Origin of the sequence: Nocardioides sp. SLBN-35, assembly GCF_006715725.1 — a bacterium.
In the GTDB taxonomy this organism is placed as follows: domain Bacteria; phylum Actinomycetota; class Actinomycetes; order Propionibacteriales; family Nocardioidaceae; genus Nocardioides.
Map to the genome: position 1 here is coordinate 4,556,121 of NZ_VFNU01000001.1, position 226,867 is coordinate 4,782,987.

The window sequence follows — 226,867 nt, forward strand, 5'->3', positions numbered from 1 at the left end:
TCCTGGCCCGCCGCGCCCTCGAGGACGCCGGCCTGCACCTCGGCTGGGGCCTGGCCGCGGTCGTGAACCTGATGAACCCCTCGGTCGTCGTCATCGGTGGTGACATGGCCCGCGCCGGTGACCTGTTGCTCGAGTCGGTCCGGATCGGCCTGCGCCGCCACGCGCTCGACACGCTCGCCCTCACACCGGTCGTCGCGAGCCGGCTCGGCGAGCGGGCGTCCCTGCTGGGTGCGGTCCTGCTCGCGGCCGAGCAGACCGAGCTGCTCGTGGACTGACCCGAGCTCCCGCAGGCCCCTAGGCGAGGAACTCCAGGAGCGCCTCGGCGACCTCGGCGGGCGCCTCCTCGGCCTGGTGGTGCCCCGACGGGATCACCCGGTGACGCAGCGGCTGCTCCAGCCACGGCGGCCAGATGCTCGCCGGATCGCCGTGGATGTCGAGGTCGTCGTGCGCGGACTCGAGGAGCAGGGTCGGGCACGCGACTCGGCGACCGCTCGCCCGGTCGGACTCGTCGTGGGCCCGGTCGACACCGAGACCCGCGCGGTAGTCCTCGCACATGCCGTGCACGACCGCGGGGTTGCGCAGGGCCGCCCACAGGTCGGCGTGGTTGGCCGGCCCCATGGCCTCGGCCGCCGGGGTGCGGTACCACGCCTCGGGGTCGGCGTCGATGACCCGTTCCGCGGGCTTGTCGGTCTGGCCGAGGAACCACCAGTGCCACCAGGCCTGGGCGAAGCGCGCATCGGTGCGCTCGAGGTGCTCGACGACGGGCAGCCCGTCCATGACCACGAGGTGCGAGATCCGTTCGCGGTGGTCCATCGCCGCGCGGAACGCCACCAGGGCACCCCGGTCGTGACCGACGACGGCGAAGCGGTCGTGCCCGAGGTGGGTCATCAGCTCGCAGATGTCGCGTGCCATCACCCTCTTGCTGGACTGTGCGTGGTCGGGCTCGTCGGGCGGCAGTGAGGAGCCGCCGTACCCGCGCAGGTCCGGGCACACGACGGTGTGCCGATGGGCGAGGCGCGCCGCGACCTCGTGCCACGTCGTGTGGGTCCGGGGGTGTCCGTGGACCAGGACGACCGGGCTTCCCGTGCCGCCGCGACGGTGGCGGATGCGGACCTCACCGAGGTCGATGTGCTCGAGGACGAAGTGGTCGAACATCATTCGAGCGTACGAGGCCCAGCGCGGCGCGCCGGTCGCTCGACCGTCGCCCGCCCCTCCCGCCACGCGCGGAACCTGGCCCAGCCGCGTCGTACCGTCCGCCAGGCCAGCCAGAGCAACAGCAACCCGGCGAGCAGGAGGAGCGCGGCGAGCGCCGCGGCGGCGTACGGGTGCTCGATCGCGAAGGCGACCACGGCCAGCACCGCGACGTCCTCGCCGATGCTGATCCCGATGTTGCTGAACGGCTCCGGCACGGTGTTGACCGCCATCCGGGTGCCGGTCTTGACCGAGTGCGCGGCGAGGGCGCTGGCGCCGCCGACGCTGCCACCCAGCAGCTCGCTGATCGAGCCCGAGTCCCCGGCGATGAGGACGCCGACCGCGCCACCCACGACCGGCCGGATCAGGGTCGAGACCACGTCCCAGGCGGAGTCGACGTAAGGGATCTTGTCGGCGACGAACTCGAAGACGTACATCAGCGCAGCCACGGTGAGCACGTCCCAGCGCGCCAGCACGTCCGGGATCTCGTCGAACGAGCCGAGCCGGTCGGCGAGCCCGAGGACCAGCACGACCAGATAGCTGTTGATCCCGCTGGCCCAACCCGAGGAGAACGCCAGGGCGAGTGATTCCACGCGGACAGCGTAGGACGTGGAGGACCCGGGGTACCGCAGGCGCATGACGACCAACGAGCCGAACGATCCGGAGCAGTACGACGACTACAGCGTCGACGACGAGACCCAGCTCCAGCCCGAGGACACGCTCGCGGACGACGACGTGGCCGACGAGCTGGACCGCGGCTACTCCCCGCCCGAGAAGTACTCGGCCGGCCAGCGCTACGGCAACACCCCGTGGGAGCAGGCGCACCCGCAGCCACTCGACGACCGGCTGGCCGAGGAGGAGCCGGAGGTCGACCCGGCGGCGGATCCGACCGGTCCGGAGGACCCCGACGCCGAGGTCGGCGGCGAGCGCGCAGGCCGGCTGGTCGATCCCGACGAGGGTCTCGGCGACGACCTGGAGAAGGACCTGGTCGCCGAGGACGTCGGCATCGACGGCGCCGGCGCGAGCGCCGAGGAGGCGGCCATGCACGTCATCGACGACGAGGACTCCTCGGGCGGCCAGAACGGCTAACGCACGTCGAGCCAGACCATGCGGTGGTCGCTGGTGGGGAACGGGAAGGCGCCGGTCAGCCGGTACAGCGGGTCGGTGGTGGCCGGCCAGAAGACCCCGCCGCCGAGCACCTTCAGTCGCCGCGACGGCAGAACGTAGTCGACGCGCAGGTTGCCGGGAGCGCCGTCGGCGAAGTCCGCCGTGTCGTACGACGGGTCGCCTGTGTGCGTCGCGTTCGCACCGCCCTGCAGGAGCGCGGCCTCCGGCGCGCCCGCCGAGGTGGGCACGAACCGGCTGTCGACCTGCGGGTGGTCGAGGAGCTGCAGCACGGCACCGTCGACCGAGTCGCCGTCCTGCGGGTCGGCGTTCATGTCGCCGGCGATGACGAAGCTCGAGCCGGGCCGCAGGCCGCCCCGGCGGCCGGCGTCGTCGTACAGGTAGCGGCTGCGGGCCGGGCCGGCGACGTAGTCGGCCCAGAACCGGATCTCGTCGTGGTTGCGGGTGCCGTTGCGGTCCTCGGGACCGTCGAAGGTCGGCGGCGTCGGGTGGGAGACGAGGAAGTGCACGGTGCGCCCGCCGACCTCGATCGGCACGTCCCAGTGCGACTTCGAGGAGAGCCGGAGGACCGCGAGCTCCTCGGGCGAGTACCAGTCGGCCGGCTCCGGCGTCGCCGGGTCGTCGGGCAGCAGCGCGCCGGGCATGTCCCTCCAGAGGAAGGTCTGGAAGGTGCGAACGGCAGCGGTGTCGATCGGGTACTTCGAGTAGACCACCAGGCCGTACTGCCCAGGGAACAGCCCGAACCCGAAGGCGTCGTCGCCGCCGCCGACCTGGCCGTTGTTGTTGAGGTCGAAGCCGCTCGCGATGCCGGTGTTGGACGGCGCGATGAACGCGTAGGGGTACTCGACGGGTCGCGCGCCGTTCTGCGAGACCTCGAGGTAGTTGTCGCGGAACAGGTCGACCGCGGCGGGCGCGTAGTCGAACTCGTTGACCAGCACGACGTCCGGATCGACCCGCTGGATCGTCTCGGCGACGTTGCGCGCCTGCTGGTTGTCGCGCGTCGAGAGGTCGCGGACCAGGTCGCCCTCCGCGTTGCGGTTGAGCGAGGCGTTGAAGGTCGCGAACCGCACCGGCTCGCGGTGCCCCGCGGGCTGCGCCTGGACCGGCGGGGCCGGCGCGGCGAGCGCGGTGAGCCCGGCCAGCAGGGCGAGGGCGGACAGGACGGCAGGGGTACGTCGCACGAGGTTCCTCCGAGCAGGGGTGCAGGTGCAGGCACCCTAGGTCGCAGTACCGCGTCTGCGCACCCATCGCGGCGGTGAAGGATGAGTGAACCGTCTGCGCATCCCGTCGAGGGGTACCTCACTTCCGGGCCAGACCGGCCCAGACGAAGGAGGGAAGATCGTGGCACTCATCTTGTGGATCCTGGCGGTGATCCTCGTGGTCTCCGGCATCTTCAGCCTGTTCCGCGGTGAGCTGCTCTGGGGGATCGTGCTGATCGTCGTCGGGCTGCTCGTCGGGCCCGGCGGGGTCAGTCTCTTCACCTGAGCAGTCCGCTGGGCCCGACCCGGGCCCGGCCTGGATTCGCCGACTTCCGCTGCTACGCGCCACGCGGCAAGTCGGCGAATCCAGGCTCAGCAGGCGAACTTGCGAACCAGCCCGTCGAGCTCGGCAGCGAGCTCGGCCAGTGAGCCGGCGGCACCCGAGGTGCCGTCGGCTCCGACCTGGGTGGAGGCAGCGGCCTCGGCGGCCACGGCCGCGTCGGTCGCGATGCCGTTCGTCCCGGTCGCGGCCTCGGTCACCGAGCGCGAGATCTCGTTGGTCGTGGCGGTCTGCTCCTCGACGGCCGCGGCGATGGTCGTCTGGATCTCGTTGATCGTCGCGATCACCTCGCCGATCTCGGTGATGGCCGACGCGGCTCCGGCGCTGTCGCGCTGGATGGCCTCGATGAGCTGACCGATCTCGTCGGTGGCGCTCGCCGTCGCGGCGGCGAGGTCGCGGACCTCGTTGGCGACGACCGCGAAGCCCTTGCCGGCCTCTCCGGCGCGGGCGGCCTCGATGGTCGCGTTGAGGGCGAGCAGGTTGGTCTGCTGGGCGATCGAGGTGATCACCTTGATGACCTGGCCGATCTCGGCGGACGACGTACCGAGTGCCTCGACGGTGCCGGTCGCCGAGCGCGCCCGGTGCACGGCCTCGGCCGCGACGGTCGAGGCCCGCGACGCACTGCGGGCGATCTCGGCGATGCTCGCGCTCATCTCCTCGGCAGCGCTGGCCACGGTCTGCACGCTCCCGGAGACCTGCGCCGCGGAGGCGGACACGCTGCCCATCCGGGCCGAGGCGTCGTCGGCGCTGCGGCCCATGTCGGCGCTGACGGCGGTCAGCTCCTCGGACGCGGCCGCCACGGAGGAGGCCGTCTCGCCGATCCGGGTCATGCTGCTGCGCAGGGACGCGACCAGGGCCCGCACGGACTGCGCCATGACGCCGACGTTGTCGTCGCCGGCGAGGTCGAGCTCCCTGGTCAGGTCGCCCCGAGCCACGGTGGCGAGGTAGTCCTTGACCACCTCGACCCGGGCCGCGGTCTCGGCCGCTGCCTCGGCGGCGGCCCGCGATCGCGCCGCCTCCTCCTCGAGCCGGCCCCGCTCCGCCGCCGCCCGCTCCTCGGCGACCTCGCGTTCGCGCTTCTCCTCCGCGAGCTGCGCCTCCCGACGCTCCTGCTCGCGCCGCGACTCGGCCTCGGCCGCCTCGCGCTCCATCCGGGTGCGCTCCTCGAGGGCACGCTTCTCGTCCTCGGCGCGAGCCAGCCGCTCGGCCTCGGCCTGGCGGGTCGCGGCGTCGGCAGCGTCGAGGGCCTCGATCACCTGGTCGACCGCAACCGCGATCGCCCCGATCTCGTCGTCGTTGGGGTGGTCGACCCGCCGGCTGCGGTCGCCGGCTGCGATCGCCGCCAGGGACGCCACGACCTTGCGCAGCGGTCCCCCGATCGACCGTACGACGGCCAGCCCGGCCAGCACGAACAGCAGCAGCCCGACGAGGGCCACCGTCAGCAGCAGGGTCCGCAGCAGGCCCGCGGCGTGCTCGACGTCGTCGACCTGGCGGGTGACGAGGGCGTCGACGTGGTCGTCCGCGTCGTTGTAGAGCGTGTCGACGGCGGCCGCGGGACCGCCCTCGGCCTCGAGGGCGAGCGCGACCATCTGGTCGGTGTCGCCGGCGAGGGCGGCGGCGTGGATCCGCTCCAGGTAGGAGTGGTACTCCGTGGTCTTGTCGGCCAGCCGGGTGAGGTAGTCGGCGGCGAGCTTCTGGTCATCCAGGTCGAGGCCGCCGCGGTACTTCTCCAGCGCCGTCTCGTAGTGCTTCTCGGCCGAGGAGTGAGCCTGCTCCGCGGCGGCGGAGCCGGCCGCGGAGCCGGTGGCGACGGTCGCGACGTACTCACCGGTGTCGGCGCGCTGCAGCAGCCACTCCTGGTAGCCGGCGTTGAGCTTGCTCGACACTGCGGCACCGGTGCGGTTCGCGGCGGTGTGGCTCTGGACGTCGGCGACCTCGATCGCGGCGACCGCGCCCACGACGAGCAGCACGACGACCCCCAGCCCGACCATCCCCCACAGCTTCTGCACGAGGGTCACCCGCCGGCGCAGCGGCAGCCGCGGGCCCACCGGGTCGGGGGCCTGGACCTCGGCTCCTGCAGAGGTGGGTCCGGGTCGGGCGAGCAGCGGGGCGGATCGTTCGAGCATGGTCGTCACGACGGGCCCCATCGGCGCCGCCCGCCGGTTCCGAAGGCAAAAGTAAAGAAGCAGGCTCAGTCGAGCGCGGCGTACTCCTCGCGCAGCCGGCCCTTGACCATCTTCCCGGTGGGCGTGCGCGGGAGCGCGTCGCGGAACAGGAACTCCCGCGGCACCTTGTAGTGCGCGATCCGGTCACGGGCGTACGACGCCAGCTCGGCCGCGAGCACGTCGTCCGCAGTGGCGCCGGGCGCGGGCTGCACGAAGGCCACGACCCGCTCCCCCATGTCGTCGTCGGGCACCCCGATGACGGCGATGTCGGCGACCGCGGGGTGGAGGGTGAAGAGATCCTCGACCTCCTGCGGGTAGATGTTCACGCCACCGCTGATGATCATGAACGCCTTGCGGTCGGTGAGGTAGAGGAAGCCGTCGTCGTCGAGGTAGCCGAGGTCGCCGACCGTGGTCCAGCTCGGTTGCTCGGGGTGCTCGGTGGCGCGGGTCCTCTCGGGGTCGTTGTGGTAGCTGAAGGTGCGGGTCTCGCGCTCGAAGTAGATGGTGCCGACCTCGCCGGCAGGCAGGTCGCGGCCGTCCTCGCCGACGACGTGCGGGACGCCGAGCAGCGGCTGCCCCACCGAGCCGGGGTGCTGCAGCCAGGTGGCGGAGTCGATCCGGGTGGCGCCGTTGGCCTCGGTGGAGGCGTAGTACTCCTCGAGGATCGGGCCGAGCCAGTCGATCATCCGGCGCTTGACGTCGACGGGACAGGGGGCGGCGGCGTGCACGACGCAGCGCAGGCTCGAGACGTCGTAGCCGAGGCGGACGTCGTCGTCGAGCTTCAGCAGTCGCACGAACATGGTCGGCACCATCTGGGTGTGCGTGACGCGGTGCTTCTCGACCGCGGCCAGCGCTGCCTCCGCGTCGAACCGCTCCATCATCACCAGCGTGCCGCCGACGGTGTGGATCACGCCGCCGAAGCGCAGAGGCGCCGCGTGGTAGACCGGCGCCGGCGAGAGGTAGACGGTGTCCTGGTCGAAGCCGTACGCCGGCGCGAACATCGCCGGATAGAGGTAGCCCGGCTCGTCGACCGCGATCCGCGGCAGCGGCGGCTTGATCCCCTTCGGCCGGCCGGTGGTGCCGCTGGAGTAGAGCAGGTCGTCGCCGTGGGGCTGCTCGGGCAGCGGCTCGGTGCCGGCGGCGGTGAGCGCGGCCTCGTAGTCGTCGTACCCCTCGAGCGGGCCGCCGAAGGCGAGTCGGACGGGCACGTCGACATCGAGCGCGGTCACCGTGTCGGCGAGCGCTGCGGAGACCACGAGCGCCTTCGCGCCGCAGTCCTCGACGATGTACGACGCCTCGCCGGCACTCAGGTGCGAGTTGACCGCCGTGATGTAGAGACCCGAGCGCAGCGCCGCCCAGTAGACCTCGTAGGTCTCGGGCCGGTTGTCGCTGACCATCGCGACCACGTCACCGGTGGCCAGCCCGGCGGCCCGCAGGTGCTGGGCGAGCCGGAGGCTGCGCTCGTCGAGCTCGCGGTAGGTGAGGGTCCGGCCACTGCCGGCCATGACCAGCGCCGGCTTGTCGGGGGTGGTCGCTGCCCAGGTTCCCGGATACATGTCGTGAGTCTGACAGTAATACTGTCATCGTCAAGGGCGGACGCCGCGGTAGATCCCGCGCCGCACGATCCACGGCTGCAGCACGCGGTGCACCGACCAGGCCGGGAACCGGAACGGGTGTCCCGACGGCGCGAACACCCGCAGCCCGTCGGCCTCGGGCCCGAGCACCGATCCCCAACGCCGACGCGGCGGCTGGTAGGCGCGCAACGGGCGGTCGGCGAGGTGGGCGCGGATGTTGGCCGCCAGCAGCCGGTCCGCGCGGTTGCGCGCCGAGGAGCGCAGGGCGTCGGTGGCGGCGACGTCGCCGACCGCGAAGACACCCGGTGCGCCCGGCACCCGCAGCGTCGGCTCGACCCGCACGAAGCCGGCGTCGTCGAGCAGCCCTGCCGGCAGCCACGCGGTGTTGGGCCGGACCCGGCCGATCGCCCACACGACCGCGTCGGCGGCGGTCGGGGTCTGGCCGGTCGACCAGGCGACCGGGCCGGTGGTGATCGCGTCGCCGGCGAACCCGTCGGGTACGACGGCGCGGTGGCCCGGCTGCAGCACGACCCCGGCGCGGACGAGCCGGCGCCGCGCGAAGTCCCACACCCGCGGGTGGTGCTGGGGCAGCGCCCGCTCCCCCGGGAACGCGAGGGTGACCGTCGCCGCGGGCCAGCGGGTCGCGACCTGGAGCGCGGTGCTGACCGCGGCCGCACCACCCCCGACGACGAGGACCGCCTCGGCGGCGGCGAGTCGTGCGTGGTTCTCGCCGAGCGCGGTGGTGACGTCGGCGTCGGTCTGGAACCCGGGCAGTCGCCAGAAGCCGTTGCTGACGCCGGTGGCGAGCACCAGGACGTCGTACCGGATCGCGCGGGGGCCGACCGCGACGCTGCGCCCGGCGAGGTCGAGCCCGGTCAGCTCGCCATGGACCAGCTCGGCCCGGTCGAGGCGGCGGAACCGGTCGAAGCCGATCCGGTAGTCGCGCGCCCACGCCTCCGGGCGGGCCAGGCGCAGGCCGAGCTCCTGCCCGCTCACCAGGCCCGGCTTGCTGGAGACGCCGACGACGTCGACGTCCGCGCGGGCCAGGTGGATCGCGGTCAGCAGGCCGCTGTCGCCCAGGCCGGCGACGACCACCCGTGGCCGGGTCACGCGGGCTTCCGGGCCCACGACGGCGGGCGCGGCACCAGGACCGGCACCGAGTCGACGACCTGCTGGTAGGACGGCCGTCGCTCGAGACTGCGCCGCTCCATCATCGGGATGCTGGCGCCGAGGAACATCGCGACCATCGCGACGCCGCCGACCGGCAGCCACCACCAGTCGGCGGGCGAGGCGGCGATGCCGAACAGCGCCAGGCTCCACCAGAAGCAGATCTCGCCGAAGTAGTTGGGGTGGCGCGACCAGGCCCACAGGCCGCGGTCCATCACCTGGCCGGGAGCCCGCTCCCGCACGAAGCGGTGCATCTGCGCGTCGGCGGCCAGCTCGAGGAGCACGGCGCCGATGCCGACGACGAGTGCGACCGCGTCCAGCCAGCGCAGCCCCGGACCGTCGCGGGTGAGCACGACGTACACCGGCACCATGCCGAGGAAGACCTGGCAGGTCGGCACCAGGTGGATGCCGACGAGGTCGGCGAGCAGCTCGAGGCGCCCGGCGCGCTCGCGGACCAGCGGGTAGCGCCAGTCCTCGTGGTGCAGGCCGGGGAAGGTGCGCACCCAGTTGGCGGTGAGCCGCACCGCCCAGAGCACGATCACGCCGAGCACCAGCCACGCACGGGCGTCGTCGAGGGCGACCTCGGCGGCGAGCAGCCAGTAGAGGGCGAGGTACGGCGGCAGCACGCTCCAGTACGCGTCGTAGAAGCTGGAGTTGTGGTGGATCCGGCCGGCCACGAACACCACGAGCGTGGCCAGGACGTCGGCGAGGAGCCCGTCGAGCCACAGCCAGCGGGTGTCCGGCCCCCACGCCAGCCAGGCGCTGGCGAGGCCGAACGCGACGGCGTACGCGAGCCCGACCCGGGTCAGCGAGGCTCCCCGGCTCATCGGCGCCGGCGCTTCGCGTCGTACATCCGCACGTCGGCGAGCCGCAGCAGCTCGTCGGCGTCACGCCCGTCGGGACCGATCACGGCGGACCCGACGCTGACGCCGACCGGGACGTGCAGGGCGAAGGGGTGGGCGTCGAGGACCTCCTGCACGCGGCTGCGCAGCCGTTCGGCGAGCACGGTGTGGCTGGTGCGCTCGTCGAGGCGTACGACGAGCACGAACTCGTCGCCACCCACCCGCGCGACCGTGTCGTCGGCCTGCACGGCGTCGGTCAGCACGTCGGCCACCGCGCACAGCACGCTGTCGCCGGCGGCGTGCCCGAGGTCGTCGTTGACCGCCTTGAACCGGTCGAGGTCGAACATCACCAGGGCGTGCGGCGAACGGCCGGGCGCCGCGGCCGCGGCCAGCGCCTCGTGCAACGCGATCCGGTTGGCGACGCCGGTGAGCGGGTCGACCCGGCTCTGGGCGCGCAGCCGGTCCTGCTCCTCACGGTGCGGCGTGACGTCGACCAGCGCGTGCAGCCGCATGGGCTCGCCGCTGGGCCCGGTGAGGTCGCGGACCTGGACCTCCACCAGCCGAACGTCGCCGGTGCGGGTCACCACGGTCGCGGTGAACGCACCCCCGTCGGTCGCCGGCTGGTCGCGGGTGGTCAGCCAGCTGCGGACGGTCTGGCCCCGCAGCGAGTGCACCGGGACGCCCAGCAGGTCGGCGGCGGCGGCGTTGGCCTGGTGGACCCGGCCCTCGGCGTCGCTGACCAGCACCGGCGTCGGCGTCGCCTCGAGGATCGAGGCCAGCCAGGCGTTGGACCGGCGCAGGTCCGCCTTGAGCCGTCGGCGGCGGGCGTCGGTCGCCAGCCACAGCAGCACCAGCACGAAGCCGATCCCGACCACGAGGCCGGCGAGCAGCGGGTCGGTGCCACCGTCGACAGTGCCCACCGCGGCCTCACGGTCCTGCTCGACGAGCAGCCAGCCGCCGATCGCGGAGACCTCGCTGACCGCCCAGAGCCGGTCGCCCGACCCGGCGCTGTCGATCGAGCCGTCGGCTGCTCGCCCGCGCAGCAGCCGCGGGTCGTCGGTGCGTACGCCGACTCGGCCGCCCGAGTCCGCGAGCGTGGTGCCGTGCCGGTCGACGACGGTGACCGCGACGCCGTACTGGCGGAAGACGGCGGCCATCTCGGCCTGCAGCCCGGACAGCGCGAGGGTGGCGACGACGTACCCGCGGATCTGGCCCTGCGGGTCGCGTACGGCGGCCGCGACGGCGATCGCCCAGGCGTGGTCCGCGGTCATCAGCTGGTAGGCCTGTGAGACGTAGGCGCTGTCACGCCGGCTCGCGGGCCGGTACCACTCGCGGAACGAGAAGTTCTGGCCGATCACGTTCGGGCTGGGCTGGGGCGGGGCCAGGTCGAGCATCGTGCCGGAGGCGTCGTACAGGGAGAGGTTGTAGGCGCCGGTCGTCGCCGAGCCCAGGGACTCCAGCGCCAGGTCCATGCGCTCCTGGTCGCCGGTGACCACGGCACGTCGTACGGCATCGCTGCGGCTGAACGCGGTCACGGCGTCGGCCAGTCCACCCAGCCGCAGGTCGACCCCGCGGGCCGCGAGGGAGTCGATCGCCTCGAGGCGGTTCTCGGCGGCGCTGGTCAGCGAGGCGTCGGTGTCGGCGCGGCCCATGACCACGATCGCAGCCACCAGCACGAGCACCAGGCTGACCAGGCCGGCGAGCACGCGGGGCACCAGCCGCTCGAGGACCGAGGGCTCGGTGGTGGCGGGAGCGGTGGTGAGGGCGGGCAGGTCGGCGCGGTCGACGGGGTGGACGAGCCCGGGCGGCACCCGGTTCTCCCGGAGCAGCGTGCCCAGCGCGTCGGCGTCCAGCGGCCGGCTCATCAAGAAGCCCTGCCCGAACGGGCAGCCGAGCCGGCGCAGGGCCGCGACGTGCTGCGGGCGCTCGATCCCCTCGGCGACGACATGGACGCCGAGCGAGAGGCAGAACCGCACCAGCGACTCGGCCATCCGCTCGTGCGGGCCGCCGGAGCCGAGGAACTGCACGAAGGACCGGTCGATCTTGACGCCGTCGACCCGGAACCGGCGCAGGTAGTCGAAGCTCGCGTTGCCCGTGCCGAAGTCGTCGAGGGTGACGTTGCAGCCGAGGGCCGCCAGCTCGGCGAGGACCTGCTCGTGCCCCTGCCCGGTCCGCGAGAGCACGGTCTCGGTCAGCTCGACGATCACCGCGTCGAGCGGCAGCCCCGCCGCCTCGGTCGCCTCCCGGAAGCGCTGCGGCAGCGTCGGGTCGTCGAGGTCGGCCGGCGACAGGTTGACCGCCAGGCACAGCCGCTCCCCTGCCGGCAGCCGCCGCCACTGCGCCACCTGGGTCGCGGCGGCGGCCAGCACCATCTCGTCGAGGTGCACCACCAGCCCGGACTCCTCGAGTGGTTCGAGGAACCCGGCCGGCTCGACCAGCTCTCCGCTCTCCCGGTCGAAGAGCCGGGCCAGCGCCTCGACCGCCACCATCTCCCCGGTGCGCAGGTCGTAGCAGGGCTGGTAGTGGACGACCACGTCCCCCTGCTCCAGGGCGCGCGCGATCCGCTCCGCAGTCAGTGTCTGCGCAGCACCGGATGCCATGACGACCTCACTCCCGGGAACCGCGCGACACCCCTCCCCAAGGCCGGCCCGTTCCCCGCCCCCCATCGTACGAAGCACCACGGCCGCGCGCGGCGGAATGTCCGCTCTTGCGTCCGGGAGCCGAGCAGCCGCCCGCGGCTCAGGTCGCCACCTCGGGCCTGTCGGGCTGGTCGGGCTCGATCGGCTCGTCGAGGAAGCGCACTGCGTGGGGCGGCGCCGGGTCCCCCAGCGTGTTGAGCGGCGCGTGCGCGATCACCGAGCGCGCCTTGCGTCGTACGACGGAGTCGCGGCGACCCCGCTCGTCGATCAGCACCAGCCGTCGCCCGTGCCTCAGCACCGGCGCCGCCGTGATGCCGGCCAGCGACAACGCCGCCAGGATCGCCGTCGGGTCCTGCCCCTCCGGCACCTCGTAGCCCAGCACGTCGCGGTCGCGACTCGCCAGCTCGTCCTCCCGCGCCATCTCCGCGCGGACCCACGGCACCATCACCAGGATCCCGGCGAAGGCGAGCACGGCGGCGAGTGCTCCGAACACCATCCACGGCAGACCTGCTCCGCCCATGGCACACCTCCTGCTGCGCACGGGAGGTACCCGGACGCGACGGTGGCAACCGGGTCAGCGGCCCCGGAGGGTCACTCCCACTCGATGGTGCCCGGGGGCTTCGAGGTGATGTCGACCGTGACCCGGTTGACCTCCTGGACCTCGTTGGTGATCCGGGTGGAGATCTTCTCGAGCACCTCGTAGGGCAGCCGCGCCCAGTCGGCGGTCATGGCGTCCTCGGAGGTGACCGGGCGCAGCACGACCGGGTGGCCGTAGGTGCGGTGGTCGCCCTGGACACCGACGGAGCGCACGTCCGCGAGCAGTACGACGGGCATCTGCCAGATGTCGCCGTCGAGGCCGGCGGCGGTCATCTCCTCGCGGGCGATGGCGTCGGCCTCGCGCAGGATGTCGAGACGCTCGCGGTTGACCTCGCCGATGATCCGGATGCCGAGGCCGGGGCCGGGGAACGGCTGGCGCTGGACGATGACGCTCGGCAGGCCGAGCTGGGCACCGACGGCGCGGACCTCGTCCTTGAACAGCTCGCGCAGCGGCTCGACCAGCTCGAACTCGAGGTCCTCGGGCAGGCCGCCGACGTTGTGGTGCGACTTGATGGTCGACGTACCGGCGCCGCCGCCGGACTCGACGATGTCGGGATAGAGCGTGCCCTGGACCAGGAAGCCGACCTTGGTCCCCTCGGGCGCGTCCTTGATCACCTCGAGCTCGGCGCCCTCGAAGGCGCGGATGAACTCGCGGCCGATGACCTTGCGCTTGGCCTCCGGCTCGGAGACACCGGCCAGCGCGTCGAGGAACTGCTTCTCGGCGTCGACGATGACCAGCTTGGCGCCGGTCGCGGCGACGAAGTCGCGCTCGATCTGCTCGGTCTCGCCCTTGCGCATCAGGCCGTGGTCGACGTACACGCAGGTGAGGCGATCACCGATCGCCTTCTGCACGATGGCCGCGGCGACGGCGGAGTCGACGCCGCCGGACAGGCCGCAGATCGCGCGGCCGTCGGGGCCGATCTGGTCGCGAACGCGGGCGATCTGCTCCTCGGCGATGTTGCCGATGGTCCAGGTCTGGCGACAGCCGGCGATGTCCCACAGGAAGTGCTCGAGGATCTTCTGGCCGTGCTCGGAGTGCAGCACCTCGGGGTGCCACTGGACGCCGGCGAGACCGCGGTCGACGTCCTCGAAGGCGGCGACTGGGGTGACCTCGGTCGACGCGAGCACGGCGAAGCCCTCGGGGGCCGCGCTGACCGCGTCGCCGTGGGACATCCACACGTTGTGCTCGGTCGGGATGCCGTTGAGCAGGGTGCCGGGGTGGTGGATCGCAACGCGGGTGCGGCCGTACTCGCGGGCACCGGTCGCCGACACCGTGCCGCCGAGGTGGGCGGCCATCAACTGGAAGCCGTAGCACATGCCGAACACCGAGGGACCCGCCGTGAAGATGGCCGGGTCGACGGCCGGCGCGCCCTCCTCGTAGACCGACGACGGGCCGCCGGACAGGATGATCGCCTTCGGGTTCCGGGCGACCATCTCGGCCACCGACATGGTGTGCGGCACGATCTCGGAGTAGACCCGCGCCTCGCGCACGCGGCGGGCGATCAGCTGGGCGTACTGCGCCCCGAAGTCCACCACCAGGACCAGGTCGTGCTCGGACTGCGTCTCCTCGGCCGTCATGGGCGAATCGTATCGGCGCGGGCGCGTGGCCCCGAACCCGCGTCGTACCCGGCATTCGGGTCGCACTCGCCGCGGCGGGACGACCGGTTTGCCGGGTACGACGGGCTAGCCGGCCAGGCGCCGCAACCAGATCCGACGCTGGTGCTCGTCCAGGGCCCGGCGCCGGGCGACAGTGGAGGTGTCGACCCACCACCCGGGCTGCTCCGTGGTCCAGCGACGGGGGTGGTCGGACCGTTTCTCGGCGCGCCGATAGGCCGCGTCGAGGCGGGCGAAGAAGGCGGACACGTCGCGGCGGTCCTCGGACATCATCGTGACGACCTCGAGGTCGAGGTCGCGGTAGAGCGCGTCCCGGTCGAGGTCCTTGCGGCGAACCCCGTCGGCGAGGTGTACGACACCCTCGTACTCCCCGACGACGCCTGCCCGCAGGTCGATCAGGTCGGGGGTGGTCAGGTGGCGGCCGTTCGGGGCGGCCGGGTCGAACAGCGGACAGTTGGTCTGCAGCACGGCCCGAGGCCGCCGGCGGAGCCAGGCCATGCGCATCCCGACCTCCTGGGGTGACCAGGCGTTCTCGTCGGCGAGGTCGAGTGCGTCACGGAAGGTGCAGATGCCGGGCCGTGAGACCAGGCCGCCGGCGTACCTTCGCAACCCGGCGAGGTCGGTGAGATCGTCGGCGCAGGCCATGTCGATCACGCGGACTGCGACGGCCACGGATGTCGCACGGCAGACCTCGAAGGCGACGGCGCGCTCGACGCGCGTGACCGGCAGGCCGTCGATCACCTCGACATCGGCCTCGAACAGCCAGTCCTCGGTCAGCTCCACGCCGGTCCGCGGTCGGGCGCCACGGGTGGTGAGGGCGATCGGCACGTCCAGTCGGGTCCTGCCGTCCTCGGCGATCCCTCCGAACCAGCGCGATTCCCGCCGCCACCCGAGCGACGCCCACCCCGTCACCGCTGCATCCGCCGGCAGCCCGGCGAGCGCCTCGACCACCCGTTGCTCGAGCGCACCGCCGTCGATCCCACTCGGGACGCACCAAGCAGGCGCGACCCGCCGCCACCGCGGTCCGCGCGCCTGGCCCGGAGTCGGTCCGGTCCTGCCGGCCGGGTCGACGTGGCAGGGCAGGACGACGCCGGGGCGGGTGACGGGATGCGGGAACACCCCGCCATCGTGCTCCGAACCTGCGCTCCCGCGGCGGCCCTCCACAGGCACGCGTCCGGCGCTCGTCGTACCCGGCAATCGAGTCCTCATCGGGCCGTCCGATCGACCCGAATGCCGGGTACGACGGAAGAACCCGACCCCGCGGACAGCCCCGAAAAACGCACCAGGGCCCGGCCGGGGAGGGAGGGTGGCCGGGCCCTGATTGTCCACGCAGCTGATGGACAGTGCCTGGACCGAGCCCGGGCTTCGGGAGGGAGCGTGAATTCCCGGGCTCGTTCAGATCAACGAGGCCGTGAGGGGTGGGTTACGCCGGTCCCGAACAAGTTGGGAAAACTTCTGGGGCGCTCGCCGGACCGGCCGGCAAGCGCCCCAGGAGGCGACAGGAGTACCAGCAGCCTCAGCTGACGCCCACGATGGGCAGCCGCAGGGCCGCCGGCGCGTCGTCGGGTACGACGGGCGCGCGCGGCGCGACCGGCTCGATCGAGGCGTAGGCCTCGCCGAGCGCCGGCCGGGTGTCGGTCTCGCCCTTGTTGGGCCAGTACGCCATGGCCCGCTCGGCCTGCGCGGTGATGGTCAGCGACGGGTTCACGCCGAGGTTGGCCGAGATGGTCGAGCCGTCCACGATGTGCAGGCCCGGGTGGCCGTACATCCGCTGGTAGCCGTCGACCACACCCGACGCCGGGCTGTCGCCGATGGTGCAGCCGCCGATGAAGTGGGCGGTCAGCGGCCGGTTGAACGGCTCGCCGATGGTGCCGCCGGCGGTGCCGCCGCCCATCACGGCCGCCATCCGGCGTACGGCGTCGTTGGCGGCCGGGATCCAGGTCGGGTTGGGCTCGCCGTGGCCCTGCTTGGAGGACAGGACCCACTTCCCCGCGACCCGCTTCGGGAAGGTGGTGATCGAGTTGTCGACCGACTGCATGACCAGGGCGATGACGACCCGCTCCGACCAGTGCTTGACGTCGTAGAGGTCGCGGACCCGCTTGCGCTCCTTCCACAGCTCCTTGAGCCACACCTTCCAGCGCGCCTCGGGGCCGTCGCCGTCGGTGAGGACGGTCTGCATCAGCGACATCGCGTTGCTGCCCTTGCCGTAGCGCACCGGCTCGATGTGGGTGTGCTCGTCGGGGTGCCACGACGAGGTGATCGCCACGCCCTCGGTGTAGTCGACGGCGGCCCCCTCGGGCGCGATGGCGCCGAGGATCGACTCGGAGTTCGTGCGGGTCAGGTGCCCGAGCCGGTCGGAGACGTTCGGCAGGTCGCCGGTCGCCTTGAGCCGGTGCAGCAGCTTCTGGGTGCCGAGCGCGGCAGCGGAGAAGACGACCTGCTCCGCGGTGAACGTGCGGACCGCCGTACGACGCGACAGCTTCGCCTTGGACCACCGGGTGTCCACCCGGTAGCCGCCGCCGGCCAGCGGGCGGACCCGGGTGACCGTGGTGAGCGGGTGCACCTCGGCGCCGTTCTGCTCGGCGAGGTAGAGGTAGTTCTTGACCAGGGTGTTCTTGGCGTTGTGCCGGCACCCGGTCATGCACTCGCCACAGTCGGTACACGTGTTGCGCCGCGGCCCGACGCCACCGAAGTACGGGTCCTCGACGGAGTCACCGGCCGACTGCGCGGGACCGCCGAAGAACACGCCGACCGGGGTGGCGTGGAAGCTGTCGCCGACGCCCATCTCGTCGGCGACCTTCTTCATCACCTCGTCCGAGGGGGTCATCCGCGGGTAGGTGACCACGCCCAGCATCCGCTTGGCCTGGTCGTAGTACGGCGCCAGCTCGGCCTTCCAGTCGGTGATGTGCGCCCACGAGGGGTCGGTGTAGAACGGGTCGAGCGCCTCGTAGAGCGTGTTGGCGTAGACCAGCGAGCCGCCGCCGACACCGGCGCCGGCGAGGATCAGGCAGTCCTTGACCATGTCGATGCGCTGGATGCCGTAGCAACCGGCGGAGGGCGCGAAGAGGTACTTCTTCAGGTCCCAGGAGTTGTCGGCGAAGTCGGCGTCGGTGAACCGGGCTCCGGCCTCCAGCACACCGACCTTGTAGCCCTTCTCGGTGAGCCGGAGCGCCGTGACCGAGCCACCGAAGCCGGACCCGATGACCAGGACGTCGTAGTCGAAGTCGCTCATGCTCGGCCCAGCTTGTCCATCAGCCGCAGCGAGGCGGTCATGAACTTCGCGTAGGACTCGTCGGACATGCCGAGCATCGGCCCGAACCGGATCAGCCGCTGCGTGGCGACCGACTGGGTCTCGGTGTAGCGGTGGATGCCCTCGCTGCCCTGGCGCCGGCCCATGCCGGACTCGCGCATGCCGCCCATCGGGGCGTCGATGCTGGCGAAGGTGGCGCCGAAGGCCTCGTTGACGTTGACCGTGCCGCACTTGATCTGGCGCGCGATCGCGCGCCCGCGGGCGGTGTCGCGGGTGTAGACCGAGCCGTTGAGGCCGTACTCGCCGTCGTTGGCCCGGGCGATCGCGTCGGCCTCGTCGTGGAAGCGGTAGATCGACACGACCGGGCCGAAGGTCTCGTTGCCGAAGCAGGTCATCTCGGGCGTGACGCCCTCGAGGATGGTCGGCTCGAAGTAGTACGGCGCCAGGTCGGGCCGCGCCCGCCCACCGGCGAGCACCCGGGCGCCCTTGGCGACCGCGTCCTCCACGTGGGCGGTGACGGTCTCGAGCTGGTCGGCCGAGATCAGGGTGCCCATGTCGGCGTCCCAGTCCATCGTGGCGCCGAGGCTCATCGCCTTGGTGCGGGCCACGAAGCGCTCGACGAACCGGTCGTAGACGGCGTCGGCGACGAACATCCGCTCGGTGGACACGCACAGCTGGCCGGCGTTGGAGAAGCAGGCGCGTACGGCGCCCTCGGCGGCCCGCTCGACGTCGGCGTCGCGGAGCACGAGGATCGGGTTCTTGCCACCGAGCTCGAGCGAGCAGCCGATCAGCCGCTCGGCCGCCTGCTTGGCGATGATCTTGCCGGTCGCGGTGGAGCCGGTGAAGCAGATGTAGTCGGAGCGCTCGATGATCGGCGTACCGAGCTCACGGCCGGGCCCGGCCACGACCTGCCACAGGTCGCGCGGGAACCCGGCGTCCTCGAGCAGCTGGGCTCCGAGCAGCGCCGACAGCATGGTCTGGGCGTCGGGCTTGGTCACCACGGCGTTGCCGGCGAGCAGGGCCGGGAGGCCGTCGCACAGCGCCATGGTGAACGGGTAGTTCCACGGCGAGATGATGCCGACGACGCCCTTGGGCACCCGGTTGAGCTCGACCTTCGTGAGCACGGGCACGACGCCCGGGCGGCGCTGGGTGTCGAGGTGCTTGTGGGCGGTGCGGGCGTAGTAGCGCGCGGTGAGCGCGATGTGCAGCGGCTCGTCGAAGGCGTGCTTGCGGGCCTTGCCCGACTCGAGCTGGATCAGGTCCATGATCTCGGCCTGCCGGTCGAGCACGATGTCGTGCAGCCGGTGCAGGATCCGGGCCCGCTCGTCGATCGACACCCGCGCCCACGCGGCCTGCGCCACCCGCGCCCGGCGGAACGCCTCGGCGACGTCGTCGGTGCTCGACTGCGGGATGTTGGCGACCGGGGCGCCGTTGATCGGCGAGAACACCTGGGTGCTCCGACCGGTGGTCGACAGGATCCGCTCGGTCAGCCGGGCGACGTGCTCGGGCTCGAGGGCGTACGACGCCCGCGGGTCGTGCTCGGGGTCGTGCGGGCCGTCAACGACCGGGCCGTCGGAGGACGCGCCGGAGCCGGGAATCGCTTCGCTCATGGGACGAGGGTAGGTGACCGCAGTCACCGAATCTACTGATCGGTAGCAGATGTGCCGCTTTACACATGCCCGCCCCCTGTCAAGGGTCGCGCCGGCGCCAGTTTCACCGGCCGACCGGTGAAACTGGCGGGGCTGAACGACGAAACTGGCGCTTGGACGAGGAAGTTTCATCGTCCAAGCGAGAGTTTCACCGGCTGACCGGTGAAACTCCCACCGATATATCGCACTACATCGGCGGCGCGGACAGGTAGACCGACTTGGCCTCGGTGTACTGCCCGAGCCCCTCGGGACCGAACTCGCGGCCGAGCCCGGAGGCCTTGAAGCCGCCGAACGGCGCGGCGAAGTCCATCGTGTAGGTGTTCACGCCGTAGGTGCCGGTGCGCACGCCGCGGGCCACCTCGAGACCGGCCTCCTCGTCGGCGGTCCACACGGTGCCGGCCAGGCCGTACTCCGAGTCGTTGGCGATCCGGACGGCGTCGGCCACGTCGTCGTAGGCGATGACCGAGAGGACCGGCCCGAAGATCTCCTCCTGCGCGATCCGCATCTTGTTGTCGACGCCGGCGAAGACGGTCGGGCGGACGTACCAGCCCGTGTCGAGGCCGTCGGGACGGCCGTCGCCGCCGGTCAGCAGCTGGGCGCCCTCCTCCTGGCCGATCCGGATGTACGACGCCACGCGCTCCTGCTGGCGCCGCGCGACCATCGGGCCGATCTCGGTGGCGGGGTCGAGCGGGTCGCCGACCACCATGTCGCCGATCGCGGTGGCGAGGGCGGCGGCGAAGGCGTCGTGCCGCTCGCGGCTGACCAGGACCCGGGTCTGGGCGACGCAGGCCTGTCCGGAGTTCATCACGCCGAGGAACTTCAGGCCCTCGATCGCAGCGGCCTCGTCAGCGTCGTCGAGGATGATCGCGGCCGACTTGCCGCCGAGCTCGAGCGAGACCCGCTTGAGCTGCTCGCCGCAGATCGCGCCGATCTTGCGGCCGGCGGCGGTGGAGCCGGTGAACGCGACCTTGTCGACGCCGGGGTGGCGCACCAGGTGCTCCCCCACCTCACGACCACCGGCCACGATGCTGACGACGCCTTCCGGGACGCCGGCCTCGACGAGCAGCTCGGCGAGCAGGTACGCGTCGAGCGGGGTCTCCGGGGCGGGCTTCACGACGACGGTGCACCCGGCGAGCAGCGCCGGGACGACCTTCGACAGGATCGTGAACTGCGGGACGTTCCACGGCGGGATGGCCGCGACGACGCCCACCGGCTCGTGCCGTACGACGACGTCGGCGCCGAGCACGCCCGGACGCCGCTCCTCCCACGGGAACTCCCGCGCGATGCCGAGGAAGGCCTCGATCTGCATCCACGGCGCCGGCGCCTGGGCGAGCGAGCTGAACGAGATCGGCGAGCCCATCTCGGTGGAGATGATGGTCGCCATCTCCTCCAGCTTCGCGGCGTACAGGCCCGAGAGGTTCTGCACGACCTCGATCCGCTCGGCCGGGCTCATCCGCGGCCACGGTCCCTCGTCGAAGGCCCGGCGGGCCGCGGCCACCGCCGCGTCGATGTCGGCGGCGCTGCCCTCGGGGACCCGAGCGACGACCTGCTCGGAGTGCGGGGAGACCACCTCGAGCACGGCGTCGGTGGCGGGCCTGGCCCAGGTGCCGCCGATGAAGAGGGCGTCGCGGTCGAGCGTCATGAAGCTGCCTTTCGATGGAGATTCCAGAGGTCTCGAGACGGTTGCTGCACAACCTCCTCGACCACCGGTCGGTCAGGGGGCGAGGGTGAACCAGTCGGCGAAGCCGCTGGGGTCGTGCCGGCCGAGGGATCCGTGCTCGAAGAGGCCCCAACCCTCGGAGCCGTCGGGTACGCCGGCACCCGGGCCGTGCACGGTGGCCCGGCCGACGTGGTCGATCACGCCGAACATGACCCGCCCGGCGACGGCCGGGTCATTCATGTCATAGGTGAGCCGCTCGGTGAACGCGGGGCCCTTCCACATGCCGTGCGTCCAGTCCGAGTCGCCGCCGTACCCACCACCGACGTGGATCGGGACAGGCAGCAACGAGTCGACCTCCAGCACGAGCTCCTTGCCCTCGGGCGTGCTGCACACGATCGTGGCGCCGGTGGGGACGCGGGTGCCGGAGGTGTAGCGGACCGAGACCCGCGGCCAGCCGAGCTGCTCGACCCGGCCGTCCTTCCAGATCCGGGTGCAGTCGTTGAGCGTCCGGAACCCGTCGGGGGTCTCCTGGATGATGATGACGACGCAGAACTCATCGAAGCGCATCGGCACGTAGAGCCACCACATGCCCTCGAAGGCCGGGTCCGCGGGCTTTCCGGCGGGCGCGGCCTCTCCGACCGGCCGGATGCCCCACGAGCGGTCGCGCGAGCCGACCCACCGGTCGGGGGTGACCTCGATGTCGGTGCCGTCCACGCTGAGCACACCCTCCCAGGTGCCGACCTGGGCGAAGCGCTGCGCGTCGAGCGTCGTGCCGCTGCCCTGGCGCATCACGTGGGGCAGCTCCTGGACGACCGGGAAGGAGCCCTCCCAGGTCAGGTCCATGGCGATGCCCTCGGTCTCCTCGAGCACCAGGCGCAGCCTGTGGAGCGGCTCGATCACCTCGATGCGGTAGTTGCCGACCTGCTGGGCCATCCGGTCGGCGCCGCGCGGGTCGGCGGCGTCGCCGAGGTGGACGGCGGTCTGCTCCTCGCCGCGGCGGAGCAGCACGAAGGCGTCCTTGGTGCCGAGGTTGGGATAGAAGCCGAGGCCGGTGATGAGGAACAGGTCGCCGGTGCGGTCGTGGGCGTTGAGGTAGCAGCGGTCGTAGAAGTTGCGGTCGCTGCTGCCGGCCCAGGCGACGGGGCGCGGGAGCTGGTGGATCGGGTACTCGTCGAGCGGCCCGAGGCCGACGTACTCGTCATGCAGGCTCATGCACCGACCTCCTCGAGGAGCCGCTCGAGGAGCGGGCGGTGGTGGAAGACGGACTCGGGGTCCGCGGGCCTCTCGATCTCGCCGAAGTGGATCTGGCGCGCACTGGTGCGCAGGAACACGCAGCCCCAGTTGACGGCGGCGTGCAGCAGATACCAGGTGAGGTCGCCGGTCTCGACGCCGGTGAGCTCGCGGTACGTCGCCACGACGTCCTCGGTCGCCAGGAAGTCCGGCATGCCGGGCAGGCCGAGCATGGTCGCGATCTCCTGGAACACCTGGTGGGCGAAGACCAGCCAGGCGAGGTCCATCTCGCGCGGGCCGAGGGTGGCCATCTCCCAGTCGAGGACGGCGACCGGCTCGAAGTCGCGGTACATCATGTTGCCGATCCGGGAGTCGCCCCAGACCAGCACCGGCTCGCCCTCCCCGGCAGGGAGGTTGGCCTCGAGCCAGGCCAGGCCACGCTCGATCAGCGGGGAGCGCGGGCTCGCCTCGTCCGTGGTGATCGCGTAGTCGTACCAGGCCCGGGTCTTGGCGAGGTTGCGCGCCAGCGGGGTCGCACCCCCGTGGCCGGTGACCGCGGGGTCGAGGAAAGCGAAGGTCGTGGCGGCGTCGGGGATGCCGTGCAGCCTGGCCAGGACGTCGACGGTGCTGCGCTGCAGCCGCTCCTGCTGCTCGGGCGAGGCGTCGAAGAGCCAGTTGTCGCCGAACGGGTACGGCAGCACGTCGGGCGGCACCGCGCCGTCGAGGCGGTCCATCAGGAAGAACGGCGTGCCGAGCACGTCGCCTGTCGGCTCGTTGAGGCCCACCGTCGGGACCGGGACGCCGGCCAGCTCGCCGGCCAGGCGCATGGCGTCGTACTGGTCGGTGAGGCGGTACTCAGCGAACACCGGCAGGTCACTCGCCGCCGGGGCCACCCGGGCGACGTACTCGCGGGTGACCCGGGCGCCGCCCTCGGTGGTGGTGATCGCGAGCAGCACCGTCTCGCTCGACATGCCGTTGGTCTGCACGCCGTCGTGGAGGGTCACCTCGGGGTCGGCGCCGTCGGGCAGCACGCCGGTGAGCCACTCCTCGAGGCGGTCGTGGACCGCGCCCTGGTCGCGGCTCGACCGCTGCAGGGTCATCTCGGCCATCTCTGCGGGCAACGACTCGCTCACGGCACCTCCTGGCTCCACGCTACTAGAACGTGTTCTATGTCACGACGAGCGTTACGGTACCCTCGGTATCGAAAGAGGGGAAGAGGTCATGGGGACGGAAATGTCCGCAGCCCGCGCGACCGGCCGGCCGCGGGACCCGCGGATCGAGCAGGCCGCGCTGGCCGCGGTCCGCGCCCTGCTCGCCGAGGGCGGGTACGCCGCCGTGACCGGCGCGGCCGTGGCCGCCCGGGCCGGTACGACCAAGGCGGCCCTCTACCGCCGCTGGACCGCCCTTCCCCACCTCGTCCACGAGGCCGCCTTCCCCAGCGAGCTCGCGCTCGACATGCACCTGGGCGGGACACTGGAGGAGGACGTCGCCGGCATCGTGCGCGGCGCCCGCGACGCCCTGTGCTCCCCCGTCGGTGCCGCCGCCCTGCCCGCCCTGCTGGCCGAGATCACCACCTGGCCCGACCTGCACGCGGCCATGCTGGAGCGCTTCGCCGGCTCCTTCCGGGCGATCGACGAGCGGCTCGCGGTCGCGATCGCCGCCGGCGAGGCGCATCCCGACGCACGGGCCGACGACCTGATCCAGACCGTCATCGGGACGATCATCGCCGGCGTCCTGCTCACTCCCGGCCAGCTCGACGACGCCTGGGTCGACCGGCTCACCGCGAGCCTCGTGCGTGGCCTGCGCCCCCGACCCGGTTGAGTCGCCGCATCCTCACGGTTGAGTTGCCCCATCCTGACCGTTGAGTTGCCGCATCCTTGCCATTGAGCCGCCGGGACATGGCAACTCAACGGAGAGGATCGGGCAACTCAACGGAGAGGATCGGGCAACTCAACGGAGAGGATCGGGCAACTCAACGGAGAGGATGCGGCAAGTCAACGGATCTCGGCGAGCGCGAGGCCCTCCTCGTCACCGAGCCGGACCAGCGCCTCGGCGTCCGGGCCGTAGACGGCGGACCCACCGATGAAGGTGTGCGGGCCGCAGCGGCCGGTCAGGCCGGCGACCACGACGTGCATCCCGTGGTCGAGCGCGCGGGCGGCGTAGGTGACGTCGAGGCGGCGGGCGCCGCCGGGGAAGTACGCGACCGAGGCGAGGTACGCCGAAGCGCCGGCCGCCGCGGCGATCGCGGCGTGCTCCGGGACGCTGCCGTCGCGGCAGATCGAGAGCGCGAGCACCACGCCGTCCACGGTGATCGTCGCCGGATGCTCGCCCCGGACGAACCAGGTCGGCTCGTCGCCGTCGAGGTGCTGCTTGTCGTACGGCGCCGTGGTGGTGCCGTCGGGCTCGACGACCACCGAGGCGAGGGTGCGGCCGCGGTCGCGACGCAGGGCGGTCGAGGCGACCACGGTGGCGCCGGCGGCCGCCGCGGCCGATCGCAGCGGGTCGAGCAGCGGGCCGGCCAGGTCGATCGGCGTCGGGACGTCGCCGCAGAACGCGCTGGCGTCGTACCCGGTGAGGAAGGCCTCGGGGAGCACCACCACGCGGGCACCGCCCTCGCCCGCCGCACGGACGAGACGGGCGGCCGTCGCGATGTTGTGGACGAGGTCGCCGGCGCGGGCCTCGGCCTGGGCGGCGGCGACGATCATCAGTGGGCGACGACCTCGACCCGCTGGAACTCCTTGAGCTCGGTGTAGCCGGTGGTGGCCATCGAGCGCTTGAGGGCCCCGACCAGGTTCATCGTGCCGTCGGCGACGCGGGAGGGCCCGAACAGGATCTCCTCGATCGTGCCGACCTGGTCGAACTGCACCCGCTGGCCCCGCGGCAGGTCCGCGTGGTGCGCCTCGGCACCCCAGTGGAAGCCGCGGCCGGGCGCGTCGGTGGCGCGGGCGAACGGCGAGCCGACCATCACGGCGTCGGCGCCGCAGGCGATCGCCTTGGCGAGGTCGCCCGACGTACCGATGGAGCCGTCGGCGATGACGTGGACGTAGCGGCCGCCGGACTCGTCGAGGTAGTCGCGGCGGGCGGCGGCGACGTCGGCGACGGCCGAGGCCATCGGGACGGAGATGCCGAGGACGGTGCGGGTCGTGTGGGCGGCACCGCCGCCGAAGCCGACCAGCACACCGGCCGCGCCGGTGCGCATCAGGTGCAGCGCGGCCTGGTGGGTCGCGCACCCGCCGACGATGACCGGCACGTCGAGCTCGTAGATGAACTCCTTGAGGTTCAGCGGCTCGGCCTGGCTGGAGACGTGCTCGGCAGAGACGGTCGTGCCGCGGATGACGAACAGGTCGACGCCCGCGTCGGTCACCGTCTTGGCGAACTCCTTGGTCCGCTGCGGCGACAGCGAGCCCGCCACCGTCACCCCGGCCTCGCGCACCTCGCGCAGCCGCTCGGTGATCAGCTCGGCCTTGATCGGCTCGGTGTAGATCTCCTGCAGGCGCCGGGTGGCCTCGACCCCCTGCAGCCCGGCGACCTCGTCGAGGAGCGGCTGCGGGTCGTCGTACCGCGTCCAGAGGCCCTCGAGGTTGAGCACGCCGAGACCGCCGAATCGGCCGAAGTCGATCGCGGTCTTCGGCGACATCACCGAGTCCATCGGCGCCGCGAGGATCGGCAGGGAGAACCGGTACGCGTCGATCTGCCAGTCGACGCTGACCTCCTCGGGGTCGCGCGTGCGCCGGGACGGCACGATCGCGATGTCGTCGAAGGAGTACGCCGTCCGGGCCCGCTTGGCGCGGCCGATCTCGATGTCGCTCACGCGCCGAGGATATCGGGACCGCCGCTCAGGACCGCATGCCGGCGAGGTCGAGGAACATGACGTGCAGCCCGGCGAGGCTCCCGTCGGGACGACGGAAGGCGCCCGGGACGGTGCCGATCACCTGGAAGCCGAGACTGCGCCACAGCGCGACGGCGGCGGTGTTGGTGGTGACCACGGCGTTGAACTGGATGCCCGCGAAGCCCTGCTCGCGGTGCCACGCGACGACGTGCTCCCCGAGCGCCCGGCCCACGCCGGCACCGCGCGCCGCGGTCGCCACCATGAAGGACGCGGTGCCGATGTGGCTGCCCTGGGCCGGCCGGTTCGGGCCCATCTTCGCGGTCCCGACCACGACGCCGTCGAGCTCGGCGACCGCGACCGCACCGGGCTGGCCCAGCCAGAAGTCGCGGGCCTCGGCGTCGTCGAGCACCGGGACGGCGTACGTCTCACCGGCGGTCAGCACCTCGGTGATGATCGCCCCCACCGCCGGCCAGTCGGCGGGCTGGTACGGCCGGAGGACGAGCTCGCTCACCCGGCCGACAATAGTTGGTTCATTCCCTGGGATCGTGCAAGCGAGTAGCGCTCACGCGTACCGCGGCAGCCCTTGGCACGACTCAACTACGGCCGACCGGCGAACGGCACGCCGGTCAACGACGGGACTCGTGTCGTCCCTGTGTGCGCGGGTCGAGCTTCTCCGCCTCGTTGAGACGGCGCTCGTGCTCGACGCGCTCGCGCTCGAAACGGTTGCGCTTGTCCTCGGCGATGGCCTCGAGCCGGTCGGCCTCGGCCCGCGCCTGCTCGGACTCGGCCTCGACCTGTCGCGCCTCCGCGTCCTGCGCGCGCAGCCTGGTCTCGTGCCGCTGCGCCTCGCGACGGATCGCCTCCGCCTTCTCCCGGTCCCGATTCCGCTTCTTGCGCGCGCCAGCCATCGCGATGGCGCCGATCACCAGCAGCGCCACGATCACGTACACGGCGATCCAGCCCGGGTCGTTCCAGGCACCGAACCACTCGTTGACATCCATCGTCGACTCCTCCCCCTAGTTCCGCTTCTCGTGCGGTACCGCGGGAGGGCGCACCTCATACCGTGCGCGACACATCGCGGGCGGGGCCGAGTCCGGCGCTCGAGCGCCGGACGGCGTTACCGACAGCGGGCGTGACGCCCGACCACGCTCGCGGAGGATCCCTCCAGGACGCCGATGACCGCCACGGTCAGGACCGGTGGTAGTTGGGCGCCTCGACGGTCATCTCGATGTCGTGCGGGTGGCTCTCCTTGAGCGAGGCGGAGGTGATCCGGATGAACCGGCCCTTCTCCTGCAGCTCGGGGATTGTCTGCGCGCCGACGTAGAACATCGACTGGGACAGGCCACCGAGGAGCTGGTGCGCGACGCCGGCGAGCGGTCCCTTGTAGGCGACCCGCCCCTCGATGCCCTCGGGCACGATCTTGTCGTCGCTGGTGACCTCGGCCTGGAAGTAGCGGTCCTTGGAGTAGGACTTCTTGCCGCGCGAGGACATGGCTCCGAGCGAGCCCATGCCGCGGTACGCCTTGTACTGCTTGCCCTGGTGGAAGACGACCTCGCCGGGCGACTCCTCGCAACCGGCGAGCATCGAGCCGATCATCACGGACTCGGCGCCGGCCACGATGGCCTTCGCGATGTCGCCGGACTGCTGGAGGCCGCCGTCGGCGATGACGGGTACGCCGGCCGGCCCGGCCGCGAGGGACGCCTCGTAGACCGCGGTGACCTGGGGGACGCCGCAGCCGGTCACGACGCGCGTCGTGCAGATGGAGCCGGGGCCGAAGCCGACCTTGACGGCGTCGGCACCCGCATCGACGAACGCCTGGGCGCCCTCGCGGGTGGCGACGTTGCCGCCGATGACCTGGACGTGCTTGGTGGCCGGGTCGGACTTGAGCCGGCGGACCATGTCGAGCAGGAGCGTGACGTGTCCGTGGGCGGTGTCGGCGACGAGGACGTCGACCCCGGCCTCGATCAGGCCGGTGGCCCGCTCCCAGGCATCGCCGAAGTAACCGATCGCGGCGCCGACCATGAGCCGGCCGTCGCCGTCCTTGGAGGCGAGCGGGAACTGCTCGGACTTCACGAAGTCCTTGACGGTGATCAGGCCGCCCAGGCGGCCCTCGGCGTCGACGAGCGGGAGTCGCTCGCGCTTGTGCTTGCGCAGCAGCGCGGTCGCGTCGTCACGGGAGATGCCGACGCCACCGGTGACCAGCGGCATCGGGGTCATCACCTCGTCGACCTTGGTGGTGGCCCACTCCGCGACGGGGGTGAACCGCAGGTCGCGGTTGGTGCAGATGCCGAGCAGCCGGTTGTCGGCGTCGACGACGGGGAGGCCGGAGACGCGGTACTCGCCGCAGATCCTGTCGAGCTCCTCGAGCGTCGCGTCGGGGCCGATGGTGACCGGGTTGGAGATGATGCCGGTCTGGGTCCGCTTGACGAGGTCGACCTGGTAGGCCTGCTCCTCGGCGGAGAGATTGCGGTGGAGGATGCCGATGCCGCCCTGGCGGGCCATCGCGATCGCCATCCGCGACTCGGTCACGGTGTCCATCGCGGCGCTGATCAGCGGCGACTTGAGCGAGATCTCGCGGGTCAGCCGCGAGGTGGTGTCGATGTCGTCCGGCGCGAGGTCGGAATGACCGGGCAGCAGCAGGACGTCGTCGTAGGTGAGACCGAGCGCAGCGAACTTGTCGGGGACCTCCACTGGACCAGTGTAGGGCGTGAGCCCCATCACGCAGTGCGCGGCCCTTGACGGGTCCGAGAGGGTGGGAGCGTGGTTTCCGACCTCTCCCCGCACGTCCTCGTCCTCTTCGGCGCGACCGGCGACCTGGCCGCCCGCAAGCTCTTCCCCGGCCTCTACCGGCTGGCCGTCGCAGGCCGCCTGCCCGACCACTTCGAGGTCATCGGCAGCGGCCGGCACTCCCCCGGCGGCGACGACGAGTTCCGCCGCCACGTGCGCGACGCGCTCGCCGAGTTCGTCGGCGACGTCGACGAGTCCGTGGCCGGCCCGCTGCTCGCGCGGACCCGGTTCGTCGCGTCCTCCGCCGACGACGGTACGGCGCTCGCCCGGGCCGTCGAGGAGGCCGAGGACCGGATCCTGGCGACCTGCGGCTGCCTGCTGGGCGACGTACGGCGCCTCCTCTACCTCTCCGTCCCGCCCGGAGCGGTCAAGGGCATGGTCGGCATGCTCGACCGCGAGGACCTCGTCGCCCGCTCGCGGCTGGTCACCGAGAAGCCGTTCGGCACCGACCTCGCGACCGCCCGCGACCTGCAGGCCGTGCTGTCCTCGGCGTTCGCCGGCGACCAGGTGTTCCGGATCGACCACTTCCTCGGCAAGGAGGCGGTGCAGAACATCCTCGCGCTGCGCTTCGCCAACGGCCTGTTCGAGCCGGCGTGGAACAGGCACTCCATCGAGTCGGTGCAGATCGACGTCCCCGAGAAGCTCACGGTCGAGGGCCGCGGCAGCTTCTACGAGGGAACCGGCTGCCTGCGCGACATGGTGACCACCCACCTCGCCCAGCTGCTCGGCTTCGTCGCGCTCGAGGACCCGCACGCGTTCCGGGCCTCCGCCATCCGCGCCGCGAAGGCCGCGACCTTCTCCGCGGTCCGTCCGCTCGACCCCGAGCGCGTCGTCTTCGGCCAGTACGACGGCTACCGCGACGAGCCCGACGTGGCCGCCGACTCGCAGGTCGAGACCTTCGTGGCCGCCGAGGTCTGGATCGACAACGACCGCTGGCGCGACGTCCCGTTCTACCTGCGCACCGGCAAGGCGATGGCCGAGGGCAGCCGCACGATCACGGTCCGCTTCCGCGACCCCCGCCACCGCTGGCTCAAGCCCGAGGACGGCGGCATCCCCGAGCCCAACGAGCTGGTCATCGAGCTCGCCGACCAGCCGCGGGTCGCGATCGACGTGCGCGCCAAGCGCCCCGGTCCCGACATGGCCCTCGTGGAGGGCGTGTTCCGGCTCGACCTGGTGGGTGACGTCCCCGGCGCGGACCCGCTCGAGGCCTACGAGCGGCTGCTGCTCGACGTGATGCGCGGCGACCAGACGCTGTTCATCAGCTCCGAGGAGGTCGACCGGCTGTGGGAGATCTTCCAGCCGGTGCTCGACCGCCGTCCGCCCGTCGAGCCCTACGCGCCCGGCACGTGGGGGCCGGCCTCGGCGCTCGACCTGCCGCTGGGTCGGTGGCGGCTCGGCAACCACCCTGCCGCCCCGAACGGTCAGTGATCCGGTCGGGACCACTCCTCGGACTGGGTCAGCTTGAACAGATAGGCCAGCGGCGGTACGACGACCACCACCGCCAGCCCGACCGCGACGAGCAGCCCCTGCAGGGTCGCGGTGGCACCCGCCGCGTCGGCGATGGTGACCTCGTCGACGAGCAGCCACGGGTACTGACCCACGCCCCACCCCGACACCACGGCGGCGACGGCGAGGACGGCGGTGATCCGCGCGACGGCGTACCGCCGGGTCCAGAGCAGCGCCATGGTCGCCACCCCCGCGAGGCCGGCGAGGACGACGAGGGGCGCGGCCCGGCCCTCGAGCCCGGCCGCGAGGGTCGGGGCGTCGTGGTCGAGCGGGACGAGGGCGGCGAAGATGATCGCGCCGGTGGCCGCGCCGACACCGAGAGCGCGCAGGCGCAGCTCGTCGGCGAGCCGGTCCTGGCCGCTGCGGCGGGCGTCGGCGACCAGGAAGGTCCCGGCGAGGAAGGCGCAGGTGCCGACGGCGATCACGCCGCCGAACAGTGAGGTCGGGTTGACCCAGGACGACCACCGGTCGCCCGTGCCGTCGAGCGGCACCCGGCCCGAGGCGATGCCGCCGGCGACGGTGCCGAGGAAGAACGGCGTGATGATCGAGGAGGTCGCGAACACGATCCCGAACAGGCGGGCCTGAGCCAGGGTGGCGGCGTACTTGCGGAACGCGAAGCTCGCGCCGCGCAGCACGATGCCGAGCAGGGCCAGCAGCAGCGGCAGCACCAGCGTCGACATCGCGGCCGCGAAGGACTCGGGGAAGCCGGTCCACCAGATCACCAGGACGTAGATCAGCCACACGTGGTTGGCCTCCCACACCGGACCGATGCTGTGGTCGACGAGGGTGCGCAGCTCCGCACCCCGCCTGCTGCTGCCGGCCGTCAGGTCGAAGAATCCGGACCCGAAGTCGGCGCCGCCGAGCACGGCGTACGCGATGACTCCGACGAAGAGGGCGGCCGCGACCGCGAGCTCGAGCGTCACGACGAGACCTCCGGGGCGTACGGACTGGGCAGGTCGGCGTCGCCGGCGCGCCAGCGCCGGGCCATCGAGCGCAGTACGACGACCGCGCCGACCGTCATGGCCGTGTAGACGACGGTGCTGATGCCGAGCAGCCACCACAGGCTGGCGGTGTAGTCGCCGACGGCGTCGGTGGTGCGCATGACGTCATACACGATCCAGGGCTGGCGGCCGACCTCGGTGGCGATCCAGCCGGCCTCGAGCGCGACGACCGCGAGCGGGCCGGCCGCGGCGGCGAAGCGGAGGAACCAGCGCTTCTCGAGCAGGTCGCGACCACGTCGGCGCTGGAACCAGAAGAGCACGACGGCCGCCGCGAGCAGGGTGCCGATGCCGACCATCGTCTGGAAGGCCAGGTGGGTCATGTTGACCGGCGGGTGGTCCTCCTCGGGGATCGTGTCGAGCCCGGGGACGGGCTTGTCGGGCGAGTTCATCGCGATCAGGGAGCCGAGACGCGGGATGTCGATCGACCACTTCACCTCGCCGTCGACCAGCACTCCCCCGAGTCGCAGTGGCGAGGGACTCTCCGTGGTCTCGGCCAGCTCGAACGCTGCCAGCTTGGCGGGCTGGCGCTCGTCGAGGCCGAAGCCGAGCACGTGGCCGACGAACGGCTGGGTCACCGCGGCGATCGACGCGAACACGAACGGGACCAGGAAGCCCAGCCGGTGGTGGGCGTCGCGGCGACCGCGGAGCATGCCGACGGCGTACACGCCGGCGACGGTGAACCCGGTCAGCATGTAGGCGCCGACCCACATGTGGGCGAACTGGAGGAAGGCGTGCTGGTTGAACAGCACCTTCCACGGCTCGACGTCGGTGACCTGGCCGTCGACGATCCGGAAGCCGGTCGGCACGTTCATCCAGGCGTTGACCGCGAGCACGCAGTAGGCGCCGATGATGCCGGTGACCGCCATCGGCAGGACCATCAGGACGTGCCTCTTGGCGGGCATCCGTCCCCAGCCGTAGAGGTAGATGCCGAGAAAGATCGCCTCGAGGAAGAACGCCAGGCCCTCGAACGCGAACGGCAGGCCGAGCACGTCGCCGTACGTCCCCATCAGGCCGGGCCACAGCAGGCCCATCTCGAAGCTGAGCACCGTGCCGGAGACGGCGCCGATCGCGAAGAGGACGGCGGACACCTTGGCCCAGCGCTTGGCCAGGCCGAGCGCGACCGGGTCGCTGTGCCGGATGCCCCGCAGGTGCATCACGAAGATCATCGCGGGGAACGCGACGCCGAAGCACGCGAGCACGATGTGCCAGCCCAGAGAGAGCGCCATCTGCTCGCGGGCGGGCAGCAGGCCGGGGGGTTCGACCTCGGCGGCGAGGCGGGTGAGGGCGGTGACGACGTCGGGGGTCAGCACTCCTCGACCGTACTGTTTGTGAATGCGTTCACAAAGTCTCGGAAGATGTCATGTCCGCCACACGGGCATGGTCGGACGGTCGGCTCAGCGGCGCAGGTCGGCGAGCGCGATCCGCACGGTGAGCGAATCCCCTGCCATCCGGATGCGACCGCGCATGCCCGCGGCGAGCACCATCGGGAGCACCGCCTTGGTGTCCGACGGGGCGGTGAGCACGATCTCCTCCGCGCCCGCCGAGCGCGCGGCCCGGGCGACGTCGGCGAGCAGCCGGGTGCCGACACCGCGGCGGTGCCAGGCCGGGTCGACCCACAGGTCCACCGGCCACGGCTCGTCGTCCTCGGTCGGCGTGAACTCGGCGCGGCCGGTCACCTTGCCGCCCGCCAGCGCGGAGACCACGGCCCCGTTCGTGACGAAGTCGGGGTCCCCGGCTGCCGGCTGGTGCGGGGCGGGCGCGACCTGAGCGGCGAGCACCTCCCCCACGAGCTCGGCCAGCGCCGAGGCCCGGTCCCGCTCGATGGCGGTGAAGGGCGTGTCCCGGCGTACCTGGATCGTGGTCGTGGCGCCGATCGTCATCTCCAGCACGTCCTCCGACCCGTCGCTGGGCGCGACGTCGGCGTCGAACAGGTGCGCCGCCACCTCGGGGAAGGTCGCCGGCTGCGCGATGATCGCCCGCACGGCCTGGACGTAGCGGGTCGGCTGGTCCTCGAGCGCCGCCGTCGTCACGGGTACGGCGCTCACCGCCTCGCCGCCGGCCGCGGTCACCAGCTCGTGGAGCTGCTCGGCCGTCCAGTCCTGCGGCACCTGCAGGACCAGCTCGTCGGTGACCGAGGTGCCCTCGGGGAAGACCTGCACGGTCTGGATGTTGACCCCGGCCCGGCCGCAGGCCGCCGCCAGCTCCGCAAGGGACCCGGGCCGGTCGGGCAGTCCGGCTCGCACGCGCCACAACATGTCCTCACCATGCCAGACATTCGTGTCCTTGGGCGATCACCAATGTTTCGGGCACCGACCCCTGTCCACCCACCCGGCCCGAACTGTCCTGCAAGCATCGCCGACCCGGCAGAAAGTGGCCTCCGGATCACGTCGACCCGGCAGAAAGTGGCCTCCGGATCACGTCGACCCGGCAGAAAGTGGCAACGCCGGCGGACACTTCGCGCCGGGTCGGCCCGATCTCGACGCACCTTGGCGCCGGGTCGGCGCGATCTGCGCGCACGTTTGTGCCGGGTCGGCGTCCAGCAGGAGCCGCCGAGGTGCCAGGAATGCAGCGGCCCGCCGCACCCGGGGTGCGGCGGGCCGAAGCGTTCGAGCGAGGACTCAGTGGCCGTGGCCGTGCCCGTGGCCGTGACCGGCCGCCTCGGGCTCCTCCTCCTCGGGCTTGTCGACGACCAGCACCTCGGTCGTCAGCAGCATGCCCGCGACGGAGACCGCGTTGGCCAGGGCCGAGCGGGTCACCTTGACCGGGTCGATGACACCCTGGGCCACGAGGTCGCCGTACTCGCCGGTGGCGGCGTTGTAGCCGTTGCCGACGCCGAGCTCGCGGACCTTGTTGGTGATCACGTAGCCGTTCTCGCCACCGTTCTCGGCGATCCAGCGCAGCGGCTCGTCGGCGGCCTTGCGCACGATCCGCACGCCGAAGGCCTCGTCGCCGGTCAGGCCGAGGTCACCGTCGAGGACCGACACCGCGTGGACGAGCGCCGAGCCACCGCCCGAGACGATGCCCTCCTCGATCGCGGCGCGCGTCGCGGAGACGGCGTCCTCGATCCGGTGCTTCTTCTCCTTGAGCTCGACCTCGGTGTGCGCGCCGACCTTGATCACCACGACGCCGCCGGAGAGCTTGGCCAGCCGCTCCTGGAGCTTCTCGGTGTCCCAGTCGGAGTCGGACGCCTCGATCTCCTTCTTGATCTGCTCGACGCGACCCGCCACCTCGGTGACCGAGCCGGCGCCGTCGATGATCGTGGTGTTGTCCTTGGTGATCACGATGCGTCGTGCCTGGCCCAGCACGTCGAGGCCGACCTGGTCGAGCTTGAGGCCGACCTCGGGCGAGATGACCTGGCCGCCGGTGAGGACGGCAATGTCCTGCAGCATCGCCTTGCGGCGGTCGCCGAACGCCGGGGCCTTCACCGCGACGGCGTTGAAGGTGCCGCGGATCTTGTTGACGACCAGGGTGGAGAGCGCCTCACCCTCCACGTCCTCGGCGAGGATGAAGAGCGGCTTGCCGGCCTGGATGACCTTCTCCAGCAGCGGCAGCAGGTCGGCGATCGCGCCGATCTTGCCCTGGTGGATGAGGACGTACGGGTCGTCGAGGACGGCCTCCTGGCGCTCCGCGTCGGTGACGAAGTACGCCGAGATGTAGCCCTTGTCGAACTGCATGCCCTCGGTGAACTCGAGCTCGGTCGAGGGGGTGTTGGACTCCTCGACCGTGATCACACCGTCCTTGCCGACCTTGCCGAACGCCTCGGCGAGCAGCTCGCCGATGTGGCTGTCGCGCGAGGAGACCGTCGCCACGGAGGCGATGTCCTTCTCGTCGTCGACGTCGCGGGCGGCGGCCTTGAGGGCGTCGGCCACGGCGGCGGCCGCGGCGTCCATGCCGCGCTTGAGGCCCATCGGGTTCACCCCGGCGGCGACGGCGCGCAGGCCCTCGTGGACCAGCGCCTGGGCGAGGACGGTGGCGGTCGTCGTACCGTCTCCGGCGACGTCGTTGGTCTTGGTCGCGACCTCCTTGGTGAGCTGGGCACCGAGGTTCTCGAACGGGTCGTCCAGCTCGACCTCACGCGCGACGGTCACGCCGTCGTTGGTGATGGTCGGCGCACCCCACTTCTTGTCGAGCACGACGTAGCGGCCCTTCGGGCCGAGCGTCACCTTGACGGTGTTGGCGAGGGCGTCGACGCCGCGCTCGAGGGCGCGGCGGGCGTTCTCGTCGAACTCCAGGATCTTGGGCACTACTTCACTCCTTGGATGGAAAGCCGAACGCCCGGGACGTCACGCACGGATGCGGACGTCCCGGGCGATACGAGACTCAGCTCAGGCGATGACCGCGAGGACGTCGCGGGCCGAGAGGATGAGGTACTCGGCGCCGGCGTACTTGACCTCGGTGCCGCCGTACTTGCTGTAGATGACCTTGTCACCCACGGCCACGTCGAGCGGGACGCGGTTGCCGTTGTCGTCGATGCGGCCGGGGCCGATGGCCAGGACCTCGCCCTCCTGGGGCTTCTCCTTGGCGGTGTCGGGGATGACCAGGCCCGAGGCGGTGGTCTGCTCGGCCTCGAGAGGCTTGACGACGATCCGGTCCTCGAGCGGCTTGATGTTGACCGACACGATGTCGACCTCCACTTTCTGAGACTGTCTGGGGTGTGTCGTGCAGGAGACCTGCGCTGGCACACTCGCGGTGAGAGTGCCAGAAACGAAACTAGCACTCTCCGCAAGTGAGTGCCAGAGGCACCCTGGGGCGGCTGCTGGTGACGACCTACCAAAGTCGGTTGACCCGGGCCCCCTGCACGCCGATAGCGTTTCCGCCATGTTCGCTGCGCTCGGTCGCTTCGTGACCCGTTTCCGTTGGTACGTCATCGCCGCCTGGGTGCTCATCGCCGTGATCGTGGGTGCCGCGGCTCCCGCCCTCGAGTCGACCCAGGACAACTCCGAGTTCCTGCCCGACCACTACGAGTCGATCCAGGCCCTCAAGATCCAGGACGCCAAGTTCTCCGACTCCTTCTCGCCAGGCGCGATCCTGGTGATCGAGCGCAAGGACGGCGGCAAGCTCACCGGCGACGACGCGAACGAGGTCACCGCCCTCGGCGAGAAGCTCGCGCCGGAGCTGGGCAAGAAGACCTTCCAGCAGGTCGTCATCGGGCAGGACGAGTCGGGCAAGCCGAACCTCTCCGAGGACGGCACCGTGATGTTCGCGGTGATCCCCCTCGCCGACGGAGCCACCGGCTACGACACCCAGGCCATGGACGACGCCAAGCTGCTGCGCAAGGACATCAAGAAGCTCGTCGCCGGCACCGACCTCGAGATCCGCGCGACCGGCGCGGTGCCCCAGGGCCTCGACTCCCAGGAGTCCAGCGCCGACACCCTGCTCATCGTCGCCGTCGCGACCGTCGTCCTCATCATCGGGCTGCTCGCCCTGATCTTCCGCAGCGTGCTGATCTGCCTGCTGCCCATCGTCGTGGTCGGCCTGGTCTCCTCGATCGCCACCGGCGCCATCGCCTGGGCCAACGACGTCTTCGACCTCAAGGCCGACGCATCGGTCCAGCAGATCCTGGTCGTCGTCCTGTACGGCGTCGGCACCGACTACATCCTGTTCTTCCTGTTCCGGCACCGCGAGCGCCTGCGCACCGGAGCGGCCGTCAAGGACTCGGTCATCTACAGCCTCGACCGTGCCGGTGAGGCGATCGCCTCGGCCGGTGGCGCGGTGATCGTGGCCTTCATGGCGCTCATCCTCAGCTCGCTCAGCATCTTCCGGGCGATCGGCCCGGCCCTGGCGATCGCCGTGTTCGTCACCCTGCTCGCCGCGCTGACCCTGGTGCCGGCCGTCGTGTCTCTGCTCGGCAAGGCCCTGTTCTGGCCGTCGAAGGCGTGGCAGAAGGAGCCCAAGCACGGCACCTTCATCAAGCTCGGCAACGCCGTCGGGCGTCGTCCCGGCCTGACCGCGCTCGTGTCGGGCGGCGCGATGACGGTGCTGGCGATCTTCGCGCTCAGCTTCAACCCGTCCTTCGACTTCAACTCCAGCCTGCCCAAGGGGGTCGAGTCCACCGAGGCGATGACCACCTTCACCGAGCACTTCTCAGCCGGCGCGGCCGAGCCTGTCCCGGTGCTGGTGGACGCCGACGGCGCCGACGTCACGCCCGACCAGCTCACCGCCTTCGGGGACGCGCTGGGCAAGGCCAAGGGCGTCGACGCGGTGGCCGGTCCGCTGCCCTCGAAGGACGGGACCGCGTACCAGTTCTACCTGACCCTGTCCGACGACCCGGTCTCCGACGCCGCGCAGGACAACGTCGCCGGACCGATCCGCGACACGGCCCACGAGGCCGCCCCGGACGGCACCGAGGCGTACGTCGGCGGCACGCCCGGCATCTTCGCCGACATGTCCGCGGCGATGGCCCGCGACTACAAGGTGGTCTTCCCGGTCGCGGCCGTGATCATCATGCTGATCCTCGCCCTGCTGCTGCGCAGCCTGGTCGCCCCGTGGTTCCTGATGGCCGCGGTGGGCCTGGGCTTCGCCGCGACCCTGGGCCTGACGGTGATCGCGTTCCAGCACATCGGCGGCGAGTCCGGGCTGATCTTCATGCTGCCGATCTACATCTACCTGTTCGTCACCGCCCTCGGCACGGACTACAACATCTTGATGATCGCCCGGCTCCGCGAGGAGGCGCGCGAGGGACGCGACCCGCACGACGCCGCACGCCAGGCGGTCACCCACGCCGGACCCACGATCGCGGCTGCGGGCGTCATCCTGGCGGGCACCTTCGCCTCGCTCATGCTCGGCGGCAACACGCTGATCGTGTCGATGGGCTTCGCGCTCGCGGTCGGCATCTTGATCGTGTCGTTCGTGATGTCCATGTTCTTCACGCCGGCACTGACCTCGCTGCTCGGCCACGCGGCCTGGTGGCCCGGTCACGGCGACGAGAAGCCCGCCAAGGACGCCGACGACGAGCCGGAGCCGGAGCTCGCGCCCACGACCTGACAGGATCGGGGGGTGGACCTCGACGACTTCCGGTGGCTGCTGACCGACGAGGGGCAGGCGCTGCTCGCCGAGGCCACCGCCCTGGTCGCGGACGGTGCCGCCCCGCTGGCGGCGGGCTCCGCGCTGCGTCGTACGACGACGCCGGAGCGGGCCGCGACGGCACTGACCCAGGTGGAGCTGCGGGCCCGTGCGGTCGCGAAGTTCGGTGACCTGGCAGCGCGGATGTACTTCACGCCCGACGCCCTGGAGCAGGCGACCCGGCTGCGGGTGGCGCGGCACCGGGCCGGACGGGCGTCGGCGTTCGGCGCGCAGACCCTGGTCGACCTCGGCTGCGGGATCGGCGGCGACCTGGTCGCGGCCGCCTCCGCGGGCATCGTGTGCGCCGGCGTCGACCTGGACCCGGTCCGGGTGGCCGTCGCGGAGGCCAACCTGGCCGCGCTCGGCCTACCCGGTGCGGTCCAGGTCGCCGACGCCACGACCGTCGACCACAGCGGGTTCGACCTCGCCTTCGCCGACCCGGCCCGCCGCTCGGGGGCCGGGCGCAGCTTCCGGGTCGAGGACTGGACCCCGCCGTGGACGTGGGTGGAGGGGCTGCTGCGCCGCGACGCCTGCGTCAAGGTCGCGCCCGGCATCCCGCACACGCTGGTGCCCGCCGGCGTCGAGGCCGAGTGGGTCAGCGACGACGGCGAGGTCAAGGAGGCCGCGCTGTGGGCCGGGCGGACCGCCACCGTCGCCCGCCGCGCGACCGTGATCGGCGCGGGCGGCCTGGCCACGATCACCGACGAGGAGGACCCCGGCCCGGGTGCCGTCGGCGTGCGCGCGGTCGGTGGGTACCTCTACGAGCCCGACGGTGCGGTGATCCGGGCCGGCCTGGTCACGGCCGTGGCGGCCGGGGTCGACGGCGGCCTGGTCGACCCGAGGATCGCCTACGTCACGGCAGATGAACCGTTCCGCACGCCCTTCGCCCGCAGCTACCGGGTCCTCGAGACGCTCCCCTACCGGGAGAAGCAGCTCAAGGCGGCGCTGCGTGAGCGCGGCATCGGCCGGCTGACCATCAAGAAGCGCGGCGTCGATGTGTCTCCTGAGGCACTGCGCAAGCGGCTGGCACTGAGCGGCGACGCCGAGGCGACGATCGTGCTGACCCGGGTCTCCGGCGAGGGCACGGCGCTGCTCGTCGAGCCCTTCTGAGCCTGCATTCACCGAATACAGGCTGAGCCAGCTTCAGACGGCCGGCAGGTCCATGGTGCGCCGGCCCCGGGCGGCGGCCGCCCGCTCGCTGCGGATCACCAGCCGGTGCAGGTCGCTGTTCTCACCGAGCCGCACCCGGTCCGGTACGACGTGCCGCGAGCCCCGCACCCCCGCGGTGACAGCGCGCCAGGCCAGCGCGTGCGCGGGCGACCAGCGCAGGCCGTAGAGGTCGCGGACCGCCGGCGGCAGCATCCCCTGCACGACGAGGTTGGTGGTCTTGATGCCAGGCGTCATCGGCCACGGCCCCGGCATGTCACGGGCGATGGCGAGGCCGACCACGCGGGCCTCGGCGGTCAGGTGCATCCGACCGGAGGCGTACCAGTCGCGCATCCACTGCTCGAAGGCCGCCGCGCCGGGCGGCGCCACTGACCGGGGCATCCCGAACAGCTCGCCGAAGCGGACCCAGTCGGCCCACAGGTCGTCCTTCTCGCCCGCCGTCAGCGGCCGCACAAGGGTCTCGAAGGCGACCCGCGAGGAGTCCGCGAGCATCGCCATCGTCCACAGCATCAGCTCCGGGTCGAAGGCGTCGTACGGCGTCCCTCGGCCGAACGACCCCTCGTCGCGGTCCAGCTCGCCGCGCACCCGCTGGTGCAGTCCGTGCACCGCGGCCAGCAGCCGGTCGGCCTCGGTGCGGGGCGCGAAGAACACGGTCTCGAACGCGAGCGCGGTACGGGCGAGCCGCTCGAACGGGCGTTCCTTGGCGAGGGTGGCCTGGGAGGTGCCGACGTACGGCACGGGGTGGGTGGCGCCGATGATGAGCGCCCGCTGGCCGTAGGTCTGCCCGACCGCGCGGTGGGACTGGACGTGGCGGAGCATCGACCCTTCGGGGAAGTAGCCCGCCTCCGGTGCCACGGTCTCAGCCGGCCAGCACGTCGGTGACCGGCAGGCTCGAGTCGGCCGGCAGGTCCAGGGTCGAGGGGGTCCGGCCGCGCGCGACCATGGTCGAGCCGAGCGCCGCGACCATGGCGCCGTTGTCGGTGCACAAGCCGGGGCGCGGCACGCGGACCCGGATGCCCAGCTTCGTCGCGCGCTCCTCGGCGAGCGCCCGGAGCCGGGAGTTGGCGGCGACGCCACCGCCGATCATCAGGTCCTCGATGCCCTCAGCGCTCGCGGCGTCGAGCGCCTTGCGGACCAGCACGTCGCACACGGCCTCCTGGAAGGAGGCGGCGACGTCGGCGACCGGCACCGGCTCGCCCGAGCGCTCGCGGGCCTCGACCCAGCGGGCCACGGCGGTCTTGAGGCCGGAGAAGGAGAAGTCGAAGCGGTGCCGCTCCAGGTCGCGGCGGGTGCTGAGCCCGCGCGGGAAGTCGATGGCGACCTGGTCGCCCTCGCGGGCGACGCGGTCGATGTGGGGGCCGCCGGGGAACGGCAGCCCGAGCAGCCGTGCGACCTTGTCGAAGGCCTCGCCCGCGGCATCGTCGATGGTGGCGCCCATCGGGTCCACACCGCCGTCGGCGCCGGTGATGTCGGTGACCTTGAGCAGGCTGGAGTGCCCCCCGGAGACGAGCAGGGCGAGACAGGGCTCGGGAAGCGGGCCGTGCTCGAGCTGGTCCACGGCGACGTGCGCGGCGAGGTGGTTGACGCCGTAGATCGGCTTGCCCAGGGAGAGCGCCAGCGCCTTCGCGGAAGCGACGCCGACGAGCAGGGCGCCGGCCAGCCCGGGCCCGTGCGTCACCGCGATCGCGTCGACGTCGGACAGCGCGACCCCCGCCGTGTCGCAGGCGCGCTGGATCGTGGGAACCATCGCCTCGAGGTGGGCGCGGCTCGCGACCTCGGGTACGACGCCCCCGAACCGCGCGTGCTCCTCGACGCTGCTCGCGACGGCGTCAGCGAGCAGCGTGTGGCCGCGCACGATGCCGACACCGGTCTCGTCGCACGAGGTCTCGATGCCGAGGACCAGGGGTTCGTCGCGGGTCGTCACGACACCATTGTGACGGGTGTGCTCAGCGAAGGTGCTGAGCGCCCGAGCTTCCTTGACGTATGCCGCGCCCCGGGCACGCACCTGGCTGCGTTGCCGTCGCTCGGTAGACAACCCGGTATGCCGTCGCTCCGCCGCCTTGCCATGCACGCACCCGGAGCACGGCAAGCACTCAAGGAACTCGAGCGCTCAGCACCAGCGCGTCGGTCCCGTCCCTGTAGTAGCGCGGCCGGCGCCCGAGCTCGGCGAACCCGTGCCGCTCGTAGAACAGCCGCGCCGCGAGGTTGTCCTCGCGGACCTCGAGCAGCAACCGCTCTGCACCCCCGTCGGTCGCGGTCGCGCGCACGGCCGACAGCAGCGCGGTCGCGACGCCCGTGCGCCGCAGCTCCTCGGGCACCGCGATCCGCTGCAGCTCGGCGTCCACGTCGACCACGCTGACCACGGCGTAGCCGGCGAAGGCGCCAGCCTCCTCGGCGACGAGGTAGGCAACGGTCGGCAGCGCACCGCCGACCCCCTCGCCGACGAGGTTCTCCGACCAGGGGTCGAGCGGGAAGGCATCGGCCTCGAGCGCGACGATCGCCGCGACGTCGGCGACCGCCGCGGGGCGGGTCGTGGTGGTCATCGGGCCGGCGCGACGGCGTCGGGGCGCCGCAGGTAGAGCGGCTCCGAGCCCAGGACCGTGAACCGGTCGGCGACCACGCCCCGCGCCAGCCAGGCCGCGTCGGGCCGCTGCGGGCCGCGCGCGTCGGGGAACGCCTCCGGGTAGAGCCGGGCACCCTCCCCGACCACCGGCCCGGTCGTGGCGAGCACGGCGGGCTTGTCGACGACCGGCTCGTCGAGGCGAGCGCCGCGGGCGTCGTACGAGGCGAGGTAGACCTCCTTGCGCCGGGCGTCGGAGGCGACGACGAACGCGCCGTCGACCGCGCCGGTCTCGACCGCCTCGAGGGCGAGCGCGTCGAGCGAGCACACCCCGTGGACGGGTACGCCGAGCACGTGGGCCATGGTGCGCGCGGTGACCAGCCCGACGCGGAGTCCCGTGAACGGGCCGGGGCCGACCCCGACGGCGATGCCGGTCAGGTCGGCCGGGCGGGCACCGGCGCCGGACAGCACCTGCTCGATGAGCGGGGCGAGCTGCTCACCGTGCTTCATGCCGCGGTCGGAGGTCGCCGCGGCGACCACGTCGGTCCCATCGTGCAGCGCGACGGTGACCGTCGAGGAGGCGGTGTCGAAGGCGAGCAGCACCCTCCGAGGCTAGGCCATGTCCTCCGGGCCGGGGCCGGGTGGCTACTGCCAGGCCTTCACCCAGTCGACGACCAGGGTGGAGGTGTCCGGCATGCCGGGCGCGCGGGCGTTCCACCCGCCGCCCCAGATCTGGGTGAACACGAGGTAGAACGGCCGGTCGAACGGCTGCGGCGCGACCAGGCCGGCCGGCGTCCAGGCGTGGGTGAAGCACAGGCTGCCGTCGTAGTAGAAGCGCATCACGCTCGGCGTCCACTCGACGGCGTAGTCGTGGAACTCGGTCGACGAGGTGGGCATCGCGCAGGAGAAACCGGTGCTCAACATGTTGTTCTCGCCGGCGTAGTGCACCGAGGGGTAGACGTTCGCGGGCCGGGCGCTGAACCACTCGGCGACGTCGATCTCGCCCGAAGCGGGCCAGCGGCCGTAGGCCTGATCCTGCGGGTAGAGCCAGAACGCGGAGTGCGCACCGGCGGTCCCGGCCTCGGCGGGCATCTTGAGGCGGGCCTCGAAGCGCCCGTAGGTCTGGGTGAACCGGGACCGGGTGACCACGGTCGAGGCCTCGGTGTCGGTGGTGAAGTCGCCGTACGGACTGCGGCACACGAACGGCTCGTCGAGCACGGTCGCGGTGAGCCGCAGGTGGCCGGACGCGACCGCGATGGTGCGGTCGTTGTCGACGTAGCAGGAGCCGCTCGCCGTCGTCATGCCGCTGAACCAGGTCTCCTGGGCCATCCAGATCGCGGGGTCGAGCGTGGTGCCGTCGAAGTCGTCGCGGAAGGTGCAGGCGTAGTAGCCGCCCTCGGCGCGCTCGGGCCGCACGCCGCAACCGTCGCTGGGTGCAGGCGGTTTCGGGGTGGCCGGGGCGCCCGGTGCGGGCGGCGTCGGCACGACCCGGCGGGTCTTGCTGACCTTGCCGCCGGCCACGACCCGGTAGGTGCGCGGGGTGTCGGGATAGGGGACGGTGATCCGGAAGACGCCCTTGCGCGAGGCCCTGTCCTTCCCGACGGTGGTCCAGTACGACGGCCCGCGGGCCTGCAGCCGGACGACCTGGCGCGGCTTGGCCCGGCCCTTGAACACGACACTCTGATGGGCCGCTCGCGACGTCACCCGGTCCAGCACCGGCCGCCGGGACTCACCGGCCACGGCCGGGCCGTCGACGAGTCCGACCGCGGTGGCGACCAGCACGGCGACCAGCGCGGCGGACAGCAGCACTCGCAGCAAACGCATCGTTGGTTCCCCCCCAAGATTCCCTCGGTCATCACCGTAGGAATCGGAGAGGGGTCGACGGATCGGGTGCGCGGCCCGAGTCCACTGCACCCGACGGGCCATCGGATCCGGGCCGGGGTCCCCGAAAGTAAAGGACGAAGGTCCCGTGCGGCGCTCGGCCTGCTCAGCCGAGCTCGCGGAGGTCCGTCTCGAGCCAGCGGGTGCCGATGCCGTCGAGCTCGACGAGGCGCGGATCGGCCTCGGGGTCGGCGGCCGTATCCCCGGTCGCGCGGGTGATCCGCACCTCGAGCCGGTCCTCGGCCAGGCCCTCGGCGATCCCGGTCCCCCACTCGACGACCGTGACCGCCTCGTCGAGGTCGGTGTCGAGGTCGAGGTCGTCGAGCTCGGCCTGCCCGCCGAGGCGGTAGGCGTCGACGTGGACCAGCTCGGGCCCGGCGCCGAGCGCGGGGTGCACCCGGGCGATGACGAAGGTCGGCGAGGTGATCTGGCCCCGCACGCCGAGCCCCTCCCCGAGGCCCTGGGTGAACGTCGTCTTCCCGGCGCCGAGCTCCCCGCTGAGGACGAGCACGTCGCCGCCGCTGAGGTACGCCGCGACCCGCCTCCCCAGGGCGCGCATGTCGTCGGCACCCGGCACGTCGACGATCACCGGCGCGGGGCGCGCCATCTCGACGTACGGCGCGTGCCGGCCGGTCTCGACGAAGCCGAGCTCGCGCCAGAAGCCGATCGTGCGCGGCAGCTCCTCGCGGGCCAGCAGCCGGACCCGCCGGGCGCCGGCGCGGGCGATGTCGAGCAGCGCGGCGCGGACCAGTCCGTGGGCGAGGCCGTGGCCCTGGGCCGCCGGGTCGACGCTGACCCGGCGCAGGTAGACGGCGTCGTCGACCGGGTCGAGGACCAGGGCGGCGACCGGACGGCCGTCGTCGAGGGTCAGCAGCCCGCCGCTCGGGGCGAGCATCGCGGCGATGGAGTCCTCGGTCTCGGCCAGGGCGTCGGCCGGCGGGTCGAGGACCGGGCGGTCCGCGAACGCCGCCTTCACCACGGCCAGCACCTCCGCGGCGGCCTCCGGGCCGACGCGCCTCGTCTCCACGCTCATCGCGTCGCTGCCCTCGCGGATGCGGCGGTGATCAGCTGGTCGAGCTCGGCGTTGACCAGCTCGTGGCGCTCCATGGTGACCATGTGGCCGGCGCCCTCGCACTCGAGCAGCCGCGCCCCGGGGATCCGGGACTGCAGCTTGCGGGAGTGCCCGATCGAGGTGATCCGGTCGTCGGTGCCGCAGATGACCGACGTGGGCACCCGGCCGAGCACCTCGACGAAGTCGAACTTGTCGAGGCCCGCGAAGTGCGGGAAGAAGTCGGCGACCACCTCGAAAGGGGTGGCGGCGAGCATGTCGTCGACGAACTCGACGTACCCGCGCGGCACGTCGCTGCCGAACGCGAACCGGTCGGTGGCGACCGTCGCGACGGCGCTGCCCGCGCGGCGCAGCGAGTCGATGGCGCGGTGGCCGAGGTGCAGGGTCCGTACGGCGCTGCTGGTCATCGGGCCGGCCAGGCGGGCGGGCAGCATCGGCAGCAGGATCCGGCTCGGGTCGAGGCCGCCGGCGGTCGTCGAGATCAGGCCGGCGCCGACCACGCGGGTGCCGACCAGCTCGGGGTACTGCTCGGCGAACGCGACGATGGACATCCCACCCATCGAGTGCCCGACCAGCACGACCGGCCCGTCGGGGACGACCTCCTCGAGCACCCGGTGCAGGTCGCGGCCGAGCTGGTCGATGGTCGAGTGGGCGCGATCGGAGTTGCCGGAGCGGCCGTGGGAGCGCTGGTCGTAGTAGACGGTGCGGACCAGGCCGCGGTACGCCGCGCGCTGGAAGTGCCAGCAGTCGAGGTTGAGGCAGAAGCCGTGGACGAAGACCACGGTGACCGGAGGCGTGTCGCCCTTGGTACGACGCAGCAGCCGCTCGACCGCGCCACCCGAGGCGGCGACCGGCTCGACCTCGTCGACCTCGACGTGGAGCGGCAGGCCGTCGTCGGCGACCACGGTCACCGGCGTCGAGTGCAGGCTCCCGAAGGGGATCTCCTCGCCCGCCCGCCGGCTGATCGCCCGCTGCTGGCGCAGGATCCCGACGGCCGCCGTACCGGCTGCGACGCCGAGGGCGCCAGCGAGGGACCCGACGACCCGGCCGCGGCGGCTCATGCGTCGGCTCCGTCGGCCTCGGAGTCCACGTAGTTGCGGGACATCCGCCCCCCGATCCTGGTGACGATCTCGTAGTTGATGGTGCCGCACGCCTCGGCCCAGTCCTGGGCGGTGGGCCCGCCCGCGGAGGGCGGGCCGAGGACGACGACCTCGCTGCCGACCGCTGGCCGGTCTCCCCCGAGGTCGACGACGACCTGGTCCATGCAGACGGTGCCGCGGATCGGCCGCCGCTTGCCGTCGATGCCGACGGTGGCCGCCTCGTCCGGGGCGCCGGGCCGGCTGGCGTTGCGCGGGATGCCCTCGCCGTACCCGACCGGGACCAGGCCGACCGTGGTCGGCTGCTCGGCGACCCAGCGCTGGCCGTAGGAGACGGCGTCGCCGGGTGCGAGGTCCTTGACCGAGAGCAGCGGCGCGGTCACGGTCATCGCGGGCACCAGCCCGATGCCGGTGTCCTGCCCGGGCGCCGGGTCGAGGCCGTAGACCGCGATGCCGCAGCGGACCGCGTCGAAGCGGGAGGAGGGCCGCAGGATCGCCGCGGCGGAGTTGGCGAGGTGGCGCAGCCCGGGGCGCAGGCCGTGCTCGTCGGCGAGGGCGAGAGCGTCGCGGAAGGCCTGCTCCTGGCGGTCGTTGGCGGGGTGGGCCGGCTCGTCGGCGCAGGCGAAGTGGGACCAGATCCCGGTGATCCGCCAGGTCCCGGCCTCCTCGCCAACCCGGGCCCGGGCGAACACCTCGGCCCAGTGCACGCGCGGCGCGCCGTTGCGGGACAGTCCGGTGTCGACCTTGAGCTGGACCCGCGCCGGGGCGGTGCGGCTCGCGAAGGCGGCGGCCATCGCGTCGAGGTCGGCCACGCTGTGGGCGGTCAGGTCGATGCCGGCGTCGGCGGCAGCGGCGAGGTCGCTGTCGGGCCCGTTGAGCCAGCACAGCAGTGGTCCCTCGACGCCGGCGGCGCGTAGCACCAGCGCCTCTTCGACCGTCGCCGTCGCCAGCCACTCCGCGCCGCCCTCCCGGGCGGCCCGCGCGCACTCGACCATGCCGTGGCCGTAGCCGTCGGCCTTCACCACGGCGATCAGGGGTACGCCGGCCGTGGCGCGCAGCAGCCGCGCGTTGGCCCGGACCGCCGCCAGGTCGACGACGATCCCGGCCGGGCCGACGGGCGGGCGCTCCATCGTCCTATCGTCCCACCAAGGTCCCGAGGACCGCCGGGAGGGCCGCGGCCACGTCACTCGCGACGATCAGCCCGTCCTGGGCGGCCCGGGTCGCGGCGGCGCCGTGCAGCCAGGAGCCGGCAGAGGCGGCGTCGAACGGGTCGAGCCCGGCCGCCAGCAGCGCGCCGACCAGGCCGCCGAGGACGTCGCCGGCGCCCGCGGTCGCGAGCCAGGGGGTGCCGGTCGTGGTGACTCGGGCCCGTCCGTCGGGGCGGGCGACCACCGTGTGGCGGCCCTTGAGCAGGACGACGGCGTCGAAGCGGTGGGCGGCCAGTCGGGCGTGCTCGAGCATCCGCGCCTCGACCTCGGCACGCTCGACGTCGAGCAGCCGGGCCAGCTCGCCGGCATGGGGCGTGAGGACCACCGGGCGGCCCCGGGTGGTGCCGGCGAAGGCGATCGCGTCGGCGTCGATGACCAGGGGGACACCGTCGGCCAGCGAGCGGCGTACGGCGTCCTCGGCTCCCGTGTCGCTCCCGGAGCCGACCACCCACGCCTGCACCCGGCCGGGGCCGACCACCTCCGGATGGGCGGCGCGGACCTGATCGAGGGCGGCCGGGTCGCCGTCGTACCGGACCATGCCGGCGAGCCCGCACGCCGCGCCGGAGACGCTCAGCACGGCGGCGCCGGGGTAGGCGGCCGAGCCGGCGCGGACGCCGACCACGCCGCGGGTGTACTTGTGGGCGTCGGGCGCGGGTCGCGGGAGCAGTGCGGCGACGTCGGCGGCCTGCAGCGCCTCGACCTGCGCCTGGGGCAGGTCGAGGCCGATGTCGACCAGGTGGATCGCACCGCACGCCTGTGCCGCGGGGTCGAGCAGGTGGCAGGGCTTGTGGGTGCCGAAGGTGACCGTGAGGTCGGCGGTGACGTGGGGGCCGTCGGTCTCGCCGGTGTCGACGTCGACGCCCGACGGGGTGTCGACCGCGACGACCGGGATCCCGGCCAACAGCTCGAGTGCGTTCGTTGCCTCCGGGCGCAGGCCGGCGCGTCCGCCGATGCCGACGATGCCGTCGACGACGACGTCAAAGATGTTGCGGTTTGGGACCAAACCGCGGGGATTCGAGGGCTGAGCATGCTGTCTCTGCCCAATCGATGACCACGGGACGGCCCGGCCGCCGGCAGCCCGCAGCGCGTCCACGCCGCCCCGATGGGCTGCGTCGGACAGCAGCCACGCCTCCACCTGGACCCCGCGCCGGGCGAGCAGCGCGCCGGCGTACAGCGCGTCGCCGCCGTTGTCACCGGACCCGACGAGCAGCAGCACCCGGCGGCCGTAGGCGGTGCCGAGCAGGTCGAGCACGGCGTACCCCAGGCCGGCGGCGGCGCGCTGCATCAGCGCACCCTCGGGCAGCCGGGCGAGCAGGTCTGCCTCCGCGGCGCGGACCTGCTCGACGGTGTGGGCCCGGATCACGACTCGAGCACCACCACGGCCGAGGCGATGCCGCCGTCGTGGGTCAGCGAGAGGTGCACGGAGGTGACGCCGAGCGCGTCGGCCTCGGCGAGCACCGTGCCGCGGATGACGAACCGCGGCCGACCGGAGTCCTCCGAGACCACCTCGGCGTCGTGCCACGACATCCCGCGCGGGGCGCCGAGGGCCTTCGCGAGCGCCTCCTTGGCTGCGAACCGGGCCGCCAGCGAGCGGATGTGGAGGTCGCGCTCGGCCTCGGTGAAGAGCTTGGTCACCAGCGCGGGGGTGCGGCGGCAGGACTCCTCGAATCGGGCGATCTCGCACACGTCGATGCCGACGCCGACGACAGGCACGGCTACTCGACCGTGACGGACTTGGCGAGGTTGCGCGGCTGGTCGACGTCGTGGCCGAGCACCGTGGCCAGCTCGCAGGCGAACAGCTGCAGCGGGACGATCGAGACCAGCGGCTGCAGCAGCACGGGCACCTTGGGCAGCCGGATCAGCGCGTCGGCGTACGGCTCGATCGAGGTGTCGCCCTCCTCGGCCAGGCAGATGGTGCGGGCACCGCGGGCGCGGACCTCCTGGATGCCGCTGAGCATCTTGCCGTGGAGGTGGTCGCGACCCTTGGGCGGTACGACGCACAGCACCGGCAGGCCGTCCTCGATCAGCGCGATCGGGCCGTGCTTGAGCTCGCCGGCGGCGAAGCCCTCGGCGTGGAGGTAGGCCAGCTCCTTGAGCTTGAGCGCGCCCTCGAGCGCGACCGGGTAGCCGGCGTGGCGGCCGAGGAAGAGCACCGAGCGGGTGGTCGCGTGGTCGGCGGCGAGCGCGTAGACCTGCTCGGCGGTGTCGAGGACGGTGTCGATGTGGTCGGGCATCGCCTCGAGGTGGCGCATGATCTCGTCGATCTCGTCGCCGAACCGGGTGCCCTTGACCTGCGCGATGTAGAGCGCGAGCAGGTAGCAGGCGACCAGCTGGGTCAAGAAGCCCTTGGTCGAGGCGACGCCGATCTCGGGGCCGGCGTGGGTGTAGATCACGGCGTCGGACTCGCGCGGGATCGAGGAGCCGTTGGTGTTGCAGATCGCGAGCACCTTCGCGCGCTGCGAGCGCGCGTGGCGGATGGCCTGGAGGGTGTCGGCGGTCTCGCCGGACTGGCTGATCGCGACGATCAGCGTGGTCGAGTCGATGATCGGGTCGCGGTAGCGGAACTCGGAGGCGAGCTCGACCTCGACCGGGGTGCGGGTCCAGTGCTCGATGGCGTACTTCGCGACCATGCCGGCGTAGAACGACGTCCCGCACGCGATGATGATGATCTTGTCGACGTCGCGCAGCTCCTCGTCGGCAAGGCGCATCTCGTCGAGCTGCAGCTGTCCGGACGGCGTACGACGGCCGATCAGGGAGTCGGCGACGGCACGGGGCTGCTCGAAGATCTCCTTGCGCATGAACCAGTCGTGGCCGTCCTTCTCTGCCGACGAGAGGTCCCAGTCGACGTGGAAGTGGCGCGCCTCGACCGGGTGGCCCCAGAAGTCGGTGACCTGCACGGCGTCGCGGGTCATCACCACGATCTGGTCCTGGCCGAGCTCGAGCGCCTCACGGGTGTGCTCGATGAACGCGGCGACGTCGGAGCCGAGGAAGTTCTCACCCTCCCCCAGCCCGACGACCAGCGGGGAGTTGCGGCGGGCGGCGACGACCTTGCCGGGCTCCTCGGCGTCGATCGCGACCAGGGTGAACGCGCCGTCGAGCTTCTGGCAGACCCGTTGCATCGCGGTGGTCAGGTCCTCCCCCGACTGCACCTGCAGCTCGAGCAGCTGGGCCACGATCTCGGTGTCGGTGTCGGACAGCAGCTCGTGGTCGTCGGCCTCGAGCCGGGCTCGCAGGTCGAGGAAGTTCTCGATGATGCCGTTGTGCACCAGCGCGACCCGTCGCGCGGGACCGGTGTGGGGGTGGGCGTTGACGTCGTTGGGCGGGCCGTGGGTGGCCCACCGGGTGTGTCCGATGCCGACCTCGGCAGTCGGGATCGGCGTCTCGCCGAGCACCTTCTCCAGGTTGGCGAGCTTGCCCGCCCGCTTCTCGACGGTCAGTGTCCCGTCGTGGACGACGGCGATGCCGGCCGAGTCGTACCCGCGGTACTCCAGCCGCCGGAGACCGTCGATGACGGCGCCCTCGGCCGACTGGTGTCCGACGTAACCGACGATCCCGCACATGGTCGGCCAGTCTAGGCGCCGTCCTCCCGACCCGCGTCGTCCGGATCAGGGACGCGCCGCAGGCACCCCCGGGAGCGACTGGAACAATCGGCGCCATGACGACGGGCACCCCGGCGGACACCCACCACGGCGAGGACTCGTCGCGGGAGGCTTCGCCGTACGTCGAGCTGGACCGCGCGACCTGGGCCGACCTGGCCCACGAGTGGCACCAGCAGGGCAGCCCGCTGACCAGCGACGAGGTCGTCCGGCTGCGCGGCATCGGCGACTCGCTCGACCTCGACGAGATCCGGGACGTCTACCTGCCGCTGTCCCGGCTGCTGTCGCTGCGGGTCAACGCCGCGACCCGCCTGCACCACGAGCAGGAGCAGTTCCTGCACCGACGCACTCCCCCGCGCACGCCCTTCGTGATCGGCCTCGCGGGGTCGGTGGCGGTCGGCAAGTCGACCGCGGCGCGCGTGCTGCAGCAGATGCTCGCCCGCTGGCCCGAGCACCCCAACGTCGCGCTGGTGACCACCGACGGCTTCCTCTACCCCAACGCCGAGCTCGAGGCCCGCGGCCTGCTCCAGCGCAAGGGCTTCCCCGAGTCCTACGACCGGCGCAAGCTGCTGAAGTTCGTCATCGACATCAAGTCCGGCATCGACGAGGTCGAGGCGCCGGTCTACTCCCACCTGGTCTACGACGTGGTCCCCGAGGAGAGGGTCGTCGTGAAGCGGCCCGACATCGTCATCGTCGAGGGCCTCAACGTCCTGCAGCCCGCCCGGGTCCGCGAGGACGGCCGCACCGGCCTGGGCCTGTCGGACTTCTTCGACTTCTCCATCTTCGTCGACGCCAACACCAACCACATCCGGGAGTGGTACGTCGACCGCTTCCTGCGGCTGCGCGAGACCGCCTTCCGCGACCCCAACTCCTATTTCGCCCGCTACGCCGCGCTCAGCCACGACTCCGCCGTCGACGAGGCGCGCCGGATCTGGGACTCGATCAACGGGCCCAACCTCGCCGAGAACGTGCTGCCCACCCGCTCGCGGGCGACGCTGGTGCTGCGCAAGGCCGCCGACCACGCGGTGCAGTACGTGCGGCTCAGGAAGATCTGAGGTCCGCGAGCGCGTACGTCGCACGCACGATCCTCTTCCCGTCCTCGTCGCGGACGGTCAACCGCGCTCCGGTCGCCCGGTCGGCCACCGGGAACCCACCGGCGCAGGTGCCGCTCGGGCACAGTCCGTCGTACTCGCTCACGGCCTCGTGCTGCTCGACGTTCACTGTCCCGTCGGCCGCGACGGTCCGGTGGGTCCGGGCCACGTCGTCGGAGTACCTGCCGTCGACCGCCAGCTCGAGCTCGACCGTGACCGACGCACCGGCACTCAGCCCCCGGGCCCGCACGTCGAACCATCGGCAGGCGACCTGGACGTCCCTGCCCTGCACCGTCACGACGTACCCACACGCGCCGTCCACCGGGATCAACCGGGCTTCCGGCTCGACCCTCGGCGTCCCGGTCGTCACCGGATCCCGGGCCCCGGCCGCCGGCGGATCGTCGCGCCCCAGCAGCCACCATGATCCGGCTCCGAGCACCGCCACCAGCGCCGCGACCGCGAGCAGGACGGGCCACACCCGCCGTCGTACGGGCTCCGACCCGGGCAGGACCACCGGCGCAGTCGTGACGGTGGCCGGGGCGGTCGAGACCGGCGTACCCGCCGCGATCCACGCCCGCAGCGCCTCGGCGGCCTCGCTGGCCGTCGGGTACCTGTCCTCGGGCGCCTTCGCCATGCACCGCGCGACGATCGCGTCGAGACCCGCGACCCGCTCGAGCTCGGGCGGGAGCTGCGGGACCGGGTCGTTGATGTGGGCGCTCGCGGCCTGGAAGCTGGTGCCGTCGTAGGGCGGCCGGCCGGTCAACAGGTTGTAGAGCAGGCAGCCGAGGGCGTAGACGTCGGTGGCTGCCGTGGCCGCCTGACCGAGATGCCGTTCGGGAGCCATGAACGGCGGGCTGCCCGGGACCCCGCCGGTGACCGTGAGCCCGCCGTCCTCGGCGGTCGCGATGCCGAAGTCGGCGAGGACCGGGAGCAATCGCTCTCCACGCCGCCACAGCAGCACGTTGCCCGGCTTCACGTCGCGGTGGACCACGCCGGCCGCGTGCGCGTCGGCGAGGCCCTCGGCGACCGCGGCGGTGACCTCGGCCGCGAGCCGCGCCGGCATCGGGCCGTGCTGCTCGAGCCAGCCGACCAGGTCCCCGTCGGCGTGGAAGTCGGTCACCAGGTAGAACTGGCCGTCGCTGCTGCCGTAGTCGAAGACCACGACGATGTGCGGCGAGCGCACCCGCGCGAGGATCGCGGCCTCGCGCTCGAAGCGCCGGACGAACTCCTGGTCGACCAGCTCCTGGCGGATCACCTTGACGGCGACGGTGCGACCGAGCACGCGGTCGCGCGCGCGGTACACGACGCCCATGCCGCCGCTGCCGACGATCTCGAGCAGCTCGTAGCGATCCGCGATCACGCCGAACATCACGCAGCGCTCACCGGGCCACCTGGAACCGGCAGGCCGCGGCAGCCCGCTGCACCCGGCCCGGGTAGAACGGACCGATCAGGTCCAGCGGGTCGACCGGCGGCGCAGTCCCCGGAGCCGGAGCCGACGGTGCGGTCGCAGTGGTCTCGGCGGCGCGGACGTTGCGCACCACCGTCGGGGCCGGGGCGGGAGCGGGCGCACGAACGCTCACCCGCACAGCCTGCCGCGACATAGCGGTGCTCAGCGCACCCTTGCCGCGGACCTGGACGGCGTACACCCAACGCCCGGCCCGCTTCGGTCGGTGGACGACCCGGAACCGGCCCTTGCGGTCCGTCCGGACGTGGACCTTCGTGCGGGCCAGGAAGCCGCTGCTGCCGGTGACACGGACGGCGTACAGGTCGACCGTACGGCGTCCCTTGGGCCTGACCCGGCCCTCGATGACGAAGGGTCGGCCGGCGACCGCGGCCCGGCTGCGCTTGCGGAAGGCGATCGCCGGCGTCGCGACCACACGGAACGACCCGGTCGACTCGGGCTGCCCGTTGACGCCCGTCGCGACGACCGCGACCCAGCCGTTGCGCGTCACCCGGATCGGCACCTGGGTGAGGCCCGGCCCTGCGACGCCGGTCGCCACGGGCGCTCCCGCGGGGGCGTTCTCGGTGGTGGCGAAGTAGAGCGCGTAGCTGCCGGCCTGGAGCAGTCGGATCTGCTCGCGCGCGACGAAGGGGTACGTCGGCTGGCTGACCGCACAGCCCTCGCGAGCCCCGACCAGTGGGTCTACCAGGCGCACGAAGTCGACGGCCGACGGACGCAGGCTCCACAGGCCGTCGGGGTCGCTCGTGACGACCTCGAGCTGGGCGCGGCCGCCAGAGCCGCGGCGGCCCACGATGCAGGCCGTCACCCCCGCCGGCAGCGCTCCCCCCGCTCCGCACAGCGGGATCCGCTGCTGGAGCCCCGACCGGGTCCGGAAGACGGTCAGCTCCGCTGCCGGCCGCTGGTCCTGGAGCTCGAGGTAGAGCGTGCTGGGCACCGCCGGGCTCGCGATGCTGACGGCCGGCTGGAGGTCGCCCGTCTGGGCAGGAACCGCGCCCTCCTGGACCACGACGCCCGAGACGGGCTGCTGCGGCGAGAGCACGGCGATCTGGGGGTCCTCCGCGGTGGCGGCGGGCAGGCACGGCCGCGCGGCATCGGTGGCAACGCCGGGGACGCCACAGGACGCCGTACCCAGTCGGGCCCCGGCGCGCAGGTCGCCGGTGATCGGGGCCGTGCCGGAGATGCTGAGACCGCCGGTGCGGACGTCGACGCGGCCGCTCCCGGCGTAGTTCACGTTGAGAGCGCTGGCGCCGCCCCCGGCCGACTTGAGGACGGTGCCGTCGTTGGTGAGCTCGGCGAGGTCCGGGTCGGCCTGGCCGTTGGACTTGCCCTCGAACACGCTGGCGTCGCCCGCCAGCTCCAGGGTGCCGCCCGGTTGGACCGTGATCGCGGTGTCGCGGTCGGCGGCGACGTACCCGGCGCCCGTGAGGAGCAGCCGGCCGCCGGACGCGACGTCGACGGCGTAGCCGTCGGACAGGTTCACGCCGCGGCCGACGACCTCGAGCAGGCCGCCGGACGCGACCCGCAACGTCCCGGTCGCGGGCGCCGCCACGGGACACGCGTCGACCGCTTGATCCATTGGGAAGTCGGCGCAGTGGTCGTTGTCGAGGGTGCCGACACCGAATCCGGCCTCGCCCCAGAAGACGTGGCCCTCGACGTCGATCCGGCCGGGGCCGCCCAGGGTGCTGGCGTGGAGCCGGACAGTGGCGTCCGGATGAATCGTGGAGGTGTGGGTGCCGGCCGGCCCGTAGACCATCACTCGGGCGCCGGTCGCCACCAGTGTCGCGTTGAAGACCTCGAGCGCCTGCACGTGCACGTGGGAGCTGTCGTCGAGCGTGATGACGGCTGGCGACACCGGCGCGACGCAGACGAGCCCGCGTAGGCTGTCGTCGGTCGTGGGATCGGCGCCGAAGTAGGTCGGCGCACGGTGCCCGGTCTGGGCACCATCGAGAGTCCAGTTGCCCGCGTCATTCCACGCGCCGCTGCCGCCCGTCCAGGTGAACCGCACCTGACCGGGACCTGGCGCGCTGCAGCCGGTCGCTGCGGCCGCCGGGCTCGCGGCCCCCAACACCGCCAGCAGGCTCACGGTCATCAGCCCACCGGTCGCCACGGCCAGGGCCCGCAGTCTCGTCATGCCATCCCCCACGAGGTCATCCCGAGACCGGGATCCAGCCTAGTGGCGATGCCGCCTCCGGTCAGCCGATGTCGCGACGCAGGGTGGTCAGCCTGCCGAGCACGGCGAACCCGCCGGCGTACGCCAGCAGCACCAGGACCGCGGCCCATCGCGGCAGTAGGTCGACGGTGCCGGCGCTGCCGAGGAAGGACGCGCCGATGAGGGAGTCCGCGGCGCCGCCCGGCAGGTAGGCGGCGACGCCGGCGAGCGAGTCGACCTGGCCGAGCCCGACCCGCACGATCGGCTCGACGAACTGGGTGAAGGCGAGGATCACGACGATCGCCGCGACCTGGTTGGACAGCACGCTGCCGACCGCGACGCCGATCACGGCCCACAGCGCGACGACGACCACGCCGAGCAGCAGGCCGGCGATGACGTCACCGTCGCCGAGGAAGGCGCCGTCGCCCTGCGCGGCGAGCAGCGGCGCGCCACCGGCGACCACCGCGAGCTGGCCGACGACACCGGCGGCGAGCCCGATCGGGACCACGGAGAGCAGCTTGGCGACCAGGAACCGGGTGCGGTCCGGCTCGACGAGCAGGCTCTGCGTGATCGTCTTGTGCCGGAACTCGGTGGTCATCGCCAGGCTGCCGATGACCAGCGGGAAGACGTAGCCGACGCCGTTGACCAGGGAGTACGTCGCCCGGGCGGCGTCCTCGCCGACCAGGGGCGGCTCGGCCCCGTCGGGCACGAAGACGAAGGACGCCGAGACGGCGGCGCCGATGAAGAGCAGGTAGCCGACCATCACGACCAGCAGCAGCCACCAGATCCTGGTGGAGACGAGCTTGCGGTACTCCGCCAGCAGCGCGGCCCTCATCGGTCAGCCTCCGCCCGGGTGAGCTCGAAGAAGAGAGCCTCCAGGTCGACGTCGCGCCGGACCAGCTCGTGGAGCTCGAGGCCGGCCGCGTGGGCGGCAGCGCCGACCTCGGCCGCGGTCGCGCCGTCGACGACGAGGCCGTCGCCGTCGGGCGTCGCGCTCCACCCGCGCTCGGCGGCCAGAGCGGTGAGAGCGTCGGGCCGCGGCGCGACGACGTACGCCGCCGGGGTGGCCCGGGTGCGCAGCTCGGCGAGCGAGGAGGCGTGGCGGAGCCGGCCCTGCGCGATGATCACGACCTCGTCGACGCTGGCCTCGACCTCGCGGAGCAGGTGGCTGGAGACCAGGACCGTGCGGCCCTCGTCGGCGAACTGCCGCAGCAGCCGGCGGATCCACACGATGCCCTCGGGATCGAGGCCGTTCGTCGGCTCGTCGAGGACGATGACCGGCGGGTCGGCGAGCAGTGCGGTCGCCAGGCCCAGCCGCTGCCGCATGCCGAGGGAGTAGCGCCCGACCCGCTGCTTCGCGGCGTGGTCGAGCCCGACCGCCTCGAGCACCTGGCGGCAGCGGGTGCGGGAGACGCCGACCTGGGGCGCGAACACCTCCAGGTGCGCGAGCCCGGTGCGCCCGGGGTGGAAGCTGGAGGCCTCGAGCGCGGCGCCGACGACGCGACCGGGCTGGGCGTGCGCGGCGTACTCCCGCTCACCGACCAGCGCGCGGCCCGCGCTCGGCCGGGTCAGGCCGAGGAGCATGCGCAGCGTGGTCGTCTTACCGGCGCCGTTGGGGCCGAGGAAGCCGGTGACCGCACCAGGACGCACGGTGAACGTCAGGTCGTCGACCGCCCGGACCGCACCGAACTGCTTGGTGAGGCCGTCGATCGCCAGCGTGGGGGCGCTCATGGTGACACCTTGCCAGCCCGGTGGTCGGCCATGACCGGCGGCCGCTTGTAACTACGTGTTACGTGCGCAGAACCGGCGCAACAACGCCCGGGTAGTACCCACAGCACCCGGGTGGATGCCCAACATTCGGCCAGGACAGGTCGCCGGGCATGGCAGCGCGCTCGACCGGTCGGACGACGCCTACCTCGGTGCTACGACATCCGCCCGGGTGCTCTGGCACCAAGAATCGCGCTGTAACACGTAGTTACAAGGGCGACCGGGGGTCACAGCGCCAGGCGCTCGCGTACGACGTCCGCGAGCCGCTGCGCGACACCGTCGGCCTGCTCGGCGGTGGGCGCCTCGACCATCACCCTGACGAGCGGCTCGGTGCCGGAGGGACGCAGCAGCACCCGGCCGGTGCTGCCGAGCTCGGCCTCGGCGCCGGCCACGGCCTCGAGCAGGGCCGGGTCGTCGGTTCGGGTGCGGTCGACGCCGGCGACGTTGACCAGGACCTGCGGGAGGCGGGTCATCACGCCCGCGAGCTGGCGCAGCGAGCGGCCGGTGGTGGCCATCCGGCGGGCGACGTGGAGGGCGGTGAGGATGCCGTCGCCGGTGGTGGCGTGCTCGCGCATGATGACGTGGCCGGACTGCTCACCGCCGAGGCTGAAGCCGCCGCGGCGCATCTCGTCGAGGACGTAGCGGTCGCCGACAGCGGTCTGCACGACGGTGACGCCGGCCTGCTCCATGGCCTGCAGCAGGCCGAGGTTGCTCATCACGGTGGCGACCAGGGTGTCGTCGACCAGGCCGCCGGACTCGCGCAGCGCGAGCGCGAGGATGCCCATGATCTGGTCGCCGTCGACGACCTCGCCGGTGTGGTCGACGGCCAGGCACCGGTCGGCGTCGCCGTCGACCGCGAAGCCGGCGTCGGCGCCGTGGTCGAGCACGGCCTTGCGCAGCGGCTCGAGGTGGGTGGAGCCGCAGCCGTCGTTGATGTTGAGGCCGTCGGGCGAGGCGCCGATGGTGACCACGTCGGCGCCGGCCGCGCTCAGGGCACGGGGCCCGACCTCGCTGGCCGCGCCGTGGGCGCAGTCGAGGACCAGCTTGAGCCCGGCGAGCGGCTTGCCCATCGGGGCGTCGAGGGTGCGGACCAGGTGGTCGACGTACTCCTTGACGGTCGGTCCGTACGGCGTCACGCGGCCCACCGACGCACCGGTCGGCCGGTCCCAGTCCTGGCCGAGCAGCGCCTCGATCTCGCGCTCGAGCGCGTCGTCGAGCTTGACGCCGCCGCGGGCGAGGAACTTGATGCCGTTGTCGGGCATCGGGTTGTGCGAGGCGCTGATGACGACGCCGACGTCGGCGCCGAGGGCGTCGGTGAAGTAGGCGACGCCGGGGGTCGGCAGCACCCGCAGGCGCAGCACGTCGACCCCGGCGGAGGCGAGGCCCGCGACGACCGCGTGCTCGAGGAACTGCCCGGAGATCCGGGTGTCCCGACCGACGACGGCGAGCGGGCGGGGGCGGCTGTAGCCGCCGTGCTCGACGAGCACCCGGGCCGCGGCGCTGCCGAGGTCGACGGCCAGCTCGGCGGTCAGCTTGTCGTTGGCCAGGCCACGGACGCCGTCGGTCCCGAAGATGCGCGGCACGTGCTCTCCCTCTGCGGATGCTCGGTGGTGCGGTGAAATGCCGACAGGGCCACGGACCGCGGCTGCGGTGCGTGGCCCTGTCGTGAGATCTCCGGGGAGATCAGCGCTTGCTGTACTGCGGAGCCTTGCGGGCCTTCTTGAGACCGGCCTTCTTGCGCTCGGTCGCACGGGCGTCGCGGGTCAGCAGACCGGCCTTCTTCAGCGTCGGGCGGTAGGCCTCGAGGTCGATCCCGTTGAGGGAGCGAGCCACGCCGAGGCGCAGGGCGCCGGCCTGACCGGTGATGCCGCCGCCGTGGATGCGGGCGATCACGTCGAAGCGGCCCTCGAGGCCGAGAGCCGCGAACGGCTCGTTGACGACCTGCTGGTGCAGCTTGTTGGGGAAGTAGTCCTCGATGGTCCGACCGTTGATGGTCCAGGTGCCGGTGCCGGGGACGATGCGCACGCGGGCGACGGCCTCCTTGCGGCGACCGGTGGCCGCGCCGGGGGCGACGGTCACGGGACGGTTGTCGGCGACGGCCGACGGGGAGGTCTCGCTGGTGTAGGCGACACCCTGCTCGTCGGTCTCGAAGGTCTCCTCGACCTCGGTGGTGTTCTCAGTCACGATGAAAAGTCCTCAGTCCGTTCAGATCTGTCGAGAAGTCACTGGGAGATCTGGGAGATCTCGTAGGGGACGGCCTTCTGGGCCTGGTGGGGGTGAGCCGGGCCGCTGTAGACCTTCAGCTTCTTGATCATCTGCCGGCCGAGGCGGTTCTTCGGCAGCATGCCCCACACGGCCTTCTCGACGGCCTTGCGGGCGTCCTTGTCGAGGACCTCGCCGATCGGGGTCGCGGTCAGGCCGCCCGGGAAGCCCGAGTGGCGGTAGACCATCTTGTCGGCACGCTTGTTGCCGGACAGGGCGACCTTGTCGGCGTTGATGACGATGACGTAGTCACCGGTGTCGGCGTTCGGGGCGAAGATCGCCTTGTGCTTGCCGCGCAGCAGGTTGGCGGCGGTGACAGCCAGGCGACCGAGGACGACGTCGGTCGCGTCGATCACGAGCCAGGCGCGCTCGACGTCGCCGGGCTTCGGAGCGTAGGTGCGCATGATGCGTACCCTCCTTGCTAGTTCGTTGCCCGTACGACGGTCGCCGCCCGGGTTGCCGTCACGGGCCGGTGTGGACCGCTCGGGCGACGTCTCCTGACGAACTCAGCCCGGCCCACGCACGCTCGTCTCTCGACGATCCATGAGCGATCCGGGTCTGCCCCGACGGCCGACCCTGGGGGCGGCGTACGAAGCGGCAGAAGACGCGACCTGCAAGGCTACGGTGCCTCGTCGCCGACGGCCAAATCCCGGACCCCCCGAACCACGCTTCGGGACACCGCCTTTTGGCTCCGTGTCGTGGGCGACTAGGTTGCAAGGGTGACTGACTCTCTCACCGTACGCGACAACCGCACCGGCGCGGAGTACGAGATCCCGATCACCGACGGCACCATCAAGGCCGCCGACCTCGGGCAGATCAAGCTCAACGACGACGAGCCGGGCATCGCGACCTACGACCCGGGCTTCGTGAACACGGCCTCCTGCCGCAGCGCCATCACCTACATCGACGGCGACAAGGGCATCCTCGAGTACCGCGGGTACCCGATCGAGCAGCTCGCCGAGAAGTCGAACTTCCTCGAGGTGGCCTACCTCCTCATCCACGGCGAGCTGCCCACCAAGGAGCAGTACGACACCTGGGTGCACGAGATCACCTACCACACGTTCGTGCACGAGAACGTGAAGGGCTTCATGGAGGGCTTCCGCTACGACGCGCACCCGATGGGGATGCTGATGGCGTCGGTGGGGGCCCTCTCGACGTTCTACCCGGAGTCGGCCCGCATCGAGGACCCCGACAACCGCCACATCCAGATCGTCCGGATGATCGCCAAGATGCCGACCCTCGGCGCCTGGGCCTTCCGCCACGCTCAGGGCAAGCCCTACGTCTACCCGGACAACGAGCTGTCGTACGCCGAGAACTTCCTCTCGATGCTCTTCAAGATGAGCGAGACGAAGTACGCCGGCGACCCGCGCATCGTCAAGGCGCTCGACACGCTGTTCATCCTGCACGCCGACCACGAGCAGAACTGCTCCACCAATGCCGTCCGCTCGGTCGGCTCCTCGCAGGTCGACCCGTACTCGGCCGTCGCCGCCGGCATCGGTGCGCTCTACGGTCCGCTGCACGGCGGCGCCAACGAGGCCGTTCTCAAGATGCTGCGCCGGATCGGGACCGTCGAGAACATCCCCGCCTTCATCGAGGGTGTCAAGAACGGCGAAGAGCGGCTGATGGGCTTCGGCCACCGGGTCTACAAGAACTTCGACCCGCGCGCCAAGATCATCAAGAAGGCCTGTGACGACGTCTTCGAGGTCACCGGGGTCAACCCGCTGCTCTCGGTCGCCAAGGAGCTGGAGCGGATCGCGCTGGAGGACGAGTACTTCATCAAGCGCAAGCTCTACCCCAACGTCGACTTCTACTCGGGCCTGATCTACGAGGCGCTCGAGTTCCCGCCCGAGATGTTCACGGTCCTGTTCGCGATCGGCCGCACCCCCGGCTGGCTCGCGCAGTGGCTGGAGCTGACCGGCGACAAGGAGCAGAAGATCGCCCGCCCGAAGCAGATCTACACCGGCGACCGCGGCCTGACCTTCGTTCCCGCGGAGGAGCGCTGGGCCTGATCCCACCCGCCTTCTCGCGGCTTGTCTCGACCCCGGTCACCTGGTGACCGGGGTCGTTTCGCGTCTGCGGGCGCTCAGCCCCGCGGGTAGGCCGGCAGTGCGGCGTCGTACAGCCACGGCCCCAGCACCGCCGCGACGTCCGCCCCCGTGTGCGCGGACGCGAAGTCGAGGAAGTCCCCGGTGGTGACCGACTCCCCCGCCCGCGAGGAGGCCCAGTCGCGCAGCACGGCGAAGAACGCGTCGTCGCCGACGGCGATGCGCAGGGCGTGGAGGGCGAGGGCGCCGCGCTTGTAGACGCGGTCGTCGAACATCAGCTCCGGGCCGGGGTCTGCGAGCAGCAGGTCCTGGTCGAGGTCGGCGAGGCGTTCGTGGTGGTGGCGGGCCCACCCGTCGCAGGTGCGTGGGCCGCCGCTCTCCTCCGACCACAGCCACTCGGCGTAGCAGGCGAATCCCTCGTGCAGCCAGATGTCCTGCCAGCGGCGCAGGGTGACGGCGTTGCCGTACCACTGGTGGGCGAGCTCGTGGGCGATCAGCCGGACCTGCGACCAGTCGGAGGAGCAGAAGTTGCGCCCGAAGGTCGACAGGCTCTGGCTCTCGAGGGGGATCTCGAGGTCGTCGTCGGTGATCACGGCCGCGTACGCGTCGAACGGATACGGCCCGAAGACGCGCTCGAAGAAGGCGAGCATCGCGGGCTGCTGGTCGAAGGAGTCGACCAGGTCGGCGTCCGGCGGCCCGATGGTGCGGGTGCGGGCGTCGTGCTCGGTCGTCTCGTAGCGGCCGATCTGGACGGTCGCCAGGTAGGTGGCCATCGGCCGGTCCATCACCCAGGTCCAGCTCTCGAGGCTCGCGCGGCGCTGGTGGGCGACGAGGGTGCCGTTGGCGACCACCGTGTAGCCGGTGGGCGCGGCCAGGGTGAGCCGGTACGTCGCCTTGTCGTCGGGCCGGTCGTTGCACGGGAACCAGGTCGGCGCGCCGTGCGGCTGGGCGGCCACGATCACGCCGTCCTCGAGCTCCTCCCAGCCGGCGTCGCCGTGGTACTTGTCGATCACCGGCTTCGGCGAACCGCCGTACACGATCGTTAGCCGCAAGGACGCGCCTGCGGCGGCCGGGCGGTCGAGCTGCAGCACGAGCCGGTGGTCGCGGCCCGTCCACTTCTTGACCCGGCCGCCATCGAGCCGCACCTTCGAGGCCCGCAGGTGCGCGAGGTCGAGCACCAGGCGAGCGGTCTGCTCGCGTACGACGAGGTCGAGCACCGCGGTGCCATTGAGGCGGTTGCCGTCGGGGACGTAGACCAGGTCGAGGTCGTAGTGCCGCACGGCGTACGACGGGTCGCCGTGGCCGGGCAGGTACGGGTCGGCGGTGGGCAGGTGGGGCACGAGCAACGACCTCAGTCGGCCCACGGACCGATGGGGTTGCCGATCCAGCGCGTCTTGTCCGGCACGGACTCCCCCCTCATCACCAACGACACCGGGCCGACCGTAGCGTGCTTGCCCAACGACGCGGCAGGCAGCACCACGGAGTTGGGGCCGACGGTGGCGCCGCGGTGCAGCCGGACCGTGTCGGTGGCGAGCAGCCGGTCGTGGAACAGGTGGGTCTGCACGACGCTGCCCTGGTTGACGGTGGCGCCGTCGCCGAGCTCGACGAGGTCGGGCTCGGGCAGCCAGTACGACTCGCACCACACGCCGCGGCCGACCTTGGCGCCCATCGCCTTGAACCACACGGCGATCAGCGGCGATCCGGTGGCAAGACCTGCGAACCACGGGGTCGCGACCACCTCGACGAAGGTGTCGGCGAGCTCGTTGCGCCACACGAAGGAGCTCCACAACGGGTGCGAGCCGGCCCGCACGCGGCCGACCAGCAGCCACTTGGCGAGGATCGCCACGACGCCGGCGACGAGGCCGGCGGCCCACAACAGCAGCGGTACGACGACCACGCCGGCCAGCGCCCCGTGCCGGTCCCACACGGCGAGGGTCCCCAGCACCACGGCGAGGTGCAGGGCCACGGCCAGCGTGACGGGCAGCAGCCGGGCGACCTCCCAGCACGCGCGCGCGACCTTGAGCCGGGCCGGCGGGGCGTAGGTGCGCTCGTCGGCGGAGCCCTGCGCGGCCCGGCGCAGGGGCGCGGGCGGGCTGCCGAGCCAGGACTCGCCGGCCTTGACGGTGCCACGGGCCGGGGCTGCGGAGAGGACCGCGACCAGCGAGCGCTTCGGCACCTTCCGGCCAGGGGCTGCCATCGCGGAGTTGCCGACGAAGGCGCGCTTGCCGACCTTGACCCGCTCGGCACGCAGCCAGCCGCCGCCGAGCTCGTAGCCGCCGATCAGCGTGTCGTCGGCGAGGAACGCCTGGTCGCTGACGCTGACCAGCGACGGGATCATCAGCGCGGTGGAGGCCTCGACGTCCTTGCCGATCCTCGCGCCCAGCAGCCGCAGCCAGCCGGGCGTCAGCTGTGAGCTGTAGAGCGGGAACAGCCAGGTCCGGGCCTCGTCGAGCACCCGGATCGTCGACCACACGCACAACGCCGGGCGGCTCTGCAGCGGGTGCGCGCCGGCCCTGACTCCGAGCGCGAGGAGTCGCACGGCCGCGAGGATCAGCAGCGCCAGCACGACGACGCCGGCCAGTACGGCGGGCACCAGCCAGGGCAGCAGCGCGGCGGCCGCGCCGCCGGCGCTGGCGGTCGTGCCGACGCCGGCGAGCAGCAGCACCGGGACCGCGACCACCAGCACCGCGATCGCCGGCAGGCAGGACAGCAGACCCGCCACGGCGCCGTACGCGATCGCCCAGGTGCGCAGCGAGCGGCGCGACGCCGGCGGACGCTCGGCCCACGGGCCGCGGGCCGCTGAGCTCATCCGGACCGCGGGCGCTCCGGACCAGAACTCGCCCGTGGGCACCTCGCCGAAGAGCGCGGAGCCGGGCGCCACCTCGGCGTCGTCGCCGACGACGGCACCGGGGCAGAGCATCGAGCGGGTGCCGACCCGGGCGCGGCGCCCGACCCGGATGCCACCGACGTGGAGGGTGTCGCCGTCGATCCAGTAGCCGGTCAGGTCGACCTCCGGCTCGATCGACGCACCCTTCCCGACGGTCAGGTGGCCGGTGACGGGGGGCAGCGAGTGCAGGTCGGCGCCGCGGGCCACCTTGGCGCCCAGCAGGCGCGCGTACCAGGTGATGTACGGCGCCCCCGCGAGCCGGGTCGCGCCGAGCTCGTCGGCCAGCCGTTCGGCCGTCCAGATCCGCAGGTGCACCTTGCCGCCGCGCGGGTAGGCGCCCGGCCTCACGCCGGCGAGCACCGCCTGGGCGAGCTTGGCGGCCAGGAACATCCTCCCCGGCGGGCTGACGAACACGACGAGCAGCAGCGCCAGCACCCACCACGGCACGGCCGGCAGCCAGGCGACGTCGAGCACCTCGTGGCCGAGCCTGGCGAGGGTCAGGATCCCTGCGATCCACCGGGGTGCGGCGAGCGCGCGCAGCAGCGGGATCGCCAGCACCTGGCCGATCTGGGTCTTGCGCGGGATCGGCTTCACCTTGCGGCTCTGTTCGGCCAGCGCGCTCGGTTCGAGCGAGTCGAGGAAGCCGGCCAGCCCGTCGACCGTGGGGTTCTCGTAGAGGTCGGCGACGGTCAGCTCGGCGTGGTCCTTGCGCAGGAGCGTCACCACCTGAGCGGCGGTGAGGCTGCCGCCGCCGAGGTCGAAGAAGTCCGACTCCGGGCCGTCGGGCGCGGCACCGATCACCTTCTGCCAGACCTCGGCGATCCGGGCGGCGGTGCCGTGCAGGCCCGCATCGACGGGGTCGGCGGTCGCGAGCGGCCAGGGCAGCGCATCCCTGTCGACCTTGCCGGAGGTGCGGGTCGCGATGTCGTCGACGACCGCGAGGCGGGGCACGAGCGCGGCCGGCATGGTGGCCCGCAGGTGGGCGGTGGCCGCGGCGCCGTCGTACTCCGCCGTGGTGGCGACGTAGCCGACGAGGAGCTGGTTGCCCGTGCTGGTGCGGCGTACGGCGGCCGCCGCCGCGCTCACGCCGGGCAGTGCCAGCAGCGCGGAGTCGATCTCGCCGAGCTCGATCCGGCGACCGCCGACCTTGACCTGGTCGTCGGCGCGGCCGGCGAACTGCAGGCCGGCCGGATCGTTGATGACGATGTCGCCGCTGCGGTAGGCCCGGTCCCAGCCGAGCGTCGGCATCGGGGCGTACTTCTCGGCGTCCTTGGCGGGATCGAGGTAGCGGGCAAGGCCGACGCCGCCGATGATCAGCTCGCCGCGCTCCCCCTCCGCCACGGGCTCACCGGTCGCGGGATCGACGACGACCAGGTCCCAGCCGGCCAGCGGGAGGCCGATCCGCACCGGGCCGTCCGCGTCGACCAGCGCGCCGCACGCGACGACGGTGGCCTCGGTGGGGCCGTAGGTGTTCCACACCTCGCGGCCGGGCCGGACCAGGCGGACGGCCAGCTCGGGAGGCAGCGCCTCGCCGCCGAGGATCACCATCCGCACCTTCTCCAGGGCGTCGTCGGGCCACAGGCTCACCAGCGTCGGGACGGTCGAGACGATCGTGATGTCGTTGGCGGTCAGCCACGGGCCGACATCGACGCCGCTGCGGACCAGCGCGCGGGGCGCGGGGACCAGGCAGGCGCCGTACCGCCAGGCGAGCCACATCTCCTCACAGCTCGCGTCGAAGGCGACGCTCAGACCCGCCATCACCCGGTCGGCGGGACCGACGGGATCGTCCTGCAGGAACATCAGCGACTCGGCGTCGACGAAGGCCGCGGCGTTGCGGTGCGTGACGGCGACGCCCTTGGGGGTGCCGGTCGAGCCGGACGTGAAGATCACCCACGCGTCGTCCTGCGGCATCGGGTCCCGCCGGGCCCGGGGCGCACCCTCGCGGCGGGACTCGATGACCAGGCCCGCGCCGATCAGCGCGGCGATCTGCGCCTCGCCGAACACCAGCCGGGCACGCTCGTCGGGATCGTCGGCGTCGACCGGCACGTAGGCCGCGCCGGCGAAGAGGATCCCCATGATCGCGACGTACAGGTCGGTCGTGCCGGACGGCAGCCGGACCCCGACCTTGTCGCCCGCCCCGATCCCGAGCTCCGCGAGCTCGACCGCCACGGTCTCGGCCGCCTCCGCGAACTCTGCGTAGGTGACCGTGTCGTTGCCGCTGTCGAGCGCCATCGCGTCGGGGTGGTCGGCCGCCGTACGCCGGAAGACGTCGACGAGCGTGCGCGACGCGGGTGCTTCGGCGCCGCGGAGCAGGGGGTTCACCTCTCGATCCTCGTCGACGGAGGTGAACGGGAAGTGGCCTGCGGATGCGTGGTCCGTTGTGCCCGTTTGTGATGTGGGACACAATCTGCGACGTGAGCGCGACGACGGAGTCCACCACCCCACCGACCAAGGCCTGGCCGCCCGCCACGCCGCCCGAGCCCACCTACGTCGAGGACCGGCTCAACTACTGGGCCGAGGCCACGCCCGACGCCGAGGCGATGACCTACCTCGGCCGCACCTGGACGTGGAAGGAGTGGCACGACCGGGTCCACCGTGCGGCCGGCGGGCTGCGCGACCTCGGCATCGCGCGCGGTGACGTCGTCTCGTTCCTCGACAAGAACCACCCGGCCTGCGTGGAGATCAGCCTCGCCGCCGGCTCGATCGGCGCCGCCAACGCGATCATCAACTGGCGCTCGGCGGGCGACGAGATCGACTACGCCGTCAACGACTCCGGCGCGAAGGTGCTCTTCGTCGGCCGCGAGCTGATGCCGACCATCACGGCGATCCGCGACCGGCTGCCGAACGTGCAGAAGATCATCGAGGTCACCCCCGAGGGCGGGGAGGACGACGAGTACGAGCAGTTCCTCGCCTCGTCCACCCCGTGCGACGACGGTCCCGACGTGCTCGAGGACGATGTGTGCCTGGTGATGTACTCCTCCGGCACGACCGGGCGGCCCAAGGGCGTCATGCTCACCCACCGCAACATGGTCCGGCACACGATCAACGGCCACGACGGCTGGGGATTCGAGCCCGGCGACAAGTCGATGGTGGCCATGCCGCTGTTCCACGTCGGCGGGTCGTCGTACGTCCTGTTCGGCATCCACGACGGCATCCCCAGCGTGATGACCCGCGAGCCCGACGCCGCCTCGCTCGCCGGCGCGATCATGGCCGGCGCCAACCGCACCTTCCTCGTCCCCGCCGTCCTGGCCCAGGTGCTCCAGGCGGGTCCCGACGCGGTGAAGCTGTTCGGGCTGCTCAAGACCTACACGTACGGCGCCGCGCCGATGCCGCCGCCGCTGCTGCGCGCCGCGATGGAGGCCTGGCCCGACACCGACTTCATCCAGGTCTACGGACTCACCGAGGTCGCCGGCGTCGCCACTCACCTGATGCCCGAGGACCACCGCACCGCCGAGGCCGACGGCCACCCGGAGCGACTCGTCTCGGCCGGCAAGCCGCTGCCCGAGTGCGAGGTCCGGATCGTCGACCCTGCGTCGTTGACGGACGTGGGAGTGGGCGAGCACGGGGAGATCTGGCTGAAGACCCCGCAGCTGATGAAGGGCTTCCTCAACAAGCCGGAGGCCACCGCCGAAGTGATCACCGACGACGGCTGGTTCCGCACGGGCGACATGGGTCACGTCGACGAGGACGGCTACGTCTTCGTCTCCGACCGGCTCAAGGACATGATCATCACCGGCGGCGAGAACGTGTACTCCCCCGAGGTCGAGCGGGTCCTCTCCGAGCACCCGGGCGTGCTCGAGGTCGCGGTGATCGGCGTACCCGATCCGACGTGGGGCGAGTCGGTCAAGGCCGTCGTCGCGCTGCGCGAGGGCTCGGACGCCACCGAGGTCGAGCTGATCGAGTGGACCCGCGAGCGGCTCGCGCACTACAAGGCGCCGAAGTCGGTCGACATCATCACCGCGCTGCCACGCAACCCCACCGGCAAGATCCTCAAGCGCGAGCTGCGCAAGCCGTACTGGGAGGAGCAGGAGCGGCAGGTCTGAGAGCGCTGCTCGTTCCGCGCGCCCCCCGCCCCGCTCCTCGCGCTGTAACACGCCGTCCTCCTGACTGATCGGCGCTTGTCAGCAGGAAAATGCCGATTTCTGGCCGATTTCTGCTGACAACCGCCGGGTAGTCGCATGGACAGCGTGTTACTTACATCCGCACCGCGACGCTCACGGCGACCAGCGCGGAAGGACCGGCCCGCGCTGTACGACGACCCGCGGTTTGGGACCACGAGGTCGGAACTGCGCGAGGTCGGAGACGTCCGTACCGAACCGGGAGCAGGTGTCGAGGAACTCGCGCCGACAGCGCTCGAGGGCGGTGGTGCGCCCGCGGCCGAAGAAGTCGTTCCAGGTCAGCCGTGACACGCCGGTCTTGAAGCCGGTCACGAAGTCCTGGCGGAGCTTCTCGTCCCAGAGCGTCTCCTCGGGTGGCTTCAACGACAGACCGCCGGCATGGGCAGGCCGCAGCTTCAGCTTGCTGTCGATCTCGAAGAAGTGCCGGCCCAGACGAAGATCGCACCATGCCGTGCGACCGTCCGCGGTCAACCCGAACTGGGGCTGCGGAACGCCGTACCCGAGCTCGGACACGAAGTCCCTCCCGAGGGTCTCGGCGACAGAGTCGGTCAGCGGCGACGTCGACGCGACGACGTCGTCGACCACGGTGACATATGGCCAGTGCCTCATCGCGGCGGCCGCCACCGAGAGGTCCACCCGCGTCGCGCCCGCCCGGAGCGCGGAGTCAGCGGCAACGAGGCCCTGGAGGTAGCCGTGCTCGCGGGCGATGTCGAGACTGGTCCGCGCCAGGTCGAGGGCAGGAAAGCCGTCGACAAGCACCACCTGTTCGCCCCGGTACGGCGCCAGGTGGTGCTTCACTCCGTGGCGCAGGTGGGAGCCGACGATGCCGGGACGGCCGACGTGCGTGATCGGCTTTCGCTCGTGGAGGACCTCCAACTGCTGGAGGTGGGCCGAGGAGTGGTGGGACAGGACGTGCGGGGCATCGACGCGCAGGCTCGCGGCACGGTCGGCGAGCACCCGACGCTGGACGTCCGTGGTGAGCGCGTCGACGTACGCCTTCTCGGCATAGACGCCGCGCCGCACCGCGACCCAAGAACCGGACCGGAGCAGGCTGTCGACCTGGTGCCCCGCCATGCCGGCCTCCATCGCCTGGCGCCTCGTGACCAGTCCTCCTTGCGCGCTCATCAGCGCCACTACCCGAGCGTTCATGGAGACGAGGATCAGCGCCACCCGCGGCCATCCGCGCCGAACCTCGCCGCCCTGTGGAGGGAGCCCCTGCCGAGCGGCCCCTGTGGACGCTCGAGGACACGTCCTGGGGCGCGTGAGCCCGCCGAAGTAACACGCCGTCCACCCGACTGGTCGGCGCAAGTCAGCAGAATCGGACCCGAATCGATGCCATTTCAGCTGAGAACCGCCCGGTAGACAGATGGACAGCGTGTTACTTGTCCCGGCCGCCACGCCCGCCCGCCCAGCCCTCTCAGGGCAACTCCTCAACCCGTCCTCAGCCGGATCACAGGGACGCTCACCACGATGGGGGCATGACCCAGTTCCCGCCGCCGCCTCCGTTCCCGCCGGCCTCGTTCGGACCGACGCCGTCCCCACAGCGGCGTCCCCGCCGGGCCGGGTTCGCGGTGGCGGTGCTGACCGGTGCCCTGGTGGTCGGCGGCGGGGCCGGGGTCGCCACGGCGGCGATCTACGACAGCGCGTCGGGCGGCTCCGGTGGTTCCGGCAACACACCCCTCTCGGTGGTCGACAACGGCAACCCCAAGCCGGCGTCGGGCAGCGTGGAGGCGGTCGCTGCCGCCGTACTGCCGTCCGTGGTGGCGCTCGACGTCAGCGGCGGCGGGGCGGCGGGCAGCGGGTCGGGTGTCGTGCTCGACACGGAGGGCCTGATCCTCACCAACGACCACGTGGTGACCCTCGGCGGGGAGATCCCGGCCGACCAGGCCGAGGTGACCGTGTCGTTCAACAACGGCAAGAAGGTGCGCGCCACCGTCGTCGGCACCGACCCGCTGACCGACACCGCGCTGGTCAAGGTCGAGGGCGTCGCCGACCTGAAGCCGATCACCATCGGCAAGTCGAGCAACCTCGACGTGGGCGAGCAGGTCGTCGCGATCGGGTCGCCCTTCGGCCTGGACGCTACGGTCACCAGCGGCATCGTCAGCGCGCTCGACCGCCCTGTCGAGGTCGCCCGCGACGCGCAGGGCAACGCCACGGCGTACCCCGCCATCCAGACCGACGCGGCGATCAACCCGGGCAACAGTGGCGGCCCGCTGGTCAACATGGACGGCCAGCTGGTCGGCATCAACGCGTCCATCCGGTCGACGTCGTCGGGTCAGCAGGGTGCCGAGTCGGGCTCGATCGGACTGGGCTTCGCGATCCCGATCGACGAGGTGCTGCCGATCATCGACCAGCTCCGGTCGGGCGAGACGCCGACGCACGCACGGCTGGGCATCCAGGTCGCCGACGTCGGTGGTACGGCGGGCTCGAGCGACACCACGCTCAGCGGCGCCCGCATCGCCCAGCTCGAGAAGGGCTCGGCCGCGGCCGACGCCGGCCTGAAGCAGGACGACGTCATCACCGCGATCGACTCCCACCAGATCGACGGCAGCGAGGCTCTGATCGCGACGATCCGCTCCTACCGACCCGGCGACAGCGTCAAGGTGACCTACCTGCGGGGCGGCAAGGAGAGCACGACCGAGCTCAAGCTCGGCTCGGACTCCTAGTGTCCTGTCGACACTAGGAGCCGCCGCCCCCGGCCTTGCGCCGGTGCATCTTCGGAGCGCCGCCGACGACCTCGGAGCCGTGTGCCTTCTCCTTGGTCGGCCCGTCCGCGTGGACGCCCTGCTCCTTGTGGTTCTTGCGGTCGAGGGCCTCGCGCATCTTCGCCTTGAGATCGTCGTTCGCACCGTTGGCAGTCATGGTCGTCCTTCCACAGCAAGAGGGGTGACACCCCCACCGTTGCATCCCGGCGCGCCGGAACCAAGGGATTAATCGCGCGGGGCGGCGATCTTCTGCAGCTCGGCCGAGCGGGCGGTCGGCGCGAAGCCCATCAGCTCGTTGACGGCGATCATCGGGCCGTTGACCTCGGCGTTCCAGGTCACGACGCGGCGCCCGGTCGTGTCGAGGTCGCGCTGCAGGGCCCGCAGGTTCGCGACCTTGAGCGCCAGGCCGAGCCGGTGGCCGCGGTGGTCGCGCCGCACCAGCGTGCCCCACTGGTGCACGAAGACGGGCTCGTGGTCGGGGACCATCAGCTGCGTGTAGCCGACGACCTCACCGGCACCGCCGAGCGCGACCGTGTGCCACGGCGTGCGGCCCTGGCGGGCCTGGAGCGCCTCGGCGGTGCGGTACGCCGCGACGTCGGCGGACTCCTCCCCGCGCGTCACCTCACCGGCCGGCGCCTCGGTCATCAGCGTGCTGGAGACGGCCAACCAGCCGGCGACGAGGTCGTCGGGGATCGGCCCGGCCCACGACACGATCCGGTACGCCGCGTGGTGCGCCGCCGCACCAGCGGCCAGCTCCGCGAGCCGGTCGTCCGTGGCGGGCAGCGGCAGCTCGCGCTGCACCTCGCCGATCCCGAACCCGTAGCCGTGGCGGGCCGCGAAGACGATCCCGGCCGTACCGGCGCCGTCGGCGGGACCGTCGTAGGTCCACTGGGCGCGGGCATCGAGGCGGGTCCGGCCCTCGCCGGCCGCGAGCTCCTCGAGCCGGTCCAGCAGCTGCCCGCCCAGGCCGCGGCGGCGGTGGGACGGCAGCACGTGGACGTCGAGCTGGGCTCCGTCGAGGTTGTCGAGCAGGCGCACCGCCAGCCAGCCGGCGGCGACCGGCTCCCCGCCGACCAGCCCGAGCAGGAAGGAGTCGCGGCGCAGCCGGTCCGGCTCACGTACGACGACCGCGAGCTCCTCGGCGGCCCACGGCGTCGCGTGGTGGCCGAGCTCGTGGCGCAGCGAGGCCGCGACCACCTCGGCCCAGGCGAGGATCGCGGCGTCGTCGCCCGGCCCGATCGTGACCAGCTCCAGCGCACTCATCGGGCCCGGGCCACTCGTCCCTCGTCCCAGACCGGCCCGTCGGACTCGTAGACCGTGCCGTCGGCGCCGAACACGCAGAACCGGTCGAACCCGCGGGCGAACCAGCGGTCGTGGGTGACCGCGACGACGGTCCCGTCGAAGGCGGCCAGGCCCTCCTCGAGGGCCTCGGCGGACTGCACGTCGAGGTTGTCGGTGGGCTCGTCGAGCAGCAGCAGGGTCGCCCCGGACAGCTCGAGCAGCAGGATCTGGAAGCGTGCCTGCTGACCGCCGGACAGCGACTCGAAGGGCTGCTCGGCACTGGCCGCGAGCTCGTAGCGGTCGAGGACCCGGCTCGCCTGCTCGCGCCCCATCCCCTGGCGCCCGTTCGGTACGCCGTCGCCGCGGTGCAGGATCTCGACCAGCGTCCGGCCGACCAGCTCGGGGTGCTCGTGGGTCTGCACGAACCAGCCCGGCCGCACCCGGGCACCCAGCCGGGCCCGACCGCTGTGCCGCACCGGCGCGATCTCGACGTCCCCGACCGGGCGGTGCTCCACGTCGGGGTCGCTGCCGCCCGCGGCGAGCAGCCGCAGGAAGTGGGACTTGCCGGAGCCGTTGGACCCCAGCACGGCCAGCCGGTCGCCGTACCAGACCTCGAGGTCGAAAGGCTTCATCAGGCCGGTCAGCTCCAGCGACTCGCACACCACCGCGCGCTTGCCGGTCCGCGCCCCCGAGAGCCGCATCGTGACCTGCTGCTCGCGCGGCTGCTCGGTCGGCGGGCCGGCCTCCTCGAACTTGCGCAGCCGGGTCTGCGCCGCGCGGTACTGCGACGACATGCCGTCGTTGTACTCCGCCTTGATCTTGAGCCGCAGCACCAGGGCCTTGATCTTGGCGTGCTCCTCGTCCCAGCGCCGGCGCAGCTCGGCGAAGCGGGCGAACCGGTCCTTCCTGGCCTCGTGGTACGACGCGAAGCCGCCCGGGTGCGTCCAGACGCTGTTGCCCCCGCCGCCCGCCCCGAGCTCGACGGTGACCACGTGGGTGGCGGCGTTGGCGAGCAGCTCGCGGTCGTGGCTGATGAACAGGATCGTCTTGTCGGAGGCGGCGATCCGCTGCTCCAGCCAGATCTTGCCGGGGACGTCGAGGAAGTTGTCGGGCTCGTCGAGGAGCAGCACCTCCTCCGGTCCGGCGAGGAGGTACTCGAGCACGAGCCGCTTCTGCTCGCCGCCGCTCAACGTGCGCAGCTCGCGGTACTTCGCCCGGTCGTAGGGCAGTGCCAGCGCCTTGACGGTGCACACGTCCCAGACCACCTCGACGTCGTAGCCGCCGGCGTCGGCGTACTCGGCCAGGGCGTGGGCGTAGGCCAGCTGGGTGGCCTCGTCGTCGGTGTCCATCAGGGCCAGCTCCCAGCGGTCGACCTCGGCCGCCGCCTTGCGGACCCGCTCGGGCGCGAGGCCGAGCAGCAGGTCCGCGATGGTCGGCTCGTCGCCGAGGCCGCGGTCGACCATCTGGCGCATCACGCCGAGCCCGCCGGAGCGGGTGACCGCACCGGCGTGGGGCACGAGGTCGCCCGTGATGATGCGCAGCAGGGTGGTCTTGCCCGCACCGTTGGCGCCGACCAGCGCGACCTTGGCGCCGTCCCCGACCCGGAACGACACGTCGTCGAGCAGCACCCGCCCGTCGGGCAGCTCGAACCGGACACCGGCGACCTCCACATGACCCACGAGGGTCGATTCTCCGCGACGAGGCCGCCGGCCGCGAACCGATTTCACCGCCCCGTGCGGCTCCGAGGAACGAGGCGGCGCACGGACCAGGCGGGGAGGTCGAGTAGCGCAGCGACCGAGGCACGAGGTCGCGACGCGCTTATCGAGATCAAGCTCGCCGCTCCAGCACGGGCACCTTCGAGCGCGTGCACGCCGCGGTCAGCAGCGCCGCGAGCACCGGAACCCCGAGCCCCACGCCCGCGAGGTTCGCCCACGGCACCGTGAACGACGGCGCCCCGAACGTCGCCCGCAGGGCGTAGGACACGAAGCTGCCGAGCAGCACTCCGACCAGAGCGCCGACCCCCGAGATGACCAGGGCCTGCGCGCCGGCCAGCCGGCGTCGTACGGCGGGATCGGCTCCCACCGCGGACAGGGTCGCCAGCTCGCGACGGCCCTCGGCCGCGGAGAGCGCGACGGCGATCGCGACGCCGATCAGGGTGACCAGCCCGGCGACGCCGCCGACGACGAGCAGCGCGATGCCGTAGTCGTCGTGGTACGGCTCCCCGATCGAGGCACCTGCACGGTGTCCCTCCCGCGCCGCGCGTACGCCGGCCCGCACCTCGGCCGGCGTGGCGTCGGCGGCGTAGGTGATCAGCCGGGTGGCGTCGGGGATCGGCACCAGCCCGTTCGCGGCGGCCGTCTCGGCGCTCATGAAGACACCGGGCAACGAGGTGTAGAAGGTCGTGCGCGGCGCCACCCGCGCGGGCAGCTCCAGCCGCGGGATGTCCGCCTCGGCGCCCTCCGCGTCGATCTTGAGGTCGAGGCTCGCAGTGACCTTGCCGTCGGCGTCGACCATCGACGGCGAGGTGGCGAGGACCTCTCCTCGGTCGAGGGCCGCCTGCTCCTCGGCGGTGAGGTCCCGCCCGAGGGTGAGCCGCACCACCGCCGGGTCCGCGATCGCCGCCGAGCCGGTGCTGCCGTAGGTGACGCAGCTGCTGTCGCAGGCCAGGTTGTCGTTGAACCAGATCGACTGGACCGGTGTCGCGCCCAGCTCCTGCTGGGACTCCGGTACGGCGTAGCCGAGCTCGAAGGGGGCCAGCACCTGCGCGCCGGGGAGGACGGCCGCCGCCCGCTCGGTCGCCGCGGTGGTGATCGCCGTGGTCTCGGCCTGGCCGTCGCCGTACTGCGCGTAGACCCGCATCGTGTGCTCCGGCAGGTCCGGCAGCCAGCGGGCCTCGTCGGCGCGCGCCGACCCGGTCATCGCGAACGCCGCCACGACCGATCCGGCGACGGCCAGCATGATCGCGCTGGTGGCGGGTCCGGTGCGGTGGCGGTGGCGGTCGGCGTCGCGCACCGCCAGTCGTCCGGGCAGCGGCAGCCGGGCGCCGATCCGGCCCAGCAGGCCGAGCAGGGACGGCATCACCAGTACCAGGCCGGCGACGCCCGCGACAGCACCGGCGAGCACGAGCGCGATCGGGACGGTCGGGCTGGGCGCCTGGAGCGAGACCCCGGTGAGGCGGGCGGTGGACAGCGCGTCGCCGTACGCCGCGAAGTCGCCGGCCATCATGCCGCTGCCGACCAGGCCGAGGACGACGCCGGCGCCGATGGCGAGGACTCCCACGATGGCGGTCCGCCGGGAGTGCTGCCGACTGGTCCGGAACCGGCCCGACAGCGCGTCGAGCGGCTGCTTGCGGGCGGCGCCGATCGCGGGGACGACGGCCGCCAGCACCCCGGACAGCACGCCGACTACGACCGCGATCAGCACCTCGGGCCCGATCCGGAAGACCGGCAGCACCTCGCCGTTGAGCCACTCCCACAGCGGCCAGCCGAGGCGGGCGACCAACAGGCCGGCGGCGACCCCGCCGGCGGTGCCGAGCACGCCGAGGGTGGCGCCCTGGACGAGCAGGACCGCCCGCAGCTGGCGCGGCGAGGCGCCGCCGGCGCTGATCAGGCCCATGTCGCGGACCTGCTTGCGCGCGCCGACCGCGAAGGCCGCGCCGGCCAGCAGGATCACCTCGAGCAGGCCGAGTCCCACGATCAGGGTGGTCAGCGCGACCCCGCGCACCTGGTCGAGGGTGACCGGCTCGTCCCAGGTCTGGTAGCGGTCCCGGTGGAGGTAGGTGTCGCGCGGGTAGAGCAGGACGCCCTGCTGGGCGAGGCGGTGCGCGAGCGCGTCGGCGCTCACTCCGGGCGGCAGGTCGACGAGGTACGTCGGCGAGTTGTCGTAGGGCCCGTCGGCCCGCGGCTTCGGGACGACCTGCTGCCCCGGCTGGGCGTAGGAGCTGCTGCAGCGCAGGCACTGCGCGTCGCGGACGATGCCGCTGACGGTGATCTCGGTGCCGGACAGGTCGTCGGTGACCACGTCGCCCGGGCCGACACGGAGCTTGTCCGCGGTGCGCTGGGTGATCGCGATCTCGCCGGCGCCGGGGTACGCGCCGTCGCGCAGCTGGAGCCGGTCGGGCTGGAAGACCGACGGCATCGTCGCCTGGGACAGGGGCCCCTCGTCGTACCGGTCGCCCTTGCGGAGCAGCAGGAACGGACCGCCGTCGCTCGCGCCGGCGACCTCGAGCTCGGTCCCCGGCGGCAGCAGGCCGGGCACGTCGACCGTCGCGGGGTCGCGCTCGCCGACGGTGGAGTAGCCGCCGTTCCACTCGGAGATGAGGCGGAAGTCCTTGATCCGCTCCGCCGGGGTGACGACGAGCTTGGCGTCGGCGCTGCCGAGGTTCCGCTGGGCGTACGCCGCCGGGGAGTCGCTCGAGCGGTGCAGCACGTCGCTGAACGTGGCCACCGCGACCGGGAGCCCGATGAGCAGCGCGATCAGGATCGACCGGGCGAGGTTGCGGCGGATCGAGCGCCGGGCCATCCGCTGGGCCGGCCGCCACACGCTCACGTCAGTGCCCCGAGGTCGAGCACGGCCGGCGCGTCGGCCGTCGTCTCGTCGACGATGGCGCCGTCGCTGATGAACACCACCCGGTCGGCCCAGGCGGAGTGCCGGGGCTCGTGGGTGACCAGCAGGCAGGCGGCACCGGCGTCGCAACGCGCCCGCAGCAGGCGCAGCACGCCCTCCCCGGTCTCACTGTCCAGCGCCCCGGTCGGCTCGTCGGCGAGCACCAGGCGCCGCGGGCCGATCAGGGCGCGGGCGATCGCGACCCGCTGCTGCTGGCCACCGGACATCTCGTCGGGGAACCGGTCGGCGACCTCGCGCAGGCCGATCTCCTCCAGCGCGGCGAGCGCCTCGGTCCGGGCCTCGGCGGCCGGGGTGCCGTCGAGCTCACGGGGCAGCGCGATGTTCTCGGCAGCGGTCAACGACGGCACCAGGTTGAGGTCCTGGAAGACGTAGCCGATCGAGCGGCGCCGCAGCCGGGCCAGCTCCTTGCGCGCCAGTCCGGACAGCGACCTGCCTTCGACGAGGACGTCGCCGGTGCTCGGGGCGTCGAGACCGCCGGCCAGGTGCAGCAGGGTGCTCTTGCCGGAGCCCGAGGCGCCGCGTACGGCGACCAGCTCACCCGGGGCGACCGAGAGCGAGGCCGCGTGCAGGGCGGTCACCAGGGTCTCGCCGACGCCGTACACCTTGCCGGCGTTGCGGATCTCCAGGACGGGGTTGGCGGTCACTGGACGGCCTCCTTCTCGGGGGTCTTTGCGGTTCGGGCCTTGCGGAGCCGGGCTTCACACCGGTCGAGCCAGCTGACCTCGGCCTCGACGGCGAAGATCAGCGAGTCGACCACCATCACCCGGGCCAGGTCCTCGTCCGGGACGGACGCCTTGACGCGGGTCAGGGACTGTAGGGAGCTCATCGCCTGTCGGCGCTGGGCCTGCACCACCTCGCCGGCCTCGACGCCCGGCGTGCTGACCGCCATCGCCAGCTTGATCGCGAGCTCGTCGCGCGGTCGCGACTCCTGGGCGATCGGGGAGCGGAACCAGCCGGCGAGCTCCTCGCGACCGGCAGGGGTGAGCGCGTAGACCACGCGCCCGTCGTCGTCCGGCACCCCGTCGGCCTCGATCTGGCCGCCCTTCTCGAGGCGCTGGAGGGTCGAGTAGACCTGCCCGATGTTCAGCGGCCAGGCCGACCCGGTCGTGGCCTCGAACTCGGCCTTCAGCTGGTAGCCGTACTTCGGGCCCGGCGCCAGGAGCGCCAGGAGACCGTGCTTGATGGACATAGGTACGGAGTATGCATACGGCGTATCCATCTGTCCAGCGGCGCGCCGTCGCCGGGCCCTGCAAGGATCTCGCCATGGAGTGGATCGACCTGCTGGAGAAGACGACGGGCGAGTTCGCGCAGGTGCTGGCGACCGGCGACCTCGCCGCGCCCGTCCCGGCCTGCCCGGGCTGGAGTCTCGCCGACCTCGGCGAGCACACCCGCTGGGTGCACGCGTGGGCGACGCACGCCGTCACCGACCACTCGCCCGACGGGGACAGCCCGGCGCCCGGGCCGGAGCGCGACGCGCTCGTCGACGGCTACCGGGCTGCCGCCGGGCGCCTCCTCGACGTACTGCGGCAGACGGCACCCGACACGACGGTGTGGACCTTCGGGTCCGACAAGCGGGCCGGGTTCTGGCAGCGCCGCCAGTTCCACGAGGTCACCATGCACCTGTACGACGCCCTCGACTCCCAGGCTCGCGCCGGCGAGTGGCGGCTGGGCCCGGAGCTCGGCTGGGACGGCCTCGACGAGGTCGCGACGCTCTTCTACCCTCGCCAGGTCCGGCTCGGGCGCACCGAGCCGCTGCCCGCGCCCGTCCGCCTGGTCGCCACCGATCTCGACCGCTCGCTCGTGCTCGAGCCCGGCGCGGCCGGCGAGCCGGTCGAGCTGGCCGCGCCCGCGGCGGACCTGCTGCTCATGCTCTGGGGGCGGGTGCCGGCGACGGGGCCGGCCGCCGCCGTCCTCGCACAGGCGAAGGTCACGTCCTGACCGGCAGCGGCCGTCGGCGTCGACCCGGTCATTCCGCGACGAAGCGGGCGTCCACCTCCGCGGAGACCTCGATGTCCTCGGGTGCCAGCTCGAGCTCGGCACCGCCGCCGGACTCCTTGGCCGCCATCCGCATGTACGCCGCCGGGCCGCCGCCTATCGGTGAGATGCCCTGGCTGAGCATGCCCGCGTCGGCCACCGCGACCGGCCGTACGGTCCCGAGGCCGAGCGCGTCGGCGTACTCCTGGGCGCGGCGGGCCGCCTCCTGCACCGCCCGGACCCGCACGGTGCGCTCGAGCTCGACCCGGCGCGCCTCGGTGAGCGCCCACTCGACGCCGTCGAGCCGGAAGCCCTCGGCGGAGCTGACCAGCCGGCCCACCCAGGTGGCGAGCCGGCCGAAGTCGCGGAACTTCACCTGGACGCCGACGCTGGCGTGGTGGACGAGCGGGAGCTGCTTGCCGTCCTTGTTCCACGGGCGCTGCGCCCAGGTGCGCACGTGCTGCGTCGACCACCAGGTGACCGGCCCGTCGGCGGGGTCGTGGAGCTCCTGGATGGAGGCCTTCACGGCCTCCAGGTCGTGGACGACGCGGTCGTAGGCGGGCTGCAGCGCGGGGCCCTGGAAGGCCAGCGTGATGTGCGCGGTGCCGCGCTCGGGCGGCTGGAAGGCGGAGTGCGACCCTCGCACGGTGAACTCGGTCGGCATGACGCCCACTCTAAGGAGCGCCCGGTCAGGCGCGGCGGGTCTCGAGGACCCGGAACCCCTTCGCGCTGGCGATCCGCTCGGTCGGGAAGCCCTGCTCGCCGAGCCAGCGCTGCAGCGAGTCGGCGCCGAGGTTCTTGCCGACCACCATCACCGCGCGGCCGCCGGGCGCGAGGCGGGGCAGCCAGGTCAGCAGCAGCTCGTGGAGCGCCGCCTTGCCGATCCGGATCGGGGGGTTGGACCAGATCTCGTCGTACGTCGCCGCGGGGTCGACCTGCTCCGGGACCATCGCGGTGTAGCGCTCCGCGACTCCCAGCGACTCGGCGTTCTCGTTGGCGAGCAGCACCGCGCGCTGGTTGACGTCGACGGCGGTGACCGTGGCGCTCGGGGCGGCGACGGCGCAGGCGAGCCCGATCACGCCGTACCCACAGCCGAGGTCGAGGATCCGGCCGCCGGTGGGCGCCTGGGTCTCGCGGAACAGGACCGACGTGCCGATGTCCAGGCGGCCCTGCGCGAACACGCCGGACCCGCTCACCAGCGCCAGCTCGTGGCCCCAGACCTCGGCCGCGACGGGTGCGCGCTGGAAGGCGACCGAGGGGTCCGCGGAGAAGTAGTGCTCGTCGCTCACCCCTCGGCTCCGTCCGTCTCGGCGTGGGTACGGCGGGCCGCGGTCTGTGCCACGCGATCGGCCAGCCCGGCGGCGTCCGGGTACGCGACCTCCTCGAGCGTCAGCCCGTGGGCGGGTACCACGACCACGCCCTGGTCGCGCCGCCGCCCGGTCAGGATCTCGACCGCCCAGGCGGGGTCCTGACGTCCCTCGCCGATCGCGATCATGCAGCCGACCAGCGCGCGCACCATCGAGTGGCAGAACGCGTCGGCCTTCACGTGCCCCACGACCAGCTCGTCATCCGTGCGGGTCCAGCCGAACTCCAGCAGGGTGCGGATCGTCGTCGCACCTTCGCGGTGCTTGCAGAACGCGGCGAAGTCGTGGAGCCCGACCAGCGAGCGCGCGGCCTCGTCCATCGCCGCGACGTCGAGCCGCCGCGGCCAGAACAGCACGTGGTTGCGGGTCAACGGGTCGGCACGCGCCGGGTCGTCGACGATCCGGTAGGCATAGCGCCGCCACAGCGCGGCGAACCGCGCGTCGAACCCGTCGGGCGCCTCGCTGATCCGGTGCACCCGCACCGTCTTGTCGAGCACCCCGTTGACCCGCCGGGCGAGGATGTCGAGCTGGGTGACCTGCCGGGCCGCGGTGGGCGAGCCCGCCTCCGGGGCCTCGGGTACGTCGACGTGCACGACCTGCCCGCGCGCGTGGACGCCCGAGTCGGTGCGGCCCGCGCAGGTGACCCGCAGTGAGCCCTCGGGCAGCCGCAGCACCGTGGTCAACGCGGCGGTCAGCTCGGCCTGCACCGTGCGCAGTCCCGGCTGCGACGCCCAGCCCCGGAAGTCGCCGCCGTCGTAGGCGAGGTCGATCCGCAGGCGCACCGGGCAAGACTAGAGGAGCGCCACGCTCGCACGACGCTCGGCAACGCACGACGCCCGCCCCGAGCGGGTTTCCGTCGCGCCGCCCGCCGTTTCTGCACGGAGGAGCCCGCGACCGAGGAACGAGGGAGCGGGCGGGGGAGGAAGAAACGGCGTTGGCAGGCGGCGCGACATGCGCGAGCGAAGCGAGCGCCAAACGACACCGTGAGTTCCGCACGCAGCGCACCGACCCCGCGCTGCCTCAGGGCGAGACGCCGACCTCCGCACGGGTCGGCGGGTCGGCCCCCAGTCGACCGACGGTGACGGCGGCGACGCGGGCGGCGTAGGTCAGCGCGGCGCTCCACTCCTGTGGCCCGAGCGCGGCCAGCCGGTCGCGGGCCCCGGCGCCGAGCAGCGGCCAGAGGTGGTCGACGAGCGCGGCAGCGAAGGTGTCGCCGGCGCCGATCGTGTCGACGACGGCGACCGGCTGGGCATGCACGCCGCCGGTGGACCAGTCCGGCCCGGAGCAGGCATGCCAGGAGGCGCCCTCCGCGCCGTGGGTGACGATGACGGCGACCGGGCCGCCCGGCAGCGCGAGCAGCGCCGAGGCCGACTCCCCCGCCGACCGGTCCGGCCAGAGCGCGACCAGGTCCTCGTCGGACGCCTTCACGAAGGTCGCTGCCGACGCGGTCCGCAGCACCCGCTCGAGCACCTGGGCGCGGGTGCCGGTGATCGCGGGACGCAGGTTGACGTCGTACGTCAGGCAGGTGGTGGGCGCGATCCGCTCGACCAGCGCGAGGACATCGGCGGCGCCCGGGTCGAGCAGCGGCGCCAGCGAGGTCACGTGGACGACGTGCGCGGACTCGTCGGGCACGGTGGGCAGCCGCCACCCGATGTCGAAGGTGTACGACGCCGCGCCGGTCGCGTCGATGACGGCCTCCGCGCGCGGGGTCCTGCCCAGCACGTGGGGATCGCCGGCGAGCCCCACGCCGGCCTCCTGGAGGTGCCGAGCGATCACCCCACCGGCCGGGTCGTCGGCGTACGCCGTCGCGAGGCGGACCGGTCTCCCGAGCCGGGCCAGGGCGACGGCCACGTTGACCGCCGACCCGCCGGGCCGCTCGTCACCGCCGACCACGTCGAGCACGGATTCGCCGATCACGAGCGTCGTCGCCGTCATGTCGACACTGTCCCATAGGCTCGCCGCCGTGGCCCTCGAGACGTCGCTGGAGAAACCGGCTCCGGTCCGGGCGATCGCGAACGCGCTCGCCGGCTGGATCGACCGGCTCGGCGCGGTGTGGGTCGAGGGCCAGGTGACCCAGGTCAACCGGCGCCCCGGCCTGGCGACGGTCTTCATGACGCTGCGCGACTCGGTCGCCGACATCTCGGTGCCGGTGACCTGCTCGCGGGTCCTCTTCGACGGCCTGCCGACGCCGGTGACCGAGGGGGCCAGTGTGGTCATCCACGCGCGGCCGTCCTACTACGCCAACCGCGGCAGCCTCTCCCTCAACGCCCGCGAGATCCGGATGGTCGGCCTCGGCGAGCTGCTCGCCCGGCTCGAGCGGCGCCGCCAGTTGCTCGCCGCCGAGGGGCTGTTCGCCCAGGAGCGCAAGCGCCGGCTGCCCGCCGTACCCCGTCGCGTCGGGCTGGTCACGGCTCCCAAGTCTGCCGCCGAGCGCGACGTCCTCGAGAACGCCACCCGCCGCTGGCCGGCCGTCGCCTTCACCACCGCGTACGCCGCCATGCAGGGCCAGCGCTCGGCCGAGGAGGTGATCGAGGCCGTACGCCGCCTCGACGCGGACCCCGAGGTCGACGTCATCGTCGTGGCCCGGGGCGGCGGTTCGGTCGAGGACCTGCTGCCGTTCTCCGACGAGGGCCTGATCCGCGTGGTCGCCGCCGCCCGCACCCCGGTCGTGTCCGCGATCGGACACGAGCCGGACTCCCCGCTGCTCGACCTGGTGGCAGACGTCCGCGCCTCCACGCCCACCGACGCCGCGAAGCTGATCGTGCCCGACATGGCGCAGGAGCGGATGATGGTCGACCGGGCGCGCGACGCGCTGCGCCGCGCCGTGCGCCACCGCCTCGACCGCGAGCAGTCCCAGCTCGACGCGCTGCGCGCGCGCCCCGCGCTCGCGCACCCCGGCTCCCTTCTCGACGCCCGGGTCGACGAGCTCGACGACTGGCGCGCCCGGATCCGCCGCCGGCTCGAGTGGCAGCTCGACCGGGCCGCCGACGACCTCGACCACCGCCGCGCCCGGGTCCGCGCCCTGTCCCCGCTGGCCACCCTGCGCCGCGGGTACGCCGTCCTCCAGGACGCCGAGGGCCACGTCGTCACCTCCGTCGGCGACGTCTCCCCCGACGCGGCGCTGTCGGTCCGTGTCGCCGACGGCCGCATCCACGTCACCGCCACCCGTTCCGAGCCGATCGCCGAGGAGATCCATGACTGACACCACGCCCCCGGAGCCGAGCGAGGAGCTGTCCTACGAGGACGCGCGCGCCGAGCTGGTCGAGGTGGTCCGTCAGCTCGAGGCCGGAGGTACGACGCTCGAGGAGTCGCTCGCGCTCTGGGAGCGCGGCGAGGCACTCGCCACCACCTGCCAGGGCTGGCTCGACGGAGCCCGGGCGCGGCTGGAGTCGGTGCTGGGCGAGGGTGAGGACTCCGACGAGGACTAGCCGATCGGCGTGGTGACCAGCGAGTCGACGACCGCCTGGAGGTCCTCGACCGGCGCGGACCCGAAGACCAGCACGGTCTGGCCGTCGACCTCCGCGGCATAGGCGGAGTCGCCGCCGGCGTCGGCGTACCCCGACCAGTCGCGGGCGACCGGGCTCGCGACCGAGGACGGCACGGTGTAGCCGGGGCGGGTCTCGGTGTCCTCGTCGACCCACTGGGACAGCATCGCGGTGATCGAGGCGTCCTCCTGGCGTACGGCGACGAACTTCTGGTCGTCGGTGAGCAGCCGGACCATGATCACCGGGCGGTCGCCGGGCTCGACGTCGACGCCGGTGGCGATCCAGCCCTTCGGCAGGGCATCGGGGTAGATCGGGGTCAGGCCGGCCTGCTGCGCGGACTGGACGATCTCGACGTAGTCGACCGCCTCGGGCTTGACCTCGAAGTCCGGGCGGAAGGCGCCCATGAAGTAGAGCAGCGCGCCGATCGCGATGACGGTGACGACGAGCGAGGTGACGAGACCCACCGCGGATCGCTGGTAGCGGCCCGGGCGCTCTGATGGCTGCGACTGGCTCATGACGGGTCCAGTGTCCCAGCCCGGCCCCCGCCACCGCCCTCGGCCCCATACTTGACGCAGATACGTCTAGAGAGTGGCGAAACAGTCGCAGATGCGCCAAAGTGGCAGCGTGACCGACTACCGCGTGGCCGAGGCCGCCGAGCTGCTCGGCGTCTCCACCGACACCGTCCGGCGCTGGATCGAGGCGGGGCGGGTGCCCAGCGCCACGGTCGACGGCCGCACGGTGATCCCGGGGGTCGACCTCGCCGGCCTGGCGGCATCGCTGGTCGACGAGGCCGACCGGGATCGCACCCGGGCCGGCGAGGTCAGCGCCCGCAACCGGATGACCGGGATCGTCACCCGGGTCCTCGCCGACACGGTGATGGCCCAGGTCGAGATGGTCTGCGGGCCCTATCGGGTCGTGTCGCTGATGAGTGCGGAGGCCGCCGCGGAGCTGGGCCTGGCTCCCGGCGTACGGGCGATCGCCTCGGTCAAGTCCACCACCGTCGTCGTCGAGCGACCCGTCCCGAGGAAGTCCTGAGGCCCCATGAACACGACCCGGCTCCGGCTCGGCGCGACCGGCGCCGCCGTCCTGCTCGCCCTCCCGCTCGCCGCCTGCGGTGACGACGGGGACGGTGGCTCCGTCGGCAAGGACGGCGACCAGACGGTGACCGTCTTCGCGGCCGCCTCCCTGGCGAAGACCTTCGAGGAGCTCGAGGACCGGTTCGAGGACGCCCACCCGGGAGTCGACGTGAAGCTGTCCTTCGGCGGCTCCTCCGACCTGGTCGCGCAGATCACCGAGGGCGCGGAGGCCGACGTGTTCGCCTCCGCCGACACCGCCAACATGGACAAGCTGGTGGCGGCGAAGCTGACCTCCGGCGACCCCAGCGAGTTCGCGACCAACACCTTGATGATCGCGGTGCCGCCGGGCAACCCCGCGAAGATCACCGGCCTGGCCGACCTGGCGAAGAAGGACGCCAAGTTGGTGCTGTGCCAGCCGGAGGTGCCCTGCGGCAGCGCCGCTCTCAAGGTCGCCGACGCGGCCGGCCTCACCTTCGCGCCCGTCAGCGAGGAGGAGTCCGTCTCCGGCGTGCTGACCAAGGTCGAGGACGGCGAGGCCGACGCCGGCCTGGTGTACGTCACCGACGTGTCCGCCGCCGGCGACGACGTCGAGGGCATCGACTTCCCGGAGGCCGCGGACGTCGTCAACCACTACCCGATCGTCGCGGTCGAGGGCTCGGAGCACGCCGACCTCGCCCAGCAGTGGATCGACCTGGTCCTCGGCGAGGGCCAGAAGGTGCTGCAGGACGCCGGGTTCGGGGCACCCTCCTCGTGAGCCACACCCGACACGTCGGCCTGCCGCGCTGGCTCCTCGGGCCCGCCCTCCTCGCCGGCGTGTTCGTGGTGCTGCCGGTCGCCTCGATGACGACCCGGATCGCGTGGGGCGACTTCCCGGGCCTGGTCACCTCCGAGGCCGCCCGCTCCGCGCTGGTCCTCAGCCTCAAGACGTCGACCGCCAGCACCGTGCTCTGCCTGCTCCTCGGCATCCCGCTGGCCACCGTGCTCGCCCGCAGTGAGGCGCGCTGGCTCGGCGTACTGCGCTCGCTCGTCCTGCTCCCCCTCGTGCTGCCGCCGGTCGTCGGCGGCATCGCGCTGCTCTCGACCTTCGGCCGCCAGGGGCTGCTCGGCGGCGAGCTCGAGGCGCTCGGCATCCGGATCGCGTTCACCTCGGTCGCGGTCGTGCTGGCACAGACCTTCGTGTCGCTGCCGTTCCTCGTCGTCAGCCTGGAGGGCGCGCTGCGCACCGCCGGGGAGCGGTACGACGTCGTCGCGGCCTCCCTCGGCGCGCGGCCCACCACCGTGCTGCGCCGGGTCACCCTGCCGCTCGTGCTGCCCGGCCTGGCCTCCGGCGCGGTGCTCGCCTTCGCCCGCTCCCTCGGGGAGTTCGGCGCCACGATCACCTTCGCCGGCAGCCTCGAGGGCACCACCCGGACCCTGCCGCTGCTGATCTACAACCTCCGCGTCACCGACGCCGACGCGGCCGTCGCGATGTCCCTGGTCCTGGTCGTGGTGGCGGTACTGGTCATCGGCCTGGTCCGCCCCAAGGGCGCGCTGTGAGCGCGCGGGTCGAGGTGGTCGTCGCCGAGCGCGAGGTCGACGTCGCCTTCGAGGTGGCCGACGGCGAGACTGTCGCGCTGCTCGGCCCCAACGGCGCCGGGAAGTCCACCACCCTCGCCGTCCTGGGCGGGCTGCTGCGCCCCGACGCGGGGCGGGTGGTGCTCGACGGGCAGGAGCTGACCGGCCCCGGACGCTGGGTCGCGCCGCACGCGCGTCGTACCGCACTCCTGGCGCAGGACCCGCTCCTGTTCCCCCACCTCTCGGTGCTCGAGAACGTCGCCTTCGGCCCCCGCAGCACCGGCGCCGGCCGCCGCGCTGCCCGCAGCGCGGCCACGCACTGGCTGGGCGAGGTCGACGCCGCCGAGCTCGCCGAGCGCCGCCCCGCCCAGCTCTCCGGCGGCCAGGCCCAGCGGGTCGCGGTCGCCCGGGCCCTCGCCGCCGAACCCCGGCTCCTGCTGCTCGACGAGCCGATGGCGGCCCTCGACGTGGCGGTCGCGCCGGCCCTGCGCACGCTGTTGCGCCGGGTCCTCGCGGGGCGCACCACCGTGATCGTCACCCACCACGTCCTCGACGCGCTGCTGCTCGCCGACCGGGTGGTCGTGCTCGACGGCGGGCGGGTGGTCGAGCAGGGCGCCACCGCCGACGTGCTCTCCCGTCCCCGCAGCGCCTTCGCCGCCCGGTTCGCCGGACTCAACCTGGTCGCGGGCAGCGCCACCCCCGACGGCGTACGACGGCCGGACGGGCTGGTCCTCCACGGCAGCCCCGGCGATCCCCCGGCCGTCGTCGGCTCCGCCGCCGTCGCGGTGTTCCGCCCCTCGGCGGTCGCCGTCCACGCGGAGCCGCCGGGCGGCAGCCCGCGCAACGCGCTGCCCGTCGTGATCAGCGAGCTGGAGCCGCTGGGCGACCTGGTCCGCGTCCGCGCCGGCGAGCTGGCGGCCGACGTCACCGTCGCCTCGGTCGCGGAGCTCGGGCTGGCTCCGGGAGCGAGCGTGACGTTCGTCGTGAAGGCCACCGAGGTCGACGTGTACGCCACGTAGTCGAGGACCGATAGGGTTCGCCCTATGAACGACGCCCTCATCGTGGAGCCGCCCGCCCCCGACCGCAACCTCGCCCTCGAGCTGGTCCGCGTCACCGAGGCGGCCGCGATGGCGGCCGGGCGCTGGGTCGGCCGTGGCGACAAGAACGGCGCCGACGGCGTGGCCGTGCAGGCGATGCGCGTGATGATCTCGACGGTCAGCATGAACGGCACCGTCGTCATCGGCGAGGGCGAGAAGGACAACGCCCCGATGCTCTACAACGGCGAGAACGTCGGCGACGGCACCGGCCCCGAGTGCGACGTCGCCGTCGACCCGATCGACGGCACCACGCTGACCGCGAAGGGCATGGCCAACGCGGTCGCCGTCCTCGCCGTCGCCCCGCGCGGCACCATGTACGACCCGTCGGCCGTCTTCTACATGGAGAAGCTGGTGACCGGCCCCGAGGCCGCCGAGGTCGTCGACATCCGCTACCCGGTCGCCGAGAACATCCACCAGGTCGCCAAGGCCAAGGGCTCCAATCCCTCCGACGTCACCGTCGTCCTCCTCGACCGGCCCCGGCACGCCCAGCTCGTCGACGAGATCCGCGCGACGGGCGCCCGGATCAAGTTCATCACCGACGGCGATGTCGCCGGCGCCATCATGGCCGCCCGCGCCGACACCGGCATCGACCTGCTGCTCGGCATCGGCGGCACCCCCGAGGGCATCATCGCCGCCTGCGCGATGAAGGCCATGGGCGGCACCATCCAGGGCCGGCTGTGGCCGACCGACGACGAGGAGCGCCAGCGTGCCATCGACGCGGGTCACAACCTCGACCCCGACCACATCCTCACCACCGACACGCTGGTCACCGGCGACGACTGCTTCTTCGTCGCCACCGGCATCACCGACGGCGAGCTGGTCCGCGGCGTGCGCTACCGCGGCGGCGGCGCCGTCACCCAGTCGCTCGTGATGCGCTCGCGCAGCGGCACGATCCGCACCATCACCTCCGAGCACCAGCTCTCGAAGCTGCGCAGCTTCTCCGCCATCGACTTCGACTGAGTCCTTTGGCGCTCGCTTCGCTCGCGCATGTCGCGCCGCCTGCCAACGCGGCGCGACGAGTTCCAGCCGCAGGTGATGCGTGCGCGCATCAAGCGCGGCTGAATGTTCTCCGTCGGGCGCGCCGCGTTGCCTGGACTGAGCGGAGCGAGCGAGGAACGAGCGAGCGCAGCGAGGGAAGGCAACGCGCAAGAGCGCGCGCGACATGCGAGCGAAGCGAGCCAAACAAACACCGTGATTCCCTGACGCAGCGCACCACCCCCGCAGCAAACCAACCCTGACCCCAGCTACCCCCGCACCAGCTCCAGCAACCTCGCCACGTCACCCACCGCGTCCGCGATCGGGTCCTCGTCCCCCACGGCGGCGCCGTACAGCAGGGCCGCGTCGAGCATGCGGACCACGAGGTCGAAGTCCGGGCTCTCAGCGACCGCCGACCACCCGCACCGGTCCAGCGTCTCGCGCAGGGCGTCGAGCAGCACGGGGCGCGCGGCAGCCATGATCGGGCGCAGGTCGGGGTCCGCCGTGGCAGCGAGCATCGGCCGGAGCCGGCGAGTGACCACGGCCGGGTCCAGGGCGGGCGCGTAGAGCACCTCGAGCAGGAGCTGTGCCGTACGCCGGGCCGAGCGGCTCCGGCGCCCGATCGACCGCGCGCGCTCGGCCGCTCCCGCCGTGCGGATCTCCTCCGCGGCGGCGACCGCGGCGGCGTACAGCTCCTGCCGCGTCGCGAAGTAGTAGCCGGCGGACCCGGCCGGTACTCCGGCTGCCGCGGCGACCCGCCGGTGCGTGACGGCGTCCGGCCCCTCCTCGATGAGCAGCCGCGCCGCGGCGTCCCTCATCGCGCGGGTCCGCTGGACGCTCCGGTCCTGGACGGGGCGGCGGGAGGCGGCGGGCACAGGCCCACCCTACGCAGGACCAGCCAGCCGGAATATCCATACGTGCGTATAGGTTCTGCTGGACGAGGACCGAGATCCGGTCCCACGGATCACCAGAGGTGCATCACCATGAGCAGCCTTGTGGCCCAGGAGGGCCTGAAGATCGACTGGGCGAACATGCCCACCTACAACACGATCATGGCCGTCGCCGTCGGCGCGGGCCTGATCACGCTCGTCATGCTCGGCCGCGAGCTCCTGCGCGCCCCGGAGGAGGTCGAGCCGGACGGCTGGGCGCTCACCTTCGGCGCACTCGGCACCGTGCTCACCACGACCGGCCTGCACATGACGCTGACCTGGCCGCTCGCGGCCGGCGGCTTCCCGTTCGACAACATCATCTTCGGCGAGACCAGCCTGGGCTTCGGCGTCCTCCTGCTCGCCGCGGCGCTCTACCTGTGGAAGCGTGGCGCGGTGGCCCTCGCCGCCGCCAAGCCGATCCAGGCGCTCGCCCGGGTGGCGCAGCCGATCACGGTCTTCGTCGGTGGCCTCGGCCTGAGCCTGGTCGCGATCGCCGCGGCCGGCATCAAGTACCAGCTCTTCGCGGCCCCCGCCGAGGAGCCGATCTCGGGCGAGTTCGCCAACCACCCGATGGTCGAGGCGACCTTCATGTCGCTGCTCATCGCGATCGTCGGCCTCGGCGCCCTCGCCTTCGCCGTGCTCGTCAACCGGGTCCGCAGCACCGGCACCGCCGGCGTCTGGGGCCGGATCACCGGCTGGCTCTGGGGCCTGTCGGGCGTGCTGTTCCTGCTGTTCGGCGCGATGAACTTCTTCACCCACATCGGGCTCATCGTCAACACCATGTGATCCGCGGGTCGGGTCTCCCCGTCGTACCCGGCATTCGGGTCGTGATTCAGGCCGAGTCGCGACCCAGATGCCGGGTACGACGCACGTCCGGCACCGCCAGCGCCCCCGCCACCACGTCGATCACCCGCGGGTCGACCGCCATCCCGATGTGGGACGCCCGGACCTCGACGGCCCGGCCCGCGGGGTCGATGCACGCCCGCCAGTCGACGATGCCGTCGCGGCGCGAGTAGACGTTGGTCATCGCGACGTCGGCGCGCAGCGGCTCCTGGGACTCGGTGAAGCTGAGGTGGGCGCACTCGCCGGCGACGCAGTCCTCGCTCATCAGGCCGGGGACGCCGGCGTCGGAGAGCCGGTTGAGCACGCGGACGCCGCGCGTCAGCAGGGCGTGGTGGGCGGCCGGCGCGCGCATCGGGCTGCCCATGGTCACGATCCCGGCCACCAGGTCGGGGCGCCGGGCGGCCAGGCCGCGGGCGATCATGCCGCCGAGGCTGTGCCCGACGATCTGGACCCGGGCGTCGCGGCGCTCGGCGATCTGCTCCAGGCGCGCCTCGAGCGCGAGCGCCGAGCCGAGGGTGCAGCCGACGTTGGCGTGGATGTGGGAGCGGTAGGTTCGGAAGCCGCGTCCCCGCAGCTCGGCGGCCATCGCGGTGAGGGTCCAGTCGCCGGCGAGGAAGCCGGGGATGAGCAGCACCGGCTCGGCGACCCGCGTCGCGGACCGGTCCGCGACGGGGGTACGACGACGCACGCGTCGGGTCGCGCCACGACGGGCCGCGAACCGACCCGCCTCGGTCACCAGACTGCCCTCGCGCAGCAGCGCGGCCAGTGCCGGACGGCCGTAGCCGTCGGGCAGCAGCCAGGGCGCCAACGTGTTGCTCACGTCACAAACGGTACCCAGTTGAATCGACAACTACGCGCAACTTGTCAAACTGGGTGTCATGTCCGCCTCCGACGAGCTGCTCGCCCCCGTGTCTCCCGAGATCGAGCTGTGCTACCAGACCTTCGGCGACCCGGGCGCCGAGCCGCTGCTGCTGGTGATGGGCCTCGGCGGTCCGATGACCTGGTGGGACGCCGAGCTGTGCGTCCAGCTGGCCGAGGCCGGCTTCCACGTGATCCGCTACGACAACCGCGACACGGGTCGCTCGACCCGCTCGACCGGTCGCGTACGACGGACCGACCTGGTCCGCGCCTTCGTCGGGGCGCCCGCCCGGGCGCCGTACTCGATCGCGGACCTGGCCGAGGACGCCTTCGGGCTCCTCGACCACCTCGGCATCGAGTCCGCGCACGTCGCCGGCGTGTCGATGGGCGGGATGATCGCGCAGACCATGGCGCTCACGGCGCCGGAGCGGGTGCGCAGCCTGAGCAGCATCATGTCGTCCACGGGCCGGCGCACGGTCGGCCGCCAGCACCCGAGCCTGCTGCCCACGCTGATCGCCGGGCGCGGCCCCGGGCGCGAGGACTACATCCGCGGCAGCCTCGCGGTCTGGAGGATCATCGGCTCCCCGCGGTTCCCGCAGACCGAGGAGAGGCTGCGCCAGCGCGCCGGCGAGACGTGGGACCGTGGTGTCACCCGGGCCGGCGTGCTGCGCCAGATGATGGCCGTGCTCACCCAGCCCGACCGGACCCGGGCGCTGGCCGGCGTCACCGCCCCGACGCTGGTGATGCACGGCCTCGCCGACCGGATGGTGCACGTCTCGGGCGGCCGGGCGACCGCGGCCGCCGTACCGGGGGCACGGGTGACCTTCATCGAGGGCTGGGGGCACGACCTGCCGGCCGCGCTGTTCCCGGCGTTCACCAGCGCGATCCGCCGCAACGCGGACCGGGCCGCGATCAGGCCTCGATCCGCAAGGCCTCGATCGGAGTGACCGCGACGGCCCGCCGGGCGGGCGCCCGGCTCGCGGCGAGGACGAGGACGACGCCGCAGGCCGCGATCCCGGCAAGCACCAGCCACGGCACACCCCACACGAAGCCGTCGGTGCCGAACCCGATCAGCGACTGGGCGCCCACCGAGCCGTAGACCAGGCCGAGCAGCATCCCGAAGGCGACCGCGGTCGCCGACAGCGCGATCGACTCCCGGGTGATCATCGAGCGGACCTGGACCTGCGTGAAGCCGAGGGAGCGCAGCAGACCGATCTCGCGCTGCCGCTGGATCACTGTCAGCGACATCGTCGAGACGAACCCGACCGCGGCGATGACCGAGGAGATCACCACGATCGCGATCAGGATCGCGGTCGTGGTCGCCAGGATCTGGTCCGTCTGGACCTGTTGGGCGGGGTCCAGCTCCCACCCGCCCACCGAGTCGCGCAGCGCCTGCATCCCGGACGCGAAGGTGGTAACGAGCGTCACGCCGATGACCAGTCCCATCGTGGACCGCGTCGTCCGGAGCGGGTCCTTGACCGCGTTGCGGCGGGCCAGCACGGCGGGCGGCCGGGTGCCGACCAGTCGCGAGCAGGCCCCCACCAGCGCGGGGATCACGAACCGGGCGCCGATCAGCAGGCCGGTGGCGGAGAGGACCGAGCCGAAGAAGGCCGCGAGGAAGCCCGCCGCACTGCCGTCCTCGCCCAGCCACGTCGACAGCAGCAGGACCAGGAAGCCGCCGCCGATCAGCATCAGCGCTCCGATCGCCCGCAGCACCGATCCGCTGCGCGAGCGGGGCAGCTCGGTCGCCGTACCGCTCATCGCCTGGGCCGGCGAGACCCGCAGCACGGCCCGCGAGCCGAGCCAGCCGGCGAGCATGGCCGCGACCGCGACGGCGGCGGTGCTGAGCAGCACGAGCGGATGGACGAGGGCGTAGTCGGCCTCGGGCAGTGTGCCGCGGGCGACCAGGACGACCCGCGTCAGGTCGGCCAGTACGACGCCCGCCACCGCGCCGGCGACGCCACCGGCCAGGCCGACGAGCGCGGTCCCGCGCATGACGGATCGCCGCAGGTACGGGCCCCTGGCGCCGAGCAGGCGCAGCAGCGCGATGTGCCGCAGCCGCCCGGCGATCACGGTGTCGACGCAGTTGGCGATGACCACGACCGAGACGTAGAGCGCGATCAGGATGAACACGGTCGCGACCGATCCCAGCAGGACGCCGACCCCGCCACCCTCGCTGGCCATGCTGGCCAGGTTGCTGCTGGTCATGATCAGCACGGCGGCGTACGCCGACCCGAGCCCGCCGACCAGGCCCACCGTGCCGAGCTCGCGCGCCGAGCCCAGCACCAGGTTGCGGGAGCTCATGCGACCTGCTCCTCGAAGGAGATCAGCAGGTGGGAGATCTCCTGCGGGCTCATCCGGCCGTGGTCGCCGACGATCCGGCCGTCCGCGATGACCAGGATCCGGTCGGCGTACGACGCCGCGACCGGGTCGTGGCTGACCATCGCGATCGTCTGGCCGTAGTCGCGCGCCGCGGCCCCGAGCAGCGACAGCACCTCGCGCGAGCTGCGGGAGTCGAGGTTGCCGGTCGGCTCGTCAGCGAAGATGATCTGCGGTGTCGCGGCCAGGGCGCGGGCGATGGCCACCCGCTGCTGCTGGCCGCCGGACAGCTCGCTCGGCCGATGACCGACCCGGTCGGTGAGGCCCAGGGCGGCGATGATCCGCTGGATCCAGGCCGTCCGCTCGGCGTCGACGCGACGGCCGGCGAGCTCGAACGGCAGCAGCACGTTCTCGTAGGCCGTCAGCGTCGGCACCAGGTTGAACGACTGGAACACGAAGCCGACGTGCTCGCGGCGCAGCAGGGTGCGCTGGTCGTCGGTCATCGAGTGCACCGGCGCACCGGCGACCCAGACCTCGCCGCTGGTCGGGTCGTCCAGCCCGGCCGCGACGTTCATGAAGGTCGACTTGCCGGAGCCCGAGGGCCCCATGATCGCGGTGAAGGCACCGCGCTGGATGTCGACGCTGATCCCGTCGAGCGCGCGCACCTGGCCGGCGCCGGTGCCGTACGTGCGGGTCACGCCGCGGAACCGCACCACGGCGGAGTCGGGCTGCTGGGGCGGGCTGTAGGTCGGCTGGTTCATGCGCTCCACGCTAGGAATCCGCGGCGCCGCGCACATCGGGCGCAGGATCGAACCCGCCTACATCGCAGGATGTACGCCGGCCCCCTAGAACCCTCAGATCAGTCCGTGCTCGTAGGCATAGACCACCAACTGCACCCGGTCGCGCAGCTGCAGCTTGGTCAGGATCCGCGAGATGTGGGTCTTCACCGTCGCCTCGGAGAGGTACTCCGCCGCCGCGATCTCCGCGTTGGACAGTCCGGCCGCGGCGCGCAGCAGGATCTCCCGCTCGCGCGGTGTCAGGGCGTCGTACTCCGGGCCGGGGGCCGCGGTACGGGCCCGGAACCGCTCGAAGAGCCGCCGGGTCGCACCGGCCGCGACGACCTGGGTGCCGGCGGCGACCGAGCGGATGGCGGCCAGCAGGAGCTCGGGCTCGGCCTCCTTGAGCACGAACCCCGACGCGCCCGCCTCGATCGCCGAGGCCGCCGACTCGTCGAGGTCGAAGGTGGTCAGCACCAGCACCCGCGGCCCGTCTTCGCCGTGCTCCGCGACGATCTGTGCGGTGGCGGCGACCCCGTCGAGGACGGGCATCCGCACGTCCATCAGCACGACGTCCGGTCCCGTGTCGCGGACCAGCTCGACCGCCTCCGCGCCGGTCCCCGCCTCCCCCACCACCTCGAGGTCGGGCTGGGAGCGCAGCAGCATGCCGATCCCGGTGCGGAACAGCGGCTGGTCGTCCACGAGCAGGACCCGGATCGGTTCTGTCATCGGTCCTCCGTGGTCGGGATGAAGGCGGCGACCTCCCACGTGGACGGGCGTCCCGGCTCCGCGGGCAGGGTGCGGCTGGCGAAGGTGCCGCCCGCCACCTCGGCGCGCTCCGCCATCCCGGCAAGCCCGTGCCCGCCGGGCTCGCCGTTCCTGCCGTCCCGGCTCGCCCCGGGTGGGATCGCGTTGCGGACCCGCAGCCGGTAGCCGTGGGTCCAGTCCTCGGCGACCTCGACCGGCCGGGTCAGGTCACCGTGCTTGAGGGCGTTCGTGAGGGCCTCGCCGAGGATCCGGTGGGCAGTGACGGTGAGCAGCCGGTGCTCCGGTGGCGTGCCGTACGACGTCTCGACGATCGTCATCCCGGAGGCGCGCATCCGGCCGAGGAGCTCGCCGCGGCGCTCGAAGTCCAGCGGCACCGGGTCGGTCTCGCGGTCGCGCAGCTGGGTCAGCAGGCGTCGTACGTCGGCCATCGCGGTGCGCGCCGTCTCGCCGATGGTCCGCAGCGCCCCCTCGGCCTCCTCCGGGTGGCTGCGCAGTCCGTAGCGCGCGCCGTCGGCCTGGGCCGCGACCACCGCCCACGAGTGCGCGACGACGTCGTGCATGTCCGCGGCGATCCGGCTGCGCTCGGCCTCCTGGCGCAGGACCTCGGCCAGCCGCTGCTGCTCCACCGCGTTGACACGTGCCTCGAGGGCGGCGTCGACCCGGGCCTGGACGGTCTGCCGGCCCTGCCAGCGCAGGTAGCCGACCAGCCAGCCGCCGAGGGTGAAGACAGCGCACATGGCCGCCGTGCTGACCGCCGCGAACGCCGTCTCGGTCGGCGAGGAGTACCACTCGCTCGACAGCTGGGCATTGAGCGCCATCGCGACCCCGGCCACGACGGTGGCGACCACACCCGCGGCGAGGCCGAAGCGTCGTACGCCGCGGCGTTGCGAGGCGCCGAGGGTGAAGAACAGCGGGAAATAGGCGATGTCGGCGATGAACGCGATCTCGCGGTCGGCCAGCTGGCCGACCGCCGCGGCGAAGGCGAGCACGACCATGCCGGGCAGCCACCAGCGCCGGATCGCGAGCGCCAGCACCAGCAGGGCGGCCGCGACCAGGGTGAACCCGCCCTGGGTGAGCTGGGCGAGGAGCGCGAACAGGCCGAAGCCGGCCGCGGTGACGACGTCGAAGACCACCTGGGCGCGCGCGGGCCGGGCGTCCTGCCACACGGCAGTGTCGTTCGGCCCGCTCATGTGCTCATTGTCGCGGGCTCGCACGGGGATGTCGTCCATCCCCCGATGTACGCGGCGGCGTCAGCCGGCGGCGACCTCCGCGCCGGGGATCCGCCCGGCCCGCTCGCGGTCGACGGTCAGGTTCTCCCCGGTGGCGGGGTCGAACAGGTGGATGCGGCGGCCGTCGACCCAGATCTCGGCGTCCTGGCCCTCGGAGATGCGGCTCGCCCCGTCGAGGGACACGACGAGCTGGGTGCGCATCGCCTCGCCGTCGAGGTCCTTCTCGAGCTGCTGCAGCTGGGCCCTGACCTCCTCGGGCGCCTCGAACGGGATGTAGGCGTAGGTCTCGTTGCCGAGCCACTCCACCGCGTCGACCTTGGCCGTGAACGTCGACCCGCTGCGTCCCTCGGCCGCGGCGAGGGAGGCGTCCTCGAAGTGCTCGGGGCGGATGCCGGCGATCAGCAGGCCCCTCCCGGCGGCGCGCTCGGCCTTGTCGGCCGGGATCTCGACACTGCCGAACGGCAGCCGTACCTGCCCGCCCTCGACCGTCGCAGGGAGGAAGTTCATCGGCGGGGAGCCGATGAAGCCCGCGACGAAGAGGTTGCCGGGGTTCTCGTAGAGCTCGCGCGGCGTCGCGAGCTGCTGGAGCACACCCCGCTTGAGCACGGCGACCCGGTCGCCGAGCGTCATCGCCTCGGTCTGGTCGTGGGTGACGTAGACCGTGGTGATGCCGAGCCGCTTCTGCAGCCGGGCGATCTCGGTGCGCATCTGGCCGCGCAGCTTGGCATCGAGGTTCGACAGCGGCTCGTCGAACAAGAACGCATCGGCCTGCCGGACGATCGCGCGCCCCATCGCCACACGCTGCCGCTGGCCACCCGACAGGTTGCCGGGCTTGCGCTCGAGGTGCTCGTCGAGCTCGAGCGTTGCCGACGCCTCGCGCACCAGCTTGTCGACCTCGGCGTCGGGCTTCTTGGCCAGGCGCAGCGGGAACGCGATGTTCTCGTAGACCGTGAGGTGCGGGTAGAGCGCGTAGTTCTGGAACACCATCGCCAGGTTCCGCTCGCGCGGCGCCAGGTCGTTGACCCGCTTCTCCCCGATCAGCATGTCGCCGGAGGTGATGTCCTCCAGGCCCACGATCATCCGCAGCAGCGTGGACTTCCCGCAGCCCGAGGGCCCGACGAGGATCATGAACTCCCCGTCCGCGACGTCGATCGAGACGTCGTTGACGGCCGGGAAGCCGTCGCCGTACTGCTTGACGATGTGGTTCATCGTGATGGCAGCCATCAGTGGTTCACCCCTTCACGGCGCCGGAGGTCAGGCCGGCGACGATCTTGCGCTGGAAGATCAGGACGATGACGACGATCGGGATGGTCGCGATGACCGCTCCCGCGGCGAGCAGCGAGGCCGGCCGGTTGAACGGGTCGGAGCCGACGAAGAAGGACAGCGACGCCGGGATCGGGCGGGCACTCTCTGTCGAGGTGAGCGAGATGCCGAAGACGAAGTCGTTCCACGCGAAGAAGAAGGTGAGGATCGCCGCGGTGAACACGCCGGGCGCCGCCAACGGCACGATCACCTTGCGGAAGGCCTGCCACGAGGTCGCCCCGTCGACCTGGGCGGCCTGCTCCATCTCCCACGGGATCTCGCGGAAGAACGCCGACAGGGTCCAGATCGCCAGCGGCAGCGTGAAGGACATGTAGGGGATGATCAGGCCGGGCCAGGTGTCGTAGAGCCCGACCGCCCGCCACATGTCGAACAGCGGGCCGACCAGCGAGACCACCGGGAACATGGCGATCGCCAGCGCGATGGTCAGCACCGCCTTCTTGCCGCGGAACTCCAGCCGGGCGATGGCGTACGCCGCCAGGGTGGCCACGACCACCGAGAGCACGGTCGCGATCAGGCTGATCCCGATCGAGTTGCGGATGGCGAGGAGGAACTGGTCGTTGTCCAGGACGTCGCGATAGTTGGACCAGCCCGCTCCCTCGCCGTCGGCGGGGAAGAAGCCCGGGCTGCCGTTGGTGATCGCGGTCTGGGACTTGAAGGACAGCGAGATGATCCAGGCCACCGGCAGCAGGCACCAGACCATGATCAGGAGGCAGCCGACGACGAGGCCGATGCGGTTCTTCATCTCAGGACTCCTGCCGGGCCTGCGCCAGGTCGACGCGGAAGAGTTTGACGATCGCGAACGCCACCACGAGCACGGACAGGAAGAGCAGCACCGACAGTGCCGAGCCCATGCCGAGCTGGAACTGCTCGATGGTCTGGCGGTAGGTCAGGAAGCTGATCGACTCCGTCTTCACCGCACCCGCGGTCATCACGAAGATGTTGTCGAAGATCCGGTAGGCGTCGAGGGCCCGGAACAGGACCGCGACCATGATCGCGGCCCGCATGTTCGGCAGGATCACCTTGGTCAGCCGCTGGGTCCAGGTGGCGCCGTCGACCTTCGCCGCCTCGATCATGTCCTCGCTGACCTGGGCGAGGCCGGCGAGCAGCAGCAGCGACATGAACGGCGTCGTCTTCCAGATCTCCGAGACCATGATCGCCACCACGGCCGACCCGGTCTGCCCGAACCAGTTGAAGTCGTCGCCGACGAACGGCAGCCACCCGTTGACGAAGCCGTTCTGGAACGAGAACGCGAACTGCCAGGCGAAGCCCGAGACCACGGTGATGATGCCGTAGGGGATCAGGATCGAGGTACGGATCACGCCCCGGGCGAAGATCACCCGGTGCATGACCATCGCGAACGCGAAGCCGATCACCAGCTCGACCGCCACCGTGACGACCATGTAGAGCACGGTCACCCCGGTCGTCTGCCAGAACAGCGGGTCGGTCAACGCGGTCAGGTAGTTGCTGATCCCCACGAAGTCGCGCTCGTCGGGCGCGGTGAGGGCGTAGTCGAAGGTCGACAGGTAGAGGGCTCGCAGCATCGGGAAGGCCGTCACGAGCAGCATCAGCACGATCGCCGGCGCCACCAGCTTCTGGCCGAGACGCGTCTCCGCGCGGGCGCGGTCGCTGACGGCGGGCCTGCCCTTCACGGGCTTCACGGGTGCGGTCACGGTGCTCACAGCAACGACTTCCCTTCCAGCACGTCCTCGAGGTACGTCGCCGAGTCCTTCGGCGTGCTGCCGGGTTCGACCGAGGTGGGCGAGTGCCACTTGGCCTGGATCGCGCCGGAGATCATCGCGTAGAACGCGCTCTTGGGTCGCGGCCCGCCCTCGTCGACGCTGGTCCGGAAGAGCTCGATCAGGTCGGCCGGGTAGTCCCCGCTGGCCGCGACCTTGTCGTACGCCGCGTTGGTGGAGGGCATCAGGCCGTTCTCGAGGGCGAGGTCGACCTGGGCCTGTTCGGAGGTGATGCAGCGCGCCGCCTCCATCGCGAAGTCAGGATGCTCGCTGTAGGCACCGACCCCGATGTCGATCCCGCCGACCGGCGGCTTCGACGCCTCACCCTCGACCGTCGCCGGGTAGCGGGCCCAGCCGAGGTCGGCGAACTGCTCGTCGGTGAGGTCGGATCCGACCTGGCCCTCGTAGTTCTTGTAGACGAAAGTCCAGTTGACCATGAACTCGCCGGCACCGTCCTCCGGGAACATCTGCCCGAGGCTGGTGCCCTCGTTGGACACGGTGAGGTCCGGTTGTGCCGCCTTCGAGTCGGCCAGCTCCTTGATCACCTCGGCCGCCTTGCGCCCGGCGTCGGAGTCGATGTCGACCTTCGCGTCGCGTCCCGCCTCGGTGTCGGAGACGATGTCGCCGCCGGCGCCCTGGACCAGCGCGTTGATCCACACGACGTACGCCTCGTACTTGTTCGCCTGGACCCCGACCGTGCCGCCGTTGTCGGCCGCCGCCTTGATCACCTGGTCCCAGGTGACCGGCTGGGTCATGTCGAGGCCCGCGGCCTGCGCGAGGGACTTGCGGTACCAGAGCACCTGGGTGTTGGCCCACAACGGGATCGCGAAGACCTTGTCGTCCCAGGTGACCGTCTCGGCCGCGCCGGAGAGGTAGTCGCCGTCACCGCCGACGCTGCTGGTGATCGAGTCCGCAAGATCGCCCTCGACCTGCTGCAGCCAGCCGGCGTTGGCGAACTCGGCCACGAAGACCGGGTCGAGGTTCATCAGGTCGGTGGAGGAGTCCTCGGCGGCGAGCCGGCGGGCCAGCTGGGTGCGCTGGTCCGTGGCCCCGTTGGGGAGCAGCTGCACCGAGATGTCGTACTTGTCGGTGCTGCACTGCTTCGCGTACTTCTGGAAGGTGTCCACCCCGTCGGGGTTCACGTACCAGTTGAGGACCGGCTTTGCCGAGCCCCCGCACGCTGTCAGGCTGCCGGCCGCGAGCGCCGCGACGGCCGCGAGCGTGGCGCGACGGCGGCGCCGGGACGGTCGTCCCGGCAGGCCGTTGATCGATCTCATCGCCCTGATCACCCCTCCCGAGGATGTGGCGTGTGTCACCCAGTCCTACCCCTACGTCGCGGACTTTGTCCACGGCCGGGTGCTGCCCCGATGCCCACCCGGCGGCGGTTCAGTGCCCGATCCGGGCTGGTTCAGACCTGCCGGGACTGGCGTAGGTTTCGACCATGGCGCTGCATGTCGTGGCCGCCCGGACCGACCCGGCCCTGTTCCGGCTGCCGTGGTCGCGGCCGCTCGCGGACTGGGACGACTGGTACGTCGTACCTCTGCCGCTCGGCCTGTCCCGGCACGTCGTCCGCGTGGTCCAGGTGAACCGCCAGTTCCTCGCCGTGAAGGAGACCGAGGAGGCGATCGCGCTGCGCGAGTACGACCTGCTGCGCGACCTGCAGCGGCTCGACCAGCCGGCCGTCGTACCGCGGGGGGTGGTGACCGGCCGGACGGGTGCCGGCGGCGAGCCGCTGCCGGCGGCGCTGCTCACCGAGCACCTTCACTACTCGCTCTCCTACCGCACGGTCTTCCAGCACGGCCTGCGCGCCGAGCAGGTCCCGGCCCTGGTCGACGCCCTCGTGGTGCTGCTCGTGCGGTTGCACCTCGCCGGCTTCTTCTGGGGCGACGTGTCGCTCTCGAACGCCCTCTTCCGCCGTTCTGCCGGGGGTTTCGCGGCCTTCCTCGTCGACGCGGAGACCGGCGAGCTGCGGTCGTCGGTGTCGGACGCGATGCGTGAGCAGGACCTGACCGTGGGGGTGGAGAACATCTTCGCCGAGCTGATGGACCTGCAGGCCAGCGACGACACCGACATCGAGGTCGACGGGTTCGCGATCGTCGCCCAGCTCACCGAGCGCTACCACGCCCTGTGGGACGAGCTCACCGCCGCCGAGGAGTTCGGCGCCGACGAGTGGTACCGCGTCGAGCAGCGGATCGCCCGGCTCAACGACCTCGGCTTCGACGTCGACGAGCTCGACGTCCGCACCGAGTCCGACCGGGTCCGGATCCAGCCGAAGGTCGTCGAGGCCGGCCACCACCGCCGCGAGCTGCGCGAGCTGACCGGCCTGGTCGCCGAGGACAGCCAGGCCCGCAAGCTGCTCAACGACCTGGCGGCGTTCACGGCGCACGGCGGGTACGACGACGAGGACCGCGAGGTCGTCGCCCGGCGGTGGCTGGCGAATGTCTACACCCCGATCGTCGAGCTGCTGCCGCCGGAGCTGCGGCGCACCATCTCCGCGCCGGAGTACTTCCACGAGGTGATGGAGCACCGCTGGGCGCTCTCGGACGCCGCCGGGCACGAGGTCGACATCCACGACTCCGCGCGGGACTACGTCGCGAACGTGCTGCCGCACCGGCCTCCGGACACCCCGACGGGGTTGGCCTGACGGACGCCCTACCGCGGCTGGACGAGGATCTTGACGTTCGACTCCTTGTTCTTGATCAGCTCCTCGAAGCCGCCCACGACGAGGTCGTCGAGACCGATGCGGCCGGTGATGAACTGGTGCGGATCGACCAAGCCTCGGGCGATCAGGTCGATCGTCGGGCGGTGGTCGTCGGCGTACGCGAGGCTGCCGAGCACGTTGACCTCGCGGAACACCAGGTCGTTCATGGCCACCGAGGCCTCGTGTCCCCAGATCGCCACGTTGACGCAGGTGCCGCCGACCCGGGTGGACTGGATCGCCGTCTTCAGCACGGCGTCGACGCCTGCGCACTCGAAGGTGATGTCCGCGCCCCTCCCCTTCGTCAGCTCCATGATCTCCGCCGTCACGTCGGTCGAGCGTGGGTCGAGGACGTGTCCCGCGCCCGCGACCGTCGCCTTCTCCTTGCGCACGTCGGCCGGCTCGACCACGATCACGTCCTCGACCCCGACCGCGCGCAGAGCCGCCGTGGTCACCAGGCCGATCGGTCCTGCACCGAAGACGACGGCCGTGTGGTCGGGCCGCGTGCCGGCGAGGCGTACGGCGTGGTAGGCGACGGCGAGCGGCTCCACGAGGGCACCCACGTCGGTGCCGAGATCTCCGAGGGGGTGGATCCAGCGGCGCTCCGCCACGACGTACTGCGAGAACCCACCGCCCATCCCTGACAGTCCGACGAATCCCAGGCTCTGGCACACGTTGTAGCGACCCTGCGTGCAGGCGTCACACCTGCCGCACACGATGTAGGGCTCGACGACGACCCGATCGCCCACACGTAGGTCCGTGACGCCCTCTCCGAGCTCGGCCACGACGCCGGCGAACTCGTGTCCCAGCGTGATCGGGACCGTCTCACCGGTCAACGGGTGCGGTGCGTCCGCGGGCGGCGCGAAGATCGGGCCCTCGAGGTACTCGTGGAGGTCGGTGCCGCAGATCCCGCACCACTCGACCTCGACCTTGACGGTGCCGGGGCGGACCACAGGCTCGGGGACCTCGTCGATCCGGATGTCCCCGCGGCCGTGGAAGCGTGCTGCCTTCATGATTCTCTCCTCTTCTCGATGGTGTGCGGTTCAGCCGGCCGAGGTGACGGTGGCTCCGGGCACGACGACGGCAACGTCAGCGTCGGGCCGAGCGCCCGAGTCGGGCGCGGCTGCCGGCGCCCGGAGCGGATAGGACCCGAAGCCGACGACGTAGAGCAGGGTCACGAGGGCGAACCAGTCGAGGAAGCCCAGGGCGTTGCCGTGAAGCGCTCCGACGACGACCGGCTCGTGGAGGACGTGCTCGGCCAGCACGTAGTAGTAGCCGACGAAGGTCACGACGGCGAGCCCGAAGGTGATCGCGGCGCGGCACACCAGGTTGGTCGCCGTGCCGAAGCCCGTGGGCCGGTTCCCGAAGGCGTTGCCCCAGAGGATCATCCAGGCGACCCAGCACACGCCGATCTGCGAGGGGAACTGGTTGAGGGTGACGCCGAGCTGGTCGCTCACTGCCGAGCCGACGACCGCCTGCACGACGGCCCGAAGGCCGAAGTAGAGCCCGGTACCGAGCAGCACGTTGCCCACCAGCGAGACCAGCGCCACCGCGCCCCTCCCGCCGGCGAGGCGCCACGGCCAGTTCTCCCAGCACAGGCCGGTCAGCACGATGGCCACGACCACGCTGTAGTACCAGCCCAGCAGGGCGTTCAGCTCCAGGACCGGGCCGTGGTCGCCGACCTGCTCGGCCACGGCGGGGATGCCCAGGACGACGTACAGCAGGATCGTGGGACCGAGCAGGAACGCGATCTCGCACAGGCCGACGAACGGCTGGCGCAGTCCCCGGTCCGTCCACGGCCAGTGGTTCCAGTTCACCACCGCCATCACGTAGGTCGAGAAGCCGAACAGGACGAACAGCGCCCCGGTGAAGTAGCCGACTCCGCCCTCCCGGCCGGCGGCGAAGCTCGGGTCCAGCGCTCCTAGTCCGTGTCCGAGCAGCCAGGTCACCGCCACCGCGAAGGCCACCGTCGCGGCGGTGTACGCGGCGCCGCGCGCGGGTTGTGGGAGACGCGCGAACCCGGCGAGCTCGAGGTTGAAGCCGGTCCACACGACGAACATCAAGGCCCAGAAGAGAGCCGCGTTGAACGGCAACGGGTAGACGTCGAGCGGACTCGTCGTGGGGTCGGCCAGGAGGTACCAGCCGAGGAGGGCGACGGCGAGGACCACCGCCAGGTTCGCGAGCCCGAAGGCCCACCACGCCATCGGGCGCTTGTCGTTGTGCTGCATGTCGGACCACCTTCTGGGAATGTGACCGACAGCACACTCGCAAGCTCCGGCGAGCCGGAACCGTTGCACCCGGTTGCAGCCAGAAGACTGCCCGAACGGGCAGGTCAGGGCCGGCCGCGCACCTCGAACTCCTGCGCGACCTCCGCCCGCGCCACGGGCCCCCTCAGTGCAAGCGCCCACAGCAGCAGCCGCGCCTTGACCGGCGAGAGCCAGCCGGCGCCGACCGCACCACGGGCGAGCAGGTCGATCTCGGAACCCGGGTAGCCGTACATCGCCCGCCCGGTGGGGCCCGAGCCCGTGCGCGAGGCGAAGACGACCGGGACCTGGCGGGCCAGGCGGCCCACCGCCTCGGCCGTCCGGGCCGACACGTGCCCGGCGCCGAAGCCGGCGACCACGACGCCGTCGACGTCCTCGGCCCGGATCGCGTCGAGGACGTACCCGTCGTCGCCGAGGTAGGTCGCCACCAGCGGCACCCGCGGATCGCCCGCCTCCTGCCCCGGCGAGAGCCGCAGCGCGGGCACCCGGCCCGACGGGACGCCGTACACGACCTCGCCCTCGACGCAGCGCCCGATCGGACCGAACCCCGCCGAGCGGAAGGCGCTGGTCGACATCGAGTCGGTCTTGGCGACCCAGCGGGCCTGGTGCAGCTCGTCGTCGAACGCGACGAGGACGCCTCGCTCGCGCGAGCCCGACGCGAGGGCGCCGCGGACCGCGCTGAGCATGTTGGCAGGACCGTCGGCACCGGCGGCCTGGGGCGAGCGCATCGCGCCGGTGACCACGAGCGGCTCGGGGCGGTCCCAGAACAGGTCGAGGAGGTAAGCCGACTCCTCCAGTGTGTCGGTGCCCTGGGTGATGACCACGCCCCGGGCACCGGCGTCGACCGCGGCCTGCGCCCACGCCAGGGTGCGCAGGACGGTCGGCTCGTCGAGCGACGGGCTCGGCAGCGAGGCGAGCGTCTCGGCCCGCACCGTCGCGGTCTCCTCGAGCCCGGGCACGGCCGCCGCCAGCGCTGTCGCGGACAACGTCGGCACCACCTCGGTGCCGTCGTCGGACGTGGACGCGATCGTGCCGCCGAGCGCGCCGATCGCCACGGTGGGAAGGGTCATGGACCCAGCATTCCGCACCGCTGTCGGCCGTCGGTGGCAGGCTCGTCGCATGGCACGCGACACCACCCCCGGCCGGCTGGGCGGCAGCGCCGAGCGCCCGGCCCGCTTCTTCGCCGACGCCGCCGAGTTCGGCGCGTGGCTGGCCGCCCACCACGACACCGAGACCGAGCTGTGGATGGGCCTCTACAAGAGGCACGTCCCCGACCGCGGCCTGACCTGGGCGGAGGCGGTGCCGGAGGCGCTGTGCTGGGGCTGGATCGACTCGGTCGCCCAGCGCATCGACGAGGACGCGACCCGCCAGCGCTGGACCCCGCGGAAGAAGACCAGCAACTGGAGCAAGGTCAACATCGACCTCGTCGAGCGACTGCGCGCCGAGGGCCGGATGCAGCCGTCGGGGCTGGCGATCTGGGAGGCGCGGAGGCGCGACGTCGCCCCCTACACCCACGAGGCCGGCCCGGGGCTCGCGCTGCCGCCGGCGTACGCCGCCCAGCTCGCTGCGGACCCGGCCGCCACCGCCTTCTGGGAGGCCGCCACCAACACCTACCGCCGGATCTGCATGAACTGGGTGACCACCGCCAAGCAGGAGGCGACCCGCGACCGGCGGATGGCCCAGCTCGTGGAGGACTCGGCGGCGGGACGGATGATCCCGAGCCAGCGCTACGGCGAGATCCCGAAGTGGGTGGAGCGGGCTGCCGCCGCGGCGGCAGCCGCGCGCTGAGGTCGCCTGGACGCGCCGATGCCCCCGCGGACGTGAGGTCCTGCGGGGTGCGGGGCGGGGTCGCTACTCGTCGGGTGGGCTGGGGTCGCTGGTGTCGCTGGTGTCGTGGAGGGGGTGGGTGCCGCGGTGGTCGACGCGGAACCGGAACCCGTTGGGGCTGGTCCACACATAGGTCGCCGGCATCGGGGTGTCGTAACACCACGTCGAGTGGGTCTTGGCGCGGTGATGGCGCCGACACAGCGCGACCAGGTTGCACGGGCAGGTCTTGCCGCCCTCCCCGTAGGGCTGGTGGTGGTCGACGTCGCACCGGGTCGCGGGGCGGGTGCAGTGTGGGAAGCGGCAGGTGGGATCGCGGAGGATCACGCGGGTCCTGTGGCGGTCGGGGATCTCGTAGGCCGTGACGGGGACGTGGTCGGCCAGGTCGATGACCGGCCGCACGATGATCGTGCTGTGTCGCGCACGCAGCCACTCCCGGATCTGGGCGGTGGTGATGGGGCAGCGGCCTTCGTCCCAGCGGCCGACCGGGTTGTGCCCGGTCAGGGTGGTGTCGGTGAGGTGGATGTTGAGGACGACCTTGCGTCCCGGGACGGTCGCGACGACCTCGCCGGTGTCGGCGTCCGGGATCAACAGGTCCAGCGCGATGTCCTGGCGGGCGAGCTCCGCGGCAGCCTTGGAACGCCGCACGTCCAGCGACGAGTCGTCACCGAGCTGACCCAACACCCGCGCGCGCCGGGACACAGCCAGGTCGAGGTCGTAGCCATCCGCGGCGTCCAGGAGTCCGTCGAGGTGGACCAGCCCGTGCTCGTCCACGTCGCCGAGGTCGAAGTGGCGGTGATCGCTCGCCTTCTGACGGTCGGCCTCGGCCCGCTCGGGGTCGAACCGCAGCACTGCTTCGGTGACGAGACGTTCGAGCTGGGCCCAGCCGACTCCGGAGGCGTTCCACAACTGCCGGTCCACGAACCCAGCCGCCTCAGCACACAAGCCGTGGGTGAGGTCGGCGATCCGCTCGGCCCGCCACGGCGCCAACCGGCCGGAGGAGACGGCGGCGTAGACGTTCGGGAGCCGCCAGGCACACTCGATCACCCGCCCGACATACGCCCTCCCACCATCAGGGGACCTGCCGAGGACCGCGACCAGCTCCATCAACGCGAACTCCGACACCAGCGGTGCACCCGCACCTGCGATCGGGACACCGGTGTCGAGGTAGCCCTCGGTGATCGCCGCGGCCCCCTCAGGTGAGGTGACGACGTGGTCGCTCGCCCACTCCACGATCGCGGTCCATTCATCGACCAGGAGGTCGTTGCGGGCCCGGATGCCGGCGCTCAGCCGCGACAGCACAGGTGCTGTCGAGCGGGGCTGGGTCCCGAGATCCATGACTGGATCCTCCCACCCACCTCCGACACAATCGCGCGTCGGAAACCCGCCTGTGGACAGGGGAAACTCGATCCGTGGGGTGTGGAGAACCGACGTCTCCAGCTGCAACCGAAATGGCGTCGCGGACCGCAGCCCGACCGCCGAACCCAGCCACCTCGACGCCTTCCTCGTCGCTGCCCATTCGGAACGAGACCGGCTACGGAGCCGAAGCCCGCGGACAGTTCCGGCAGCACGGCCAGGGGTCTCGTGACAGTCGCTGCGCGACCTCCTCGACCACCGGGGGATGCGGACCGTAGCCCGACCGCCAGACCCAGCCACCTCGCTCGCCAGCGCCTCTCCGAACGCAACCACGACGCAGCCGAAGCCCGAGCACAGTCCCGGCAGCATGGCCAGGGGTCTCGTGACGGTCGCTGCGCGACCTCCTCGACCACCGGGGACGCTGCGCGACCTCCTCGACCACCGGGGACGCTGCGCGACCTCCTCGACCACCGGGGGGTGCGGACCGTAGCCCGACCGCCGGACCCCGCCGCCTCCCACCTTCGTCGCCAGCGCCTTTCAGAACGCAACGACCTACGGCGCCAAAGCCCGAGCACAGTCCTGGCAGCACGGCGAGGGGTCTCGAGACGGTCGCTGCGCGACCTCCTCGACCACCGGGGGATGCGGACCGTAGCCCGACCGCCAGACCCAGCCACCTCGACGCCTTCCTCGTCGCTGCCCATTCGGAACGAGACCGGCTACGGAGCCGAAGCCCGCGGACAGTTCCGGCAGCACGGTCAGGGGTCTCGTGACGGTCGCTGCGCGACCTCCTCGACCACCGGGGACGCTGCGCGACCTCCTCGACCACCGGGGGGTGCGGACCGTAGCCCGACCGCCGGACCCCGCCGCCTCCCACCTTCGTCGCCAGCGCCTTTCAGAACGCAACGACCTACGGTGCCGAAGCCCGAGCACAGTCCTGGCAGCGCGGCGAGGGGTCTCGAGACGGTCGCTGCGCGACCTCCTCGACCACCGGGGTCGCTGCGCGACCTCCTCGACCACCGGGGACGCTGCGCGACCTCCTCGCCCTCACCCGGCCGACGGCTCGACGTACACCGACGCGCCGAGCTCCAGGAACTCCGCGGACTTCTCCTTCATCCCCAGGGCCGCGTCCTCGGCCGACAGGTCCGACCCGAACCGCTCCCGCACGTCCTGGCTGATCCGCATCGAGCAGAACTTCGGCCCGCACATCGAGCAGAAGTGCGCGGTCTTGGCGTTCTCGGCGGGCAGCGTCTCGTCGTGGAAGGACTCGGCGGTGACCGGGTCGAGGGACAGCGCGAACTGGTCGTGCCAGCGGAACTCGAAGCGTGCCTTCGACAGCGCGTCGTCCCAGTCGCGGGCGCCGGGGTGGCCCTTGGCGACATCGGCGGAGTGGGCCGCGAGCTTGTAGGTGATCACACCGGTCTTCACGTCGTCCCGGTTCGGGAGGCCGAGGTGCTCCTTGGGCGTGACGTAGCAGAGCATCGCGGTGCCGTGCATCGCGATCGTGGCCGCACCGATGGCCGAGGTGATGTGGTCGTAGCCGGGCGCGATGTCGGTCGCCAGCGGCCCCAGCGTGTAGAACGGCGCGCCGTGGCACCACTCCTGCTGCAGCCGGACGTTCTCCTCGACCAGGTTGAGCGGCACGTGGCCGGGGCCCTCGACCATCACCTGCACGTCGTGCTCCCAGGCGCGCGAGGTGAGCTCGGCGAGGGTGCGCAGCTCGGAGAGCTGGGCCTCGTCGTTGGCGTCGGCGGTGGCGCCGGGGCGCAGGCCGTCCCCGAGGGAGAACGAGACGTCGTACTGGCGGAAGATCTCGCACAGCTCGTCGAAGTGGGTGTAGAGGAAGTTCTCCTCGTGGTGGGCCAGGCACCAGCCGGCCATGATCGACCCGCCCCTGCTGACGATTCCCGTCACGCGTTGCGCGGTGAGCGGCACATAGCGCAGCAGCACGCCGGCGTGGATGGTCATGTAGTCGACGCCCTGCTCGCACTGCTCGATGACGGTGTCGCGGAAGACCTCCCACGAGAGCTTGTCGGCCTCGCCGTTGACCTTCTCCAGCGCCTGGTAGATCGGGACGGTGCCGATCGGCACCGGCGAGTTGCGGATGATCCACTCGCGGGTGGTGTGGATGTCCTCACCGGTGCTGAGGTCCATCACCGTGTCGGCGCCCCAGGTGATCGCGTGGGTGAGCTTGTCGACCTCCTCGGCGATCGAGGAGGTGACGGCGGAGTTGCCGATGTTGGCGTTGACCTTCACCAGGAACCGGCGGCCGATGATCATCGGCTCGGACTCGGGGTGGTTCACGTTGGCCGGGATGATCGCCCGGCCGGCGGCGACCTCGCTGCGCACCAGCTCGACGTCGCAGCCCTCGCGCACGGCGACGTACCGCATCTCCTCGGTCACGATCCCCGCGCGGGCGTAGGCCATCTGGGTGACGTTCTGCCCCCGCAGGGGGCGGCGCCGCTCGCCGCGCCACGGGTCCTGGGCAGCGCCGCGGCGGACCGCGGAGCGGCCGTTGTCGAGCAGCTGCGTCTCGCGGCCGTCGTACGACGTCACGTCGCCGCGGCCCTCGATCCATGCGGACCGCAGTGGCGGCAGGCCGGCCTCGGGCTCGGATCCGGGGCCGGAGGTGCAGTAGCGGTCGAAGCTCTCACCGTTGGTCAGTGCGACCCGGGTGAAGGGAACGGCCAGGTCGCCGATCTCGATGCGGGTGTGGGCGGGGTGGACGGTCATGCGGGATCTCCTTGGATGTGGGCGACGGGCCCCCGGCCGCGGCCGAGGGTCCAGTCCTGGCCGAGGTGGAGCTGGCGGGCGACATAGGCGTCGGCGCGGGCGGCGGCGGCGGGGATGTCGGCGCCGTGGGCGAGGTGGGCGGCGAGGGCCGCGGAGTGGGTGCAGCCGGTGCCGTGGTCGTTGGTGGTCGGGAGGTCGCCGCCGCGGGTGACGACGACACCCGGGCCGTCGGTCAGGCCGAGCGCCAAAGCCTCCTCGGCGTTGGGGGTGGCGACGGTGGCGACCGGCAGCAGCGCCTCGCGGTAGGCCTGCCGCACGTCGTCGGTGGCGAGGACGGCTCCGGAGGTCGCGACCAGCACGGGGTCGACCACCAGGAGCCGGTCCGCGCACCGCTCGGCGACCAGCCGGACCACCTCCGGGGTGGCCAGCATGCCGGTCTTGACGGCCGCGACGGGCAGGTCGTCGAGCACCGCGTCGAGCTGGGCGGCCACGACGTCGTACGGGACCGGGTGGATCGCCCGCACACCGGTGGTGTCCTGGGCGGTGACCGCGGTGACGACGCACGCGCCGTGCACCCCGAGCGCGGCGAAGGTCGCGAGGTCCGCGGCGATGCCCGCTCCGCCGCTGGAGTCGGTTCCGGCGATGGTGACGACGACGGGCGGGTTCACGAGACCGCCGCCAGCAGCGCCGCGACGACCGCGGCGGGGTCGGCTGCGCGCATCACGGCGCCCATCACGGCGACACCCCACGCGCCCGCCTCGAGCGCCCCCGCGGCGTTGTCCGGCGTGATCCCGCCGAGCGCCAGCACCGGCAGGGGCGGGTCGGTGAAGGCGGACGCCGGGAGCGGCGGTCCGTGGCCGGGCTTGCTCGCCGTCGTCGCGTACGGCGACAGGGTGGCCCACCACGCCCCGTCGGCCGCGGCCGTGGCGAGGTCGGCGCGGGTGTGGCAGGAGCGGCCCCACCGGGTGGCGACGCCGGGGACGGGCGCGGCGGCGGGCAGGTGGACACCGCTGCAGCCCGGCACCGCACGGTGGGCGGCGATCACCTCGAGCCCGCAGGTCCGGGCGTGGTCGGCGATCTTGGCGCGCTCGTCGTCGGGCAGGTCGACCTCGCGCAGCAACACCGTGGCCAGCCCTCCGTCGGCGGCCGCGGCGATCACGTCGCGCAGCGAACGCCCCTCGGGGACGAGCGTGCGGTCGGTCAGCACGACGACCCGGCGGCTCATGAGATCAACCCCAGGACGGGGCTGGAGGCGCGGGCCTCGGCGCGCCGCGGCACCCGGCCGGCGCCGTAGGCCAACCGGCCGGCATCGACCGCAAGGCGCAGCGCGGAGGCCATCGCGACCGGGTCGTCGGCCCGCGTCACGGCGGTCGCGGCGAGCACCGCGTCGCAGCCCAGCTCCATGGCCAGGGCGGCGTCGCTCGCCGTACCGACGCCGGCGTCGAGGACCACCGGCACGTCGACCGCGGCCCGGACCGCTGCGATGGCGTGCGGGTTGAGGACGCCCAGCCCGGATCCGATCGGCGAGCCGAGCGGCATGACCGCCGCGCAGCCGGCGTCGACCAGCCGGCGGGCGAGCACCGGGTCGTCGGTCGTGTAGGGCAGCACCACGAACCCGCGCCGGACCAGCTGTTCGGCGGCGTCGAGCAGCTCGACCACGTCAGGCAGCAGGGACCGCTCGTCCCCGATCACCTCGAGCTTCACCCAGTCGGTGCCGAGCGCCTCGCGGGCCAGCTCGGCGGTCAGCACCGCCTCCCGGGCGGACAGGCAGCCGGCGGTGTTGGGCAGCAGCCGGACACCGGCCGCGCGCAGCGCCGCCAGCAGGCCGCCGTCCGCGAGCGTGGAGGTACGCCGGATCGAGACCGTCACCAGCCCGGGCTCGGCGGCGGCCAGCACCGGCTCGACCAGGGCGGTCCGCGGCAGGCCGCCGGTGCCGAGGAACAGCCTCGAGGAGAGCCGCTCGCCCGCGATCAGGACCTCGCTCATCCGCCCTGCACCGCCGTCACGACCTCGATCACGTCGCCGTCGGCCAGTCGCCACGACGGCCACTCGCCGCGCGGCACCACCTCCTCGTTGACCGCGACCGCGACTCCGTGCGGCCGGGCATCGCCGAGGCGGCGCTCCAGCAGGTCGGCGACGGTCGCCGCGTCCGTGACCGCCTCTCCGTTGCAGGTGATCATCGTGCTCCTTCCATGGTGCGGCGGGGATCGAGGACCGGGTCGACCCGTCCGGTCTCGAGGTGGTCGGCCACGAGCCGCGCGGTGAGCGGGGCCAGCAGCACGCCGTGCCGGTAGTGGCCGGCGGCGAGGACGACGCCGTCGACGCCGCTCGGCCCGACGAGCGGCAGTCCGTCGACGGTGGCCGGGCGGTCGCGGGCGGTGCCCTCGACCAGCTCGGCCCGGTCGAGGGCGGGCCACAGCGTCCGCGCGGCCGCCAACAGCCGCAGCGCCCCGCCGGCGGTCACCACGGGCGCAGCCGCGTGCGCCTCCGAGGTGGCGCCGAGCACCACGCGCCCGTCGCCGCGCGGCACCAGGTAGACGGTTTCGCCGCCCACCCAGCCGCGGACGGTACGACGGGGCGGGTCGTCCGAGCGCAGCCGCAGGATCTCGCCACGGACCCCGGAGACCAGTCCGGTCCAGGGTTCCGGCAGCGACGAGCCGGTCGCCACGACGGTCACCTCGGCGTCCGGTCGCGCGGAGCCACGCAGCACCACCCGGTCCAGCAGCGCCGCACAGACCGCCCTCGGATCGACGCTCGCCTCCGACGGCAGCAGCGCGCCGCCGGCCACGCGGGCCAGGGTGGGCTCGGCGGAGCGCACCCCCGCCCGGCCGAGGAGGTCGACGGAGTGGCCGTGCCGGTGCAGCAGCGCGGCCTGCCGCTCGACCTGCTGGAGGTCGCCGGCGTCGTACCCGACCAGGAGGGTGCCGCTCCTGCGCAGCGCGACGCCGAGACGGCCGGCCAGCTCCGGCCACAGCTCCAGCGAGGCCAGGCCGAGCCGGAGGATCTCCTCCTCGCCGTGCCAGACCTCGGCAGCCGGGCTGAGCATCCCCGCGGCGGCGTACGACGCCCCGTCGGCGGGCCGTGGGTCGACCACCGCCACGCAGTGTCCACGCCGCGCGAGCTCCTCGGCGACCGTCAGCCCGACGATCCCCGCGCCCAGCACGTCGATCCGCATCCCGGCCACCTCAGGCGACTGCCGCGACGAGCTCCTTCGCTGCACCCAGGGGATCAGGTTGTCGCCAGATCGAGCCGATCACGGCCACGCCGTGGGCGCCGGCCGCCCGCACCTCACCGGCGGTCGCGGCGGTGATGCCGCCGATCGCGACGAGCGGCAGCACTCCGGCCGCCTCGGCGACGGCACCGACGCCCAGCGGCGCGGGCAGTCCGGCCTTGGAGCCCGAGGCGAAGACCGGACCGAACCCGGCGTAGTCCGCACCCGCATCGGCAGCCGCCACGACCTCCGCCCGGGACCGACAGGTCGCGCCGATGACCAGACCGGGAGCCAAGCGTCGCGCGTCGGCGACCGCGAGGTCGTCCGCGCCGAGGTGCACGCCGTCGGCGCCCACTGCGAGCGCCACGTCGAGCCGGTCGTTGACGACGACCAGCGCTCCCGCCGGACGCACCGCGGCGAGCACCGAGCGGGCCAGCACGACCAGCGCGCCGGTGGCCAGGGACTTGGCCCGGACCTGGAAGCCGTCGACCCCGGCCTCGGCCAGGGCGGGTAGCAGGGAGAGGTCGTCCCGTTCGGAGACCAGGCAGAAAAGGTGTGCGCTCATCAGGTCCGTTCCTTCGCCGGCATGATCCGGATCAGGTGTGACGGTCGGAGCGGCTCCAGCTCCCTCTCAGCCCGCTGCCGCGGACTCCCGTGGGTTGTCGGCGGCGACGTTAGCACCCTCGTGCGCGGCGAGGTAGCGCCGTACCGCCAATGCGGCCGCGCGCCCCGCCCGGTTCCCGCCGATGGTGCTCGCGGACGGGCCGTAGCCGACCAGCTGCACCCGCGGGTCACGTACGGCGGTCGTGGCGGTCTGCACGTCTGCACCGCTCTGCAGCAGCGCGATCCCGCCGCGCTCGCTGCGCAGGTGGAGCGGCGCGAGGTGCCCGACCGCGGGCCGGAAGCCGGTCGCCCACAAGATGACGTCGGCCCGCTCGAAGGACCCGTCGGCCCAGCGCACGCCGTCCGGCTCGATCCGTGCGAACATCTCGCGGCGCCGCTCGTAGACACCGAGCCGGGCCGCCTCCTGCTCCTGGGGCCGCAGTGCGAGGCCGGTGACGCTGACGACGCTCGCGGGCGGCAGGCCCTCGCGGACCCGCTCCTGGACCAGCCCGATCGCGTGGCGGCCGACGTTCTCGTCGAAGTCGTCGCGCCACTCCGGGGCCCGCCGGGTCACCCACACCACGTCGGTGCGCGGCGCGAGCTCGCCGAGGAACTGGACCGCCGAGGCGCCGCCACCGACCACGACCACCCGCTTCCCGCGGAAGTGGTCCGGTCCGGGGTAGTCCGAGGTGTGCAGCTGCTCCCCGAGGAAAGTCTCGGCGCCCGGGTAGTACGGCACGAACGGCTGCGTCCAGGTGCCGGTGGCGTTGACCACGGTTCGCCCGGTCCAGCTGCGCTCGCCGGCGTGCACGACCAGGAGCCCATCGTCGTCGGTGACCCGGTCCACCCGCACCGGTCGTACGACGGGCAGCCGGTTGTGGTCCTCGTAGCGACCGAACCACGCCGGCACCACGACATTGGCCCGTTCGCGGGAGTCACCGGGAGCCGGGGCGTCCGGCAGGTCGGCCACGCCGTGCACGTCGTGCATCGACAGCGAGTCCCACCGGTGCTGCCAGGCGCCGCCCGGCCGGTCGTTGGCGTCGAGCACGACGTGGTCGATGCCGAGCCGGGTCAGGTGGAAGGACGCCGAGAGGCCGGCCTGGCCGGCCCCGATCACCACTGCGCCGTACACGTGCACGGGAGCAAAACAGCCATTTCGCCCCGGATATGCCCTCCGCCGTGACATTGTGAATGATTCTTCGTTAAAACCTCGCAGAAATCCCCACCTCGGCTCGCTCGGCGTGCCCGGGTAGTGGTTTGCTTGGGGGGCTCGACACATACATAGCAGTCATCACACGGATGGGAATGGGGTCCCGTGAACGTGCGCAAGTTCGTCACCTTTGTCGCCTTCACCTTGGCGGGTGCAGGTCTGGTCGCCGTTCCGGCACCCGCGGCGCAGGCCGCCGACCCGGTCTACTGGTCCTACGCAGCCAGCACCGGCGCGACGTACGTCAAGGTCCTGGACGGTGTCGTCCAGTCCGACCTGACCGCCCAGTCGGGTGTCACCGGCGGCGCGAAGTCCAGCACCTCGAAGAACAGCACGGCCGCGGCCAGCGTGCTCAACCTCGCCCAGCTCGGCGCGGTGGAGACCCAGACCGACGCCGTCGTCTCGCAGGTCCTCGGGCAGCCGCAGACCACGCTGAAGTCGTGGGCGCGGGTCGCCAACGTCAGCCTGCTCGGTGGCCTGATCACCGCCGACGCGCTCGAGACCACGATCAGCACGACCGGTCGCGCGGACGGCAACGGCTCCCACACCGCCAACAGCCGCCTGGCGAACATCAAGATCGCCGGCGTCAAGCTGCCGCTCAACATCCCCAAGAACTACGCCGTCACCATCCCCGGCGTCGCCAGCGTCACCCTCAACTACTCGATGCACGGCAAGGTCGAGCAGGAGGACGGCGACCTGATCGGCACCATGGGCTGGGCGGTCGGCGTGACCCTGCTGCAGCCGTTCGGCGGCTACTCCGCCGGCGTGACCCTGCTGGTCAACCCGGTCAACCAGTACCTCTCCGAGGTGCAGCCGTCCTCCGGCGCCGGCCTGTTCGGCACCGCCTACGGCAGCCGGGTCCAGGCCAACGTCTCCGACGCGGTCACGGTCGTCAGCGACCCGACCGCCCGGGTGATCACGCCCTTCGGCTCCAGCAACGGCCAGACCAAGTCCAACTCCACGCTGGCCGTGCGGGTGCCCGGCATCCTGACCACCGGCGCCATCACGTCGACCACGACCTCGACCAAGGACGCCTTCGGCAACGCCGAGATCACCAACACCAACCGCACCGCCGGCATCAACCTGCTCGGCGGCCTGGTCAAGGCGACCGCGGTCAAGGTGACCGCCCACGGCAAGCTGGCCGACGGCAACTGGACCTCGGACATGAAGATGGAGCTGGTCAACCTCGTCATCGCGGGTCAGACGATCCCGATCGACGTCTCGCCCAACACCATCCTCAACATCGCCGGTCTCGGCCAGGTCGCGCTCAACCTGCAGCAGACCGACACCAGCGTGGGCTACCAGAACATGATCACCGCGGTGAAGGTCACCCTCGACACCGCCCAGGCCGGCCTGCCGGTGGGCGCCGTGATCGAGCTGGGCGTGGCCTACACGGGCATCGTCCCGCCCGCTGCCTGAGCAGCACACAACGCCGCCCGAGGGGCCGGGTCGCCAGCAGGCGGCCCGGCCCCTCGGCCGTTCCCGGAGCGGGATATCCTCGGTAGCCGTGGCTGAAGCTGAGTTCCGTTACTCCGACCTCCTCCCGACCGGCAAGGACGACACCCCCTACCGGCTGATCACGACGGAGGGCGTCGAGGCCGTCGAGGGCCCCGACGGACGCACCTTCCTCAAGGTCTCGCCCGAGGCGATCCAGCAGCTGACCGCCGAGGCGATGCACGACATCAGCCACTACCTGCGGCCCGCGCACCTCAAGCAGCTGCGCAAGATCATCGACGACCCCGAGGCGTCCGGGAACGACCGCTTCGTCGCGCTCGACCTGCTCAAGAACGTCAACATCTCCGCCGGCGGCGTGCTGCCGATGTGCCAGGACACGGGCACCGCGATCGTGATGGGCAAGAAGTCCGAGGGCGTGCTCACCGGCGCCGACGACGCCGAGTGGATCAGCAAGGGCGTCTACGACGCCTACACGAAGCTGAACCTGCGCTACAGCCAGCTGGCCCCGCTGACGACGTACGACGAGAAGAACACCGGCTCCAACCTGCCGGCCCAGATCGAGCTGTACTCGACCCCCGGCACGAACGGGAAGCCGGAGTACAAGTTCCTCTTCATGGCCAAGGGTGGCGGCTCGGCCAACAAGTCGTTCCTGTTCCAGGAGACCAAGGCGATCCTCAACCCGAAGCGGATGCTGGAGTTCCTCGACGAGAAGATCCGCTCGCTCGGCACGGCCGCGTGCCCGCCGTACCACCTCGCCGTGGTCATCGGCGGCACCAGCGCGGAGTTCGCGCTCAAGACCGCGAAGTACGCCAGCGCCCACTATCTCGACAACCTCCCCACCGAGGGCTCGATGGACGCCCACGGCTTCCGAGACCTCGAGCTGGAGGAGGAGGTCTTCAAGCTGACCCAGTCCTTCGGCATCGGCGCGCAGTTCGGCGGCAAGTACTTCTGCCACGACGTCCGCGTGGTCCGGCTCCCCCGCCACGGCGCGTCGTGCCCCGTCGCGATCGCGGTCTCCTGCTCCGCCGACCGCCAGGCACTCGGCAAGATCACCTCCGAGGGCGTCTTCCTCGAGCAGCTCGAGACCGACCCGGCGCAGTACATGCCCGACGCAGGCGTCGCCGAGGACATCTCCGGCGGCGAGGTGGTCAAGGTCGACCTCAACCAGCCGATGAGCGAGATCCTCGCCCAGCTGTCGTCGTACCCGGTCAAGACCCGGCTCTCGCTGACCGGCCCGCTCGTGGTCGCCCGCGACATCGCGCACGCCAAGATCCAGGAGCGCCTCGACGCCGGCGAGGAGATGCCCGACTACCTCAAGAACCACCCGGTCTACTACGCCGGCCCGGCCAAGACCCCGGAGGGCATGGCCTCCGGCTCGTTCGGCCCCACCACCGCGGGCCGGATGGACTCCTACGTGAAGTCCTTCCAGGCCGCCGGCGGCTCGATGGTCATGCTCGCCAAGGGCAACCGCTCCAAGCAGGTCACCGAGGCGTGCGACGAGTACGGCGGCTTCTACCTCGGCTCGATCGGCGGCCCGGCCGCGCGCCTGGCCCAGGACTGCATCAAGAGCCAGGAGGTCATCGAGTACCCCGAGCTCGGCATGGAGGCGGTCTGGAAGATCGAGGTCGAGGACTTCCCCGCCTTCATCGTGGTCGACGACAAGGGCAACGACTTCTTCACCGACCCGGGCGGCGCGGTCACCGTGCCGATCTCGGGCATCCGGGTCCGCTCCGCGGAGTGACCCCGGGTGGTCGCGGCCGGGCCGGGTACGGCCCGGACATGGCTGTGACCACCTTCCAGGACCTCCCGCTCGCCGACCGCGACCGGTCGTGGGACGGCGACGCCGCCGACAAGCGGGTACGCCGCTGGGCGGGCGCCGAGGACGAGCCGAACGAGAAGTACCGCGACGCCCACGTCTGGTACGACGCCGAGGAGAAGGACAACTTCACGGCGTACAAGCTGCTCATCGCCGACGTGGTCGACGACCGGCTGGTCGCCGTGCCCCGCGGCGTGATGGCGGCGGGCAACGTGATGCAGGGCGCCCGCGGCGGCGTCGACCTGCCGGACAAGGACGTCGACCGGGTCAAGAGCCACCTGGCGAAGTACTACCGCAAGATGGACGACACGGCGCCCTGGGAGGACTGAGGCTCCGGAGGGCTGAGGGAACCCTCCGTCGGTGTCGGCCGTTGGACCAGGCATGCGCTGCCCCATCGACGAGACCACGCTGGTGATGAGCGAGCGGAACGGCATCGAGATCGACTACTGCCCGCAGTGCCGGGGCGTGTGGCTCGACCGTGGCGAGCTCGACAAGATCATCGACCGCTCGGTCGGCATGCCGCAGCCGGCAGCCGCGCCGCCGGCTCCCCGCGCGCCTCAGTACGACTCCTATCGCGAGCCGCAGCGCTACGACGACAAGCACTACAAGAAGCGCAAGCGCGAGTCCTGGCTCAGCGAGCTCTTCGACTGAGCCGGACCACCAGCGCATTCACCAGCTCGGCCGCGGGTTGCGGCCGGTCCACGGTCGCGGCGAACCGCTGCCCGTCGCGCAGCGTGAGCACGATCCCCTCACCGCGGCGGGCCACCGCCGCCCGGCCCTTGGTGCTGCGCCGGTAGCCCCAGCCGCCCCAGCGCAGGGGCTCGATGTCGCCGGTCTCGGCGGAGGCGATGTCGGCCAGGTGGATCCGCACCCGCGGCCAGTGCGCGGGGCCCCAGGACACGGCGACGCCGGCGTCGTCGACGCGCACCGTGACCACGTGGACCCACGCGACGGCGATCGCGGCGAGTCCAGCGGCCAGGGCAGCCGGCCACACGGCGAACCAGAGCGGGACGGTCCCGAGGCCGAGGACGACGCCCAGCAGCAGTAGGCCGCGGGAGCTGGCCTCGCCGACCCAGGCCACCCGCTCGCCGTCGGCGAGCGCGAGGGTGGCGCTCGCGGCGGGCGCCGAGCCACCGGTCCGGACCGGACCGGGCAGCAGGCGGTGAACCGCCAGCGCAGCCCCGAACGGCAGCAGGGTCGCGAGCAGGATGGTCACGAGCGGCAGCCGGACCTCCTCGGCGCGAACGGCGTCGGCAGCGGCGAACAGCGTCGCCGCGTAGAGCGCGGCCGGCAGCCAGGCGAGCCAGGTGGCACCGGCGGCGCCGAGTGGGGCGAGGGGCGAGCGGCGGCCCGACGCGGCGACGAGACCGAGCGCCACCAGCGTCGCCGCCCCGACCACGACGGCCACCACGACGGTGAAGCCTGCGAGGGCGAGGGTCCCGTCGACCTCCCCGGCCAGGTCCCAGTGGGTCGGCACCGGGTCGGGGACCTGGTCGTGCAGGCCGAGGCCCACGCCGACGACCCACAGAGGCGCCTGGAGGACGACGAGAGAAGCGAGCAACGCGCGGGTTCTGGTCATGGGAAGGCCTTCCGGATCTCGTTGACGAGCTCGTCGGGGGTCACGCCGATGCGGGCCGCGCGGGCGATCAGGTCGCGGACCTCGCGCCGCAGCGCGACCCGTTCCCGGTCGGGCTCGGCGAGGTCGCTGCGCACGTGCGCCCCGCGCCCGCGGCGCAGGTCGACGATCCCCTCGTCGCGCAGCGCGCCGTAGGCACGCAGCACGGTGTGCATGTTGACGTCGAGCGCCGCGGCCAGCTCGCGGGCCGGCGGCAGCTTGTCGCCGCCGCGGAGACTGCCGTCGATGACCGCTGCACGCACCTGTGCCGCGATCTGCTCAGCCAGCCCCAACGGACTCGCCGGATCCACTCGAACCAACATGTTTGTATGGTACTAGAACAAACAGATCAGTGCCGTCGGTAGGCTCGAGGAGTGAACGACTTCCGTACCGAGCACGACTCCATGGGCGAGGTCCTCGTCCCGGCCGCCGCCCTGTGGCGTGCCCAGACCCAGCGGGCGGTCGAGAACTTCCCCATCAGCGGTACGCCGATCGAGCCGGCCCTCATCCACGCCCTGGGCCACGTGAAGGCGGCCGCGGCCCGTGCGAACCTCGAGCTGGGCGTCCTCGACCCCGAGGTGGCGACCGCGATCGCAGCGGCGGCGGAGGCCGTCGCCACCGGCGGCTACGACGACCAGTTCCCGATCGACGTCTTCCAGACCGGGTCGGGCACCAGCTCCAACATGAACGCCAACGAGGTGATTGCCTCGCTGTGCGCGCGTGACGGCGTGACCGCGCACCCCAACGACCACGTCAACGCCAGCCAGTCCAGCAACGACACCTTCCCGACGGCGATCCACGTCGCCGCGGCGCTGGCGGTCGCCGACGAGCTGGTCCCCGCGCTCGAGCGGCTCACCTCCTCGCTGGCGACCAGGTCGGCGGAGTTCCACGGGCTGGTGAAGTCCGGCCGCACGCACCTGATGGACGCCACCCCGGTCACCCTCGGCCAGGAGTTCGGCGGCTACGCCGCCACGGTCCGGTACGGCGTCGAGCGGCTCGCCGCCGTACTCCCCCGGGTGCGCGAGCTGCCCCTGGGCGGCACAGCGGTCGGCACCGGCATCAACACCCCGCCGGGGTTCGCGACCGCGGCGATCGCGGCGCTCAGCGCGGCGACCGGCCAGGAGTTCACCGAGGCGCGCAACCACTTCGAGGCGCAGGGCACCCGCGACTCGCTGGTCGAGCTGAGCGGCGTGCTGAAGACGATCGCGGTCGGCCTGACCAAGATCTGCAACGACCTGCGCTGGATGGGCTCCGGGCCGACGACCGGTCTCGCCGAGATCCACCTGCCCGACCTGCAGCCGGGCTCGTCGATCATGCCCGGCAAGGTCAACCCGGTGCTGCCCGAGGCGACGCTGATGGTCTGCATGCAGGTGATCGGCAACGACGCCGCCGTCACGGCCGCCGGCGCGAGCGGCAGCTTCGAGCTGAACGTCGCGATGCCGGTGCTGGCCCGCAACGTGCTCGAGTCGATCCGCCTGCTCGCCAACTCCTCGGTCACCCTGGCCGAACGCTGCATCGACGGCATCACCGCCGACGCCGACCGGATGCTGCGCTACGCGGCGTCCTCCCCCTCGGTCGTCACGCCCCTCAACAAGCACATCGGCTACGAGGCCGCCGCCAAGATCGCCAAGCAGGCGCTCGCCACCGGCAGCACGATCCGCGAGACCGTGCTGGCGCTGGGGTACGTCGACCGCGGCGAGCTGACCCTCGAGGAGTTGGACGCCGCACTCGACCTGGCGTCCATGACCCACCCCTGAGGGGGCAGGCTCAGGAGCGCTTGCGCCCCGTCACGGCCGCGGCGACGATCACGGCCACCGCGGCGACCACGATCTGCCACAGGTGCCGCATCCAGTCGATCCCGTTGGTCGCGTTGTCCCAGGTGGCCTCGTGCCCGTCGAACGGTCCGTTGTTGTGCCCGGCGATGCCCCAGTAGAGGAAGCTGCCGACGAGCATGCCGACGATGCCGCACAGCACGGTCAGCCAGAACGGGAACTTGGTGCGGTCACCCGGCGCCACGGCCTTGCCGATGACTCCGATGATCGCGCCACCGACGATCGTCACGATGATGGTCCACAGCATGGCGGGCTCCTCACGTCACACGGGACACCCGAGTCCCGTCCATGACGGCATCATGCACCCGCCGGGCGGCCCGGCTGCGGACCATGGGCCCGGCGGTCGACGGCGTGGCGTGGCACGAGCGACGCGCTCGCGCCGTCGAGGCCTAATACCAGCCGTGGCTCTCGGAGTGGCCCCAGGCGCCACAGGGGCTGCCGTAGCGGTCCTTGATGTAGCCGAGGCCCCACCGGATCTGGGTCGCGGGGTTGGTGGCCCAGTCGGAGCCGGCGGAGGACATCTTGGAGCCGGGGAGCGCCTGCGGGATGCCGTACGCGCTCGAGCTCGGGTTGTCGGCGTTGACCCGCCAGTTGGACTCGCGGGTCCACAGCGAGTCGAGGCAGCCGAACTGGCTGGAGGAGAAGCCGAACTCGCCGAGCAGGGCGCGGGCGATGTCGCGCGGGTCGGAGTCGGAGAGCTCGCGGCTGTCGGTCATCGCGGCGGTCCGGGAGCCGGCGAGGTCGATCGACTTGGCCGGGACGGCCTCGGGGCGGCGGTCGTCGCGGGAGATGACCGGCTCGCGGCGCTCGGCGCTCTCCGTCGGCTGCGCGCTGGCGCCGACGTTGGTGAACGCGTCGATCTCGGCGGCACCCGCGGCGGGGGGCGTGGTCGCCTCACCGGCCACTCCCGCGGCGACGGAGACGCCGGTGACGGCGACCGCGACCGAGGACAGGACGACGACGTTGCGGGCGGCCTTGCGGGGCGCCTGCGCGATGTGGGCATGCTTCGGCGTACCGCGGTGCTTGGGCGCTCGCCTCTTCGGCTCGTACGGCGCGTGGTTCGACAAGTGCTCGTATTCAGGCTCGACTGCATGGGGGGCGGCCACCGCCCGATCGGGCCCGACTTCGCTGTCGTCACCGCCAGCGGCCAGCGACCACCATGCCTGACGAGGAGGGCTCAGGCAAACCGAACGGCCGTTTTCCCGACCCTTCTCCCGGACCTCTGGCCCCAGAGATCACATTGGCCACAACTGTTGCTTGCGCTCACTGGCTGAGCGTGCCGTTCCTGATATCAGCGGTGGGCCCACGGCCGATCCCGACGGAGATCGCCTTGCGCTTCGCGACGAACCGGACTGCGAAGAAGATCCCGGTGTCGCCCTTGGTCTTGTAGAAGGGCTCGGGGATCCGCAAGGTGATCAGGCCGCGCGCGTTGGCCTTGAGCTTCTTCGACACCAGTGGCTGAGGGAAGCGGCGCTCGCTGGTGAGCATCAATGCGACCCGTCCGGTCGGCTGCGCGCCGTTGCTGAGTCGCACTCTGACCTTGATCGAACGACCGACGAACCTGGCCCGCACCCTCGACGTCACCTTGGCGACCTTCACCTGCGGACCGACATAGGTTGCCGCGGCATAGCCCGGCTTCGCGGCGGCGGTGACCCGGAAACCGATCTTCCGGCCGCGGTCGGCGGCGACGACCTTGTACGACGCCCGGGTCGCCCCGGCGATCGGCTTCGCGCCCCGATACCACTGGAAGGACGTATTGATCGGCCACAACGAGCCGGACACGACCGAGCTGTCATTGGCGAACACTGCGCCGGAGTGCAGCTTCGTGCCGACACCTGGCCGCTCGCCAGACAGCGGGGCTCGCCACTCGCCCCAGGTCAGGTCGTTGTCCAGGAGGTAGTAGCGAGCGGCCCAGGTGATGGGAACCGTCGTCCTCGAACCTACCGCGAGATCGAGGGTGACCTGCTGTCGACCACTCGGGTCGACGGCGGAGGCCTCGACCGTGATGGTGTGCTGCCCAGCGTCGAGCAGCACCCCCGTCGGCGGATACGCCCTCCGGGTGCTCACCCTGCCCGAGACGCCCCACGGCGCCGTGACCCGCAGAGTGTTGACAGCGTTGCCGAGCGTGTCCCGACTGTCGAAGACGACCTGAGCGCCCTGAAGGACGCGAAGGTCGCCCAGCGGGGTGGGCGAGGAGGAGATCACGATCGGCGCAACGCCGGACGGCGCCGAGGCTGCGACGGCGCGGTCGGTGTTGGGATCGCTGCCGGTGACCTCTCCCCTGATACCGCCGTCGGCTCCGGATCCGTCGTACCAGGTCGGGATCGCCGTCGTCCCGTCCCATCCGGAGCCGACCAGCAGCGTGTAGGGGCCCGTCGCTGCATCGTCGAAGTTGGCGGGCTGGAAGGTGAAGGTGCCGTCGGCCGCAGACCTGCTCCATGCCACAGCAACGTTCGCGCCCTGCCGGAATAGGTTGACCTCGACGTCGGCCATCGGCACGCCGTCCTTGTCGACGACGCGGCCCGTGAGGACCCCGTACGCCGCCGCGGTCGCCGGCGCCGGGCTCCACGGCGCGAGGAGACCGAGGAGCAGGGCGAGCAGCAGTGGCAGACGGAGTGGCTTCACAGCCGGGGAGCGTCCCCTCCTCCGGGTTCGTTACACCACGACGTTCTCGAGCATCTCGGTCACCAGCGCCGCGATCGGCGAGCGCTCGGACCGGGTGAGGGTGACGTGGGCGAAGAGCGGGTGTCCCTTGAGCTTCTCGACGACCGCGACCACCCCGTCGTGGCGGCCCACCCGCAGGTTGTCGCGCTGGGCGACGTCGTGGGTGAGCACGACCTTCGAGTTGGCGCCGATGCGCGAGAGCACGGTGAGCAGGACGTTGCGCTCGAGCGACTGTGCCTCGTCGACGATCACGAACGAGTCGTGCAGCGACCGGCCGCGGATGTGGGTCAGCGGCAGCACCTCGAGCATGCCGCGGTCCAGGATCTCGTCGACCACGTCGCGGGAGGTCAGCGCGCCGAGCGTGTCGAACACGGCTTGTGCCCAGGGCGACATCTTCTCCGACTCCGAGCCCGGCAGGTAGCCGAGCTCCTGGCCGCCCACGGCGAACAGCGGCCGGAAGACGACCACCTTCTTGTGCTGCTGGCGCTCCATCACCGCCTCGAGTCCCGCGCACAGGGCGAGCGCCGACTTGCCTGTGCCCGCGCGTCCGCCGAGCGACACGATGCCGACGTCGGGGTCGAGGAGCAGGTCGAGGGCCACCCGCTGCTCGGCGCTGCGGCCGTGGATGCCGAAGGCCTCGCGGTCGCCGCGGACCAGGTGCACCTGCTTGTCCGGCCCCACCCGGCCCAGCGCGGTGCCGCGCTCGGAGAGCAGCACCAGGCCGGTGTGGCAGGGCAGCTCACGGGCGTCGGCGAGGTCGAGGGTGGCGTCGTCGTACAGCTCGTCGAGGTCCGCGCCGCTCACCTCCATCTCGGTCATGCCGGAGTAGCCGGTGTCGGAGTCGCTGATCGTCTCGCCGCGGTACTCCTCGGCCGCGAGGCCCACGGCCGAGGCCTTGATCCGCATCGGGAGGTCCTTGGAGACCAGGGTGACGTCGTGGCCCTCGTCGGCGAGGTTGCGGGCGACCGCGAGGATGCGCGTGTCGTTGTCGCCGAGGCGGAAGCCCGACGGCAGCGAGGACGCATCGGTGTGGTTGAGCTCCACCCGGACGCTGCCGCCCTCGTCCCCCACCGGAACGGGCGTGTCGAGCCGGCCGTGGCTGACCCGCATCTCGTCCAGCATCCGCAGCGCGCTGCGGGCGAAGTAGCCCAGCTCGGGGTGGTGCCGCTTGCCCTCGAGCTCGGTGATGACGACCACCGGGAGGACCACCTCGTGCTCGGCGAACCGGCGCAGGGCGCCGGGGTCGGCCAGCAGCACGCTGGTGTCGAGGACGTACGTACGGCGCTGCGCGATGCTCTGTGCCCCATCGTGACTGGTTTCCACGACTCACCTCACCGGACCGCACGCGCCGCTAGGGCCGCCCCGGCCCTATTCCTTGTGGACGGACCGGGCTGCGCAGTCGTGATGGTTCACGTCGGGCCTCCCGATGTGGCCGGCTTCCCCACCTGCCACTGCCTCGGAAAGTACGCCGGGCAGGGAGCCGATTCGCGCGCCACGCCGCTACCGCTGCGTTAATGTCAGGTGACGCGTCGGTACGTCAGGTCGGTGATCACGCGGTCCTTCGCGATGCCCTTGCGCTCGAACTTCGTCACCGGCCGCTCGGCCCAGCGCTCGACCACGCCGCCCTCGAGCGCCGGCTCGGCGTCGAGCACCTCGACCATCTGCTCGGCGTAGTCGGCCCAGTCGGTCGCCAGGCGCCACAGGCCGCCCGGCGCGAGCCGGGAGGCGATCATCGCGGCGTACTCCGGGTTGACCAGGCGCCGCTTGTGGTGGCGGGTCTTGTGCCACGGGTCGGGGAAGAAGGTCCACAGCTCGCTGATCGAGCCGGGCGCGACCAGGTGCTCGAGGGTCCAGACCGCGTCGACGCTGCTGAACCGGACGTTGGTGACACCCGCCTCGCCCACCCGGCCGAGGCCCTCGGCGACACCGGGGCGCCAGACCTCGAGGGCGAGGACGTTGGCCTCGGGCCGGGTCGCGGCCAGCTCCGCGGTGGCCTCGCCGACGCCGCCGCCGATCTCGACGACCAGCGGGGCCTCGCGGCCGAACCACCGCGCCCAGGAGAAGTCCGGGTCGTCGACCGCCTCGTCGGGGATCACCCACTGCTCGGCGTACGTGTCCCAGGCAGCCTGCTGCTTCGGCGTGAACCGGCTGCCGCGGCGGGTGTAGGTGAGCACCTCGCGCATCCGCCGACCGTCCTCGGTCTGCTTGTGATGGGGCCGCGCCGGCCGTACTCCCCCGTTGTCTTGCTCAGCCACGGGCCCATTCTCCCGGCTGGGCGTCCCTGCCCCGAAATGCGGGAGACCCCCTGCTGCCGAAGCAGCAGGGGGTCTCCCCGAAGCAGGTCAGATCACTTGGTGATCTTCGTGACCCGGCCGGCGCCGACGGTGCGGCCACCCTCACGGATCGCGAACTTCAGACCCTCGTCCATGGCGATCGGCTGGATCAGCTCGACCGTCATGTCCGTGTTGTCGCCCGGCATGACCATCTCGGTGCCCTCGGGAAGGGTCACGACGCCGGTCACGTCGGTGGTCCGGAAGTAGAACTGCGGACGGTAGTTGTTGAAGAACGGCGTGTGACGGCCGCCCTCCTCCTTCGAGAGGATGTAGACGCTGGCCTCGAAGTTGGTGTGCGGGGTGGTGGTACCCGGCTTCACCACGACCATGCCGCGCTCGACGTCCTCGCGCTTGGTGCCGCGCAGGAGCAGACCGACGTTCTCACCGGCCTGGCCCTCGTCGAGCAGCTTGCGGAACATCTCGACACCGGTGACGGTGGTCTTCTGCGAGCCCTCGCGGATGCCGATGATCTCGACCTCCTCGTTGACCTTGACGATGCCGCGCTCGATACGACCGGTGATGACGGTGCCACGACCGGTGATCGTGAAGACGTCCTCGACGGGCATGAGGAAGGGCTTGTCGACCTCACGCTCGGGCTGCGGGATGTACTCGTCGACGGCCGACATGAGCTCGAGGACCGACTGGCCCCACTTCTCGTCGCCGTTGAGCGCCGGGAAGGCAGCAACGCGCACGACCGGGACGTCGTCGCCCGGGTACTCGTACTCGGAGAGGAGCTCGCGCACCTCCATCTCGACGAGCTCGATGAGCTCGTCGTCGTCGACCATGTCGCACTTGTTGAGCGCGACGACCAGGGCGGGGACGCCGACCTGGCGGGCGAGCAGCACGTGCTCACGGGTCTGCGGCATCGGGCCGTCGGTCGCGGCGACCACCAGGATCGCGCCGTCCATCTGGGCGGCACCGGTGATCATGTTCTTGATGTAGTCCGCGTGACCGGGGCAGTCGACGTGCGCGTAGTGGCGCGCCTCGGTCTGGTACTCGATGTGCGCGATCGAGATCGTGATGCCGCGCTGGCGCTCCTCGGGAGCCTTGTCGATCTGGTCGAACGGCGAGGCCTCGTTGAGGTCCGGGTACGCGTCGTGCAGGACCTTCGAAATGGCCGCCGTCAGCGTGGTCTTGCCGTGGTCGATGTGACCGATCGTGCCGATGTTGACGTGCGGCTTGGTCCGCTCGAACTTCGCCTTAGCCACTGGGGCTCCTCCTGGTGTGTTGTTACTTGACTCGTACTAAAGGGGTGGTGCGCCGAGGGTCTGCATGGAGCAGTCCCGGTTGGGGACTACTCGCCGCGCGCCTTCTTGATGATCTCGTCGGCGATGTTCGTGGGAACCTCGGCGTACGAGTCGAACTCCATCGAGTACGACGCCTGACCGGAGGTCTTGGACCTCAGGTCGCCAACGTACCCGAACATCTCGGACAGCGGCACGAGGGCGCTGACGACGATGTCGCCGTGACGCTCCTCCTGCGCGCGGATCTGACCGCGACGGCTGTTGATGTCACCGATGACCGTGCCGAGGAAGTCCTCGGGGGTGGTCACCTCGACGGCGAACACGGGCTCGAGGAGGACCGGCTTCGCCTGGCGGGCCGCCTCCTTGAACGCCTGGATGCCGGCGATCTTGAACGCGAGCTCGGAGGAGTCGACGTCGTGGTAGGCGCCGTCCTCGAGGGCGACCTTCACGTCGACCATCGGGTAGCCGGCGAGAACACCGAACTCCATGGCCTCCTGGGCGCCGTTGTCGACCGACGGGATGTACTCGCGCGGGACGCGACCACCGGTGACGTTGTTCGCGAACTCGTAGCCCGCACCGAGGCCGGTCTCGGGGTCGATGTTCGGGCCGATCGAGATGACGATCTTCGCGAACTGACCCGAGCCACCGGTCTGCTTCTTGTGCGTGTAGCTGTGGTTCGAGACGGTGCCGCGGATGGTCTCGCGGTAGGCGACCTGCGGCTTGCCGACGGTCGCCTCGACCTTGAACTCGCGCTTCATCCGGTCGACGAGGATCTCCAGGTGGAGCTCGCCCATGCCGGAGATGATGGTCTGGCCGGTCTCCTCGTCGGTCTTGACGACGAAGGTCGGGTCCTCCTCGGCGAGACGCCCGATGGCGACACCGAGCTTCTCCTGGTCGGCCTTGGTCTTCGGCTCGATGGCGACCGAGATCACCGGGGCCGGGAAGGTCATCGACTCCAGCACCACCGGCTTGGCGTTGTCGGAGAGGGTGTGACCGGTCCGGGTGTCCTTGAGGCCCATGACGGCCACGATCTGGCCGGCGCCGACCGACGCGATCTCCTCACGCTTGTTGGCGTGCATCTGGTAGACCTTGCCGATCCGCTCCTTGCGGCCGTTGCTCGCGTTGAGCACGGTCGCGCCGGCCTCGAGCTTGCCCGAGTAGACGCGGACGAAGGTCAGCTTGCCCAGGTGCGGGTCAGCGGCGATCTTGAACGCCAGCGCGGACAGCGGCTCGTCGCTCGACGGCTTGCGGACGACCTCGTTCTCCTCGGTCTCCTCGGCGCCCGGCTTGTGGCCGACGATGGCGTCCACGTCGAGCGGGGAGGGGAGGTAGTCGACGATCGCGTCGAGCAGGGGCTGCACGCCCTTGTTCTTGAACGCGGTGCCGGTGAGGATCGGGTTGACCTTGTCGGCCAGGGTCGCGCGACGGATGGCGGCCTTGAGGGTCGGCACGTCGAACGTGTCGCCGTCCTCGAGGTAGACCTCCATGATGTCGTCGTCGGCCTCGGCGAGGGTCTCGACGAGCTTCTCGCGGTACTCCGCGGCCTTGTCGGCGAGGTCGGCGGGGATCTCCTCGACGACGTAGTCCTCGCCCTGCTGGGTCTCGCCGCGCCACACCTTGGCGTTCATCTCGACCAGGTCGACGACGCCGATGAAGTCGCCCTCGGCACCGATCGGGATCTGGAGGATCAGCGGGGTGGAGTTGAGCTTCTGCACGATCGAGTCGACGACGCGGTAGAAGTCCGCACCGGTCCGGTCGAGCTTGTTGACGAAGCACATCCGCGGGACGGCGTACTTGTTGGCCTGGCGCCACACGGTCTGCGACTGGGGCTCCACGCCGGCGACACCGTCGAACACCGCGACGGCGCCGTCGAGGACGCGCAGCGAGCGCTCGACCTCGACGGTGAAGTCGACGTGCCCGGGGGTGTCGATGATGTTGATCTGGTGCTTCTTCCACCAGCAGGTCGTCGCGGCCGACGTGATCGTGATGCCGCGCTCCTGCTCCTGCTCCATCCAGTCCATGGTGGCGCCGCCATCGTGGACCTCACCGATCTTGTAGGTGATGCCGGTGTAGAACAGGATGCGCTCGGTGGTGGTGGTCTTGCCGGCGTCGATGTGCGCCATGATGCCGATGTTGCGGACGACGTTCAGGTCCGTCGTGATGTCGACTGCCACGTGAGTCAGCGTTCCTTAAGTAGAGGATGAGCAGGTGACGTACGGCGGAGCCGGGGCTCCGCCGTACGGATGGTCACCAGCGGTAGTGAGCGAAGGCCTTGTTGGACTCGGCCATCTTGTGGGTGTCCTCGCGCTTCTTCACCGCGGCACCGAGGCCGTTGGCTGCGTCGAGGATCTCGTTCTGCAGGCGCTCGGCCATGGTCTTCTCGCGACGCTCCTGGGCGTAGCCGACGAGCCAGCGCAGCGACAGCGTGGTGCCGCGGTTGCCCTTGACCTCGATCGGGACCTGGTAGGTCGCGCCACCGACACGGCGGGACTTGACCTCGAGCGCGGGGCGCACGTTGTCGAGCGCACGCTTGAGGGTGATGACCGGGTCGACGCCCGTCTTCTCGCGGGTGCCCTCGAGAGCGGAGTAGACGATCCGCTGAGCGACCTGCTTCTTGCCGTCCTGGAGCACCTTCGACACCAGCTGGGTCACCAGCTGCGAACCGTAGACCGGGTCGACGTCGATCGGGCGCTTCGGCGCGGGGCCCTTGCGCGGCATGTCAGCTCTTCTCCTTCTTGGCGCCGTAGCGGCTGCGAGCCTGCTTACGGTTCTTCACGGCCTGGGTGTCCAGGGCGCCGCGGATGACCTTGTAGCGAACACCGGGCAGGTCCTTCACACGACCGCCGCGGACGAGCACGATCGAGTGCTCCTGCAGGTTGTGACCCTCACCCGGGATGTAGGCGGTGACCTCGACGCCGCTGGACAGGCGCACGCGGGCGACCTTCCGGAGGGCGGAGTTCGGCTTCTTGGGGGTGGTGGTGTAGACGCGGGTGCACACACCGCGACGCTGGGGCGAACCCTTCAGGGCAGGCGTCTTGGTCTTCGACACCTTGTCCTGGCGGCCCTTGCGGACCAACTGATTGATGGTGGGCACCTGGTGGTTCCCTTTCGGTTTGAGATCACGGCTCGGCACGGTGCCGGGCTCGGAGTGAAGCGTTGATGCGGAGTGCCGGAGCGCTCCCCCGTGGGCCGCGCCGGTGAAGGCGGGGACTGAGGGCATGCTCGACGTGCCGGGTGGCCCCAGACACGAGATTCGAGATTACCGGCCGCCCCGAAGGCGGGTCAAAATGCGGACCGCACGCCTGAGCGGCCGCTCCCGGGGTCGGTGCTCAGGTCAGCCAGCGGGTGATCGGGTCGATCGCGAAGTAGACGACGAACAGACCGGCCACGACCCACAGCAGCGGGTGCAGCTCGCGGGCCTTCCCGCGGACCACCTTGAGGAACGCGTAGGACACGAATCCGGCGCCGATGCCGACCGAGATCGAGTACGTGAACGGCATCAGGACGATGGTCAGGAAGGCCGGGATCGCGATCTCGACGTCGTCCCAGGCGATGCCGGTGATCTGCTGCATCATCAAGAAGCCGACCAGGATCAGCGCGGGGACCGCCGCCTCGGACGGGATCATCGCGACCAGCGGCGAGGCGAAGATGGTCACCAGGAAGAGCAGGCCGGTGACCACCGATGCCAGCCCGGTGCGCGCGCCCTCGCCGACGCCCGAGGCCGACTCGATGTACGACGTGTTCGAGGAGACGCCGGCCGCGCCGCCCGCGATCGCGGCGACCGAGTCGACCACCAGGATCCGGTCGGCGTGGGGCGGCATGCCCTCCTCGTCGAGCAGGTTGGCCTCCGCGCCGATGGCGGTCATCGTGCCCATGGTGTCGAAGAAGTCGGCGAGCATCAGCGAGAACACGAGCAGCAGGACGGTGACCACGCCGACCTTGTCCCATGAGCCGAGCAGATTGAACTCGCCCAGGGTGCCGAAGTCGGGTGCGTGGAAGTCACCGGACCAGGCGGGGACGGTGAGTGCCCAGCCGCCGGCCTTCTCGGCCGACGTACCGAGGTCGCCGATGGCCTCGACGATCACCGCGACCCCGGTCATCACGACGATCGAGATCAGGATCGCGCCGCGCACCTTGCGCACCCACAGGGCCAGCATCAGCAGCAGCCCGACCACGAAGACCAGGACCGGCCACCCGCTCAGGCTGCCGTCGGCGCCGAGCTGGACCGGGACGGTCGTCTTGGCGGCGTCGGGGATCCGCTTGACGACGCCGGCGTCGACGAAGCCGATCAGGGCGATGAACAGGCCGATGCCGACCGAGATGGCGACCTTGAGCTGCGCGGGGACGGCCCGGAAGACCGCCGTACGGAAGCCGGTGAGGACGAGGACCAGGATCAGGACGCCCTCGATCACGACCAGGCCCATCGCGTCGGCCCAGGTCATCTGGCTGGCGACCGCGAACGCGAGGAAGGCATTGAGGCCCAGGCCCGTGGCCAGCGCGAGCGGGTAGTTGGCGACGACGCCCATCAAGATGGTGAGCACGCCGGCCACCAGCGCCGTACCCGCGGCGATCGCGGCGAGGTTCGGGGCGCTGCCGCCGCCGAGGTACTTGCCGTCGATGTCGGTCGCGAACCCGAGGATCAGCGGGTTCAGCACCACGATGTAGGCCATCGTGAAGAACGTGACCACGCCTCCGCGGAGCTCCTGGCCGAGGCTGGAGCCCCGCTCGGAGATGCGGAAGAAGCGGTCGATCGGGTTCGCGGGAGCGAGGAATTCGGCCGAGTTCACGGCCGAAGCATCGCAGGAGCCACGACGGGGGTCGAGCCCGAGGTCGGCTCGAGGCGTGTCAGGGCCGCCCGGCGTACGGCGACCGCGAGCCCGACGCCGGCCAGCACCAGGGCCCCGCCGACGACCAGGGTCCACCGGGCTCCGAACTGCTCGCCGATCCATCCGATGACCGGCGAGCCGAGGGGCGTGCCGCCCATCACGATGGTCATGTAGATCGCCATCACCCGTCCGCGCAGCGCCGGCGCGGACTCGGTCTGCAGCAGCGCGTTGCACGAGTTGAGGACGGTGATCACCGAGAAGCCGAGGAGGGGGCACAGCAGCACGAAGGTGAGGTACGTCGGCGCCAGGCCGGCCGCGATCTCGAGCACTCCGAACGCGACGGCCGCCCCCATCAGCAGCCGCACCCGCACCTGGGAGCGACCGGCGGCTACCAGCGCGCCGGTGAGCGAGCCGATCGCGAGCACCGAGCCGAGCACGCCGTACTCCTTGGCACCCTTGTCGAAGACCTCGGTGGCCATCAGCGCCGAGGTGATCTGGAAGTTCATCCCGAAGGTGCCGATGAAGAAGACGAGCACGAGGATCATCAGCATCTTCGGCTGGCTGCGCACGTAGGCGACACCCTCGCGCAGCATCCCGGGTGTGCGGGCGGCGGGGCGCGGCGAGTGGAGGGCCGCGGTGTCCATCCGGCGCAGCTGGGCGATCACGGCCAGGTAGGACAGCGCGTTGGCGAGGATGACCCAGCCGGTGGCGCGCATCCCACCCCCGCCGAAGCCGATCAGCAGACCGGCCAGGCCGGGCCCGATCAGCCGGGCGGCGTTGAACGCGGCGGAGTTGAGGCTCACGGCGTTGGTCACGTCGTCGGCGCCGACCATCTCGGAGACGAAGGCCTGCCGGGCGGGGGCGTCGAACGCCGCGCCGATGCCGAAGACGAACGCGATGACGTAGACGTGCCAGGTCTGGGCGACACCGAGCACCGCGATCAGGCCGAGCGCGAGCGAGGCGAGGGCCATCATCGCCTGCGTCACCTGGAGCAGGACGCGCTTGGAGATGCGGTCGGCCACCACCCCGGCGTACGGCGAGAGCAGCAGCACCGGCAGGAACTGGAGGCCGGTCGTGATGCCGAGCGCGGCGCCGCCGTTGCCGGGGATGGTCAGGACCAGCCAGTCCTGCGCGACGCGCTGCATCCACGTCCCGACGTTGGAGACGAGGCTGCCGGCGAAGTAGAGCCGGTAGTTGGGGTGGGACAGGGAGCGGAATCGGGGACTCGTGGGATCTCCTTCGGGTCAGTCGGTCTCGGCCTCGGCGAGGCGCTGCAGGATGGGGGCCGCGCGGCGCAGCACGTCGCGATCCTCGGCGCTCAGGTCCTCGAGGCGGCGCGAGAGCCAGCGGTCACGGCGGGTGAGGTCGGCGGCGACGACCGCGCGGCCGTCGTCGGTGATCCGGACGACCACCTGTCGTCCGTCGCTCGGGTGGGCGCACCGCTCGACCAGGCCGGCGTCGGCCAGCGCGGTCACGGTGCGGGTCATGCTCGGGGGCTGCACCTGCTCGCGCGCGGCGAGCGCGCCGACCGCGAGGTCGCCGTGACGGTTGAGGGCGTAGAGCACCGCCATCGACGACACGCTGAGGTCGTTGTCGGGGTGCCGCTCGCGGGCGAGCCGGCGGCGTAGGCGCATGACGGCGAACCGGAGCTCGGTCGCGAGCCCCGCGTTGCTGCGCACGTGCTTCTCCAGAGTCGGCATGTCGTTAGCATAAGTCATTACCTTCGGTAATCATTCCTCGCGGAGTAGAGTTCTTGGCGTGGAGCTCCGTGACGACCAGCCGACCCAGCACGAGTTCGGCAACCGGACCTACCTGATCGCCCCCGTCGAGCCGCTCGACGTCGACGGCGTCCGGACCGTCCAGGTCGGCACCGTGCTGTTCCTCGTCGCCTTCGTCGGCCTGCTGCCGTTCTACGGCCGCCTCGAGGAGGACGGGCGCACCTGGCTGCTGTGGATGTGCCTGACCGGCGTGGGCCTGGGCCTGCTCGGCTCGGAGTACTGCAAGCGCCGCCGCCAGGTCCGCGCCGAGCGGGACCTCGACGCCGATGAGTGAGGCTCCCCTGCCGCCCACCCGGTGGGCGCTGGGCGGCGCGAAGACGGTGGGGTACGGCGAGCGGTTCGCCGAGCTGATCGCCGACGGCGCCGACGTGGTCGGCGAGGCCCGCCTGGCCGACACCCTCGTCGAGCGCGGTGCGACCATCCTCGACGCCGGCTCCGGCATGGGCCGCATCGGCGCCCACCTGCTCTCCCTCGGGCACCACGTCACCGCCGCCGAGCCCGACCCGGCGCTCGTGGCCCAGTCGCGTCGTACCTTCCCGGACCTGCCGGTCGTGCCCCTGGAGATCCTCGCCCTCACCCCCGAGGCACTCGCCGCCGCCGGCGCGCCCCTCGCCTACGACCTCGTCGTCTGCGTCGGCAACGTGCTCACCTTCGTCGCCGAGGACACCGAGGTCGCCGTGCTCCGCCGGCTGGGCTCACTGCTCGCGCCGGGCGGACGGATCCTGGTCGGCTTCCACCTGCAGCAGGGACCCTCGACCGCGCGCGTCTATGCGCCGGAGGAGTTCCTGGCCGACGTCGCCGCCGCCGGGCTGGTCGTGCAGCACCGGTTCGGTGGTTACGACCTGCGCCCGGTCGACGACCTCTACTCGGTGGCCGTCCTCAGCGGGGCCTGACACCAACCGCCCTTGTAACTAAGTGTTACAGCACGAATTCCGGTGCAGCAGCGCCCGGGAGGTAGCAACAGCACCCGGGTAGACGCGTCCGAGATGCATCGAGCACCCTCGCCCACGCACGATCGGCGCTCAGCATCTACCTGGGCGGTATGGCCACTACCCGGGTGCTGGTGCGCCCCTTTTCGCGCTGTAACACTTAGAGATTCCGCGGGTAGGTCACGGCTGGCGGGCCGGTCGGGTGTCCCAACGGTGGGTGGTCCAAGCGGCTCGGAGGAGTTGCCGGGTGATGATCACAGCGTTGGCGAGCGCGATGAAGGCCGCGATGACGCGGGTACGGCGTTCGGTGCAGATGGCGAGTTTCTTGAACCCGCGGGTGTGCCAGGCATGGGTGCGTTCGACGACCCATCGCCGACCGGCTTGGAGGGGGTGGCCCTTCTGAGAGATCACCGCTTGGCAGCCGAGCTCGTCGAGCAGGTCGCGGGTGGTGGCACTGTCGTAGCCGGCGTCGAGATGGACGGTGATCTCGTCGGGTAAGCCGATGCCGAACCCGATACCGAGGCGGGTCTCGAACCGGCCCAGTGTCTCCAGGGTCGGGCGCAAGAACGGTGAGTCGTGTCGGTTCCCGGGCGCGATGACGCAGCCCACGGGGATGCCGTTGCCGTCGGTGAGCAGGGAGCGTTTGGTGCCGAGTTTCCCTCGATCCACGGGGGATCTGCCGGCTGCTTGACCCCCGCAGGGCGCTTTGGCCAGGCAGCCGTCGGCGGTCACATCGGCCAGGTCGAGTCCGACGATGCGGTCGTAGGCATCGAGGCAGGCCTGTTCGAGTGCTTCGAAGATCCCGGCGGCGATCCACTCATCGCGGCGGTTGCGGATGGTGGTCGCCGAGCAGGTGTGGTCAGCGATCTTGTCGTAGGCGGCGCCGAGGACGAGGACTTGGACGAGTTTGTCGAAGACGACGCGGTCGGGGATGCGCGGGTTGTGGCAGCCCAGGGGGTGGGTGTCGATGTGTTCGGGGATCAGCGCGGCGAACTGGTCCCAGACCGGTTCGATGACAGAGGATGGCAGGGCAGGCACGAGCACCTCGGGGAACAGAAGGCGGCTTTAGACACCTCTTCTGCTACCGAGGCTCGTGCCTGTCCTGCTTCACCGACACGCGCCTACCCGCGGAATCTCTTAGTTACAAGGGCGGGCGGCGCTCAGAACTTCTCGAGGTCGTCCAGCGAGATCGTGTCGACCACCGGCGGGGCGGGCGGCTGCGGCTGCTGCCGCTTGCTGAGGCGCACCTCGGAATGACCACCGCAGCCGTGCTGGAGCGCGACGACGCGGCCGTCGTCGTTGGCGTCACCGTTGGCGCAGACGCCGAACAGCTCGGAGAGCGGGCCGCCGAGGCGGACCAGGAAGCCGCAGGAGTAGCAGTGGTGCGGCGCGGACTTGGCGATCGGGGCATCGGGGCCGGCCTCGCCGTCGTACCAGCGCTCGGCGGCGGCGTCGCGGCCCTCGGGCGAGAGCACCCGGACCCGGCCGAGGCCGAGGTCCTTGGCGACCTGGCGGACCTGGGCCTTCTCGTCGGTGTCGAGCGGGTCGTCACCGAAGGAGTACGTCGGCACCAGGCGCGGGTCGTCGTCGGAGACGGGCAACAGGTCGCCGGGCGACATGTCGCCCGGCTGCAGGCGGTCGCGGTAGGGCACCCAGGCAGGCGCGACGATGGCGTCGGGGCCGGGCAGCAGCACGACCTCGACGACGGTCACCTTGCGCTGACGGGAGGCTCGGGTGAGGGTCACCGCCCACTGCCAGCCGACGTAGCCCTTGCGGGTGCACTCGAACAGGTGCGTGACGACCCGGAGTCCGTCGACCTGGTGACCGGTGTGGTCGCCCACGTCGCCGGCGTCGACCTCCTCGAGCAGCGCAGCGCGGGCCGCGTCGACGGCATCGGCGGTGGCGGCGTCGGTCAGCTTGCGCTCCAGGGTGGACACGGGCACAGCATCCCCCATGCCACCGGTGATCGTCACGTCGGGGCAGGCAAGATAGGGGCGTGAGCACGCACGGTTCGGACCCGCGCCCACCGGCCAGCCCGCCGGGCCCCGAGGCCGGACCGAGCCCCGAGGTCACCGAGACCGGCTCGATGCGGGCGGTCGGCTCCAGCCTCGGCACCGGCGCGAAGGCGACGGCGCGGGGGCTCAAGGGGGTCGCCTCGGTGACCGGCCGGGCCAGCCGGGCGACCTTCCGCCAGGCCCGCAAGGCAGCGGGCGCGCAGGGAGCGGAGCGCTCCGGGCTGAACCGGCTGATCGAGCTGCACGCCGCCAACGCGGCCGGAGACTCGGCGTTCGCGATCGCGCTCGCCGGGACCGTCTTCTTCGCGGGCGCGACCAGCGGCGAGCGTGGTCCGGTGCTGCTGTTCCTGGGGCTGACCATGGTCCCGTTCGCGATCGTGGCGCCACTGATCGGGCCCTTCCTCGACCGGTTCAGCCACGGCCGGCGCTGGGCGATCGGCGCGACCTTCGCGCTGCGCGCGTTCCTGTGCTGGGTGCTGGCCGGGACGCTGGGCGACGGGTCGCCCTGGTTCTACGTCGCCGCGCTCGGCGTCCTCGTCTCCTCCAAGGCGTACGGCGTCGCGAAGGCCGCCGCCGTCCCCCGCCTGCTGCCCAGCGAGATCACCCTGGTCAAGGCCAACGGCCGGGTCGCGCTGGCCGGCGTGGTCGGCGCCTGCGTTTCGGGCCCGCTGGCCGGCGCGGCGTACTGGATCGGTCCGGAGTGGGCCTGCCGCTACGCCTTCGTGGTGTTCACGATCGGCACGGTCGCCGCGATCCTGCTCCCGAGCGGGGTGGACTCGTCGGCCGGCGAGGAGTCGGTCGACGGACCGCGGGACGCCGCCGGTGCGCGCCGCCGTCCGGGGTTGCCGCCGAAGGTCGCCTTCGCACTGCGGGCCAACTGCGGACCACGCCTGCTGTCGGGCTTCCTGACCATGTTCATGACGTTCGTGCTGGCCACCGAGCCGCTCGACGGCTGGGAGAGCAAGACCCGCTCGACGCTGCTGGTCGGCCTGGTCATCGGCGCCGCCGGGCTCGGCAACACGGTAGGGATCGTGGTCGCCTCGCTCGCCCGCAAGATCAACCCCGCCGTGATGGTCGTGGTCGCGCTGGTCGCCGACATCGTGGTGCTGGTGCTGGCCACCGTGTTCTACGGCCTGCTCCTGCTGGTGGCGCTGGGCCTGACGGTCGGCCTGATGCAGTACCTCGCGAAGGTGTCCCTGGACTCGACCATCCAGAGCGACGTCCCGGTGCGCGCGCACGCCAGCGCCTTCGCCAAGGGCGACACCACCCTGCAGCTGGCGTGGGTGTTCGGCGGCTTCCTCGGCGTCGTGATGTCCTACCCCGCCGTCAACGGGGTGGGACTGGCGTTCGCCGCGGTGCTGCTGACGGCGTGGGCGGTGTTCGTGCTGCGCAGCAGGCCGCAGCGGCCGGCACCCAAGCCGGCCGCCTGAGCCTCGGGGTCAGGACTCCAGCTCGTCGGCGAGCGCGCGCAGCAGCTTGGCCACGGGCTGCGCCGTACGACGGTCAGGGTGCCGGCCGTGGCGGTACGCCTCGCCGACGCCGTCGAGGAGCCGGATCAGGTCCTCGACGATCGGGACCATCTCCTCGGGCTTCTTGCGCTTGGCCTGCTGCTGGTTGCGCGAGACCGAGGCGGGCGCGTCGAGGACGCGGACCTGGAGCGCCTGCTCGCCGCGGCGCCCCTGGGCGATGCCGAACTCCACACGGGTGCCTGCCTTGAGCGTGGTCACGCCCTCGGGCAGCGCGTCGGCGCGGACGTAGACGTCCTCGCCGCCCTGCTGGGAGAGGAAGCCGAAGCCCTTCTCCGCGTCGTACCACTTCACCTTGCCAGTCGGCACGGGTCCGCCCAACCTCTCCTCATCGCAGGCGTGCGCACCGGTCGGGCGCACGCGCGGCACATCGTAGCCTCGCTCCGCGGATCGAGGCTCATGTCCGTGCCGCCACCTATTCTCACTGACGTGGCAACCGAATTGACGGCCCCCGTGCTGCCGGCACCGCCCCTGCCCGTCAGGACCGAACGGCTGGTGCTGCGGACCGTCGCGCCCGCGGACAGCGCGGCGATCGGCGGCTACTGCTCGGACCCCGAGGTCACCCGCTACCTGCCGTTCCCGGCGCTGGACGCCGAGGGCGTGGCCGGGCGGATGGAACGGCTGGTCGCCGGCACAGCGCCGTCGGGTCCCGGTGAGATCCTGGCGCTGGCGGTGGTCCACGACGGCGTGCTCGTCGGCGACCTGATGCTGCGCTTCACCGACCGTCACGGCGAGAGCAACCCGCCGGGCATCGGCGAGCTGGGTTGGGTCTTCGCGCCGGAGCACGCCGGGCGCGGGTTCGCGACCGAGGCGGCCAGGGCGCTGGTCGACCTGGCGTTCACGCACTACCCGCTGCACCGGCTGATGGCGCGCCTCGACCCGCGCAACCTCGCCTCGGCGCGGCTGTGCGAGCGGCTCGGGATGCGGCACGAGGCGCACACCCGCGAGGACTACCCCGACCGGGACGGCACGTGGAGCGACACCGCGGTCTACGGGCTGCTGCGCCGCGAGTGGGCCGGCGCCTGAGTCCCGACGTCAGGTCTCGCGCTCGACCCGCATCGTGCGGTCGCCGAAGCGCACCTCGTCACCGGCGAGCAGCGTGCTCGGGCGTCCCGGCGACAGCGAGCGCGACATGCCCTTGCGGATGACGTAGGAGCCGTTGGTCGACCCGCGGTCCATCACCACGAGCGCACCGTCGGGCGCGACCTGGAACTGCGCGTGGGTCTTCGACAGCGACATGTCGGAGGAGCGCAGGGGTACGACGTGGCGCGCCTCCTCCCCCGGCCGCGGCTCCGGGCGCCGGCCGACGAGCGCGAGGCCCTCGACGACGAACGCCTCGCCGGTGTCGAACGCCACCCGCCACCGCACGGTCGCGGGGCTCGGCGGCAGGGCCGCGGGGCCGGTACCGGCACCGGGCTCGGGGCGGACCCGGGTCTGCTCGACCGGGACGCGGGGTGCCGCGGGCGGGACGGTTGCTGCGGGGACGGCTGGTGCGGCCGGTGGCACCGACGGGGTCGGGCGGGCCTGGGGCGCCGGCGCGGGAGCGGGAGTCGGCGTGGGTGCCGGGGCCGGGGTGGGCGCGGCGACCGGCGTGGGGACGGGGGCCGGGGCGGGAGTCGGGGCGGGAGTCGGCGTCGGAGTCGGCGTCGGGTCCGGCATCGGCGTGGGGTGCTCCTCGACCGGCGAGGGCAGCAGTCGCATCGCGGTGAGGTTCACGATCTGCTGCGGCCGCTCGACGACCGGTGCGGCCTCGACCTCCTGCGGCCGGACGTCGACGACGATCGCGTCGCCGATCCGGTCGTGCAGCCCGCGACGCTGGCGCGAGGGGTCCATCGCGGCGGTCCAGGCGAACGTTGCCAGGCCGAGGCCTGCGGTCGGGAGCCCGGCGATGCCGAGCACGATCGCGCGCAGCAGGGCGGCGCCGACACCGATCGGGCGGGCCGTCGTACGCCGCAGCACGCGCAGGCCGGTCGCGGCCTTGCCGGGGGTGAGGCCCGTCGTACCGACGAGAACGGCGAGCACCAGGCCGACCACCGCCGCGACGCCGAGGAAGGAGAGCACGACGACCGCGCCGTTGTCGGGATCAACCAGCTTCCACACGCCGAAGGCGGCCGCCGTGGCGATTCCCCAGCCCACCGCCCGGTCGATGACGAAGGCGGTGAACCGTCGCTCCATCTCCGCCGGACGGAGGTCACCGGCGGCGAGGGGTGTCGGGGTGGGGACGTGCGACATGCAGGGCGCTCCGAGTAGCGGCAGGGGATCAGGGACGGGTGACCTGGATGGTGATCCCGTCACCGAGGTTGATGGTCGCGCCGGGGATCAGCTGGACGGCGATGCCAGGCTTGAGGTCCTCCGGACCGAGGCCCGGCTGCACCAGAACGGTGCCGTTGGTCGAGCCCATGTCGGTCACGACGGCGGTGCCGAGGTCGGCGCCCGTGCCGGGACGCACCTCGACGTGGGTGGAGGAGATCTCGTGGAGCCGGCTCGGCACCGTGACGAGCATCGGCTGCTCGGTCGAGGTGAACCGGCGCGCCTCCGGCGCCCGGCCGATCAGGACCGCGCGGTCGACGATGATCGACTGCCCGTCGGAGACGAGGAGCTTGGCGACCGGCTGGGTGACCGGCGGGGCGGCCGGGGTGCCGGGCACGGGCGGGACCAGCGGCGCCGGCGGCTCGCCGGCACCGGCGACGGTGAAGCCGTCGTGCTCGATGCCGGGGCCCGGCGGCGCGGGGACGCTGCCGACCGGCTCCCACGAGCCGACCGGCAGCGGCGGCGCGTCGGGGACCTCGGGCGCACCCGGGGCCGGCGGCGGAGGCGGCACCCAGCCCGGCGGCGCGACCTCGGTCGGGCCGCCCAGCGGCGGGAAGGTCGGCGCGGGGACGGCCGGCGTCGGCGGCTCGTCGAGCGCGTCGGGCTCGGCCGCGGTGTCGGCGCCGGCGGCGTCGCCGGCAACGACGTCGTCGGAGCCGTCGGCGGCCGGGGTGTCCCAGGGGGTGACCCAGCCGTCGGGCGCGGGCTCCTGGGGCGCCTCGGCGAGCGGCTCGTCCATCGACTCGTCGACGGCGTCCATGACCTCGGTGGCGGGGCCGTCGTCGAGGTACGCCGCCTCGGTCACCGCCGCACCCCCCTCGTCAAGCGGGCTGGGCTCGTCGAGCGCGAGGTGCGCGCCGCCGAGGGCGGGCTCGGGCTCGACGACCGGCTCCGGCTCCGGCTCGACGACCGGCTCCGCCTCGGGCTCCTGCTCGACGACCGGCTCGGCGACCGGCTCGGCGACCGGCTCGGCGACCGGCTCGGCGACCGGCTCAGGGGCAGCAGCCGCCACGGCCACGGCCGGGCGGTCGATCCGGCCGACCCGGACCAGCCCGGTCAGGATCGGGAAGTCCGTGTCGTCGCTCTCGCCCTCGCCGGCCGGGAGGCTGATGCTGAGCGCGGTGACGTCGTCGAGGCTGCGCTCGACCCAGGTGTGGCTCGCGCCGCCGTCGACGGTCACGGTCTCCCCGGCGGCGGTGACGGTGGCGACCACGTCGGGGCCGCGCAGCAGGAAGCGGGTCGGGCCCTCGTCGGTGCTGACCAGTACGAAGCCGGGGATCCGGCTCAGGCCGGAGGCGAGCAGCCCGTCGAGGACGTCGTCGAAGCCGGCGCCGCCGTCGACCATCGCCCAGAGGCCGACGACCTGCTCCTTCTGCGACTCCGGGAGCACGATGGCGGCCTCGGGTCCGAAGACGGCGAACCAGGCACCGCTGCGGTACGACCAGGCGGTGTCGCTCATGGGAGGGCCCCCAACTTCTGCTCCAGACTCAGCCGCTGCGTGCGGGAGTCGTACGGGTCAACGTGTGCCAATCCCACCACATCGACCACGACGGCCGTCGCGTTGTCGTGCCCGCCCGCGGCGACCGCGGCGGCGACCAGGGCGTCGGCGGCGTCGCGCGGGTCGTCGTACCCGGCGAGGATCGAGGCGATGGTCACGTCGTCCACCATGCCACTGACGCCGTCGGAGCACAGCAGCAGGCGCTCGGCGGCGGCGAGGGGCAGCAGGTAGTAGTCGGCGGCGCCGCTGACGGCACCGGGCATCGCCGCTCCCCCGAGCGCGCGGGTGACGACATTGCGATTCGGGTGGACGGCCGCGTCGTCGGGCGTGATCCGGCCGGCGTCGACGAGCTCCTGGACCAGGCTGTGGTCGACGCTGACCTGCTCGAGCTCGCCCTCGTTCCATCGGTAGATCCGGGAGTCCCCGACGTTGGCGAGCAGCCAGTGGGGTCCGTCCGCGGACTGCACGAGCAGGGCGAGTACGACGGTGGTGCCGGCCGCGAAGTCGTCACCGGCCCCGGCGGCGCGCTGCTCCTCGTCGTAGGCCAGCAGGCGGTCCTGGGCGGCCTGGAGCGCCGCGTCGACCGCCGCGGTGCCGTCGTCGAGGTCGTAGTCGCCGTGGGCGAGGCGCGCGAGCTCCTCGACGGCGTACCGGCTGGCGACGTCACCGCGGTCGTGTCCGCCCATGCCGTCGGCCACGACGAAGACCGGCGGATCGGACAGGAAGGCGTCCTCGTTGACCTGCCGGACCAGGCCGACGTCCGTCGCAGCACCGTGGTGCAGCTCGACGCTGCTCATCGATGTCCTAGCGTTGGCACCGTGGGAGCGGGACCGAGCGGACACCGGTCGTTGGCCGACCAGCTGCGGTCGTGGCCCGACGATCGGCTCCAGCGCCTGCTCACCGCTCGTCCCGACCTGGCCACCCCTGCCCCTCACGACTTCGGACAACTCGCGTCCCGCGCCGCGGTGAGGAACTCGATCGCTCGCGCGCTCGACAGCCTCACCCGAGGCGAGCTCTCGGTACTGGATGCCCTCGTCGTCGCCGGTCAAACCACCGATCCGGAAGTCGCCGCGATCGTCGACGCGGACCCGGCGTACGTCGCTGCGACCCTCGCCCGGCTGCGCGATCTCGCGGTCGCCTGGGACTCGCCCGAGGGCCTCCGGGCGCTGAGCGGTGTCGCCGACGCGATGGTCGGCGGTCCGGACGCCGGGGTGAGCGGGCTGCGGCCGCGGACGGCGACCCCGCGCCCGGCCGAGGAGATCGCCGAGGCGCTGGCGGCGCTGCCGTCCGCGGCCCGCGCGCTGCTCGACCACGTCATCGCGGAGGGCGGTACGGCGAAGTCCGGGTCGGTCCGGGTGGGGGTGCGCCCCGAGGACGCCGAGACCCCCGCCGAGCTGCTCGTCGCGCACCGGCTGCTGGTTCCCGGCGGCTCCTTCCTCCCAGGGCTGCTGGTCGTGCCGGGCGAGGTCGGACTGGCGGTCCGCGGTGGCCGGACGACGACCGAGCCGGTCGACGTCGCGCCCCCGGTCGCGTCGGAGGAGCGCTCGCCGAGGCTGGCCGCGAGTGCCGCGCTGGGCGCCGCCACGGACGTCGTACGACGCGTCGGCCTGCTCCTCGAGTGGTGGGGCACCCGCCCTGCGGCGGCGCTGCGCACCACCGGGCTGGGCGTGCGGGAGCTGAAGGCTGCCGCGGCCCAGCTGCAGGTGCCGGAGGCCGAGGCGGCATTGGTCGTCGAGCTCGCGCACGAGGCCGGGCTGGCCGCCACCCGCGCGGACGCGGACGGCAACCCGGTGTGGGTGCCGACCTCGGCGTTCGACGAGTGGGCCGAGCGGCCGGTCGCCGAGCGGTGGACCGTGCTGGCGCGGGCCTGGCTGTCGAGCGCGCGGCTGCCGTCGCTGGTCGGCGAGCGCGGGCCGGACCAGAAGCCGTGGAACGCGCTGACCCCCGAGCTGGCCGCTGCCGGGATGCCCGAGGCCAAGGCGATGGCGCTCGCCGTCCTGGCCGGCCTGCCCGAGGGACACGGCCTCGCTGCCGGCACCGGGTTGCCGTCGTTGGTCGCTCGGGTCGCATGGGAGCGGCCGCGCCGGCCCCGGACCCGTCCCGACCTGGTGGCGTGGGCGGTCGCCGAGGCGGCCGTCCTCGGGCTGACGGGTGCCGACGTGCTGGCGCCGTACGCGCGAGCGCTGCTGGCCAGCGAGGACCCCGCGCCCGTTCTGGCCGAGCTGCTGCCGCCGCCCGTCGACCACGTGCTGATCCAGGCCGACCTGACCGCCGTCGCGCCGGGTCCGCTCGAGCCCGACCTGGCCCGGCGGCTGCAGCAGGTCGCCGACGTCGACTCGCACGGTGCCGCGACGGTCTACCGCTTCACCCCCGGCTCCGTACGACGCGCGCTGGACTCCGGCTGGACCGCGGCCGAGCTGCACGCGTTCGTGCTCGCCGCGTCCCGCACGCCGGTCCCCCAGCCGTTGAGCTACCTGATCGACGACGTGGTCCGCTCCTTCGGGCGGCTGCGGGTCGGGCTGGCGTCGTCGTTCGTGCGCTCGGAGGACGAGGCGGCGCTGGCCGCGCTGGTCAACCACCCGAAGGCGGCAGGGCTCGGGCTGCAGCGGATCGCACCGACCGTCGTGGTCTCGACGCTGCCCATCGACGTCCTCCTGCTCAGGCTGCGTGAGCTCGGCCTGGCGCCGGTGGTCGAGGGCCCCGACGGCGTGGTCCGGGTGGGCGCGCCCGACTCCCTGCGCGCCCGCACCCCCCGGACCCGGGAGAGCGCGGACACCGCCCGGTCCGCGGCCCGTCAGGCCGCCCACGTCGTGTCCGCCGTGGCGACGCTGCGCGAGGGGGACGAGGCGGCCCGCAACCGGCCCGCGACCGCCACCGCCGCGGGCGGCGGGGTGCTCTCGGCGCTGCGCGAGGCGATCGAGCGCGGCGGCGCCGTCCTCATCGGGTTCACCGACAACCAAGGCGTGGTGTCCGAGCGGACCGTGCGCCCGCTCGTCGTCGAGGGCGGGCAGCTGACCGCGTTCGACGCCGACGCCGAGGACGACGACCCGGACGCGGAGCGGCGCTACGCCGTGCACCGGATCAGCCGGGTCATCCCCGTCACGTAAACTCGTGCGGTGACAGACGGACCCCTGATCGTGCAGTCGGACAAGTCGCTGCTGCTGGAGGTCGACCACCCGCAGGCCGCGGAGTGCCGCAAGGCGATCGCACCGTTCGCCGAGCTGGAGCGCTCACCGGAGCACATCCACACCTACCGGCTGACCCCGCTGGGGCTGTGGAACGCGCGTGCCGCCGGGCACGACGCGGAGCAGGTGGTGGACACGCTGCTGACCTGGTCGCGCTACCCGGTCCCCCACGCACTGCTGGTCGACGTCGCCGAGACGATGGCCCGCTACGGCCGGCTGCGGCTCGAGAAGCACCCCGTGCACGGCCTGGTGCTGGCCTCCAGCGACCGGCCGGTGCTCGAGGAGGTGCTGCGCGCCAAGAAGATCGCCGGCATGCTCGGCGACCGGATCGACGACGACACCGTCGCGGTCCACCCCTCCGAGCGCGGCAACCTCAAGCAGGCGCTGCTCAAGCTGGGCTGGCCGGCCGAGGACTATGCCGGGTACGTCGACGGCGAGGCCCATCCGATCGCGCTCGACGAGGAGGACTGGTCGCTGCGCTCCTACCAGTCGGAGGCGGCCGAGGCGTTCTGGCACGGGGGCTCGGGCGTCGTCGTCCTCCCCTGCGGGGCCGGCAAGACGCTGGTCGGCGCGGCCGCGATGGCCCACGCGCAGGCGACCACGCTGATCCTGGTCACCAACACGGTGAGCGCCCGGCAGTGGAAGGACGAGCTGGTCCGTCGTACCTCGCTGACGGAGGACGAGATCGGCGAGTACTCCGGCACCGTCAAGGAGATCCGGCCGGTCACCATCGCGACGTACCAGGTCATCACGACCAAGCGGAAGGGTGTCTACCCGCACCTGGAGCTGTTCGATGCGCGCGACTGGGGCCTGATCGTCTACGACGAGGTACACCTGCTGCCGGCGCCGATCTTCCGGATGACCGCCGACCTGCAGGCGCGGCGCCGGATCGGGCTGACCGCGACGCTGGTCCGTGAGGACGGCCGCGAGGGCGACGTGTTCTCGTTGATCGGCCCGAAGCGGTACGACGCCCCGTGGAAGGACATCGAGGCCCAGGGCTGGATCGCGCCGGCCGACTGCATCGAGGTGCGGGTGTCGTTGCCGGAGTCCGCCCGGATGACCTACGCGACGGCCGATCCCGAGGAGCGCTACCGGTTGGCGGCATGCACCCCGGAGAAGCTCTCGGTGGTGCGCGACCTCGTGGCGCGGCACGCCGGCCAGCCGACACTGGTGATCGGGCAGTACCTCGAGCAGCTCGCCGAGCTCGGCGAGGCCCTGGACGCGCCGATCATCACCGGGCAGACGACGGTCAAGGAGCGGCAGCGGCTGTTCGACGCGTTCCGCTCCGGCGAGATCGGGCTGCTGGTGGTCTCGAAGGTCGCGAACTTCTCGATCGACCTGCCCACCGCCGAGGTCGCCATCCAGGTGTCGGGATCGTTCGGCTCACGACAGGAGGAGGCGCAGCGCCTCGGTCGGCTGCTCCGCCCGGGGCCGCCGGGCCCCGGTGGCGAGCGGAAGGTCGCGCACTTCTACACGATCGTGGCGCGCGACACCGTCGACGCCGAGTTCGCCCAGAACCGGCAGCGGTTCCTGGCCGAGCAGGGCTACGCGTACCGGATCGTCGACGCGGAGGACCTCGCCGGCGCCTGACGACCGCACCCCCTACGAATTGGTCGTGAAACCGGTCGAACCGGGACCAATTCGTAGGGGGTGCGGATCAGATCAGGCCGCAGCGGCCCCCGCGTCGAGAGCCACGAGCGCCCGCTCGAGGATCTCGGTCACCGCACCGACCGGCGTCACGGTCAGCGCGTCGAGGATCTCGGCCGGGACGTCGTCCAGGTCGGGCCGGTTGCGCTCGGGGATGAACACCTCGGCGACGCCGGCCCGCTGGGCGGCGAGCAGCTTCTGCTTCACCCCGCCGATCGGGAGCACCCGGCCGGACAGCGTGACCTCGCCGGTCATCGCGATGTCGGAGCGGACCGGGCGACCGGTCAGCAGCGAGACCAGCGCGGTGACCATGGTGACACCGGCGGACGGCCCGTCCTTCGGCACGGCGCCCGCGGGGAAGTGCACGTGGATCGACCGCTCGAAGGCCTCGGCCGGGATGCCGAGCTCGGTGGCGTGCGAGCGCACCCACGAGAGCGCGATCCGCGCCGACTCCTTCATCACGTCGCCCAGCTGGCCCGTCACGGTCAGCCCCGTCTCGCCCGAGGCGACCGACGTCTCGACGTACAGCACGTCGCCGCCCATGCCCGTGACCGCGAGGCCCGTGGCGACGCCGGGGACCGACGTACGCTCCTCGACGTCGGGGGTGAACCGCGGCCGGCCGATCAGCTCCACCAGTGAGTCGATGCCGATGTCCACCCGCTCCACCTCGCCGGACGCGAGTCGGGCCGTGGCCTTGCGGAAGGCCTTGGCGAGCAGCCGCTCGACCTGGCGTACGCCGGCCTCGCGGGTGTAGTTCGCCGCGATCTCCCGCAGCGCCTCGTCGGTGATGCTCACCTCGTCGGCGGACAGCGCGGCCCGCTCGAGCTGGCGCGGAACCAGGAAGTCACGGGCGATCGCGACCTTGTCCTCCTCGGTGTAGCCGTCGATGGCGACCAGCTCCATGCGGTCGAGCAGGGCGGCCGGAATCGAGCCGATGTCGTTGGCCGTCGCGATGAACAGCACGTCGGACAGGTCGAGGTCGAGCTCGAGGTAGTGGTCGCGGAAGGTGTGGTTCTGCGCGGGGTCGAGGACCTCGAGCAGGGCCGCGGCCGGGTCGCCCCTGTAGTCGGAGCCGACCTTGTCGACCTCGTCGAGCAGCACGACCGGGTTCATCGAGCCGGCCTCCTTGATGGCCCGTACGACGCGGCCGGGAAGGGCGCCGACGTACGTGCGCCGGTGACCGCGGATCTCGGCCTCGTCGCGGACGCCACCCAGGGCGACCCGGACGAACTTCCTCCCGAGGGCGCGGGCGACGGACTCGCCGAGCGAGGTCTTGCCGACCCCCGGAGGCCCCGCGAGGAGGACGACGGCGCCGGAGCCGCGGCCGCCGACGACCTCGAGGCCGCGCTCGGCACGGCGGGCCCGGACGGCGAGGTACTCGGTGATCCGGTCCTTCACCTCGTCCAGCCCGTGGTGGTCGGCGTCGAGCACCGCGCGCGCGGCGGCGATGTCGGTGTCGTCCTCGGTCGTGACGTTCCACGGCAGGTCGAGGACGGTGTCGAGCCAGGTACGGATCCAGCCGGCCTCGGGATTCTGGTCGCTGGAGCGCTCGAGCTTGTCGACCTCGCGCAGCATCGCCTCGCGCACCGCGTCGGGGACGTCGGCCGCCTCGACCCGGGCGCGGTAGTCGTCGCCACCGTCGGGGTCGCCCTCGCCGAGCTCCTTGCGGATCGCGGCGAGCTGCTGGCGCAGCAGGAACTCGCGCTGGTTCTTCTCCAGCGACTCGCGCACGTCGGCGTCGATCTTGTCGCTGACCTCGGACTCCGCCACGAAGTCGCGGGTCCACTCGACGAGCAGCTCGAGCCGCTCGCGGACCGACGGGGTCTCGAGGAGCTGGCGCTTCCGGTCATCGGAGAGGTACGGCGCGTAGCCGGCCGTGTCGGCCAGCGTCGCCGGGTCGTCGATCCGGGTCACCTGGTCGGCGACCTGCCAGGCCTCGCGGCGCTGCAGCAGGCCCACGACCAGCTTGCGGTAGTCCTCGGCGAGCACACGGACGTCGTCGTCCACGACCCCGCCGTCGACCGGCTCGACCTCGACCCACAGGGCCGCGCCGGGACCGGACACACCACTGCCGATGCGGGCGCGCCCGCCGGCCTTGAGCACGGCCGCCGGCTCGCCACCGGAGAACCGGCCGACCTTCTCGACACTCGCCACGACGCCGTACGACGCGTAGCGGTCCTCGAGACGAGGAGCGACGAGAACCTGGGCGTGGTCGCCGGATTCACGAGCAGCAAGCTGGGCGGCGTCGATGGCGGCTCGGGCGGGCTCGTCGAGCTCGACCCGGACCACCATCCCGGGGAGCACCACCACGTCGGAGAGGAACAGCACCGGAAGCTGGATCGGGTTCGTCATGCACCTTCCAATGCATTCCGGGTTCGCGGTGTTCCGGCGTTCGCGGTGGGCGAACTCGGGAACTCCCCGGCCTCGATCAGTCCAGCAGCCGCGCCGCGACGAGGGTGATGTCGTAGGGCGCGGTCGCGGTCCACTCCTCCTCGCCCGCGACCAGGGCGGCCACCTCGTAGCGACCTTCCCGCAGCTCCCAGGCGGTCAGGCTCGGCACCTCGGGATCGAGCACCCAGTACGACGGCACCCCAGCCCGCTCGTAGAGCCGCTTCTTGCGCACCTGGTCGCGGCCGCGACTGCTCGGCGAGAGGATCTCGACGACCAGCAGCGGGGCGCCCGTCAACCCCCGCTGCTCGGGACGGTCCCGCTCCACGACCAGCAGGTCCGGCTCGACCACCGACAGCTCCTCGAGCTGCACGTCGAAGGGCGCGGCAAGGACGACGAGACCTTCAGGGCGGGCCAGGTGGAGTGCGACGTGCAGGGCACCCGACATCCGCTGATGGTCGAACGAGGGCGCCGGCGACATCACGATCTCACCCTCGAGCAGCTCGTAGCGGTTGCCGTCGTCGGGCATCCGGTCGAGGTCCGCTCGGGTGTGGCCCGGGCCGAGGGTCGGGGTCGTCATGCCTCTCATCGTGCCTCCTCACCTCGAGCGCCCGCCAGCGCGCACCGGCGGCCCGCTCGGGTCGCGCCGATCATCTGTCATGGGCACCTCCCTTCGTCATGGACCGCACCCTGTCGCAAGCCGCCACCAGGTGCCGCTCACGGACGGACGAGCTGTGGAGAACACGCGACGCGACGAGGCCTGGGGGTGACGAACGGCGGGCACAGGAACCCGTGGGCCCGATGGGGCCGATGAGACGCCCGGCCCGGCGGACCAGCAGAGCGGGACGAGCAGAACCGGCGCAGGAGCTGGTCACACCTCGACGGTGCCGCCGCTGCGCCAGTAGACGTCGCCCTCGCGGGACAGGAACCCGTCGTCGACGAGGTAGCGGCGCAGCGCGGCGTGGTCGTCGTGGACCTCACGCAGGATCGCGTCGACCTCCCGCCAGCCATAGCGCCGGCCGGGCTCGAAGCGCTGGGCGACGTGGTCGAGCACGACCAGCCGCTTGGCGTGCCGGGTGGGCAGGTCCATCAGGCGACCGTCGGCGGAGAAGAAGCGCCGCAGCACCTGGCGGGCGTCGGGATCCGTCATGAGGCGACCTGCGCCCAGTCCGGTGCGGGAGCGTCGACCTCGAGCACGTCCATCTCCTGCCATACGGCGTCCGGCGCACCCACGGGAAGGCAGCGCAGCACGATGCCGGTCTGCAGGTCGAGGGCGACGTCGTGGAGGTCAGGGAAGACGGTCCCCTCGGGGACCGGGCGCCAGTTGGGCGTGCCGGGGCCGTCGCTGTCGCTGTGCCAGGAGACCTCGCTCCAGAGCAGCTCGCAGCAGCCGCCACCGCACCGCGGCTCGTAGCCGGGGAGCGGAACCAGGTCGGCGCGCCACACATCGCGTCCTTCGACGACGTCGGCACGGACCCGGTCGGCTCGCACGTGGTGACTGAGCTCGACCGGGTCGAGCATCGCGACCCACGTGTAGTTGCACCAGATCGGGTCGTCGTAGTCGACCTCGAAGTGCGCGAGCGGCCGCTCGGCGACCAGCCCGTCGGGACGCAGCACCGGGGACACCTCGTGCGGCAAGGACGTCCGTCTGGACTCGGGACGTCCCGGCCCGTTCCCGACCCGGAGGGAGAACGAGCCGTAGGGCAGGCCCTGCACGCGGTGCACCTGCCCACCGGCGTCGCGCACGACGAGCCGGCCCGGCCGGTCGACGTACGCCACGACCTCGCCACCCAGCCAGGACGCCCGCGCGCGCAACAGCAGCGTGCGCCAGCGCCAGGGCGAGCTGCGCGCCAGCGCGCGGAAGGAGTCGGCGTCGGGGGTCACCCCTCCTTTGTAGCCAATTCCAGGCCGAGCCGGCGACCGAGTTCCTCGACGGAGATCCCCCACGTCTCTCGTACGACGACAGCCGGGCCGCCGACCTCGAACACTCCGTGGTCGGTGTAGACCCGGCTGACGCAGCCGACGCCGGTGAGCGGGTACGTGCAGGCCGGGACCAGCTTGGGCGAGCCGTCCTTGCCGAACAGCCCCATCATCACGAAGACGTCCTTGGCGCCGATGGCGAGGTCCATCGCGCCGCCGACGGCGGGGATGGCGTCGGGGCGGCCGGTGTGCCAGTTGGCGAGGTCGCCGTTGGCGGCGACCTGGTAGGCGCCGAGGACGCAGACATCGAGGTGGCCGCCGCGCATCATGGCGAAGGAGTCGGCGTGGTGGAAGTAGGACGCCCCGGGCAGCTCGGTCACGGGGACCTTGCCGGCATTGGTGAGGTCGGGGTCGACCTCGTCGCCGCGGGCGGCCGGCCCCATGCCGAGCATGCCGTTCTCGGTGTGCAGGATCACGCCGAGCTCGTCAGCGAGGTGGTCGGCGATCTTGGTGGGCTGGCCGATGCCGAGGTTCACGAAGGAGCCCTCGGGGATGTCGCGGGCGATCACCTCGGCGAGCTCGTCCATCGTCAGCGGGCCGCGGTCCAGGTGTTCGACGGTCATCAGCGGGCTCCCTGCACGGTGTAGTGGCGGGCCTCGACGGCGACTACGCGGTCGACGTAGATGGAGGGGGTGACGACGGCCTCGGGGTCCAGCTCCCCCGTCGGTACGACGGCGCTCACCTGGGCGATCGTCGTGGTGGCCGCAGCGGCCATGACCGGCCCGAAGTTGCGAGCCGTCTTGCGGTAGACGAGGTTGCCGAGACGGTCGGCGGTGTGGGCCGAGACGAGGGCGTAGTCGCCCTTGATCGGGTACTCGAGCAGGTACTCGCGCCCGTCGATCACCCGCGACTCCTTGCCCTCGGCGAGCGGCGTACCGACGGCGGTGGGGCTGTAGAAGGCGCCGATCCCTGCGCCCGCAGCTCGCATCCGCTCGGCGAGGTTGCCCTGCGGCACGACCTCGAGCTCCAGCCTGCCGGACAGGTAGAGCTCGTCGAAGACGTACGAGTCGGCCTGGCGCGGGAACGAGCAGACGACCTTGCGCACCCGGCCGGCCTTGAGGAGAGCGGCGAGCCCGACCTCACCGTTGCCGGCGTTGTTGGACACGATGGTGAGGTCCGTCGCGCCCTGCCGGATGAGGGCGTCGATGAGATCGAAGGGCATGCCGGCGAGACCGAAACCGCCCACCAGGACAGTGGATCCGTCCTCGATGCCGGCGACCGCCTCGTCAGCGGTCTCCATCAGCTGGGTGCGCGCCATTTCAGGAGGCCTCCGGGTTCTCGAGGACGACGGCCAGACCCTGGCCGACGCCGATGCAGATGCCGGCGACGCCCCAGCGCCGGCCGGTCTCGCGCAGCACCTTGGCGAGCGTGCCGACCAACCGGCCGCCGGACGCGCCGAGCGGGTGGCCGAGCGCGATCGCGCCGCCGCGCTGGTTGACGATCTCCGGGTCGATCGGCCAGGCGTCGACACAGGCGAGCGACTGGACCGCGAAGGCCTCGTTGAGCTCGACCGCGCCCACGTCGGACCACGAGATCCCGGCACGGGCGAGAGCCGCGTTGGCCGCCTCGACGGGCGCGTAGCCGAAGGCCTGCGGCTCGAGGGCGTACGCCGCCCGGCCGGCCACGCGTGCCAGGGGCGTCGTACCGATCCGGTCGGCGGCGGCCTCCGAGCCCAGCAGGACGGCGGACGCGCCGTCGCTGAGCGGGGAGGCGTTGCCGGCGGTGATCGTGCCGTCCTTGCGGAAGACCGGCTTCAGCCCGCCGAGCGACTCGGTGGTGCTGCCGGGCCGGATGCCCTCGTCACGGGCGAGCTCGGTGCCCTCGACGGGGACGACCAGGTCGTCGTAGAAGCCGTCCTCCCACGCCTGGTGGGCGAGCCGATGGGAGCGGGCGGCGAACTCGTCCTGGCGCTCGCGGGAGATCCCGAACCTCTCCTGCAGCTGCTCGTTGGCCTCGCCGAGGCTGACCGTCCACTCCTTCGGCATCCGCGGGTTGACCAGCCGCCAGCCGAGGGTGGTGGAGACCGCGGTGACGTCGCCGGCCGGGAACGCGCGGTCGGGCTTGGGCAGCACCCACGGGGCGCGGGTCATCGACTCGACGCCGCCGGTGAGGACGATGTCGGCGTCGCCGGTCTCGATGGTGCGCGAGCCGACCATCACGGCGTCCAGGCTGGAGCCACAGAGCCGGTTGACCGTGGTGGCCGGCACGCTGACAGGTACGCCGGCCAGCAAGGTCGCCATCCGGCCGACGTTGCGGTTGTCCTCCCCCGCGCCGTTGGCGTTGCCCCAGACCACGTCGCCGATCGCGGCGGGGTCGAGGTCGGGGGTGCGGGCGAGGACCGAGGAGACGACGGCGGCACCGAGGTCGTCGGTGCGGACGCCGGCGAGGGCGCCGTTGAACCGGCCGAACGGGGTGCGGACCGCTGCGTAGACGAAAGAGCTCACGACACCGACGCTAGGCGCGCGAGTTGATATTGTGAAGGATCAGTATTCGACACGATTGAAACGAATTCAGATATGGATCTGCTGCGCCACCTGCGGTACTTCGTCACCGTCGCCGAGGAGCGCCACTTCGGCCGCGCCGCCGAGCGGCTGCACATGGCCCAACCGCCACTGTCCCAGCAGATCCGCCGCCTGGAGGCGGAGGTTGGCGTCGAGCTGTTCGTCCGCACCACCCGTCGCGTCGACCTCACCGCGGCCGGGTCCGCCTATTTGGCGCGGGCCCGAGCGATCCTGGCCGAGGTGGACGACGCGGCCGACGAGGCCCGCCGGGTCGCGGCCGGCGCGGTCGGCCACCTCGCCATCGGGTGCGTCGGATCCGCGACGTACAGCCTGCTGCCGGCCCTCTCCCGCCGGCTGGCCGAGGAGCTGCCCGGCATCGACTTCGCATTCCGCGGCGAGATGCTCGTCGCCGACCAGGTCGAGGCCCTGCGCGCCGGCGCCATCGATCTCGCCCTGCTGCGCCCCCCGGTCGACGACGCCGCCCTCGCCGTCACAGTGCTGCGGGAGGAGCGACTCGTGGTCGCCGTACCCGTGGGACACCGGCTCGCCGCCCGCAAGCAGGTCCGGGTCGCCGACCTCGCCACCGCCGACCTGATCGTGCACTCGGCCGGCCGCCGGTCGGCGATGTACGACGTGGTGCGCGGCCTGTTCGCCGAGGCCGGCGTGACGCCGCGCATCCGCCACGAGGTGGGCGAGACGTCGACCCTGGTGACCCTCGTCGCCGGCGGACTCGGCGTGGCCGTGGTCCCCGAGCCGGTGGGCGCGCTGACTCTCGACGGCGTCGCCTACCGCCCGCTCGTGCGCCCGGCCCGGAGCGTCGAGCTCGCGGTGGCGCACCGGGCCGAGCGCACCGAGCCTCACCTGCACCGGACACTGGCGGTGCTGCAGGACCTGATCAGGGTCAGCGGGTAGCGGCGATCACCGCCGTGAGCCGGGCGTGCAGCTCGAGCAGCTCCTCGACCGGCATCCCGAGTCGCTCCACGATCGCCGGCGGGATCGCCTCCGCGTCGTCGCGCAGCGCCCGGCCGCGCTCGGTCAGCACCACGGCCAGCGCACGCTCGTCGCGCGGGTCGCGCTCGCGCCGCAGGTAGCCGGCCGCCTCCAGCCGCTTGAGCAGCGGCGAGAGCGTGCCCGGGTCGAGGTCGAGCAGCTTCGACAGCTCGGTGACGCGCAGCGGCTCGCTCTCCCACAGCGCCAGCATCACGAGGTACTGCGGGTGGGTCAGGCCCAGCGGCTCGAGCAGCGGCCGGTAGAGCGCGATGACGTTGCGCGAGGCGATCGCCAGGGCGAAGCAGACCTGCTGGTCGAGCGCCAGCGGATTCTCCGGCTGCGGACGGGAATCAGAGGCACTGGGCATGTTGTTAGTGTAGCAATAGTTGGTGTACAAATTATTGGCCCACCATGAACGGAGCAGATCCGATGAGCATCGACACCGCGCCCCGCCGACGCCGCCACCTGATGGATCCGGCCCACCCGGTCCGTCCCGTCAACGACCGGGCACTGACGAACGTGCAGCGCTGGGTGATGTCGACCCTGGTGGTCTTCACCGCCGCCCACCTGGCGGCGGGGATGGTGATCGCGGCGCTCGAGATCGAGCCGTCAGCGGGCGCCGCCCGGGTCGGCCTGAACGTCATCGGCGGTGCCTTCATGGCGATCGCCGTGGTCGCCGCCCGGAAGATCCACGGCCGCCCGGGCCTCACCACGTGGCTGCTGGTCGCGCCGCTCGTCACGGCGGTCGGGCTCTGGCTGACGTACCGCTGAGGGGCGAGCGGCCAGCCAGGTCGCCACGACCCCGGTCACCAGCCCCCAGAAGGGCGCACCCAGCGAGAGGAAGCTGACGCCCGACGCGGTGACCAGGAAGGTCAGCAGGGGCGCGGTGACGTCGGGACCCGCGAAGGCCGAGGCGAAGGCGCCCTGCAGTGCCCGGAGCAGGGCGAGCCCGGCCAGCGCCGCCACGAAGGCAGGAGGCGCGGCCCCGAGGAGCGCGACGGCGAGCGGGGCGAGCATGCCGAAGCAGATCGCGACCACGCCGCAGACGATGCCGGCGGCGTACTGGCGCTCACGGCGCCCCGAGGCGGTGAGCAGGGCGTTGGTCGGTCCGGTCAGGCAGCTGCTGATCGCGCCGACGGCGGCCGACGGCAGCGAGACCAGGCCGCACGCGATCGTCACGAACCGCATCGGCGCGCGGTGGCCGGCGGCCGCGAGGACCGCCATCCCCTGGGCGTTCTGGACGAACACGACGGTCACCGCGAGCGGCAGCACGAGCTCGGCGGCCGCGGCCCAGGAGAAGGTCGGCACCTGCAGCACGGGTACGGCGAGCACGCTGCCCGGCCACGCGACCGGCTCGACCGTGCGGGTGACGAGCACGGCCACGACGCCGGCGAGGACAGCCGCGACGACGGGCGGCAGCACCGCGCGCACCCGTGGGAGCAGCGCGACGACGGCGAAGGCGGCGACCATCGGGGCGGCGACCCCGGCCGTCGTACCGACGGCGGAGACGAGCCCGGTCCCGAAGCCGAGGAAGACACCGGCCACCATCGCCATCACCACGGGCGTGGGCAGGGCAGCCATCAGCCGGTCGACGCGGCCGACCAGGCCGAGGACGACGAGCAGGACCGCGGTGAGGAGGTAGGCGCCGAGGACGTCGGACCACGGCAGGTGCGCGGCTGCCTGGCCGACCAGCGCGGTGCCGGGGATGGTCCAGAAGAAGGCCAGCGGCTGCTGGTGCGCCCAGGAGGCGACGACCGTCAGCACGCCGTTGAGCACGAAGACCCCGAAGATCCACGAGCTGACCAGGTCGGGCCCCAGGCCCGCGCTCGCCGCGGCCGTCAGGATCACCGCGACCGGACCGGTCATCGCGAAGATCGCGCCGACGACGCCGTTCGCGACCTCGGTCGGGCCGAGGTCGCGGACGACGTGCTTCAGGCGGGGACGGGTCACGTGCGCGCCACGACCAGGTCACCCTGCCCGCCGGCGACCGGGGCGGACTCCTCCTCGGCGCGCGAGCGCGGGACGAGCAGGGTCACGACGGCGCCGGCGACGGCGACCGCGGCGAAGATGCGGAACGCCGTACCGCCGCCCAGGCCGGCGCCGACGAGGGCACCGCCGATGACCGGGCCGAGGATGCCGCCCAGCCGGCCGAACCCGGCGCACCAGGCCACACCGGCGCCGCGGGCCGAGGTCGGGTAGTAGTTCGACACCAGGCCGTAGACGAGCACCTGGGTGCCGATGGTGCCGATGCCGGCGACCGCGACGGCGAGCACGAGGGCGCCGGCCGGCAGGCCGAGCGGGAGGAGCAGCAGCGCGGCAGTGGCCATCAGGAAGGTCGTCGCGACGACGCTTCGGGCGCCGAGCCGGTCGGCGGCGGTGGAGGCGAGCAGGCCGCCGACGATGGCACCGCCGTTGAGGACGAGCAGGAAGGTGAGCGCCCAGTCCTTGCCGTAGCCGTTCTGGCCCATGATCTCGGGAAGCCAGGTGTTGAGGCCGTAGGTCAGCAGCAGGCCGGCGAAGCTCATCGTGCCGAGCAGCAGGGTGGCCGGTCCGTAGTGGCGGCTGGCGAGCGCGGCGAAGCCGACCCGCTCCGCGGCGGCCCGGGGGCGGCCACGCTCGGCGAGCCACTTCGGGGACTCGGGCAGCTTGAGCAGGGCGAGCGGGAACAGCACGACCAGCGGCAATGCTCCCACCCAGAACAGGCCGCGCCAGCCGGTGACGTCGTCGAGGACCAGTGCGACGAGCGCCGCGAGGACACCGCCGGCGGGCACGCCGCTGTAGACGAGCGCGTTGTAGCGGTTGCGCTGCCCGGCGGGCGCGAACTCGGCGACCAGCGCACCGACGGTCGCGACGAGCGCGCCGACGCCGATGCCGGTCAGGAACCGGCCGATCCCGAAGGTGGCCACGCTGTGGGTCGTCGCGGTCACCCCCATGCCGACAGAGAACCAGACGATGTTGACCAGCACCACCCTCCGGCGACCGATCCGGTCGGCGACGGCGCCGGCGGCCAGCGCGCCGACGAGCACGCCGACCAGCGCGTAGCTGCCGAGGCGGCCGGCCGCGGCCGGGGTGATCGTCCCGAGCTGGCTCGGGTCGCCGAGGAGGACGGGGACGACGGTGCCGTAGACGACGAGGTCGTAGCCGTCGAAGACGAGGGCGGCGGCGCACAGCGCCACCACCCAGGCGACGGTACGGCGATCGCCGGGTGCGGTGGGTGAGGTGGTGGTCATCAGGCTGCTCCTGCGGGAGGGATCGGGTCGGAGCACGACCCTGCCAAGGCGTGACCGCGGTCACACGAGGGCTTTTGCCGGTCCTGACCCGGGTGGGGATCCATCACCGTCGGCGATCAATCCACCCTCCCCGTGGTCGGTCCACAGGAGGCGCGGAGCGGGGGCGTCAGAGCGTGAAAAGCGGCCGGCTCACCGCGACCGCCGCGCGGCGAGCTCTGCCCGCGAGCGGACCCCGAGCTTCGCGTAGACCCGGGTGAGGTGGAACTGCACGGTCTTCACCGAGAGGAACAGCTCGGCGGCGACCTCCTTGTTGCTGCGGCCCTGCGCGACCAGTCCGGCCACGGCCTCCTCCTGCGGGGTGAGGTCGTCGAACTCGCGGTGACCGCGGACCACGTTGACTCCGCCGGCGGCCAGCTCGCGGTCGCAGCGCGCGACGTACGTCGCGGCACCGAGCGCGAGATAGGCGTCGCGGGCGGTGGTGATCACGGCGTCCGCCTCGGCCCGGCGGCCGGCGCGGCGCAGGGTCTGGCCGTAGGCGAAGTGGACGCGGGCCCGGTCGTAGCGCAGTGGCAGCGGCTCGAGCAGCGCGATCGCCTCCTGGAAGCAGGCGCGGGCGGCGTCGAGGTCGCCGCGCACGCCGTACCAGCGGCCGCGGGCGTAGGCGAGGCGGGCGGTCGCGGAGGCGTGGCCGTGCTCGCGGGCGACCTCCTCGTGCCGGGTCAGGAAGGCGTCGGCCTCGTCCTGCCGGCCGACCAGGACGAGGGCGTTGGCGTGCACGTCGGCCCACGGCCAGTAGCCGGGCTGCTCGACCCAGTCCCGCGCCCACGGCTGGGTGAGCGGCGCGAGGGCGCGGACGACGGACGGGTAGTCCGCCCGTGCCTCGCTGTACGCCGCCCGGGCCAGTGCCGCCGGCACCCGCATCAGCTCGTAGTCGCGGCTCGCGGCGTCACCGGTGCGCAGCGACTGCTCGGCGGCGTCCCAGTCCCCGCGCAGGGCGAGCACCTGGGTGCGGGTCCAGGCGAGCAGCGGCACCAGCAGGCTCATCCCGGAGCGCTGCGCGACCTCGAGCCCGGCGGTCGACGTACGCATCGCCTCGTCCCAGTCGCCGGCCTGGAACTGCACGCGCGCCAGCCAGCCCCGCGCCCACAGCGAGATCCGCAGCGAACCGCCCAGGAAGTCCGTGGGTACGGCGCTCTCGAGCTCCTCGCGCGCCCGGTCGGGGTCGTCGGCGGCGAGGTGCAGCCAGCCGGTCGCCATCGTGACCCGCTGCGCGACCGGTCCCTCGGGCACCCGCTCCATCAGCGCGCGGTAGCCGTCGAGCGCCACGTCGATCCCCTCGGTCGGCGCGACCCCGAGCCCGCGGACCGCGGCGGCCTCGACGGCGGTCGGCGCGGCCGGGTCGACCAGCTCCATCGCGCGGTCCGCCCAGGTGACCAGCTCGCGGGGCCGGCAGCGGGCGAGGTGGTGCAGCACGTAGCGCTGGGCGACGAGGGACGCCGTGCCCGGCTCGCGCCGCGGGTTGACCAGCTCCCACGCCCGGCCCAGCCGGCTCTCCGCCTCGGCGGGCCGGCCGCGGACGACGGCCAGGTAGCCGAGGACCGCGTTGCGCAGCGGGGTCTCGCGCAGCGACTCGAGCTCGGGCAGGTAGCGCGAGGCGCGCGGCACCTCCCCTGCGCCGACCAGGGCGTCGACCCCGCGGACCAGCCGGTCGCCCCGGGCCTCGCGGTCCGCGCTCGCCTGCGCCGCGAGGACCAGCAGGTCGGCCGCGGCGCTCCACGCGCCCTGGCCGGCCCGCTCCCCGGCGAGCGCGTCGAGCCGGTCGGCGAGGTCGTCGTCGGGACGCGGGTGCGCGAACCAGCGGTGCCGCAGTGCGACGGCCGGGTCGGCGACGACGTCCGCGGCGCGCTCGTGCAGCTCGGAGCGACGGACCGGGCCGAGGTCGTCGAGCACCGCCCGGCGTACGACGGGATCGGGCAGCCGGGTCCAGGCGTCGTGCTCGTCGAGGCTGAGCAGCAGCCCGCCGCGCAGGGCATCGCCCATCGCCGCCGTGGTGCCGTCGAGCCCGGCGACCGCGCCGGCGTCCTCCACCGGGACCGCCCGGGCATGGCGGTCGGCGGTCTCCAGCACCGCGACGGCCTGCACGAGCGAGCGGCCCGCATCGTCGAGCGCACCCAGCGCGGCCCGCACCGCGCGGGAGGCGGTGGCCGGGGCGGGCAACGCGAACCACGGCGCGGTCCAGTCGCTCGCGGGTACGTCGTCCAGCAGCTCGACCACGTGCCGGACCCGGCCGCCGGTGTGCCGCAGCAGCCGGTCGACCTGGCTCGCGGGCAGCACCACGCCTCGCTGCTCGGCGATGGCCGCGACGTCCTCACCGGTGAGCGCGGCGAGCGGCAGCACCTGGTCGGCCGCCGCACGGACGCCGTCGAAGAGCAGGTCCTGCGCGGGATCCGCACCACCGGGCACCTGCCAGCCGAGCACCACCCGCGGGCCGTTCGCGGCCCGGGCAGCGCTGACCAGGGCCTGCACGGAGGAGGGGTCGGCGTGGTGCGCGTCCTCCAGCACCACCAGGTCCCCCGCGCCGGGCACGACACCGCCGAGAGCCGATCCCGGCGCGTCCTCCCACGACAGCCCGAGCAGCCGGTGGACTGCGTTCGCCCTGTCTGCGTACGCCCGCAGGAAGGTGCTCAGCCCGCCTCCCGCCGGCGCCGTGACGAGCACCAGTCGTGCCTCGGTGCCGGCCAGGTCGTCGAGCGCTCGACGCCGGGTCGGCACCAGGGACGGGCCGGGGGTCACAAGGTCACCGTAGGGCCTGGGCCGGACCTCAGCCGAGGTCGCCACCGGCGACGGGCAGGACCGTCCCGGTGATGTAGGTGGCCTCGTCGGAGGCGAGGAACGTGATCGCCGCCGCCTGCTCGTCGAGGGTGCCGTAGCGGCCCATCAGCGAGGAGTCGAGGGTCTGGTCGATGTGCGCCTGGAACCACGCCCGCTCGGTCGCGGTGCGCGGTTCGGGGGTGCCGCGCGAGATCCGGCGGGGCGGGGCCTCGGTGCCGCCGGGAGCGGTCGCGACGACGCGGATCCCGCGGTCGGCGTACTCCAGGGCCAGGGAGGCGGTGATCGCGTTGATGCCGCCCTTGGCCGCCGAGTAGGGGATCCGGTGGATGCCGCGCGTGGCCGCCGACGAGACGTTGACGATCACGCCGCTGCCGCGCTCAACCATCCCGGGCAGGGCCGCGCGACAGGCCAGCAGCGTGGTCATCAGCGAGCGGTCCAGCTCGGCGGCGATCTCCTCGGCGCTGAACTCGGTGAACGGCTTGAAGTTGATCGCGCCACCGACGTTGTTGACCAGGACGTCGATCCGGCCGAACCGCTCGCGGACCGCGTCGGCCAGGACCGAGGCACCGGTCCAGGTCTCGAGGTCGCAGGTCACGGGTACGGCGTTCGCGCCCTGCCCGGTCAGCTCGTCGGCCAGCTCCGCGACCAGCTCGGAGCGGTCGGCCAGCACCAGCGCGCCGCCCTCGGCGGCGATCCGGCGCGCCACCTGGGCGCCGATGCCCTGGGCCGCGCCGGTCACCACGACGACCTTGCCGGCGAACCGCCCCGGCGTGACGAAGCGCGGCCGGGTGGCGGCGGTGGCGTCGGACATCGCCCGGCGCATGGTCTGCTTCGACCGCTCGGCGTGGGCGACGATCAGCTGCCGGGCGACCTCGCGGTCGCCGGCCTCGAACGCCTCGACGATCTCGACGTGGTCGACCGCGCAGCGCGGGTGGCACCACGTCGCGTGGCGCAGCACCTCGCCCATCCGGCCCTTCACGCCCAGGGCCTGGTAGGCCTGCAGCAGGTGCTCGTTGCGGGTCTGCACGAACAGGTAGTCGTGGAAGGCGGCGTTGGTCTCGGTGTACGCCGCGGCGTCGACGAAGTGGTCGCCGTCGACGTACGGCAGGGTGGCCTCGGCCAGCAGCCGGTAGCCGGCGAGCTGCTGCGAGCCGAGCCGGCCGATGGTCAGCTCGAGGGCGCCGAGCTCGAGCGCCTCGCGGGCCTCGAAGATCGCGTCGGAGGACTGCACGTCGGGGTGCTCCTCGCCGATCTCGTACTCACCCGCCGTGTCGTCGCCCGCCTCGTCGTTCCCCGGATCGGCGGCACGCGCTGCGAACACGGTGCGGCCGGCGATCCCCCGTGCGTCCCCGGCGATGATCAGCTCGTCCTCGGGGTCGGCGCCGGTGTCGACCACCGCTGCCGGCGCCGCCACCGTCGGCGCGGCCGCCTCGGGCACTGCCAGCGCGAACTTCTCGTAGTAGAACCCGGTGGGCTCGATGCCGGCGTCCGCGACGTGGGTGCGCACGGCCTCCACCATGGGCGGCGGGCCGCACAGGTAGATCGCCACGTCGCCGTCGTAGAGGTGCTCGGGGCGGATCAGGCTCATCACGTAGCCCTTGTTGGCCGCGGTGCTCGCCGGGTCGGACACGCAGTGGTCCCAGGTGAGGCCGGGCAGTCCGGCCGCGACGTCGGCGATCTGGTCGAGCGCGACCAGGTCCTCGTCGGTGCTGACGCCGTAGACCAAGTGGGCCGGGCGGGTCGAGGCGTCGGCGCGCATCTTGCGCAGCATCGACAGCACCGGCGCCAGGCCGGTGCCGCCGGCGAGCAGCAGCACCGGCCGCTCCGTCTCGCGGAGGAAGAACGAGCCGTGCGGCCCGGTGAAGCTCAGCTCGTCGCCGACGGCCGCGCGCTCGGCCAGCCAGGTCGACATCGCCCCGCCGGGCGTGAGCTTGACCAGGAACGACAGCCGCTCCTCGTGGGGCGCGCTGCTGAAGGAGTAGGACCGCGTGACGTCGGTGCCGGGGACGGCGATGTTGACGTACTGGCCCGGCAGGAAGGCGAGCTCACCTCGGTTCGGGATCTCGACGGCCAGCTCGACGGTGGTGGCCGAGAGCCGGGTCAGCTCGGTGACCCGGGCGTCGTACGTCGCCGCGCGGGTCTTCGCGACCTCGGACGTGCTGGCGACCTGCAGGACCAGGTCGGAGCGCGGCCGCATGCTGCACGGCAGCACGTAACCGCGGTCCGCCTCGTCGGCGGGCAGCGCGTCCTCGATGTAGGTGCCGGCGTCGTACTCCCCCGACTCGCAGAACGCCTTGCAGGTCCCGCACGCGCCGTCGCGGCAGTCGAGCGGGATGTTGATCCGCTGGCGGTACGACGCGTCGGCCACCGTCTGGTCGGCGCGGCAGGTGATGAACCGGGTGACGCCGTCCTCGAAGGACAGCGCGACCTGGTGGGTCGCGACCTCCGTGATCGGCTCGGTGTCGACGGACATCGGGTCCCCCTCAGAAGTGGTAGACGTCGACGACGTGATGGATGTAGTCGTTCTTCAGCACCACGGTCTTGCGGCGGATCAGCGGCTGCTCGCCGGTGAAGTCGATCGTGTAGAACGACGTGCCGTAGTAGGGATCGACCGTCTTGTAGCGGAAGTACATGGTGTGCCAGTTGAAGCGCACGTCCACGATGTCGCCGCGACGCTCGATCACCTCGACGTTGCTGATGTTGTGGCTGGTCCGCGGCTCCGGGATCGAGGTCGCCGACGAGCGCTCGGTGCGGATCCGGAAGATCCGGTCCTCCAGGCCGCCCTTGTTGGGGTAGTAGATGAGCGAGACGTCCTTCTCCGGGTCCTCGACGAGCTCGTCGTCGTCGGTCCACGCGGGCATCCAGTAGACGACGTCGTCGGCGTAGCACTCGAGCCACTTCTCGAACTCGCGGTCGTCGAGATGGCGGGCCTCGCGGTAGAGGAACTGCTCGATCCCGTTCTGGGTGATCAGCTTCGCGCCGGTGTCGGCGGCCAGGGCGTTGGTGCTCACCGGCCCGCCTCCTTCTCCAGGGCGGCGAGCATGGTGTCGCGCCAGTAGCCGTGCTGGACGGGGTAGAGCCCCTCGTCCTCGTTCTTCAGCCCGGCCGAGATGACGCCGTCCATGCCGAGGGACGTCGCGACCTCGTCGGGTCCGGTCAGCCAGTGCTCGGCGCCGCGGCTCATGTCGTTCCAGGGCGCCGCGGTGGCGCGGAAGGTGAGCTGGCAGGAGCGGAACTCCTCCAGGTCGTCGGGCGTCGCCATCCCCGAGGCGTTGAAGAAGTCCTCGTACTGGCGGATCCGCCAGGCGCGCGACTCGGCGCTCTCGCCCTTGGGGGCGATGCAGTAGATGGTGACCTCGGTCTTGTCCGGCGCGATCGGGCGGAAGTGCCGGATCTGCGTGGAGAACTGGTCCATCAGGTAGACGTTCGGGTACAGGCACAGGTTGCGGGAGCCCTTGACCATGAACTCGCCCTTGGCGTCGCCGTACTGCGCCTTGAGCTCGTCCAGCCGGTCCCACAGTGGGCGGTCCTGCGGGTTGCCGGCCCAGGTCCACAGGCACAGGTGGCCGTTGGGGTAGGACCAGTAGCCGCCGCCCGACTTGCCCCACTGGCCGGCGTCCAGGGTCTTGGTCGAGTTCGCGGACTCACCGGTGTTGCGGCGCGAGGTGGTGGCCGCGTAGTTCCAGTGCGTCGCGGTGACGTGGTAGCCGTCGGCACCGTTCTCGGCCTGCACCTTCCAGTTGCCGTCGTAGGTGTACGTCGACGAGCCGCGCAGCACCTCGAGCCCGTCGGGCGACTGGTCGACGAGCATGTCGATGACCTTGGTCGTGTCGCCGAGGTGGTCGGCCAGCGTGCTGACGTCCTCGTTGAGGCTGCCGAACAGGAAGCCCCGGTAGCTCTCGAAGCGGGCCACCTTGGTCATGTTGTGCGAGCCCGCGGTGTCGAAGGACGGCGGATAGCCCGCCCCGTCGGGGTCCTTGACCTTGAGGAGGGTGCCGTCGTTGCGGAAGGTCCAGCCGTGGAAGGGACAGGTCAGCGTCATCCGGTTGTCGGTCTTGCGCCGGCAGATCATCGCGCCGCGGTGCGCGCAGGCGTTGATCAGGCAGGTCAGCTCGCCGTCCTTGCCGCGGGTGATGACGACCGGCTGACGCCCGATGTACGTCGTGAAGTAGTCACCCGGGTTCGCGACCTGGCTCTCGTGGGCGAGGTAGATCCAGTTGCCCTCGAAGATGTGCTTCATCTCGAGCTCGAAGACGTCCTCGTCGGTGAAGATCCGCCGGTTGGCGCGGTAGATCCCGGCCTCCGGCTCCTCGACGACGGCGTCGGCCAGCACGCTGCCGATCCGGTCCAGCATCTCGGTCATGGGTCCTCCCGGGGGTCTGTGTCGGACGATGCCGGGAACTCAAGCACTCCGTGGCGGTCGTCACACGAGGCGTTTTGCTAGGTCTTGGCCGGGGTCGGATTCATAATTGGGAGTTATGAATCATCGAACTATTGGTCTTTGTGTTTCTGGATGGCCCGGATCTAGCGTGGTGGGACCGCGTGACGCCCACCACACAGGCCGGAGGTGACCCATGGATCTCAAGCAGCTGCGCTACTTCGACGCCGTCGCGGAGACCTGTCACTTCGGCCAGGCGGCCGAACGCCTCCACCTCGCCCAGCCCGCCCTCTCCCAGGCCGTACGACGCCTCGAGGCCGAGCTCGACGTCCTCCTCCTCGCCCGGACCACCCGGCAGGTCAGCCTGACCCCGGCCGGCGAGTTCTTCCACCGCGAGGTGCGCCGCATCCTCGGCGACCTCGACGCCTGCGTGGTCGGGACCCGCAGCATCGCCGAGGGCAGCCGCGGGCTGCTCCGGGTCGGCTTCACCGGCACCAGCGCCTTCACCCAGCTGGCCCGCCTGTCGCGCATCGTCCGCGCCTCGCTGCCGGGCGTCGCGCTCGAGGTGCAGGCCGACCTCCTGACGCCGGGCCAGGTGGAGCGGCTGACCGACGGCCGGCTCGACCTGGGCGTGCTGCGCGGCCCGGTCGCCGAGCCCGGCATCGAGACCCGGTCCCTGCTCCAGGAGCCGCTGGTGCTCGCGCTTCCCGCCGACCACCGGCTCGCCGCCGAGCCCGCGCTCGAGGTCGTCGACGTCTCCGCCGACGAGTTCGTGGCCTACGCCGACACCCGCTCGGCGGTCAACGAGGCGATGGTGTCGAGCTGCCTGCGCGCCGGCTTCTCCCCCAACATCACCCATCGCGCGCCCGGCACCGCCGCACTCCTCGCCCTCGTCGCCGCCCAGCTCGGCGTCGCCCTGGTGCCCGAGTCGGTGCGCAGCATGCAGCTGCAGGGCGTCGTGTTCCGCGACGTCGCCGACGCCGCGACCATCGACCTCTCGCTCGCCTGGCGCGCGGACGACCCGTCGGCCCTGGTGGCCGGCGCGCTCGACGTACTCGACCGCAACGGGTTCTTCACCGCCGCCCCCACCCCGACGACCTCCCCGATCACCTCCCCGATCACCGCCTCCTGAGGACCCCATGAAGATCACCGCGATCGAGGCGATCCCGTTCCGGATCCCCTACGTCAAGCCGCTCAAGTTCGCCAGCGGCGAGGTCCACGTGGCCGACCACGTGCTGGTCCGCGTGCACACCGACGACGGGCTGGTCGGAGTCGCCGAGGCGCCGCCGCGGCCGTTCACGTACGGCGAGACGCAGCGCGGCATCCTCGCCGTGATCGAGACCATCTTCGCCCCCCAGGTCGTCGGCCTCGCGCTCACCGACCGCGAGCAGATGACCGCGCTGATGGGCCGCACGGTCGGCAACCCGACCGCGAAGGCCGCGATCGACATGGCGGTCTGGGACGCCCTCGGCCGCACCCTGGGGCTGCCGGTCTCCGAGCTGCTCGGCGGCTACACCGACCGGATGCGGGTCTCCCACATGCTCGGCTTCGACCAGCCGGCCGCGATGGTCGCCGAGGCCCAGCGGATGCGCGAGGTCCATGGCATCACGACCTTCAAGGTCAAGGTCGGCCGCCGCCCTGCGGCGCTCGACGTGGCCGTGGTCCGGGCGCTGCGCGAGGGGCTGGGCCCCGACGTCGTCCTGTACGTCGACGGCAACCGCGGCTGGACCGCGTCCGAGTCCGCCCGCGCGATGCGGCAGATGGCCGACCTCGACCTCGCGTTCGCCGAGGAGCTCAGCCCCGCCGACGACGTGCTCGGGCGGCGCTGGCTGGTGCAGCAGCTCGACGTACCGTTCATCGCCGACGAGTCGGCCACCACGCCGGCCGAGGTGACCCGTGAGGTGCTCGGCGGCTCGGCGACGGCGCTCTCGATCAAGACCGCCCGCACCGGGTTCACCGGCTCGCAGCGGGTGCTCCACCTCGCCGAGGGACTCGGCCTCGAGGTGGTCATGGGCAACCAGATCGACGGCCAGCTCGGCTCGATCTGCTCCGTCGCCTTCGGCGCCGCCCACCAGCGCAGCAGCCTGCACGCCGGCGAGCTGTCCAACTTCCTCGACATGAGCGACGACCTGCTCACCGAGCCGCTCCGCATCGAGAACGGCGAGCTCGCCCTGCGCCCCGGCGCCGGGCTCGGCGTCGAGATCGACGACGACAAGCTCCGCCGCTACCGCACCGACGTCTGAACCGCACCACCCCAACCCGAGAGGACACCGCCATGACCACCGAGGTCGCCACCGCCGCCGCTTCCGGCGCCAGCGCCACCGAGCGCTTCCACTCCGACAAGTCGCCCTTCGCCGCCGTCGCCGGCACCCCGCCCGAGCGGGTCGACCGCCTGGCCCGACGCGTGCTCGACGCCGTCTACCAGACGGTCCGCGACGAGAAGGTCACCTACGACGAGTTCAACGCGCTCAAGGCGTGGATGATCAACGTCGGCGAGGACGGCGAGTGGCCGCTGTTTCTCGACGTGTGGCTCGAGCACGTCGTCGAGGACGTCAACACCGCCCACCGCGAGGGCAACAAGGGCTCCATCGAGGGCCCCTACTACGTCCCGGGCGCCCCGGAGCACGGCAGCAAGGGCACCATCGAGATGCGCGAGGGCGAGTCCGGCACCCCGCTGGTGTGGACCGGCAAGGTCACCTCCACCGACGGCACCGTCCTCGAGAACGCGCTGGTCGAGCTGTGGCACGCGGACGCCGACGGCTTCTACTCGCAGTTCGCCCCGGGCATCCCGGAGTGGAACCTGCGCGGCAACTTCCGCACCGACGCCGAGGGCGGCTTCGAGATCCACACGATCCAGCCGGCGCCGTACCAGATCCCGACCGACGGCTCCTGCGGCAAGCTGATCGCCGCCGCCGGCTGGCACGCCTGGCGTCCTGCCCACCTGCACGTGAAGGTGTCCGCGCCCGGCCACGAACTGCTCACCGCACAGCTCTACTTCCCCGGCGACGAGCACAACGACGACGACATCGCCTCGGCGGTGAAGCCGGAGCTGCTGCTCGCCCCCGTCCCCCAGGCCGACGGCTCGGTCACCGTCGACTACGGCTTCGTCCTCGACCCGGTCCGCTGATGCTCTTCTGTGTCCGGATGGACGTCTCGATCCCGCGCGACCTCGACCCTGCCGAGAGGGAGGACACGGTCGCGCGGGAGAGGGCGTATTCCCAGGAGCTGCAGCGGGGCGGCGAGTGGGCGCACATCTGGCGCATCGTCGGGCTCTACTCCAACATCAGCATCTTCGACGTCGAGTCGAACGCGCGCCTGCACGAGATCCTGTCGAACCTGCCGCTGTTCCCCTACATGCAGATCGAGGTCACGCCGCTGACCGAGCACCCGTCGGCGATCTGATGCTGCCCTCGGTCGCGGTCCGCCACCTCGCCGGCCTCCCCGGGCGGCCGCTGCTGGTCGTCGGCCCGTCGCTCGGCACGACGGTCGACCGGCTCTGGGGGTCGGTCGCGTCCGCCCTGCCCGGCTGGAACGTCCTCGGCTGGGACCTCCCCGGCCACGGCGCGAGCCCGGCGGTCGACCGGCTGACACCGGGCTTCTCCCTGGCCTCGCTGTCCGCGGCGGTGGCGGCGGCGGTCGCCGAGGTGGCCGACGTCCCGTTCGCCTACGCCGGCGACTCGGTCGGCGGCGCTGTCGGGCTCCAGCTCGCTCTCGACCATCCGGCGCGGGTGACGTCGCTGGCGGTGCTGTGCAGCGAGGCCGCCTTCGGCACCTGGCCCACGTGGCCGGAGCGGGCTGCCCTGGTCCGTGCCGAGGGGATGGCGCCGATGGTGGCGTCCTCGCCCGCGCGGTGGTTCGGGTCCCGGGTCGGCGAGTCGGACGGGCGCCGCGCCGCCGCGGCCGCCGACCTGGCCGCGGTGGACCCGGAGAGCTACGCCCGCGCGTGCGAGGCGCTCGCCGGCTTCGACGTGCGCCCGCGCCTGGGCGAGGTGGGCGTTCCCCTGCTCGCGGTCGCCGGCGCCGACGACCTCGCGACCCCGCCGGCCGTGATGGCCGAGCTCGCGGCCGCCGTACCGGACGGGCGGTCGGAGGTGCTGCCGGGAGTCGGCCACCTGGCGCCGTACGAGGCGCCGGAGGAGGTCGCGGCGCTGCTGCTCGCCCACCTCACCTCGCCTGCACCCGCTTGTAACTAAGAGATTCCGCGGGTAGGTCACGGCTGGCGGGCCGGTCGGGTGTCCCAACGGTGGGTGGTCCAAGCGGCTCGGAGGAGTTGCCGGGTGATGATCACAGCGTTGGCGAGCGCGATGAAGGCCGCGATGACGCGGGTACGGCGTTCGGTGCAGATGGCGAGTTTCTTGAACCCGCGGGTGTGCCAGGCATGGGTGCGTTCGACGACCCATCGCCGACCGGCTTGGAGGGGGTGGCCCTTCTGAGAGATCACCGCTTGGCAGCCGAGCTCGTCGAGCAGGTCGCGGGTGGTGGCACTGTCGTAGCCGGCGTCGAGATGGACGGTGATCTCGTCGGGTAAGCCGATGCCGAACCCGATACCGAGGCGGGTCTCGAACCGGCCCAGTGTCTCCAGGGTCGGGCGCAAGAACGGTGAGTCGTGTCGGTTCCCGGGCGCGATGACGCAGCCCACGGGGATGCCGTTGCCGTCGGTGAGCAGGGAGCGTTTGGTGCCGAGTTTCCCTCGATCCACGGGGGATCTGCCGGCTGCTTGACCCCCGCAGGGCGCTTTGGCCAGGCAGCCGTCGGCGGTCACATCGGCCAGGTCGAGTCCGACGATGCGGTCGTAGGCATCGAGGCAGGCCTGTTCGAGTGCTTCGAAGATCCCGGCGGCGATCCACTCATCGCGGCGGTTGCGGATGGTGGTCGCCGAGCAGGTGTGGTCAGCGATCTTGTCGTAGGCGGCGCCGAGGACGAGGACTTGGACGAGTTTGTCGAAGACGACGCGGTCGGGGATGCGCGGGTTGTGGCAGCCCAGGGGGTGGGTGTCGATGTGTTCGGGGATCAGCGCGGCGAACTGGTCCCAGACCGGTTCGATGACAGAGGATGGCAGGGCAGGCACGAGCACCTCGGGGAACAGAAGGCGGCTTTAGACACCTCTTCTGCTACCGAGGCTCGTGCCTGTCCTGCTTCACCGACACGCGCCTACCCGCGGAATCTCTAAGTGTTACGTGCCCAAAACCCGTGCCACAGCGCCGTGGTAGTAGCAACAACGCCCGGGAGGACGGAGTTCAACGTGACTGCGGACACCGGGGGCTGGACGCTCCGACCTGACGAACCACCCGGGCGTTGTTGCTACTACCCTGGCGCTCCGACACCGAATTCCGAGCTGTAACACTTAGAGATTCCGCGGGTAGGTCACGGCTGGCGGGCCGGTCGGGTGTCCCAACGGTGGGTGGTCCAAGCGGCTCGGAGGAGTTGCCGGGTGATGATCACAGCGTTGGCGAGCGCGATGAAGGCCGCGATGACGCGGGTACGGCGTTCGGTGCAGATGGCGAGTTTCTTGAACCCGCGGGTGTGCCAGGCATGGGTGCGTTCGACGACCCATCGCCGACCGGCTTGGAGGGGGTGGCCCTTCTGAGAGATCACCGCTTGGCAGCCGAGCTCGTCGAGCAGGTCGCGGGTGGTGGCACTGTCGTAGCCGGCGTCGAGATGGACGGTGATCTCGTCGGGTAAGCCGATGCCGAACCCGATACCGAGGCGGGTCTCGAACCGGCCCAGTGTCTCCAGGGTCGGGCGCAAGAACGGTGAGTCGTGTCGGTTCCCGGGCGCGATGACGCAGCCCACGGGGATGCCGTTGCCGTCGGTGAGCAGGGAGCGTTTGGTGCCGAGTTTCCCTCGATCCACGGGGGATCTGCCGGCTGCTTGACCCCCGCAGGGCGCTTTGGCCAGGCAGCCGTCGGCGGTCACATCGGCCAGGTCGAGTCCGACGATGCGGTCGTAGGCATCGAGGCAGGCCTGTTCGAGTGCTTCGAAGATCCCGGCGGCGATCCACTCATCGCGGCGGTTGCGGATGGTGGTCGCCGAGCAGGTGTGGTCAGCGATCTTGTCGTAGGCGGCGCCGAGGACGAGGACTTGGACGAGTTTGTCGAAGACGACGCGGTCGGGGATGCGCGGGTTGTGGCAGCCCAGGGGGTGGGTGTCGATGTGTTCGGGGATCAGCGCGGCGAACTGGTCCCAGACCGGTTCGATGACAGAGGATGGCAGGGCAGGCACGAGCACCTCGGGGAACAGAAGGCGGCTTTAGACACCTCTTCTGCTACCGAGGCTCGTGCCTGTCCTGCTTCACCGACACGCGCCTACCCGCGGAATCTCTTAGTTACAAGGTCCGGCGAGCCTCAGTCCTCGTTCGCCTCCGCGAATTGCTCGTGGTTGCGGATGACCTCCGCGATGATCACGTTGAGGATCTTCTCGGCGAAGTGCGGGTCGAGCCCCGAGCTCTCCGCCATCGACCGCAGCCGCGCGATCTGGACCGCCTCACGCGCGGGATCGGCCGGCGGCATCGAGGCGCGCGCCTTGAGCCGGCCCACGGCCTCGGTGCACTTGAACCGTTCCGCCAGCAGGTGCACGAGGGCGGCGTCGAGGTTGTCGATGCTCGACCGGAGTCGGTGGAGCTCGGCCCGGGCGTCGTCAGCACTCACACCCCGAATCCTGCCCTACGCGGCGTGGTCGTTCGAGGCCAGCGTCCGACAGGCGGCACCGCGCGGCGGAGCTGTCACACGTGGACGGCACCAGCGGACCCGGCCGGCAGGCCTAGGATCCGAGGTCCCGAGAGACCTACCGAGAGGACGCCCCATGAGCGACGACCAGGTGATGTACACACTCGAGCCGGACGAGCAGCCGACCCGCTGGTACAACATCGTCGCCGACCTGCCGACGCCTCCCCCGCCGCCGCTGCACCCGGGTACCCACGAGCCGGTCGGCCCCGACGACCTGGCGCCGCTGTTCCCGCCGGAGCTGATCGCGCAGGAGGTCACCGCGGAGCGGTACGTCGACATCCCGGAGCCGGTGCTCGACGTCTACCGGCAGTACCGGCCCAGCCCGCTCTACCGAGCCCGCCGCTGGGAGCAGAAGCTCGGCACGAGCGCCCGGATCTACTACAAGTACGAGGGCGTCTCGCCGGCCGGCTCGCACAAGGTCAACACGGCCGTGCCGCAGGTCTACTACAACAAGATCAACGGCATCACCCGCCTGACAACGGAGACCGGCGCCGGCCAGTGGGGCACGGCGCTCTCCTACGCCAGCGCGCTGTTCGGCGTGACCTGCGAGGTGTGGCAGGTCGGGGCGTCGTACGACACCAAGCCGCAGCGCCGCACCCTGATCGAGGTCTTCGGTGGCACGGTGCACCGCTCGCCGAGCCGGATGACCGAGTCGGGCAGGGCGTTCCCCGAGGAGCACCCGGGCTCGCTCGGGATCGCGATCTCCGAGGCGGTCGAGGTCGCGGCGCAGGACCCGGAGGCCAAGTACGCGCTGGGCTCGGTGCTCAACCACGTGCTGCTCCACCAGACCGTGATCGGCGAGGAGGCGCTGCTCCAGCTGGCCAAGGCCGGCGAGTCCGGGGCCGACCTGGTCGTCGGCTGCGCGGGCGGCGGCTCGAACTTCGCGGGGCTCGCCTTCCCGTTCCTGCGGGAGAAGCTCGCCGGCAACCAGGCGCCGCGGATCCTCGCGGTCGAGCCGAGCTCGTGCCCGACGCTGACCCGCGGCGAGTACCGCTACGACTTCGGCGACACCGCCGGCCTCACCCCGCTGATGAAGATGCACACGCTCGGCCACGACTTCGTTCCCTCGACCATCCATGCAGGTGGCCTGCGCTACCACGGCATGGCGCCGCTGGTCTCGCACGCCGTCAACGAGGGCCTGATCGACGCGGCCGCCCTGCACCAGAGCGAGTGCTTCGAGGCCGCGGTCGAGTTCGCCCGCACCCAGGGCATCGTCCCGGCACCCGAGTCGTCCCACGCCCTGGCCCAGGTACGACGCGAGGCGCTCGCCGCGACCGAGGCCGGGACGTCGCCGGTGATCGTGGTCGGCCTGTCCGGGCACGGGCTGCTCGAGCTCGGCGCGTACGAGAGCTTCCTCAGCGGCAGGCTCGAGGACGACCCGCTGTCGGACCAGGCGCTGACCGAGGCGCTGGCGAACGTCCCGGTGGTCTGAGTCGTGGGCGTCCACGTCCGACCGGCCACGCCTGCGGACGTGGACGCCGTGGTGGCGGTCGGCCACGCCACGTGGCCGGCCGTCTACACCCCGATCGCCGGCGAGGAGTACGTCCGTCGCGGCTTGGCCGAGTGGTGGTCGCCCGAGGGCACCGCGCAGGCGATCGCCGCCGGGCGGGTGCTCGTGTCCGAGTCCGACGGACACGTGACCGGCGTGGCGACGTACTCCCTCGACGGCGACGTCGTCGACCTCTGGAAGCTGTACGTCGTGCCCTCGGCGCAGGGCACCGGTGCGGGCGCCGCGCTGCTCGATGCGGTCGTGTCCGGCCCCGGCGCCGGGGCGAGCGCGATCCGGCTCGCGCACCTGGCCGGCAACGACCGGGCCCGTGCGTTCTACGAGCACCACGGGTTCAGCGAGACCCACCGCACCGCCGGCGAGCTCGGCGGTCCCGACAGCGTGTGGATGCGGCTACCGCTGCGGAAATGACGTGTGCAACGCATTTCCGGGCACCTAGCCTCGTGCGCCGGTCCGCACCCTGCGGACCCATGACACGAGAAGGGCCACGACGCAGGACACCACGATGGACAAGATCACCCCGAAGCTCCTCAGCTGGGCTTCGATCCTCGAGCAGGGCACCCGCGACCAGGCGGTGACGACGGCGAGCATGCCGTTCATCCACCCCCACCTCGCACTGATGCCCGACGCTCACCTGGGCCTGGGCGCGACGGTGGGCTCGGTCATCCCGACCCTCGGCGCGATCATCCCGGCCGCGGTCGGCGTCGACATCGGCTGCGGCATGATCGCCGTGCGCACCCGGTTCACCACCGACCAGCTGCCCGCCGACCGCCGCGTGCTGCGGGAGGCCATCGAGCGGGCGGTCCCGCTCTCGGCCGGCGCCGCCAACCGCACGATCAGCAGGGACCACACCGAGCGCCGGCTCGCCGAGCTCACCGCGCTGGCCGAGCAGGCGGGCTTCGAGCCCGGCCGGTACGCGAAGCAGTGGGAGCTGCAGCTGGGCACGCTCGGGTCCGGCAACCACTTCATCGAGGTGACCGCCGACGAGGAGCAGCGGGTCTGGCTGTTCCTCCACTCGGGGTCGCGGGGCGTCGGCAACAAGATCGCGCAGAAGCACATCAAGGTCGCCCGCGACCTGTGCGCGAAGTGGTGGATCGAGCTGCCCGACAAGGATCTCGCCTACCTCGCCGAGGGCACCGACGAGTTCTGGGCCTACATCCGTGAGATGCGGTGGGCGCAGCGCTACGCCCTGCTCAACCGCGAGGAGATGATGGACCGGGTGGTCCGGCAGTTCGCGGAGTGGGTGGGCCTCGGCTCCGCCGACGACGTCGAGCGGGTCGAGGAGATCAACTGCCACCACAACTACACCGAGCAGGAGCGCCACTTCGGGCGCGACGTGTGGCTGTCCCGGAAGGGTGCGATCAACGCGGAGGAGGGCCGGCCCGGCCTGATCCCGGGGTCGATGGGGACGGCGTCGTACGTCGTCAGCGGGCTCGGGAACCCGGTCGCCCTCAACTCGGCTCCGCACGGTGCCGGGCGGGAGTACTCCCGGTCGAAGGCCCGCCGGACCTTCACCCGCGACCAGCTGCGGGAGGCGATGGCGGGCATCGAGTACCGCGACACCGACGCGTTCATCGACGAGATCCCGGCGGCGTACAAGGACATCGACCGGGTGATGGCCGACGCCGCCGACCTCGTCGAGGTCCGGCACGTGCTGCGCCAGATCGTCAACGTGAAGGGCGACTGAGCACCCGATGCGGGGGTGCCGGTGACAGCGGCCGGGGCGGTCGGTTTGAATGTCCGGATGGAGGACGACCATCCCGACGTGACCGACCTGCCCTGGCCGCTGACCGGTGCCGACGCCCTGCGCGACGAGCTGCTGGCGGCCTACGGCGACCCGAGCCGCGGGCACCACGGCACCCGCCACCTCGCCGAGGTGCTGCAGCGACTCGGTGAGCTGGCCGCCGCCGGCGCGGCGTACGACCGCACGCCGGTGCTGTTGGCGGCGTGGTTCCACGACGCCGTGTACGACGGCGAGCGCGACGCCGAGGAGCGCTCGGCCACCTGGGCCGAGGACGCGCTGCCCGCCCACACCGACGACGCGACCGTGGCCGAAGTGGCCCGGCTGGTGCGGCTCACCGAGCACCACCGCCCCGAGCCCGACGACGCCAACGGGTGCGCCCTCTCGGACGCCGACCTGTCCATCCTCGCCGCCGCGCAGGAGCGCTACGACGAGTACGTCGCCGCAGTCCGCTCGGAGTACGCCCACCTCGACGACGACGTGTTCGCCGCCGGCCGGGCCGAGGTGCTGCGGGCGCTGACCGACACCCCGACGCTGTTCCGCACGGCACACGGGCGCAGGCAATGGGAGCAGACCGCGCGGGCCAACGTCGCGCGCGAGCTCGCCGGGCTGCCGGCCTAGTGTCCCGCTAGCGGCCGAGCTCGGCGCGGACCACGTCCGCCACCCGGCGCAACGCCGCCAGCCGGTCGCGCTGCTCGTCGACCCAGCCGATCACCTCCTCCTTCATCGCGAGGAGCCGGTCGACGATCGCGACCAGCCGGCGGGCGTCGTCGACGAGGTCCGCCACGGCGTCGAGCCCGTGCAGCGCCACGTCGGCCGTGAAGACGGCCCACCCGGCCGGGCCCGCGGCCCGGGCGAGCAGCCGGGTCGCCAGGCGGGTGCCCTTCTCGACCAGCTCCACGACCAGTCGTTCGACCTCGACGGTCAGCCGCTCGGCGAAGCGGGCGACCTCCTCGAAGACCGGGACGCCCAGCCGCAGCAGCTCGCCGCCGGCGCGGGCCGCGGCCGCGTGCCGCCCCACCCGGAGCAGGTACGACGCCGCCGCGTCGCCCTCCCAGCGCGGGTCCACGGCGAGCGCTAGCCGGGCGGTGGAGCCGGCGTAGCGGGCGAGCGCCGCGTCGACGTACCCGATCGCCGCGGCGTTCTGCCGGATCCGGCGGTGATCGCCGGTCAGCGGCAGCACCACCAGCTCCTGCAGGCTCTCCTCCGGCAGCCGGCGCAACCCCAGGCCGAGGTCGTTGAGGACGTCGATGCCCGTGTTGACCGTGTCGCGGACCCGGTCGAAGCCGCGGTCCAGGGCTCGGAACTCCGCGTCGTGGCGCAGCCGCTCGGGACCCAGCGCGGGCTCCGGCAGGGCCAGCGGGTCGGCCGTCATCACGCCGCCACGGGCAGCAGGCCGACCACGCCGTCGTCGACCGCCCCGAGGTCGCGGCGGGTCGAGGCGACACCGTGCCGCAGGTCGGCCCAGTCGTCGAGCGCGAGGGACCGCAGGTCGCCGAAACCGTCGGCGAGCAGGTCCATCAGCTCGGCCAGCGGACGCAGCAGGCACAGCGGGCTGGGCTCGAAGCCGGCCCGCTGGCACACCCAGCGCCCGGCGTACGACGTCAGCTCGGCGGCCTGGCCCGCGAGCTCGGCCATCTCGTCGTCGAGCCGGTCGAGGTCGGCCCACACGGCGGACAGGGTCATGGCGGTCCCCTCTCGGTGGCTCCCGCGGTTCGGGAGCGGTGCCGGCTGCGATGCCCCGCCGGGGTGCGTCACCAAACCTGCGCACAATGGACCTGTGGACGACAGCGTGATCTTCCGTGCCCGAGCGCAGGTGCTGGCCGACCTGCAGGCCCGTGCCCTCGGTACGCCGGACTCCGTGACCCTGCTCGAGGAGGCCTGCTCGGAGCGCCGCTGGTGGCTCGAGCAATGGCCCGAGGGAGCGGCGTTCATCGCCGGCCTGGTCGCCCAGGACGTGCAGGACGGGCTCGCCGACCGGTTCGGCCGACAGGCCCGCGAGGGCCTGTGGCCGCTGTGCACGACCTGCGACGACGGGCCGGTCCACGCACTGCACATCGAGCCCGACCTCGGCGGGCCGGACCCGACCTGGGTCTGCGAGGAGTCCGGGGTGGAGGTCGCGCCGCTCGGCGGGCTCTCCTGATCAGCCGCCCAGCAGCAGGCTGACCGCGTGGTGGTCGCCGCGGTAGACCGTGCGCGACACCTCGACGACGACCTCCTCCGCACACGCCCGGCGGTCGTGGCGCAGCACCGGCGCGCCACCCGGCACCTCCAGCAGAGCCGCCTCCTCCTCGCCCGCGGCGCACGCGGCGAGCACGTCCTCCGACCACGTCGGCCGCAGGCCGCGCGCCCCGAGGTCGTCGTACAGGCTGCCGGGCAGGGACTCGACCAGCCCGGGCACCCGCCGCTCGACGAGGTACGTCTCGGACAGGCATACCGGGCGGCCGTCGGCCATCCGCAGCCGCCGCCAGCGCACCAGCGGCGCGCCGACGCCCACCTGCAGCGCGGCCGCGAGCCCGTCGCCGGCGGGGATCCGCTCGGCGACCAGGGTCCGGGTCTCGGCGACCATGCCGCGGCGGGTCATCTCTTCGGAGAAGCCGAGCACGCCGGTCGCCGTACGACGGGGCGCGGCGACGAACGTCCCCCGACCGGGCACCCGCTCCAGCACGCCCTCCCCGACCAGCGCGTCGAGGGCCTGGCGCACCGTCATCCGCGCGACGCCGAAGCGGTCGACCAGGTCACGCTCGGACGGTGCGGCCGTGCCGGGCGCGCTGCCGGCGACCAGGTCGCGGACGTACTCGCGGATCGTCACGTGCTTGAGAGAGCGGCTCATCGACCCCCCTGGTGCCGGCGCGCTGGGTGTCGACAGTAGGGACGTGACCGGGACAGCGTCCCGGGAACAGGCGGAATTTTGCCGAGCGCGGCATGCGAACACCTGTTCGACTCCGGGTTATCATCGGTCCATGACGGTCGACTTCCAGACCAGCCTGTTCGACGCCGCGGCGAGCGAGGTCACCACCGAGCGGCGCGTGCTCAGCGCCGGCGCCTGGGTCGACGTCGCCCGCGACTGGCTGCCCGACGCCGACGACGTGTTCGCCACCCTGGTCCGCGACGTGCCGTGGCGTGCCGAGCGGCGAGCGATGTACGACCGGGTGGTCGACGTGCCCCGCCTGGTGTTCACCTACATGATCGGCGACGAGCTCCCCCACCCGGCGCTCGCCGATGCCCGCGAGCGACTGACACAGCGGTACGCCGCCGAGCTCGGCGAGCCGTTCCGCACCGCCGGCTGCTGCTACTACCGCGACGGGCGCGACAGCGTCGCCTGGCACGGCGACACCATCGGGCGTGGCTCCATCGACGACACCATGGTCGCGATCGTCTCGGTCGGCGACCCGCGCCGACTGCACCTGCGCCCGCGCGACCCCGAGCGGCGCGACGAGGCGTTCGCCGTCGAGATGGGCCATGGCGACCTGGTCGTGATGGGCGGCTCGTGCCAGCGCACCTGGGAGCACGCCGTACCGAAGGTCGCCACTGCCGGACCGCGGATCTCCGTGCAGTTCCGGCCACTCAACGTCTTCTAGGTATTCGTGAGCTCGCCCTGCGAGCGCACCACGCAGAACTCGTTGCCCTCCGGGTCGGCGAAGGTCATCCACCCGCTGCCCGGGCCGCGGATGCCGCGGTGGTCGGCGACCTCCACGGCGCCGTACGCCAACAGCCGCTCGATCTCCTCGTCGCGGGTGCCGGTGCGCGGGCGCAGGTCGAAGTGCATCCGGTTCTTGCCGGTCTTCGGCTCGGGGACCTCGATGAACAGCACCTGGTGGCCGGTCTCGGGGTCGATGATCATGCACTCCTCGTGCCCAGGCTCGTTGGGGTCGCCGGGCAGGTCGGTGTAGCCGAGGACCGGCTTCCACCACTCCGAGAGCTCGTAGGCGTTGGCGCAGTCGATGGTGGTGTGGGAGATGTACGACGTCACGCACCCACCCTCGCCGGGACCCGCCGCGCGGGCAAACGGGTTTCGGTCAGGGCGTGATCGAGGCCGACGGGGTGACGCTCGCGGACGGCGTCGGGGTCGGCGTCGGGGTGGTCGGCTCGGTCGGCGTGGGCGTCTCGGTCGGCGTCGAGGTGTCGACGGGCGTCGCCGGGTCCGTGCCCTGCGTCGGTACGACGGTCGCGGTCTCGCTCGGGGTCGGCGTCGGCGTCGGGGTCTCCTCGGCCGGCAGCTCCTGCTGCTGCTTGTCCTTGCCTGTGTCGTCGCCGCCGCCGAACACGCCACCGATGGAGGTGTGGTCCTTGCCGTCGGTGCCGCCGGTGATGGTCGAGACGCTCTTGCCGGCGATCAGCTCGACCACGCTGATCGCGACGACCGCGATCAGGAAGACCATGCCGGCCAGCAGCGCGAGTCGCTTCCACGGCAGCGCCGCCCAGCGGTTGCCGCCCGGAGCCGGGGCGGTGCCGTCGGAGCCGTCAGGCTCGTCGGGTTCGGCCGCGTCGACGGCGTCGAGCACCTCGGTCGCCTCGACGTGCCGGTGGGCGCGGGCCGCCTCACGCTCCAGCGCCGCGGCCTGCACCTCGGCGACCCGGCGCCGGCTGGTCTCGATCCCCTGTTTGTAGAGGGCCGAGCTGACCGTCGCGATGACGCTGCCGAGGGCAGCGCCGATCAGGGTCCCGGCGGCACCGAGGGTCGACAGCAGGACGGCGACCGTGACGGCCGCACCGGCGCCCGCGAAGGTGGCGGGCCAGTCGATGCTCGGCCCGCGTCGTACCCGCTCCTCGGTGTCGCCCGCCACCGTCAGTCGGTGCCGTTCGCGGCGATGAAGGCGAGGATCTGCTCGGACAGCTCGGGACGGCACACGATCACGTCGGGCAGGTAGACGTCGGCCTGGTTGTAGGCCAGCTCGCTGCCGTCGACCCGCGAGGTGAACAGGCCCGCGGCCCGCGCGACCGCGACCGGCGCGGCCGAGTCCCACTCGTACTGGCCGCCCGCGTGCACGTAGGCGTCCGCCACGTCGCGCACGACCGACATCATCTTCACGCCGGCCGAGCCCATCGGGACCAGCTCGGCGTCGAGCTCCTTCGCCAGCGCCTCGACGAACGCCGGCGGGCGGGTGCGGGAGACTGCGATCCGCGGCCGCTGCGAGGTGCGCGCCGGGACGACCGGCGGGGTGCCGGTGTTGAAGGTCTCGCCCAGTGCCGGCTGCGCGACGGCACCGGCGACCAGCTCGCCGTCCTGCCAGAGCGCGACGTGCACCGCCCAGTCGTCGCGCGGCGGCTCGGAGAACTCCCGGGTGCCGTCGAGCGGGTCGACGATCCAGACCTTGCTGGCAGTGAGCCGGGCGTCCTTGTCGGCCGCGCTCTCGAGCGCCTCCTCGGACAGGACGGCGTCGTCGGGACGGTACGTCGCCAGCAGGTCCATCAGCAGCACGTGCGCCGCGCGGTCGCCGGCGTCCTTGAGCTCCTTGCCCTCCAGGCCCTCGGTCCGCACCTCCAGCAGGCGGCGGCCGGCCTCCTCGGCCAGCCAGGCAGCAAGGAGGTGGTCGTCGGCGACGACCTCGGGAGCGGGGGTACCGGGCTCGAAAGTCACGCCGCCAGCGTAATGGGCCGCTCGAACCCGGGCGCAGTCGTGCCGGTGGGCAGGACAGCGGGCCGCCGAGTGCCCCCGAATCGTTCGATCGAACGGTTCGAGGGGGTTCCGGGCCCCATTCCTCCCCCGATCCGTTCGATCGAACGGTTCGGGGGAAGGCGGCTCAACTGTTGAAGCGGGACTGCGTCTTCTCGAGGCCGTCGGAGATGAGCGACTCCACGGCGTCGGCGGCCGAGTCGATCTGGAACGGCAGCTCCTTGCGCTCGACCGTGCCGTAGTTGGACAGCACGAAGTCGGCGACCTCCTGGCGACCCGGCGGGCGGCCGATGCCGGCCCGGACCCGGTAGAAGTCGCCGGTGCCCAGCGAGGAGCGCATCGACTTGAGGCCGTTGTGGCCGTTGTCGCCGCCGCCCTTCTTGACGCGCAGCGTGCCGAAGTCGATGTCGAGCTCGTCGTGGATCGCGATCACCCGGTCGGCAGGGACCTTGTAGAAGGTCGCGAGCGCCTTGACCGGGCCGCCCGACTCGTTCATGTACGAGCGGGACTTGGCCAGCACCACCCGGGGGCCGGGGACGCCCGGGGCGCCGAGTCGGCCCTCGACGACGTCGGCGCGGCCGGTCTTGTGGGCGCGGAAGCCGCTGCCCATCCGGCGGGCGAGCTCGTCGACCACCAGGTAGCCGATGTTGTGCCGGTGCCCGGCGTACGACGGGCCGGGGTTGCCGAGCCCGACGACGAGCCAGACGTCGGCGCTGGTCGCGTCAGCCACGAAGGTCTCCTCGTCGGGTACGGCGGTGCTCCCCGGCGCGGGCGTCCGCGCCGGGGAGATGAGACGGCCCAGGTACCACCTGAGCCTGCCGATCACTCGGAGTCGCCACCCTCAGCGGCCTCGGCCTCGGGCTCGTCCCGCTCGATGCCGGCCTCGGCCTCGGCCTCCTCCAGCTCGGCCTCGGCCTGCTCGGCGGTCTGCGCGGCGGTCACGTTGACGACCAGCGTGTCGGCCTCGGTGAGCAGCGAGACGCCGTTCGGCAGCTCGATCTGGCTCGCGAGGATCTGGGTGCCGGCCTCGGCGCCCTCGACGCTGACCTCGAACTGCTCGGGGATGTGGGTGGCCTCGGCCTCGACCTGGACGGTCGCGTTCTCGGTGACGACCAGGGTCTCGGCGGCGGCGTCGCCCACGACGTGCACGGGGACGTCGACGGTGACCTTCTCGCCACGCTTCACGGCGACGAAGTCGACGTGCTCCAGGACGCGGCGGACCGGGTCGACCTGGACCTGCTTGGTGAGGGCGAGCTGCGACGTACCGTCGAACTCGAGCTCGAGGACCGCGTTGGCGCCACCGTGCTTGATCGCCATCATCGTGTCGTGGCCCGGGAGGGTCAGGTGGACCGGCTCGTTGCCGTGGCCGTAGACGACGGCGGGGATCTTGTTCTCGCGGCGGATGCGGCGGGCGGCGCCCTTGCCGAACTCGGTGCGGACCTCGGCCTGGATCTTCTCGGTGCTCATGGGGATCTCCTGATCGTCGCGTGGTGGTGGCGGCTGCCCGGAGACGAGAAACGCCGCGCTTCCCTCACCCGGTGACCGGCAGGGCGCGCGGCGTCATGAAGACGTACCGGCCCAGTCGATCACGGAGTCACAGAAGCGGGTGCTCCCTCGCCGAGGCAACCGGAGAAGACTACTCGCGACGGGCGGGCCGGACGAAATCGTCACTGGTACGGGTCGGTGATCTCGCGCAGGTCGGTGAGCGCCGCCCGCAACGCCGCCATCCGCTCCGCGCCGAGGTGGCGCGTCCACTCCCGCTCGATCGCCCGCTCCTCGCGGCGCGCGACCCGCTGGACCTCACGCCCGCGCGGCGCGATCACCACGAGCCGGGCCCGGGCGTCGGCGGGATCCGGCACGCGTTCGACGTACGCCGCCCGCTCGAGCTGGTCGACCAGGACGCTCGCGCTCTGCTTGGTGATCCGGGCCTGCTCGGCCAGCTCGGTCACCCGGATCCCCTCCTCGCTCAGCCGGGCGGCGACCCGGCCCATGGCCGGCGTGATGTCGCCGTAGCCGGCGGCCGCGACGGCGTCGGAGACCCGCTGCTCGACGTAGCGCGCACCGATGAACATCAACAGCGCCGGGTGTGCCATCACATCCTCCTCGGGCCTTGACGAATTGGTCAGTCAGGCTGACTATATCAGTCAGGGAGACTGACCAAATGGAGGTCGACATGGACAAGGCCGCGATCTGGGCGCACATCCACGCCGAGCGCGCCGCGCTGGCGGCGACACTGGCCGACCTCGACCCCGCCGACTGGGCGCACGACACGCTCTGCCCCGGCTGGACCGTTCACGACGTCGCCGCCCACGTCATCTCGACTCCTCGGATCGGGTGGGCGCAGATGCCCGGGATGACGGTGCGCAACCTCGGTCGCGGCTACAACACGATGATCTACCGCGAGGTGAAGCGGCTGGGAGCGCGCGAGACCCGCGAGAGCATCCTCGGCGACTTCGAGCGCTACGCGACGAGCACCCACCACGTCCCGACCACCACCTCGGTCGAGCCGCTGATCGACGCGCTCCTGCACCACCAGGACATCGCCCGGCCCCTCGGCGTACGACGCGCCATGGCGCCGGAGGCGGCGGCCGTGGCCGCCGACCGGGTACGACGCCTCGCCTTCCTCATGGGCTCGGGCAAGCTCGTGCGCAGCGTGCGGATGGTCGCCACCGACGTCGCCTGGGACCGCGGCTCCGGCCCGACGATCACCGGGCCGATCCAGGAGCTGCTCATGCTCGCCTCGGGCCGGGCGCCCGACCCGGACCTGGTGAGCGGCGAGGGGCTGGCGGCGGTCGCCACCCTCTCCTGAGCCTCGAGCCGACGCCGTCAGGCCAGCCGGACCAGCGACCGGCCGTCACCCTCGACCAGCGCGCCGTCGGCCGCGCGCCCCGTGCACAGGAGCAGCAGCTCCAGCATCGGTGCCCGCACCTCGGCTCCGTCGCCGTGGCTCCACGCGACGTCGGTCGCGACCAACCGGACGCCGCCGAGGCGGGGCCGGCCGAGGAAGAGACCGAGCCGCAAGGCCGTGTCCGCGGCGGCAGCAGCCGCCTCCGGCGGCGCGTCGCGGTGCAACCCGAGCGGCCGGACGATGTCCTGGACGTGCACGAGCACGTCCATCAACGGCTCGAGGTGGCCCGTGAACGGCGTCGAGACGCGCGAGCCGTCGTACGTCTCGTACTGCTCGAGGATGGCAGGGATCTCCGCCCGCCCACGCCGGCGGCCCTCGAGCAACCCGACCCTTGGCACCCAGAACCCGCCGCGGACGCACGCGCGCAGGAACGGTCCCCAGGTCATCTGGGGCACGGAGATCACGTGCGCGGCGACGTCGCGGACACTCCAGCCGGGACACACCGACGGCGTGGCCCAGGCCGCGTCGTCGAGCCCGGCCAACAGGTCCGCCAGCGCGCGGCGCTGCTCGTGGGTGTGCTGCCACGCCGTGTCGACGTCCATCGGGGCACCTCGCTTGCTAGTCTCCCCTCGATAGTCAGAACTTCTGACCATCTTGTCAAGGAGCAGTCGTGCCCGATCCCTCCCCCACGCCGCTGCTGCTGTTCATCCCCTACAGGTACGCCGAGAACGCGTCCCTCGAGCACCTCGCCGCGCGGGGCTTCGACGACCTGACACTGGCCCAGGCACGGGTTTTCGCGCGGATCGCGGACTCGGGCTCGCGGTTGACCGAGCTCGCCGAGTCGGCCCAGGTCACCAAGCAGACGGTCGGCTACATGGTCGACCAGCTCGAGGCCGGTGGGTACGTCGAGCGCGTGCCCGACCCGACCGACGCGCGGGCCCGACTGGTGCGGGTCGCCGGGCGCGGCGAGCAGGCGCGGGCGGCCGCGACGGAGGCGCTGCGGCAGCTCGAGGCGACCTGGGAGGCGCACCTCGGGCCGCGCCGGATGGCCGCGCTGCGCGACGCCCTGTCAGCGCTGCGCGAGATCACCGACCCGTACCTCTGAGTCCGGCGAACGGCCAGATACGTCTTTATACTTCGACCAAGTATAAAGTCGTATCACCCGCGGGAGGCGGCATGCCGAGCAATCCCTACACCCCCGGCCAGGTGCCCCGGATCCTCGCCGGGCGGGCCGTGGAGATGCGCCGGATCGAGGGCCTGCTGGCCCGGGTCGCGACGTACGGCGAGCTCGGCGGACCACTCATGGTGTTCCACGCGCCGCGCGGGATCGGCAAGACGTCGCTGCTGCGCGCGGCGCAGCGCGGCGCCGTCGAGGCCGGCTTCGTGACCGCGTGGGTGGCCTGCTCCCGCCAACAGCCGGTCCTCTCGGCGATCGCGCACAGCGTCGCGCGGGCGCTCGAGCGGGCGGACGCCGTACCCACGGACAAGAGGTGGCGCGGCCAGCTCGACCGGCTCACGGTGGAGGTCGGCGTACCAGGGGCGAAGGTGCAGGCCGAGGTCGCGCGCAAGGAGGCGGCGACCGCTCCCCCGCAGGCCGCGATCGGCATGCTCGAGTCCCTGCTCCACGACGCCGCCTCGTCGGTCCGCGCCCACGGCGGCTCGGGCCTGTTCCTGCTGCTCGACGAGCTGCACACCGCCTCGGCCGACGAGATGTCGGTGCTGCTCAACACCCTGCAGAACCTCGACGGCGAGCGCACCGAGAACCCGCTCGCCACCGTCGCCGCCGGCCTGCCGGTCACCCCCGAGGCGCTCACCCGGGCCGCGACCTTCGGTGAGCGCAGCACCTTCGTCTCGCTCGACGTCCTCTCCAACGACGACGCCCGCGCCGCCCTCGTCGGCCCCGCCGAGGCAGAGGGGGTGGCCTGGACGGACGGCGCCCTGGCGGCCGTGGTGGCCGAGTCGCGCGGCTACCCCTACCTGCTCCAGCTCCTCGGCTCCACCACCTGGGACGCCGCCGGGCCCGACGCCGGCACCCGGCTGACGCTCGCCCAGGTCAAGCGCGGCCTGCCCGTCGCCCGCGACCAGCTCGCCGCGATGCACCGCGCCCGCTGGGGCGCGGCCTCCCGCCTGGAGCAGCGCTTCCTCGCCGCGATGGCCGCGGCCGGCGACGGCAACGTCACCCGCGCGGCCATCGCCGCGGGCATGGGCGTCGACTCCCGCGCCATCAGCGTGCCCCGGGAGCGGCTGATCGAGAAGGGCGTGATCGAGCCGGTCGGTCACGGCCTGGTGCGCTTCACGCTCCCCGGGTTCGGGGCGTTCGTGCGAGCTCTCGCGGACGCCTGAGGGCCAGCGTCGGGGTCGGGGTCGGGGTCCGGCCAGGGTGCGGGGTTGGTGCGCTGCGTGAGGGACTCACGGTGTTGGTTTGGCTCGCTTCGCTCGCATGTCGGGCGCGCTTTGACGCGTCGCCTTCCTCCGCTGCGCTCGCTGGCGCTCGCTCCGCTTCGTCCAGGCAACGCGGCGCGCCCGACGGAAAGCACTCAGCCGAATGTCGTGCGGTCGCGCACGACATTCGGCTGGGTCTCGTCGCGCCGCCCGCCGTTTCTGGACGGAGGAGCGAGCGAGGAACGAGCGAGCGGGGGAGGAAGAAACGGCGTTGGCAGGCGGCGCGACATGCGCGAGCGGAGCGAGCGCCAAATGGCTCAGGCGTGGCCGTCGAACATGCTCGTCACCGAGCCGTCCTCGAACACCTCACGGATCGCCCGGGCCACGAGCGGCGCGATCGACAGCGTGGTGAGCTTGTCGAACTGCTTCTCGGGCGGCACGGGCAGCGTGTTGGTGATGACGACCTCGGTGGCCGAGCAGTTCTTGAGCCGGTCCACGGCGGGGTCGGAGAGGATCGCGTGGGTGGCGGCGATGATGACGCCCGCGGCGCCGTCGGCCATGAGCGCCTCGGCGGCCTTCACGATGGTGCCACCGGTGTCGATCATGTCGTCGGTCAGCACGCACATGCGGCCCTTGACGTCGCCGACCACGCGGTTGGCGACGACCTCGTTGGCGACGTCGGTGCGGCGGGTCTTGTGGATGAACGCCAGCGGTACGCCGCCGAGGCGGGCCGCCCAGCGCTCGGCGACCTTGATCCGGCCGGCGTCGGGCGAGACGACGGCGAGCTCCTGGTCGCCGTACTTCTGCTTGATGTAGTCGGTGAGGATCGGCAGCGCCATCAGGTGGTCGACGGGGCCGTCGAAGAAGCCCTGGAGCTGGTCGGCGTGCAGGTCGACGGTGATGATCCGGTCGGCGCCCGCGGTCTTGAACAGGTCGGCCATCAGGCGGGCCGAGATCGGCTCGCGACCGCGGTGCTTCTTGTCCTGGCGGCTGTAGCCCCAGAACGGCATGACCACGGTGATCCGCTTGGCGGAGGCGCGCTTGAGCGCGTCGACCATGATCAGGTGCTCCATGATCCACTCGTTGATCGGAGTGGTGTGGCTCTGGATCACGAAGGCGTCGCAGCCGCGCACCGACTCCTCGTAGCGGACGTAGATCTCGCCGTTGGCGAACTCGTACGCCGAGGTCGGGACGAGGGCCTGGTCGAGGATCTGAGCGACCTCGTCGGCCAGCTCGGGGTGTGCTCGTCCGGAGAAGACCATCAGGTTCTTCTCGGTCGTCCGCTTCAGACCGCTCACGCGCGTGACTCCCCCTGGTCGCCGAAGGTGGTACCTAGGATTCTGCCCGCTCGGCGGCGTCGCCCCCAAGTCCGGGTCCGTTTTCGGACTGTTCATCGGTGGCGCCCGCCACAGCAGCCACAGCAGCCTCCGCGGCCGCCGCCTGCGCCGTGCCGGCCCGGTGCGAGGCGACCCAGCCGTCGAGGTTGCGCTGGGGTGCGGCGCTGACGGCGAGCGCACCGGCCGGCACGTTGCGTCGTACGACGGTCCCGCCGCCGGTCGAGGCGCCGTCGCCGATCTCGACGGGCGCGACGAAGGTGTTGTTGGAGCCGGTCTTGGCCTGCTTGCCGACGACGGTGCGGTGCTTGGCGACGCCGTCGTAGTTGGCGAAGATCGTGCCGGCGCCGATGTTGGTGCCCTCGCCGATCTCGGCGTCGCCGACGTACGACAGGTGCGGGACCTTGGCGCCGTCGCCGATCTGCGCGTTCTTGGTCTCGACGAAGGTGCCGATCTTGCCGTCGGCGCCGAGCAGGGTGCCGGGCCGGAGGTAGGCGAAGGGGCCGACCGAGGCGCCGGCGCCGATGACGGCGAGCTGCCCGTGGGCCCGTACGACACGCGCGCCGGCGCCGATCTCGCAGTCCTCGAGCGTGGTGTCGGGGCCGATCACGGCGTCCTCGGCGACGACGGTCGCGCCGAGGAGCTGGGTGCCGGGGAGGATCGTGACGTCGGGGGCGAGGACCACGTCGGCGTCGATCCAGGTGGTCGTCGGGTCCATCACGCTCACGCCGTCCCGCATCCAGCGGGTGACGATGCGGCGGTTGAGCTCGCGGCCGAGGTCGGCGAGCTGGGCGCGGTCGTTGGCCCCCTCGGTCTGCAGCGCGTCGTCGATCGGGTGCGCGGTGACGACGAGGTCCGCGTCGCGGGCCAGGCCGATCGCGTCGGTGAGGTAGTACTCGCCCTTGGCGTTGTCGTTGCCGATCCGGCCGACGGCGTCGGCGAGGAAGGCCGCGTCGAAGGCAAGGATGCCGGAGTTGATCTCGGTGATGGCCCGCTCGGCCTCGGTAGCGTCCTTCTCCTCGACGATCGCCTGCACGACGCCGGCCTCGTCGCGCACGATCCGGCCGTAGCCGAACGGCTCGGCGACGATGCCGCTGAGGATGCTGACCGCAGCCCGCGCGGCACGGTGCGCCTCCGCGAAGGCCCGCAGCGTCTCGGCCTCGAGCAGGGGCGTGTCGCCGTTGGCGACCAGCACGACGCCCTCGCCCGGCGATCCGTCGAGCGCCTCCAGCGCCATCCGTACGGCGTGCCCGGTGCCGAGCTGCTCCTCCTGGACCGCCAGGACGGCGTCTGGCCGCAGCTCGCTCACGTGGGGCGCGACCAGCTCGCGCTGGTGTCCGACGACGGTCACCAGCCGGACCGGCTCGAGCGCGCCGACCGCTGCCAGGACGTGACCGATCATGGTGCGTCCGCCGATGCGGTGGAGGACCTTCGGGGTCTTCGACTTCATGCGGGTGCCGCCGCCGGCGGCGAGGACGATGACGGTCAGGTCGCTCACGTCGCCACCCTAGACGCCCCGGATCGGCGAGCGTCAGCGCCCGTCCAGCCAGGCCAGCACCGCCAGCACCCGCCGGTTGTCGTCGGCGGCCTGGGGCAGGTCGAGCTTGGTGAAGATGTTGTTGATGTGCTTGCCGACGGCCTTCTCGGTGACGACCATCCGCGCCGCGATCGCCGCATTGGAGCGGCCCTCGGCCATGTGCGTGAGCACCTCGCGCTCGCGGTCGGTGAGCCGGTCCAGAGGTCGTGACCGCGCGGAGACGAGAGCGGCGACCACCTCCGGGTCGAGCACGGTGCCGCCGGAGGCCACCTGGTGGACGGCGGCGAGAAACCCGTCCACGTCGGCGACCCGGTCCTTGAGGAGGTACCCGATCGCGCCCTCTCCCCCGGCCAGCAGGTCCCGTGCGTAGAGGGGCTCGACCCACTGGCTGAGCACCAGCACCGGGAACGCCTGCCGCGTGGCGCGCACCGCGGTCGCGGCCTCGAGTCCCTCGGTGGTGTTGGTCGGCGGGAGGCGTACGTCGACCACGGCGATGTCGATGTCGTCGCGGGTCAGCGCCCGGGCCAGTGAGGGCGCGTTGTCCACGGCCTCGACGACCGAGATCCCGCCGGACTCGAGGATCCGGGTGAGGCCCACGCGCAGCAGCGCCTGGTCCTCGGCGAGCACTGCTCTCAGAGGGGCAGGCACGGCACCTCCATCCGGACCGTGGTCGGTCCACCGGTGGGACTGTCGAGGGCCATCGTGCCGTCGAATGCGGCGAGCCGGCGCACGACACCCGCGAGCCCGGAGCCGGCAGCGTCGGCTCCCCCGCGGCCGTCGTCGCCGGCGACGAGGCGCAGCCGCCCGTCGTCGTACGTCCCGGTCACCCAGGCCCGGCTCGCCGCCGCGTGCTTCACGGTGTTGGCGAGGCACTCGGCGACGGCGAAGTAGGCGGCGGACTCGACGGGAGCGGGCAGCCTCGGGACGCTGACCGAGACGGCGACGGGGACGGGCATGGCGACCGCGAGCGCCTCGATCGCGCCGGCGAGTCCGCGGTCGGCGAGGACCGGCGGGTGGATGCCGCGGACCACGGAGCGCAGGTCGTCGAGGGCGTCCATCGTGGTCTCGCGGGCCTCACGCAGCAGGGCGGCGGCAGCTGCCGGGTCGGTCTGCAGCAGCTTCTCGGCGAGCCCGACGCTCATCCCGACCGAGGCGATCCGGGCCTGGGCGCCGTCGTGGAGGTCGCGCTCGATGCGGCGCACCTCGGCCGCGGAGTGGTCGAGCGTCTCGGCCCGGGACTCCTCGACCTGCCCGACCCGCTCCTCGAGCTCGGCTACCCGGTCGTGGCCGAGGATGGCGCGCTCGGCGCGGGCGCGGGCCCGGACCAGCGGCTCGGCGGTGACCCACCACGCCAGCAGCAGCGGGCCGCTGAAGACGAACAGCAGCACCCAGGCCCAGTCGCCGGCCGTGAAGGCCAGGATCAGCCAGGTGATCGGCGTGGTCAGCAGCAGGACCGGCAGGGTCGAGAGCACGAAGCCACCGGTCGCGGCGAAGCAGAGGAAGCCGAAGTCCCGCCAGCGGGCCGGGTCGCGCAGCCAGTACGCCGGCCGGACCAGGGCGACGCCCCGGGCCGGTGCGTACGACGTCTCGATCGACTCCCCGAGCAGCCGCCCGCTCATCCGGCGGTGGACGCCGGTGAGCGCCGCGGTCGCGGGGACCACGCCGAGCGCCAGCAGGAAGCCGACCCCGACGAGCCCGAGCGGGATGCAGAGCAGGGTGAGGATGGCCAGCGCCAGGCCGGGGACGAAGGAGACGGCGTACCCGGCGGCCACCAGGCTCAGCCGCAGCCGCTCCCGCAGCCCGGCCTCGTCGACCGGCGTCACGGGCAGCGGTCGGATCGGAGCCAGCACGTCCATCGTGGCCAAGTCTGTCATCGCGCCGTCTCCCGTGCGGCGCTGCGCACCGCACCGCGTGCCGACCCGATGGTCAGTGCGACGACCGCGGCGACCACGACGGGCGCCAACCACAGGCCGCCGTCCGGGACCACGCCCTCGTGGCGGGCGACGGCGAACGGGACGACGGTGGTCAGTGCGGCGACGGTGCCGAGCACGACGCCGACGACGGCGACGACCCCCGCCTCGGCGACCACCGAGCCGCGGACCTGGCGGGGCGTGGCGCCGAGCAGCCGCAGCCGGTGCAGCTCCTCGCGGCGGTGCGCGATCGTCGCGGAGAAGGCATTGACGACCATGATCGCGGCGAACAGCGAGACCATCCCGACGACGACGTTGTTGAGCAGGTTGATCGTGTCGCTGTCGGCGGTCCCTCCCGGCAGGGTGCGCTGGTCGATGTCGACCAGCATCAGGGTGCCGACGGCGGCCGAGGTCAGCACGACGACGGGGGCGAGCACGCCGGCGAGCAGGTGCGCCCGGCGGGCGGTGTTGTACGACGCCAGGTGGGCCGTCGCGGAGGTGCCGGCCAGCAGCCGGACCGGACCGGCACCCCAGCGGAGGAGGACAGGCGCGAGCACGGCCATCCCGACGCCGACCAGGATCGAGCTGGAGCCGCTGGTCGACATCGCGGCGTACGGGTCGGCGTCGTGCGCGGTCACGGTGATCGTGATGACGGCCATCGCGATCCCGTAGCCGATCAGCAGCAGCGCGACCGCGACCCGCCACCACCGCATCCGGCCCTGCTCGCCGCCGCTCTCGCGGGCGACCACCCCGGCGGGGCCGCGGGTCGCGCGGCGGGCGGCCACGCTCGCGGCCAGGGCGGACACGACGAGGACGAGGAGGGCGGCACCGCCCACCGCGGCCGGTCCGGCGTCGTACTCCGTGCGCTCGGAGACCAGCCCGCCGGAGCGGATCATCGCGAACAGCGCGCGACCGGTCACTGAGGCGAGGAGGGCGCCGGCGACGGCGGCCGTCACGGCGATCGCACCGGTCTCGCGAGCGATCAGCCGGCGGGCCTGGCGGGGCGTGGCTCCGATGGTGCGCAGCAGGCCGATCTCGGTGGCGCGCTGGGTGGTGGTGATCCCGACGGTCGAGGCGACCGAGAAGAGCACGATCACCGCGCCCCAGCCGCCGACCACGGCGCCGAGGATGACCAGCGTGTCGGCGTCGGTGCCGGACGCGGCGCCCGACGACTCGGCGAGGGTGGCGAAGGAGCCGATGAGCAGGGTGCCGAGCAGGACCGCCAGGAAGGTGGCGACGGCGGCGCGCGGACGGTGGCGCAGGCTGCGCAGGGCCAAAGCGTTCATCCCGCTGCTCATGCCGACACCAGCTCGTCGAGGTGGGCCATCTGGCCGGCGACGGCGTCGGCGGTGGGGTGGGCCATCCGGCCCGCGACCCGGCCGTCGACGAGGAAGACGACCTCGTCGGCGTACGACGCCGCGACGGGGTCGTGGGTCACCATCACCACGGTCTGGCCGAGGTCGGTGACGCTGCTGCGCAGGACGCCGAGGACCTGGCGGGCGGTGGCGGAGTCGAGGGCGCCGGTGGGCTCGTCGGCGAGCAGCACGTCGGGCGCGGTGAGGAGTGCCCGGGCGATGGCGACCCGCTGCTGCTGGCCGCCGGACAGGCTGCCCGGCAGGTGGTGCGCCCGGCCGCCGAGGCCGACCCGGTCGAGCAGGTAGCGCACCCGCTCGCGGTCGACCCGCTTGCCGGCGAGGCGGCTGGGGAGGCCGACGTTCTGGGCGGCGGAGAGGTACGGCAGCAGGTGGAAGCCCTGGAAGACGAACCCGATCCGCTCGCGGCGCAGCCGGGTGCGACGCTCCTCGTCCCAGTCGGTGACGTCGGTGCCGCCGACGAGGACCCGGCCGCTGGTCGGGTCGTCGAGGCCCGCGGCGCAGGACAGGAAGGTGGACTTGCCGGAGCCGGACGGCCCCATCACGGCGGTGAAGGTGCCCCGCCGGAAGGCGAGGTCGATGCCGGCGAGCGCGGCGACGGTGTTGTCGCCGGCGCCGTAGGTGCGGGTGAGGTCCTGGACCTCGAGCGCGATGTCGGACATGGGTGCCTCCTGGCGTCGGAATCTGGTGTCTCCGACGCTAGGAACTGCGGGCGTCGCGCTCGATGGGCCTGACCTGCCGATCCGGGGTGGGGTTTTCCCCACCCCGCCGCGGGACGCACGATGGGAGGAGCCACCGAAGGGACCACCCGTGGACGACACTCTCGAGCAGCACGCACGCGACCTGGCCACCACCAACCGCTACCTCACGCTCGGCACCGTGGACGCGGACGGCCTGCCCTGGACGTCCCCGGTCTACTTCAGCGCCACCGACGACCTGCGCCGGTTCCTGTGGGTCTCCTCGCCCGCCTCGCAGCACTCGCTCAACCTCACCGTGCGGCCCGCGGTCAGCCTGGCCGTGTTCGACTCGACCGTCGCGCCGTACCACGGTCGCTGCCTGTACGCCGCCGGCAGCGCGACCGTGCTCGAGGGCGCCGACCTCGAGGCCGGGCTGGCGTCGTACCCGGGTCCGGCGGAGCGCGGCGGCTCCGCCGTCGCCGTCGAGGACGTCACCGGCGACGCCCCGTGGCGGCTCTACGGCGCCGACGCGACCGCGCTGTGGGTCCTCTGCCCGCGCGAGCCGCGGCAGCCGTGCCCGCGGCACGGACGCGCCGACGACCATCGCGCCCGGATCTGGTGAGCCCGCACTGTTGGAGCGTTTTCCACAGTTCGGCGAAAGAGCGTGCATCTGCGGCCGATCAGGCGTATCACCAGAGATGAAAGTGTGAACGATCGAAAGGGAGCACGACGATGTGTGACCACTCACCCGAGTGCCCGGCCGCCGGGGACCCCGACTGCTGCACCGCCCACGTAACCGCCGACCACAGCGAGCAGGGCTGGTGCCGGCTCTGCAACGGCGTCATCCTCTTCGACGACGGCGCGTACCTCACGCCCGAGGGACAGGCGATGTCGCTGCCGCGCTCCGCCTGACCGGGCTCGGCCTGGGCCGGGAGCGTACGGTCGGAGCATGCGCACGACCGCCCGGCGGCTCGCCCGCCTGCTGACCGGAACCACCTACGTCCTGCTCGGCGTCGACGCCCTGCGCACCCCCGGCGGCCGCGTCGACGCTGCCGGGCCGCTCCTCGCGACCCTGCGCGGCGTCGTACCGCTGCCGGAGGACGACACCCTTCTCGTGCGTGCCAACGGCGCGGCCCAGGCCGCCGGCGGGGCCGCCATCGCGGCCGGCGTGCTCCCTCGCACCGCCGCCCTCGGGCTGATCGGCTCGATGGTCCCGACGACACTGGCCGGGCACGCGTTCTGGAAGGTCGAGGACCCCGCCGCGCGCAAGCAGCAGCAGGTGCAGCTGCTCAAGAACCTCGCCATGATCGGCGGGCTGGTCCAGGTCGCGCTCGACAGGGATGAGTGAGCTCCCCAGGTAGGAGTCGAACCTACGTCGCTTGTCCTGATTCAAAGTCAGGCGGGCCCTGCCGGCAGACCAACTGGGGATTGCGGGAACAGCGTAGGGCCCGCCTGGCGGGGCAGCACCTTGGCCCGGCAGACCAACTGGGGATTGCGGGAACAGCGTAGCGACGCAGAACGGTCGGGCCCCGAGAGACCCGACCGTTCCCGAACGCGCTGGCCTCAGGCAGCCGGCCCGAGGCAGAGCAGGGTCTTCTGCTTCTTGTTCTCCAGCGGCTGGCTGCCGTTGGCGCACTGCTCGCCGGCCTTGCCGACGGAGACGACCTTGACGACAGACGTGTTGCTGGCGCCCTCGGTGCACGCGACCTTCGTGGCCGGAGTGGACATGCCGCCCAGGTCGAAGCAGTCACCCTTCGCGGCGTTCAGCGCCAGGCACAGGTCCGCGACGTTGCCGGAGTCCACGCGGCCGACCGAGATCGTGTAGTTGAGCTCGGCGTCGTCGCAGCTGCCCTTGTCACTGACGATCTTGTAGACCGCCTCCGCGTCGCCGCAGTCGACCTCCTTGTGGTCGGCGTCGAAGCTCGAGCCGGTCATGACCAGGCACTCACCCACGTCGGGCGCCTTGGCCTGCTCGATCTTCTCCGTGCCGAAGTACTTGATGCCACCGATCACCGCCATCACGATGACCGCGACACCGACACTGCCCAGCTTGAGCAGCAGGCTCTTCCCCATTCGAGATTCCCTTTCGAGGTCAGGGCGATCCCGAGCCACCCACAACAAAACGGGACGCCACCTACCCCGGCGAACCATCACCAAACCTGGTGTCCGGCAGGTGGTCAGTAGGTGAGCGGCGCCCAGGGGTCGACGTCGTACCGGCCGTTCGGCTGCAGCGTGATCGACTGGATGCCGACGGGCCGGCCCTCGCGGTAGGTCACCAGCGCGATGCTGGCGGGGCGGCGGAGCTTGCTGCCGATGGCGATGGCGTACGCCGCACCGCCGGTCGTGCCGAGCGTGTAGGTGTAGCCGATCCGGCCGTCGTCGGCCGTGACCGGGGTCGGGCCGGTCTGCACGTGGATGTGCCCGCCGAGCACCAGGTCGACGCAGCCCCGCTCCAGGGCGGGCTTGGCGATGTTGGCGTCGTGCACGAGCAGCGTGTTGACCCGGTCGCCGTCCTCGTCGGCAGCGCAGGCGGCGTCGCCGAGCAGGTCGGCGACCTCGGTGAAGCTGAGGCCGGTCTGGTCACGCCAGTCGCCGAGACCGCTGGAGCGGGGGTCGTCGACGCCGAGGATCCGCGACCCACCAGGGCCGTCGATCACCTCGTCGTCGAAGTAGGTCCAGCCGAGGTCCTCGAGGTGGCTGCGCACGAAGCCGCCGTTGTCGTGGTTCCCCGCGACCGCCCACCGACCGTCGAGGTCCTTGAACGTGGCCGCGAGGGAGTCGAGCGAGAACGCCTCCCAGCGGCTGCCGGTCGAGGTGTCGTCGCCGGCGTCGAACACCGCCGTCGCGCCGCCCGCCTCGCCGATCGCGCGGGCCACCTTGTCCATGCCGACGTTGTCGTGGCGGTCGGAGACCAGCAGGACGACGGTCTCGCCCTCCTCGGGCTTGCGCAGGTCGAGCATCGCCGCGTCGTCCGCGGCCTCGGAGTAGAACTTCAGGCTCTCGTCATAGCTGCTGATGCCGCTCTCGATCAGCCGCCGCGACTGCGCCGTCGTCGCGTCGGCCATCACCTCGACCCCGTCCAGCTCGTCGGGCAGCGGCACCTCGGGGCCGAGGAAGTCGCGCAGCGAGGTCCAGTCCTCGGCGGGCTGGTCGGTGCGCCCCCAGCCGTACGGCACGACGGCCGCGACGGTGAGGGCGACGGCGAGCCCCGCGACGGCCAGGCCCCGCCGGGTCGGCAGGCCGGCGTACAGCTCCTGGCGTCGGGCGCGCCCGACGAGGGCCCACACCAGCAGCGGCACGGCGCCGAGCACGGCGCCCTGCACCAGCGCGGCGAGCGCCATCGCCTCCACCGCCCGCTGGGCGACGGCGATCTGCCCCTCGGGCTGCGAGGCGATGGCGGCGTACCGCGAGGTCAGCTCCTCCAGCGTCGCGGCGTCGGTCTTGCCCAGCTCGACCTCGACCCCGACCCGCGAGCCCGACGGCATCCGCAGGTCCGGCAGCACCGGGCCCATCCGAGCGACCACCTCGCCGGAGAAGTTGGGGCTGAGCCTCGCCTCGTGGCTGGCGATCTCGACGGTCCGCTCACTGTGCAGGAAGATCGCGCCGGCGATCGCCAGGGACAGGACCACCCAGGTCCCGACGTACGCGAGGACCTTGAGGAAGCGGCGGACCGGCATGCGGCGGACCAGGCGGATCACCCGCGGGCGCGGGCCTCCGCGACGGCGTACAGCGTGACCGACGCGGCGACACCGGCGTTCAGCGACTCCAGCACACCGGCCATCGGGATGGACATCAGCCGGTCGCAGCTCTCCGCGACCAGCCGGGACAGCCCGTCGCCCTCGGAGCCGACGACCAGCACCAGCGGGCCCTCGACGAGGTCGGCGTCCGCGGTCAGCTCGGGCAGGGTCAGGTCGCCGTCGGCGGCGAGGCCGATGACGAAGCAGCCAGCCTCCTGGTAGGCCTTGATCTGGCGGGTCAGGTTGACCGTCTGTGCGACCGGGCAGCGGGCGGCCGCCCCGGCCGACGTCTTCCACGCGGCAGCCGTCATCGAGGCCGCGCGACGCTCGGGGATGACGACGCCGTGGGCGCCGAAGCCGGCGGCGCTGCGCACGATCGCGCCGAGGTTGCGCGGGTCGGTGATCGAGTCGAGCATCACCACGAGCGGCTTCTGGCCGAGGTCGTCCGCGGCGTCGAGGAGGTCGTCGGGGTGGGCGTACTCGTAGGCCGGGATCCGCGCCGCGAGGCCCTGGTGGACCGCGCCGTCGGTGAGCCGGTCGAGCTCGCCGCGGCTGACCTCGAGCAGACCGATGCCGTTCTCGGCGGCCAGCCGGAACACCTCGCGCAGCCGGCCGTCGCGCTCGGCGCCCTCGGCGACGTACACCGACGTCACCGGCACCCGCTCGCGCAGCGCCTCGACGACCGGGTTGCGCCCGGCGATCCACTCGTCGCCGCCGGGCTTGCGGCGCGGGCCGCCGCGCTGGGTCCCGGCGCGCTTGTCGGCCCGCTTGCGGGCCTCCGCGATCTTGTGCGCCTTGTGGTACTCGCGGTCGACGGCCTTGGGCGTGGGGCCCTTGCCCTCCAGGCCGCGACGGACCTTGCCGCCCGTCCCTCCGGTCGGCTTCTTGCTCGACTTGCGGATCGCGCCCTTGCGGCTCGAGTTTCCGGCCATGGTCAGCTCACGCTCCAGGTGGGTCCGTCGGGGGTGTCGGTGACCTCGATGCCGGCCGCCTTGATCCGGTCGCGGATCGCGTCGGCGCGGGCCCAGTCCTTGTCGGTGCGCGCCTGGGCGCGCTCGTCGAGCAGCCCGGCGACCAGCGCGTCGACGGCGGCGGTGAGCCGCTCCTCGGCTCCGGACGCGCCGGCGCCGGCCCAGGTCGGGTCGGCCGGGTGCACGCCGAGCACGTCGAGCATCGCCGAGACCGCGCCGGCCATGGCGGACACGTCCTCGCCGGCGGCGAGCTGGCGGTTGCCCTCGCGCACGGTGTCGTAGAGCACGGCCACCGCGGCCGGCGTACCGAGGTCGTCGTCCATCGCGGCGGCGAAGGCGTCCGGCAGCGCACCGCCCGAGCCGGTCGAGCCCGTCGAGCCCGTCGAGACCCCGGCCCTGTCGAGGAAGGAGACGATCCTCTGGTAGCCCGCAGCCGCCTCGTCGAGCGCCTCGAACGAGAACTCGACGTGGGAGCGGTAGTGGGCGGCGACCATGTAGAACCGCAGCTCCGCGCCGCTCACCCGCTGCAGCACCGAGGGGATCGAGAGGGTGTTGCCGAGCGACTTGCTCATCTTCTCGCCGGCGGTCGTGATCCACGCGTTGTGCATCCAGTACGACGCGAAATGAGCCCCCGCGGCGCGCGACTGGGCCTGCTCGTTCTCGTGGTGGGGAAAACGCAGGTCGACGCCGCCGCCGTGGATGTCGAACGCCTCGCCGAGGTACTTGCCCGCCATCGCGGAGCACTCGATGTGCCAGCCCGGGCGGCCGCGGCCCCACGGACTGGGCCAGGACGCCGTCTCCGGCTCGGAGTCCTTGCGGCCCTTCCACAATGCGAAGTCGCGGGGGTCCCTCTTGCCGCGCGGGTCGGCGTCGGCGGCCGGCTCCATGTCGTCGACGCCCTGGTGGGTCAGCTCGCCGTACGACGGCCAGGAGCGCACGTCGAAGTAGACGTCGCCGCTGCCGTCCTCGGCCGGGTAGGCGTGACCCCGGTCGATCAGCCGCTCGATGAGCACGATCATCTCGGGGATGTGGCCCGTGGCCGCGGGCTCGTACGTCGGCGGCGCGACGTTGAGCGCGGCGTACGCCTTGTCCAGCTCGATCTTCATCGCGTAGGCGAGGTTGTACCAGGGCCGGCCCTGCTCGGCCGACTTCGCCAGGATCTTGTCGTCGATGTCGGTGATGTTGCGGATGAACGTGACCTCGTAGCCGCGGTGGCGCAGCCAGCGCTGGAGGACGTCGAAGTTCACCGCCGAGCGGACGTGCCCCACGTGGGGCTCGCTCTGGACCGTCAGGCCGCACACGTACAGACCCGCCCTGCCCTCGTGGAGGGGCACGAAGTCGCGCACTTCGCGGGTCGCGGTGTCGTAGAGCCGGATGGTCACGCCGCCAGTCTAGGGATCCGCGCGGGTCCGCCTCACATCGTCAGCGGACCCGCCTGCCACGGCGGGCTCGGTCAGCGCTTGACCTTCTTGGCCTTCGAGGTCGCGGTGGCCGAGGCGCACGACGGCTTGGTCCCGGTGACGACCACGCTGATCTTCTTGCCGCGGTCCTTGCGGGTCAGCTTGTACGACGCCTTGACGGCCTTCCCGAGCGGCTTGATCGCCTTGCCGTTGCGCAGCCACTGGTAGGTGAGCGTCGCCCCGTCCCACCCGGCGACCTTCGCCTTCAGCTTGGCGCCGGCCACGGCGCGACCCTTCACGGTGACGACGGCGGCGGGCAGCGCGCAGGCGGCCTGGCCGGTGCTCGGCGGCTGCACGCCCGGGCCGACCGGGTCCACCGGGTCCACCGGGTCCACCGGCGTGGCGCGGACGACGTCGGAGGGAGCCGAGGCGGCGAGGAACACCTGCCACCACGTGGAGCCGGTCATCCGGACGCCGACGGAGATCCGGTGCCCGATGTCGGCGGTCTGCAGCTGGTACGTCGCGCCGGTCGCCCCGGCGATCAGCTCGCCGTCCCGGATCCAGCGGTGGGTGGCCCCGGCGGTCGCGTTGGCAACGGTCGGTGCGGCGAGGGTGTCGCCGACGGTGGTCGCACCGGCGACCGACGCAGACACGACCGTCGGCTTGGTGCCCACGGCGAGCGAGGGAGAGGTGCGGGTGCCGGAGACCTGGACGCTCACCCGGCGGTCGATGTAGCTGCCGTCGACGGAGTTGCCGTCCGCATCGGTCAGGGAGACGTGGAGGCGTGCCTCGATCTTCGTGCCGGCCATCGCCGCGGTGACCGGGAACGAGCCCGTCGCCTGGTGGCTGGTCGCCTCGGGCTGCGGCACGCCGTCGACCAGCCACTCGATCTCGCTGTAGTAGGTCTGGGCGGGCGCCCCGAAGGCGGCGGTCAAGGTCTGGCCCGGCGCGGCGGTGCCGGTGACCGCCAGCGGCTTGGAGAGCTGGGCGTGTGGAGTGCCGACCATGTTGACCTGGGCGCTCATCACGGCCGGCAGGTAGCCCGGCAGGCTCGCGGTGACGTCGACGTAGACCGAGTTCTGGTCCTGGGCGGCGGTCGGGGTGAAGGTGGCTGACGTGGCACCCGGGATCGGAGCATAGAGGCCGCCGTCGCTGGCGTACCACTGGTAGGACAGCTGGGCGCCGGTCGGGCGCAGGCCCTCGAGACCCGTGACGGTCAGCGGCTTGCCGACCTCGAACGTGCCATCGATGATCGGCGCGCCCGGCACCATGCCGAGGCCGGTGGCCGGCATCCGGACCTCGAAGGTCTTCGACGTGTCGGTCGCCGTCCAGCTCTCCGCGGTCTCGACGGAAGTGGACACGGTGCTGTCCGAGCGCCAGCAGGTGCTCCGGTGCCGGACCTCGGGCAGCCAGAGCTCGTCGCCGGCCTGGCCGGCGTAGCCGTCGACGAAGCAGATGCGGTACGCGGTCCCGGCGGCGAGATAGCCGCTGACCTGGAACCGGCCGTTCGCGTCGGTCAGCTTCGGCCCGAACTGCAGGCCGACCCACCTGCCGTTCTCCTGGTGGTAGACGTCCCAGTAGACGTTGCGCAAGGGCTGGCCCTGCTCGTCGAGCGCGACGCCGACGATGGTCGGCGCGGCGGAGGCGGACACCGCGGTCAAGGGCACGACCACCAGCGCGAGCAGCGCGGCAGTGAGGACGGACAGCAACAGGCGGACGGATCGAAGCACGACGCGCACCCTCCCCCGGTGAAGGGTCGCCAAAACACCGGGGAGCGCGATGTGACGCAGGCAACGACCCAACTCGCCACAGTGTGACGGGAGTGACGGATGTGACGTACCGTGGGCCAGTGCGCCGGTCCTTCCCCGTTCCCGTCGTGTCCCTGACCCTCGCCCTGGTCGCCTGCCTGGCGGCCGGACTCGCGGTGGTCGCCGGCCAGCCCGGCAGCACCGCCGCGGAGCACCGCCCCGAGGCGGTCGCGGCGGCCGCCGTGTCGTCGCGCCAGGTCCACCTGCAGCGCTTCGCCGCGCCGCAGACCTGGAAGCAGACGGCGACCGAGCGCCGCTACGGTCGCACCTACCAGGGCAGTCGCTGGAAGAGCCCGTGGGTCGCGCCGGGCTTCGACTACACCGAGCTGATCACGTCGTGGTCGGCCCGCACGCCCGGTTCGAGCTGGATCTCGGTCGAGGTCCGGGGCCGCGCCGCCAGTGGTGCGAAGACATCGTGGGACACGGTGGCCCGCTGGGCCGCGAAGGACAGGTTCCTCTCCCGGCGCTCCGGCGGCACCCAGGGCGACGACGGCACCCGGCTCGCGACCGACACCTGGCGCACGGCCGGGCTGGCGTCGTACCGGATCCGGGTGACGCTGCGTCGCGAGGCGGGCCGGAAGTCCCCGCGCGTCGACCTCGCGACCGTGATGACCTCGCGGCTGCCCGCCGTCGGCGCGGTGTCGGCACCCGGCGTCGCTCGGGGCGTCGAGCTCGCGGTGCCGCGCTACTCGCAGATGATCCACACCGGCCACTACCCGCAGTGGGGAGGTGGCGGCGAGGCGTGGTGCTCGCCGACCTCGACCTCGATGGTGCTCGGCTACTACGGCCGGCTGCCCGGGCCCGGCGGCTACGGCTGGGTGCCGGGTGGGCACCCGGACCCGTGGGTCGACGCGGCCGCGCGCTCGACGTACGACCACGCCTACGACGGCACCGGGAACTGGACCTTCAACACCGCGTACGCCGCCCGCCGGCTCGGCCCGTCCGGGGAGGCGTTCGTGACCCGGCTGCGCGACCTCACCGACGCCGAGCTGCTGGTGCGGGCCGGGATCCCGCCGGTCATCTCGATCGCGTTCTCCCGCGGCGAGCTCACCGGCGCCCCGATCTCCGCGTCCAACGGGCACCTGCTCGTCATCGTCGGGTTCACCGCGACCGGCGACGTGATCGTCAACGACCCCGCGGCGGCGAGCGCCGACGGCGTGCGGCGGGTCTACTCCCGCGCTCAGCTCGAGAAGGTCTGGCTGCAGGCCTCCGGCGGCGCGGCGTACGTCGTCCACGACGCCGCCCACCCGCTCCCGGCAGCGCCGGGCGGCAACTGGTAGCGCTCGGCCCGGCTCAGGCCGAGGCGGTGACGTCGATGGTCTGCCAGCCCGTCGCACCATCGGGTACGACGTCCGCGATCGCCCCGGTCTGCGTGCGCCCCTGCTCGTCGACCGCGCGCACCCGGAGCTGGTGCTCGCCGGGCGTGAGGTCGAGGACGGCGCGCCACTGCACCCAGGTGTCGGCGTTCGGGGTGCTCGCGAGGCTCGCGGGCTGCCAGCTGCCGCCGTCGACCTGGACCTCGACGCCGGAGATGCCGGTGTGCTGGAACCAGGCGACGCCGGCGCAGACCAGCTCGCCGGCGGGGACGTCGGCACCGTCGCCGGGCACCTCGATCTTGGAGGCGATCTTGACCGGCCCCTGCGCGGACCAGCCCTTGTCGGTCCAGTAGGCCGTGAAGTCGTCGAAGCTCGTGACCTCCATGTCGACCACCCACTTGCACGCCGACACGTAGCCGTAGAGGCCCGGCACGATGGTGCGCACCGGGAAGCCGTGCTCGATCGGCAGCGGCTCGCCGTTCATCGCCACCGCGAGCATCGCGTTGCGCTCGTCCATCAGCGCGGCCAGCGGCGTCCCGCAGGTCCAGCCGTCCTCCGAGGTCTGCAGCACCGCGTCCGCGCCCGGCAGCGGCTTGGCCTCGGCGAGGATCGCCGCCAGCCGGACCCCGCTCCACCAGGCGTTGCCGATCAGGTCGCCACCGACCTCGTTGGACACGCAGTTGAGGGTGATCCAGTCCTCGGTGATCTCGCGACGCACCAGGTCGGCGTACGTCAGGCGGAGCTCGCGCTCGACCTTCCCGTGGATCCGGATCTCCCAGTCGACGGGCGCGATGGTCGGCTTGATGATCGCGGTGTCGATCAGGTAGAAGTCGTCGTTCGGCGTCTGCCAGGGCGAGAGGCCCTCGACGTCGACAGTCACACCGTCGGGTACGGCGGGCGCGGTGACGCCCTCGATCCGCAGCAGCCGCCGGCTCTGCTCGGCCTTGCGGCGCGCGTTCCCGGCGATCCGCCCGGCCAGCCCGCCGACGACGGTCACCGCCGCCATCGCGCCGGCGATGGCGAAGAAGCTCCGTCGGGTCGGCAGGGCGTCGTCGGTCGGGCCGGGGATGTCCTCGACCAGCTCCCAGCGTCGCAGCCACTCGGCGAGCAGGGCCAGGGCCACCAGCCAGCACAGCAGGCCGACCACGATCGGCGCGAGGTCGATCAGGCTGGGCGTCGGCTTGGCGAGCACGGCGACCACGGCGATGCCGGCGAGCGCGACGTACCCGGTCACGGCGGCCCACCACTGCCGGTGCGCCAACCGGCCGAACCACGCGAACAGCAGGGCGACGACGAGCAGGAGGCCGACGACGAGCACCTTCTTGTCGGCGGTGTCGAAGGTGTCGATCGCCCACTTGGCGACCGGGCCGGGAGTGATCGCGATGACGCCCTCGGCGACCGCGACGACCGGCGAGTCGCGCACGTGGAGCAGGGCGGCCGCGGCGTAGCTGACCGCAAGGCCGACCGCACCGGCGATCAGCCCGGCCAGTGGCCACCAGGCGCGGGAGGTCCTCACGGGCCCGATTGTTCCTCAGGCATGATCGGACCGTGCACTCGAAGGGCTTACGGATTGGTATCGGCTCCGACGTCCACCGCCTGGTGCCCCGCGGCCCGCAGGACCCACCTCTGGCGCTCGGCGGCCTGACCTGGCCCGACGAGGACGTGCGCCTCGAAGGTCACTCCGACGCGGACGTCGCCGCCCACGCGGCCTGCGACGCCCTCCTGTCGGCGGCGGGCCTGGGCGACCTCGGCAGCAACTTCGGTACGGCGGAGCCCGCGTGGGCGGGCGCGAGCGGCGCCGCGCTGCTCGGCGAGACCCGCCGCCGGGTCGAGGCGGCCGGCTTCTCGGTCGTCAACGTGGCCGTCCAGGTGATCGGCAACCGCCCGAAGGTCGGACCGCGCCGCGCCGAGGCGGAGGCCGCGCTCACCGACGTCCTCGGCGCCCCGGTCTCCCTGTCGGCCACCACCACCGACGGGCTCGGCCTCACCGGGCGCGGCGAAGGTGTCGCGGCCATCGCGAACGCGCTGCTGTCCTCCTGACCGCTCTTCCTGCGACACGCTGTCGCGCACCGGCCCCGGGCGTGGCAGGGTGGGACGCCGAGACCGACATGGGGGTAGCGATGTCCGACCACACCGTCATCACCGAGGACGGGCTGCGCCTCCACGTCACCGTGCGCGGCCGCGACGACGCGCCGCTCACGGTGCTGCTGTCCCACTGCTGGACGGCCGAGGAGTCGGACTGGCACTACCAGGTCACCGACCTGCTGGCCCGCTACGGCCGCGACGTCCGGGTGATCACCTGGGACCACCGCGGACACGGCAGGTCCGACCGCGCTCCCGAGTCGGCCTGCACGATCCCGCACCTCGCCCGCGACCTGGGCCTGGTCGTCGACACGTGCGCCCCGGACGGACCGCTGGTCGTCGCCGGGCACTCGGTCGGTGGGATGACGATCACCGCGATCCCCGAGGAGCGCCCGGACCTGATGGCGCGCATCGTCGGCACCCTGTTCGTCAGCACGACCAGCGGCGAGCTGTCGAAGGTGACCCTCGGCCTGCCCGCGGTCGCCGGCGGGCTGCTGCGCGACCGGCTGCCGTTCATCCTGGCCAACCGGTCGCGGATGCTCAGCTTGAGCCGCCGCGAGAAGTTCCCGACCATCGAGCGGCAGGTCGCCCGCCGGTTCCTGTTCGGCCGCCCGGCCCGCTCCCGCGACGTCGCGCTCGTGGTCGACCAGCTCGTCCACGCCGCGCCCGAGACCATGTCCGGCTTCTTCAAGGACATGATGAACCACGACCGGATCGGCAACCTGTCGGCCTTCGACGACATCCCGACCACTGTCCTGGTCGGCACCCGTGACCTGCTCACCCCGCCCGAGCACGCCGGCAAGATCGCCCGCGGCATCCGTGGCGCCCGCCTGCTCGTCGCCCCCGACGCCGGCCACTACCTGCCGTTCGAGCGCCGCGAGCTGGTCAGCGACGAGCTGTTCGCGCTCATCGACCGGGCGCTGGCAGATCTGAACCGCGCCCCATACGAAATGGTCGCAAACGAGGGCAGAGGACGACCGAATCGCATGGGGCGCGGTACTCACTAGGCTCGGCAGGGTGAGACCCGCCCCTACCGCCGCCGTCGTCGTCCTCGCCGCCGGGAGCGGCAGCCGCGTGGGGGCCGAGGTCAACAAGATCCTGCTCCCGCTGCGCGGCAGGCCGGTACTCGCCTGGTCGGTGCTCACCGCGCTGGAGGTGCCGGGCGTCGACCCGGTCGTCGTGGTGCACCGCCCCGGCGAGCGCGCCGACGTCGGTGCCGCGCTGCTGCCGGTGATCGGCGAACGCGACGTGCTGCTCGTCGAGGGTGGCGCGACCCGGCAGGAGTCCGAGCAGGCGGCGCTGGCCGCGCTCGCGCCGCGGGTGGCCGACGGCAGCCTCGACGTCGTCGCGATCCACGACGGCGCCCGGCCGCTCGCGACGGTGGCGCTGTTCGAGGCGACGATCGCGACGGCACGCGAGCACGGGGGCGCCGTACCGACCCACGAGCTGGCGGGCCTGCTCCCCCGCGACCCGACCGCCGCTCCCGCACCGGGTGGGACGGGCACCCGGCTGGTGGGCGTCGCGACCCCGCAGGCGTTCCGAGCCGCCCCACTGCTGGCTGCGTATGCGGCGGCCGCGGACGCCGGCTTCGACGGCACCGACACGGCGGCGGCCTTCGCCGCGTTCGCGCCCGCCGGGCAGGAGGTGTGGGCGGTGCCCGCCGACCCGGGCAACCTCAAGGTGACCTTCGCCGAGGACCTGCGGGTCGCCGAGCGGCTGCTCGCCTAGATGACTACGGCCGGCAGCCGCACCGTCACCTGAAGGCCGCCGCCGGGCTGTGCGACCAGGGTGAGGGTGCCGTCGTGCGCCTCGGCGATGCTCCGCGCGATCGCCAGCCCGAGCCCGGCACCGGCGTGACCGCCCTGACTCCGCTGCCCGGGCTCGACATGGGTGCGCGCCGAGCCGCGCTGGAACGGCTCGGCGAGCGTGGCGACCAGGTCCGGGTGGAGCAGCGCGCCGGTGTTCTCGACGCTCAGCACCGCCGCCCCCGTCTCCCGGCGGGTGGTGACGCGCACCCGGCCGCCCTCGGGGAGGTTGTGCACGATCGCGTTGTGGGTGAGGTTCGTGGTCAGCTGCAGCAGCAGTGCCGGCTCCCCCTGGGCGATCGCGAGGTCACCCGAGGTCTCGAGCACGATGTCGCGCGCCTCGGCGAGCGGCAGCAGCGTCTCGGTGGCCTCCTCCGCGAGCAGCGAGAGGTCGACGTCCTCGCGGGCGAACGAGCGCCGGTCGGCCCGACTGAGCACGAGCAGCGCCTCGATCAGGTCGATGGCGCGGGTGTTGACGGCGTACAGGCTCTCGACGAGACGGGTCGGGTCGCGGGTCGGGTCCTTGCGGGCCAGCTCCAGCAGGGTCTGGGTGATGGTCAGCGGCGTGCGCAGCTCGTGGGAGGCGTTGGCGGCGAACCGCTGTTGCTCGGCGACGTGCGCGTCGAGCCGCGCGAGCATGCTGTCGAACGCGTCGGCGAGCTCTCGGAACTCGTCGTCGCGCCCGCGCAGCCGGATCCGGTGGGTGAGCGATCCGCCGGCCGCCCGGCGGGTGGCCTCGGTGATCCTGCCGAGCGGCGCGAGCATCCGTCCGGCCAGCAGCCAGCCGCCGCCGAGCCCGCAGACCAGCAGGAAGCCCAGCACCAGCGCGGCCTTCGGCCAGAACGCCTCCCACAGGTCCGAGCGGCCCGGGATGAACAGGTACGGCGAGCGCGGCCCGCCGCCCGGGAGGTCCTGGGTCGGCACGGTGACCGCCTGGTCGGGCACGTAGCGCAGCAGGAACAGCCACACGACGGCGAGCAGCAGCGCACCGGCGAGGAGCAGGAAGCCGGCGTAGCTGAGCGTCAGCCGGAGCCGGACGCTGGGCCCGGGGCGCCTAGACATCGGCCGCGACATCGATCCGGTACCCGACCCCGGCGACGGTGGCGATCACCCACGGCTCGCCGAGCCGCTTGCGCAGCGCCGAGACGGTGATCCGGACGGCGTTGGTGAACGGGTCGGCGTTCTCGTCCCAGGCCCGCTCGAGCAGCTCCTCGGCGCTCACGACACCGCCCTCGGCGGCCACGAGGACCTCCAGCACCGCGAACTGCTTGCGGGTGAGCGCGACGTACCGGCCGTCGCGGTGCACCTCGCGGCGGAACGGGTCCAGGCGCACCCCGGCGATCTCGCGGACCGGCGGTCGGTGGTGCGCGCGACGGCGGTCGAGCGCGCGCAGCCGGAGCACCAGCTCGGCGAGCTCGAACGGCTTGGTGAGGTAGTCGTCGGCGCCGAGCCCGAAGCCGGAGGCCTTGTCGTCGAGTCGGTCCGCGGCGGTGAGCATCAGGATCGGCATCCCAGTGCCGGAGGCGACGATGCGCCGCGCGATCTCGTCGCCCGAGGGGCCGGGCACGTCACGGTCGAGGACCGCGATGTCGTAGGCGTTGACGCTGAGCAGGTCGAGCGCGGTGTCGCCGTCGCCGGCGATGTCGGCCGCGATCGCCTCCAGGCGCAGTCCGTCGCGGACGGCCTCGGCCAGGAGAGGCTCGTCCTCGACGATCAGCACCCGCACTCCTCGAATGCTACGAGCCGCCGGATATCGCGAGCGTATCGAAAAACCGATACGCCCTCGCAACGTCGCGCTGCCTTGACTCGTCGCATGACCACTTCCCCCACCCGTCCGGTCTTCCTCCTCCTCGTCGTGTTCGTCCTACTCGGTGCCGTCGGCTACCGCTCCCTCGCCTCGACCTCGTCGGCGGCCGACTCCGGCCCGGTCGGCGACGGCGAGCTGCCGGACGGCACGTCGGTGTACGACGACGAGCACTCCGGCGTGACCGAGCTCGACCCCGACCTGCTGCGCGCACTGCGCCGCGCCGCGACGGCCGCGGTCGACGACGGCGTCGACCTCGTCGTCAACAGCGGCTGGCGCTCGCGGTCCTACCAGCAGCGGCTGCTCGACGAGGCGGTCGCGACCTACGGCTCCCGCGAGCAGGCCGCCCGCTGGGTGTCCACCCCCGACAACTCGCCGCACGTGTCCGGCGACGCCGTGGACATCGGTCCGGCGCGGGCGGCGGCGTGGCTGGGGACGAACGGCGCGCGGTACGGCCTGTGCCGGATCTACGACAACGAGCCCTGGCACTTCGAGCTGCGGCCCAAGGCGGTCGACGACGGCTGCCCGGAGAGGTACGCCGACCCGACCCGGGACCCGCGCAACCGCTAGCGCGGGTCGGTGAGCGCCTCGAGCACCGCGAGGTCGGCCTCGACGGCGATCCGCCGCGCCTCGGGCGGCGCCTCGACGAGCAGCACCCGCTCCGCGCCGTACCGCTGGCGCAGGGTGCTCACCAGCGCCGTGAAGTCGGTCGTGGGCAGCCGGCCGCCGTCGCCGAGCAGGTCGGCGACGACCGCGGCGGGCAGCACCACGGGCGAGCAGACGGCGACGAGGGCGTCGCGGTCGACCGTCGTACCGAGGAGGTCACCGTGCACCTCCTTGACCGTGTCGGTGACCGGGCGGACCCCGACCACGACCCGGTCCTCGACCGCGGCCCGCTCGGCGCAGCGGCGCAGGAACTCCGGCGGGGTCATCGGGCACAGCGGGTCGTGCAGGAGCAGCGGCTCCTCGCGCTCGACGACGGCCGCCCAGGGCACGGTCTGGTCGAGCAGGTCGACCCCGGCCTCGCCCACGGCCCACGCGGCCGCGGCCACGAGGGACTCGCCATGGATCAGGTGGAACGGGAGGGCGCCACGGCCCTCCTCGACCACGATCCCGGCGACGGGGGCAAAAAGGTCGACGGCGTCATACGGGTGCGGGTTCATCGGAACCCACCGTATGACGCCGTCGGCGCGTTGCTGGAGGTGCCTACGAGGCGAGCACCTCGTCGAGGATGGTCTCGGCCTTGTCCTCGTTGGTGTTCTCGCACAGGGCGAGCTCGGAGACGAGGATCTGGCGCGCCTTGGCCAGCATCCGCTTCTCACCCGCGGACAGGCCGCGGTCACGCTCGCGGCGCCACAGGTCGCGCACGACCTCGGCCACCTTCATGACGTCGCCACTGTGGAGCTTCTCGAGGTTCGCCTTGTAGCGCCTCGACCAGTTGGTCGGCTCCTCGACGTGCTCCGCGCGGAGCACTCCGAAGACCCGGTCCAGCCCGTCCTTGTCCACGACATCCCGAACACCCACGAGATCCAGGTTGTCGGCCGGCACACGGACCACGAGGTCCTGCTGGGCGACAATCCGAAGCACGAGGTACTGCCGTTCCTGGCCCTTGATCGTCCGCATCTCGATGTTCTCGATGACCGCGGCCCCGTGATTGGGGTAGACGACCGTTTCGCCGACGGTGAAAGTCATATGAGCAAAACCCCTTCCTAGGTGACCTATCTTACCACGCCTTCTACGACTCTCCGAATGCGTTTGCGCAGGTCAGGGGCACAATCGGCGGCTTGACAAGTGGCCAGTCGTATGGTCCGGGCGGGTCGTCGCAGTGTGGGACACGTCACTTGCCGGGGCACGGCGGCCGGTCCCGCCCGATCGGCGGGCCCGCCCCCATGCTGGTCGGCCGTGGTCAATACTGCTCGCCATGGCGAAGATGCAGCGCTGGCGACACAGCCGGGCTTCGGAGGAGGGGACCCTGGCGACGGAGACCCCCGACGAGGCCTCCGAGGAGACCCCGGAGCAGACCTCCGACGTCGAGGTCGCGGAGGACGTCGAGGTCGCGGAGGACGTCGAGGTCGCGGAGGACGTCGAGGTCGCGGAGGACGTCGAGGTCGCGGAGGACGTCGAGGTCGCGGAGGACGTCGAGGATCTGGAGCACCCGCCACTCCCCCACGTACCGGATCGCTCGGGGGTCACCGGCTGGCTGTTCGGCGGCCGCAACCCCGCCCAGGTGCTCCCCCTCCAGTTGCTGCAGGCCGCGCACGCAAAGCAGGCGATCACCACAGCGCTCGCGATGGGACTGGTCGCCGCGGTGGCCGGGCGCCCGGCGCGTGAGGCGGGCGTCGTACTCGTCACGGTGCTGGTCGGCCAGACCATCCTCGGCTGGCACAACGACATCGTCGACCGCCAGCGCGACCAGGCGCACGGCCTGCCCGGCAAGCCGGTCGGCGCGGGCCGGCTCGAGGTCGGCACCGTCTGGTACGCCATCGTCGTCGCGTTCCTGCTGCTCGTGCCGCTCGCCACGACGACCGGCGTGCGCGCCGGCGCCTACTACCTCGGCTCGGTGGCCGTGGCCATGCTCGGCAACATCGTGCTGCGCACCGGGTTCTTCTCGTGGTGGTCGTGGGCGGCGTCGTTCGCCCTGCTGCCGGCGTACCTGTCCTGGGGCGGCTGGGGCGGCAAGGCCGTCGGCAGCGCGCCCGAGCCGGCGATCGTGGTGCTCGCCGCGCTGCTCGGCGTCGGGATCCACTTCATGCGGGCCGTGTGGGGCCTGGTCGCCGACCACGAGGACGGCTGGACCTACCTGCCGCTCAAGCTCGGGCTCAAGCTCGGCGCGACCCGGCTGCTCGCGCTCTCGACCCTGTTCAGCGTCGGCGTCGTCGTCGCGCTGGTCGTGGTCGGCGCCCGGGTCGGTCTGAGCCGCTGAGCGACCCGCCGTCGCGCAACGCTAGAGTGAGCCCGCTTCGACCCCACCTGACCCGGAGGCCTTCCGCCATGCCCCACCTGCGCCGATCCGCGCTCGCCGGCCTGCTGCTGGCCGTCGTTCCCGCCACCGCCCTGAGCGGCTGCGGGTTCCACTACCCGACCGACCGGGTCAACACCATCTCCTCCGGCGTCAACGACCGCACCGGCGACGTCGACGCGCTCGGCATCCGGGTCCTCGCGACCGCGAAGGGCGAGGGCCGGCTGATCGGCGCGCTGTCCAACAACGTGCGCAAGGACGCCTCGCTCGAGTCCGTGTCCTCGACCGCGGGCATCTCCGCCGGCGAGTTCGAGCCGGTCGAGGTCGCGGGTCGGGGCACGGTCAACCTGGCCACCGCGGCCGACGTACCGCTCACCGGCAACTTCACCGCCGGCGACGTCATCCGGCTCGACCTGACGTTCAGCGACGGCACCACGCTGAGCCTCGACGTCCCGGTCGTCAAGCCGTGCTACCAGTACACCGCGGTGCCCACTCCCACGCCCAGCGAGTCCGCCTCGGAGAAGGCCACCGACGGTGCGGCCGCCGACGCCGCCGCCGAGGAGGAGGGCGACGAGGCGCACGCCGACGAGACCGGCGACGCGACCTTCGACTGCTCCGACGAGGCCCCGGCGCCCGAGAGCGAGCACTGATGACGTTCACGCTCGTCCTGCTCCGCCACGGCGAGAGCGAGTGGAACGCGAAGAACCTCTTCACCGGCTGGGTCGACGTCGCGCTGACCGAGAAGGGGCGCGGCGAGGCGGTCCGCGGCGGCGAGCTCCTCGCGGAGGCCGGCATCCTGCCGGACGTCGTGCACACCTCACTGCAGCGCCGCGCGATCAACACCGCCGCGCTCGCGCTCGACGCCGCCGACCGGCACTGGATCCCGGTGCGTCGATCCTGGCGCCTCAACGAGCGCCACTACGGCGCCCTGCAAGGCAAGGACAAGGCCCAGATCCGCGACGAGTACGGCGAGGAGCAGTTCATGCTCTGGCGCCGCTCGTTCGACGTCCCCCCGCCGCCGCTGGACGACAGCGACCCCTACTCGCAGTCCGGTGACCCGCGCTACGCCGACCTCGGCGACGAGCTGCCCCGCGCGGAGGCGCTCAAGCAGGTCATCGACCGGCTGCTCCCCTACTGGGACGCCGGCATCGTGCCGGACCTGCGCGCCGGCCACACCGTCCTCATCGCGGCCCACGGCAACAGCCTGCGCGCGATCGTCAAGCACCTCGACCAGATGAGCGACGCCGACATCACCGGCCTCAACATCCCCACCGGGATGCCGCTGGTCTACGAGCTCGACGAGGACACCCTCGCCCCGGTCGTCCCCGGTGGCCGCTACCTCGACCCCGAGGCCGCCGCCGAGGCTGCTGCCGCCGTCGCCAACCAGGGCCGCTGACCCCAGCAGCCCCACTGGCCACAAGTTTCACCGGCTGGCCGGTGAAACTGTCGCTGGGCCGAGGAAGAATCCTCGTCCAACCGCGAGTTTCACCGGTCGGCCGGTGAAACTGGCTTCTCAGCCCGCCAGCACCCCGTCCGCGACGACGGCGAGCATCGAGCGCGCGGCCGCCGGGTCGAGCTCGCTGTTGTCGACGACCGCGGCGACCCCGCCGACCAGCCGGCACAGCTGCAGCGCGTCGACGTCACCGCGCAGCGCACCCTCCGCACCCAGCGCGTCGATGACCCGCTGGTTGGCGTTGAGGTAGGTGCGGCACTTCGCGGCGAAGGGTGAGCCCTCGTCGCCCAGCGCGCTGGTGATCCGCCAGGCGGCGCCCTTGTGGCGGGTGAGGAACTCGACGTACGCGTCGAACCAGGCGAGCATCCGTTCGCGGGCGCTGCCCTCGCCGGCGAGCGCCTTCTCGGCGGCCGCGTTCACGGTCTCGACCCACGCCTGGATGGCGGCGTCGTAGAGAGCCTCCTTGGTCGGGAAGTGGCGGTAGAGCGTCCCGACGCCGACCCCGGCGGTCTTGGCGACCTCGTCCATCGAGACGGCGTCGTAGCCCTTCTCGCGGAACAGCTGGCGGGCGATGTCCGCTATCCGCTCACGGTTGCGTACGGCGTCGGCGCGCACTCGGGTCACCTTTTCCCTTGCTAAACGGAGACACCCTCCGTATCGTTGAGGACTAACCGGAGTCATCCTCCGCTAAAGAGTACCTCGGCCTCACCCGCCAGAACAGGACATCACCCTTGTCTTCCTCCACGCTCACTCCCGTGGCACCCCGGGCAACCGCCCGGACCACCACCTCCGCGGGCATCTTCATCGTGCTGCTCGCCCAGCTCATGCTGGTCCTCGACTCCGCCGTCATGAACGTCGGACTGCCCCACATCGCCAGCGACCTCCACTTCGGCGCCGCGTCGCTGTCGTGGGTCCTCAACGGCTACGCGCTCGCCTTCGGCGGTCTGCTGCTCCTCGGCGGACGGCTCGGCGACGTCTTCGGCCGCCTCTCGGTCTTCTGGATCGGGCTGGCGGTGTTCACCGTCTTCTCGCTGCTCGGCGGCCTGGCCACCGAGCCCTGGATGCTCGTCACCGCCCGCGCCCTCCAGGGCGTCGGGGCCGCGATCGCCGCTCCGTCGGTGCTCGCCCTGATCACCACGACGGCCCGCGACGAGGCCGCCCGCAACCGCGCCCTCGCGCTCTTCACAGCCGTCTCCTCCGGCGGCGCCGCGCTCGGCATGCTGCTCGGCGGCGTCCTCACCGACGTGCTCAACTGGCGCTGGACGCTGTTCATCAACGTGCCGATCGGCCTCGCGGTCCTGGCGACCGTACGCCGCCACGTCGCCGACACGCCCCGCCGTCCCGGCCGGTTCGACGTGGTCGGCGCGATCACCTCGACCGGCGCGGCGGCCACGCTGGTCTGGACACTCATCAAGGCGCCCGAGCACGGCTGGCTCTCCGCCCCGACCCTCCTCGGCCTGGCCCTGGCCGTCGGCCTCGCCGTCGCCCTGGTCGTCACCGAGCGGCGCCACAGCCACCCGCTCCTCCGCCTGGGCCTGCTGCGCAGCCGGACCCGGGTCGCCACCCTGGTCACCATGGCGGCGCTGTACGGCGGCATGCTCGCCACGTTCTTCCTGATGGTCCAGTACTTCGAGGAGGACCTCGGCTACGGCCCGCTGCAGACCGGGTTCGCGTTCCTGCCGATCCCGCTGAGCGTGTTCACGATGTCGCGGATCACGCCGCGCCTGGTGGCCCGCTTCTCGCAGCCGCCGATCATCGTCGCAGGCGCGGTCGGCGTACTCACCAGCTTCGTGCTGCTCAACCGGATCGACGCCTCGACCAGCTACTGGACCGGTGTCTTCCCGGCCCTGCTGGCGATGGGCCTGAGCATGGGCGGCAGCTTCATGCCGATCACCTCGCTGGCCCTGCAGGGCGTCGAGCCCGAGCACGCCGGCTCGGCCTCGGGCCTGCTGCAGACCATGCAGCAGCTCGGCGGTGCGGTCGGCCTGGCCGTCATCGCGTCGGTGTACGCCTCCCACGGCGTACCCGGCGACTTCCTCGCCGGTGCCCACGCCGGCTTCGCGGCGGCCTCGGTGATCGCGGCGCTCGGACTGGTGAGCGCGGCGACGATGCTCGCCCGGCCGCGGGCGGTCGTGGCGGAGCGCCGACCCGTCGCGAACTAGCCCGGAAATTCAGCCGACCCGGCAGAAAGTGTCTTCACGGAGAGGACACTTTCTGCCGGGTCGGCGCGATTTTCGAGCCCGTCCGAGCCGGGTCGGCGCGATTTTCGAGCCTCTTCGGGCCGGGTCGGCGCGATCTCGGAGCCCGTTCGAGCCGGGTCGGTCAGGCGGCAGGAGCGGGGTGGTGGCCGGTCACGACGAAGATCACCCGGTTGGCGACCGAGACGGCGTGGTCGGCGATCCGCTCGTAGTAGCGGCCGAGCAGGGCGATGTCGACCGCGGCCTCGACGCCGTGGGTCCACTCCTCGCCGAGCAGCTCGGTGAAGCTGCGGCGGCGCAGCTGGTCCATCTCCTCGTCGTCGCGGCCCAGCGCGATGGCGGCCTCGACGTCGCGCCCCGAGATCACCTCGGTGACTCGGCCGACCATGTCCTCGGCGACCTCGGCCATCCGGGCCATGGTCGGGCGGACCTCCTCGGGTACGGCGACGTCCGGGACCCGCAGGCGGGCGATCTTGGCGACGTGGACGGACAGGTCGCCCATCCGCTCCAGCTCGCCGACCATGCGCAGCGCGGCCACCACGGTGCGCAGGTCACCGGCGACCGGCTGCTGCAGGGAGAGCAGCGCGAAGCAGGAGTCCTCGACCCTCTCGCGGGCACGGTCGATCTCCGCATCCTGGCTGATCACGGTCTCGGCGATCGAGGAGTTGCCGGTCATCAGGGCCTCGGTGGCCTCGCCGACGGCGGTCTGGACGCGGCGGGAGATTCCGGCGAGGTCGTCGAAGATCGCGTCGAGCTGGTCGGTGTAGGCATCACGCATGGGCCCGAGCGTACGGAGCCGAGGTGTCCGGCAAGCGTGGTGCGGTGAACGCGGGATGAACATCGCGAAGCACGACCTCGCTGATTCGGAACCCGGTGCTGCGCTCGCCGTACGATCGAGGCGTGGATCCGACGACGCAGGCCTTCCTGGCCGCGCTCCTCGGCGCCCTCGTGGCGGGCGGGGCCATGCTGGCATGGCACCTCAGCGACCGCCAGCAACGTGTCTACCAGGCCCCCGAGGAGCCGCTGCTGCCCGACAGCGTTGCGGCGGTGCTCTCGGTGCTGCGCAGCAGCGCGGTCGTCGTCGACGAGTCCGACGCCGTCGTGAAGGCGTCGGCGCCGGCGTACGCCATGGGCTTCGTGCGCGGCACCACCCTGCTCTCCGACGAGCTCGGCGGCCTGATTCGTCAGGTACGACGCGACGGACAGATCCGCGAGACCGAGCTGATCGTGCCGCGGGCGACCGGCACGCCGCGCCACGTCACCGCGCGCGTGGCGCCGCTGGGCTCGCGCCTGGTGCTGGCCCTGGTCGAGGACCGCACCCGCGAGCGCCAGGTCGACGCCGTACGACGTGACTTCGTGGCCAACGTGAGCCACGAGCTGAAGACGCCGGTCGGCGCGATGCGCCTGCTCGCCGAGGCGGTGCAGGACGCGTCCGACGACCCCGAGGCGGTCTACCGGTTCGCGTCGCGGATGCTCACCGAGAGCGACCGCCTCTCGCGGCTGATCCAACAGATCATCGAGCTCTCGAGACTGCAGGGCGACGAGCCGCTCGACTCGCCGGTACCCGTCTCGATCGACGACGTGGTCGCCTCCGCGGTCGACTTCGTCGACATGAACGCCAACGCCAAGGACATCCAGCTCATCGCCGAGGGCGAGGAGGGGCTCAAGGTCCTCGGCAGCGAGAAGCAGGTCGGCGCCGCCGTCTCCAACCTGGTGGCGAACGCCGTGGCCTACTCCGAGCCCAACTCCCGCGTCGTGGTGACCCGCAAGCGGGTCGGGCCCAACGTGGAGATCTCTGTCATCGACCAGGGCATCGGCATCCCCGAGGCCGAGGTCGAGCGCATCTTCGAGCGGTTCTACCGGGTCGACCCCGCACGACACCGCTCGACCGGCGGCACCGGCCTGGGGCTGTCGATCGTCAAGCACGTGGCCGCCACCCACGGCGGCGAGGTGCGCGTGTGGTCGGTGGAGGGGCAGGGCTCGACCTTCACCCTCACGCTGCCGCAGCACGCGCACCACGACGCGGAGGGGCCGTACCTGCGGCTGGCACCGCTCGCGTCCACCCCGGAATCGCCGGGCGGACGCACGAATGATCAGGAGGACGCATGACCCGGGTACTTGTCGTCGAGGACGAGGAGAGCTACAGCGACGCGCTCGCCTACCTGCTCCGCAAGGAGGGGTTCGAGGTCGCGATCGCTGCCGACGGCAACGAGGCGCTCAAGGAGTTCGACCGCAACGGCGCCGACATCGTGCTGCTCGACCTGATGCTTCCGGGCATCCCCGGCACCGAGGTGTGCCGCACCATCCGGCAGACGTCGAACGTGCCGGTGATCATGGTCAGCGCCAAGGACGACGAGGTCGACAAGGTGGTCGGGCTCGAGCTGGGCGCCGACGACTACGTCACCAAGCCGTACTCCCCCCGCGAGCTGGTCGCCCGGATCCGCGCGGTCCTGCGCCGCGGCATCGGCGACGAGCTGCTGCCCGACACCCTCGAGGCCGGGCCGGTCCGGATGGACGTCGAGCGCCACGTGGTCACCGTCGACGGCACCGAGCAGCGGCTGCCGCTCAAGGAGTTCGAGCTGCTCGAGATGTTCCTGCGCAACCCGGGCCGGGTGCTCACCCGCGGCCAGCTGATCGACCGGGTCTGGGGCTCCGACTACGTCGGCGACACCAAGACCCTCGACGTGCACGTCAAGCGGCTGCGCGCCAAGCTGGAGCCGGAGCCGAGCGAGCCGAAGTTCCTCGTCACGGTCCGCGGCCTGGGCTACAAGTTCGACGTCTGAAAACTCGCGCGACCTGCGGGCTCCCGTCCTCTACGGTGGGCAGGTGCCCGACGCCCCGACCGAGACCGGTGACGCCAGCCTGCTTCCCCTCGCCGCGGTCGGGGTGACGCTGGTGCTGTGGGCCAGCGCGTTCGTCGGAATCCGGCATCTCGCCCGCGACTTCTCGGCGGGGCCGCTGTCGCTCGGCCGGCTGGCGGCCGGTGCGCTCGCACTCGCCCCGGTCGCGCTGGCGCAGGGCCTGCCTTGCCCGACCCGCCGGCAGTGGGTCTCCATCGTGACGATCGGCGTGCTCTGGTTCGGGATCTACAACCTCTCCCTCAACGCCGGCGAGCAGCGTGTCGACGCCGGGACGGCCTCGATGCTGCTCCAGGTCTCGCCCGTCCTCATCGCCGTCCTGGCCGCGATGTTCCTCGGCGAGCGGTTCACCGCCCAGCTCGCCGCCGGGCTCGCCCTGGCGTTCTCCGGCGTCGTCGTGATCGGCCTGTCCACCTCGGGCGGCGACAACACCGGCGACCTGCTCGGTGTCGTGCTGTGCCTGGTGCCCGCGGCGGCGTACTCCGTCAGCGTGATCCTCCAGAAGCCGCTCGTCGCCGAGCTCTCCGCCGTCCACGTCACCTGGCTGGCGTGCACCGTCGGCGTGGTGACCTGCCTGCCGTGGGCGGGTCGGCTGGTCACCGAGGTCGGCGACGCACCGGTGTCGTCCACGCTGTGGCTGGTCTACCTCGGGGTGTTCCCGACGGCGATCGCGTTCACGACCTACGCCTACGCGCTGCGGCACATGACCGCCTCGGCGCTCGGTGTGACGACCTACCTGGTTCCGCCGCTGACGATCGTGATGGGGCTGGTGTTCCTCGACGAGGTCCCGCCGGTGGTGGCGTACGCCGGCGGCGTGCTCGCGCTGCTCGGCGTCGGGGTCGCTCGCCGGGCACCGGCACGCAAGGCCGTCGTCGCCCCGGCGGTCCCGGGCCAGGACCCCGTGGTCTGAGGGGCCGGAGCCGGTCTCGCTCCCTGACTCAGGGGTACAGCCCGCGCCGCCGGTGGGCCTGGGCGACCGCCTCGACCGCCAGGCAGGTGGCGGCCGAGCGCAGCGACAGGTCGCGCGCGGCGGCGTAGTGCCGCACCCGCTCCCACGCGCCGAGCATCCGTTCGCGCAGCCGGGCCTCGACGTCGTCCTCGCTCCACCAGTAGGCCTGGTTGGCCTGCACCCACTCGAAGTAGGAGACGACCACGCCGCCGGCGTTCGCCAGGATGTCCGGTACGACGAGCCGCCCGGCCGCCTCGAGGATCCGGTCGGCCTCGGGCGTGGTGGGACCGTTGGCACCCTCGACGATCACGGCGGCCCGCACCCGCGCCGCGTTGTCGGCGCGGATCACGCACTCCACGGCGGCCGGCACGAGCAGCTCGACGTCCTCCTCGACGAGCAGCTCCCCGTCGAGCGGCTCGGCGCCCGGGAAGCCGACGACCGTTCCGGTCAGGTCGACGTGGTCCTCGAGAGCCGCGATGTCGAGGCCGCCGGCGGAGCGGATCGCGCCGTACTGGTCGGACACGACGGTGACGGCGACCCCGGCCTCGGTGAGGAAGCGGGCCGCTCCGCGACCGACCTTGCCGAAGCCCTGGACCGCGGCGCGCGATGCGCCGGCGACCAGTCCCCGCTCGGCGAGCGCGGCCAGCGCGACGTGCACCACGCCACGCGAGGTGGCGCTCGCCCGGCCGAGGGAGCCGCCCAGCGAGATCGGCTTGCCGGTCACGACACCCAGCACCGTGTGGCCGCAGCTGACCGAGTAGGAGTCCATGATCCACGCCATGGTCTGCTCGTCGGTGCCGACGTCGGGAGCCGGGATGTCCTGCTCCGGCCCGATGATCGGCATGATCTCGCTGGTGTAGCGACGGGTGACGCGCTCGAGCTCGCTCGTCGAGTAGAGCCGGGGGTCGATCCGGACTCCGCCCTTCGCGCCGCCGTACGGGACGTCGAGCAGGGCGCACTTCCAGGTCATCCACATGGCCAGCGCGCGCACCTCGTCGAGGTCCACGTCGGGACTGAAGCGCAGCCCGCCCTTGGCCGGCCCACGCGAGAGGCTGTGCTGGACGCGGTGCCCGGTGAGCACCTCCACCGTGCCGTCGTCGCGGCGCAGCGGGACGCTCACGGTCATCTCGCGCCGCGCGGTCGCGAGCATGTCGTAGAGGTGGTCCTCGTAGCCGAGGACGTCGATCGCCGCGCGCAGCCGGCTATGGGCATCGGCCAGCGGGTCGGCGGCCTCCGCCACCGTGGGCGCAGGACCGACCGTGGTCACGACCGCTCCGTGGGAGCCGTCTGGCTGCCGCTCACGCGGCCGTAGAGCTCGGGACGGCGATCGCGCAGGAAGGGCCGGCGGCGGCGGATCTCGTCGACCTGGGCCAGGTCGACCTCGGCGATCGCGAGCCCGTCGGCGTCGTCGGGTGCCGTCGCGAGGACCTCGCCGTTGGGGCCGTAGACGGCGGAGAGGCCGAAGTACTCCTTGACTCCCTCGATGCCGTGCCGGTTGGCGCAGACGACGAACATCGAGTTGAACACCGCGTGCGCGCGCAGCTCGAGCTGGAAGACCTCCTTCATCGGCGCACTGGCCGAGGCGACCGGGACGCACAACACCGAGCCGCCGTCGAGGGCGACCGTGCGGCTCAGCTCGGGGAAGTGCCGCTCGTAGCAGATCACCGTCCCGACCCGGGTCTTTCCCGTGTCGACGACCTCCGGCGGGGTCTCACCGGGACGGAAGTAGAACTTCTCCGGGAAGCCGTTGGAGAATGGCAGATGGGACTTCCGGTAGACCGAGCGCCGCTCTCCGTCGACATAGGTGCAGGCGGTGTTGTGGTAGATGCCGGGAACCGCACTGGCCTCGAACACCGAGGACACCACGGTGATCCCGTGGCGTCGGGACGCCTCGGCGGCCATCGTGTTCGAGGGCCCATCGAGCCCCTCGGCGTGGGCGAAGTAGTCCGGGTCGGGCTCGGGCTGCACGAACGGCACCGCGAACATCTCGGGCAGCAGGACGATGTGGGCGCCCTGGGCGGCGGCGTCGTCCACGAGAGCCCGCGCCCGGCTGATGGTCTCCGACCGGTCGGCGCCGGCCTTGAGCTGGACTGCGGCGAGCTTCATCGCGAGGTTTCTCCCGTCGGGGGTCGAGACGTCAGGCCCGCGCGGCCTGGGCGAGGCGGGTGAGCGTGCGCTCCTTGTCACCCAGGGTGGAGATGATCGGACAGCGCACGCCCGCTTCGTGGTAGGAGACGAGCTTCTCGAAGGCCTGGTCAGTCGTGCCGCAAGCCGTCACGTTCTGCACCAGCTCGTTGGGCACGAGCGCCATCGCCTTCTTGATCTGCTCGGGCGTGGCCGGCCAGCCGGCGATCTCCTGGAGCCGGTCGACCAGCTCGCGCTCGACGCCACAGTGCTCGGCGATATGCGGCTGCTGGCACAGGTAGAGGGTCAGGAACGCCTTGCAGGCGTCGATCGCCTCCTGCGGGTCGTCGTCGTTGACGCTGCAGGACACGATCTGGGTGAGGTCGATCGAGGTACGTCCGTCGGTCCGCTTCGCCAGGCCGCGGTCGATCGCTGCCACCGCCTCCTCCATGTACGACGGCGGCAACAGGAAGTCCATGTGCACGCCGTCCGCGATCTCGCCGGCGAGCTCGAGCATCCTGGGCCCGACCGCCCCGATGTAGATCGGTACGTCGACCGGCCGGTTCTCCCGGTACATCGAGTCGAAGCGCACCCCGCGCATCTGCACGAACTCGCCCTCGAACTCGACGAGCTCGTTGCGGAAGAACGCCTGGCACACGCCGATGTACTCCCGCATCGCCTTGATCGGCTTGGTGACCGGCTGGCCCACCTTGGTCGCCAGCGGCTCCCACCAGGCGCCGATGCCGAGGATGGCGCGGCCCGGAGCGACCTCGTCGAGGGTCTTGAAGGTGACCGCCATCAGCGCGGCGTTCCGGCTCTTGTTGTTGAGGACGCCGGTGCCGATCTTCACGTTCTCGGTGCGGCTGGCGATGATCGCCGCGGGGACGATCCCGTCCCGCGACAGCCGTCCCTCGGCGACCCACACCGACTCGAAGCCGTTCTCGTCCGCGACCCGCGCCTGCCAGTAGGTCTGCTCGAGGCTGAGCCGCTCACCGACGTGGATTCCCAAGGGCAGCGATGTCATGGTCAATCCTCCAATCGTGGTTCGTTAGTTGAACCATTGGTTCGTAATATGGTGGTCTGCGCACTATCTGTCAACACCCTCGGGCGGCCGGCTCAGCCGGGCTCGACCACGTCGACGTCGGGATCGCAGCGCACGTCCAACAGCAGCGGTCCGGCGCCGTCGGCGCCGAGACCCGCCACCGGCGCGGCCAGGGCCTCCAGCTCCGCGCGGGTGCGCACAGTCGCGGCGCGGGCACCCAACGCCCGGGCCACCTCGGCGAGGTCCGGCCACTCCCGCCGGGCCGGCGCCGGGTCCTCGCCGTCGAGGCTCAGGTGCCGGTACTCCATGCCGTAGGCGCCGTCATTGCAGACCACCACCAGCAGCGGGAGGCCGAGCCGGACAGCCGTCGCGAGCTCCATCAGGTTCATCACGGCGCCCCCGTCGCCGAGCACGGCCACAGTGGGACGCCCGGCGCCGACGGCCGCACCGAGCGCCGTGCCGAGACCGAGTCCGATGGAGGCGAAGCAGCAGGTGTGGGCGAAGCGCTCCGGGCTACCGACCGAAAGCAGCCGCCACGGCGCGTAGACGAAGCGCCCGGTGTCGGTGACCACCACCCGCTCCGCGGGCAGTACGCGGTCCAGCCAGCGCATCACCGGTCGCGGGTCCAAGGTGTCCGGGCCGTCCGCTCCAGCGACCGGAGACTCGGCCGCCGCGCGCAGCAGCTGGTCGAGGTCGCCGCGGTGCCCGGTGGCGGGCTGGTGCCCCGCGGCCGTGAGCTGCTCGCGCATCGCCACCACCGTCCGGCGTACGTCGCCCACCAGGCCGACCTCGGCAGCTGTCGATATCCGGGTCGGGTCCTGGTCCACCTGGATGACGGGGCAGCCGCGCAGCAGCGCGCCATCGACCGTGGTGTAGCGGTTGAGGCCGGCCCCGAGCACCAGCAGGCAATCCGCCGCCTGCGCGGTCTCCAGCGCGACCTCGGTCGCCAGGGTTCCGATGACGCCGAGGTCGAGCGACTCCCCCGCGAACAGGCCCTTCCCGAGCAGCGTGGTCCCGAGGGGCGCTCCGAGGGTCCGGCCGAGGGCGCGGATCTCCTCCCGCGCGTCCAGCGCTCCCCGCCCGGCGAGCACGACCGGGCGCCGGGCGCCGGCCAGGACGCCGAGCGCCCGGTCGAGCTCATCCTCGTCCGGCACACCCGGCCGGGGTGGCGGGACGAGGCGTACGGGCGGACCGTCGGGGACCTCGATCCGCTGGAGGGGCACCGGCAGGTCGAGGACGACGGGCCGGCACTCCCCCTGCGCCCGGTGGACCGCCCGGGCCACGTCGGCGGCGGCGTCCGCCGCGGCACCGACCCGCAGGTAGCCGGCCCCGGCGAGTGCCGCCAGCCCGCGCAGGTCGAAGCGCTGCAGGTGGTCGTCACGAGGAGGGGTGTCGCCGGTGAGCAGCAGGAGCGGCGTCCGGGCCCGCACCGCTTCAGTCAGGGCGGTCAGCGCATTGGTCGCACCGGGTCCGTGCGTGACCGACGCGACGCCGAGCCGGCGTCCGATCCGGGCGTAGCCGTCGGCCATGCTGACGGCCGCGCCCTCGGTCGTGGCGGCGACCACGACGCCGCCGAGCCGGCCGAAGCCGATGAGGGGACGCAGGTTGCCCTCGCCCATGAGGCCGAAGATCCGCTCGACGCCGAGCTCTCGCAGCGCCAGGGCGACCCGCTCGTGCGCCTGCACGCTCACCCCTGGCTCGCGGCGGCGGCGCGGACGTCGTGGCCCACGGTGGATCCTTCCTGGTCGGTCGGCCGCCCGGCCGACGACCGGGCAGCCTCGAAGCGCTCGCTCAGGACGTGCCGGCGGCGTCCGCGTGCACCAGTACGTCGTCGAGGATGTCGAGCGCGAGGTCGATGTCCTCGGCGCCGATCACCAGCGGCGGTGTCAGGCGCACCACGTTGTTGTTGGCCGACAGGTAGAGACCGCGCTTCTTCGCGGCGGCCACCACGGCCTGCATCGGCGCACCGGCCTCACCGACCGGGTTGAACGGCACCAACGGCTCGCGGGTGGCCCGGTCCCGGACCAGCTCGAGGCCCTGGAACAGCCCTAGCCCGCGCACCTCGCCGATGGAGGGGTGCCGCTCGGCCAGCTGGTGCAGGCCGGCGTTCAGCCGGCCGCCCATCTCACGAGCGTTCTCGATGATCCGCTCCTCACGCATCGCCTCGATCGAGGCGACGCCGCTCGCGCAGGCCAGCGGGTGGCCGGCGTAGGTCAGCCCGCCCCAGAACTTGTTGCTCATCAGCCAGTCCGAGATGCGCTCGCTCACGGTCATCGCGCCCAGCGGCACGTAGCCCGAGTTGAGGCCCTTGGCCGTGATCAAGATGTCAGGCGTGACGTCCCAGTGGTCGCAGGCGAACCACTCGCCGGTGCGCCCGAACCCGGCCATCACCTCGTCGAAGATCAACATGATGCCGTAGCGGTCGCACACCTCCCGGATCGACTGGAGGTAGCCCGGCGGCGGCGGCAGGATGCCATTGGTGCCGGTGACGGTCTCGAGGATCACCGCGGCCACCGTGCTCGGGTTCTCGTACTGGAGGATCTCCTCCAGGTGGGGCGCTCCCGAGCAGACCGGGCACGGGTCGGGGTGTCCGGCCGGGCACCGGTAGGTGTAGGGGTCGAACATCCGCACCACCCCGGTGGGCCCGGGCTCGGCGTACCAGCGACGGGGGTCGCCGGTCAGCGCGATGGCGCCGGCCGTCGCGCCGTGATAGCTGCGGTAGCGCGCGACCACCTTCTGCCGTCCGGTGACGTGCCGGGCGAGCCGGATCGCGTTCTCGTTGGCCGCCGCGCCACCGGTGGTGAAGAAGGACATCTTCAGGTCCCCCGGCGTCACCTCCGCCATCAGCTCGGCGAGCTGGGCCCGCGAGCGCTCGGCGTAGTTGGGCCCGATGTAGCACATCTCGGCTGCCTTGGACCGGATCGCCTCGACGATCCGGGGGTGCTGGTGGCCCAGGTTCATGTTGACCAGCTGGGACTGGAAGTCCAGGTAGCGGTTGCCCGCGTGGTCCCAGAACCACGCACCCTCGCCCCCGGCGATCGGCGTCGCGTTGACGGCGCTCTGGTTGGACCAGGAGTGGATCACGTACGCCTTGTCCGCGGCGCGGATCCGCTCAGCGTCCCAGGTGGTGGCCACCTCGCTCGTCGTCATGGTCGTCAGCTCGCCGCGGTCTCGGCACCGAAGGTCGCGAGGCGGGACAGCGGACGACCCGAACTGGCGGCGACGCAGCCGACGAGGATCTCGTTCGGCAGCGGGGCGCCGGGCACCTGCAGCGTCACCGTCTGGTGGTGCGAGCGGGTCTTCGCGTCGGTCTTGTGCTTGAGGGGTACGTCGATCGGGGCGCCGGGCAGGCCGACCTTCTCCGCCGCCGGCAGCAGCTCGGTGCCCTCGGCCGCGTTGCGGAACACGTTGCCGAAGCGCAGGTTGTGGATGAGCGCCGAGCCGTGCTCCACCTCACCGCCGATGCCGACGAGCGCGACCTTGCCGAACGCCTCGACGGGAGCCCCGAGGAGCTCGACGCAGGCCGGACCGGTGAGCTGTCCGATCTCCTCGGCGATCTCGTCGGCGAGGGTCACCAGGTCCTGGACGTATCCGGCGCCGTACGGGTTCTCGATCACGATCCCGACGAAGGCCAGCCGGTGGGCGGGCGACACGTCCTGCCCGTTCTCCCGCTCGGTCACCTCCAGGTGCCGGATCGTCTTCCGCACCTTCATCGTCATCTCTTCACCTCTCGCCTATTGGTTCGTTAGTCGAACCGATGGTCCAGATACTGACGATGCGGCGAGGGCTTGTCAAGTGACTTCGCGGACACGCCGCGGATACCTCGGCGATACCTCCCACACCGCCCACGCGACGCCTCGACCGCGTCCGGGCGCGCGAACGCGGCCCGGCCGGTTCGCCGGCGGGCCGCGGTCGGATCAGGGCGCTAGACGCGCAGGTCGGTGGGCAGCTGCAGGTCGGTGTAGGTCAGCAGCTCGCCCAGCTTGCGGGAGGCCTCCAGCAGGCGGGGCGACACCTCGGTCACCCATTCAGGGGTCAGCCGGAAGCTCGGGCCGCCGATCCACACGGCGTACGGGTAGCTGTCACCGACCCGCACCGGCGCGGCGACGGACGTCGCGCCCTCCTCCAGCTCGTCGCGGGA

The 226,867-nt window shown here is 72.3% G+C and carries 216 protein-coding genes, 1 tRNA gene, 1 pseudogene and 1 riboswitch (2 of these 219 only partly in view); of the genes and pseudogenes, 65 read left to right on the top strand and 153 right to left on the bottom strand.

All coding sequences use genetic code 11. The features are described from left to right. Positions 1-275, top strand: the 3' portion of a protein-coding gene (locus FBY23_RS21985; protein ID WP_141800087.1) for an ROK family protein. It extends 892 nt beyond the left edge of the window; only the last 275 of its 1,167 coding nucleotides appear in the window; the start codon falls outside the window, past its left edge; the stop codon is at positions 273-275. 19 nt (positions 276-294) lie between these two features. Here the strand turns inward: FBY23_RS21985 and FBY23_RS21990 are convergent, their stop codons facing one another. Then, positions 295-1,155, bottom strand: a complete 861-nt coding sequence (locus FBY23_RS21990) for an alpha/beta hydrolase (RefSeq protein WP_141800088.1) — start codon at positions 1,153-1,155, stop codon at positions 295-297. Then, a complete protein-coding gene (locus FBY23_RS21995) occupies positions 1,155-1,784 on the bottom strand; it encodes a DUF4126 domain-containing protein (protein ID WP_222117908.1) in 630 nt (209 codons plus the stop codon). Before FBY23_RS21995 ends, FBY23_RS21990 begins: the two co-directional genes overlap by 1 nt. A gap of 43 nt (positions 1,785-1,827) precedes the next feature. Here FBY23_RS21995 and FBY23_RS22000 point away from each other — a divergent pair, with 43 nt between their 5' ends. Next, on the top strand, positions 1,828-2,280 hold the full coding sequence (locus tag FBY23_RS22000) for a DUF5709 domain-containing protein (protein WP_141800090.1): 453 nt from the start codon (positions 1,828-1,830) through the stop codon (positions 2,278-2,280). Here FBY23_RS22000 and FBY23_RS22005 read toward each other — a convergent pair. After that, complete coding sequence (locus FBY23_RS22005; RefSeq protein WP_141800091.1) at positions 2,277-3,497, bottom strand: endonuclease/exonuclease/phosphatase family protein; 1,221 nt, start codon at positions 3,495-3,497, stop codon at positions 2,277-2,279. The two genes, FBY23_RS22000 and FBY23_RS22005, sit on opposite strands and share 4 nt — an antisense overlap. Positions 3,498-3,657: 160 nt before the next feature. Between FBY23_RS22005 and FBY23_RS26260 the strand changes: the two genes are divergently transcribed. Then, positions 3,658-3,801 carry a GPGG-motif small membrane protein gene (locus tag FBY23_RS26260; RefSeq protein WP_174245237.1) on the top strand — a complete coding sequence of 48 codons (144 nt, stop codon included), beginning with the start codon at positions 3,658-3,660 and terminating at the stop codon, positions 3,799-3,801. Between the two features lie 86 nt (positions 3,802-3,887). Here FBY23_RS26260 and FBY23_RS22010 read toward each other — a convergent pair whose 3' ends face one another. The 13 genes from FBY23_RS22010 to FBY23_RS22070 all read right to left on the bottom strand — a co-directional run bounded on the left by FBY23_RS22010 (position 3,888) and on the right by FBY23_RS22070 (position 23,375). Continuing rightward, entirely contained in the window at positions 3,888-5,981 is a 2,094-nt protein-coding gene (locus tag FBY23_RS22010) for a methyl-accepting chemotaxis protein (protein WP_260806597.1), read from the bottom strand. A gap of 65 nt (positions 5,982-6,046) precedes the next feature. Further along, positions 6,047-7,576, bottom strand: coding sequence for an acyl-CoA synthetase (locus tag FBY23_RS22015; RefSeq protein WP_141800093.1), 1,530 nt, complete (start codon positions 7,574-7,576; stop codon positions 6,047-6,049). 30 nt (positions 7,577-7,606) lie between these two features. Then, entirely contained in the window at positions 7,607-8,704 is a 1,098-nt protein-coding gene (locus FBY23_RS22020) for an FAD-dependent oxidoreductase (RefSeq protein WP_141800094.1), read from the bottom strand. Beyond that, entirely contained in the window at positions 8,701-9,588 is an 888-nt protein-coding gene (locus tag FBY23_RS22025) for a DUF1295 domain-containing protein (RefSeq protein ID WP_141800095.1), read from the bottom strand. Before FBY23_RS22025 ends, FBY23_RS22020 begins: the two co-directional genes overlap by 4 nt. Next, complete coding sequence (locus tag FBY23_RS22030) at positions 9,585-12,203, bottom strand: EAL domain-containing protein (protein ID WP_160158332.1); 2,619 nt, start codon at positions 12,201-12,203, stop codon at positions 9,585-9,587. The genes FBY23_RS22025 and FBY23_RS22030 overlap by 4 nt, the downstream gene beginning before the upstream one ends. Before the next feature lie 139 nt (positions 12,204-12,342). Continuing rightward, on the bottom strand, positions 12,343-12,762 hold the full coding sequence (locus tag FBY23_RS22035; protein WP_141800097.1) for a hypothetical protein: 420 nt from the start codon (positions 12,760-12,762) through the stop codon (positions 12,343-12,345). 71 nt (positions 12,763-12,833) lie between these two features. After that, on the bottom strand, positions 12,834-14,417 hold the full coding sequence (gene guaA / locus FBY23_RS22040) for a glutamine-hydrolyzing GMP synthase (RefSeq protein WP_141800098.1): 1,584 nt from the start codon (positions 14,415-14,417) through the stop codon (positions 12,834-12,836). A gap of 105 nt (positions 14,418-14,522) precedes the next feature. Continuing rightward, positions 14,523-15,572 carry a hypothetical protein gene (locus FBY23_RS22045; protein WP_141800099.1) on the bottom strand — a complete coding sequence of 350 codons (1,050 nt, stop codon included), beginning with the start codon at positions 15,570-15,572 and terminating at the stop codon, positions 14,523-14,525. A gap of 397 nt (positions 15,573-15,969) precedes the next feature. Continuing rightward, on the bottom strand, positions 15,970-17,685 hold the full coding sequence (locus tag FBY23_RS22050) for a GMC oxidoreductase (RefSeq protein ID WP_141800100.1): 1,716 nt from the start codon (positions 17,683-17,685) through the stop codon (positions 15,970-15,972). Then, the gene (locus tag FBY23_RS22055) at positions 17,682-19,313 is read right to left on the bottom strand and encodes a succinic semialdehyde dehydrogenase (RefSeq protein WP_141800101.1); all 1,632 of its coding nucleotides are present in this window, start codon (positions 19,311-19,313) and stop codon (positions 17,682-17,684) included. Before FBY23_RS22055 ends, FBY23_RS22050 begins: the two co-directional genes overlap by 4 nt. Before the next feature lie 226 nt (positions 19,314-19,539). Next, positions 19,540-20,994: an aldehyde dehydrogenase gene (locus FBY23_RS22060; protein ID WP_141800102.1), complete on the bottom strand. Its 1,455-nt coding sequence runs from the start codon at positions 20,992-20,994 to the stop codon at positions 19,540-19,542. 72 nt (positions 20,995-21,066) lie between these two features. Next, positions 21,067-22,224, bottom strand: coding sequence for a hypothetical protein (locus FBY23_RS22065; RefSeq protein ID WP_141800103.1), 1,158 nt, complete (start codon positions 22,222-22,224; stop codon positions 21,067-21,069). Beyond that, positions 22,221-23,375, bottom strand: coding sequence for a phosphotransferase family protein (locus tag FBY23_RS22070; protein WP_222117909.1), 1,155 nt, complete (start codon positions 23,373-23,375; stop codon positions 22,221-22,223). Before FBY23_RS22070 ends, FBY23_RS22065 begins: the two co-directional genes overlap by 4 nt. A gap of 100 nt (positions 23,376-23,475) precedes the next feature. Between FBY23_RS22070 and FBY23_RS22075 the strand changes: the two genes are divergently transcribed. Then, positions 23,476-24,063: a TetR-like C-terminal domain-containing protein gene (locus tag FBY23_RS22075; protein ID WP_160158333.1), complete on the top strand. Its 588-nt coding sequence runs from the start codon at positions 23,476-23,478 to the stop codon at positions 24,061-24,063. A gap of 173 nt (positions 24,064-24,236) precedes the next feature. Here FBY23_RS22075 and FBY23_RS22080 read toward each other — a convergent pair whose 3' ends face one another. The 5 genes from FBY23_RS22080 to guaB form a co-directional block, all read right to left on the bottom strand. After that, on the bottom strand, positions 24,237-24,947 hold the full coding sequence (locus tag FBY23_RS22080) for a carbon-nitrogen hydrolase family protein (RefSeq protein ID WP_141800105.1): 711 nt from the start codon (positions 24,945-24,947) through the stop codon (positions 24,237-24,239). Continuing rightward, the gene (locus FBY23_RS22085) at positions 24,947-26,053 is read right to left on the bottom strand and encodes a GuaB3 family IMP dehydrogenase-related protein (protein ID WP_141800106.1); all 1,107 of its coding nucleotides are present in this window, start codon (positions 26,051-26,053) and stop codon (positions 24,947-24,949) included. The genes FBY23_RS22080 and FBY23_RS22085 overlap by 1 nt, the downstream gene beginning before the upstream one ends. Positions 26,054-26,078: 25 nt before the next feature. Then, positions 26,079-26,582: a GNAT family N-acetyltransferase gene (locus tag FBY23_RS22090; RefSeq protein ID WP_141800107.1), complete on the bottom strand. Its 504-nt coding sequence runs from the start codon at positions 26,580-26,582 to the stop codon at positions 26,079-26,081. 115 nt (positions 26,583-26,697) lie between these two features. Next, positions 26,698-27,072: a hypothetical protein gene (locus tag FBY23_RS22095; protein WP_141800108.1), complete on the bottom strand. Its 375-nt coding sequence runs from the start codon at positions 27,070-27,072 to the stop codon at positions 26,698-26,700. Positions 27,073-27,259: 187 nt separating this feature from the next. After that, entirely contained in the window at positions 27,260-28,789 is a 1,530-nt protein-coding gene (guaB, locus tag FBY23_RS22100) for an IMP dehydrogenase (protein ID WP_141800109.1), read from the bottom strand. Between the two features lie 42 nt (positions 28,790-28,831). Between guaB and zwf the strand changes: the two genes are divergently transcribed. Then, positions 28,832-30,286 (top strand): glucose-6-phosphate dehydrogenase, encoded by a 1,455-nt coding sequence (gene zwf, locus FBY23_RS22105; RefSeq protein ID WP_141800110.1) that lies wholly within the window; start codon positions 28,832-28,834, stop codon positions 30,284-30,286. On the opposite strand, the gene FBY23_RS22110 is transcribed toward zwf, so the two are convergent. From FBY23_RS22110 to groES, 5 genes are all read right to left on the bottom strand, one after another. Further along, a complete protein-coding gene (locus tag FBY23_RS22110) occupies positions 30,280-31,287 on the bottom strand; it encodes a cytochrome d ubiquinol oxidase subunit II (RefSeq protein ID WP_141800111.1) in 1,008 nt (335 codons plus the stop codon). The genes zwf and FBY23_RS22110 overlap by 7 nt on opposite strands. Continuing rightward, positions 31,284-32,675, bottom strand: a complete 1,392-nt coding sequence (locus FBY23_RS22115; protein ID WP_260806366.1) for a cytochrome ubiquinol oxidase subunit I — start codon at positions 32,673-32,675, stop codon at positions 31,284-31,286. The genes FBY23_RS22110 and FBY23_RS22115 overlap by 4 nt, the downstream gene beginning before the upstream one ends. Before the next feature lie 84 nt (positions 32,676-32,759). Then, positions 32,760-33,620: a GNAT family N-acetyltransferase gene (locus FBY23_RS22120; RefSeq protein ID WP_141800112.1), complete on the bottom strand. Its 861-nt coding sequence runs from the start codon at positions 33,618-33,620 to the stop codon at positions 32,760-32,762. Between the two features lie 363 nt (positions 33,621-33,983). After that, complete coding sequence (groL, locus tag FBY23_RS22125; protein WP_141800113.1) at positions 33,984-35,609, bottom strand: chaperonin GroEL; 1,626 nt, start codon at positions 35,607-35,609, stop codon at positions 33,984-33,986. Positions 35,610-35,690: 81 nt separating this feature from the next. Further along, entirely contained in the window at positions 35,691-35,984 is a 294-nt protein-coding gene (gene groES, locus FBY23_RS22130) for a co-chaperone GroES (protein ID WP_141801214.1), read from the bottom strand. Positions 35,985-36,183: 199 nt separating this feature from the next. On the opposite strand from groES, the gene FBY23_RS22135 reads away from it, so the two are divergent. Both FBY23_RS22135 and FBY23_RS22140 read left to right on the top strand, forming a co-directional pair. After that, the gene (locus FBY23_RS22135; RefSeq protein ID WP_141800114.1) at positions 36,184-38,349 is read left to right on the top strand and encodes an MMPL family transporter; all 2,166 of its coding nucleotides are present in this window, start codon (positions 36,184-36,186) and stop codon (positions 38,347-38,349) included. A gap of 12 nt (positions 38,350-38,361) precedes the next feature. After that, complete coding sequence (locus tag FBY23_RS22140) at positions 38,362-39,537, top strand: class I SAM-dependent methyltransferase (protein WP_141800115.1); 1,176 nt, start codon at positions 38,362-38,364, stop codon at positions 39,535-39,537. 33 nt (positions 39,538-39,570) lie between these two features. Here the strand turns inward: FBY23_RS22140 and FBY23_RS22145 are convergent, their stop codons facing one another. The 11 genes from FBY23_RS22145 to glmS all read right to left on the bottom strand — a co-directional run bounded on the left by FBY23_RS22145 (position 39,571) and on the right by glmS (position 50,969). Then, complete coding sequence (locus FBY23_RS22145) at positions 39,571-40,449, bottom strand: oxygenase MpaB family protein (RefSeq protein WP_141800116.1); 879 nt, start codon at positions 40,447-40,449, stop codon at positions 39,571-39,573. 4 nt (positions 40,450-40,453) lie between these two features. Then, positions 40,454-41,518, bottom strand: a complete 1,065-nt coding sequence (gene tsaD / locus FBY23_RS22150; protein ID WP_141800117.1) for a tRNA (adenosine(37)-N6)-threonylcarbamoyltransferase complex transferase subunit TsaD — start codon at positions 41,516-41,518, stop codon at positions 40,454-40,456. 169 nt (positions 41,519-41,687) lie between these two features. After that, entirely contained in the window at positions 41,688-42,137 is a 450-nt protein-coding gene (rimI, locus tag FBY23_RS22155; protein WP_141800118.1) for a ribosomal protein S18-alanine N-acetyltransferase, read from the bottom strand. Then, positions 42,134-42,757, bottom strand: coding sequence for a tRNA (adenosine(37)-N6)-threonylcarbamoyltransferase complex dimerization subunit type 1 TsaB (gene tsaB, locus FBY23_RS22160; RefSeq protein WP_141800119.1), 624 nt, complete (start codon positions 42,755-42,757; stop codon positions 42,134-42,136). The genes rimI and tsaB overlap by 4 nt, the downstream gene beginning before the upstream one ends. A gap of 42 nt (positions 42,758-42,799) precedes the next feature. Next, positions 42,800-43,978, bottom strand: coding sequence for a family 16 glycosylhydrolase (locus tag FBY23_RS22165; RefSeq protein WP_160158334.1), 1,179 nt, complete (start codon positions 43,976-43,978; stop codon positions 42,800-42,802). Between the two features lie 163 nt (positions 43,979-44,141). Then, complete coding sequence (gene tsaE / locus FBY23_RS22170; protein WP_141800121.1) at positions 44,142-45,068, bottom strand: tRNA (adenosine(37)-N6)-threonylcarbamoyltransferase complex ATPase subunit type 1 TsaE; 927 nt, start codon at positions 45,066-45,068, stop codon at positions 44,142-44,144. Continuing rightward, the gene (locus FBY23_RS22175) at positions 45,065-46,165 is read right to left on the bottom strand and encodes an alpha/beta fold hydrolase (RefSeq protein ID WP_141800122.1); all 1,101 of its coding nucleotides are present in this window, start codon (positions 46,163-46,165) and stop codon (positions 45,065-45,067) included. The genes tsaE and FBY23_RS22175 overlap by 4 nt, the downstream gene beginning before the upstream one ends. After that, positions 46,162-47,331, bottom strand: a complete 1,170-nt coding sequence (gene alr, locus FBY23_RS22180) for an alanine racemase (protein ID WP_141800123.1) — start codon at positions 47,329-47,331, stop codon at positions 46,162-46,164. Before alr ends, FBY23_RS22175 begins: the two co-directional genes overlap by 4 nt. 4 nt (positions 47,332-47,335) lie before the next feature. Further along, positions 47,336-48,772 (bottom strand): NAD(P)H-hydrate dehydratase, encoded by a 1,437-nt coding sequence (locus tag FBY23_RS22185; protein ID WP_141800124.1) that lies wholly within the window; start codon positions 48,770-48,772, stop codon positions 47,336-47,338. Further along, complete coding sequence (locus FBY23_RS22190) at positions 48,769-49,122, bottom strand: holo-ACP synthase (RefSeq protein WP_141800125.1); 354 nt, start codon at positions 49,120-49,122, stop codon at positions 48,769-48,771. The genes FBY23_RS22185 and FBY23_RS22190 overlap by 4 nt, the downstream gene beginning before the upstream one ends. A 2-nt stretch (positions 49,123-49,124) precedes the next feature. Then, a complete protein-coding gene (gene glmS / locus FBY23_RS22195) occupies positions 49,125-50,969 on the bottom strand; it encodes a glutamine--fructose-6-phosphate transaminase (isomerizing) (protein ID WP_141800126.1) in 1,845 nt (614 codons plus the stop codon). 95 nt (positions 50,970-51,064) lie between these two features. Here glmS and coaA point away from each other — a divergent pair, with 95 nt between their 5' ends. After that, on the top strand, positions 51,065-52,060 hold the full coding sequence (gene coaA / locus FBY23_RS22200; RefSeq protein WP_141800127.1) for a type I pantothenate kinase: 996 nt from the start codon (positions 51,065-51,067) through the stop codon (positions 52,058-52,060). Here the strand turns inward: coaA and FBY23_RS22205 are convergent. The 7 genes from FBY23_RS22205 to rplM all read right to left on the bottom strand — a co-directional run bounded on the left by FBY23_RS22205 (position 52,047) and on the right by rplM (position 60,140). After that, positions 52,047-53,465 carry a serine/threonine-protein kinase gene (locus FBY23_RS22205; protein ID WP_260806598.1) on the bottom strand — a complete coding sequence of 473 codons (1,419 nt, stop codon included), beginning with the start codon at positions 53,463-53,465 and terminating at the stop codon, positions 52,047-52,049. The genes coaA and FBY23_RS22205 overlap by 14 nt on opposite strands. 10 nt (positions 53,466-53,475) lie before the next feature. Next, positions 53,476-55,689 (bottom strand): hypothetical protein, encoded by a 2,214-nt coding sequence (locus FBY23_RS22210; protein ID WP_141800129.1) that lies wholly within the window; start codon positions 55,687-55,689, stop codon positions 53,476-53,478. A 61-nt stretch (positions 55,690-55,750) separates the two neighbouring features. Further along, positions 55,751-56,542: an ABC transporter permease gene (locus tag FBY23_RS22215; RefSeq protein WP_141800130.1), complete on the bottom strand. Its 792-nt coding sequence runs from the start codon at positions 56,540-56,542 to the stop codon at positions 55,751-55,753. Continuing rightward, a complete protein-coding gene (locus FBY23_RS22220) occupies positions 56,539-57,438 on the bottom strand; it encodes an ABC transporter ATP-binding protein (protein ID WP_141800131.1) in 900 nt (299 codons plus the stop codon). Before FBY23_RS22220 ends, FBY23_RS22215 begins: the two co-directional genes overlap by 4 nt. Positions 57,439-57,701: 263 nt before the next feature. Beyond that, positions 57,702-59,057: a phosphoglucosamine mutase gene (gene glmM / locus FBY23_RS22225; protein ID WP_141800132.1), complete on the bottom strand. Its 1,356-nt coding sequence runs from the start codon at positions 59,055-59,057 to the stop codon at positions 57,702-57,704. Between the two features lie 100 nt (positions 59,058-59,157). Beyond that, on the bottom strand, positions 59,158-59,658 hold the full coding sequence (rpsI, locus tag FBY23_RS22230; protein ID WP_141800133.1) for a 30S ribosomal protein S9: 501 nt from the start codon (positions 59,656-59,658) through the stop codon (positions 59,158-59,160). Positions 59,659-59,696: 38 nt separating this feature from the next. Beyond that, positions 59,697-60,140 carry a 50S ribosomal protein L13 gene (gene rplM, locus FBY23_RS22235; protein WP_141800134.1) on the bottom strand — a complete coding sequence of 148 codons (444 nt, stop codon included), beginning with the start codon at positions 60,138-60,140 and terminating at the stop codon, positions 59,697-59,699. Between the two features lie 315 nt (positions 60,141-60,455). Between rplM and FBY23_RS22240 the strand changes: the two genes are divergently transcribed. Continuing rightward, complete coding sequence (locus tag FBY23_RS22240) at positions 60,456-61,745, top strand: citrate synthase (protein WP_141800135.1); 1,290 nt, start codon at positions 60,456-60,458, stop codon at positions 61,743-61,745. A 74-nt stretch (positions 61,746-61,819) separates the two neighbouring features. Here FBY23_RS22240 and FBY23_RS22245 read toward each other — a convergent pair whose 3' ends face one another. Further along, on the bottom strand, positions 61,820-63,121 hold the full coding sequence (locus FBY23_RS22245) for a M1 family metallopeptidase (protein WP_141800136.1): 1,302 nt from the start codon (positions 63,119-63,121) through the stop codon (positions 61,820-61,822). A gap of 11 nt (positions 63,122-63,132) precedes the next feature. Next, positions 63,133-66,990, bottom strand: a complete 3,858-nt coding sequence (locus FBY23_RS22250) for a Pls/PosA family non-ribosomal peptide synthetase (protein ID WP_260806478.1) — start codon at positions 66,988-66,990, stop codon at positions 63,133-63,135. 92 nt (positions 66,991-67,082) lie between these two features. On the opposite strand from FBY23_RS22250, the gene FBY23_RS22255 reads away from it, so the two are divergent. After that, positions 67,083-68,711: a long-chain-fatty-acid--CoA ligase gene (locus FBY23_RS22255; protein ID WP_222117910.1), complete on the top strand. Its 1,629-nt coding sequence runs from the start codon at positions 67,083-67,085 to the stop codon at positions 68,709-68,711. A 171-nt stretch (positions 68,712-68,882) separates the two neighbouring features. Here FBY23_RS22255 and FBY23_RS22260 read toward each other — a convergent pair whose 3' ends face one another. Continuing rightward, positions 68,883-69,935 carry a type IV toxin-antitoxin system AbiEi family antitoxin domain-containing protein gene (locus tag FBY23_RS22260; protein WP_141800138.1) on the bottom strand — a complete coding sequence of 351 codons (1,053 nt, stop codon included), beginning with the start codon at positions 69,933-69,935 and terminating at the stop codon, positions 68,883-68,885. A 329-nt stretch (positions 69,936-70,264) separates the two neighbouring features. Here FBY23_RS22260 and FBY23_RS22265 point away from each other — a divergent pair, with 329 nt between their 5' ends. After that, entirely contained in the window at positions 70,265-71,452 is a 1,188-nt protein-coding gene (locus FBY23_RS22265) for a S1C family serine protease (RefSeq protein ID WP_141800139.1), read from the top strand. 13 nt (positions 71,453-71,465) lie between these two features. Here FBY23_RS22265 and FBY23_RS22270 read toward each other — a convergent pair whose 3' ends face one another. The 6 genes from FBY23_RS22270 to FBY23_RS22295 form a co-directional block, all read right to left on the bottom strand. Further along, on the bottom strand, positions 71,466-71,648 hold the full coding sequence (locus FBY23_RS22270; RefSeq protein WP_141800140.1) for a DUF5302 domain-containing protein: 183 nt from the start codon (positions 71,646-71,648) through the stop codon (positions 71,466-71,468). Positions 71,649-71,716: 68 nt separating this feature from the next. Then, entirely contained in the window at positions 71,717-72,754 is a 1,038-nt protein-coding gene (locus FBY23_RS22275; protein WP_141800141.1) for a GNAT family N-acetyltransferase, read from the bottom strand. Next, positions 72,751-74,451 (bottom strand): ABC-F family ATP-binding cassette domain-containing protein, encoded by a 1,701-nt coding sequence (locus FBY23_RS22280; RefSeq protein ID WP_141800142.1) that lies wholly within the window; start codon positions 74,449-74,451, stop codon positions 72,751-72,753. Before FBY23_RS22280 ends, FBY23_RS22275 begins: the two co-directional genes overlap by 4 nt. A gap of 148 nt (positions 74,452-74,599) precedes the next feature. Then, on the bottom strand, positions 74,600-77,320 hold the full coding sequence (locus FBY23_RS22285) for an FtsX-like permease family protein (protein ID WP_141800143.1): 2,721 nt from the start codon (positions 77,318-77,320) through the stop codon (positions 74,600-74,602). Next, the gene (locus tag FBY23_RS22290) at positions 77,317-78,042 is read right to left on the bottom strand and encodes an ABC transporter ATP-binding protein (protein ID WP_141800144.1); all 726 of its coding nucleotides are present in this window, start codon (positions 78,040-78,042) and stop codon (positions 77,317-77,319) included. Before FBY23_RS22290 ends, FBY23_RS22285 begins: the two co-directional genes overlap by 4 nt. Then, positions 78,039-78,587, bottom strand: a complete 549-nt coding sequence (locus FBY23_RS22295; RefSeq protein ID WP_141800145.1) for a PadR family transcriptional regulator — start codon at positions 78,585-78,587, stop codon at positions 78,039-78,041. The genes FBY23_RS22290 and FBY23_RS22295 overlap by 4 nt, the downstream gene beginning before the upstream one ends. Positions 78,588-78,661: 74 nt before the next feature. Between FBY23_RS22295 and FBY23_RS22300 the strand changes: the two genes are divergently transcribed. Continuing rightward, positions 78,662-79,336, top strand: a complete 675-nt coding sequence (locus FBY23_RS22300) for a maleylpyruvate isomerase family mycothiol-dependent enzyme (RefSeq protein WP_160158335.1) — start codon at positions 78,662-78,664, stop codon at positions 79,334-79,336. Positions 79,337-79,364: 28 nt separating this feature from the next. On the opposite strand, the gene FBY23_RS22305 is transcribed toward FBY23_RS22300, so the two are convergent. The 4 genes from FBY23_RS22305 to FBY23_RS22320 form a co-directional block, all read right to left on the bottom strand. Then, positions 79,365-80,036, bottom strand: a complete 672-nt coding sequence (locus FBY23_RS22305; RefSeq protein ID WP_141800147.1) for an SIMPL domain-containing protein — start codon at positions 80,034-80,036, stop codon at positions 79,365-79,367. A 25-nt stretch (positions 80,037-80,061) separates the two neighbouring features. After that, positions 80,062-80,661, bottom strand: coding sequence for a class I SAM-dependent methyltransferase (locus FBY23_RS22310; RefSeq protein WP_141800148.1), 600 nt, complete (start codon positions 80,659-80,661; stop codon positions 80,062-80,064). Beyond that, positions 80,658-81,518, bottom strand: a complete 861-nt coding sequence (gene truA, locus FBY23_RS22315; protein ID WP_141800149.1) for a tRNA pseudouridine(38-40) synthase TruA — start codon at positions 81,516-81,518, stop codon at positions 80,658-80,660. Before truA ends, FBY23_RS22310 begins: the two co-directional genes overlap by 4 nt. Positions 81,519-81,756: 238 nt before the next feature. Further along, the gene (locus FBY23_RS22320; RefSeq protein WP_141800150.1) at positions 81,757-82,671 is read right to left on the bottom strand and encodes a PfkB family carbohydrate kinase; all 915 of its coding nucleotides are present in this window, start codon (positions 82,669-82,671) and stop codon (positions 81,757-81,759) included. Positions 82,672-82,699: 28 nt separating this feature from the next. On the opposite strand from FBY23_RS22320, the gene xseA reads away from it, so the two are divergent. Beyond that, positions 82,700-83,938 (top strand): exodeoxyribonuclease VII large subunit, encoded by a 1,239-nt coding sequence (gene xseA / locus FBY23_RS22325; RefSeq protein WP_141800151.1) that lies wholly within the window; start codon positions 82,700-82,702, stop codon positions 83,936-83,938. Then, positions 83,931-84,164 (top strand): exodeoxyribonuclease VII small subunit, encoded by a 234-nt coding sequence (locus FBY23_RS22330; RefSeq protein ID WP_141800152.1) that lies wholly within the window; start codon positions 83,931-83,933, stop codon positions 84,162-84,164. Before xseA ends, FBY23_RS22330 begins: the two co-directional genes overlap by 8 nt. On the opposite strand, the gene FBY23_RS22335 is transcribed toward FBY23_RS22330, so the two are convergent. Next, positions 84,161-84,736 (bottom strand): DUF4245 family protein, encoded by a 576-nt coding sequence (locus FBY23_RS22335; protein ID WP_141800153.1) that lies wholly within the window; start codon positions 84,734-84,736, stop codon positions 84,161-84,163. The two genes, FBY23_RS22330 and FBY23_RS22335, sit on opposite strands and share 4 nt — an antisense overlap. Before the next feature lie 109 nt (positions 84,737-84,845). Here FBY23_RS22335 and FBY23_RS22340 point away from each other — a divergent pair, with 109 nt between their 5' ends. From FBY23_RS22340 to glpX, 5 genes are read left to right on the top strand one after another with little or no spacing between them, the layout of a single operon-like run. Then, a complete protein-coding gene (locus FBY23_RS22340) occupies positions 84,846-85,256 on the top strand; it encodes a helix-turn-helix domain-containing protein (RefSeq protein ID WP_260806505.1) in 411 nt (136 codons plus the stop codon). 6 nt (positions 85,257-85,262) lie between these two features. Beyond that, on the top strand, positions 85,263-86,051 hold the full coding sequence (gene modA / locus FBY23_RS22345) for a molybdate ABC transporter substrate-binding protein (protein WP_141800155.1): 789 nt from the start codon (positions 85,263-85,265) through the stop codon (positions 86,049-86,051). Next, complete coding sequence (locus tag FBY23_RS22350) at positions 86,048-86,833, top strand: ABC transporter permease (protein ID WP_260806506.1); 786 nt, start codon at positions 86,048-86,050, stop codon at positions 86,831-86,833. The genes modA and FBY23_RS22350 overlap by 4 nt, the downstream gene beginning before the upstream one ends. Further along, positions 86,830-87,870 carry a sulfate/molybdate ABC transporter ATP-binding protein gene (locus tag FBY23_RS22355; protein ID WP_141800156.1) on the top strand — a complete coding sequence of 347 codons (1,041 nt, stop codon included), beginning with the start codon at positions 86,830-86,832 and terminating at the stop codon, positions 87,868-87,870. Before FBY23_RS22350 ends, FBY23_RS22355 begins: the two co-directional genes overlap by 4 nt. 24 nt (positions 87,871-87,894) lie before the next feature. After that, complete coding sequence (gene glpX / locus FBY23_RS22360) at positions 87,895-88,908, top strand: class II fructose-bisphosphatase (protein ID WP_141800157.1); 1,014 nt, start codon at positions 87,895-87,897, stop codon at positions 88,906-88,908. A 284-nt stretch (positions 88,909-89,192) separates the two neighbouring features. Here the strand turns inward: glpX and FBY23_RS22365 are convergent, their stop codons facing one another. After that, on the bottom strand, positions 89,193-89,798 hold the full coding sequence (locus tag FBY23_RS22365) for a TetR family transcriptional regulator (protein ID WP_141800158.1): 606 nt from the start codon (positions 89,796-89,798) through the stop codon (positions 89,193-89,195). Between the two features lie 108 nt (positions 89,799-89,906). On the opposite strand from FBY23_RS22365, the gene FBY23_RS22370 reads away from it, so the two are divergent. Further along, positions 89,907-90,638, top strand: coding sequence for a DUF981 family protein (locus FBY23_RS22370; protein ID WP_141800159.1), 732 nt, complete (start codon positions 89,907-89,909; stop codon positions 90,636-90,638). 46 nt (positions 90,639-90,684) lie between these two features. On the opposite strand, the gene FBY23_RS22375 is transcribed toward FBY23_RS22370, so the two are convergent. Continuing rightward, a complete protein-coding gene (locus FBY23_RS22375; RefSeq protein ID WP_160158336.1) occupies positions 90,685-91,515 on the bottom strand; it encodes an alpha/beta fold hydrolase in 831 nt (276 codons plus the stop codon). A gap of 58 nt (positions 91,516-91,573) precedes the next feature. On the opposite strand from FBY23_RS22375, the gene FBY23_RS22380 reads away from it, so the two are divergent. Next, entirely contained in the window at positions 91,574-92,500 is a 927-nt protein-coding gene (locus tag FBY23_RS22380) for an alpha/beta fold hydrolase (protein WP_141800161.1), read from the top strand. Here the strand turns inward: FBY23_RS22380 and FBY23_RS22385 are convergent. The 8 genes from FBY23_RS22385 to FBY23_RS22420 all read right to left on the bottom strand — a co-directional run bounded on the left by FBY23_RS22385 (position 92,466) and on the right by FBY23_RS22420 (position 100,981). Beyond that, positions 92,466-93,857, bottom strand: coding sequence for an ABC transporter permease (locus FBY23_RS22385; protein ID WP_141800162.1), 1,392 nt, complete (start codon positions 93,855-93,857; stop codon positions 92,466-92,468). The genes FBY23_RS22380 and FBY23_RS22385 overlap by 35 nt on opposite strands. Beyond that, positions 93,854-94,633 carry an ABC transporter ATP-binding protein gene (locus FBY23_RS22390; RefSeq protein WP_141800163.1) on the bottom strand — a complete coding sequence of 260 codons (780 nt, stop codon included), beginning with the start codon at positions 94,631-94,633 and terminating at the stop codon, positions 93,854-93,856. Before FBY23_RS22390 ends, FBY23_RS22385 begins: the two co-directional genes overlap by 4 nt. Before the next feature lie 93 nt (positions 94,634-94,726). Next, entirely contained in the window at positions 94,727-95,377 is a 651-nt protein-coding gene (locus FBY23_RS22395; RefSeq protein ID WP_141800164.1) for a response regulator transcription factor, read from the bottom strand. Further along, positions 95,374-96,606: a sensor histidine kinase gene (locus tag FBY23_RS22400; RefSeq protein WP_160158337.1), complete on the bottom strand. Its 1,233-nt coding sequence runs from the start codon at positions 96,604-96,606 to the stop codon at positions 95,374-95,376. Before FBY23_RS22400 ends, FBY23_RS22395 begins: the two co-directional genes overlap by 4 nt. 60 nt (positions 96,607-96,666) lie before the next feature. Beyond that, entirely contained in the window at positions 96,667-97,869 is a 1,203-nt protein-coding gene (locus tag FBY23_RS22405) for an ABC transporter ATP-binding protein (protein WP_141800166.1), read from the bottom strand. A 7-nt stretch (positions 97,870-97,876) separates the two neighbouring features. Then, positions 97,877-98,710 (bottom strand): carbohydrate ABC transporter permease, encoded by an 834-nt coding sequence (locus FBY23_RS22410; protein ID WP_141800167.1) that lies wholly within the window; start codon positions 98,708-98,710, stop codon positions 97,877-97,879. 1 nt (position 98,711) lies between these two features. After that, positions 98,712-99,638: a carbohydrate ABC transporter permease gene (locus FBY23_RS22415; protein WP_260806507.1), complete on the bottom strand. Its 927-nt coding sequence runs from the start codon at positions 99,636-99,638 to the stop codon at positions 98,712-98,714. Between the two features lie 5 nt (positions 99,639-99,643). Next, on the bottom strand, positions 99,644-100,981 hold the full coding sequence (locus FBY23_RS22420; RefSeq protein WP_141800168.1) for an extracellular solute-binding protein: 1,338 nt from the start codon (positions 100,979-100,981) through the stop codon (positions 99,644-99,646). 164 nt (positions 100,982-101,145) lie between these two features. On the opposite strand from FBY23_RS22420, the gene FBY23_RS22425 reads away from it, so the two are divergent. Continuing rightward, positions 101,146-102,348: a DUF4032 domain-containing protein gene (locus tag FBY23_RS22425; RefSeq protein ID WP_141800169.1), complete on the top strand. Its 1,203-nt coding sequence runs from the start codon at positions 101,146-101,148 to the stop codon at positions 102,346-102,348. Positions 102,349-102,356: 8 nt separating this feature from the next. On the opposite strand, the gene FBY23_RS22430 is transcribed toward FBY23_RS22425, so the two are convergent. The 3 genes from FBY23_RS22430 to FBY23_RS22440 all read right to left on the bottom strand — a co-directional run bounded on the left by FBY23_RS22430 (position 102,357) and on the right by FBY23_RS22440 (position 105,736). Then, complete coding sequence (locus FBY23_RS22430; RefSeq protein WP_141800170.1) at positions 102,357-103,415, bottom strand: 2,3-butanediol dehydrogenase; 1,059 nt, start codon at positions 103,413-103,415, stop codon at positions 102,357-102,359. 30 nt (positions 103,416-103,445) lie between these two features. After that, positions 103,446-104,630, bottom strand: a complete 1,185-nt coding sequence (locus FBY23_RS22435; RefSeq protein ID WP_222117911.1) for a hypothetical protein — start codon at positions 104,628-104,630, stop codon at positions 103,446-103,448. A gap of 104 nt (positions 104,631-104,734) precedes the next feature. After that, on the bottom strand, positions 104,735-105,736 hold the full coding sequence (locus tag FBY23_RS22440) for an asparaginase (RefSeq protein ID WP_141800171.1): 1,002 nt from the start codon (positions 105,734-105,736) through the stop codon (positions 104,735-104,737). 49 nt (positions 105,737-105,785) lie between these two features. Here FBY23_RS22440 and FBY23_RS22445 point away from each other — a divergent pair, with 49 nt between their 5' ends. Next, positions 105,786-106,454 (top strand): YdeI family protein, encoded by a 669-nt coding sequence (locus tag FBY23_RS22445; protein WP_141800172.1) that lies wholly within the window; start codon positions 105,786-105,788, stop codon positions 106,452-106,454. A gap of 63 nt (positions 106,455-106,517) precedes the next feature. Here FBY23_RS22445 and FBY23_RS22450 read toward each other — a convergent pair whose 3' ends face one another. The 9 genes from FBY23_RS22450 to FBY23_RS22490 form a co-directional block, all read right to left on the bottom strand. Continuing rightward, positions 106,518-107,828 (bottom strand): HNH endonuclease signature motif containing protein, encoded by a 1,311-nt coding sequence (locus tag FBY23_RS22450; protein ID WP_141800173.1) that lies wholly within the window; start codon positions 107,826-107,828, stop codon positions 106,518-106,520. Between the two features lie 1,062 nt (positions 107,829-108,890). Further along, on the bottom strand, positions 108,891-110,576 hold the full coding sequence (thiC, locus tag FBY23_RS22455) for a phosphomethylpyrimidine synthase ThiC (RefSeq protein ID WP_141800174.1): 1,686 nt from the start codon (positions 110,574-110,576) through the stop codon (positions 108,891-108,893). After that, positions 110,573-111,244, bottom strand: coding sequence for a hydroxymethylpyrimidine/phosphomethylpyrimidine kinase (locus FBY23_RS22460; protein ID WP_141800175.1), 672 nt, complete (start codon positions 111,242-111,244; stop codon positions 110,573-110,575). Before FBY23_RS22460 ends, thiC begins: the two co-directional genes overlap by 4 nt. Beyond that, the gene (locus tag FBY23_RS22465; protein WP_141800176.1) at positions 111,241-111,801 is read right to left on the bottom strand and encodes a thiamine phosphate synthase; all 561 of its coding nucleotides are present in this window, start codon (positions 111,799-111,801) and stop codon (positions 111,241-111,243) included. Before FBY23_RS22465 ends, FBY23_RS22460 begins: the two co-directional genes overlap by 4 nt. Further along, positions 111,798-112,562, bottom strand: coding sequence for a thiazole synthase (locus FBY23_RS22470; RefSeq protein WP_141800177.1), 765 nt, complete (start codon positions 112,560-112,562; stop codon positions 111,798-111,800). The genes FBY23_RS22465 and FBY23_RS22470 overlap by 4 nt, the downstream gene beginning before the upstream one ends. After that, positions 112,559-112,756, bottom strand: coding sequence for a sulfur carrier protein ThiS (gene thiS, locus FBY23_RS22475; RefSeq protein ID WP_141800178.1), 198 nt, complete (start codon positions 112,754-112,756; stop codon positions 112,559-112,561). The genes FBY23_RS22470 and thiS overlap by 4 nt, the downstream gene beginning before the upstream one ends. Next, on the bottom strand, positions 112,753-113,751 hold the full coding sequence (locus FBY23_RS22480; protein ID WP_141800179.1) for an FAD-dependent oxidoreductase: 999 nt from the start codon (positions 113,749-113,751) through the stop codon (positions 112,753-112,755). The genes thiS and FBY23_RS22480 overlap by 4 nt, the downstream gene beginning before the upstream one ends. A gap of 10 nt (positions 113,752-113,761) precedes the next feature. Continuing rightward, complete coding sequence (thiE, locus tag FBY23_RS22485) at positions 113,762-114,352, bottom strand: thiamine phosphate synthase (protein WP_141800180.1); 591 nt, start codon at positions 114,350-114,352, stop codon at positions 113,762-113,764. Then, positions 114,343-114,453: riboswitch (TPP riboswitch) on the bottom strand. (Overlaps the previous gene by 10 nt.) Next, a complete protein-coding gene (locus FBY23_RS22490) occupies positions 114,419-115,522 on the bottom strand; it encodes an NAD(P)-binding domain-containing protein (protein ID WP_396954501.1) in 1,104 nt (367 codons plus the stop codon). Its footprint overlaps the riboswitch before it by 35 nt. A gap of 183 nt (positions 115,523-115,705) precedes the next feature. Here FBY23_RS22490 and FBY23_RS22495 point away from each other — a divergent pair, with 183 nt between their 5' ends. The 4 genes from FBY23_RS22495 to FBY23_RS22510 all read left to right on the top strand — a co-directional run bounded on the left by FBY23_RS22495 (position 115,706) and on the right by FBY23_RS22510 (position 119,519). Beyond that, positions 115,706-117,016, top strand: a complete 1,311-nt coding sequence (locus FBY23_RS22495) for a choice-of-anchor P family protein (protein ID WP_141800181.1) — start codon at positions 115,706-115,708, stop codon at positions 117,014-117,016. 88 nt (positions 117,017-117,104) lie between these two features. Further along, complete coding sequence (locus FBY23_RS22500) at positions 117,105-118,793, top strand: fumarate hydratase (RefSeq protein ID WP_222117912.1); 1,689 nt, start codon at positions 117,105-117,107, stop codon at positions 118,791-118,793. Positions 118,794-118,831: 38 nt separating this feature from the next. Next, positions 118,832-119,197 (top strand): hypothetical protein, encoded by a 366-nt coding sequence (locus FBY23_RS22505; protein WP_141800183.1) that lies wholly within the window; start codon positions 118,832-118,834, stop codon positions 119,195-119,197. Positions 119,198-119,249: 52 nt separating this feature from the next. Next, positions 119,250-119,519, top strand: a complete 270-nt coding sequence (locus FBY23_RS22510) for a zf-TFIIB domain-containing protein (protein ID WP_141800184.1) — start codon at positions 119,250-119,252, stop codon at positions 119,517-119,519. Here the strand turns inward: FBY23_RS22510 and FBY23_RS22515 are convergent. Together FBY23_RS22515 and FBY23_RS22520 are read right to left on the bottom strand one after the other, a co-directional pair. After that, entirely contained in the window at positions 119,500-120,447 is a 948-nt protein-coding gene (locus tag FBY23_RS22515) for a DUF1648 domain-containing protein (RefSeq protein ID WP_141800185.1), read from the bottom strand. The two genes, FBY23_RS22510 and FBY23_RS22515, sit on opposite strands and share 20 nt — an antisense overlap. Then, positions 120,444-120,806, bottom strand: coding sequence for a GntR family transcriptional regulator (locus tag FBY23_RS22520; protein ID WP_141800186.1), 363 nt, complete (start codon positions 120,804-120,806; stop codon positions 120,444-120,446). Before FBY23_RS22520 ends, FBY23_RS22515 begins: the two co-directional genes overlap by 4 nt. 51 nt (positions 120,807-120,857) lie before the next feature. Here FBY23_RS22520 and FBY23_RS22525 point away from each other — a divergent pair, with 51 nt between their 5' ends. Next, the gene (locus tag FBY23_RS22525; RefSeq protein ID WP_141800187.1) at positions 120,858-122,240 is read left to right on the top strand and encodes an aspartate ammonia-lyase; all 1,383 of its coding nucleotides are present in this window, start codon (positions 120,858-120,860) and stop codon (positions 122,238-122,240) included. A gap of 10 nt (positions 122,241-122,250) precedes the next feature. On the opposite strand, the gene FBY23_RS22530 is transcribed toward FBY23_RS22525, so the two are convergent. The 12 genes from FBY23_RS22530 to FBY23_RS22585 all read right to left on the bottom strand — a co-directional run bounded on the left by FBY23_RS22530 (position 122,251) and on the right by FBY23_RS22585 (position 135,082). Further along, positions 122,251-122,562, bottom strand: coding sequence for a GlsB/YeaQ/YmgE family stress response membrane protein (locus tag FBY23_RS22530; protein ID WP_141800188.1), 312 nt, complete (start codon positions 122,560-122,562; stop codon positions 122,251-122,253). 142 nt (positions 122,563-122,704) lie between these two features. Continuing rightward, positions 122,705-123,382, bottom strand: a complete 678-nt coding sequence (locus tag FBY23_RS22535) for a lytic transglycosylase domain-containing protein (RefSeq protein ID WP_141800189.1) — start codon at positions 123,380-123,382, stop codon at positions 122,705-122,707. Positions 123,383-123,578: 196 nt separating this feature from the next. Further along, complete coding sequence (locus FBY23_RS22540) at positions 123,579-124,808, bottom strand: hypothetical protein (protein WP_141800190.1); 1,230 nt, start codon at positions 124,806-124,808, stop codon at positions 123,579-123,581. 162 nt (positions 124,809-124,970) lie between these two features. After that, positions 124,971-126,302, bottom strand: a complete 1,332-nt coding sequence (locus FBY23_RS22545) for a PhoH family protein (RefSeq protein ID WP_141800191.1) — start codon at positions 126,300-126,302, stop codon at positions 124,971-124,973. Positions 126,303-126,496: 194 nt separating this feature from the next. Beyond that, complete coding sequence (trmB, locus tag FBY23_RS22550; RefSeq protein WP_260806508.1) at positions 126,497-127,234, bottom strand: tRNA (guanosine(46)-N7)-methyltransferase TrmB; 738 nt, start codon at positions 127,232-127,234, stop codon at positions 126,497-126,499. A 92-nt stretch (positions 127,235-127,326) separates the two neighbouring features. Beyond that, complete coding sequence (tuf, locus tag FBY23_RS22555; RefSeq protein ID WP_141800192.1) at positions 127,327-128,520, bottom strand: elongation factor Tu; 1,194 nt, start codon at positions 128,518-128,520, stop codon at positions 127,327-127,329. An 86-nt stretch (positions 128,521-128,606) separates the two neighbouring features. After that, positions 128,607-130,730, bottom strand: a complete 2,124-nt coding sequence (gene fusA, locus FBY23_RS22560; RefSeq protein WP_141800193.1) for an elongation factor G — start codon at positions 130,728-130,730, stop codon at positions 128,607-128,609. Between the two features lie 73 nt (positions 130,731-130,803). Then, entirely contained in the window at positions 130,804-131,274 is a 471-nt protein-coding gene (rpsG, locus tag FBY23_RS22565) for a 30S ribosomal protein S7 (RefSeq protein WP_141800194.1), read from the bottom strand. 1 nt (position 131,275) lies between these two features. Beyond that, positions 131,276-131,650, bottom strand: a complete 375-nt coding sequence (rpsL, locus tag FBY23_RS22570) for a 30S ribosomal protein S12 (RefSeq protein WP_038677267.1) — start codon at positions 131,648-131,650, stop codon at positions 131,276-131,278. A gap of 235 nt (positions 131,651-131,885) precedes the next feature. Further along, positions 131,886-133,343: an NCS2 family permease gene (locus tag FBY23_RS22575; RefSeq protein WP_174245163.1), complete on the bottom strand. Its 1,458-nt coding sequence runs from the start codon at positions 133,341-133,343 to the stop codon at positions 131,886-131,888. After that, entirely contained in the window at positions 133,340-134,590 is a 1,251-nt protein-coding gene (locus FBY23_RS22580; RefSeq protein ID WP_141800196.1) for an MFS transporter, read from the bottom strand. The genes FBY23_RS22575 and FBY23_RS22580 overlap by 4 nt, the downstream gene beginning before the upstream one ends. 36 nt (positions 134,591-134,626) lie before the next feature. After that, positions 134,627-135,082, bottom strand: coding sequence for a MarR family transcriptional regulator (locus FBY23_RS22585; protein ID WP_260806509.1), 456 nt, complete (start codon positions 135,080-135,082; stop codon positions 134,627-134,629). A 58-nt stretch (positions 135,083-135,140) separates the two neighbouring features. Here FBY23_RS22585 and FBY23_RS22590 point away from each other — a divergent pair, with 58 nt between their 5' ends. Both FBY23_RS22590 and FBY23_RS22595 read left to right on the top strand, forming a co-directional pair. Continuing rightward, positions 135,141-135,434: a DUF2530 domain-containing protein gene (locus tag FBY23_RS22590; RefSeq protein ID WP_260806510.1), complete on the top strand. Its 294-nt coding sequence runs from the start codon at positions 135,141-135,143 to the stop codon at positions 135,432-135,434. Beyond that, positions 135,427-136,053: a bifunctional 2-polyprenyl-6-hydroxyphenol methylase/3-demethylubiquinol 3-O-methyltransferase UbiG gene (locus FBY23_RS22595; RefSeq protein WP_141800198.1), complete on the top strand. Its 627-nt coding sequence runs from the start codon at positions 135,427-135,429 to the stop codon at positions 136,051-136,053. The genes FBY23_RS22590 and FBY23_RS22595 overlap by 8 nt, the downstream gene beginning before the upstream one ends. 216 nt (positions 136,054-136,269) lie before the next feature. Here FBY23_RS22595 and FBY23_RS22600 read toward each other — a convergent pair whose 3' ends face one another. After that, positions 136,270-137,127, bottom strand: a complete 858-nt coding sequence (locus tag FBY23_RS22600) for an IS5 family transposase (RefSeq protein WP_141801220.1) — start codon at positions 137,125-137,127, stop codon at positions 136,270-136,272. Positions 137,128-137,249: 122 nt separating this feature from the next. Further along, positions 137,250-138,026 carry a DUF3027 domain-containing protein gene (locus FBY23_RS22605; protein ID WP_260806511.1) on the bottom strand — a complete coding sequence of 259 codons (777 nt, stop codon included), beginning with the start codon at positions 138,024-138,026 and terminating at the stop codon, positions 137,250-137,252. Positions 138,027-138,085: 59 nt separating this feature from the next. On the opposite strand from FBY23_RS22605, the gene FBY23_RS22610 reads away from it, so the two are divergent. Then, complete coding sequence (locus FBY23_RS22610) at positions 138,086-139,534, top strand: MFS transporter (protein WP_260806512.1); 1,449 nt, start codon at positions 138,086-138,088, stop codon at positions 139,532-139,534. A gap of 9 nt (positions 139,535-139,543) precedes the next feature. On the opposite strand, the gene FBY23_RS22615 is transcribed toward FBY23_RS22610, so the two are convergent. Next, positions 139,544-139,939 (bottom strand): cold-shock protein, encoded by a 396-nt coding sequence (locus tag FBY23_RS22615; RefSeq protein WP_139624783.1) that lies wholly within the window; start codon positions 139,937-139,939, stop codon positions 139,544-139,546. Positions 139,940-140,059: 120 nt separating this feature from the next. On the opposite strand from FBY23_RS22615, the gene FBY23_RS22620 reads away from it, so the two are divergent. After that, positions 140,060-140,656 carry a GNAT family N-acetyltransferase gene (locus FBY23_RS22620; RefSeq protein ID WP_222117913.1) on the top strand — a complete coding sequence of 199 codons (597 nt, stop codon included), beginning with the start codon at positions 140,060-140,062 and terminating at the stop codon, positions 140,654-140,656. Between the two features lie 9 nt (positions 140,657-140,665). On the opposite strand, the gene FBY23_RS22625 is transcribed toward FBY23_RS22620, so the two are convergent. The 3 genes from FBY23_RS22625 to FBY23_RS22635 are packed head-to-tail and all read right to left on the bottom strand — an operon-like array spanning position 140,666 to position 144,235. Next, positions 140,666-141,862: an RDD family protein gene (locus FBY23_RS22625; RefSeq protein WP_141800200.1), complete on the bottom strand. Its 1,197-nt coding sequence runs from the start codon at positions 141,860-141,862 to the stop codon at positions 140,666-140,668. A gap of 28 nt (positions 141,863-141,890) precedes the next feature. Next, the gene (locus FBY23_RS22630; protein WP_141800201.1) at positions 141,891-143,399 is read right to left on the bottom strand and encodes a hypothetical protein; all 1,509 of its coding nucleotides are present in this window, start codon (positions 143,397-143,399) and stop codon (positions 141,891-141,893) included. Next, positions 143,396-144,235, bottom strand: coding sequence for a PP2C family serine/threonine-protein phosphatase (locus tag FBY23_RS22635; protein ID WP_141800202.1), 840 nt, complete (start codon positions 144,233-144,235; stop codon positions 143,396-143,398). The genes FBY23_RS22630 and FBY23_RS22635 overlap by 4 nt, the downstream gene beginning before the upstream one ends. A 21-nt stretch (positions 144,236-144,256) precedes the next feature. Between FBY23_RS22635 and FBY23_RS22640 the strand changes: the two genes are divergently transcribed. Together FBY23_RS22640 and FBY23_RS22645 are read left to right on the top strand one after the other, a co-directional pair. After that, on the top strand, positions 144,257-146,545 hold the full coding sequence (locus tag FBY23_RS22640) for a helicase-associated domain-containing protein (protein WP_141800203.1): 2,289 nt from the start codon (positions 144,257-144,259) through the stop codon (positions 146,543-146,545). 9 nt (positions 146,546-146,554) lie between these two features. Continuing rightward, complete coding sequence (locus FBY23_RS22645) at positions 146,555-148,213, top strand: DNA repair helicase XPB (RefSeq protein WP_141800204.1); 1,659 nt, start codon at positions 146,555-146,557, stop codon at positions 148,211-148,213. A 72-nt stretch (positions 148,214-148,285) separates the two neighbouring features. Here the strand turns inward: FBY23_RS22645 and lon are convergent, their stop codons facing one another. The 7 genes from lon to FBY23_RS22680 all read right to left on the bottom strand — a co-directional run bounded on the left by lon (position 148,286) and on the right by FBY23_RS22680 (position 155,082). Next, entirely contained in the window at positions 148,286-150,622 is a 2,337-nt protein-coding gene (gene lon, locus FBY23_RS22650) for an endopeptidase La (RefSeq protein ID WP_141800205.1), read from the bottom strand. Between the two features lie 76 nt (positions 150,623-150,698). After that, positions 150,699-151,238 carry a Uma2 family endonuclease gene (locus tag FBY23_RS22655; protein WP_222117914.1) on the bottom strand — a complete coding sequence of 180 codons (540 nt, stop codon included), beginning with the start codon at positions 151,236-151,238 and terminating at the stop codon, positions 150,699-150,701. A 291-nt stretch (positions 151,239-151,529) separates the two neighbouring features. Further along, positions 151,530-151,808, bottom strand: coding sequence for a DUF2087 domain-containing protein (locus FBY23_RS22660; protein WP_222117915.1), 279 nt, complete (start codon positions 151,806-151,808; stop codon positions 151,530-151,532). Beyond that, on the bottom strand, positions 151,805-152,542 hold the full coding sequence (locus FBY23_RS22665) for a hypothetical protein (protein ID WP_141800208.1): 738 nt from the start codon (positions 152,540-152,542) through the stop codon (positions 151,805-151,807). The genes FBY23_RS22660 and FBY23_RS22665 overlap by 4 nt, the downstream gene beginning before the upstream one ends. After that, positions 152,539-153,201 (bottom strand): 3-oxoacid CoA-transferase subunit B, encoded by a 663-nt coding sequence (locus FBY23_RS22670; protein ID WP_141800209.1) that lies wholly within the window; start codon positions 153,199-153,201, stop codon positions 152,539-152,541. Before FBY23_RS22670 ends, FBY23_RS22665 begins: the two co-directional genes overlap by 4 nt. Continuing rightward, positions 153,201-153,896, bottom strand: coding sequence for a 3-oxoacid CoA-transferase subunit A (locus tag FBY23_RS22675; protein ID WP_141800210.1), 696 nt, complete (start codon positions 153,894-153,896; stop codon positions 153,201-153,203). The genes FBY23_RS22670 and FBY23_RS22675 overlap by 1 nt, the downstream gene beginning before the upstream one ends. Before the next feature lies 1 nt (position 153,897). After that, positions 153,898-155,082, bottom strand: a complete 1,185-nt coding sequence (locus FBY23_RS22680; RefSeq protein WP_141800211.1) for a thiolase family protein — start codon at positions 155,080-155,082, stop codon at positions 153,898-153,900. Between the two features lie 72 nt (positions 155,083-155,154). Here FBY23_RS22680 and FBY23_RS22685 point away from each other — a divergent pair, with 72 nt between their 5' ends. Beyond that, positions 155,155-156,051, top strand: a complete 897-nt coding sequence (locus FBY23_RS22685) for a LysR substrate-binding domain-containing protein (protein ID WP_141800212.1) — start codon at positions 155,155-155,157, stop codon at positions 156,049-156,051. Here the strand turns inward: FBY23_RS22685 and FBY23_RS22690 are convergent. After that, positions 156,041-156,496, bottom strand: coding sequence for a MarR family winged helix-turn-helix transcriptional regulator (locus FBY23_RS22690; protein ID WP_141800213.1), 456 nt, complete (start codon positions 156,494-156,496; stop codon positions 156,041-156,043). The two genes, FBY23_RS22685 and FBY23_RS22690, sit on opposite strands and share 11 nt — an antisense overlap. A gap of 62 nt (positions 156,497-156,558) precedes the next feature. On the opposite strand from FBY23_RS22690, the gene FBY23_RS22695 reads away from it, so the two are divergent. Continuing rightward, the gene (locus tag FBY23_RS22695) at positions 156,559-156,900 is read left to right on the top strand and encodes a hypothetical protein (protein WP_141800214.1); all 342 of its coding nucleotides are present in this window, start codon (positions 156,559-156,561) and stop codon (positions 156,898-156,900) included. A gap of 30 nt (positions 156,901-156,930) precedes the next feature. On the opposite strand, the pseudogene FBY23_RS26760 reads toward FBY23_RS22695, so the two are convergent. From FBY23_RS26760 to benA, 6 genes and pseudogenes are all read right to left on the bottom strand, one after another. Then, a pseudogene (locus tag FBY23_RS26760) lies at positions 156,931-158,079 on the bottom strand (benzoate/H(+) symporter BenE family transporter); the annotation flags it as partial. Then, positions 158,076-159,359, bottom strand: a complete 1,284-nt coding sequence (locus FBY23_RS22705) for an MFS transporter (RefSeq protein WP_141800216.1) — start codon at positions 159,357-159,359, stop codon at positions 158,076-158,078. The pseudogene FBY23_RS26760 and the gene FBY23_RS22705, both read right to left, overlap by 4 nt. A gap of 189 nt (positions 159,360-159,548) precedes the next feature. Then, the gene (locus tag FBY23_RS22710) at positions 159,549-162,152 is read right to left on the bottom strand and encodes a LuxR family transcriptional regulator (RefSeq protein WP_222117916.1); all 2,604 of its coding nucleotides are present in this window, start codon (positions 162,150-162,152) and stop codon (positions 159,549-159,551) included. 28 nt (positions 162,153-162,180) lie between these two features. After that, on the bottom strand, positions 162,181-164,664 hold the full coding sequence (benC, locus tag FBY23_RS22715; protein ID WP_141800217.1) for a benzoate 1,2-dioxygenase electron transfer component BenC: 2,484 nt from the start codon (positions 164,662-164,664) through the stop codon (positions 162,181-162,183). Positions 164,665-164,674: 10 nt separating this feature from the next. Next, a complete protein-coding gene (benB, locus tag FBY23_RS22720; protein ID WP_174245238.1) occupies positions 164,675-165,202 on the bottom strand; it encodes a benzoate 1,2-dioxygenase small subunit in 528 nt (175 codons plus the stop codon). Beyond that, positions 165,199-166,554 carry a benzoate 1,2-dioxygenase large subunit gene (gene benA, locus FBY23_RS22725; RefSeq protein ID WP_141800218.1) on the bottom strand — a complete coding sequence of 452 codons (1,356 nt, stop codon included), beginning with the start codon at positions 166,552-166,554 and terminating at the stop codon, positions 165,199-165,201. The genes benB and benA overlap by 4 nt, the downstream gene beginning before the upstream one ends. 211 nt (positions 166,555-166,765) lie before the next feature. Here benA and FBY23_RS22730 point away from each other — a divergent pair, with 211 nt between their 5' ends. Genes FBY23_RS22730 through FBY23_RS22750 form a run of 5 tightly spaced genes read left to right on the top strand, consistent with a single transcriptional unit; the run spans position 166,766 to position 170,762 of the window. Next, entirely contained in the window at positions 166,766-167,701 is a 936-nt protein-coding gene (locus tag FBY23_RS22730) for a LysR substrate-binding domain-containing protein (RefSeq protein WP_141800219.1), read from the top strand. A 7-nt stretch (positions 167,702-167,708) separates the two neighbouring features. Further along, a complete protein-coding gene (locus tag FBY23_RS22735; protein ID WP_141800220.1) occupies positions 167,709-168,812 on the top strand; it encodes a mandelate racemase/muconate lactonizing enzyme family protein in 1,104 nt (367 codons plus the stop codon). A 32-nt stretch (positions 168,813-168,844) separates the two neighbouring features. Then, on the top strand, positions 168,845-169,696 hold the full coding sequence (gene catA, locus FBY23_RS22740; protein ID WP_141800221.1) for a catechol 1,2-dioxygenase: 852 nt from the start codon (positions 168,845-168,847) through the stop codon (positions 169,694-169,696). Further along, positions 169,696-169,971, top strand: a complete 276-nt coding sequence (gene catC / locus FBY23_RS22745) for a muconolactone Delta-isomerase (RefSeq protein WP_141800222.1) — start codon at positions 169,696-169,698, stop codon at positions 169,969-169,971. Before catA ends, catC begins: the two co-directional genes overlap by 1 nt. Beyond that, complete coding sequence (locus FBY23_RS22750) at positions 169,971-170,762, top strand: alpha/beta fold hydrolase (RefSeq protein ID WP_222117917.1); 792 nt, start codon at positions 169,971-169,973, stop codon at positions 170,760-170,762. Before catC ends, FBY23_RS22750 begins: the two co-directional genes overlap by 1 nt. Positions 170,763-170,779: 17 nt before the next feature. Here FBY23_RS22750 and FBY23_RS22755 read toward each other — a convergent pair whose 3' ends face one another. The 3 genes from FBY23_RS22755 to FBY23_RS22765 form a co-directional block, all read right to left on the bottom strand. Further along, the gene (locus FBY23_RS22755) at positions 170,780-171,637 is read right to left on the bottom strand and encodes an IS5 family transposase (RefSeq protein ID WP_141801220.1); all 858 of its coding nucleotides are present in this window, start codon (positions 171,635-171,637) and stop codon (positions 170,780-170,782) included. Between the two features lie 296 nt (positions 171,638-171,933). After that, positions 171,934-172,791, bottom strand: coding sequence for an IS5 family transposase (locus FBY23_RS22760; RefSeq protein ID WP_141801220.1), 858 nt, complete (start codon positions 172,789-172,791; stop codon positions 171,934-171,936). Between the two features lie 122 nt (positions 172,792-172,913). Next, entirely contained in the window at positions 172,914-173,216 is a 303-nt protein-coding gene (locus FBY23_RS22765) for a chorismate mutase (RefSeq protein WP_141800223.1), read from the bottom strand. Positions 173,217-173,370: 154 nt separating this feature from the next. Here FBY23_RS22765 and FBY23_RS22770 point away from each other — a divergent pair, with 154 nt between their 5' ends. The 4 genes from FBY23_RS22770 (at position 173,371) to FBY23_RS22785 (ending at position 177,163) form a co-directional block, all read left to right on the top strand. After that, entirely contained in the window at positions 173,371-174,726 is a 1,356-nt protein-coding gene (locus FBY23_RS22770) for a TrpB-like pyridoxal phosphate-dependent enzyme (protein ID WP_141800224.1), read from the top strand. Between the two features lie 39 nt (positions 174,727-174,765). Beyond that, positions 174,766-175,212 carry a GNAT family N-acetyltransferase gene (locus tag FBY23_RS22775; protein ID WP_160158339.1) on the top strand — a complete coding sequence of 149 codons (447 nt, stop codon included), beginning with the start codon at positions 174,766-174,768 and terminating at the stop codon, positions 175,210-175,212. Between the two features lie 94 nt (positions 175,213-175,306). Beyond that, positions 175,307-176,488: an RtcB family protein gene (locus tag FBY23_RS22780; protein WP_141800226.1), complete on the top strand. Its 1,182-nt coding sequence runs from the start codon at positions 175,307-175,309 to the stop codon at positions 176,486-176,488. Positions 176,489-176,545: 57 nt separating this feature from the next. Then, a complete protein-coding gene (locus tag FBY23_RS22785) occupies positions 176,546-177,163 on the top strand; it encodes a hypothetical protein (protein WP_141800227.1) in 618 nt (205 codons plus the stop codon). A gap of 7 nt (positions 177,164-177,170) precedes the next feature. On the opposite strand, the gene FBY23_RS22790 is transcribed toward FBY23_RS22785, so the two are convergent. Beyond that, positions 177,171-177,917 carry a hypothetical protein gene (locus FBY23_RS22790; RefSeq protein ID WP_141800228.1) on the bottom strand — a complete coding sequence of 249 codons (747 nt, stop codon included), beginning with the start codon at positions 177,915-177,917 and terminating at the stop codon, positions 177,171-177,173. Beyond that, positions 177,917-178,228, bottom strand: a complete 312-nt coding sequence (locus tag FBY23_RS22795; protein ID WP_141800229.1) for a hypothetical protein — start codon at positions 178,226-178,228, stop codon at positions 177,917-177,919. Before FBY23_RS22795 ends, FBY23_RS22790 begins: the two co-directional genes overlap by 1 nt. Positions 178,229-178,322: 94 nt before the next feature. Between FBY23_RS22795 and FBY23_RS22800 the strand changes: the two genes are divergently transcribed. After that, the gene (locus FBY23_RS22800; protein WP_141800230.1) at positions 178,323-178,685 is read left to right on the top strand and encodes a hypothetical protein; all 363 of its coding nucleotides are present in this window, start codon (positions 178,323-178,325) and stop codon (positions 178,683-178,685) included. Here the strand turns inward: FBY23_RS22800 and FBY23_RS22805 are convergent, their stop codons facing one another. After that, positions 178,686-179,375, bottom strand: a complete 690-nt coding sequence (locus FBY23_RS22805; RefSeq protein ID WP_141800231.1) for a GntR family transcriptional regulator — start codon at positions 179,373-179,375, stop codon at positions 178,686-178,688. Positions 179,376-179,505: 130 nt separating this feature from the next. Between FBY23_RS22805 and FBY23_RS22810 the strand changes: the two genes are divergently transcribed. Continuing rightward, positions 179,506-180,123: an alpha-ketoglutarate-dependent dioxygenase AlkB gene (locus FBY23_RS22810; protein WP_141800232.1), complete on the top strand. Its 618-nt coding sequence runs from the start codon at positions 179,506-179,508 to the stop codon at positions 180,121-180,123. Here the strand turns inward: FBY23_RS22810 and FBY23_RS22815 are convergent. From FBY23_RS22815 to FBY23_RS22840, 6 genes are all read right to left on the bottom strand, one after another. Next, positions 180,120-180,515 (bottom strand): VOC family protein, encoded by a 396-nt coding sequence (locus tag FBY23_RS22815; protein ID WP_141800233.1) that lies wholly within the window; start codon positions 180,513-180,515, stop codon positions 180,120-180,122. The genes FBY23_RS22810 and FBY23_RS22815 overlap by 4 nt on opposite strands. A gap of 46 nt (positions 180,516-180,561) precedes the next feature. Beyond that, positions 180,562-181,329 carry a hypothetical protein gene (locus tag FBY23_RS22820; protein WP_141800234.1) on the bottom strand — a complete coding sequence of 256 codons (768 nt, stop codon included), beginning with the start codon at positions 181,327-181,329 and terminating at the stop codon, positions 180,562-180,564. Between the two features lie 2 nt (positions 181,330-181,331). After that, positions 181,332-182,123 (bottom strand): 3'(2'),5'-bisphosphate nucleotidase CysQ, encoded by a 792-nt coding sequence (locus FBY23_RS22825; protein ID WP_141800235.1) that lies wholly within the window; start codon positions 182,121-182,123, stop codon positions 181,332-181,334. A gap of 163 nt (positions 182,124-182,286) precedes the next feature. Further along, complete coding sequence (gene pth / locus FBY23_RS22830) at positions 182,287-182,889, bottom strand: aminoacyl-tRNA hydrolase (RefSeq protein ID WP_141800236.1); 603 nt, start codon at positions 182,887-182,889, stop codon at positions 182,287-182,289. 92 nt (positions 182,890-182,981) lie between these two features. Then, positions 182,982-183,626 (bottom strand): 50S ribosomal protein L25/general stress protein Ctc, encoded by a 645-nt coding sequence (locus FBY23_RS22835; protein WP_141800237.1) that lies wholly within the window; start codon positions 183,624-183,626, stop codon positions 182,982-182,984. 200 nt (positions 183,627-183,826) lie between these two features. Next, positions 183,827-184,252, bottom strand: coding sequence for a MarR family winged helix-turn-helix transcriptional regulator (locus tag FBY23_RS22840; protein WP_141800238.1), 426 nt, complete (start codon positions 184,250-184,252; stop codon positions 183,827-183,829). A 68-nt stretch (positions 184,253-184,320) separates the two neighbouring features. Here FBY23_RS22840 and FBY23_RS22845 point away from each other — a divergent pair, with 68 nt between their 5' ends. Continuing rightward, positions 184,321-184,968 (top strand): maleylpyruvate isomerase family mycothiol-dependent enzyme, encoded by a 648-nt coding sequence (locus FBY23_RS22845; RefSeq protein ID WP_141800239.1) that lies wholly within the window; start codon positions 184,321-184,323, stop codon positions 184,966-184,968. Between the two features lie 17 nt (positions 184,969-184,985). Here FBY23_RS22845 and FBY23_RS22850 read toward each other — a convergent pair whose 3' ends face one another. Further along, positions 184,986-185,609: a maleylpyruvate isomerase family mycothiol-dependent enzyme gene (locus FBY23_RS22850; protein WP_141800240.1), complete on the bottom strand. Its 624-nt coding sequence runs from the start codon at positions 185,607-185,609 to the stop codon at positions 184,986-184,988. Positions 185,610-185,677: 68 nt separating this feature from the next. Here FBY23_RS22850 and FBY23_RS22855 point away from each other — a divergent pair, with 68 nt between their 5' ends. After that, positions 185,678-186,112 (top strand): MarR family winged helix-turn-helix transcriptional regulator, encoded by a 435-nt coding sequence (locus tag FBY23_RS22855; RefSeq protein WP_141800241.1) that lies wholly within the window; start codon positions 185,678-185,680, stop codon positions 186,110-186,112. 71 nt (positions 186,113-186,183) lie between these two features. After that, on the top strand, positions 186,184-187,350 hold the full coding sequence (locus FBY23_RS22860; protein ID WP_141800242.1) for an ATP-binding protein: 1,167 nt from the start codon (positions 186,184-186,186) through the stop codon (positions 187,348-187,350). Positions 187,351-187,706: 356 nt separating this feature from the next. On the opposite strand, the gene FBY23_RS22865 is transcribed toward FBY23_RS22860, so the two are convergent. The 6 genes from FBY23_RS22865 to FBY23_RS22890 are packed head-to-tail and all read right to left on the bottom strand — an operon-like array spanning position 187,707 to position 194,205. After that, the gene (locus FBY23_RS22865; RefSeq protein ID WP_186348242.1) at positions 187,707-188,687 is read right to left on the bottom strand and encodes a ribose-phosphate diphosphokinase; all 981 of its coding nucleotides are present in this window, start codon (positions 188,685-188,687) and stop codon (positions 187,707-187,709) included. Between the two features lie 34 nt (positions 188,688-188,721). Then, positions 188,722-190,221: a bifunctional UDP-N-acetylglucosamine diphosphorylase/glucosamine-1-phosphate N-acetyltransferase GlmU gene (glmU, locus tag FBY23_RS22870; RefSeq protein ID WP_141800244.1), complete on the bottom strand. Its 1,500-nt coding sequence runs from the start codon at positions 190,219-190,221 to the stop codon at positions 188,722-188,724. A gap of 33 nt (positions 190,222-190,254) precedes the next feature. After that, the gene (locus FBY23_RS22875; RefSeq protein WP_141801226.1) at positions 190,255-190,896 is read right to left on the bottom strand and encodes a response regulator transcription factor; all 642 of its coding nucleotides are present in this window, start codon (positions 190,894-190,896) and stop codon (positions 190,255-190,257) included. Beyond that, positions 190,893-192,116, bottom strand: coding sequence for a histidine kinase (locus tag FBY23_RS22880; RefSeq protein ID WP_222117918.1), 1,224 nt, complete (start codon positions 192,114-192,116; stop codon positions 190,893-190,895). Before FBY23_RS22880 ends, FBY23_RS22875 begins: the two co-directional genes overlap by 4 nt. Positions 192,117-192,130: 14 nt before the next feature. Beyond that, positions 192,131-193,456, bottom strand: coding sequence for an FtsX-like permease family protein (locus FBY23_RS22885; RefSeq protein ID WP_222117919.1), 1,326 nt, complete (start codon positions 193,454-193,456; stop codon positions 192,131-192,133). 8 nt (positions 193,457-193,464) lie between these two features. After that, positions 193,465-194,205 carry an ABC transporter ATP-binding protein gene (locus FBY23_RS22890; protein WP_141800247.1) on the bottom strand — a complete coding sequence of 247 codons (741 nt, stop codon included), beginning with the start codon at positions 194,203-194,205 and terminating at the stop codon, positions 193,465-193,467. 148 nt (positions 194,206-194,353) lie between these two features. Here FBY23_RS22890 and FBY23_RS22895 point away from each other — a divergent pair, with 148 nt between their 5' ends. The 3 genes from FBY23_RS22895 (at position 194,354) to FBY23_RS22905 (ending at position 195,568) form a co-directional block, all read left to right on the top strand. Then, on the top strand, positions 194,354-194,842 hold the full coding sequence (locus tag FBY23_RS22895; RefSeq protein WP_260806513.1) for a pyridoxamine 5'-phosphate oxidase family protein: 489 nt from the start codon (positions 194,354-194,356) through the stop codon (positions 194,840-194,842). Positions 194,843-194,952: 110 nt separating this feature from the next. Further along, a complete protein-coding gene (locus FBY23_RS22900) occupies positions 194,953-195,132 on the top strand; it encodes a DUF5999 family protein (RefSeq protein WP_141800249.1) in 180 nt (59 codons plus the stop codon). A gap of 37 nt (positions 195,133-195,169) precedes the next feature. Then, positions 195,170-195,568, top strand: a complete 399-nt coding sequence (locus FBY23_RS22905; protein WP_141800250.1) for a DoxX family membrane protein — start codon at positions 195,170-195,172, stop codon at positions 195,566-195,568. Position 195,569: 1 nt separating this feature from the next. On the opposite strand, the gene FBY23_RS22910 is transcribed toward FBY23_RS22905, so the two are convergent. From FBY23_RS22910 to FBY23_RS22935, 6 genes are all read right to left on the bottom strand, one after another. Beyond that, positions 195,570-195,648 (bottom strand) — tRNA-Gln (locus tag FBY23_RS22910). A gap of 135 nt (positions 195,649-195,783) precedes the next feature. After that, positions 195,784-196,293 carry a hypothetical protein gene (locus tag FBY23_RS22915; RefSeq protein WP_141800251.1) on the bottom strand — a complete coding sequence of 170 codons (510 nt, stop codon included), beginning with the start codon at positions 196,291-196,293 and terminating at the stop codon, positions 195,784-195,786. Between the two features lie 104 nt (positions 196,294-196,397). Next, complete coding sequence (locus FBY23_RS22920) at positions 196,398-197,918, bottom strand: metallophosphoesterase (RefSeq protein ID WP_160158340.1); 1,521 nt, start codon at positions 197,916-197,918, stop codon at positions 196,398-196,400. Beyond that, on the bottom strand, positions 197,915-198,889 hold the full coding sequence (rlmB, locus tag FBY23_RS22925; protein WP_141800252.1) for a 23S rRNA (guanosine(2251)-2'-O)-methyltransferase RlmB: 975 nt from the start codon (positions 198,887-198,889) through the stop codon (positions 197,915-197,917). Before rlmB ends, FBY23_RS22920 begins: the two co-directional genes overlap by 4 nt. A 2-nt stretch (positions 198,890-198,891) precedes the next feature. Next, positions 198,892-200,310 (bottom strand): cysteine--tRNA ligase, encoded by a 1,419-nt coding sequence (cysS, locus tag FBY23_RS22930; RefSeq protein ID WP_141800253.1) that lies wholly within the window; start codon positions 200,308-200,310, stop codon positions 198,892-198,894. 71 nt (positions 200,311-200,381) lie between these two features. Then, positions 200,382-202,058 carry a hypothetical protein gene (locus FBY23_RS22935; RefSeq protein WP_141800254.1) on the bottom strand — a complete coding sequence of 559 codons (1,677 nt, stop codon included), beginning with the start codon at positions 202,056-202,058 and terminating at the stop codon, positions 200,382-200,384. 119 nt (positions 202,059-202,177) lie between these two features. Between FBY23_RS22935 and FBY23_RS22940 the strand changes: the two genes are divergently transcribed. Continuing rightward, positions 202,178-203,416 carry a C39 family peptidase gene (locus FBY23_RS22940; protein ID WP_141800255.1) on the top strand — a complete coding sequence of 413 codons (1,239 nt, stop codon included), beginning with the start codon at positions 202,178-202,180 and terminating at the stop codon, positions 203,414-203,416. Positions 203,417-203,429: 13 nt separating this feature from the next. Here the strand turns inward: FBY23_RS22940 and FBY23_RS22945 are convergent, their stop codons facing one another. Beyond that, positions 203,430-204,968, bottom strand: coding sequence for a molybdopterin-dependent oxidoreductase (locus FBY23_RS22945; RefSeq protein WP_141800256.1), 1,539 nt, complete (start codon positions 204,966-204,968; stop codon positions 203,430-203,432). A 32-nt stretch (positions 204,969-205,000) separates the two neighbouring features. Between FBY23_RS22945 and ispF the strand changes: the two genes are divergently transcribed. From ispF to FBY23_RS22960, 3 genes are all read left to right on the top strand, one after another. Then, positions 205,001-205,492 carry a 2-C-methyl-D-erythritol 2,4-cyclodiphosphate synthase gene (ispF, locus tag FBY23_RS22950; RefSeq protein WP_141800257.1) on the top strand — a complete coding sequence of 164 codons (492 nt, stop codon included), beginning with the start codon at positions 205,001-205,003 and terminating at the stop codon, positions 205,490-205,492. An 80-nt stretch (positions 205,493-205,572) separates the two neighbouring features. Further along, a complete protein-coding gene (locus FBY23_RS22955; protein WP_160158341.1) occupies positions 205,573-206,541 on the top strand; it encodes an alpha/beta fold hydrolase in 969 nt (322 codons plus the stop codon). 10 nt (positions 206,542-206,551) lie between these two features. Further along, positions 206,552-207,262 (top strand): 2-C-methyl-D-erythritol 4-phosphate cytidylyltransferase, encoded by a 711-nt coding sequence (locus FBY23_RS22960; RefSeq protein ID WP_141800259.1) that lies wholly within the window; start codon positions 206,552-206,554, stop codon positions 207,260-207,262. On the opposite strand, the gene FBY23_RS22965 is transcribed toward FBY23_RS22960, so the two are convergent. Together FBY23_RS22965 and FBY23_RS22970 are read right to left on the bottom strand one after the other, a co-directional pair. Next, the gene (locus tag FBY23_RS22965) at positions 207,259-208,401 is read right to left on the bottom strand and encodes a HAMP domain-containing sensor histidine kinase (RefSeq protein WP_141800260.1); all 1,143 of its coding nucleotides are present in this window, start codon (positions 208,399-208,401) and stop codon (positions 207,259-207,261) included. The genes FBY23_RS22960 and FBY23_RS22965 overlap by 4 nt on opposite strands. Continuing rightward, positions 208,394-209,065 (bottom strand): response regulator transcription factor, encoded by a 672-nt coding sequence (locus FBY23_RS22970; protein WP_141800261.1) that lies wholly within the window; start codon positions 209,063-209,065, stop codon positions 208,394-208,396. Before FBY23_RS22970 ends, FBY23_RS22965 begins: the two co-directional genes overlap by 8 nt. 87 nt (positions 209,066-209,152) lie before the next feature. Here FBY23_RS22970 and FBY23_RS22975 point away from each other — a divergent pair, with 87 nt between their 5' ends. Further along, on the top strand, positions 209,153-209,713 hold the full coding sequence (locus FBY23_RS22975) for a M15 family metallopeptidase (protein ID WP_141800262.1): 561 nt from the start codon (positions 209,153-209,155) through the stop codon (positions 209,711-209,713). Here the strand turns inward: FBY23_RS22975 and FBY23_RS22980 are convergent. Together FBY23_RS22980 and FBY23_RS22985 are read right to left on the bottom strand one after the other, a co-directional pair. After that, a complete protein-coding gene (locus tag FBY23_RS22980; RefSeq protein WP_141800263.1) occupies positions 209,710-210,306 on the bottom strand; it encodes a 2-C-methyl-D-erythritol 4-phosphate cytidylyltransferase in 597 nt (198 codons plus the stop codon). The genes FBY23_RS22975 and FBY23_RS22980 overlap by 4 nt on opposite strands. A gap of 43 nt (positions 210,307-210,349) precedes the next feature. Then, entirely contained in the window at positions 210,350-210,835 is a 486-nt protein-coding gene (locus FBY23_RS22985; protein ID WP_028654642.1) for a CarD family transcriptional regulator, read from the bottom strand. A gap of 229 nt (positions 210,836-211,064) precedes the next feature. On the opposite strand from FBY23_RS22985, the gene FBY23_RS22990 reads away from it, so the two are divergent. The 3 genes from FBY23_RS22990 (at position 211,065) to FBY23_RS23000 (ending at position 213,498) form a co-directional block, all read left to right on the top strand. Next, positions 211,065-212,066 carry a hypothetical protein gene (locus FBY23_RS22990; RefSeq protein ID WP_141800264.1) on the top strand — a complete coding sequence of 334 codons (1,002 nt, stop codon included), beginning with the start codon at positions 211,065-211,067 and terminating at the stop codon, positions 212,064-212,066. Positions 212,067-212,134: 68 nt separating this feature from the next. Next, positions 212,135-212,752 (top strand): hypothetical protein, encoded by a 618-nt coding sequence (locus FBY23_RS22995; protein ID WP_141800265.1) that lies wholly within the window; start codon positions 212,135-212,137, stop codon positions 212,750-212,752. Continuing rightward, positions 212,752-213,498: a phosphoglyceromutase gene (locus tag FBY23_RS23000; RefSeq protein WP_141800266.1), complete on the top strand. Its 747-nt coding sequence runs from the start codon at positions 212,752-212,754 to the stop codon at positions 213,496-213,498. Before FBY23_RS22995 ends, FBY23_RS23000 begins: the two co-directional genes overlap by 1 nt. Positions 213,499-213,615: 117 nt before the next feature. Here the strand turns inward: FBY23_RS23000 and FBY23_RS23005 are convergent, their stop codons facing one another. After that, on the bottom strand, positions 213,616-214,179 hold the full coding sequence (locus FBY23_RS23005; RefSeq protein ID WP_260806514.1) for a TetR/AcrR family transcriptional regulator: 564 nt from the start codon (positions 214,177-214,179) through the stop codon (positions 213,616-213,618). Between the two features lie 131 nt (positions 214,180-214,310). On the opposite strand from FBY23_RS23005, the gene FBY23_RS23010 reads away from it, so the two are divergent. Continuing rightward, positions 214,311-215,717, top strand: a complete 1,407-nt coding sequence (locus FBY23_RS23010) for an MFS transporter (RefSeq protein ID WP_260806515.1) — start codon at positions 214,311-214,313, stop codon at positions 215,715-215,717. A gap of 160 nt (positions 215,718-215,877) precedes the next feature. Here the strand turns inward: FBY23_RS23010 and phoU are convergent, their stop codons facing one another. Then, positions 215,878-216,531 carry a phosphate signaling complex protein PhoU gene (gene phoU, locus FBY23_RS23015; RefSeq protein WP_141800267.1) on the bottom strand — a complete coding sequence of 218 codons (654 nt, stop codon included), beginning with the start codon at positions 216,529-216,531 and terminating at the stop codon, positions 215,878-215,880. A gap of 122 nt (positions 216,532-216,653) precedes the next feature. Here phoU and FBY23_RS23020 point away from each other — a divergent pair, with 122 nt between their 5' ends. From FBY23_RS23020 to FBY23_RS23030, 3 genes are read left to right on the top strand one after another with little or no spacing between them, the layout of a single operon-like run. After that, positions 216,654-217,862 (top strand): cell wall metabolism sensor histidine kinase WalK, encoded by a 1,209-nt coding sequence (locus tag FBY23_RS23020; RefSeq protein WP_222117920.1) that lies wholly within the window; start codon positions 216,654-216,656, stop codon positions 217,860-217,862. Next, positions 217,859-218,536 carry a response regulator transcription factor gene (locus FBY23_RS23025; protein ID WP_141004123.1) on the top strand — a complete coding sequence of 226 codons (678 nt, stop codon included), beginning with the start codon at positions 217,859-217,861 and terminating at the stop codon, positions 218,534-218,536. Before FBY23_RS23020 ends, FBY23_RS23025 begins: the two co-directional genes overlap by 4 nt. A gap of 43 nt (positions 218,537-218,579) precedes the next feature. Further along, positions 218,580-219,521 carry a DMT family transporter gene (locus tag FBY23_RS23030; protein WP_141800268.1) on the top strand — a complete coding sequence of 314 codons (942 nt, stop codon included), beginning with the start codon at positions 218,580-218,582 and terminating at the stop codon, positions 219,519-219,521. A gap of 28 nt (positions 219,522-219,549) precedes the next feature. On the opposite strand, the gene FBY23_RS23035 is transcribed toward FBY23_RS23030, so the two are convergent. From FBY23_RS23035 to FBY23_RS23065, 7 genes are all read right to left on the bottom strand, one after another. Continuing rightward, positions 219,550-220,827, bottom strand: a complete 1,278-nt coding sequence (locus FBY23_RS23035; RefSeq protein WP_222117921.1) for a Glu/Leu/Phe/Val dehydrogenase — start codon at positions 220,825-220,827, stop codon at positions 219,550-219,552. After that, on the bottom strand, positions 220,824-221,666 hold the full coding sequence (locus tag FBY23_RS23040) for a carbon-nitrogen hydrolase family protein (RefSeq protein WP_141800269.1): 843 nt from the start codon (positions 221,664-221,666) through the stop codon (positions 220,824-220,826). Before FBY23_RS23040 ends, FBY23_RS23035 begins: the two co-directional genes overlap by 4 nt. Positions 221,667-221,697: 31 nt before the next feature. Then, positions 221,698-222,708, bottom strand: coding sequence for an LLM class flavin-dependent oxidoreductase (locus FBY23_RS23045; protein ID WP_141800270.1), 1,011 nt, complete (start codon positions 222,706-222,708; stop codon positions 221,698-221,700). A gap of 92 nt (positions 222,709-222,800) precedes the next feature. Then, on the bottom strand, positions 222,801-224,411 hold the full coding sequence (locus FBY23_RS23050; RefSeq protein WP_141800271.1) for a thiamine pyrophosphate-binding protein: 1,611 nt from the start codon (positions 224,409-224,411) through the stop codon (positions 222,801-222,803). Positions 224,412-224,517: 106 nt separating this feature from the next. Further along, positions 224,518-225,876, bottom strand: coding sequence for an aminotransferase class III-fold pyridoxal phosphate-dependent enzyme (locus FBY23_RS23055; protein ID WP_141800272.1), 1,359 nt, complete (start codon positions 225,874-225,876; stop codon positions 224,518-224,520). Between the two features lie 5 nt (positions 225,877-225,881). Continuing rightward, on the bottom strand, positions 225,882-226,445 hold the full coding sequence (locus tag FBY23_RS23060; RefSeq protein WP_222117922.1) for an amino acid synthesis family protein: 564 nt from the start codon (positions 226,443-226,445) through the stop codon (positions 225,882-225,884). A gap of 206 nt (positions 226,446-226,651) precedes the next feature. Beyond that, positions 226,652-226,867, bottom strand: the end of a protein-coding gene (locus FBY23_RS23065; protein WP_141800273.1) for an IclR family transcriptional regulator. Its footprint extends 570 nt past the window's final position; the window shows 216 of its 786 coding nt (coding positions 571-786); the start codon falls outside the window, past its right edge; it ends in the stop codon at positions 226,652-226,654.

Bases quoted from the DNA above. Each gene is read 5' to 3' on its own strand.
- FBY23_RS21990 (WP_141800088.1), bottom strand. From the start codon at position 1,155: ATGTTCGACCACTTCGTCCTCGAGCACATCGACCTCGGTGAGGTCCGC.
- FBY23_RS22000 (WP_141800090.1), top strand. From the start codon at position 1,828: ATGACGACCAACGAGCCGAACGATCCGGAGCAGTACGACGACTACAGC.
- FBY23_RS22010 (WP_260806597.1), bottom strand. From the start codon at position 5,981: ATGCTCGAACGATCCGCCCCGCTGCTCGCCCGACCCGGACCCACCTCT.
- FBY23_RS22015 (WP_141800093.1), bottom strand. From the start codon at position 7,576: ATGTATCCGGGAACCTGGGCAGCGACCACCCCCGACAAGCCGGCGCTG.
- FBY23_RS22025 (WP_141800095.1), bottom strand. From the start codon at position 9,588: ATGAGCCGGGGAGCCTCGCTGACCCGGGTCGGGCTCGCGTACGCCGTC.
- FBY23_RS22030 (WP_160158332.1), bottom strand. From the start codon at position 12,203: ATGGCATCCGGTGCTGCGCAGACACTGACTGCGGAGCGGATCGCGCGC.
- FBY23_RS22035 (WP_141800097.1), bottom strand. From the start codon at position 12,762: ATGGGCGGAGCAGGTCTGCCGTGGATGGTGTTCGGAGCACTCGCCGCC.
- guaA (WP_141800098.1), bottom strand. From the start codon at position 14,417: ATGACGGCCGAGGAGACGCAGTCCGAGCACGACCTGGTCCTGGTGGTG.
- FBY23_RS22050 (WP_141800100.1), bottom strand. From the start codon at position 17,685: ATGAGCGACTTCGACTACGACGTCCTGGTCATCGGGTCCGGCTTCGGT.
- FBY23_RS22055 (WP_141800101.1), bottom strand. From the start codon at position 19,313: ATGAGCGAAGCGATTCCCGGCTCCGGCGCGTCCTCCGACGGCCCGGTC.
- FBY23_RS22060 (WP_141800102.1), bottom strand. From the start codon at position 20,994: ATGACGCTCGACCGCGACGCCCTCTTCATCGGCGGCACCTGGGCCAGG.
- FBY23_RS22065 (WP_141800103.1), bottom strand. From the start codon at position 22,224: ATGAGCCTGCATGACGAGTACGTCGGCCTCGGGCCGCTCGACGAGTAC.
- FBY23_RS22075 (WP_160158333.1), top strand. From the start codon at position 23,476: ATGTCCGCAGCCCGCGCGACCGGCCGGCCGCGGGACCCGCGGATCGAG.
- FBY23_RS22080 (WP_141800105.1), bottom strand. From the start codon at position 24,947: ATGATCGTCGCCGCCGCCCAGGCCGAGGCCCGCGCCGGCGACCTCGTC.
- FBY23_RS22095 (WP_141800108.1), bottom strand. From the start codon at position 27,072: ATGGATGTCAACGAGTGGTTCGGTGCCTGGAACGACCCGGGCTGGATC.
- guaB (WP_141800109.1), bottom strand. From the start codon at position 28,789: ATGGGGCTCACGCCCTACACTGGTCCAGTGGAGGTCCCCGACAAGTTC.
- FBY23_RS22120 (WP_141800112.1), bottom strand. From the start codon at position 33,620: ATGTTGTGGCGCGTGCGAGCCGGACTGCCCGACCGGCCCGGGTCCCTT.
- FBY23_RS22135 (WP_141800114.1), top strand. From the start codon at position 36,184: ATGTTCGCTGCGCTCGGTCGCTTCGTGACCCGTTTCCGTTGGTACGTC.
- rimI (WP_141800118.1), bottom strand. From the start codon at position 42,137: ATGACCACCACGACCCGCCCCGCGGCGGTCGCCGACGTCGCGGCGATC.
- FBY23_RS22165 (WP_160158334.1), bottom strand. From the start codon at position 43,978: ATGCGTTTGCTGCGAGTGCTGCTGTCCGCCGCGCTGGTCGCCGTGCTG.
- tsaE (WP_141800121.1), bottom strand. From the start codon at position 45,068: ATGAGCGTGGAGACGAGGCGCGTCGGCCCGGAGGCCGCCGCGGAGGTG.
- FBY23_RS22175 (WP_141800122.1), bottom strand. From the start codon at position 46,165: ATGAGCCGCCGCGGCCGGGTCGTCGGGTCCCTCGCTGGCGCCCTCGGC.
- alr (WP_141800123.1), bottom strand. From the start codon at position 47,331: ATGGAGCGCCCGCCCGTCGGCCCGGCCGGGATCGTCGTCGACCTGGCG.
- glmS (WP_141800126.1), bottom strand. From the start codon at position 50,969: ATGTGCGGGATCGTCGGTTACGTCGGACACCAGTCGGCCGAGGGCGCC.
- coaA (WP_141800127.1), top strand. From the start codon at position 51,065: ATGACGACGGGCACCCCGGCGGACACCCACCACGGCGAGGACTCGTCG.
- FBY23_RS22205 (WP_260806598.1), bottom strand. From the start codon at position 53,465: ATGTTCGGCGTGATCGCGGATCGCTACGAGCTGCTCGAGATCGTCGGC.
- FBY23_RS22210 (WP_141800129.1), bottom strand. From the start codon at position 55,689: ATGACGAGACTGCGGGCCCTGGCCGTGGCGACCGGTGGGCTGATGACC.
- FBY23_RS22215 (WP_141800130.1), bottom strand. From the start codon at position 56,542: ATGAGGGCCGCGCTGCTGGCGGAGTACCGCAAGCTCGTCTCCACCAGG.
- FBY23_RS22220 (WP_141800131.1), bottom strand. From the start codon at position 57,438: ATGAGCGCCCCCACGCTGGCGATCGACGGCCTCACCAAGCAGTTCGGT.
- rplM (WP_141800134.1), bottom strand. From the start codon at position 60,140: ATGCGCACCTACGCTCCGAAGCCCGGCGACGTCGAGCGCGCCTGGCTC.
- FBY23_RS22260 (WP_141800138.1), bottom strand. From the start codon at position 69,935: ATGAACGCTCGGGTAGTGGCGCTGATGAGCGCGCAAGGAGGACTGGTC.
- FBY23_RS22265 (WP_141800139.1), top strand. From the start codon at position 70,265: ATGACCCAGTTCCCGCCGCCGCCTCCGTTCCCGCCGGCCTCGTTCGGA.
- FBY23_RS22270 (WP_141800140.1), bottom strand. From the start codon at position 71,648: ATGACTGCCAACGGTGCGAACGACGATCTCAAGGCGAAGATGCGCGAG.
- FBY23_RS22275 (WP_141800141.1), bottom strand. From the start codon at position 72,754: ATGAGTGCGCTGGAGCTGGTCACGATCGGGCCGGGCGACGACGCCGCG.
- FBY23_RS22295 (WP_141800145.1), bottom strand. From the start codon at position 78,587: ATGTCCATCAAGCACGGTCTCCTGGCGCTCCTGGCGCCGGGCCCGAAG.
- FBY23_RS22300 (WP_160158335.1), top strand. From the start codon at position 78,662: ATGGAGTGGATCGACCTGCTGGAGAAGACGACGGGCGAGTTCGCGCAG.
- FBY23_RS22305 (WP_141800147.1), bottom strand. From the start codon at position 80,036: ATGCCGACCGAGTTCACCGTGCGAGGGTCGCACTCCGCCTTCCAGCCG.
- FBY23_RS22320 (WP_141800150.1), bottom strand. From the start codon at position 82,671: ATGACGGCGACGACGCTCGTGATCGGCGAATCCGTGCTCGACGTGGTC.
- FBY23_RS22330 (WP_141800152.1), top strand. From the start codon at position 83,931: ATGACTGACACCACGCCCCCGGAGCCGAGCGAGGAGCTGTCCTACGAG.
- FBY23_RS22335 (WP_141800153.1), bottom strand. From the start codon at position 84,736: ATGAGCCAGTCGCAGCCATCAGAGCGCCCGGGCCGCTACCAGCGATCC.
- modA (WP_141800155.1), top strand. From the start codon at position 85,263: ATGAACACGACCCGGCTCCGGCTCGGCGCGACCGGCGCCGCCGTCCTG.
- glpX (WP_141800157.1), top strand. From the start codon at position 87,895: ATGAACGACGCCCTCATCGTGGAGCCGCCCGCCCCCGACCGCAACCTC.
- FBY23_RS22370 (WP_141800159.1), top strand. From the start codon at position 89,907: ATGAGCAGCCTTGTGGCCCAGGAGGGCCTGAAGATCGACTGGGCGAAC.
- FBY23_RS22380 (WP_141800161.1), top strand. From the start codon at position 91,574: ATGTCCGCCTCCGACGAGCTGCTCGCCCCCGTGTCTCCCGAGATCGAG.
- FBY23_RS22385 (WP_141800162.1), bottom strand. From the start codon at position 93,857: ATGAGCTCCCGCAACCTGGTGCTGGGCTCGGCGCGCGAGCTCGGCACG.
- FBY23_RS22390 (WP_141800163.1), bottom strand. From the start codon at position 94,633: ATGAACCAGCCGACCTACAGCCCGCCCCAGCAGCCCGACTCCGCCGTG.
- FBY23_RS22395 (WP_141800164.1), bottom strand. From the start codon at position 95,377: ATGACAGAACCGATCCGGGTCCTGCTCGTGGACGACCAGCCGCTGTTC.
- FBY23_RS22400 (WP_160158337.1), bottom strand. From the start codon at position 96,606: ATGAGCGGGCCGAACGACACTGCCGTGTGGCAGGACGCCCGGCCCGCG.
- FBY23_RS22405 (WP_141800166.1), bottom strand. From the start codon at position 97,869: ATGGCTGCCATCACGATGAACCACATCGTCAAGCAGTACGGCGACGGC.
- FBY23_RS22410 (WP_141800167.1), bottom strand. From the start codon at position 98,710: ATGAAGAACCGCATCGGCCTCGTCGTCGGCTGCCTCCTGATCATGGTC.
- FBY23_RS22420 (WP_141800168.1), bottom strand. From the start codon at position 100,981: ATGAGATCGATCAACGGCCTGCCGGGACGACCGTCCCGGCGCCGCCGT.
- FBY23_RS22425 (WP_141800169.1), top strand. From the start codon at position 101,146: ATGGCGCTGCATGTCGTGGCCGCCCGGACCGACCCGGCCCTGTTCCGG.
- FBY23_RS22430 (WP_141800170.1), bottom strand. From the start codon at position 103,415: ATGAAGGCAGCACGCTTCCACGGCCGCGGGGACATCCGGATCGACGAG.
- FBY23_RS22435 (WP_222117911.1), bottom strand. From the start codon at position 104,630: ATGCAGCACAACGACAAGCGCCCGATGGCGTGGTGGGCCTTCGGGCTC.
- FBY23_RS22440 (WP_141800171.1), bottom strand. From the start codon at position 105,736: ATGACCCTTCCCACCGTGGCGATCGGCGCGCTCGGCGGCACGATCGCG.
- FBY23_RS22445 (WP_141800172.1), top strand. From the start codon at position 105,786: ATGGCACGCGACACCACCCCCGGCCGGCTGGGCGGCAGCGCCGAGCGC.
- FBY23_RS22450 (WP_141800173.1), bottom strand. From the start codon at position 107,828: ATGGATCTCGGGACCCAGCCCCGCTCGACAGCACCTGTGCTGTCGCGG.
- thiC (WP_141800174.1), bottom strand. From the start codon at position 110,576: ATGACCGTCCACCCCGCCCACACCCGCATCGAGATCGGCGACCTGGCC.
- FBY23_RS22465 (WP_141800176.1), bottom strand. From the start codon at position 111,801: ATGAGCCGCCGGGTCGTCGTGCTGACCGACCGCACGCTCGTCCCCGAG.
- FBY23_RS22470 (WP_141800177.1), bottom strand. From the start codon at position 112,562: ATGAGCGAGGTCCTGATCGCGGGCGAGCGGCTCTCCTCGAGGCTGTTC.
- thiS (WP_141800178.1), bottom strand. From the start codon at position 112,756: ATGATCACCTGCAACGGAGAGGCGGTCACGGACGCGGCGACCGTCGCC.
- FBY23_RS22480 (WP_141800179.1), bottom strand. From the start codon at position 113,751: ATGCGGATCGACGTGCTGGGCGCGGGGATCGTCGGGCTGACGGTCGCC.
- thiE (WP_141800180.1), bottom strand. From the start codon at position 114,352: ATGAGCGCACACCTTTTCTGCCTGGTCTCCGAACGGGACGACCTCTCC.
- FBY23_RS22505 (WP_141800183.1), top strand. From the start codon at position 118,832: ATGGCTGTGACCACCTTCCAGGACCTCCCGCTCGCCGACCGCGACCGG.
- FBY23_RS22510 (WP_141800184.1), top strand. From the start codon at position 119,250: ATGCGCTGCCCCATCGACGAGACCACGCTGGTGATGAGCGAGCGGAAC.
- FBY23_RS22515 (WP_141800185.1), bottom strand. From the start codon at position 120,447: ATGACCAGAACCCGCGCGTTGCTCGCTTCTCTCGTCGTCCTCCAGGCG.
- FBY23_RS22520 (WP_141800186.1), bottom strand. From the start codon at position 120,806: ATGTTGGTTCGAGTGGATCCGGCGAGTCCGTTGGGGCTGGCTGAGCAG.
- FBY23_RS22530 (WP_141800188.1), bottom strand. From the start codon at position 122,562: ATGCTGTGGACCATCATCGTGACGATCGTCGGTGGCGCGATCATCGGA.
- FBY23_RS22540 (WP_141800190.1), bottom strand. From the start codon at position 124,808: ATGGCCGACGTCGAGGTCAACCTATTCCGGCAGGGCGCGAACGTTGCT.
- rpsG (WP_141800194.1), bottom strand. From the start codon at position 131,274: ATGCCGCGCAAGGGCCCCGCGCCGAAGCGCCCGATCGACGTCGACCCG.
- FBY23_RS22585 (WP_260806509.1), bottom strand. From the start codon at position 135,082: ATGCCGACTCTGGAGAAGCACGTGCGCAGCAACGCGGGGCTCGCGACC.
- FBY23_RS22595 (WP_141800198.1), top strand. From the start codon at position 135,427: ATGAGTGAGGCTCCCCTGCCGCCCACCCGGTGGGCGCTGGGCGGCGCG.
- FBY23_RS22625 (WP_141800200.1), bottom strand. From the start codon at position 141,862: ATGTCGCACGTCCCCACCCCGACACCCCTCGCCGCCGGTGACCTCCGT.
- FBY23_RS22630 (WP_141800201.1), bottom strand. From the start codon at position 143,399: ATGAGCGACACCGCCTGGTCGTACCGCAGCGGTGCCTGGTTCGCCGTC.
- FBY23_RS22635 (WP_141800202.1), bottom strand. From the start codon at position 144,235: ATGAGCAGCGTCGAGCTGCACCACGGTGCTGCGACGGACGTCGGCCTG.
- lon (WP_141800205.1), bottom strand. From the start codon at position 150,622: ATGACGAACCCGATCCAGCTTCCGGTGCTGTTCCTCTCCGACGTGGTG.
- FBY23_RS22655 (WP_222117914.1), bottom strand. From the start codon at position 151,238: ATGACGACCCCGACCCTCGGCCCGGGCCACACCCGAGCGGACCTCGAC.
- FBY23_RS22660 (WP_222117915.1), bottom strand. From the start codon at position 151,808: ATGACGGATCCCGACGCCCGCCAGGTGCTGCGGCGCTTCTTCTCCGCC.
- FBY23_RS22670 (WP_141800209.1), bottom strand. From the start codon at position 153,201: ATGACCGTCGAACACCTGGACCGCGGCCCGCTGACGATGGACGAGCTC.
- FBY23_RS22675 (WP_141800210.1), bottom strand. From the start codon at position 153,896: ATGGCGCGCACCCAGCTGATGGAGACCGCTGACGAGGCGGTCGCCGGC.
- FBY23_RS22685 (WP_141800212.1), top strand. From the start codon at position 155,155: ATGGATCTGCTGCGCCACCTGCGGTACTTCGTCACCGTCGCCGAGGAG.
- FBY23_RS22690 (WP_141800213.1), bottom strand. From the start codon at position 156,496: ATGCCCAGTGCCTCTGATTCCCGTCCGCAGCCGGAGAATCCGCTGGCG.
- FBY23_RS22695 (WP_141800214.1), top strand. From the start codon at position 156,559: ATGAGCATCGACACCGCGCCCCGCCGACGCCGCCACCTGATGGATCCG.
- FBY23_RS22705 (WP_141800216.1), bottom strand. From the start codon at position 159,359: ATGACCACCACCTCACCCACCGCACCCGGCGATCGCCGTACCGTCGCC.
- benC (WP_141800217.1), bottom strand. From the start codon at position 164,664: ATGTCCGTCGACACCGAGCCGATCACGGAGGTCGCGACCCACCAGGTC.
- benA (WP_141800218.1), bottom strand. From the start codon at position 166,554: ATGACCGAGATGCTGGACCGGATCGGCAGCGTGCTGGCCGACGCCGTC.
- FBY23_RS22730 (WP_141800219.1), top strand. From the start codon at position 166,766: ATGGATCTCAAGCAGCTGCGCTACTTCGACGCCGTCGCGGAGACCTGT.
- FBY23_RS22735 (WP_141800220.1), top strand. From the start codon at position 167,709: ATGAAGATCACCGCGATCGAGGCGATCCCGTTCCGGATCCCCTACGTC.
- catA (WP_141800221.1), top strand. From the start codon at position 168,845: ATGACCACCGAGGTCGCCACCGCCGCCGCTTCCGGCGCCAGCGCCACC.
- catC (WP_141800222.1), top strand. From the start codon at position 169,696: ATGCTCTTCTGTGTCCGGATGGACGTCTCGATCCCGCGCGACCTCGAC.
- FBY23_RS22750 (WP_222117917.1), top strand. From the start codon at position 169,971: ATGCTGCCCTCGGTCGCGGTCCGCCACCTCGCCGGCCTCCCCGGGCGG.
- FBY23_RS22770 (WP_141800224.1), top strand. From the start codon at position 173,371: ATGAGCGACGACCAGGTGATGTACACACTCGAGCCGGACGAGCAGCCG.
- FBY23_RS22780 (WP_141800226.1), top strand. From the start codon at position 175,307: ATGGACAAGATCACCCCGAAGCTCCTCAGCTGGGCTTCGATCCTCGAG.
- FBY23_RS22785 (WP_141800227.1), top strand. From the start codon at position 176,546: ATGGAGGACGACCATCCCGACGTGACCGACCTGCCCTGGCCGCTGACC.
- FBY23_RS22790 (WP_141800228.1), bottom strand. From the start codon at position 177,917: ATGACGGCCGACCCGCTGGCCCTGCCGGAGCCCGCGCTGGGTCCCGAG.
- FBY23_RS22795 (WP_141800229.1), bottom strand. From the start codon at position 178,228: ATGACCCTGTCCGCCGTGTGGGCCGACCTCGACCGGCTCGACGACGAG.
- FBY23_RS22805 (WP_141800231.1), bottom strand. From the start codon at position 179,375: ATGAGCCGCTCTCTCAAGCACGTGACGATCCGCGAGTACGTCCGCGAC.
- FBY23_RS22810 (WP_141800232.1), top strand. From the start codon at position 179,506: ATGACGGTCGACTTCCAGACCAGCCTGTTCGACGCCGCGGCGAGCGAG.
- FBY23_RS22835 (WP_141800237.1), bottom strand. From the start codon at position 183,626: ATGAGCACCGAGAAGATCCAGGCCGAGGTCCGCACCGAGTTCGGCAAG.
- FBY23_RS22840 (WP_141800238.1), bottom strand. From the start codon at position 184,252: ATGGCACACCCGGCGCTGTTGATGTTCATCGGTGCGCGCTACGTCGAG.
- FBY23_RS22845 (WP_141800239.1), top strand. From the start codon at position 184,321: ATGGAGGTCGACATGGACAAGGCCGCGATCTGGGCGCACATCCACGCC.
- FBY23_RS22850 (WP_141800240.1), bottom strand. From the start codon at position 185,609: ATGGACGTCGACACGGCGTGGCAGCACACCCACGAGCAGCGCCGCGCG.
- FBY23_RS22860 (WP_141800242.1), top strand. From the start codon at position 186,184: ATGCCGAGCAATCCCTACACCCCCGGCCAGGTGCCCCGGATCCTCGCC.
- FBY23_RS22880 (WP_222117918.1), bottom strand. From the start codon at position 192,116: ATGGACGTGCTGGCTCCGATCCGACCGCTGCCCGTGACGCCGGTCGAC.
- FBY23_RS22885 (WP_222117919.1), bottom strand. From the start codon at position 193,456: ATGAACGCTTTGGCCCTGCGCAGCCTGCGCCACCGTCCGCGCGCCGCC.
- FBY23_RS22890 (WP_141800247.1), bottom strand. From the start codon at position 194,205: ATGTCCGACATCGCGCTCGAGGTCCAGGACCTCACCCGCACCTACGGC.
- FBY23_RS22900 (WP_141800249.1), top strand. From the start codon at position 194,953: ATGTGTGACCACTCACCCGAGTGCCCGGCCGCCGGGGACCCCGACTGC.
- FBY23_RS22905 (WP_141800250.1), top strand. From the start codon at position 195,170: ATGCGCACGACCGCCCGGCGGCTCGCCCGCCTGCTGACCGGAACCACC.
- FBY23_RS22915 (WP_141800251.1), bottom strand. From the start codon at position 196,293: ATGGGGAAGAGCCTGCTGCTCAAGCTGGGCAGTGTCGGTGTCGCGGTC.
- rlmB (WP_141800252.1), bottom strand. From the start codon at position 198,889: ATGGCCGGAAACTCGAGCCGCAAGGGCGCGATCCGCAAGTCGAGCAAG.
- FBY23_RS22955 (WP_160158341.1), top strand. From the start codon at position 205,573: ATGTCCGACCACACCGTCATCACCGAGGACGGGCTGCGCCTCCACGTC.
- FBY23_RS22965 (WP_141800260.1), bottom strand. From the start codon at position 208,401: ATGTCTAGGCGCCCCGGGCCCAGCGTCCGGCTCCGGCTGACGCTCAGC.
- FBY23_RS22975 (WP_141800262.1), top strand. From the start codon at position 209,153: ATGACCACTTCCCCCACCCGTCCGGTCTTCCTCCTCCTCGTCGTGTTC.
- FBY23_RS22980 (WP_141800263.1), bottom strand. From the start codon at position 210,306: ATGAACCCGCACCCGTATGACGCCGTCGACCTTTTTGCCCCCGTCGCC.
- FBY23_RS22985 (WP_028654642.1), bottom strand. From the start codon at position 210,835: ATGACTTTCACCGTCGGCGAAACGGTCGTCTACCCCAATCACGGGGCC.
- FBY23_RS22990 (WP_141800264.1), top strand. From the start codon at position 211,065: ATGGCGAAGATGCAGCGCTGGCGACACAGCCGGGCTTCGGAGGAGGGG.
- FBY23_RS22995 (WP_141800265.1), top strand. From the start codon at position 212,135: ATGCCCCACCTGCGCCGATCCGCGCTCGCCGGCCTGCTGCTGGCCGTC.
- FBY23_RS23000 (WP_141800266.1), top strand. From the start codon at position 212,752: ATGACGTTCACGCTCGTCCTGCTCCGCCACGGCGAGAGCGAGTGGAAC.
- phoU (WP_141800267.1), bottom strand. From the start codon at position 216,531: ATGCGTGATGCCTACACCGACCAGCTCGACGCGATCTTCGACGACCTC.
- FBY23_RS23025 (WP_141004123.1), top strand. From the start codon at position 217,859: ATGACCCGGGTACTTGTCGTCGAGGACGAGGAGAGCTACAGCGACGCG.
- FBY23_RS23040 (WP_141800269.1), bottom strand. From the start codon at position 221,666: ATGAAGCTCGCCGCAGTCCAGCTCAAGGCCGGCGCCGACCGGTCGGAG.
- FBY23_RS23045 (WP_141800270.1), bottom strand. From the start codon at position 222,708: ATGACATCGCTGCCCTTGGGAATCCACGTCGGTGAGCGGCTCAGCCTC.
- FBY23_RS23055 (WP_141800272.1), bottom strand. From the start codon at position 225,876: ATGACGACGAGCGAGGTGGCCACCACCTGGGACGCTGAGCGGATCCGC.
- FBY23_RS23060 (WP_222117922.1), bottom strand. From the start codon at position 226,445: ATGACGATGAAGGTGCGGAAGACGATCCGGCACCTGGAGGTGACCGAG.